Origin of the sequence: Candidatus Blochmannia vicinus, assembly GCA_030020825.1 — a bacterium.
GTDB classification, from domain to species: Bacteria; Pseudomonadota; Gammaproteobacteria; order Enterobacterales; family Enterobacteriaceae; genus Blochmanniella; species Blochmanniella vicinus_A.
Window position 1 is genome coordinate 230,687 of record CP125213.1, and the last position, 230,686, is coordinate 461,372.

Annotated in this window: 172 protein-coding genes, 13 tRNA genes, 1 other RNA gene and 9 pseudogenes (2 of these 195 cut by a window edge); 46 read left to right on the plus strand and 149 right to left on the minus strand. The window is 28.4% G+C overall.

What is annotated here, in order from left to right; genetic code table 11:
- The 17 genes and pseudogenes from rplN to QMA81_01090 form a co-directional block, all read right to left on the minus strand.
- Positions 1 to 269, minus strand: a pseudogene (gene rplN / locus QMA81_01010) (50S ribosomal protein L14); it reaches 103 nt to the left of the window's first position.
- Between the two features lie 119 nt (positions 270 to 388).
- Entirely contained in the window at positions 389 to 646 is a 258-nt protein-coding gene (gene rpsQ, locus QMA81_01015; GenBank protein ID WHL24906.1) for a 30S ribosomal protein S17, read from the minus strand.
- Positions 647 to 661: 15 nt separating this feature from the next.
- Positions 662 to 871, minus strand: coding sequence for a 50S ribosomal protein L29 (gene rpmC, locus QMA81_01020; protein WHL24907.1), 210 nt, complete (start codon positions 869 to 871; stop codon positions 662 to 664).
- Positions 871 to 1,272, minus strand: coding sequence for a 50S ribosomal protein L16 (gene rplP / locus QMA81_01025; protein ID WHL25298.1), 402 nt, complete (start codon positions 1,270 to 1,272; stop codon positions 871 to 873). The genes rpmC and rplP overlap by 1 nt, the downstream gene beginning before the upstream one ends.
- A gap of 10 nt (positions 1,273 to 1,282) precedes the next feature.
- On the minus strand, positions 1,283 to 1,996 hold the full coding sequence (gene rpsC / locus QMA81_01030; protein WHL24908.1) for a 30S ribosomal protein S3: 714 nt from the start codon (positions 1,994 to 1,996) through the stop codon (positions 1,283 to 1,285).
- A gap of 30 nt (positions 1,997 to 2,026) precedes the next feature.
- Positions 2,027 to 2,356 (minus strand): 50S ribosomal protein L22, encoded by a 330-nt coding sequence (gene rplV / locus QMA81_01035; protein WHL24909.1) that lies wholly within the window; start codon positions 2,354 to 2,356, stop codon positions 2,027 to 2,029.
- A 42-nt stretch (positions 2,357 to 2,398) separates the two neighbouring features.
- Positions 2,399 to 2,686: a 30S ribosomal protein S19 gene (rpsS, locus tag QMA81_01040; protein ID WHL24910.1), complete on the minus strand. Its 288-nt coding sequence runs from the start codon at positions 2,684 to 2,686 to the stop codon at positions 2,399 to 2,401.
- Positions 2,687 to 2,711: 25 nt separating this feature from the next.
- Positions 2,712 to 3,536, minus strand: coding sequence for a 50S ribosomal protein L2 (gene rplB, locus QMA81_01045; protein WHL24911.1), 825 nt, complete (start codon positions 3,534 to 3,536; stop codon positions 2,712 to 2,714).
- Positions 3,537 to 3,559: 23 nt separating this feature from the next.
- Positions 3,560 to 3,862 carry a 50S ribosomal protein L23 gene (gene rplW / locus QMA81_01050; protein WHL24912.1) on the minus strand — a complete coding sequence of 101 codons (303 nt, stop codon included), beginning with the start codon at positions 3,860 to 3,862 and terminating at the stop codon, positions 3,560 to 3,562.
- On the minus strand, positions 3,859 to 4,491 hold the full coding sequence (rplD, locus tag QMA81_01055; GenBank protein WHL24913.1) for a 50S ribosomal protein L4: 633 nt from the start codon (positions 4,489 to 4,491) through the stop codon (positions 3,859 to 3,861). The genes rplW and rplD overlap by 4 nt, the downstream gene beginning before the upstream one ends.
- Before the next feature lie 13 nt (positions 4,492 to 4,504).
- On the minus strand, positions 4,505 to 5,140 hold the full coding sequence (gene rplC / locus QMA81_01060) for a 50S ribosomal protein L3 (protein ID WHL24914.1): 636 nt from the start codon (positions 5,138 to 5,140) through the stop codon (positions 4,505 to 4,507).
- 81 nt (positions 5,141 to 5,221) lie between these two features.
- The gene (gene rpsJ / locus QMA81_01065; protein ID WHL24915.1) at positions 5,222 to 5,533 is read right to left on the minus strand and encodes a 30S ribosomal protein S10; all 312 of its coding nucleotides are present in this window, start codon (positions 5,531 to 5,533) and stop codon (positions 5,222 to 5,224) included.
- A 322-nt stretch (positions 5,534 to 5,855) separates the two neighbouring features.
- Positions 5,856 to 6,326 carry a bacterioferritin gene (gene bfr / locus QMA81_01070; GenBank protein ID WHL24916.1) on the minus strand — a complete coding sequence of 157 codons (471 nt, stop codon included), beginning with the start codon at positions 6,324 to 6,326 and terminating at the stop codon, positions 5,856 to 5,858.
- 124 nt (positions 6,327 to 6,450) lie between these two features.
- A tRNA-Thr gene (locus QMA81_01075) sits at positions 6,451 to 6,523 on the minus strand.
- A gap of 22 nt (positions 6,524 to 6,545) precedes the next feature.
- Positions 6,546 to 6,617: transfer RNA gene (locus QMA81_01080), tRNA-Gly, on the minus strand.
- Positions 6,618 to 6,654: 37 nt separating this feature from the next.
- Positions 6,655 to 6,736 (minus strand) — tRNA-Tyr (locus QMA81_01085).
- 13 nt (positions 6,737 to 6,749) lie between these two features.
- A tRNA-Thr gene (locus QMA81_01090) sits at positions 6,750 to 6,822 on the minus strand.
- A gap of 228 nt (positions 6,823 to 7,050) precedes the next feature.
- On the opposite strand from QMA81_01090, the gene coaA reads away from it, so the two are divergent.
- Complete coding sequence (coaA, locus tag QMA81_01095; protein ID WHL24917.1) at positions 7,051 to 7,995, plus strand: type I pantothenate kinase; 945 nt, start codon at positions 7,051 to 7,053, stop codon at positions 7,993 to 7,995.
- Between the two features lie 143 nt (positions 7,996 to 8,138).
- Here coaA and QMA81_01100 read toward each other — a convergent pair whose 3' ends face one another.
- The 4 genes and pseudogenes from QMA81_01100 to rluD all read right to left on the minus strand — a co-directional run bounded on the left by QMA81_01100 (position 8,139) and on the right by rluD (position 14,401).
- On the minus strand, positions 8,139 to 8,966 hold the full coding sequence (locus QMA81_01100; protein ID WHL24918.1) for a biotin--[acetyl-CoA-carboxylase] ligase: 828 nt from the start codon (positions 8,964 to 8,966) through the stop codon (positions 8,139 to 8,141).
- A gap of 144 nt (positions 8,967 to 9,110) precedes the next feature.
- Entirely contained in the window at positions 9,111 to 10,145 is a 1,035-nt protein-coding gene (gene murB, locus QMA81_01105) for a UDP-N-acetylmuramate dehydrogenase (protein WHL24919.1), read from the minus strand.
- A gap of 411 nt (positions 10,146 to 10,556) precedes the next feature.
- A complete protein-coding gene (gene clpB, locus QMA81_01110; protein WHL25299.1) occupies positions 10,557 to 13,133 on the minus strand; it encodes an ATP-dependent chaperone ClpB in 2,577 nt (858 codons plus the stop codon).
- Positions 13,134 to 13,442: 309 nt separating this feature from the next.
- Positions 13,443 to 14,401 (minus strand): annotated as a pseudogene (gene rluD, locus QMA81_01115) (23S rRNA pseudouridine(1911/1915/1917) synthase RluD).
- A gap of 129 nt (positions 14,402 to 14,530) precedes the next feature.
- On the opposite strand from rluD, the gene bamD reads away from it, so the two are divergent.
- Positions 14,531 to 15,274 (plus strand): outer membrane protein assembly factor BamD, encoded by a 744-nt coding sequence (bamD, locus tag QMA81_01120; GenBank protein WHL24920.1) that lies wholly within the window; start codon positions 14,531 to 14,533, stop codon positions 15,272 to 15,274.
- 196 nt (positions 15,275 to 15,470) lie between these two features.
- Entirely contained in the window at positions 15,471 to 16,364 is an 894-nt protein-coding gene (locus QMA81_01125) for a prephenate dehydratase domain-containing protein (GenBank protein ID WHL24921.1), read from the plus strand.
- 291 nt (positions 16,365 to 16,655) lie between these two features.
- Here the strand turns inward: QMA81_01125 and tyrA are convergent, their stop codons facing one another.
- The 26 genes and pseudogenes from tyrA to mrcB all read right to left on the minus strand — a co-directional run bounded on the left by tyrA (position 16,656) and on the right by mrcB (position 46,380).
- Entirely contained in the window at positions 16,656 to 17,777 is a 1,122-nt protein-coding gene (gene tyrA, locus QMA81_01130) for a bifunctional chorismate mutase/prephenate dehydrogenase (protein ID WHL24922.1), read from the minus strand.
- Positions 17,774 to 18,871 (minus strand): 3-deoxy-7-phosphoheptulonate synthase, encoded by a 1,098-nt coding sequence (locus tag QMA81_01135; protein WHL24923.1) that lies wholly within the window; start codon positions 18,869 to 18,871, stop codon positions 17,774 to 17,776. The genes tyrA and QMA81_01135 overlap by 4 nt, the downstream gene beginning before the upstream one ends.
- Before the next feature lie 444 nt (positions 18,872 to 19,315).
- Positions 19,316 to 19,672: a 50S ribosomal protein L19 gene (rplS, locus tag QMA81_01140; GenBank protein ID WHL25300.1), complete on the minus strand. Its 357-nt coding sequence runs from the start codon at positions 19,670 to 19,672 to the stop codon at positions 19,316 to 19,318.
- Positions 19,673 to 19,676: 4 nt separating this feature from the next.
- Complete coding sequence (gene trmD / locus QMA81_01145; protein ID WHL24924.1) at positions 19,677 to 20,447, minus strand: tRNA (guanosine(37)-N1)-methyltransferase TrmD; 771 nt, start codon at positions 20,445 to 20,447, stop codon at positions 19,677 to 19,679.
- Between the two features lie 29 nt (positions 20,448 to 20,476).
- Entirely contained in the window at positions 20,477 to 21,034 is a 558-nt protein-coding gene (gene rimM / locus QMA81_01150; protein ID WHL24925.1) for a ribosome maturation factor RimM, read from the minus strand.
- A 9-nt stretch (positions 21,035 to 21,043) separates the two neighbouring features.
- Positions 21,044 to 21,283 (minus strand): 30S ribosomal protein S16, encoded by a 240-nt coding sequence (gene rpsP / locus QMA81_01155; GenBank protein WHL24926.1) that lies wholly within the window; start codon positions 21,281 to 21,283, stop codon positions 21,044 to 21,046.
- Positions 21,284 to 21,375: 92 nt separating this feature from the next.
- On the minus strand, positions 21,376 to 22,737 hold the full coding sequence (ffh, locus tag QMA81_01160; GenBank protein WHL24927.1) for a signal recognition particle protein: 1,362 nt from the start codon (positions 22,735 to 22,737) through the stop codon (positions 21,376 to 21,378).
- 188 nt (positions 22,738 to 22,925) lie between these two features.
- A tRNA-Arg gene (locus QMA81_01165) sits at positions 22,926 to 22,999 on the minus strand.
- A gap of 11 nt (positions 23,000 to 23,010) precedes the next feature.
- Positions 23,011 to 23,100: transfer RNA gene (locus QMA81_01170), tRNA-Ser, on the minus strand.
- Positions 23,101 to 23,252: 152 nt separating this feature from the next.
- Positions 23,253 to 23,438, minus strand: a complete 186-nt coding sequence (gene csrA / locus QMA81_01175) for a carbon storage regulator CsrA (GenBank protein ID WHL24928.1) — start codon at positions 23,436 to 23,438, stop codon at positions 23,253 to 23,255.
- A gap of 185 nt (positions 23,439 to 23,623) precedes the next feature.
- Positions 23,624 to 26,263, minus strand: coding sequence for an alanine--tRNA ligase (gene alaS, locus QMA81_01180; protein WHL24929.1), 2,640 nt, complete (start codon positions 26,261 to 26,263; stop codon positions 23,624 to 23,626).
- Positions 26,264 to 27,218: 955 nt separating this feature from the next.
- Positions 27,219 to 28,169, minus strand: coding sequence for a peptidoglycan DD-metalloendopeptidase family protein (locus tag QMA81_01185; protein WHL24930.1), 951 nt, complete (start codon positions 28,167 to 28,169; stop codon positions 27,219 to 27,221).
- A 386-nt stretch (positions 28,170 to 28,555) separates the two neighbouring features.
- Complete coding sequence (gene ispF / locus QMA81_01190) at positions 28,556 to 29,029, minus strand: 2-C-methyl-D-erythritol 2,4-cyclodiphosphate synthase (protein ID WHL24931.1); 474 nt, start codon at positions 29,027 to 29,029, stop codon at positions 28,556 to 28,558.
- 15 nt (positions 29,030 to 29,044) lie between these two features.
- On the minus strand, positions 29,045 to 29,770 hold the full coding sequence (gene ispD, locus QMA81_01195; protein ID WHL24932.1) for a 2-C-methyl-D-erythritol 4-phosphate cytidylyltransferase: 726 nt from the start codon (positions 29,768 to 29,770) through the stop codon (positions 29,045 to 29,047).
- A 56-nt stretch (positions 29,771 to 29,826) separates the two neighbouring features.
- On the minus strand, positions 29,827 to 30,102 hold the full coding sequence (locus QMA81_01200) for a septum formation initiator family protein (GenBank protein ID WHL24933.1): 276 nt from the start codon (positions 30,100 to 30,102) through the stop codon (positions 29,827 to 29,829).
- 366 nt (positions 30,103 to 30,468) lie between these two features.
- Entirely contained in the window at positions 30,469 to 31,104 is a 636-nt protein-coding gene (gene cysC, locus QMA81_01205) for an adenylyl-sulfate kinase (GenBank protein ID WHL24934.1), read from the minus strand.
- 13 nt (positions 31,105 to 31,117) lie between these two features.
- Positions 31,118 to 32,545 carry a sulfate adenylyltransferase subunit CysN gene (gene cysN, locus QMA81_01210; protein ID WHL24935.1) on the minus strand — a complete coding sequence of 476 codons (1,428 nt, stop codon included), beginning with the start codon at positions 32,543 to 32,545 and terminating at the stop codon, positions 31,118 to 31,120.
- Between the two features lie 9 nt (positions 32,546 to 32,554).
- The gene (gene cysD, locus QMA81_01215; GenBank protein WHL24936.1) at positions 32,555 to 33,469 is read right to left on the minus strand and encodes a sulfate adenylyltransferase subunit CysD; all 915 of its coding nucleotides are present in this window, start codon (positions 33,467 to 33,469) and stop codon (positions 32,555 to 32,557) included.
- 15 nt (positions 33,470 to 33,484) lie between these two features.
- Positions 33,485 to 34,912, minus strand: a pseudogene (cysG, locus tag QMA81_01220) (siroheme synthase CysG).
- Between the two features lie 314 nt (positions 34,913 to 35,226).
- Entirely contained in the window at positions 35,227 to 35,988 is a 762-nt protein-coding gene (locus tag QMA81_01225; GenBank protein WHL24937.1) for a phosphoadenylyl-sulfate reductase, read from the minus strand.
- On the minus strand, positions 35,981 to 37,699 hold the full coding sequence (gene cysI / locus QMA81_01230; GenBank protein ID WHL24938.1) for an assimilatory sulfite reductase (NADPH) hemoprotein subunit: 1,719 nt from the start codon (positions 37,697 to 37,699) through the stop codon (positions 35,981 to 35,983). Before cysI ends, QMA81_01225 begins: the two co-directional genes overlap by 8 nt.
- Positions 37,699 to 39,519, minus strand: coding sequence for an NADPH-dependent assimilatory sulfite reductase flavoprotein subunit (gene cysJ, locus QMA81_01235; GenBank protein ID WHL24939.1), 1,821 nt, complete (start codon positions 39,517 to 39,519; stop codon positions 37,699 to 37,701). Before cysJ ends, cysI begins: the two co-directional genes overlap by 1 nt.
- 530 nt (positions 39,520 to 40,049) lie before the next feature.
- Entirely contained in the window at positions 40,050 to 41,357 is a 1,308-nt protein-coding gene (gene eno, locus QMA81_01240; protein WHL24940.1) for a phosphopyruvate hydratase, read from the minus strand.
- Positions 41,358 to 41,436: 79 nt separating this feature from the next.
- Positions 41,437 to 43,083 (minus strand): annotated as a pseudogene (locus QMA81_01245) (CTP synthase).
- 430 nt (positions 43,084 to 43,513) lie between these two features.
- Positions 43,514 to 43,864 carry an iron-sulfur cluster insertion protein ErpA gene (gene erpA / locus QMA81_01250; protein WHL24941.1) on the minus strand — a complete coding sequence of 117 codons (351 nt, stop codon included), beginning with the start codon at positions 43,862 to 43,864 and terminating at the stop codon, positions 43,514 to 43,516.
- 236 nt (positions 43,865 to 44,100) lie between these two features.
- A pseudogene (gene mrcB / locus QMA81_01255) lies at positions 44,101 to 46,380 on the minus strand (bifunctional glycosyl transferase/transpeptidase).
- Positions 46,381 to 48,430: 2,050 nt separating this feature from the next.
- On the opposite strand from mrcB, the gene aceE reads away from it, so the two are divergent.
- The 3 genes from aceE to lpdA all read left to right on the plus strand — a co-directional run bounded on the left by aceE (position 48,431) and on the right by lpdA (position 53,992).
- Positions 48,431 to 51,100 (plus strand): pyruvate dehydrogenase (acetyl-transferring), homodimeric type, encoded by a 2,670-nt coding sequence (gene aceE, locus QMA81_01260; protein ID WHL24942.1) that lies wholly within the window; start codon positions 48,431 to 48,433, stop codon positions 51,098 to 51,100.
- Between the two features lie 11 nt (positions 51,101 to 51,111).
- A complete protein-coding gene (gene aceF / locus QMA81_01265) occupies positions 51,112 to 52,410 on the plus strand; it encodes a dihydrolipoyllysine-residue acetyltransferase (protein WHL24943.1) in 1,299 nt (432 codons plus the stop codon).
- A 157-nt stretch (positions 52,411 to 52,567) separates the two neighbouring features.
- On the plus strand, positions 52,568 to 53,992 hold the full coding sequence (lpdA, locus tag QMA81_01270) for a dihydrolipoyl dehydrogenase (protein ID WHL24944.1): 1,425 nt from the start codon (positions 52,568 to 52,570) through the stop codon (positions 53,990 to 53,992).
- A 1,951-nt stretch (positions 53,993 to 55,943) separates the two neighbouring features.
- Here lpdA and folK read toward each other — a convergent pair.
- Together folK and dksA are read right to left on the minus strand one after the other, a co-directional pair.
- Complete coding sequence (gene folK, locus QMA81_01275) at positions 55,944 to 56,435, minus strand: 2-amino-4-hydroxy-6-hydroxymethyldihydropteridine diphosphokinase (protein WHL24945.1); 492 nt, start codon at positions 56,433 to 56,435, stop codon at positions 55,944 to 55,946.
- Between the two features lie 259 nt (positions 56,436 to 56,694).
- Complete coding sequence (dksA, locus tag QMA81_01280; GenBank protein ID WHL24946.1) at positions 56,695 to 57,162, minus strand: RNA polymerase-binding protein DksA; 468 nt, start codon at positions 57,160 to 57,162, stop codon at positions 56,695 to 56,697.
- Between the two features lie 516 nt (positions 57,163 to 57,678).
- Here dksA and coaE point away from each other — a divergent pair.
- Positions 57,679 to 58,296: a dephospho-CoA kinase gene (gene coaE, locus QMA81_01285; protein ID WHL24947.1), complete on the plus strand. Its 618-nt coding sequence runs from the start codon at positions 57,679 to 57,681 to the stop codon at positions 58,294 to 58,296.
- A gap of 421 nt (positions 58,297 to 58,717) precedes the next feature.
- Here the strand turns inward: coaE and secA are convergent, their stop codons facing one another.
- The 15 genes from secA to rsmH all read right to left on the minus strand — a co-directional run bounded on the left by secA (position 58,718) and on the right by rsmH (position 78,897).
- On the minus strand, positions 58,718 to 61,450 hold the full coding sequence (gene secA / locus QMA81_01290) for a preprotein translocase subunit SecA (protein ID WHL24948.1): 2,733 nt from the start codon (positions 61,448 to 61,450) through the stop codon (positions 58,718 to 58,720).
- 848 nt (positions 61,451 to 62,298) lie between these two features.
- A complete protein-coding gene (gene lpxC / locus QMA81_01295; protein ID WHL24949.1) occupies positions 62,299 to 63,192 on the minus strand; it encodes a UDP-3-O-acyl-N-acetylglucosamine deacetylase in 894 nt (297 codons plus the stop codon).
- A 99-nt stretch (positions 63,193 to 63,291) separates the two neighbouring features.
- A complete protein-coding gene (ftsZ, locus tag QMA81_01300; protein WHL25301.1) occupies positions 63,292 to 64,458 on the minus strand; it encodes a cell division protein FtsZ in 1,167 nt (388 codons plus the stop codon).
- A 79-nt stretch (positions 64,459 to 64,537) separates the two neighbouring features.
- Complete coding sequence (gene ftsA, locus QMA81_01305; GenBank protein WHL24950.1) at positions 64,538 to 65,794, minus strand: cell division protein FtsA; 1,257 nt, start codon at positions 65,792 to 65,794, stop codon at positions 64,538 to 64,540.
- Positions 65,795 to 65,823: 29 nt separating this feature from the next.
- On the minus strand, positions 65,824 to 66,636 hold the full coding sequence (locus QMA81_01310) for a cell division protein FtsQ/DivIB (GenBank protein ID WHL24951.1): 813 nt from the start codon (positions 66,634 to 66,636) through the stop codon (positions 65,824 to 65,826).
- A 129-nt stretch (positions 66,637 to 66,765) separates the two neighbouring features.
- Complete coding sequence (gene murC / locus QMA81_01315) at positions 66,766 to 68,211, minus strand: UDP-N-acetylmuramate--L-alanine ligase (protein ID WHL24952.1); 1,446 nt, start codon at positions 68,209 to 68,211, stop codon at positions 66,766 to 66,768.
- Between the two features lie 51 nt (positions 68,212 to 68,262).
- On the minus strand, positions 68,263 to 69,330 hold the full coding sequence (murG, locus tag QMA81_01320; GenBank protein ID WHL24953.1) for an undecaprenyldiphospho-muramoylpentapeptide beta-N-acetylglucosaminyltransferase: 1,068 nt from the start codon (positions 69,328 to 69,330) through the stop codon (positions 68,263 to 68,265).
- Complete coding sequence (ftsW, locus tag QMA81_01325) at positions 69,327 to 70,523, minus strand: cell division protein FtsW (GenBank protein WHL24954.1); 1,197 nt, start codon at positions 70,521 to 70,523, stop codon at positions 69,327 to 69,329. The genes murG and ftsW overlap by 4 nt, the downstream gene beginning before the upstream one ends.
- The gene (murD, locus tag QMA81_01330; protein WHL24955.1) at positions 70,523 to 71,845 is read right to left on the minus strand and encodes a UDP-N-acetylmuramoyl-L-alanine--D-glutamate ligase; all 1,323 of its coding nucleotides are present in this window, start codon (positions 71,843 to 71,845) and stop codon (positions 70,523 to 70,525) included. The genes ftsW and murD overlap by 1 nt, the downstream gene beginning before the upstream one ends.
- A 7-nt stretch (positions 71,846 to 71,852) precedes the next feature.
- Positions 71,853 to 72,938 carry a phospho-N-acetylmuramoyl-pentapeptide-transferase gene (mraY, locus tag QMA81_01335; GenBank protein WHL24956.1) on the minus strand — a complete coding sequence of 362 codons (1,086 nt, stop codon included), beginning with the start codon at positions 72,936 to 72,938 and terminating at the stop codon, positions 71,853 to 71,855.
- Positions 72,923 to 74,296: a UDP-N-acetylmuramoyl-tripeptide--D-alanyl-D-alanine ligase gene (gene murF / locus QMA81_01340; protein WHL24957.1), complete on the minus strand. Its 1,374-nt coding sequence runs from the start codon at positions 74,294 to 74,296 to the stop codon at positions 72,923 to 72,925. Before murF ends, mraY begins: the two co-directional genes overlap by 16 nt.
- Positions 74,293 to 75,804, minus strand: coding sequence for a UDP-N-acetylmuramoyl-L-alanyl-D-glutamate--2,6-diaminopimelate ligase (gene murE / locus QMA81_01345; protein WHL24958.1), 1,512 nt, complete (start codon positions 75,802 to 75,804; stop codon positions 74,293 to 74,295). The genes murF and murE overlap by 4 nt, the downstream gene beginning before the upstream one ends.
- 39 nt (positions 75,805 to 75,843) lie before the next feature.
- Positions 75,844 to 77,538: a peptidoglycan glycosyltransferase FtsI gene (gene ftsI, locus QMA81_01350; protein ID WHL24959.1), complete on the minus strand. Its 1,695-nt coding sequence runs from the start codon at positions 77,536 to 77,538 to the stop codon at positions 75,844 to 75,846.
- Between the two features lie 79 nt (positions 77,539 to 77,617).
- Positions 77,618 to 77,929 (minus strand): cell division protein FtsL, encoded by a 312-nt coding sequence (gene ftsL, locus QMA81_01355; protein ID WHL24960.1) that lies wholly within the window; start codon positions 77,927 to 77,929, stop codon positions 77,618 to 77,620.
- Positions 77,930 to 77,934: 5 nt separating this feature from the next.
- Complete coding sequence (gene rsmH / locus QMA81_01360) at positions 77,935 to 78,897, minus strand: 16S rRNA (cytosine(1402)-N(4))-methyltransferase RsmH (protein WHL25302.1); 963 nt, start codon at positions 78,895 to 78,897, stop codon at positions 77,935 to 77,937.
- Between the two features lie 447 nt (positions 78,898 to 79,344).
- Between rsmH and leuA the strand changes: the two genes are divergently transcribed.
- From leuA to QMA81_01405, 9 genes are all read left to right on the plus strand, one after another.
- On the plus strand, positions 79,345 to 80,898 hold the full coding sequence (leuA, locus tag QMA81_01365; protein WHL24961.1) for a 2-isopropylmalate synthase: 1,554 nt from the start codon (positions 79,345 to 79,347) through the stop codon (positions 80,896 to 80,898).
- Between the two features lie 23 nt (positions 80,899 to 80,921).
- Positions 80,922 to 82,010 (plus strand): 3-isopropylmalate dehydrogenase, encoded by a 1,089-nt coding sequence (gene leuB / locus QMA81_01370; protein WHL24962.1) that lies wholly within the window; start codon positions 80,922 to 80,924, stop codon positions 82,008 to 82,010.
- Between the two features lie 14 nt (positions 82,011 to 82,024).
- Entirely contained in the window at positions 82,025 to 83,419 is a 1,395-nt protein-coding gene (leuC, locus tag QMA81_01375; GenBank protein ID WHL24963.1) for a 3-isopropylmalate dehydratase large subunit, read from the plus strand.
- Between the two features lie 22 nt (positions 83,420 to 83,441).
- Positions 83,442 to 84,053: a 3-isopropylmalate dehydratase small subunit gene (gene leuD, locus QMA81_01380; protein WHL24964.1), complete on the plus strand. Its 612-nt coding sequence runs from the start codon at positions 83,442 to 83,444 to the stop codon at positions 84,051 to 84,053.
- A gap of 661 nt (positions 84,054 to 84,714) precedes the next feature.
- Entirely contained in the window at positions 84,715 to 86,961 is a 2,247-nt protein-coding gene (gene lptD, locus QMA81_01385; GenBank protein WHL24965.1) for an LPS assembly protein LptD, read from the plus strand.
- Between the two features lie 56 nt (positions 86,962 to 87,017).
- Entirely contained in the window at positions 87,018 to 88,301 is a 1,284-nt protein-coding gene (locus tag QMA81_01390; protein WHL24966.1) for a SurA N-terminal domain-containing protein, read from the plus strand.
- Positions 88,302 to 89,324 carry a 4-hydroxythreonine-4-phosphate dehydrogenase PdxA gene (pdxA, locus tag QMA81_01395; protein ID WHL24967.1) on the plus strand — a complete coding sequence of 341 codons (1,023 nt, stop codon included), beginning with the start codon at positions 88,302 to 88,304 and terminating at the stop codon, positions 89,322 to 89,324.
- On the plus strand, positions 89,302 to 90,126 hold the full coding sequence (gene rsmA, locus QMA81_01400) for a 16S rRNA (adenine(1518)-N(6)/adenine(1519)-N(6))-dimethyltransferase RsmA (GenBank protein ID WHL24968.1): 825 nt from the start codon (positions 89,302 to 89,304) through the stop codon (positions 90,124 to 90,126). The genes pdxA and rsmA overlap by 23 nt, the downstream gene beginning before the upstream one ends.
- 325 nt (positions 90,127 to 90,451) lie before the next feature.
- Positions 90,452 to 91,276 carry a symmetrical bis(5'-nucleosyl)-tetraphosphatase gene (locus tag QMA81_01405; protein WHL24969.1) on the plus strand — a complete coding sequence of 275 codons (825 nt, stop codon included), beginning with the start codon at positions 90,452 to 90,454 and terminating at the stop codon, positions 91,274 to 91,276.
- Positions 91,277 to 91,460: 184 nt separating this feature from the next.
- On the opposite strand, the gene QMA81_01410 is transcribed toward QMA81_01405, so the two are convergent.
- From QMA81_01410 to ribF, 8 genes and pseudogenes are all read right to left on the minus strand, one after another.
- The gene (locus tag QMA81_01410; GenBank protein WHL24970.1) at positions 91,461 to 91,958 is read right to left on the minus strand and encodes a dihydrofolate reductase; all 498 of its coding nucleotides are present in this window, start codon (positions 91,956 to 91,958) and stop codon (positions 91,461 to 91,463) included.
- Between the two features lie 137 nt (positions 91,959 to 92,095).
- Positions 92,096 to 95,326, minus strand: coding sequence for a carbamoyl-phosphate synthase large subunit (gene carB, locus QMA81_01415; GenBank protein ID WHL24971.1), 3,231 nt, complete (start codon positions 95,324 to 95,326; stop codon positions 92,096 to 92,098).
- A gap of 20 nt (positions 95,327 to 95,346) precedes the next feature.
- The gene (carA, locus tag QMA81_01420) at positions 95,347 to 96,489 is read right to left on the minus strand and encodes a glutamine-hydrolyzing carbamoyl-phosphate synthase small subunit (GenBank protein WHL24972.1); all 1,143 of its coding nucleotides are present in this window, start codon (positions 96,487 to 96,489) and stop codon (positions 95,347 to 95,349) included.
- Positions 96,490 to 96,681: 192 nt separating this feature from the next.
- Entirely contained in the window at positions 96,682 to 97,533 is an 852-nt protein-coding gene (dapB, locus tag QMA81_01425) for a 4-hydroxy-tetrahydrodipicolinate reductase (GenBank protein WHL24973.1), read from the minus strand.
- A 253-nt stretch (positions 97,534 to 97,786) separates the two neighbouring features.
- Positions 97,787 to 98,722: pseudogene (gene ispH, locus QMA81_01430) on the minus strand (4-hydroxy-3-methylbut-2-enyl diphosphate reductase).
- Between the two features lie 94 nt (positions 98,723 to 98,816).
- A complete protein-coding gene (gene lspA / locus QMA81_01435) occupies positions 98,817 to 99,299 on the minus strand; it encodes a signal peptidase II (protein WHL24974.1) in 483 nt (160 codons plus the stop codon).
- Entirely contained in the window at positions 99,299 to 102,127 is a 2,829-nt protein-coding gene (gene ileS, locus QMA81_01440) for an isoleucine--tRNA ligase (protein ID WHL24975.1), read from the minus strand. The genes lspA and ileS overlap by 1 nt, the downstream gene beginning before the upstream one ends.
- Complete coding sequence (ribF, locus tag QMA81_01445) at positions 102,124 to 103,095, minus strand: bifunctional riboflavin kinase/FAD synthetase (protein WHL24976.1); 972 nt, start codon at positions 103,093 to 103,095, stop codon at positions 102,124 to 102,126. The genes ileS and ribF overlap by 4 nt, the downstream gene beginning before the upstream one ends.
- Before the next feature lie 226 nt (positions 103,096 to 103,321).
- Here ribF and rpsT point away from each other — a divergent pair, with 226 nt between their 5' ends.
- Positions 103,322 to 103,600, plus strand: a complete 279-nt coding sequence (rpsT, locus tag QMA81_01450; protein WHL24977.1) for a 30S ribosomal protein S20 — start codon at positions 103,322 to 103,324, stop codon at positions 103,598 to 103,600.
- A gap of 59 nt (positions 103,601 to 103,659) precedes the next feature.
- On the opposite strand, the gene dnaJ is transcribed toward rpsT, so the two are convergent.
- The 24 genes and pseudogenes from dnaJ to rplU all read right to left on the minus strand — a co-directional run bounded on the left by dnaJ (position 103,660) and on the right by rplU (position 133,679).
- Entirely contained in the window at positions 103,660 to 104,793 is a 1,134-nt protein-coding gene (dnaJ, locus tag QMA81_01455) for a molecular chaperone DnaJ (protein ID WHL24978.1), read from the minus strand.
- 124 nt (positions 104,794 to 104,917) lie between these two features.
- Complete coding sequence (dnaK, locus tag QMA81_01460) at positions 104,918 to 106,831, minus strand: molecular chaperone DnaK (protein WHL24979.1); 1,914 nt, start codon at positions 106,829 to 106,831, stop codon at positions 104,918 to 104,920.
- A gap of 370 nt (positions 106,832 to 107,201) precedes the next feature.
- A complete protein-coding gene (gene thrC, locus QMA81_01465) occupies positions 107,202 to 108,503 on the minus strand; it encodes a threonine synthase (GenBank protein ID WHL24980.1) in 1,302 nt (433 codons plus the stop codon).
- A gap of 3 nt (positions 108,504 to 108,506) precedes the next feature.
- The gene (thrB, locus tag QMA81_01470) at positions 108,507 to 109,442 is read right to left on the minus strand and encodes a homoserine kinase (protein WHL24981.1); all 936 of its coding nucleotides are present in this window, start codon (positions 109,440 to 109,442) and stop codon (positions 108,507 to 108,509) included.
- Between the two features lie 21 nt (positions 109,443 to 109,463).
- Positions 109,464 to 111,911, minus strand: coding sequence for a bifunctional aspartate kinase/homoserine dehydrogenase I (thrA, locus tag QMA81_01475; protein ID WHL24982.1), 2,448 nt, complete (start codon positions 111,909 to 111,911; stop codon positions 109,464 to 109,466).
- An 875-nt stretch (positions 111,912 to 112,786) separates the two neighbouring features.
- Positions 112,787 to 113,209: a DNA polymerase III subunit psi gene (locus QMA81_01480; GenBank protein ID WHL24983.1), complete on the minus strand. Its 423-nt coding sequence runs from the start codon at positions 113,207 to 113,209 to the stop codon at positions 112,787 to 112,789.
- A gap of 92 nt (positions 113,210 to 113,301) precedes the next feature.
- Entirely contained in the window at positions 113,302 to 115,062 is a 1,761-nt protein-coding gene (locus QMA81_01485; GenBank protein WHL24984.1) for a DEAD/DEAH box helicase, read from the minus strand.
- Positions 115,063 to 115,718: 656 nt separating this feature from the next.
- A complete protein-coding gene (gene pnp / locus QMA81_01490) occupies positions 115,719 to 117,818 on the minus strand; it encodes a polyribonucleotide nucleotidyltransferase (protein WHL24985.1) in 2,100 nt (699 codons plus the stop codon).
- A 147-nt stretch (positions 117,819 to 117,965) separates the two neighbouring features.
- Positions 117,966 to 118,235 carry a 30S ribosomal protein S15 gene (gene rpsO / locus QMA81_01495; protein ID WHL24986.1) on the minus strand — a complete coding sequence of 90 codons (270 nt, stop codon included), beginning with the start codon at positions 118,233 to 118,235 and terminating at the stop codon, positions 117,966 to 117,968.
- Positions 118,236 to 118,576: 341 nt separating this feature from the next.
- Positions 118,577 to 119,350, minus strand: a pseudogene (gene truB / locus QMA81_01500) (tRNA pseudouridine(55) synthase TruB).
- Between the two features lie 17 nt (positions 119,351 to 119,367).
- The gene (gene rbfA, locus QMA81_01505) at positions 119,368 to 119,757 is read right to left on the minus strand and encodes a 30S ribosome-binding factor RbfA (GenBank protein ID WHL24987.1); all 390 of its coding nucleotides are present in this window, start codon (positions 119,755 to 119,757) and stop codon (positions 119,368 to 119,370) included.
- 116 nt (positions 119,758 to 119,873) lie between these two features.
- Entirely contained in the window at positions 119,874 to 122,546 is a 2,673-nt protein-coding gene (gene infB, locus QMA81_01510; GenBank protein WHL24988.1) for a translation initiation factor IF-2, read from the minus strand.
- A 31-nt stretch (positions 122,547 to 122,577) separates the two neighbouring features.
- Entirely contained in the window at positions 122,578 to 124,089 is a 1,512-nt protein-coding gene (gene nusA / locus QMA81_01515; protein WHL24989.1) for a transcription termination factor NusA, read from the minus strand.
- Between the two features lie 467 nt (positions 124,090 to 124,556).
- Positions 124,557 to 124,630: transfer RNA gene (locus QMA81_01520), tRNA-Met, on the minus strand.
- 70 nt (positions 124,631 to 124,700) lie between these two features.
- Positions 124,701 to 124,787 (minus strand) — tRNA-Leu (locus tag QMA81_01525).
- A gap of 174 nt (positions 124,788 to 124,961) precedes the next feature.
- Positions 124,962 to 125,237, minus strand: a complete 276-nt coding sequence (gene secG, locus QMA81_01530) for a preprotein translocase subunit SecG (GenBank protein ID WHL24990.1) — start codon at positions 125,235 to 125,237, stop codon at positions 124,962 to 124,964.
- A gap of 167 nt (positions 125,238 to 125,404) precedes the next feature.
- Entirely contained in the window at positions 125,405 to 126,757 is a 1,353-nt protein-coding gene (gene glmM, locus QMA81_01535; GenBank protein ID WHL24991.1) for a phosphoglucosamine mutase, read from the minus strand.
- 1 nt (position 126,758) lies between these two features.
- The gene (gene folP / locus QMA81_01540; protein WHL24992.1) at positions 126,759 to 127,610 is read right to left on the minus strand and encodes a dihydropteroate synthase; all 852 of its coding nucleotides are present in this window, start codon (positions 127,608 to 127,610) and stop codon (positions 126,759 to 126,761) included.
- Positions 127,611 to 127,738: 128 nt separating this feature from the next.
- Positions 127,739 to 129,676 carry an ATP-dependent zinc metalloprotease FtsH gene (gene ftsH, locus QMA81_01545; protein ID WHL24993.1) on the minus strand — a complete coding sequence of 646 codons (1,938 nt, stop codon included), beginning with the start codon at positions 129,674 to 129,676 and terminating at the stop codon, positions 127,739 to 127,741.
- A 63-nt stretch (positions 129,677 to 129,739) separates the two neighbouring features.
- Entirely contained in the window at positions 129,740 to 130,372 is a 633-nt protein-coding gene (rlmE, locus tag QMA81_01550; protein WHL24994.1) for a 23S rRNA (uridine(2552)-2'-O)-methyltransferase RlmE, read from the minus strand.
- A gap of 358 nt (positions 130,373 to 130,730) precedes the next feature.
- Positions 130,731 to 131,207 (minus strand): transcription elongation factor GreA, encoded by a 477-nt coding sequence (greA, locus tag QMA81_01555; GenBank protein WHL24995.1) that lies wholly within the window; start codon positions 131,205 to 131,207, stop codon positions 130,731 to 130,733.
- Positions 131,208 to 131,497: 290 nt separating this feature from the next.
- Positions 131,498 to 132,523, minus strand: coding sequence for a GTPase ObgE (gene obgE, locus QMA81_01560; protein ID WHL24996.1), 1,026 nt, complete (start codon positions 132,521 to 132,523; stop codon positions 131,498 to 131,500).
- Positions 132,524 to 133,075: 552 nt separating this feature from the next.
- Positions 133,076 to 133,336 carry a 50S ribosomal protein L27 gene (rpmA, locus tag QMA81_01565; GenBank protein ID WHL24997.1) on the minus strand — a complete coding sequence of 87 codons (261 nt, stop codon included), beginning with the start codon at positions 133,334 to 133,336 and terminating at the stop codon, positions 133,076 to 133,078.
- The gene (rplU, locus tag QMA81_01570) at positions 133,326 to 133,679 is read right to left on the minus strand and encodes a 50S ribosomal protein L21 (GenBank protein WHL24998.1); all 354 of its coding nucleotides are present in this window, start codon (positions 133,677 to 133,679) and stop codon (positions 133,326 to 133,328) included. Before rplU ends, rpmA begins: the two co-directional genes overlap by 11 nt.
- 223 nt (positions 133,680 to 133,902) lie before the next feature.
- Between rplU and ispB the strand changes: the two genes are divergently transcribed.
- Both ispB and ppa read left to right on the plus strand, forming a co-directional pair.
- A complete protein-coding gene (ispB, locus tag QMA81_01575) occupies positions 133,903 to 134,874 on the plus strand; it encodes an octaprenyl diphosphate synthase (GenBank protein ID WHL24999.1) in 972 nt (323 codons plus the stop codon).
- 243 nt (positions 134,875 to 135,117) lie between these two features.
- Positions 135,118 to 135,651: an inorganic diphosphatase gene (ppa, locus tag QMA81_01580; protein WHL25000.1), complete on the plus strand. Its 534-nt coding sequence runs from the start codon at positions 135,118 to 135,120 to the stop codon at positions 135,649 to 135,651.
- 70 nt (positions 135,652 to 135,721) lie between these two features.
- On the opposite strand, the gene QMA81_01585 is transcribed toward ppa, so the two are convergent.
- From QMA81_01585 to orn, 18 genes are all read right to left on the minus strand, one after another.
- A complete protein-coding gene (locus tag QMA81_01585) occupies positions 135,722 to 139,495 on the minus strand; it encodes a translocation/assembly module TamB domain-containing protein (GenBank protein ID WHL25001.1) in 3,774 nt (1,257 codons plus the stop codon).
- A gap of 62 nt (positions 139,496 to 139,557) precedes the next feature.
- The gene (locus tag QMA81_01590) at positions 139,558 to 141,096 is read right to left on the minus strand and encodes an autotransporter assembly complex family protein (protein WHL25002.1); all 1,539 of its coding nucleotides are present in this window, start codon (positions 141,094 to 141,096) and stop codon (positions 139,558 to 139,560) included.
- A 16-nt stretch (positions 141,097 to 141,112) separates the two neighbouring features.
- Positions 141,113 to 141,313: a hypothetical protein gene (locus tag QMA81_01595; protein WHL25003.1), complete on the minus strand. Its 201-nt coding sequence runs from the start codon at positions 141,311 to 141,313 to the stop codon at positions 141,113 to 141,115.
- 336 nt (positions 141,314 to 141,649) lie between these two features.
- On the minus strand, positions 141,650 to 142,405 hold the full coding sequence (gene cysQ / locus QMA81_01600; GenBank protein WHL25303.1) for a 3'(2'),5'-bisphosphate nucleotidase CysQ: 756 nt from the start codon (positions 142,403 to 142,405) through the stop codon (positions 141,650 to 141,652).
- Between the two features lie 151 nt (positions 142,406 to 142,556).
- Complete coding sequence (gene rplI, locus QMA81_01605; GenBank protein ID WHL25304.1) at positions 142,557 to 143,024, minus strand: 50S ribosomal protein L9; 468 nt, start codon at positions 143,022 to 143,024, stop codon at positions 142,557 to 142,559.
- Between the two features lie 59 nt (positions 143,025 to 143,083).
- Positions 143,084 to 143,308: a 30S ribosomal protein S18 gene (rpsR, locus tag QMA81_01610; GenBank protein ID WHL25004.1), complete on the minus strand. Its 225-nt coding sequence runs from the start codon at positions 143,306 to 143,308 to the stop codon at positions 143,084 to 143,086.
- A gap of 231 nt (positions 143,309 to 143,539) precedes the next feature.
- The gene (gene rpsF, locus QMA81_01615) at positions 143,540 to 143,893 is read right to left on the minus strand and encodes a 30S ribosomal protein S6 (protein WHL25005.1); all 354 of its coding nucleotides are present in this window, start codon (positions 143,891 to 143,893) and stop codon (positions 143,540 to 143,542) included.
- A 211-nt stretch (positions 143,894 to 144,104) separates the two neighbouring features.
- On the minus strand, positions 144,105 to 144,848 hold the full coding sequence (rlmB, locus tag QMA81_01620) for a 23S rRNA (guanosine(2251)-2'-O)-methyltransferase RlmB (protein ID WHL25006.1): 744 nt from the start codon (positions 144,846 to 144,848) through the stop codon (positions 144,105 to 144,107).
- Positions 144,849 to 145,118: 270 nt separating this feature from the next.
- Entirely contained in the window at positions 145,119 to 146,417 is a 1,299-nt protein-coding gene (locus tag QMA81_01625) for an adenylosuccinate synthase (GenBank protein ID WHL25007.1), read from the minus strand.
- A gap of 105 nt (positions 146,418 to 146,522) precedes the next feature.
- A complete protein-coding gene (gene hflC, locus QMA81_01630) occupies positions 146,523 to 147,566 on the minus strand; it encodes a protease modulator HflC (protein WHL25008.1) in 1,044 nt (347 codons plus the stop codon).
- On the minus strand, positions 147,567 to 148,865 hold the full coding sequence (hflK, locus tag QMA81_01635) for an FtsH protease activity modulator HflK (GenBank protein ID WHL25009.1): 1,299 nt from the start codon (positions 148,863 to 148,865) through the stop codon (positions 147,567 to 147,569).
- A 57-nt stretch (positions 148,866 to 148,922) separates the two neighbouring features.
- On the minus strand, positions 148,923 to 150,209 hold the full coding sequence (gene hflX / locus QMA81_01640) for a GTPase HflX (protein WHL25305.1): 1,287 nt from the start codon (positions 150,207 to 150,209) through the stop codon (positions 148,923 to 148,925).
- 182 nt (positions 150,210 to 150,391) lie between these two features.
- On the minus strand, positions 150,392 to 150,625 hold the full coding sequence (hfq, locus tag QMA81_01645; protein ID WHL25010.1) for an RNA chaperone Hfq: 234 nt from the start codon (positions 150,623 to 150,625) through the stop codon (positions 150,392 to 150,394).
- Between the two features lie 94 nt (positions 150,626 to 150,719).
- Positions 150,720 to 151,628 carry a tRNA (adenosine(37)-N6)-dimethylallyltransferase MiaA gene (gene miaA, locus QMA81_01650; protein ID WHL25306.1) on the minus strand — a complete coding sequence of 303 codons (909 nt, stop codon included), beginning with the start codon at positions 151,626 to 151,628 and terminating at the stop codon, positions 150,720 to 150,722.
- 232 nt (positions 151,629 to 151,860) lie between these two features.
- On the minus strand, positions 151,861 to 153,177 hold the full coding sequence (locus tag QMA81_01655) for an N-acetylmuramoyl-L-alanine amidase (protein WHL25011.1): 1,317 nt from the start codon (positions 153,175 to 153,177) through the stop codon (positions 151,861 to 151,863).
- Positions 153,174 to 153,662 carry a tRNA (adenosine(37)-N6)-threonylcarbamoyltransferase complex ATPase subunit type 1 TsaE gene (gene tsaE / locus QMA81_01660; protein WHL25012.1) on the minus strand — a complete coding sequence of 163 codons (489 nt, stop codon included), beginning with the start codon at positions 153,660 to 153,662 and terminating at the stop codon, positions 153,174 to 153,176. Before tsaE ends, QMA81_01655 begins: the two co-directional genes overlap by 4 nt.
- Positions 153,663 to 154,140: 478 nt before the next feature.
- Positions 154,141 to 154,213: transfer RNA gene (locus QMA81_01665), tRNA-Gly, on the minus strand.
- A gap of 144 nt (positions 154,214 to 154,357) precedes the next feature.
- Positions 154,358 to 154,909, minus strand: coding sequence for an oligoribonuclease (gene orn / locus QMA81_01670; GenBank protein WHL25013.1), 552 nt, complete (start codon positions 154,907 to 154,909; stop codon positions 154,358 to 154,360).
- A 428-nt stretch (positions 154,910 to 155,337) separates the two neighbouring features.
- On the opposite strand from orn, the gene asd reads away from it, so the two are divergent.
- Both asd and mscM read left to right on the plus strand, forming a co-directional pair.
- The gene (asd, locus tag QMA81_01675; protein WHL25014.1) at positions 155,338 to 156,222 is read left to right on the plus strand and encodes an archaetidylserine decarboxylase; all 885 of its coding nucleotides are present in this window, start codon (positions 155,338 to 155,340) and stop codon (positions 156,220 to 156,222) included.
- 51 nt (positions 156,223 to 156,273) lie between these two features.
- Positions 156,274 to 159,663 (plus strand): miniconductance mechanosensitive channel MscM, encoded by a 3,390-nt coding sequence (gene mscM / locus QMA81_01680; protein WHL25015.1) that lies wholly within the window; start codon positions 156,274 to 156,276, stop codon positions 159,661 to 159,663.
- A 21-nt stretch (positions 159,664 to 159,684) separates the two neighbouring features.
- On the opposite strand, the gene efp is transcribed toward mscM, so the two are convergent.
- From efp to QMA81_01695, 3 genes are all read right to left on the minus strand, one after another.
- The gene (gene efp / locus QMA81_01685) at positions 159,685 to 160,251 is read right to left on the minus strand and encodes an elongation factor P (protein ID WHL25016.1); all 567 of its coding nucleotides are present in this window, start codon (positions 160,249 to 160,251) and stop codon (positions 159,685 to 159,687) included.
- Between the two features lie 121 nt (positions 160,252 to 160,372).
- Positions 160,373 to 162,010, minus strand: coding sequence for a chaperonin GroEL (gene groL / locus QMA81_01690; GenBank protein ID WHL25017.1), 1,638 nt, complete (start codon positions 162,008 to 162,010; stop codon positions 160,373 to 160,375).
- Positions 162,011 to 162,058: 48 nt separating this feature from the next.
- Positions 162,059 to 162,352 (minus strand): co-chaperone GroES, encoded by a 294-nt coding sequence (locus tag QMA81_01695; protein ID WHL25018.1) that lies wholly within the window; start codon positions 162,350 to 162,352, stop codon positions 162,059 to 162,061.
- A 414-nt stretch (positions 162,353 to 162,766) separates the two neighbouring features.
- Between QMA81_01695 and cutA the strand changes: the two genes are divergently transcribed.
- The 3 genes from cutA to metC all read left to right on the plus strand — a co-directional run bounded on the left by cutA (position 162,767) and on the right by metC (position 166,125).
- The gene (gene cutA, locus QMA81_01700) at positions 162,767 to 163,075 is read left to right on the plus strand and encodes a divalent-cation tolerance protein CutA (GenBank protein ID WHL25019.1); all 309 of its coding nucleotides are present in this window, start codon (positions 162,767 to 162,769) and stop codon (positions 163,073 to 163,075) included.
- A 415-nt stretch (positions 163,076 to 163,490) separates the two neighbouring features.
- A tRNA-Phe gene (locus QMA81_01705) sits at positions 163,491 to 163,563 on the plus strand.
- A 1,371-nt stretch (positions 163,564 to 164,934) separates the two neighbouring features.
- The gene (metC, locus tag QMA81_01710) at positions 164,935 to 166,125 is read left to right on the plus strand and encodes a cystathionine beta-lyase (GenBank protein WHL25020.1); all 1,191 of its coding nucleotides are present in this window, start codon (positions 164,935 to 164,937) and stop codon (positions 166,123 to 166,125) included.
- A 179-nt stretch (positions 166,126 to 166,304) separates the two neighbouring features.
- On the opposite strand, the gene QMA81_01715 is transcribed toward metC, so the two are convergent.
- The 3 genes from QMA81_01715 to hldE form a co-directional block, all read right to left on the minus strand.
- A complete protein-coding gene (locus tag QMA81_01715; protein ID WHL25021.1) occupies positions 166,305 to 167,066 on the minus strand; it encodes a 1-acylglycerol-3-phosphate O-acyltransferase in 762 nt (253 codons plus the stop codon).
- A 244-nt stretch (positions 167,067 to 167,310) separates the two neighbouring features.
- Positions 167,311 to 167,955: a 3,4-dihydroxy-2-butanone-4-phosphate synthase gene (gene ribB, locus QMA81_01720; GenBank protein WHL25022.1), complete on the minus strand. Its 645-nt coding sequence runs from the start codon at positions 167,953 to 167,955 to the stop codon at positions 167,311 to 167,313.
- A gap of 780 nt (positions 167,956 to 168,735) precedes the next feature.
- On the minus strand, positions 168,736 to 170,169 hold the full coding sequence (hldE, locus tag QMA81_01725; GenBank protein ID WHL25023.1) for a bifunctional D-glycero-beta-D-manno-heptose-7-phosphate kinase/D-glycero-beta-D-manno-heptose 1-phosphate adenylyltransferase HldE: 1,434 nt from the start codon (positions 170,167 to 170,169) through the stop codon (positions 168,736 to 168,738).
- A gap of 491 nt (positions 170,170 to 170,660) precedes the next feature.
- On the opposite strand from hldE, the gene QMA81_01730 reads away from it, so the two are divergent.
- On the plus strand, positions 170,661 to 171,887 hold the full coding sequence (locus tag QMA81_01730) for a tRNA CCA-pyrophosphorylase (GenBank protein WHL25024.1): 1,227 nt from the start codon (positions 170,661 to 170,663) through the stop codon (positions 171,885 to 171,887).
- 267 nt (positions 171,888 to 172,154) lie between these two features.
- On the opposite strand, the gene uppP is transcribed toward QMA81_01730, so the two are convergent.
- Together uppP and folB are read right to left on the minus strand one after the other, a co-directional pair.
- Complete coding sequence (gene uppP / locus QMA81_01735) at positions 172,155 to 172,979, minus strand: undecaprenyl-diphosphatase UppP (GenBank protein WHL25025.1); 825 nt, start codon at positions 172,977 to 172,979, stop codon at positions 172,155 to 172,157.
- Between the two features lie 177 nt (positions 172,980 to 173,156).
- The gene (gene folB, locus QMA81_01740; protein ID WHL25026.1) at positions 173,157 to 173,516 is read right to left on the minus strand and encodes a dihydroneopterin aldolase; all 360 of its coding nucleotides are present in this window, start codon (positions 173,514 to 173,516) and stop codon (positions 173,157 to 173,159) included.
- 125 nt (positions 173,517 to 173,641) lie between these two features.
- On the opposite strand from folB, the gene plsY reads away from it, so the two are divergent.
- Positions 173,642 to 174,229 carry a glycerol-3-phosphate 1-O-acyltransferase PlsY gene (gene plsY, locus QMA81_01745; GenBank protein WHL25027.1) on the plus strand — a complete coding sequence of 196 codons (588 nt, stop codon included), beginning with the start codon at positions 173,642 to 173,644 and terminating at the stop codon, positions 174,227 to 174,229.
- A 31-nt stretch (positions 174,230 to 174,260) separates the two neighbouring features.
- Here plsY and tsaD read toward each other — a convergent pair whose 3' ends face one another.
- On the minus strand, positions 174,261 to 175,277 hold the full coding sequence (gene tsaD, locus QMA81_01750; protein WHL25028.1) for a tRNA (adenosine(37)-N6)-threonylcarbamoyltransferase complex transferase subunit TsaD: 1,017 nt from the start codon (positions 175,275 to 175,277) through the stop codon (positions 174,261 to 174,263).
- A gap of 173 nt (positions 175,278 to 175,450) precedes the next feature.
- On the opposite strand from tsaD, the gene rpsU reads away from it, so the two are divergent.
- From rpsU to QMA81_01770, 4 genes and pseudogenes are all read left to right on the plus strand, one after another.
- Positions 175,451 to 175,666 carry a 30S ribosomal protein S21 gene (gene rpsU, locus QMA81_01755; protein WHL25029.1) on the plus strand — a complete coding sequence of 72 codons (216 nt, stop codon included), beginning with the start codon at positions 175,451 to 175,453 and terminating at the stop codon, positions 175,664 to 175,666.
- A 162-nt stretch (positions 175,667 to 175,828) separates the two neighbouring features.
- Positions 175,829 to 177,571 (plus strand): annotated as a pseudogene (dnaG, locus tag QMA81_01760) (DNA primase).
- 164 nt (positions 177,572 to 177,735) lie between these two features.
- Complete coding sequence (gene rpoD, locus QMA81_01765) at positions 177,736 to 179,580, plus strand: RNA polymerase sigma factor RpoD (protein WHL25030.1); 1,845 nt, start codon at positions 177,736 to 177,738, stop codon at positions 179,578 to 179,580.
- Positions 179,581 to 179,904: 324 nt separating this feature from the next.
- A tRNA-Ile gene (locus QMA81_01770) sits at positions 179,905 to 179,979 on the plus strand.
- A 149-nt stretch (positions 179,980 to 180,128) separates the two neighbouring features.
- Here the strand turns inward: QMA81_01770 and QMA81_01775 are convergent.
- From QMA81_01775 to rsmI, 3 genes are all read right to left on the minus strand, one after another.
- Positions 180,129 to 180,683, minus strand: a complete 555-nt coding sequence (locus QMA81_01775; GenBank protein ID WHL25031.1) for a DedA family protein — start codon at positions 180,681 to 180,683, stop codon at positions 180,129 to 180,131.
- Positions 180,684 to 181,262: 579 nt separating this feature from the next.
- Positions 181,263 to 181,674, minus strand: an RNA gene (gene rnpB, locus QMA81_01780) — RNase P RNA component class A.
- A 39-nt stretch (positions 181,675 to 181,713) separates the two neighbouring features.
- Complete coding sequence (rsmI, locus tag QMA81_01785; protein ID WHL25032.1) at positions 181,714 to 182,604, minus strand: 16S rRNA (cytidine(1402)-2'-O)-methyltransferase; 891 nt, start codon at positions 182,602 to 182,604, stop codon at positions 181,714 to 181,716.
- Positions 182,605 to 183,151: 547 nt separating this feature from the next.
- Between rsmI and dolP the strand changes: the two genes are divergently transcribed.
- The gene (gene dolP, locus QMA81_01790) at positions 183,152 to 183,739 is read left to right on the plus strand and encodes a division/outer membrane stress-associated lipid-binding lipoprotein (protein ID WHL25033.1); all 588 of its coding nucleotides are present in this window, start codon (positions 183,152 to 183,154) and stop codon (positions 183,737 to 183,739) included.
- Between the two features lie 1,179 nt (positions 183,740 to 184,918).
- On the opposite strand, the gene rpsI is transcribed toward dolP, so the two are convergent.
- Together rpsI and rplM are read right to left on the minus strand one after the other, a co-directional pair.
- A complete protein-coding gene (rpsI, locus tag QMA81_01795) occupies positions 184,919 to 185,323 on the minus strand; it encodes a 30S ribosomal protein S9 (protein WHL25034.1) in 405 nt (134 codons plus the stop codon).
- A gap of 27 nt (positions 185,324 to 185,350) precedes the next feature.
- Positions 185,351 to 185,779 (minus strand): 50S ribosomal protein L13, encoded by a 429-nt coding sequence (rplM, locus tag QMA81_01800; GenBank protein ID WHL25035.1) that lies wholly within the window; start codon positions 185,777 to 185,779, stop codon positions 185,351 to 185,353.
- A gap of 549 nt (positions 185,780 to 186,328) precedes the next feature.
- Here rplM and QMA81_01805 point away from each other — a divergent pair.
- Positions 186,329 to 186,727 (plus strand): YhcB family protein, encoded by a 399-nt coding sequence (locus QMA81_01805; GenBank protein WHL25036.1) that lies wholly within the window; start codon positions 186,329 to 186,331, stop codon positions 186,725 to 186,727.
- 201 nt (positions 186,728 to 186,928) lie between these two features.
- The gene (locus QMA81_01810) at positions 186,929 to 188,302 is read left to right on the plus strand and encodes a Do family serine endopeptidase (GenBank protein WHL25037.1); all 1,374 of its coding nucleotides are present in this window, start codon (positions 186,929 to 186,931) and stop codon (positions 188,300 to 188,302) included.
- A gap of 264 nt (positions 188,303 to 188,566) precedes the next feature.
- On the opposite strand, the gene murA is transcribed toward QMA81_01810, so the two are convergent.
- Both murA and QMA81_01820 read right to left on the minus strand, forming a co-directional pair.
- Complete coding sequence (murA, locus tag QMA81_01815) at positions 188,567 to 189,826, minus strand: UDP-N-acetylglucosamine 1-carboxyvinyltransferase (protein ID WHL25307.1); 1,260 nt, start codon at positions 189,824 to 189,826, stop codon at positions 188,567 to 188,569.
- Positions 189,827 to 189,880: 54 nt separating this feature from the next.
- Positions 189,881 to 190,135 (minus strand): BolA/IbaG family iron-sulfur metabolism protein, encoded by a 255-nt coding sequence (locus QMA81_01820; GenBank protein ID WHL25038.1) that lies wholly within the window; start codon positions 190,133 to 190,135, stop codon positions 189,881 to 189,883.
- A gap of 1,622 nt (positions 190,136 to 191,757) precedes the next feature.
- Here QMA81_01820 and lptC point away from each other — a divergent pair.
- From lptC to lptB, 3 genes are read left to right on the plus strand one after another with little or no spacing between them, the layout of a single operon-like run.
- Positions 191,758 to 192,360, plus strand: a complete 603-nt coding sequence (gene lptC / locus QMA81_01825; protein WHL25039.1) for an LPS export ABC transporter periplasmic protein LptC — start codon at positions 191,758 to 191,760, stop codon at positions 192,358 to 192,360.
- Complete coding sequence (gene lptA, locus QMA81_01830) at positions 192,338 to 192,862, plus strand: lipopolysaccharide transport periplasmic protein LptA (GenBank protein ID WHL25040.1); 525 nt, start codon at positions 192,338 to 192,340, stop codon at positions 192,860 to 192,862. Before lptC ends, lptA begins: the two co-directional genes overlap by 23 nt.
- Before the next feature lie 33 nt (positions 192,863 to 192,895).
- Positions 192,896 to 193,621 (plus strand): LPS export ABC transporter ATP-binding protein, encoded by a 726-nt coding sequence (lptB, locus tag QMA81_01835; protein WHL25041.1) that lies wholly within the window; start codon positions 192,896 to 192,898, stop codon positions 193,619 to 193,621.
- Between the two features lie 928 nt (positions 193,622 to 194,549).
- On the opposite strand, the gene QMA81_01840 is transcribed toward lptB, so the two are convergent.
- The 4 genes from QMA81_01840 to QMA81_01855 all read right to left on the minus strand — a co-directional run bounded on the left by QMA81_01840 (position 194,550) and on the right by QMA81_01855 (position 196,745).
- Positions 194,550 to 195,410, minus strand: a complete 861-nt coding sequence (locus tag QMA81_01840; protein WHL25042.1) for a metal ABC transporter permease — start codon at positions 195,408 to 195,410, stop codon at positions 194,550 to 194,552.
- 78 nt (positions 195,411 to 195,488) lie between these two features.
- On the minus strand, positions 195,489 to 196,139 hold the full coding sequence (locus tag QMA81_01845) for an ABC transporter ATP-binding protein (GenBank protein ID WHL25043.1): 651 nt from the start codon (positions 196,137 to 196,139) through the stop codon (positions 195,489 to 195,491).
- A gap of 17 nt (positions 196,140 to 196,156) precedes the next feature.
- Positions 196,157 to 196,297 (minus strand): hypothetical protein, encoded by a 141-nt coding sequence (locus QMA81_01850; protein ID WHL25044.1) that lies wholly within the window; start codon positions 196,295 to 196,297, stop codon positions 196,157 to 196,159.
- A 365-nt stretch (positions 196,298 to 196,662) separates the two neighbouring features.
- Positions 196,663 to 196,745, minus strand: a tRNA-Leu gene (locus QMA81_01855).
- Between the two features lie 394 nt (positions 196,746 to 197,139).
- Here QMA81_01855 and QMA81_01860 point away from each other — a divergent pair.
- A complete protein-coding gene (locus QMA81_01860; protein ID WHL25045.1) occupies positions 197,140 to 198,039 on the plus strand; it encodes a LysR family transcriptional regulator in 900 nt (299 codons plus the stop codon).
- A 36-nt stretch (positions 198,040 to 198,075) separates the two neighbouring features.
- Here QMA81_01860 and QMA81_01865 read toward each other — a convergent pair.
- The 3 genes and pseudogenes from QMA81_01865 to lptF form a co-directional block, all read right to left on the minus strand.
- Positions 198,076 to 198,540: pseudogene (locus QMA81_01865) on the minus strand (LptF/LptG family permease).
- Between the two features lie 53 nt (positions 198,541 to 198,593).
- Entirely contained in the window at positions 198,594 to 199,148 is a 555-nt protein-coding gene (locus QMA81_01870; GenBank protein WHL25046.1) for an LptF/LptG family permease, read from the minus strand.
- A gap of 17 nt (positions 199,149 to 199,165) precedes the next feature.
- Positions 199,166 to 200,275: an LPS export ABC transporter permease LptF gene (gene lptF, locus QMA81_01875; protein WHL25047.1), complete on the minus strand. Its 1,110-nt coding sequence runs from the start codon at positions 200,273 to 200,275 to the stop codon at positions 199,166 to 199,168.
- 238 nt (positions 200,276 to 200,513) lie between these two features.
- On the opposite strand from lptF, the gene QMA81_01880 reads away from it, so the two are divergent.
- From QMA81_01880 to QMA81_01900, 5 genes are all read left to right on the plus strand, one after another.
- On the plus strand, positions 200,514 to 202,028 hold the full coding sequence (locus QMA81_01880) for a leucyl aminopeptidase (protein WHL25048.1): 1,515 nt from the start codon (positions 200,514 to 200,516) through the stop codon (positions 202,026 to 202,028).
- A 42-nt stretch (positions 202,029 to 202,070) separates the two neighbouring features.
- Complete coding sequence (locus QMA81_01885) at positions 202,071 to 202,523, plus strand: DNA polymerase III subunit chi (GenBank protein WHL25049.1); 453 nt, start codon at positions 202,071 to 202,073, stop codon at positions 202,521 to 202,523.
- Positions 202,520 to 205,408, plus strand: a complete 2,889-nt coding sequence (locus QMA81_01890) for a valine--tRNA ligase (GenBank protein ID WHL25050.1) — start codon at positions 202,520 to 202,522, stop codon at positions 205,406 to 205,408. The genes QMA81_01885 and QMA81_01890 overlap by 4 nt, the downstream gene beginning before the upstream one ends.
- A gap of 275 nt (positions 205,409 to 205,683) precedes the next feature.
- A complete protein-coding gene (argF, locus tag QMA81_01895) occupies positions 205,684 to 206,706 on the plus strand; it encodes an ornithine carbamoyltransferase (protein ID WHL25051.1) in 1,023 nt (340 codons plus the stop codon).
- A gap of 142 nt (positions 206,707 to 206,848) precedes the next feature.
- Entirely contained in the window at positions 206,849 to 207,253 is a 405-nt protein-coding gene (locus QMA81_01900) for a Rid family detoxifying hydrolase (GenBank protein WHL25308.1), read from the plus strand.
- Between the two features lie 275 nt (positions 207,254 to 207,528).
- Here the strand turns inward: QMA81_01900 and gltP are convergent, their stop codons facing one another.
- From gltP to dnaB, 4 genes are all read right to left on the minus strand, one after another.
- Positions 207,529 to 208,812 carry a glutamate/aspartate:proton symporter GltP gene (gene gltP / locus QMA81_01905; GenBank protein ID WHL25052.1) on the minus strand — a complete coding sequence of 428 codons (1,284 nt, stop codon included), beginning with the start codon at positions 208,810 to 208,812 and terminating at the stop codon, positions 207,529 to 207,531.
- A 575-nt stretch (positions 208,813 to 209,387) separates the two neighbouring features.
- Positions 209,388 to 211,031 (minus strand): Na+/H+ antiporter, encoded by a 1,644-nt coding sequence (locus QMA81_01910; GenBank protein ID WHL25053.1) that lies wholly within the window; start codon positions 211,029 to 211,031, stop codon positions 209,388 to 209,390.
- Positions 211,032 to 211,539: 508 nt separating this feature from the next.
- The gene (gene ssb / locus QMA81_01915) at positions 211,540 to 212,025 is read right to left on the minus strand and encodes a single-stranded DNA-binding protein (protein ID WHL25054.1); all 486 of its coding nucleotides are present in this window, start codon (positions 212,023 to 212,025) and stop codon (positions 211,540 to 211,542) included.
- 436 nt (positions 212,026 to 212,461) lie between these two features.
- Positions 212,462 to 213,835 carry a replicative DNA helicase gene (gene dnaB, locus QMA81_01920; GenBank protein ID WHL25055.1) on the minus strand — a complete coding sequence of 458 codons (1,374 nt, stop codon included), beginning with the start codon at positions 213,833 to 213,835 and terminating at the stop codon, positions 212,462 to 212,464.
- 557 nt (positions 213,836 to 214,392) lie between these two features.
- Here dnaB and zur point away from each other — a divergent pair.
- Entirely contained in the window at positions 214,393 to 214,866 is a 474-nt protein-coding gene (gene zur, locus QMA81_01925; protein WHL25056.1) for a zinc uptake transcriptional repressor Zur, read from the plus strand.
- A 199-nt stretch (positions 214,867 to 215,065) separates the two neighbouring features.
- Here the strand turns inward: zur and ubiA are convergent, their stop codons facing one another.
- Positions 215,066 to 215,938: a 4-hydroxybenzoate octaprenyltransferase gene (gene ubiA / locus QMA81_01930; GenBank protein ID WHL25057.1), complete on the minus strand. Its 873-nt coding sequence runs from the start codon at positions 215,936 to 215,938 to the stop codon at positions 215,066 to 215,068.
- A gap of 341 nt (positions 215,939 to 216,279) precedes the next feature.
- On the opposite strand from ubiA, the gene QMA81_01935 reads away from it, so the two are divergent.
- Positions 216,280 to 217,902, plus strand: a complete 1,623-nt coding sequence (locus QMA81_01935; GenBank protein ID WHL25058.1) for an inorganic phosphate transporter — start codon at positions 216,280 to 216,282, stop codon at positions 217,900 to 217,902.
- A 351-nt stretch (positions 217,903 to 218,253) separates the two neighbouring features.
- Here the strand turns inward: QMA81_01935 and QMA81_01940 are convergent, their stop codons facing one another.
- Positions 218,254 to 220,326, minus strand: a complete 2,073-nt coding sequence (locus tag QMA81_01940; protein WHL25059.1) for a M3 family metallopeptidase — start codon at positions 220,324 to 220,326, stop codon at positions 218,254 to 218,256.
- A 160-nt stretch (positions 220,327 to 220,486) separates the two neighbouring features.
- Positions 220,487 to 220,559, minus strand: a tRNA-Pro gene (locus QMA81_01945).
- A gap of 357 nt (positions 220,560 to 220,916) precedes the next feature.
- Here QMA81_01945 and QMA81_01950 point away from each other — a divergent pair.
- The gene (locus QMA81_01950; GenBank protein WHL25060.1) at positions 220,917 to 221,534 is read left to right on the plus strand and encodes a Fe-Mn family superoxide dismutase; all 618 of its coding nucleotides are present in this window, start codon (positions 220,917 to 220,919) and stop codon (positions 221,532 to 221,534) included.
- Between the two features lie 164 nt (positions 221,535 to 221,698).
- Here QMA81_01950 and glyS read toward each other — a convergent pair whose 3' ends face one another.
- Positions 221,699 to 223,783 carry a glycine--tRNA ligase subunit beta gene (gene glyS, locus QMA81_01955; GenBank protein WHL25061.1) on the minus strand — a complete coding sequence of 695 codons (2,085 nt, stop codon included), beginning with the start codon at positions 223,781 to 223,783 and terminating at the stop codon, positions 221,699 to 221,701.
- A 24-nt stretch (positions 223,784 to 223,807) separates the two neighbouring features.
- Positions 223,808 to 224,722 (minus strand): glycine--tRNA ligase subunit alpha, encoded by a 915-nt coding sequence (gene glyQ, locus QMA81_01960; GenBank protein WHL25062.1) that lies wholly within the window; start codon positions 224,720 to 224,722, stop codon positions 223,808 to 223,810.
- A gap of 434 nt (positions 224,723 to 225,156) precedes the next feature.
- On the opposite strand from glyQ, the gene QMA81_01965 reads away from it, so the two are divergent.
- Positions 225,157 to 226,164 (plus strand): AI-2E family transporter, encoded by a 1,008-nt coding sequence (locus QMA81_01965; protein WHL25063.1) that lies wholly within the window; start codon positions 225,157 to 225,159, stop codon positions 226,162 to 226,164.
- 151 nt (positions 226,165 to 226,315) lie between these two features.
- Here the strand turns inward: QMA81_01965 and QMA81_01970 are convergent, their stop codons facing one another.
- The 3 genes from QMA81_01970 to dnaN form a co-directional block, all read right to left on the minus strand.
- Positions 226,316 to 226,726, minus strand: coding sequence for an Hsp20 family protein (locus tag QMA81_01970; GenBank protein ID WHL25064.1), 411 nt, complete (start codon positions 226,724 to 226,726; stop codon positions 226,316 to 226,318).
- A gap of 229 nt (positions 226,727 to 226,955) precedes the next feature.
- A complete protein-coding gene (gene gyrB / locus QMA81_01975; GenBank protein ID WHL25065.1) occupies positions 226,956 to 229,373 on the minus strand; it encodes a DNA topoisomerase (ATP-hydrolyzing) subunit B in 2,418 nt (805 codons plus the stop codon).
- A gap of 316 nt (positions 229,374 to 229,689) precedes the next feature.
- A protein-coding gene (gene dnaN, locus QMA81_01980; GenBank protein ID WHL25066.1) for a DNA polymerase III subunit beta crosses the window boundary here: on the minus strand, positions 229,690 to 230,686 show its 3' portion. The gene runs 131 nt beyond the window's last position; 997 of the gene's 1,128 nt are visible here — the last part of the coding sequence; its start codon lies off the right edge, out of view; it ends in the stop codon at positions 229,690 to 229,692.

A 230,686-nucleotide genomic window follows, 5' to 3' on the forward strand; every position in this document is an offset into this window, starting at 1 on the left:
GTATCATGTAGCAATACGCAGGCATTATTATCGAATCTGATAATAGATCCATCTGAACGACGCACGCCTTTTTTTGTACGAACCACAACAGCTTTTAGTACATCACCTTTCTTTACTTTAGCACGCGGTACGGCTTCCTTGATAGCAACTTTAATAACGTCACCGATATTAGCATAACGACGACCAGATCCTCCTAACACTTTAATACACATTACATATCGCGCTCCAGAGTTATCAGCAACATTTAAAATAGTACGTTCTTGAATCACACAAAACTCCATAATAATTATAATAATAATTAATTGACATTTTTAAAAGATATATATCTTAAAATCTATTACATTAGTTATATTAAACAATTTATCATGAATTATATATTATATTTTGTTTAAAAAAAATCTGATTTTTTGATAATAGAAGTTAGTATCCAAGATTTTGTTTTAGAAATGGGACGACATTCTTTCATTGAAATGATGTCTCCAATATTAGTTTCATTATTAGGGTCGTGTACATGTAATTTAGTGGTGCGTTTAATAAACTTTTCATATGTTGAATGTTTAATTAAACGTTCAACAGAAACAACAGCAGATTTGTTCATTTTATTACTAATTACGCGACCTATTAGGACACGAATCCTATCAACCATGAAATATCCTCCTTTTTATATGTTTTTATTATTAGATAAGTAATATTTAATAGATGCTATATTACGACGCACTTTTTTTAATAAATGCAATTGTTTTAATTGCCCTGCTTTTGCCTGTATACGTAAGTTAAAATATTCACGTAATACTTTTATTAGTTCTGCTTTAAACGAAGTAATAACATTCTCCTGCTTTTTTTGATTTAATGGTTTTATTATTTTATTCATTATATTCCTATTAAAGTGGTTTTAATCGGTAATTTTGAAGCACCTAACTTAAAAGCACTATATGCTAATTCTTTTGGTACTCCGTTTATTTCATATAAAATTTTCCCTGGTTGTATTAACGTTACCCAATATTCTACATTACCTTTTCCTTTTCCCATTCGTACTTCGAGAGGTTTTTTAGTGATAGGCTTGTCTGGGAAAACACGAATCCATATTTGTCCTTGACGCTTTATAGCACGACTTATAGCACGTCGTGCAGCTTCAATTTGACAAGATTTTAATCGTCCACGACTAGTAGCTTTTAAAGCAAATTTTCCAAAACTGATACTGTCATTTGTTATTATTCCTCGATTACGTCCTTTATGCATTTTACGAAACTTTGTGTTTTTTGGTTGCAGCAACATCCTATTACTATCCTTTATGTGTGATTTTTATGTTTTTTTTAGTTGATTGATTAATTGATTGATTTGAGTAGTCTGTTTTAGTGGATAATATATCTCCTAAAATTTCGCCCTTAAACACCCATACTTTAATTCCAATCACCCCATATGTAGTCTGTGCCTCTGCAAGACTATAATCAATGTCAGCACGAAAAGTATGTAACGGAACACGTCCTTCTCTATACCATTCGGTACGAGCAATTTCAGCACCGCTTAATCTACCACTTATTTCTACTTTAATTCCTTTTGCTCCTAAACGCATAGCGCTTTGTACAACCCGTTTCATTGCCCGTCTAAATATTATTCTACGTTCTAATTGAGACGCTATATTATCTGCTAATAGTTTAGCATCTAATTCTGGTTTACGAACTTCAGCAATATTTAGTTGTGTTGGAACGCCAGAAATTTTTGCTATGTTCTTACGTAATTTTTCAATATCCTCTCCTTTCTTTCCAATTATGAGTCCAGGTCTAGCTGTATAAACAGTCACTCTTATGCTTTTAGCAGGACGCTCAATAATTATACGAGATACTGAAGCTTTTGAGAGTTTTTTTGATAAAAACTGACGCACTGAAAAATCGCTTCCTAAGTTATCAGAAAAATCTTTATTATTTGCATACCAAGTGGAATGCCATGTTTTGGTGATACCCAACCGTATTCCATTTGGATGTACCTTTTGACCCATTTGTAATACTCCATCCGTTTAAATATATTTTTAATTAGATACCATTATGGTGAGATGACTTGTGCGTTTCATAATTTTATCTGATCGTCCTTTAGCACGCGGCATGATTCTTTTAATAGTCGGTCCATTGTCAACAAAAATTTTAATAATTTTTAAATTATTAAAATTTAAACCATCATTATGTTCTGCATTAGCAATAGCAGATTCTAAGGTCTTTTTGACTAATTTTGCAGATTTCTTGTTGGTATATTCTAAAATATCAAGTGCCTGAGATACTTTTTTCCCTCGGATCATATTAATTATTAAACGAATCTTTTGAGCAGAAGAACGCATATAACGGCATCTAGCAATTGTTTGCATACCATATTATCTCCTATAGTAAATCTTATTTAAAGATCATTATTATTTTTTAATGATGGTTTTTGTTTTCTTATCAACTGAATGTCCACGATACGTACGAGTTGGAGCAAATTCACCTAATTTATGCCCAACCATTTCATCTAAAATAAATATAGGTATATGTTTACGTCCATTGTGTATCGATATAGTTAAACCAATCATTCTTGGAAATATTGTTGATCGCCGTGACCAAGTCCTAATAGGTTTTTTATCACCTATTTCTATTGCTTTTTCTACTTTTTTCAGAAGATGCAGATCTACAAATGGACCCTTTTTAATGGAACGAGGCATAAATTTTTCCTAAATCTTTAAATTATTATTTTTTTCTATGAGATAATATAAATCTATTGGTACGTTTATTACTACGTGTTTTTTTTCCTTTGGTTTGTATTCCCCAAGGAGATACAGGATGTTTTCCAAAATTTTTACCTTCTCCACCTCCATGAGGGTGATCAATTGGATTCATTGCTGTGCCACGTACAGTAGGACGAGTGCCACGCCATCTGTTGGCCCCAGCTTTACCTAACATACGTAACATATGTTCAGAATTACCAACTTCCCCTATAGTTGCTCGGCATTTGCAATGAATTTTACGTATTTCTCCAGATCGTAGTCTAAGAATCATGTATTCTCCATCTCGGGCTACAATTTGTATATAGGACCCTGCAGAACGTGCTAATTGACCGCCTTTTCCTATTTTCATTTCTACATTATGAATAGAAGATCCAATAGGAATATTACTAAGAGGTAAAGAATTTCCTGGTGTTATCGGAACATTTAATCCAGAACTAATAACATCTCCTATTTTTATATTTTTTGGTGCTAAAATATAACGACGTTCTCCGTCTTTATATAAAATTAATGCTATGTTTGCTGAACGATTTGGATCATATTCTAAATGTTTTATTATGGCTGTAATCCCATCTTTATTACGTTTAAAATCAATTATTCGGTAACGTTTTTTATGCCCTCCTCCAATATGGCGTACAGTAATACGACCATAGTTATTACGCCCACCTGATTTATTAATTTTATTAGATAACAACGCAGAGCAAGGATTTCCTTTATATAAATCAAAATTAACTAATTTACTAACATGTCTTCTACCTGGGGAGGTTGGGTTGCATTTTACAATAGGCATTTTTTTTAAATTTCCATGTTTATCTATTCTATTGTATTTATAAAATCTATCTTTTGATTTTTTTCTAAAGCAATATACGCTTTTTTCCAGTTACTACGACGACCAATATTATTAGCTGTACCTTTAGATTTTCCTGTGACAATCACAGTGTTAATATTATTTGTTTTTATAGAAAACAGCATATTTATAGCATTTTTAATGTCTGTTTTAGTTGCAAACCTTGCTACTTTAAAAACAAAAGTATTATATTTTTCTGATTGAATGGATGTTTTCTCAGAAACGTGGGTAGATTTTAATATTTTTAATAAACGTTCTTGATAAATCATATCAACTGTTTCTCAATTTTTTTTATAGTAGTATCAGTAATTAAAGTGGTATTAAAATTTATTAAACTCACTGGGTCTATATGCGTCGCAGTACGTATTTCAATTTTGTAAATATTACGTGATGCCAAAAGTAAGTTTTTATCTAAAAAATCAGTAAAAATTAATATACTTTTCTTTGGTGCTATTATTTGTAATTTTTCTAACAGTAATTTAGTTTTTGGTTTTTCTATAAACAGATTTTTTATTAAGAATAAACGATCATCACGAACTAATTTAGATAAAATACTTCTTATTGCTCCTCGATACATTTTTTTATTTATTTTTTGGTTATATAATTTAGGTTTAGCTGCAAAGGTTACTCCTCCAGATCGCCAAATAGGGCTTTTTATTGATCCAGCTCGTGCTTTTCCGGTTCCTTTTTGGCGCCAAGGTTTTTTATTAGAACCTGAAACTTCTGAGCGTCCTTTTTGAGATCTTGTTCCTTGACGAGAATTAGTTAAGTAAGCAGAAATAACTTGATGTATTAATGCTGGATTAAAAGGACATCCAAAAATTTCATCAGATACAGAAAATTTAGTTGAATCTGATATATTTATATCAGTTGTAAAGTCCTTAATTTTTAATTCCATTTACATTTTCTCTTTAATATTGTACTTTAGTGGATTTTTTAATAGCTAAATTACCACCAATTATTCCCGGAACAGCACCTTTAACTAGTAATAAATTTTGTTTCACATCAACGCTTATAATATCTAAATTTTGTACTGTAACTCTGTAGTTTCCTAATTGTCCCGCCATTTTTTTACCTTTAAATACCTTACCAGGAGTTTGATTTTGTCCAATAGACCCAGGAGCTCTATGTGATAAAGAGTTTCCATGACTTGCATCTTGCATATGAAAATTCCAACGTTTTATTGTACCTGCAAATCCTTTTCCTTTGGATATGCCTGTGATATCAACTTTTCTAACATCTATAAAAATCTGTATAGTGATGATATCTCCTACTGATATTTTTGTTCTGTCCTCGCAGTTAAATTCCCATAAACCACGACCAGGATTAATTCCTGATTTTAACATATGCCCTATTTCTGGCTTATTAACATGTTTAATATTTTTAATACCAGTGGTGACTTGCACTGCGCAATATCCATCGTTTTGTACATTTTTTATTTGTGTTACACGATTAGGTGCAATTTCAATCATGGTCACAGGAATAGACAAGCCATCTTCATTGAATAGTCTAGTCATACCCAATTTTTTACCAATTAAACCTTTCATTATTATGGATATAACCTCTTTTTATTTTAAAACTAAATATTTTTATATATTTTATGTATATAAAAACTATATATAATTATTTTAACCGAGACTAATTTGTACATCTACTCCCGCCGCTAAATCTAAACGCATCAAAGCATCTACCGTTTTATCAGTAGGCTCAACAATATCTATTAAACGTTTATGAGTTCGTATTTCATATTGGTCTCTTGCATCTTTATTAACATGCGGAGAAATTAAAACAGTGAACCTTTCTTTTTTAGTGGGTAATGGGATAGGCCCATGTACTTGAGCGCCGGTACGTTTGGCAGTTTCTACTATTTCTACAGTTGATCTATCTATTAATCGATGATCGAATGCTTTCAAACGAATGCGTATTCTTTGATTCTGCATATCTAAATATATAGCTCCAAAAATTAATTATTCATGAACAAATTTTTATATAATCTTTAATACTGTTTAGTCTTCTAGTTTAGAATTGATAGCTAAAATATTTTTGTGTCACTACACTTAATATGCAAAATTGTATTTTATATTTAGTGTAATACAGTAATTAATTATATTCTATTTTTTATGAGAGAAATACTATGTAATCTTAGTGTACCAGTAAGCACATAAAAAACAAGATCAATTTAGAACAAAAGTTTTTTAAAGCATTTTTAATAATTTTTAAAGGTTATATAAATATTTATAAAATATTTTAAAAAATAAAAAATCATTTGTGTAATTGGGATTGTATGTAATTATGCATACCGATTTTTTCCATGAGATTTAATTCTGTTTCTAAAAAATCAATATGTTTTTCTTCATCGTTAAGAATTTGTATCATTATATCTTTAGATATGTAATCCTGTACTGAATCAGCATATTTGATACTCTTACGCAAATTGTCAACACTATGATATTCCAAACTAAGATCAGCATGTAAAATATCTTCAATATTTTTATTAATATTTAAGGAGTCGAATTTTCTTAAAGTAGGCATATTTTCTAAGAATAAGATACGTTTTGTATAAAGGTCTGCATGATCTAATTCATCCATACATTCTTGATATTCTATATCATTAAGGCGTTTTAACCCCCAATTCTTAAAAATTTTAGCATGTAAGAAATATTGGTTTACAGCCATTAGTTCATCGCTCAGTAAGTTATTAAGATGCATGATAAGATGATTATCTCCTTTCATAGAATCTCCTAAATGGTGTTTTTAGTTTTTGTATGTATATATTCTAGAATTAAAATTATTTATTATGTTTAGATCATCTTTTATTATAAAATCGTTAATTTTTTTACAGGAAAATTTATATAAATGCTGATAAGCAGATTCGAACTGCTGACCTCACCCTTACCAAGGGTGTGCTCTACCTTCTGAGCTATATCAGCATAATTCAGTTACATTATATAAAGTGGACAGTGGGAATCGAACCCACATCATCAACTTGGAAGGTTGAGGTAATAACCATTATACAATGCCCACTATATAACAATAATAAAATTAATGCATAATGATTAAATGATGGGGGAAGGATTTGAACCTTCGAAGTCTACGACGACAGATTTACAGTCTGCTCCCTTTAGCCACTCGGGAACCCCATCATAATTCCATAGATGCCGGCAAAAGGATTCGAACCTTTGATCTACTGATTACAAATCAGTTGCTCTTCCTATTGAGCTACACCGGCATCATATTAATTATTGTTTAAAAACGAGTATTATTCTAATTTGATGAACATGTACTTAAAAGCTCAATTATACTATCTTATTTAAGATAATTAAAGTGTTTAAAACATTTTTTTAAAAATAGGTTTTTATTTTAAAGACATAAATTATAATTATGTATTATAACATTTCAACTACAATATTTAATTATATAAAATATATATAAATATATTTTATATAATAGAAACAATATGTTACATGTTTCGTCTATACCATTTTTAACTTTTAATCGTAAAGAATGGGCATCTTTTCGAGATAATATGCCATTGATATTATCTCGAAAAGAAATTCTAAATTTAAGAGGTATAAATGATAATCTTTCTATAAATGAAGTAGTAGAAATTTATTTACCGTTATCTAGATTGCTTAATTTATATATTCATTCAAATATAAGACGACAAAATGTTTTAGAGCAATTTTTGAACACTCAAAAGCAACGTATACCATATGTTATTAGTATTGCTGGTAGCGTTTCTGCAGGGAAAAGTACTACAGCCAGAGTATTACAAGCACTGTTGAGTAAATGGCCTGAACACCGTATTGTAGAATTAGTAACAACTGATGGATTTTTGTATTCTAATAAAATATTAAAAAAACGGCACTTAATGAAAAAAAAAGGTTTTCCACAATCTTATGATATGGCTAATTTGGTAAATTTTATTTCAAAAATTAAGTCCGGAAAGGTACGATCAATGACAATTCCTGTATACTCTCATGTAAAATATGACATTATTCCCAATGTTCAACAAATAATTTATAAACCAGATATTCTTATTTTGGAAGGATTAAATGTTTTACAAACTAACTACGATTATAATTACAGTTTACCTTGTGTTTTTGTGTCCGATTTTGTTGATTTTTCTATTTATGTTGATGCTCCAGAACATTTACTACAAGAATGGTATGTTGATAGGTTTGTAAAATTTTGTTGCACTACTTTTTATTATCCTGATTCTTATTTTTATCGTTATACTCACTTATCTAAAAAAAAAGTAATTTCTATAGCTTCGAAATTATGGACTAAAATAAATGGGCTTAATTTACAAAAAAATATTCTACCTACTCGCGAACGAGCAAATTTGATTTTGCATAAAGGTATTAACCATACAGTAGATAATGTTCGGTTGAGAAAATAACAACAATTAAAAAAATAATAATTTTATTTTTCTGTAATTATTATTAATAAAAATAGTGTTTATTATGGAAATAATTCAGATGTATCATCTTTATGATATGATTACTATTTATTTAGTGGGAAACCTTTAATAAAATTTGAATTTTAAGATAGACAAACAGAGGTATTATCTCCTGAATAATGTCCTGTTAAATCAGATTGATCCACTATTAATGCTCCATGCATGTTTATTCCAAGAGCTGTACCGTGTATTATATGCTCACCAATCAACAATGTTACTGGTTTATTATATAAATAATCAAAAATTTTCCAGTAAGAAAAAAATGGATCAAATCCAAAACGTATAAAATCTTTTAATTTCTTATGTAATGTATTAATAAGCGTTGCTACTAAAATATTTCGATCAGGCATAATTCCAATATCTTTTAAAGTAATCCAATTTTTGCCAATTTGATTATTCAATGTTATGCTGGTGCGCATAGATAAGTTAATACCAATGCCTATTATTATATGAGCGATGTTATCAGTTCGTTTTATAATTTCAATTAAAATCCCTGCTAATTTTTTACCATAGATATATAAATCATTAGGCCATTTAATTTTAATTTGAGATGCACCTAAATTCTTTAATATGCTTGCTACAACAATACTTATCATTATACTAAGCTCAGTAATTGTCGGTGGGATCTTATCTAATGCCCAATAAATAGATAAGCAAATACTTTCTCCAAAAGGTGCTGCAATCCAGATTTTTCCTCGCCTTCCTCTTCCTTGCGTTTGATGTTCTGCAACACAAGCATCACCGGATCTTATATATGGAATATTATCTATTATATATTGGTTTGTTGAATGCACTTCTTTTAACACAATTACTTTTCCTTCGCGTAATTGTGTTAAAATCCTAAATTCATTTAAGAAAGGAGAATATGTGACAAAACTATTATTGTCGTTAGACCTTAACAAAATTTTCAAATTTCCAAAAAAATTGATATTTATATTGTGATATTTTTAAATTTTTATAACCTTAGATTAATTGATAAATTTTATATATAATAAAAATTATAAAAACATATGTAATCTTAAGTTTTTAACTAACATAAATACGTGCATTATTTATTATATAAACAGTTTTTTTGGATTTATCTCTCCATAATTACCAATTAATCTAACTTCAGGTTGCAGATAAATATTAAATTTATCTGCAACCTGCTTATATATAAAAAGAGCTAATGCTGCAATTTCAGTTCCAGTAGCTATTTTTCTGGGATTAATCAATACTAATGATTGTTTAGAATGTATCGCTGCTTCTCCAAACACACAACCTTTTAACTGACAACGTTCTATTAACCACCCTGCTGATAATTTTATTTTTCCGTCTCTTTGAGAATAATAAGGCATATTTGGATAAATTTGAAATAAACAACGTGCTATGCTAATATCTACTATTGGATTTTTAAAAAAACTACCAGCATTTCCTACTAAAATAGGATCTGGTAATTTTTTTTGTCTAATTATATTAATAAAATTAAAAACTTGACGAGGCGTAACGCGATTTCTATTTAAATGGATTAATTCATGATAATCTAGTACAGGTTTCCATTTTTTATTTAATTTTAACCCTACGGATACAATAGCATATTTTTTTAAACAATTTCTAAAAATACTGTCTCTATATTGAAAATTACATTCAGCATGAAAGAAACGAATTTTTTTTTCATTATATAAATCTATAACATCTACATACTCACATATTTGAGATAGCTCAACGCCATAAGCTCCAATGTTTTGAATTGGAGCAGCTCCTACATATCCTGGAATGTATGCTAAATTTTCTAAACCTGGTATATTTTTATTCATGGTATAAGTTACTAATTCATGCCATTTTTCTCCAGCTCCAACGTGAAGTCTCCATACCATTTTATTTTCAGTAACAAAAATTCCTTTTATCCTATTTAATAATATTGTTCCAATATAGTTTTCTAAAAATAAGATATTACTTCCGCCTCCTAAAATTAAAACAGGGTTTCCTTTATTATAGGCTTTCTTCCAAAACCTTAATAAAGCACATTCATTATGCGCAGTTACCACATGTTTAGCAAATACGTTAATTGAAAAAGTATTTAATAATTTTAATTGAATATAATGCTTCATATATTTATTTTTTAATAAAAATATCAGATACGTATTATTTTATGAATATAAAAAATTTATTTTGAGTAAATAATTTTAAATAAAGTTTATTACACTTAATCATCATATATTCTGATATATATATATTTATTTTTTATCGAACTTTATAGAATATTAATTCTAATGTTTTTACCATTATAAAGATAATTTAGTATATTTTGATATGAATACACAACATATCTCACTATTTGATATGACATTTATATAAATTAATATGATAATTTTCACATGTATAATTAATTAGCTACATACAAATAATAACTAAATACTAATAATTAAAAATAAACTTAAATTTACACTAAGATAATTATATTTTTTAATAATTTTATTCAATAATACTTGGGTAGTTGTATATTTTAAATTAATTATAAATTATTGAATAAAAACAATTGCATTATTTACAACATCTAAGGTAATATTTTTACCTGGTAATAATTCTCCGGATAAAATTTTTTGAGATAATTTATTTTCAATATGTTGTTGTATAGCGCGTTTTAATGGGCGAGCACCGTATTTTGGATCAAATCCAACTTTTGATAAAAACACTAAGACTTTATTAGCAATATTAGTATTAGGATATCCTTTTTCTTCTAAACGATCACATAAATGTTGTAACTGAATTTTAGCAATTTTGATCAGATGTTCAGAACTTAATGGATGAAACACTACAATTTCATCTATCCTGTTCACAAATTCTGGTCGAAAATTTAGATTAACTATATCTAATACTGTGGTTTTTATTTCTTGATAATTTATAGTTCTGAATCTTTTTTGAATTAAATCTGATCCTAAATTAGATGTCATGATGACCACAGTATTACTAAAATTTACTGTCCGTCCATGTCCATCTGTTAATCGCCCGTCATCTAATACTTGTAGTAATACATTGAAAATTTCTACATGTGCTTTTTCTATTTCGTCTAATAAAATAATAGAATATGGACGACGGCGTATTGCTTCAGTCAAATATCCTCCTGATTCATACCCAACATAACCAGGAGGAGCTCCTAACAATTTTGATACAGAATGTTTTTCCATAAATTCAGACATATCAATACGAACTATTGCGTTATTAGTATCAAAAAGAAATATAGATAATGCTTTACATAATTCAGTTTTTCCTACTCCAGTAGGTCCTAAAAACATAAATGAACCGATTGGACGTTTAAGATCAGATAATCCAGAACGACTCCGACGAATAGCGTTAGATACTGCTTGTACTGCTTCATGTTGTCCAATAACTAACTGATGTAAAGCATGTTCCATATTTAATAATTTATCTTTTTCACTGGCTAACATCCTAGAAACAGGAATGCCAGTCCATCTAGACAATACTTCAGCAATTTCTATATCAGTAACACAGTTTCGTAGAAGACGTATTTTTTTATTATTATATTGTAATGTTTTTGATAGTTTGTTTTCTAATTCAGGAATTTTACCATACTGCAGTTCAGACATACGATCTAAATCACCAATACGGCGTGCTTGATCAATGGCAATTTTTGCTTGTTCTAAATCAGATTTAATGTTTTGAGCGCTAGATAAGTAAATCTTTTCATTTTTCCACTCTTTTTCAAGAGCAATACAATCTTGTTCTTTTTTCATTAATTCAGTGGTTAATACTTCTAATCGTTTCATACTAGAGTTATCTGATTCTTTTTTTAATGCTTGTTGCTCTAATTTTAACTGTATAATACGTCGTTCTAATCTATCTAATTCTTCTGGTTTAGAATCTATTTGTATGCGAATACTAGAAGCAGCTTCATCAATCAGATCAATAGCTTTATCTGGCAACTGACGATCAGAAATATATCGATATGATAAGGTTGCAGCAGCTACTATTGCTGGATCAGTAATATGAACATTGTGGTGTAATTCGTAACGTTCTTTCAATCCACGAAGAATAGCTATAGTATCTTCAACACTAGGCTCAGTAACAAATATTTTTTGGAAACGTCTTTCTAAAGCTGCATCTTGTTCAATATATTTATTATATTCATCAAGTGTGGTTGCTCCTACACAATGTAATTCACCTCTAGCCAATCTTGGTTTAAGCATATTACTTGCATCCATTGCTCCATCAGTTTTACCGGCTCCAACCATAATATGGAGTTCATCAATAAATAAAATAATATTATCCTTTTCTTTAGATATATCATTTAGTACGTTTCTTAAACGTTCTTCAAATTCTCCTCTATATTTTGATCCTGCTAATAATGCCCCCATATCTAAAGCTAATATACGACTATTTTTTAATCCTTCTGGGACTTCACCATTAATAATGCGTTGTGCTAATCCTTCTATAATAGCAGTTTTTCCTACTCCAGGTTTTCCAATCAGAACAGGATTATTTTTAGTACGTCTCTGTAACACTTGAATAGTACGACGAATTTCTTCGTCTCGACCAATAACAGGATCAAGATTACTTTTTTCTGCAAATTTAGTTATATCTACAGTAAATTTTTGTAATGCTTGACGTTGAGATTCTGCTTGTTGATCGTTAACTAAGCGATTATTACGTATGTAATTTATTGTTTTTTTTATGTTTTCTATAATCACTCCAGATGTTTTTAACAAATCATTTAATATTCCATCAGATTCAATAGCTGCTAAAATAAACATTTCTGATGCAATGAAAGTATCGTTATATTTCTGTGCTAATTTATCACATATATTTAATATTTTAATTAGATCACGTGAACATCGAATATCTCCTCCAATACCTTTCACTTTTGGTAGGCAATTACATGCCTGTTCAACTGATTTAGTTAACTGAGACAGATTAGATCCAGAATGTACTAATAGTTGATATACTGATCCACTTTCTTCTTTTAAAAAAGCAAGCATCACATGAATAGGCTCAACAAATTGATTATCTTTTTTCAGCGCTATAGATTGAGCATCAGAAAGCGCTAATTGAAAATGATGAGTGAAATAATCTAACCGCATAATATCCATCGCCCTTTTATAATAAAATACAATACCAAATAATATTTATTTAGTTAACTTAGACTAAGAACACATGGAGATTAAATACTCAAAATTCAAGTATATAAATTACTAAGAATATGAAACGCGTGTAGATATACTTAAGTATATGTGTACAATTTATTATATGTATGATATGTAGTCATAATTAATTTAATATAATTGTTTTTATGTGATATTGTTATTAGATAGTCAGATTATAGTTTGTAATAAAACAAAGTATTTAAACAAAGTCTATTTTGTAGATAAATGGTATTGTTTAACATATTATTAGTTTTTTCGTAATATATTTATTAATTTTGTTATATCTTTGGGTAAAGGTATAACCCACTTCATTTGCATTTTAGTAACAGGATGATACAGTTTCAGAGTAGTTGCATGTAATGCTTGTCGATTAAAAGTACGCAGATAATCATTAAGTTCATTAGATGCACCTTTAATAGAATAAGTTAATTTTCCATACTTCTGATCTCCTAATAATGGATGATTAATATGAGCCATATGTACACGAATTTGGTGAGTCCTTCCAGTTTCCAGGCGTACTCGAATCCTGGTATGCATACTAAATTCTTCTATGGTAGAATAATGTGTAATAGCAGACTTTCCCATAGGGTTTACCGCCATACGAGTACGATGAACAGCATGTCTTTTAATTGGTTCATCTATGATTCCTTCATTATGGATAAACCTTCCAAAAACTATAGCTTCATATTCTCTAATAATTTTTTTTTTTTAAATAGTTGTAATAAGTGATGATATGCGATAACATTTTTAGCCACAACCATTAAACCAGTAGTATCTTTATCCAAACGTTGAACAATACCTGTTCTAAATACTTTGATAATAGATGGGTATTTATATAATAAAGCATTTGATATAGTACCTGAATAATTACCAGCTCCTGGGTGAACTACCATATTTTTTGCTTTATTTATTACTACAATATCATTGTCTTCGTATACAATCTCAAGAGGGATATTTTGAGGAACTATACTACTATCCTTAATGTTAATAATATTTTTTATTTCAATAAATTCACCGCCCATCATTTTTTTTTTAGGTGTGGTCATTGTTTGATTATTAACATTCACTTTTTTAGAAAGAATCCAACATTTTATTTGAGAACGTGAATGATTTGGCAGTAACTCAGATAGAACACAATCTAATCGTTTCCCAGATTGAGATATTTGTACAACTATAGGTTTTATAGTATAGTACTCAGGTTTCATTATATTAATATGTGGTTGAATTATTAAATTCAATTAAATTTTTGTATGATTTTCCGTTGAAAATAAATTCATTATATGTATATGATCTATTAATATTTACATGCATTATGGAGTATTAATAAATTTTTTATGAAACGTATTCAACTCCATATAATAATTATAATAATTATTAGTACTATTATAACTCCCTATACCATTGCTTCTGATCGAATTGTGAATTATTCTGCTTGTAATCTTTATAAACTTGCTCAAAATAAATTATATAATGCTGATTATAAAGGAGCGATTCAAGATTTATTAAATTTACAAAATTTACGATTATTTGATCCTTGTCCACAACAAATTTATTTAGATTTAATTTATGCTTATTATAAATTAAATGATTTCAAATTAGCAAATAATTATATTAAATGTTTTTTTAAACTATATCCTAATCATAATCATTTTGATTACGTATTATATATGCATGGTGTAGTCAATATGTGCTTAGATGAAGATAATAAGATATTAATAAAATATTTAAATATGAATTGGTTTGATCGTAATCCAACGTATGCGTGTACGGCATTTCATAGTTTTTTAAAACTTATTCACAAATATCCGGATAGTCGATATTTTGCAGATACCTACAGACGCTTAATTTTTCTAAAAAATAGAATAGCTGAGTATGAACTTTCTATTGTTAAATTTTATGCTAAAAGAAATGCTTATATATCAGTGATAGCTCGTGTAGAAAAAATGTTATATCATTTCCCAGATACTCAAGCAACTCGTAAAGCATTGTGTTATATGCAACAAGCTTATCAAAATATATACTTACCAGATCAAGCTGACAAAGTAGCAAAAATTATTGCTGCTAATCCAACATATTGATTCAATATGATGTACGAATAGTATTCATTATATTCTGTATATAGAATGAAATAAATATTTAAAATATATATTAATACAAAGTATTATATAATATTTATGAATTGGATGTTAATTTTGAAAGTATCGTTATAGTGACTGCAATTATTTACAGATACTATCTGTAGATATTAAAATATTACGGTAAATGAGTGTTATTATGATTTACAAATCTATAGTGCATATCGCATTTTTAGGTCCTAAAGGTTCTTATTCGCATATTGCTGCTATGCAATATGCGAATAATCATTTTGATCAAGTAATAGAATATAGTTGTCAAAAATTTAATGATATTTTTACTTTAGTAGAATGTTGTCATGCAGAATATGGTGTAGTTCCTATCGAAAATTCTAATTCTGGATTAATTAATGAAGTATGTGATTTATTACTTAATACCAGATTATTATTAGTAGATGAAATTACTATTCCTATAAATCATTGTATATTAGTTAATAATAATACTGACATAAATAAAATTCAGATAATATATAGTCATCCACAACCTGTTCAACAATGCAGTAGATTTTTAAAACATTTTTCAGCATGGAAAATCGTATTCTGTGAAAGCAGCGCAGCTGCTATGGAAACAGTAGCTAGGTTAAATCAATCTAATTTAGCAGCTTTGGGAAGTATGCAGGGAGGCGCGTTTTATGGGTTACATTCATTGTTGACGTATAACTTATCTAATTATCAGAAAAATACAACTAAATTTATTATTTTAAAAAATACAAATATTGAAGTTATTAATAATTCTATAGCCATAAAAACTACAATCATTATCTCTATTAATCGACAATCAGAAAGGTTGTATGAAATTTTAAAAATATTACAATTTTATAGTATTAAAACAACTTATTTAAAACCACGTTTTTTATCATATAGTAAATCAGACAATATAATTATTATTGAAATGATGGCACATATAAATGATATATATATACAACAGGTTTTAACTGAATTACTAAAAATTTCATCTTCATTAAAAATATTAGGTTGTTATGAATGTACATCAACTGCTAATATAATTAGAAATAGCAATAAAAATAAATTTTAATACTATATTAAATAGTACATTTATATATAAATATTTTTAAATAACGACAATATACGTATTTTTTTATTTGGGACTGTATGCAGTTGTAAAATTATAGACAATTATATATCTGCATTTGACAAACATGGAGATCGCATATTATAATGCATATATATTTTATAAAACAATATCTTAAATTTTAAATAATTAATTTTATATTAGTAAATTGTTAATCTAGAGATAAATATAATTTAAATGAAAATAGTTATAAAATTAGTTAATTTTATTTAGATTATTATTAATTTTTATATATTATTTTTGAATGTGATTAATCTGACGTAATATTTTACGACTTTCTGTAAAAAAAAGATCAGTATATATACCAAGCCAATTTTGAATTTTTTTAAATTGATCAATGAATTCTTGTTTTTTATTTTGTTCTAATAATGTTAGAATTCTGCCTAGTCTCCTATAATAACGTTTGATTAATATTAAATTATTTTCTGAAGTCATTATGATATCTGCATATAATTGTGGATCTTGAGCAAATAACCGTCCTATTGTTATTAACTTTAGTCGAAATATTGGCGAAGAAAAAGATAGTATTTTTTTTAAATCAATGTTTTCTTTTAATAAATAATATCCTGCTATAAAAGTAATAAAATGACATAATCCTTGTGTTAGACTCATATATCGATCATGTTCTGTTATATTGCAAAAATATAATTTTGCGCCCCATAATCGTATTTGTTTTAATAACCATTGATATGCTTCTGGATAACGTCCTTCGCAGCAAATTACTACTTGTTTCACCATGCTGCCATGATCTGGATTAAACATAGGATGTAATCCCAAAACTGGTCCGCTATGCGCAGACAATATAGCATTTAGAGAGATTTTTTTTATAGATGATAAATCTACTATAATACAGTTATGAGGTAAATATGGTAATTTACAAACAACATTAGTAACTAAATGAATAGGAACACTGATTACTACCATTCCAGCATTTGTTAGCATTGATTCTGCATTAGTCCAATCATTTTTATCTAAAATTCGTACTTTATACCCTGATAAAGTTAGCATTTTATAAAAGAACTGTCCCATTTTGCCGTTTCCTCCAATTATAACAATTGGACCTAAATTTGGACATAATGTTTTAAATCCTTTTTCGTTTTCATTGCAATAAGATTCACTTATGATGCGACGTAATATATCTTCTATTAAGTCTGGGGAAATACCTAATTTTATTGCCTCTTTCCTTCGACAGGCTACTATTATTTCTTCTCTATCTTGTGCATAAATAAATAATCCATAACGACTTTTTATCTCTCCTACTTTGGAGACTAAAGAAAGTCGTTCGGATAATAACTTTAATAAATCTTGATCTATTTTATCAATTTTTTTTCGTAAAATATTCAGTTCTTCTATCATGCCATTTCGGCTCCTGATATACGCTTTATAAGAAATGGTTTTAATTCTTTATATAAATCATATAGTAAGTGTTGAGTTGTGTCCCAGTCTATACAAGCATCAGTGACTGATACCCCATACTGTAGTGTAGAAGATGAAGATGATAAATTTATAGATTGATTCCCAGAGTGAATATAACTTTCAATCATTAAACCGATAATAGAACGATTTCCATGTTTAATTTGATCTGAAATAGATTGTGCTACATTAATCTGACGGTGATAATTTTTATTAGAATTTCCATGGCTGCAATCTATCATTAATGCCAATGGTAACAATCCTCCTGATTCTATTATTTTTTTTTCACAGCAGATAACATCTGCTGGATGGTAATTAGGATTTTTTCCTCCGCGTAAAATTATATGAGTATTAGGATTTCCTTTTGTATGTAGTAAACATACTTGACCTAATTGATTAATACTAATATAGCAATGAGGCATCATCGCAGCACGTATTGCGTTAATTGCATTAGAAAAATCACCGTTAGTGCTATTTTTAAATCCTATAGGAGTATTTAATCCAGAAGCTATTTCTCGATGTATTTGAGATTCCACAGTACGTGCTCCGATAGATGACCAACTGAAGAGTTCTCCAATATATTGAGGAATATTTGGATGCAATACTTCAGTAGCAAGTGGTAATCCAATTTTTATTAATTGTACCAGAAGATTTCGAGCAGTTTTTAATCCTAACTCAATATCGTTAGAACCATTTATATACGGATCATTAATTAGGCCTTTCCATCCGATATTAGTACGAGGTTTTTCTAAATATACTCGCATAACAATATATAATTGATCCTGTAAATCTATTGATAGAGTTTTTAATTTATTGGCATAATCGAAAGTAGCGTTAACATCGTGGATAGAGCAAGGACCGCATATTACTAAAAAACGTGGATCACGTCTATGAATAATATTTATAATTACATCTTGAGAATCAAGAATTGTCTGTTGCTCTATATGTGTTATAGGAAACTGTTTTTTTAATTGTTCAGGAGTAATTATTGGGTACATATTGCAAGTATAGATGTTATTATGTTCATTGTTCTGCATATTATTAACCTTAATATAATAAGATGTCATAGTTACGAATCTATAATACTAAATAATCAATTAAAAGTGATGATATGTAACTATATTATGATACACATATAAAACTAATGTAAATATAGTTTTATATTATAATCGTTAATAAATTATTATAAATTGATTAATTGAATTTATTTAATTTTTAATTTATGCGAGGTTCTATTAATAATAAGTTATTATTCTATATGATAAATTATTGCTTTAGTTTAATTAAAATTAAGATTTATGCATGTATGTGCACAGTACATATTATATTACTTTATTTTCAGTATTGTATTATATAGTTGAGTGATTATTAAAATTTCGATCCTAATAATTAAAGTAAATAATAATCATAAGATATTCAATTTAGTAATAAACACTGATATATATGAAATATCTTAATTATTTCATAAGATGAACAATATTTTATGGATTTGTACGTACTTTTACTTTGATACGTGCAGATTTTCCGCTAAGATTACGTAAATAATATAATTTAGCACGACGAACAAAACCAAATCGGTTAATTTTAATCTCTTTAATAATAGGAGAGTGCGTTTGAAAAACGCGTTCTACGCCTTCTCCGCTAGAAATTTTTCTTACAGTAAATGAAGAATGTAATCCACGATTTTTAATAGCGATAATGACACCTTCAAAAGTTTGTAAACGTTTCTTATTGTTTTCTATGACCCATGTATTAACTTCTATCGTATCACCTGCATGTAAATGAGGTACATTTTTTTTTATTTGTTTTTTTTCAAAATTATTTATTAATTCATACATCATGTTATTTCCCTAATTCTTTTTCTTTTAATGATAAAAAGTGCTCATTTTTGAATTCAGCAAGCAACTCTTTTTCTTTATCAGTTAATTGTATATCATTAAGCAAATCTGGTCTTTTGATCCAAGTACGACCTAACGCTTGTTTTTGTCTCCAACGAGCAATATTGTTGTGATTTCCGGATAATAATACTGATGGCACTTTCATTCCTTCAAAAATTTTTGGTCGCGTATAATGTGGACAATCTAATTTTCCTTTATAAAAAGAATCCGATTCCGTTGAATTTTGATTGCCTAGTACACCAGGAATAAGTCTAGCCATAGTATCTATTAATACCATTGCTGCTAATTCTCCTCCACTGAGGATATAATCTCCTATAGACCATTCTTCATCAATTTCTGTTTGAATTAATCTTTCATCAATACCCTGATATCTACCACAAACCAAAATTAGTTTTTGAGACTCGGATGCTAATTTACGCACATGCTGCTGATTTAGTCTCTTTCCTTGAGGAGAAAGATAAATTACTTTAATATTATTCCCTAATTCATTTTTAGCTTTGTTAATTGCATTTCTTAGAGGTTCAAGCATCATTAACATACCCGGCCCTCCTCCATAAGGACGGTCATCTACATTATAGTGTAGATTATGTGCAAATTCTCGTGGGTTCCATAGTGTTATCGAAATAATACCATTTCTAATTGACCGCCCTGTTATTCCATGATTAATAATAGGGTTAAACATTTCTGGAAATAAAGTAATTATACCTAACCACATATTTTATAAGATTTTAATCTCATGAGTAATTAAAAATTAGGATCCCAATCTACAGTTACAGTGCGTATAACAAGATCAACATTTTTTATAACTCTCTTTATAAGAAAAGGAATAAGACAACTTTTAATTCCAGTAAATTTATTTTGATACATTTTTACTACTAAGACATCATTTGCTGTTGTTTCTATTATACTGATAATATTTCCTAAAAAAATTCCTTTTACTGTAATTACTGTGCATCCTATTAAATCTTTCCAATAATATTCATCAGTATTTAGATGAGGGAACTGTGTTTCATCTATAATCATTTCACAATGATTTAATAATTGAGCAGATTCCCTATTTGATATTTCTCGTATTTTGGCGATATAATGTTTTCCAAGTAATCTCCATTCATCTAAATAAATTGATTTCCATGTAGATTGGATTATAATGTAATACGGATTATAAAAAAATATATTGTCACTTTTTTCAGTAAAAGAGATGATTCGTATCCACCCTAATACACCATATGCACCTACAATCTTTCCTATTACTATAGGATTAGTAATAGGTAATGTTACTGTAATTTTTTTTTCATATGTCATATCGAATAATTATTCATAAATTTTTATTAATTTTAAAACACGTTTAGATGGACTTGCTCCTTTATGTAACCAATATTTTACTCGTTCTATACTTATATGTAGGTTTTTATTGTTTCCAAATTTAATTGGATTAAAGAATCCAATACGCTCAATAAAGCGACCATCACGTGCATTTCTACTATCAGTAACAACTATGTGATAAAAAGGAGCTTTTTTATACCCTCCTCGTGCTAATCTAATTCTTACCATAGATACATACCTGAATTGAAAATTAAAAGTAATCAGACTTGTGATATATGCATGAAACATAACTTATATATAACTTAGTATATAAGTTATGTTTAACCAATTGTAAATTTAGATGATATTTTGTTTTTTAATGTACGTATTACTCTAAATACTTCATTTTTATTTACTTTTTGTATTGTAATACGTATATGATTAAATTTATTTAGTAACTTATTAACGTCTTGTATATGTACTCCAGATCCATTAGCAATACGTTTTTTTCTAGATCCTTTAATTATACCTGGATTTAAACGTTCCTCAATGGTCATAGAGTTAATTATAGCTTCTATATGTGTAAATGCATTATCATGAGTATATGATTGAATATCATTTAATTTAGTTCCTAAATTAGAAGGTAGTTTACTTATTATCTTATTGATTCCTCCCATATTACGTATTTGTTTTATATAACCTAAAAAGTCACATAAATTAAAATCTGTATTATTTTTATCGATATATTTTTTTTCTTTAACCCATTCTACTTGATTTTCAATATCTTCGATTAATGAAAGTATATCACCCATTCCAAGTATACGCCCAGCTATTCTATAGGAATTAAAAGGCTCTAATTCGTCAATTTTTTCTCCTGTTCCTATAAATTTTATAGGTTTACCAGTAAGATATTTAATAGATAAAGCCACACCTCCACGTGCATCTCCATCTAATTTAGTTAGAATAATTCCGGTTAATGGTAAAGTTTTATTAAATACATTTATGCTATTAATAGCTACTTGTCCAATCATAGAATCTATAACGAATAAAGTTTCAACTGGATTAATAGTATTATGAATTTCAGATAGCTCCGAAAGTAAAGCAGAATTTGTATCTAAACAACCGGCAGTATCTATTAACAAGACATCATAAGATAATGATTTCGACGCGATAATAGCAGTTTTGGCGATATCAATTGGTTTATTGCTAGCATTATAATTTGAAAAAAAATTAATGTCTTCAGACCTTACTAATGCTTTTAGTTGTTGTATGCCAGCCGGTCTATATATATCAGTTGATACCACTAATATTTTTTTATTTTTTTTATTTTTTAAATATTTGGCAAGTTTTCCAACAGTGGTAGTTTTACCAGAACCTTGTAGACCCACTATTAATATTAGTGAAGGTACTTGAGTGTGTAAATTTAAGTCATGTGATCCTTCTCCCATAATTTTTACTAAAGAAGCGTGCATGATTTTAATTAATTCTTGACCTGGAGTTAAGTGTTTATTTATATTCTTTCCAATTATTCCTTCTTTAACTTTATTAATGAAACTGTGTACGACAGATAATGCAACGTCACCTTCTAGTAAAGAAACTTTAATCGTATTCAAAGTATCTTTAATATTTTTTTCTGTTAATCGTCCAGAACCAATAATATTACGTACTGATTGTGATATTTTTTTGGATAAGTTTTCAAACATTTCTTTTACTCAAATTAAAAGTAGATATTATAATAAATTCAACTATAAAATCATAATAAGTCATTATTAAACACAATTATTAATATTTCCATATTACTTAATAACAATTAAAATCAATAGTAATATCTATATAATTAATATTAAACTGTTATTTTTTGATGTGTGTAATATCAAAAATACTAAATAAATACACCCGAGAGGATTTGAACCTCCGATCTCTCGGTTCGTAGCCGAGTGCTCTGTCCAATTGAGCTACGGGTGCACTATTCCTAACAGTGAGGGAGGGATTCGAACCCTCGATACAGTGCAAAACTATATACTCCCTTAGCAGGGGAGTGCCTTCAGCCTCTCGGCCACCTCACCGAATATTTTTATTTGTTTTCTTCATTAATTTATTTTTATTTTTATGATCAAAAATTTTTTTGATACATTACGTTGTTTTTATATAATTTACAACTAAATTTTTGATCATAACATTACTATTTGTACAGAAAATTTATTTGAAAATAATAAACTTAGCACAAAGTTTGTTGTGATTTTTCAGCTTTAATACGTTGATAAATTTCTTCTCGGTGTATAGATATTTCTTTAGGAGCATTTACACCAATACGAACCTGGTTTCCTTTAATACCTAATACAGTTACCGTAATATCATCTCCAATGATAAGAGTTTCACCAACTCGTCGAGTTAGAATAAGCATCCTTTACTCCTTGAAAAATTAGAATAGCTGTAATTCTGAATGTTTTTACTGTTTTATAATATTTAACAACATGAAATAAGTATCTTTATATAATACTGTGATTGTGTTATAGATTCTTAGTATCCTGCTTTAATAATATATAAATAGTTTTGTTTTAAAACAATCTAAATATATTAGATAATTATTTATAGTATATTATGCAATAAGTAGTCTATTTTAGTAGAAATTTTGGACGTATTTATAATATTATTAATACCGACTTGAGCAAAATGAGGTTTTCCTCCACCTTTCCCACCAAGGGTATTTATAATTAAACGTACTAAATTTAAAGCATTTATGCGATTATTTTCTATTAAATCTTTAGTTACAGCTATTACTACGTTAATTTTATTGTTTTTACTAATATTAATAATAACAATCACTCCTGATTTTAGTTGACGTTTAAGATAATCTATTAAATTAGTCAACGGTTTTAGCATCATATTTTCAACTTGTTTTATTAAGACTTGCACATCTTTAATATAATAAATTTCCTTTATAAAAGATATACTTTCGTGTATAGCTTGTTTATTTCTTAAATGTTCTATTTCTTTTTCTAATTTTTGACAACGGGACCTGAATTCATGTATTTTACTTAAAATATGTTTATTATCACTTTGTGTCGATGAAAAAATATTTTGAAGTAATTTTTTGTATTGATGTATTACAGATAATGCCGCATTGTTAGTTACCGCTTCAATTCGTCTAATACCAGAAGCAATGCTAGATTCTTTAGTAATAACAAATACACCAATTTCTCCAGTACTTTTAGCATGAGTCCCCCCACATAATTCAGAGGAAAAATTTCCCATTCTTATAACACGCACTATTTTTTCATATTGCTTATTTATAAGCATCACAACTCCGCTATCTTTAGCTGTTTCTATTGGTAGCATGTCAGCCGTAATAGGAAAATTACTCCAAATTTGTTTATTTACGAGATTTTCTACTGTATTAATTTGTGCTGTTGTCATTGTTTCATGATGATAAAAATCAAAACGTAAATATTGATCATTTACTAATGATCCTTTTTGTATTATGTCTGATCCGAGAACTTGACATAATGCAGCGCGTAGTAAATGAGTAGCGGAATGATTGAAAGAAATATATTTCCTTTTATATTGATCTACCTGTGCAATTACTTCTTCTCCTATACTAATAACGCCACTGTTTACTGCCCCAAAATGACCTATTGTTTGTCCATATTTTTTAGTATTAGTAACTTGAAATAAACTAGATATAGTTTTCAATTGACCAGAATCTCCAACTTGTCCTCCAGATTCTCCATAAAAAGGAGTATTTTTTAAAATTACTATTCCTTCTTCTTCTGCATAAATTTTATTTACTGGCTTATTTATGCGAAATAATGCTATTATTTGAGTTCTGCAAGTAAATTCATGATATCCAACAAACGTATTTGATATATTGCAAAGTGATATATTTTTGCTAGTTATATAAAATTTATTTGATTCTTTCGCATGTTTTTTTTGTGTCAACATAGACTGATCAAATTTCATTTGATCTACGTGTACACCGCGTCTTAAACAAATATCTTTCGTTAATTCTAAAGGAAATCCATAAGTATCATATAAATGGAATGCTATTTCACCATTCAAAATATTTCCTTTTAATAGTGATAATTTTTTTTCTAATAGTTTTGAACCTTTTTTTAAGGTATCTTCAAACAATTTTTCCTCATTAAGTAATATTTTTTCTATAAAGTCTTTTTTTTCACATAATTTATCAGATAAATGTTGCATATGTTTAATAAGAGGAGGCACTAATTTATAAAAAAAAATATTCTTTGTACCTAATTTTTTCCCATGAAGAATAGCTCTACGAACAATACGGCGTAACACATAACCACGTCCTTCATTTGAAGGAAGAACTCCGTCTTGAATTAAAAACGAACATGTACGAATATGATCAGCTATTACATATAAAGATCTGTTAGTATTATCATCACTAACTTTAATAATTTGAGATATAGAAGATATCAATTTTTTAAATATATCAATGGAATAATTACTATGTACTCCCTGTAATACCGCGGCAATGCGTTCCAAACCCATTCCGGTATCTACTGATAACATAGGAAGTGATAATAGATTATTATTCGATTGACGATTAAATTGTATAAATACTAAATTCCAAATTTCAACATATCTTTCTCCAAATGCTTTTAAACTACCAGGGGGGCATCCTTGGAATTGATCTCCATGATCATAAAATATTTCGGAACAAGGCCCACACGGACCAATATTGCCCATCTGCCAAAAATTATCAGAATCGTAAAAATTATCTGTATTATTACCAATTCTAATGACATGTTCGTTGGGTATATCTATTTGTTTAATCCAAATATCATAAGATTCAGAATCACTAATATGTACTGTTACCCACAGTTTATTTTTAGATAAATTAAACCAGTTACTATCAGTTAATAACTCCCAAGCAAATTGGATAGCTTCATGTTTAAAATAATCTCCAAAACTAAAATTACCTAACATCTCAAAAAATGTTAGGTGTCGTTCAGTATATCCAACATTATCTAAATCGTTATGTTTTCCTCCGGCACGTACGCAACGTTGTGCAGTCGTAACACGCTTAAATAAGGGCTTATCAATGCCTAAAAATATATTTTTAAACTGATTCATCCCAGAATTAGTAAATAATAATGTTGGGTCATTATTAGGAATTAAAGTACTGCTAGCAACAATTTCATGTCCTTTTTTTTTAAAAAAATTAAGAAATTCCTGACGAATATTATCAATATTTTTATGCATATAGATTCCATCACGAAATGAAAATTCCATATATTTGATTATATATCAAATATTATAAACAATTTTAAAAAAGATAAAAATCAAAATTGCAGAATATTATTTATTTTGAATATATATAATACAGTTAAATGTTACTTGTAGAAAAACTTATTAAGTATCATCAAGGAGCAATAATGTATTATTTACAGATATGTCTTAAAAATAAAAAGTATAAAATACTGATGTATATCATATACATTTACAATGTAGCAGCTATTTAAGTAGGTCATAAAATTTTGTTTAAAAGTAATTTATAAGATGTATCTAAAATTAGTTAATTGATAGCATCTCTTGTTTATGTCCATAATATAAATATATTATTATTGAACATGTATATTACTAATAAATATAAATAATTTAACAAATTTGGAATTATGTATTTATTAGACACAATCTGGGCTTCTAATATCAATCATTAAGTAATTGTATTTTAAATTATTTTTATAACTTAGTATAATTATAAATTAAATTTTTACAACAAAATTATATCATATATTGAAATATGTATGTGCATTATTCATACTATATAATAAATAAAAGTATATTAAAACCAATTATTCATTTTTATTATAGTAAAAGTTAATACAATTGTAATTTTAAACCTATTAAAATGTATTTGCTATTTAAAATTATAAGAAATTTAACATTCAGATTAGAATACGTGATTAATATTTTATTTTAATAAAATATATGCATATATATACTATATTTATATTTAATTAATATAATTTAAAGTTTAATTTAAACATATAGGTACATATATTTGCGCAATTAACAATTTTAATCAATTATTAAAATTTCAACATTAAAATATAATTAAATTAATTTAGAAGATGAAATAATTATTATTTTTTATAAATGTACGTTTTTATATGTTCGTTGTTAAAATTTTTATGTCTAATTAGAATTATATTATCTACTGTTTCAGATAATATAAAGGATCTACTGATTTTCCTTTATATCTGATTTCAAAATGCAATTTTATTTCGTTAGTACCACTGTAGCCCATAGTAGCTATCTTATCTCCCATTTTAACCTGTTGCTGCTCTCTTACTAATATTGTATCATTATGCGCATAAGCAGTAAGATAATTATTATCGTGTTTAATAATAATTAAATTACCATATCCTTTCAATGTATCACCAGCGTATACTACTTTTCCATTAGCAGTAGCTAATATAGGTTGACCTAACATTCCAGATATATCAATTCCTTTATTGCCTCTTTCAGAATTAGAAAATGCATTGATTACGATTCCATTTGTCGGCCAATACCAATTCTTAACTGCTACTAATTCTGATTTTTTTAAGCGAGAGGGCGCATGATGAGGTATATTCTCTATGTTAGAAGGATTATATTTGTTTGTCTGTAAAAATAATAATTGCTTTTTAATAAAAAATAATATTTTTTTTAAAATACTACTACTGTGATGAAAATTTACAAAAAAATTTTTTGATGATTTTTCAAAAGATGAAAATGTTGTATTATGGGGTACTTTTATTATTTGACCTACTTTCAATTGATTTATATCTTTAATATTATTTATTGTTGACAGATTTGAGCAGTTGCTTCCTGTAATCCAAGCGATGTAAAATAAAGTATCGCCAGCTTTTACCGTATATGTAGACTCATGATAAGAACTATAATTTATATTATTATATTTATGAGCCCTAGTAGTAGACATTTTCTGTTGATACCATGAACTTTTCTCTTTACCTTGGAATGAAGAAATGTTAGTATCAGAACCTATAGAATGGGACATAGGTTCACGATGATATCTGTTGTGGATGTTATTGTTGTTTGAGCATCCTTCTAGAAACAAAAAAATTATTATCATATAAATTATTAATATATTTTTGTCTAGCATAGTAACTATACTGAACTCCTTTGATTTCCACTTATTTTCTGTTGATAATTTACTAATTTAAATAGATTATAAGTAGAATATATATATTTGATACTAATATTAAATTTCAAATAATACATATTTTAATATCAAAAATAATTTACAGATGTGTAGCATAGATGTATGTATTTATTATATATCAAATATAAGGTTATTGATTCTTTTAATAAATTGGTGAATTGATGGACGCTATTATTGTTATCTTGTAGACTTATATTATTAATTTAATTGAAATTAATAATAACTGTGTTATTATACTAATATGTTTATCTATATAAAATAAATAGCTCATATAAATATATGTCTTAGCTATACATATAAAGATATATCAATTATCATAATAAATATTAACGTGTCAATAACGTTACTGCTACACACGCGATGCCTTCAGAGCGCCCAATATAACCCAGTCTATCAGTAGTAGTAGCTTTTATGTTGATGTTAGTTACTGGACAATTTAGATCTTTAGAAATATGATAACGCATCTGATAAATATACGTATTTATCTTTGGAATTTGCAAGATTACAGTGATATCTATATTTCCCAATAAATACCCGTGTGTGATAATTTTATTCCAAGAAGTTCTTAATAATTTTCGGCTATCTATATTATTATATTTAGAATCAGTATCTGGAAACATTGATCCAATATCTCCATAACAAGCAGCTCCTAATAAAGAATCGATTAATGCATGTATTAATACATCACCATCAGAATGTGCTGCTATTTTTTGTGTATAAGGAATATTTACCCCTCCAATAATGAGCGGCCGAAATCCTCCAAATTGATGCACATCAAACCCATAACCAATACGTAACATATTTTATAAATCCTGTTAAGTTTTATTATTTAATTCAGATAAATAAAATTTAGCCAATTTTAAATCATTTTGATAAGTAACTTTGATATTGTCTGAACGACCTTGTATCAAAATAGATGTATACCCACAATATTCTAGAGCTGATGCTTCATCAGTAATAATAACTCTATTTTTTAAAGCTTTTTTAAGACAACTTTTTAAAAGATTATAATTAAATAACTGTGGAGTTAAAGCATGCCATAGATTATTACGATCTAGAGTATATCTTACAAAATTAGTGCCGCAATAAGTTTGTTTAATAGTATTACAGATTGGTATTGCTAAAATTCCACCTACTTGAGAAAATTTTGTAATTTCAAATAACCGGAATAGATCTTCAGGATGCAGGCAAGGCCGTACTGCATCATGTACGATTACCCAAATTGATTTTTTTACATGTTGCAGGCCAGCCATCACTGAATCAGCTCGAGTTTTTCCTCCAATAACTACACTGATTCTAGGATCGCAAGCAATAGATAATTTTTTAAACCAACGATCTTGAGCGTTAATTACTACTATGCAACGACGAATACACGATTGATATAATAAAGTGCTAATTGAATGCTCAAGTAAAGTTTTATCACCTATTGTACAATATTGTTTCGGTAATATACTGTTCATACGTTTCCCAGTACCTGCTGCTGGAAGAATAGCTGTAATATCTGGAAAATTATTTTTAACACGTTTAATAAAGCATGCCATATACACCAATTTCGTTAAACTATTATCAATGTTTATTGAAATTAATATTGTTGTGATTACAATTTTATTTGATAAAAGGTTTCGTCAATCTTAATCATACCAAGATTATATCTTGATCGTTCTTCAACAGCTTCATATCCATGGAGTAAATCATAAATTTCATATAATAATTGATTATTGCGAAGTCTCATTTGGGCAATGTCATTAATGTTTTCATATAGTTTAATTTTATTATGCATGTTGATTAAATCATAAATGCCATTTTTACCTAACCAAAGTGAATATTGTAGCCAAGCAAGTAACGTCAATAATAGACAACTTAATTTATTCATGTTTATGCTACCTACCAATTTATTATATTTCAGTATCAATTGGATTTATCATATAAGCAACTTATTTTATTTGATAATAAATAAAAAATTTATGAAAGTAAGTAGGTAATTATAATTTTTATTAAATGTATAATACACAGTCGTTCAAACTGAAGATGATACACATGAAAATAAACTAATTCAAAAATTATTGTAAATTATTTTCATTTATTATAATAAATATTTTTATAAAAATTAATTTTTATTTATTATCAAAGAAAATAATTCCTATTAAAACAAATAATATTTTTGAAACATATCATTTTATTTATTATAGAGATTTGATTATTATAAAACTGTTAAGTATATGAATTTGTTTTATATCATCTAAGATGATGAATTTATTTTAAATAAAGATTCAAGGAACGATGATTGTAATATTTGGTTAATTAATTCTGTTATCGATTTTTGTCCATTTAAATATATATGTGGTTTTTTTGGTTTTTCATATGGAGAACTTACGCCAGTAAAATTTTCTATTTTTCCAGATCTAGCTTTTTTATATAAACCTTTTGGATCACGATTTTCGCAAATATGTAAAGGAGTATCAACAAATATCTCAATAAAATGATTAATAGGAAACATATTACGTATCATTTGACGATCATAATGATAGGGAGAAATAAAAGTAGCTAATACTACTATTCCAGCATCAACCATTAATCGCGCTGTTTCTCCTACTCGACGTATATTCTCATGTCGGTCATGATCACTAAATCCTAAATCGCGACATAGTCCATGTCGCGTATTATCCCCATCTAATATGTATGTGCTGATATTTTTATTATGTAATTTTTTTTCTAAAACATTAGCTAAAATTGATTTTCCAGATCCTGACAATCCTGTAAACCATAATAATATAGCACGATGTTTATGTAAAAATTCACGATCTTGTTGTTTTATATAAAACGTATTCCAAAAAACATTTCTATTGGAAAAATAATCGATATTTTTATTAGTCATAATATAAGTATGGTTATGATAAATCTTTAATATTCCAATGAGGAAAATGAAGACGAATGAATGCATGTAATGCTAATTCAAATTCGCTATAATCATTTTTATCTTTAGACTTATAATATTTTATAGGGACTCGGACCATTCCGGCTCCTACGGTTTCGTTAGTCAATAAATCAATAAATATCATGCTTCCGGTTGTTGGATAGTAAGAATACTGGTCTAATAATAATGGTTCATCAAATGATAATTTGACCAATCCAATACCATTAATCGGTATTGATTTCGTTTTTTGGAATTGTAACGTATCTACATCTACTTGATATTCTATATTACTTATTTGTGCTTTTATAATTTTAGTAGTAGTCTTAATATTAAAATATTGGTTTTCTTGTAATTCTTCCTTTTTCATCCATACTACATCTACTAATGCATACCATACAGGAGTAATAGTTGTATGAGCATCTATTATCATATCACCCCTGCTAATATCAAGGTCATCTTCTAAAGTTATAGTAATTGCTTCTCCAGTTTGAGCATATTTTTGATCTTTATTAAAAGTAATAATACGTTTAATACTAGAAGTAGTGTTTGATGGAAAAATATTAACATGTTGTCCAGTATACATACTGCCAGAAGCAATAGTACCAGAGTAACCCCTAAAATCTGAATTATGACGATTTACATATTGTATTGGGAAGCGTAATTCTTTTTTTTCAAAACAATAAGAACGATTAATATTAATATCTTCTAGTATCTCCAATAAAGTAGAGCCTTTATACCACTTCATGTTTGTTGATAATGTTGTAATATTATCTCCATCTAAAGCAGATATTGGAATAAATTTAGTAGTTATATCAGTAAATAATGGTTTAGAAAATTCTAAATATTCTTTACTAATCTTTTGAAATATCTCTTGATTGTAATCTATTAAATCCATTTTATTAATTGCTACTATTATATATCGGATACCTAAAAGTACGCTTATAAACCAATGCCTTTTAGTTTGCCTCTGTATTCCTTTACGTGCGTCAACTAATAAAATAGCCAATTCACTGGTAGAGGCACCAGTAACCATATTTTTTGTATATTCTGCATGTCCTGGAGTATCAGCGATGATAAATTTACGTTTTTTAGTAAAGAAATAACGATATGCAACATCTATGGTAATACCTTGCGCACGTTCTGATTGTAATCCATCTACTAACAACGCTAAATCCAATTTATTTTTCTGAGTACCAATTTTTTTACTATCCATATGAAGAATAGATAATTGATCATCATAAATTTGATATGAATCATATAACAATCGTCCTATCAAAGTACTTTTCCCATCATCTACGTTCCCGCATGTGAGAAAACGTAACAACGTTTTATATTGTTGCGCATATAAGTAATTTTCAATTCCTCCATAATTAACAATTTCTTGTTCTATGGTGCTAATCATAATGGTTCCTTAGAAATAACCTTGACGTTTTTTAATTTCCATAGATCCGGATTGATCAAAATCAATAATTCGTCCTTGCCGCTCACTATTTTTAGATATTAACATTTCTTCAATTATCTTAGGTAATGTTTCTGCTTTAGATTCTATTGCACCAGTTAATGGCCAGCATCCCAATGTACGAAATCGTACCATGCGTTCTTCTATAATTTCTCCAGGCTTAAGGTTAATACGTTCGTCATTTACCATAATTAAATTCCTATCTCTGTATATCACAGGACGATTTTTAGCTAAATATAATGGTACTATTTCAATCTTTTCTAAGAAAATATATTGCCAAATATCTAATTCTGTCCAATTAGACAATGGAAATGCTCTAATACTTTCTCCTTTATTAATTTTCCCATTATAATTATACCATAGTTCTGGACGTTGATTCCTAGGATTCCAGCAATGAAATTTATCTCGAAATGAATAAATTCGTTCTTTAGATCTAATCTTCTCTTCATCACGACGGGCGCCACCAAAAGCTGCATCAAATCCATATTTATTTAATGCTTGTTTAAGTCCTTCTGTTTTCATAATATCTGTATATTTAGCACTGCCATGAATAAATGGATTTATCCCCATAGATATACCTTTTAAATTTTTATGAACTAATAATTCAAATCCATAAGATTTAACAGTATTATCGCGAAATATATACATTTCATGAAATTTCCAACCAGTATCTATGTGCAATAAGGGAAAAGGTAATATACTAGGATAGAACGCTTTTCTTGCTAAATGTAACATTACTGAAGAATCCTTTCCGATGGAATACAACATGACTGGTTTATGGAATTCAGCTACTACCTCACGAATAATATAGATACTTTCTGACTCTAATTTATTCAAATAAGTAATATATTTTCTGTTTTGTATCATAATTACCCTTTTAATTTACATCAAATTAATAATTGAATTAATCGGATAGAAATGCAGTGTTTTTTTTCCAAACCAATCTATTTTATTATGTAATGATACAACATTTCCAATAACCAACAAAGCGGGCTGATCAGCCATTTTTGCTAATTTTTCTAATTCAATTAAAGTACCAATTAAAATTTTTTGATCCCTATATGTTCCTCGGCTAATTATGGCTACTGGAGTATGTGTATTTCGTCCATGAATGATTAAATTATTGCTAATATTTATGGCATTCAGTTTACCCATATAAATAACTAACGTCTGTTTATTATTTGATAAAGTATTCCAATTAAATTGACTATTGTCATTTATATTATGACCTGTAATAAAGATGACACTATGAGCATATTTTCTATGAGTTAACGGAATGCCAGCATAAGCTGGAACACCAATACCTGCTGTGATGCCAGGGACTACTTGAAAAGAAATACCTGCTTCTGATACTGTTTGTAATTCTTCTCCTCCACGACCAAAAATAAACGGATCACCTCCTTTAAGCCTAACAACTTTTTTTCCTTGTTGTGCTAATTGCACCATAAATCGATTAAGTTTGTTTTGAGAAATTGAATGATTTCCCGCACATTTCCCAACATAAATTTTATCGGCATCTCGTCGAACTAAATCTAATACATCTGAACTTACCAAATGATCATATAGTACTACATCTGCTTGCTGCATTACTTGCAACCCTCTAATAGTTAACAATCCTACATCTCCAGGGCCTGCACCTACCAAAATTACACTACCTTTTTTATGATTATTATTACTAATATTTTTAAGAGTAAATTTAAAAGCTTTATTAGCTTCTTCGAAGTGATTTTGTTCAACTAAGTTAGCAATGTGACCATTATAAAATATTTTTTCCCAGAATCGGCGCCTACATACTGTATCAACAATATGCTGTCTTACTTGATTACGCCATGATCCAGCTAATTTTGCTATAAAGCCAAGAGACTTTGGTAATAATGCTTCAAGTTTTTCACGTAAAATACGTACTAATATAGGTGCTTTTCCACAGGAAGAAATTCCTATTAAAATAGGATCCCGATCGATAATAGCAGGGAAAATACATGAACATTTATTCTTATCGTCCACAGTATTTATTAAAATATGTCGTTCCTCAGCATTTTGGTATATTAAAGCATTTAACTTAGCGTCATTGGTTGCTACAATTACTAAGATTACTTTATTTAACATTGTAGGATGAAATTTTTTTTTGATCCAATTGATATTTTGTGTAAATAAAAATTTTCTTAACTCTGGACAAAGAGTTGGCGCTATTATTGTAATAATAGCGCCAACTCTTTGTAGTATTTGTATTTTTCGCGCAGCGACACTACCCCCTCCAACAACCAAAACTGGCCTATTTTTGAGATTAATAAATAATGGTAAGTACTCCACGGAATTATATTTATATTCAGATATAATAAATTATTAATTAATTTTTAATATTATGTATTTTATTATATTAAAAATTAATAGAAATTATAAATATTAAAATATTTTATATATATAAATAACATTTTTGCATATACAGTATATTCAATTTTGAGGTTAATCCTTAATATTTATAAATAATACACAACTAACATATTTTAATAATTACTCATTTTTTGTAAATAACTATTGTTAGTAACAATATATTTTTATTCAAATACTTACTATTCAATTACAATTGAAGTATATCATATAAATGATTTATGTGAAAATTAATTTTAATCAATAATATGTAAACCACATTCACGCTGTAATCCAAAAAAACGTGTTTCTTCTTCTTTCATACCAGGCTGCCATTTTATACTAGTGTGCACATCTCCTATTGATACATATCCTTGTTGCCATAATGGATGATATTCTAAAGAGTGGGTTTTCATATATCTATAAATCTGAGAAGTATCCCAGTCAATAATGGGTAAAAATTTAAAAATTCCATTTTGAATAGTGATTATTGGCAATTTTTTACGGCTATTTGATTGATTACGTCGTAAACCTGCAAACCATGTTTTTACTTTAAGCGTGTTTAGAGCACGTTGCATCGGTTCAACTTTATTAATATTATTATATTGTTTAATACCATTTATACCTTGTTCCCATAATTTACCATATCGTGCTTCTTGCCATGCTGCAGATTGCTTTGGAGAAAATACATGTAAATTTAATTGCATTTTTTCTGTTAGTTGATCTATAAATCGATATGTTTCTGGAAATAAATAGCCGGTATCAATCAAAATAATCGGGATATTAGGATAATAATAAGTAGTCAAATGCAAACTGACTGATGATTGAATACCAAAACTTGAAGATAATATTGCCTGATTAGGTAAATGTTCTAGAGCCCATTTAAACCTGTCTTCTGTCGTTAAAGATTCTAAATGTTGATTTATTTTACTTAATATCAATTTTTGTTCATTTATATTGAATGAGCTAAATTTTGTAAAAGTCCAGCAATGATTAATAATATTTAATAATTTATTCATAAAAATCTTTTTCAGAATTTACGACAGCATTGACTATCCCGGATCTTACAACATAATCACCATAAGATTCTTGATTAATTCTTTCTCTCGCCCAATGTTTAATAGTCATATCAAGTATATTTAAGATATTTGTTTCTGTAATATTTTCTTTATACAATCGAGGAATACGCGTGCCGATATTATTACCCCCTAAGTAAAGATTATAACGTCCGATCGATCTTCCTGTTAATCCAATTTCTGATAACATTGCACGAGCGCAACCGTTTGGACAACCCGTCACTCTTAAAACAATAGCATCTTTTTCTAATTTATACTTTGACATAATATTTTCTATTTTAGTAATGAAATCGGGTAAAAATCGTTCTGCTTCTGCCATCGCTAAAGGACAAGTAGGAAGTGCTACACATGCCATAGATGCTTGTCGTTGGGGGGTAATATCATCATTTGTCATGTTATATTTTTTCAATATATTTTCAATCAGTAATTTACTATCTTTAGATATTCCAGAAATAATTAAATTTTGATTTGCAGTTAATCTAAAAGACCCGGAATGTACTCGTGCAACTTCTGATATTCCGTGTTTTAATAACTTTTTAGGACCATTATCTAATATTCTTCCATTTTCTATAAATAAAGTAAAATGCCAATTTCCATCAATACCTTGTACCCATCCCAATCGGTCTCCTCTATTTGTAAAGATATAAGGATGAATTGGGTGAAATTTTATTCCAGAACGACGTTCGACTTCTGATTTAAATACAGCTACTCCAACTCGAGCTAAAGTATATTTAGTTTTCGCATGTTTTCGATTAGATCTATTTCCCCAATCTCTTTGTGTTGTAACCACTGCTTCCGTAATCTTTAAAATATCTTTCGTAACAATGTACCCAAATTCACTAGCTTTACGAGGATATGTAGTCATATCTCCGTAAGTCATCGCTAATCCTCCGCCAACTAATACATTAAAACCGATTATTTTCTCAGTGTTATTACTTTTAATAGCAATAAAACTAAGATCATTGGCATGAACATCCACATCATTCATTGGTGGTATCGCAATCGCTATTTTAAATTTACGAGGTAAATAAGTAGCACTTAAAATTGGTTCAGAATCTGTAGATTCTGTTTTTTTTTCATCTAACCAAATTTCTGCATATGCTCGAGATTTTGGTAATAAATGCTCAGAAATGCTTTTAGCTAATTCCCATACTTGATAGTGTAATGTTGATTCCATTGGATTAGCTGTACATATTACATTACGATTCACATCCCCTGCAGTAGCTATAGAATCTAATCCTAATTTATGTAACAAATGATGTAAACTTTTTAAGTTTGGTTTCAACAAACCGTGCAATTGAAAAGTTTGTCTAGTAGTAAGACGGATTGTTCCATATAAAGTATATTTTTTTGAAAAATCATCAACAGATAACCATTGTTTTGGAGTGATTACACCACCCGGTAAACGACAACGTAACATCATATTAATTAGTGGTTCTAATTTTTGATTTGCTCTCTCTGTACGCACGTCTCGATCATCTTGTTGATACATTCCATGAAATTTGATTAATTGCGTATTTTCTGCACTAAAACCTCCAGTCAAGCTGTTATCTAAATTTTGAGCAATAGTGCCCCTTAAGAAGTTACTTGCTTGTTTTATTCGCTCATTATCGGATAATGACATTGTATTATTATTACTACGTTTTGTATTCATTAGTAAATATCTCTTTTATAACGCTGTTGTATTCGCATTTCATCCCAAAATTCATTTGCTTTGTCCAAATTCATACCTCCATGTTGGGAGGTTAACATAACTAAAGTTTTATCTACATCTTTAGCCATATATTTGGCATTACCGCACACATATATATGAGCTCCTTCTTGGATCCACGACCAAACTTCAGCGCCATTTTTTAATAATTTATTTTGTACATAAATTTTATAATCTTGATCTCTAGACCAAGCTGTATCAATTTTAGTCAATACCCCACTTTTGAAATAACTTTGCCACTCAATTTGGTAAATAAAATCATCAATAAATCTCGAATTTCCAAAAAATAACCAGTTTTTTCCTAATGCTCCATCTGCAGCACGTTGTTGCATAAAAGCACGAAACGGAGCAATACCTGTTCCTGCTCCAATCATAATTATTGGAACATTAGAATCTTTTGGTAATCTAAAATTATCATTAGGTTCAATAAAAATACGTATTTTATCATTTTCTTGTATACGATCTATTAAATAACTGCTGGCACCACCTGTTCTAAATCGTTCATTTATTTTATAACGTATTGCGCTTACTGTGATGTGCACTTCTTCTCCTACTTCTATTTGAGCAGAAGCAATAGAATAGAATCGAGGTTGCATAGGTCGTAACATTTGTAATAATTCTTGAGCGTTTATTTTCACTGATACATGATGCATCATTTCAATAATAGGCGTAGTTAAAATGAATGTATTTAATTTTCCTTGATCGCTAAATAAATCCAGTAATATTTTATTTTGAGTAATAGTAGCTATATTTTTTACAACAATTGTAGAATTATGTGTTAATTCATAGTGATTTTTTAATGCTTCATTAAGAGATATTAGTTTTCCTCTAATTTGTATTTCTTCAGTCCCTTTTAAATCTAATAATTCTAATAGCTCATCAATAAGATTAGGATCATTTTCATACCATACTCCCAATGAATCTCCTGGTTGATAACATACATTAGAGTCAGTAATATCTATTTCTAAATGGTGAATATCTTTAAGTGAATTACGACTAGTAACTTTTTGTCGTGTTGATAAATAAGCAATTAACGGATGTTTTTTATTATAAATAGTATGATTTACTTGTGTAATGTTATGAACTTTATTAATTTGATTGAATATAGAAGTATCCGTTATCTTTTTTTTTAATAAAAAGACTATTTTTTTTCTCCATATATTGGCTTCTTCTTTGAAATCGATGTCGACGTCGACCCGATCACATAATCGATGTGCTCCAAGCTCTTCTAAGCGACAATCAAAATCTTTTCCAGCTTTGGCAAAATATTCATAAGATCGATCTCCAAAACTAAACACAGCAAAATGAGTATTTTCCATTCTAGTTGCTTTATTAGAAAACAAATATTTGTGTAATGCAATTGCTTCTTCTGGGGGCTCTCCCTCTCCATATGTAGAAGTGATAATAATTAATAATGTTTCTTTAGCAATTTTTTTGAATTTATAGTCTCTAGCATTAAATAATACGACATCTAAATTAATTGCATCAATATCATCACGTAATTGTTCAGCTAATTGACGTGCATTACCAGTTTGAGAGGCAGATATAAGAGTAATTTTTTTGTTAGGAACAGAATTTTCAATTTTAGTTTTTTCAGAAACGTCAATGATCTTATCAGATTGTATAGCATTTATTAATCCCCACAAATATCCAGATATCCAAATTAATTGAGAATTAGACAAAGTGACAAAAATTGACTGAATGTCATTTAATTGTTCTGAAGTTAATGGTGTTATCTTGTTATGTGCAATTTTTTTCATCATTAAATCAAAAAATTAATTTTTAATGCTTATAAAAAAGCAAAGATTTGTTTATTATTATCAATATATATATCTAAATAATTTAGTGTTATTAAAGTTAGATGAGACAGATATACTAAATCTAAATGGATAAGTTAAATTTATCCAAATTTTTAATCTAATCAATAAATACCAATTTAAAATTATTTGTTGTGATTTTTGAAAACACTATAAGCCCGAGATAATACAAATTATATATTATATTCTTATCATTGCTATGATAGTACAATAAGTAGTACTTTAAAATAGTTTATATATTTATTTGCTATAAATATATATTAAAAAGTAATAGTACTACCATGACTACATATACACATATCTGTACGTTGTATACACCATTTACTTAATTTAATCAGTATCATTAAAATTAGCTATTTTTATATTTAACATTCTATTATTAATTAATATGAAATTATATTCTCGTTATTTAATTTTTATATAATAAATATAACTTGATTAAGTATTACGTATTTTCAGATGTACTTAATTACATATCAGAATATGTGTATGTATTTTATGTTATTAAACCCACGTAGTACTCCTTTTTTACTTAAACTTTCTTCTATGCGAATAAGCTGATTATATTTAGCTACACGCTCAGAGCAGCGAACAGGTCCAGTTTTTATCTGACCTGCATCAGTACCCACTGCTATATCAGCAATACTAGTATCTTCAGTTTCTCCAGAACGATGTGAAATAATTGTAGCGTACCCTGCTTTTTTAGCCGTTCTAATGGTATATAGTGTTTCTGTTAATGATCCTATTTGATTACATTTAATTAAAATAGAATTTGCAATGTTTTGATTAATACCTACTTGTAATAGATTTACATTAGTTGCAAATAAGTCATCTCCTACTAATTGAATTTTATCTCCAAGAAATTTAGTTTGATAAGCAAATCCATCCCAATCATGTTCACTTTGTCCATCTTCAATAGAAACTATTGAATATTTTTGTACTAATGATGATAAATAATGAGTCAATTCTTTAGAGGTAAATAATTTTTTTTCACTTTTTATATTATATTTGGCAGTTACTCTATCAAATAATTCAGATGCAGCACAATCTATTGCTAATACAATGTCTTTTCCTAAGATATAATTGGATTGTTCAATAGACTCTTTTATCAATTCTAGAGTGGTAATATGAGAATTGATATCAGGAGCATATCCGCCTTCATCGCCTAATTGCGTAGATAGTCCTTCATTCTTTAGTATTGTCCCTAAAATATGTGATATTTTAGATCCCATTTGAATTGCTTCTTTAATTGTTTTCGCGCCAACTGGAATTATCATAAATTCTTGAATATCTAAGTTATTAGCAGCGTGCTTACCGCCATTAATAATATTCATCATGGGGAGTGGTATAGAAAATTTATTTGTTGGCATGTCATATAAATCAGCAATGTGTTGATATAATGGGATATTTTTAAATACTGAAGCTGTTTTTGCAATTGCTAAAGAAACACTTAAGATAGCATTAGCTCCAAATTTTGATTTATTATTAGTGCCATCTAGATCAATCATGATGTTATCAATAACATGTTGTTGTGTTACATCTATGCCTTTTAATACTTTATTAATGGGTCCATTTATAGCATTAACTGCTTTTGTTACTCCTTTTCCGAAGAATCGATTTTTATCATTATCTCGCAGCTCTACAGCCTCTTTGGAACCAACAGATGCTCCAGATGGTACTGATGCTAATCTAGAACCACTTTTAATATATACTTCAGCTTCCACTGTTGGATTACCACGAGAATCGATAACTTCACGTCCAACAATATTTAAAATTTTAGGCATATATATTTCCTTTATAAAGTAATCTTAATTTTTAATTACTAACTATAAATATAGTACCATAAACATTGATTCATATACACTAAATTAATTTATTATGACGATGTTTATATTCCATTGCAGCTCTTATAAAATCTATAAATAAAGGATGGCCCTCGCGAGGTGTAGAATTAAATTCAGGATGAAATTGACTACCTATAAACCATGGATGTTTTGAGTATTCAATTACTTCTACCAAATGATTATTTCCAGAAAATCCAACACAAGTTAATCCAGCATGTTTGATATTTTTTAATAACATATTATTCACTTCGTAACGATGTCGATGACGTTCTAATATAGTGCTTTTCCCATATATTTGATATGTTAAACTTCCTTTAATTAAATAACATACTTGATTTCCTAAACGCATAGTACCACCTAAATTAGTATTATTATACGTCATCATAGTACCGTTTTCATCTTTGCATTCATTTATTAAAGCTATTACTGGGCATTTACAATTAGTTATAAATTCTGTAGAATTGGCGTCCGGCATTCCAGCAACATGCCTAGCAAATTCGATTAATGCTACTTGCATACCTAAACAAATCCCAAAATATGGTATATTGTTTTCTCTAGCATATTGTACGGATAAAATTTTCCCTTCTACTCCACGATAACCGAATCCCCCAGGCACTAGAATTGCATCTAATCCCTTCAAAGTTTTTTCTATACCTAACTTTTCTACTTCCTGGGAGTTAATAAGATGAATATTAACAATAAACCGGTTTTTTATTCCAGCATGTTTTAACGCTTCTGTTATTGACTTGTAAGCATCTGCTAATTCAATATATTTACCTACTATACCGACAGTAACTTCTCCTATTGGATGTTCTTGATAATAAATTACTTCTTCCCAATCTGATAAATTTGCTTCAGGACAATTTAAATTAAAACGTTTACAAATATAATCATCTAATCCTTGTGATTTTAGCAAAGCAGGTATTTTATAAATTGAATCTACATCCTGAAGAGAAATGATTGCTTGTTTAGGTACATTACAAAACAAAGAAATTTTTTTTCGTTCACTATTACTGATTACTCTATCAGATCTACAAATTAAAATATCAGGTTGAATACCTATAGAAAGTAATTCTTTTACTGAATGTTGTGTAGGCTTTGTTTTTAGTTCTCCAGATGCTGTAATAAAAGGTACTAATGTTAGATGTATACACAGAGTTTTCTCTTTGTTTACTTCTATTACCATTTGCCTAATAGCTTCTAAAAAGGGTAATGATTCGATATCACCTACTGTTCCTCCTATTTCCACTAATAAAACATCATACTCAACAGAAGCACCTGCTATAATCCATTTTTTTATGGTATCAGTAACATGAGGAATAATCTGTATAGTAGCACCTAAGTAATCACCACGACGTTCTTTTCGCAAAATATCGGCATAAATTTTACCAGCAGTAAAATTATTATGATGTCTCATCTTAGTACGGATAAAGCGCTCATAATGTCCTAAATCTAAATCGGTCTCTGCTCCATCTTCAGTAATAAATACTTCACCATGTTGCACAGGACTAATCGTACCAGGGTCTACATTAATGTAAGGATCTAGTTTCATTATAGTTACACGAAGACCACGTGCTTCTAAAACCGCAGCTAACGAAGCTGTAGCAATACCTTTACCTAAAGATGATACCACCCCTCCAGTGACAAAAATATAATTAATTTTCACATATTAATCCAATTATATATACATATAATTTTTATGATTTAAATTTTATTATAAATTATAGCGGATTATTTAGTGAAATATGAAATTTTTTGATATACTTATTTTTACTTCTGGAACATAAATTCCAATTATTTTCGAATATTATTTAAATTTTAATAGTGAATGATTTAAGGTTAATCAACATTTGATTTTTAAATCACCTACTAATATTATTAGTGCAATAATCGCGTGTATTTATTTTCATAGCACAACAATAGTATATAGTTATACTATATACTAGTATTAACTTTTTATTTTTATTATGGCTTGTATTATACAGAAAATGATATATATATTATTTTATTAATATAATTAGTATTGCATTCTATAATTATAGAAAATAAAACATATTTCTTATTTATAGAGTGAGTTATTACTTATGTTATGTATTTCATGTACTAAACGATGCGCCACAACTGCAAGTAGTTTTAGCGTTTGGATTAATTACAACAAATCTAGACCCTTCTAGCCCTTCATAATAATCTATAATACCTCCAAATAAATACTGCAAACTTACAGGATCGATCACTACAGTAATACCATTGTTTTCTATAACATAATCATCACTAGATCTTTTTTCATCTAAAGTAAATCCATATTGAAATCCACTACAACCTCCTCCTATAATATACACGCGTAATTTTAAATTTGAATTATTTGTTGTTTTATTTTTAATTAAAAACCTTATCTTGTTAGCTGCAAAATCAGTTAATTGTACAGGAAATGTTGCATTACTGTTCATAATTATCAGCCTTTTACATTATATAGTGTTATAATTAATCTTTTAATAATAAGTTGGTCAACTATATAAAATTCTTTATTTTTGTTAAAAATATTTAAATCAACAATATTGATTTGCAATATAGTATAAAAAATTACATAAACTAAAATTTATATAATTAAGTTGTTATTATTACAATAATATTGTAATACAACAAACAATAAATAATGTTTTATTCATAAATAAAGTTATTTAATTTATTCGGTTAAATCATGAGTATTTTGATTTGCTATAATATTATTTGTTGATTTTTGATGGTATGAAATTATGTTTGTTTGATTGGATGATTGATATAACAATTGCTGATCAGTTGTCCATATTGGTAATACCTGATAACAGGTATTTTTGCTATCATGTAAGATAAAGTTACCACGATTATCTACAGGTACGTGTTTAATACCACTAGGTGGTATTAAAGATAAGGGTGTTGGTTTTTTATGTTCCAAATAAAGACTATATAGAGTTAATGCCCCATTCGTACCTGTTAATTTAGTCTCTCCATTGTTGTCGCGTCCTATCCAAATTACAGTTACTTCCTTGCCATCAATTCCAACAAACCAACTATCACGAAGATCATTAGTAGTACCAGTTTTAGCAGCCAACTGTGAATAAGGAAATTTTACAGATAAAACATAAGAAGTTCCTTGTGCTACTACTTGTTGCATTGCATATAATATCAAATAAGCTGCTTGAGGAAAAATAACACGCTCTGTTTTAGGAAAATATTGATATAACATCGTATTTTCTTCATTCATAACATAACGAACAGACGATAAGGAAGAAAATTGACCACCATTAGCAATAGTTTGAAATTCTTGTGCAACTTCTATAGGTGTCAAACTGATAGATCCTAAAAGGATTGATGGAAAAGAAGAAATTAAATCAGGTGAAATACCCAGTTTTATTAAAATGTTAGAAACAGCGTCTAACCCTATTGTCATTCCTAAATTAACAGTAGGTATATTGAGAGATTTAATAAATGCATCAATGAGTGTAACTTTGCCCCTAAATTTTCGATCATAATTTTTAGGGGACCAAATCACTCCATTAGGTTGTTTTAAAGTAATGGGTTCATCAGCAATCCATGTGTTAAGGTGATATTTATTAGGATTACTCAAAGCTGCTAAATAAGTTGCTGGTTTTGCTAATGAACCAATGGAACGACGAGCATACATAGCGCGATTAAATCCATAAAAATGTGGTTCAGATCCTCCTACCATAGCACGTACCTTCCCGCTAAATCGATCTACTACAACTATGGCTCCTTCTAAATCTTTTATCTTATAAAAATGTCTTAGATTATGAATACCTAATTCCATTGCTTTTTCTGCTGATTTTTGGGAAATAGGATCTAATGTCGTAAATATCTTTATTCCAGAAAAATCATTAATTTGATCAATATTTTGTATCTCTTCGTTTACCATTTGTGCAAAAGCAGGGCTTAATATTAATACTTCTTCTTTTGATTGTATTCCTAAAGGACGTGCGCTAAGAATAGTATATAACTTTTTGTCAATAATATTTCTATGTGCTAATAGTTTTAGTATTAAATTTCGACGTTCTAACGTTATCTGTGGATTTTTCCAAGGATTATATAAAGATGCTCCTTTTATCATTCCAACTAACATTGCTTGTTGATCCAAACTTAATTCATTTACTGGTCTACCAAAATAATAAAAACTAGCTAAAGGAAATCCACGAATCTGATCATTTCTATTTTGACCAAAATATATTTCATTTAAATATAATTCAAGAATGTGATCTTTACTATATCGATGATCAACAATTAAAGCCATATAGGCCTCATTAAATTTACGCCATAATGATCGGGTATTGTTCAAAAATAAATTTTTTACTAGTTGCTGCGTTAGAGTACTTCCACCTTGTACAGTGCGCCCAGAAATAATATTAGCTATAAAAGCACGACCAATAGAAGATATTTTAATGCCATCATGTCGATAAAAATAACGATCCTCAATGGCCAATAGCATATCTATTAGCATGTCTGGAAATTCAGATCTTGGTAAGAGTAACCTTTGTTGTCCATTAGGAGCATATATAATAGAGATGATTTTGGGATCAAATCGAAATAATCCAAAATTATTTTTTGTATCTTGGTTATAAATGCGTAATAATTTCTCTTGATTAAAAAAAAAGGATGCATGTATTTCTCCTTCTTCTCCGCTTGGAAAATTAAAAGGTCTACGAAATAATTCAATTTCATTATTATGTACGACAAACTCCCCTGAATGAGTAATTTTAGACACTTGACGGTACTGTAATGATTCCAATAAATGAATTATATCACTTTTATTGTATGATATATTAGGTTCTACATTAATCATACGACTATAAACAACAGTAGGTAATTGCCAGACTTTTCCGTTAATCCGATTTTGAATTGTCTTATCTAAAAACATTCCATATCCTGCAATCAGGACAATAATAAACGCAAAAATGCATATTATAATATATAAAAAATGTAGAGTTCGTTGCACAATAATTAAATAACACTTATATGGTAATCGATCTATAAAAATTATAGTTTTTAATGCACATTATGAGAAGAAAGTAAGTTAATTATCAATTGATTATTTTATACTGCTTTTGTTATTATATGTATAAACGTTACGTAATGTTTATACATATTTATTTATGTTTGATTAATAGTATTTAAGATACTATGATCAATTTACAGTAATTTATACATTTTTTAAATAAGAATTTGTGTATTTGATTATTAATTTTTAGTAATTAATAAACAGAAATAGACATATTAAATAAAACATGATAACTACAAAAAAATTATCTTAAATAATAATTCATGCCTAAATTTTTTAATCTAAATATAATTATTGATATTATAACTTTAATTTATATTTATATAATAATTTTTAAACTTATATTTTTGTAAATAAATATATTCTCGATAAATTATAAATAATTTTTATTAAATTAGTTTCAATAAGATTTTAAACATGAAACACAATATTGTGATGATTAAATTTATACAGCAATCAATTGAAATTATGTAGTATTTATGAATATAATTCATAAATACTATTTATATTTAATGTAAAAAAAAATCAATTAAATTTTTTAAATATAAATGTATTCTATACATATTATTATATAGTTAACAACTTTTTTATGAAAAAATATTAAATAATTTTTGCGGAATATATTATTTTATATCTTTATAGAATAAAGTGCATAAATAAATATTTTAAATAATGATAAAATAGCTCTAATACATGTGTTAAGAGTACATAAAATTATATATTGATCCAAATATTTCAATCAAATTTAACATTATTTTAAATTTTTTGTATTTAAATAATTAAATAAAATTTTTATAAAAATTTTTATAAAGTAAATTACTGTGAAAATAGTAAAAGTTATGTTTATACATATTTTTTCAGAAAAGTATTTAAATATTTTGATTATAGTTATATTTCAAGTTACTATTTTGATTTACGATTTATTTAAATAATTGAATTTTATGTAGGTTTATACAATTAATTAATACTAATTATTAAGTAGATTTAGTATCTGAAATTATAAATTTTTTATAATTATAAACCTGATAAAATTTTATATATGTATATATAAAATTTATACACAATGTAATTTAATAATATATAATATATTTTATATCGTTTCTTATACACATAAGAAACTTATTATTTTATATATCTATATTTCGATTTATGTTGAAAAATAATTTCAATTTATATTGTTTCTGTATATAAATACTCAGTTTTATATGTAATATTTAAATATTTTTACTTATATTTTAATTTATTTTTATATTATTGAGTATATACTGTGCTTATAATAATATTTAAATACGGTCAAATATTGAATAATTATATATTATATGTAATAATCATATAGTTTTAATCAATACAAATGCATGATATGGAAGTACATTTATTCTCTTATTATTATTTTAATACTGTGTAAAAATTAAATAATAATATAAATATAATAATTCTGTAAGGATCTAACTTAATATTATAAAATATTCAATCATTGAATCAATTTTTTATATATAAATTTATAAACAACAAATTGCTTCAATATAAAACTATTTAACAAAACACATTATTGTTTTATATATAAAATAAATACATAATACTGAAAACATTAGTATAAAAATAAATCTATATTATATATCTTATTACGATTATTAATTACATGATATATTCTAAGAATTAGTATGAAAAATTAATAAATAATATTTGTATATATTATATTTATTTATCTAATTTATTATTTATTTCTTTTAAAGAGGTGATTACAGAAAATCTTAACAAAATTCCGTAATCACCTTAGTTACTGCATTATCGTTTTGTACCAAAAATTTTATTTTTAAAGTAATGAAATTAATATATTTTAAAAATAATTTTGTTCGTTATGAATATAATCGTATATATAATAAATTTATATTTATATCGTATTAAATATTTATAATATTAATATAAGCAATATACACATATTCAAGCACATTAAGGAAACGCTACAATGTTAGAATGTTTATCTAATGATGTGGATCCAATAGAAACACAAGATTGGTTACAATCTATTTCTTCAGTTATTCAAAAAGAAGGTGTTAAACGAGCTCAATTTTTAATAAATCAAATTGTACATGAAGCTCGTAGTAACGGTGTTGTTACTTCTAATAATGAAATAATAACAAATGATTATATAAATACTATTCCGGTACAAGATGAACCAGAATATCCTGGAAATTTAGAAATAGAGCAACATATATGTGCTGTTATTCGTTGGAACGCTATTATGATGGTATTGCATGCATCAAAAAAAAATTTAGATTTAGGAGGACATATCGCCTCTTTTCAATCTTCAGCTACGTTATACGAAGTGTGTTTTAATCATTTTTTCCGCGGACGTAATAAGCATGATGGAGGTGATTTAGTATATTTTCAAGGTCATATTTCACCTGGAATATATGCTCGGGCTTTTCTTGAAGGACGATTACATGAGGATCAAATAAACAATTTTCGCCAAGAAATAAAAAATCTGGGGCTTCCTTCGTATCCCCATCCAAAATTAATGCCGGAATTTTGGCAATTTCCTACAGTTTCTATGGGACTTACTCCAATTAGCGCAATTTATCAAGCAAAATTTTTAAAATATTTAAATAATAGAAATTTAAAAGATACTACTTCACAAACAGTATATGCTTTTTTAGGAGATGGAGAAATGGATGAACCTGAATCTAAAGGAGTTCTAAATATTGCTGCTAGAGAAAAATTGGATAATTTAATTTTTATTATTAATTGTAATTTACAGCGATTAGATGGTCCAGTAATAGGCAATGGAAAAATTATCAATGATTTAGAAAATATATTTAAAGGATCAGGTTGGGAAGTAATTAAAGTTATTTGGGGAAGTAAATGGGATTCTTTGTTACATAAGGATACTAGCGGTAAGCTCATTAAACTCATGAATGAAACCGTTGATGGAGACTATCAAACATTTAAATCTAAAGATGGCGCATATGTACGTAAACATTTTTTTGGCAAATATCCAGAAACTAACGCATTAGTGGATGATATGAGCGATTCTGAAATTTGGGCATTAGATCGTGGTGGACACGATCCTAAAAAAGTATTTGCTGCCTTAGAAAAAGCTAAAAATAGCTCTGGAAAACCTGTCGTAATATTAGCACATACTATTAAAGGTTATGGAATGGGTTCTAGCGCTGAAGGAATGAATATTGCACATCAAATTAAAAAAATTAATATAAACGGAATCCGTCATTTTAGAGATAGATTTAACCTTAATCTTATCAAAGATGACCAAATTGAATCTTTGCCTTATTTAACGTTTAAAAAGGGTTCTAAGGAATATATATATTTACATGAACAACGCAAAAAATTATTCGGATACATTCCAAACAGATTGCAATACTCTACTTATTCATTAGAACTTCCAACATTAAAACATTTTTATCCTTTGTTAATCCAGCAAAATAAAGATATTTCTACTACTCTTGCATTTGTACGTGTCTTCAATATACTATTGAAGTATGAACCAATAAAGCATAGGCTAGTGCCTATTATTGCTGATGAGGCTAGAACCTTTGGGATGGAGGGGTTATTTCGTCAAATAGGTATTTATAGTTCTATGGGGCAACAATATACCCCTCAAGATCATGATATACTTGCATACTATCGTGAAGATAAACAAGGACAAATTTTACAAGAGGGCATTAATGAATTGGGTGCAGCAGCTTCTTGGTTGGCTGCTGCTACTTCATATAGTACTAATGATTTTCCTATGGTTCCATTTTATATTTATTATTCAATGTTTGGTTTTCAAAGAATTGGAGATTTTTTCTGGGCTGCTGCTGATCAACAAGCCCGCGGATTTTTAATTGGGGGCACATCTGGTCGAACTACCTTAAACGGAGAAGGATTACAACATGCTGATGGCCATAGTCATATTCAGTCATTAACAATTCCTAATTGTATTTCTTATGATCCAGCATATGCATACGAAATTGCTGTAATTATACAAGATGGGTTAGTACGTATGTATGGAAATAACCCAGAAAATATATATTATTATATTACTACATTAAATGAAAAATATCATATGCCAGCAATGCCAACAGGAGTTGAAGAAGGAATTCGGAAAGGAATTTATAAATTAGAATCTTTATCTGGAAAAAATGGAAAAATTCAGTTAATGGGATCTGGTGCTATCTTACGTCTTGTGCGTGAAGCAGCTAAAATTTTGTCTCAAGAATATAATGTAAGCTCTGATGTATACAGTGTTACTTCTTTTACTGAATTAGCAAGAGATGGGCAAGACTGTGAACGTTGGAATATGTTACATCCTATGGATATACCCAAAATACCATATATTACTACCGTATTAAATAATGTTCCTACTATAGCAGCTACTGATTATATGAAGTTATTTGCAGAACAAATTAGGTGTTTTGTTCCAAGTAATCATTTTTTTGTTTTAGGTACAGATGGATTCGGTCGTTCTGATAGTCGAGAAAATTTAAGACATCATTTTGAAGTAGATACAGGTTATGTAGTTACAGCAGCATTAGCTCAATTAGTAAAAAATGGCCATATTCATGCCAGCATTGTTCTAAATGCTATCAAAATATATGATATTGATCCTGATAAAATTAATCCACGTCTAATATAGGAAGTAGCAGCATGACTGCAATCGAAGTTAATGTGCCAAATATTGGTGATGATGCATTAGAAGTTACAGAAATCATGGTCAAAATTGGAGACAAAATTAATATTAACCAACCACTTATTATAATAGAAGGTGACAAGTCTTCTATGGAAATACCAGCCCTCTATTCTGGTATTGTTACTACAATTCATGTTCATGTTGGAGATAAAGTACATACAGGATCTTTAATTTTATTATTAGATACACAAAATAATACTGATGAATCGTCTTGTAATGATCAGAAAAATATTGATTTCTCTTCTTCTTTTTCAGAAACCAATAATATAAAAAAAAGAGACATATATAGTAATACAATAAACCGCAATATCTATTCTAAACTAAATATCACAATACATGCTACTCCATTAATACGTCACATAGCTCGTATATGCGGAATAGATTTATCAAAAGTAAAGGGTAGTGGTCGTAAAGGACGTATCTTAAAAGAAGATATTCAAGATTACATGAATAATATATCAATGCATCATACAAACTATATGTCATCTACTCAATCTAATCAATTATTACCTATATTATCTCCTTGGCCAAAAATAGATTTCAGTAAATTTGGGAATACTACAACTGTAACGTTAAGTAAAATACAGAAAATTTCCGGTGCAAATTTACAAAGAAATTGGATAATGCTTCCTCATGTAACACAATTTGATGAAGTTGATATTACTGATTTAGAGCATTTTAGAGAGCAACAAAATCTTGAAATTGAAAAGAAAAAAATAAATTGTAAAATTACACTGCTAGTTTTTGTTATGAAAGCAGTTGCAAAAGCATTAGAAGAATTACCACTATTTAATAGTTCTTTATCTCAAGACAATCAGACATTAATTTTAAAAAAATATATTAATATAGGTATAGCAGTAGATACTACTAAAGGATTATTAGTACCTGTTTTGCGTGATGTAAATAAAAAAGGTATCATTTCATTATCACAAGAATTAACAGCGCTTTCTTTGAAAGCGCGTTCTGGAAATCAATTGATTCCTTCTGATATGCAGGGAGGGAGTTTTACTATATCTAATTTAGGAAGTATAGGAGGTACAACTTTTACTCCTATTATTAATGTTCCAGAAGTAGCTATTTTAGGCATGTCTAAATCTTTTACAAAACCAATTTGGACTGAAAAAAAATTTGTTCCACGTTTAATATTGCCTTTATCATTATCATATGATCATCGTGTTATTAATGGTGCAGATGGTGCTCGATTTATAACACTTATTAATAGAATACTTTCTGATATGCGATTGTTGTCTATGTAAAATTGATTATTATATAAATTACGATAATCTTATCACATAAGATATAAGAGTATATGTCATTATCAGATATAAATTAATATGATAAAGAAATACATATCTAATCAAATTAGATATACTAGTTTATAGTTTTAATTAAAATCTGAGGGGTAAGAGAACTATGCATATGCAATTAAAAACTCAAATTCTTGTTTTGGGAGCAGGACCAGGAGGTTATTCTGCAGCTTTTCGTTGTGCTGATTTAGGAATGGATACCACCATAGTAGAACGTTACCCTATTTTAGGTGGAGTATGTCTTAATGTTGGTTGTATCCCTTCTAAAACATTATTACATATTGCTAAATTAATTGAAACAAAAAAAAATATAGATAAATATGGTATTCTTGCGTCAGCAGAAACAGCTATTGATATTGACAAAACACGTTCTTGGAAAGACAAAATTATTACTCAGTTATCAAATAGTTTAAGTACTATGGCAAAAGCACGTAACGTCCAAGTAATTAATGGAATTGGTAAATTTCTTGATAAGAATACTATTCAAGTTGAAAATAATCAAATGACTTTAGAAATAACATTTAATTATGCTATTATAGCGGCAGGATCTCATTCTGTGTCTTTACCATTTGTTCCTAATGATGATCGTATTTGGAATTCAACTGATGCTCTGTCTTTACAATCAATACCTAAGCGTTTGCTAATCGTAGGTTCTGGGGCTGTAGGATTAGAAATGGCAACAATATATCATGCGTTTGGATCAGAAATTGATATAGTGGAAGTATACAATCAAATTATACCAATTTTAGATGAAGATATTGTTAATCTTTTTTCTAAAATAATAAGTAGGAATATTAATTTAATTTTAAATACTACAGTAAACGTAATAGAAGCCAAAAAAGATGGCATTTATGTTACTATGGAGAATAAACAAACTTCATTAAAAAATATTGAACGTTATGACGTATTATTAGTGGCAATTGGGCGTGTTCCGAATGGAAAAACATTGAATGTTGAAAACGCAGGAGTCAATGTAGATAAATATGGCTTTATTCCTGTAGATCAACAAATGCGCACTAATATACAACACATTTTTGCTATTGGCGACATTATCGGACATCCAATGTTAGCACATAAAAGTATTCATGAAGGACATGTAGCAGCAGAAGTTATTGCTGGTAAAAAACGTTATTTTGATCCAATAATAATTCCGTCTATTGTATATACCAATCCAGAAATAGCATGGGTTGGTTATACCGAAAAAGATGCACAAGCAAAAAATATAGATTATAAAGCTGCTATTTTCCCTTGGATGGCTTCAGGTCGAGCAATTACTGAGGATTGTAAAGAAGGTATGACTAAATTGATTTTTGATAAAAAAACAAACAGAATTATTGGAGGATCCATTTTAGGTACGCACGCTAGTGAAATATTAGGAGAGGTTGCATTAGCTATTGAAATGGGGTGTGATGCAGAAGATATTGCTCTGACTATTCATGCTCATCCAACTTTATATGAATCAATAGCATCAGCAGCATCTGTTTATAATGGGTCGATTACTGATCTTCCTAATATAAAAATACGCACATAACAAATTTTATATGATTGTAAATAAAGTTTATAAATTAATTAATTTAAAATAATACTACATTAATATATGTTTTATTTAAATTTATAAAGCATATAAGTGTTAATATTTAAAATACTACATAATGTTTATAAATTATAATATAATAATTACATTCATTTATATTCTTTGTTTTATAAAGAATATAAATAATTTTTAAATATGTAGCAATATATATATTGCTACATATTTATGTTATTGATATGATATAACTCGTTCGATGACAATAAAAAATTTAAAATAATATTAGTCAATGAAATAGCGTTCATGTATTAAACGTAATAAATTATCTATGTAATTGCATACGTTATAGTTATAAAGTATATTCACATTATATTTATTGTTAATTATTTAGGGTATAATGAATTTATGACTATTAATTAATGATCATTAAAAAGTTAATATTTTATTATTTAAAATATTAACTTTTTTATAAAAAATTTTTTTTAACATAAAAACTAGTGATGTAATAATAAGTATTTAACTAAAAATTAATCTAAAAATATTATGTTGTATGTAAATAAAAATTTAAATAGTAAAACATACTAAATATACTGCCAATATCTTACAATATTAAAATAAATTAAAAAATCTGACATGTCTACATTTCATATATGTTTTAATCATTAAATCTAATTGATAATAATTAGATATATTTTCAATTCAATATAAATATTAACTATATTTAAAATCTATTAAGAACAATAACATGCATCATTCATAATTTTAACAATAATATCTATTTTATAGTTTTAAATAAAATATTTAGGAAAAATATTTACTGTATAAATTAATAATAATCTTTATTTTATTTATATTAATAATTATTATTATATCTGTGTATTTCTTATCTATGGAAATTTAAAAATAACTATTAAATCAACAGTATTTTTTATAATTAGTATTATATTTTCTAATAAAATAAAACGATTTATATCTAATAATAGTATAAATACACAGTAATAATTGTTTACTATTTACTGTTTAATCTGAAATATATTCCACAAAACAATTAGAATATTAACTATATTCTATATAAATATCTAAAAAAAATTAAATTTTTTGATAAATACTTTAAAGTATAAAAGTTATCAAACTTAACAATAAAAAAAATAATTTAAATTATTAAATATATAGACATAATTTTTGAATATTATTGTAGTATTATTTAATTAAAACTATTAAAAAATTTAATTTTTTAATTAATGATATGAAGGTTTATTATGATAATATTTTTCAAATCATTACTAATATTAACATGTTTTATAGCAACTATTTTTGTTATTAATATAATTAATTATTTGTGTAGTATTTATCATCAAAAACTAATATATCTGCATATATTTAAAAAGATAAATATTAATTTATTCTAAATTATATTGTGACTATTCACATATCAAATACTTCTATAGGTACAGAACATATAATACTTATTTTATAATAAGTAATTCATTTATTACTAAAAAGTATATTTTTACAATGAGAATGTATTGTCATATTCATATAAAAATATATAAATGATGATATATAGTAATCCGCGCTATTAACAATATACAATCATTATTTGCATCTCAATTACAAATTCTTTATTGTTTTATGAGAATATCAGTACCTGAAATTTATTTCATTTGTAGAAATTGCTAAAAATTCTAATAACTATTATATAGTTATTAAATATAGTAAAATAATTCTGGTATATAATTTTAATTGAGACAATAAAAATAAAATAATAGAGAATTTGTTATGAATCAAATTTTGATGATTAAATCAATATATTCACAATACCAAATAAATAGATTAATAACTTAAATTACACTGTAAAAAATCAATTGGTTATAGATGTACAATTTATTTTTTTAAAACAAATAATAATTCCCATATCATAGTTATAATAAATAATAATATTTTAACGATTTTATTTTTTCCAGAAATCTAAACCATTTTCAGGAACAGTTCTGGCAATATCTGTTATAATTTTTCCATTAGGAAAAATTAAACGATTATCTAATTCAATTAATGGATAAATTATAAATTCTCGATTACATATATCGTAATGCGGTATTGTTAATTCAGAAGTATATATATTATACTTTCCAAATAATAAAATATCTAAATCTAGTGTGCGTGGCTGCCATAAAGAAGCATTATGTAATCGAATACGTCCTTGTTTTTTTTCAATATATTGAATATGACTTAACAATGATTCTGGAGAAAGATTGGTATCTAATATTATTATCGCATTTAGAAAATCAGGCTGATTTTTCTGCCCCAGTGGCCGGCTACAATAATAAGATGAAAAAGCAATAAGTTTGGTCATTGGGAGTGTAGAAAGAGACCATACGGCTTTATCAGCTTGTTTTTTAGGATTTAACATATTACTGCCTAGTCCTATCCAAACACGTTCCATTTGGTTATATATCCTAACTAATTAACTGTCTAATCACCAATCTTTTGATTTTTATAAAAATTAAAAAATATCATTAAAATCAAAATATTTCAAAAATTTTTACATAAATACATTTCTATATATAAAATAATCACAAGATCTTAGTCAAACCAATTATCATAATAAAATTATGTATGAATCATTAAAAGATTAATTTTTTAATTATGTCTTCATATCATATGATATGATACTAATAAAGATCGATTGTCACTATAATAATTTATCCGGTCATTTGTTTTTCTTTAATTTCCTCTAAAGTTTTGCAATCAATACATAAATCTGCTGTTGGTCGAGCTTCTAATCTTCGGATTCCAATTTCTACATCACATGAAGCACAAAATCCAAATTCATTTGTATCTATTTTTTTTAAAGTTTTTTCAATTTTTTCAATAAGTTTACGTTCTCTATCTCGATTACGTAATTTAATATTAAATTCTTCTTCTTGTGCAGCTCTATCTACTGGATCTGGAAAATTAACAGACTCTTGATTTTGTATGCATAATGTAGAAGACCCTAAATCATGTTTAAGTTGATTTTTCCATGCTTCAAGGATACGTTTAAAATGTAATAGTTGATCACAACTCATATATTCTTCATTAGGTTTACGTTGATATGGCGTAACTCCAGCAATTATTAAAACATTTAAAGAAGAACACTTGTTACTATGATTTGATGACTTTGTCGGCATATAGTTGCTCCTGATTCTATATATATTAAAACTCATATCAATATGCTATAAAATTTAATTATTTGAATAAAACCTACTAATATTACAAACATATAACAAATAAAAAATTAAATAAATTAAAAATTATTATTTTATAAAATGTAACAAGCTTTATTAAGTAACTTTCTCGTCTTATTATGATACTTGATTATTTTTGAAACGTACACATGATTATAGAATCATATTAAAATATATACAAACCAATTATACTATTTACTAAAATAGTATAATTGGTTTGTATATATTTTAATATGATTCTATTGATAACAATAAGTATTGATAATTATTTAAAAAAATGCGCATTGTGTTATAGTATCATTTAAATGTTAATAACGATATTATGATTTTAATCATAAATAATAATTACATTGTATGTAATGTATTGAATACTTATACTAAAATTGTAATATTAATTTTATGATTTTTAAAAACCATATTTTTATAGAAACAAACATTTCTATTAAATAAAAATACATTATGTCTTATATTGTTGCGCTAACCGGGGGTATTTGTTCTGGTAAAAGTGTTGTTGCTAAAAAATTTTCTGATTTATCAGAAAGAGTATCTGTAGTAGATTCTGATTTAATTTCTAGAAAAGTCACACAACCTGGAAGCATTGCTTTACATATGATAAGAAAATATTTTGGATCAGGTGTATTATTTTCTAACGGTTCATTAAATCGATCCATGTTAAAAAAAATTATTTTTTTTAATCTTAAAGATAAAGAATGGCTTGAAAAATTGTTGCATCCAATTATTAGAAAAGAAACTCAAAAAACTATAAATCTATTATTCAATAGATCATATTATGTGTTATGGGTTATTCCATTGTTAATAGAAAATAATTTACAAAAATTTGCAGATCGAATATTAGTAGTAGATGTCCGTGCCGATATTCAATTGAATCGGATTATTGACAGAGACAAAATTAGCAAAAAATACGCTAAAAAAATTTTATTATCACAAACATCTCGTCAACGCAGGCTCGACTATGCTGACGATATTATTTACAACAACAAAAATCTGGATGAAATAAACATGGACATCTCTATTCTACATAAATATTATATGAATATAAAAAAAAATAATTACTAAAACTACTGTTTTTATTAAGAAAAATTTCAAAATTATGTTTTATTCATCATATGATGATACCCATTTCACCGTTATAATAACAAATTTACATTAATTATTTTTGTGATCATTTATAATTATTTTCATATCTGTGCTTTATACACATACACAATACAACCCATTATTAAAATTACACATAACTAATCTCAGATATAATTAATATTATGGTTCGACAATAAAAATCATGAATATCTAAAAATATTAATTGATCTAACTTAATAAAAACAAATTCAAGATAAAATAATTATTTTATATTATTTACATTTATAAATATTTATTTTGTATAATATACAAATTTTATTTTTATTTGAATGAAAATAAAATTTCATTGTCTGTTATAGTAATTAACTTAAAACAATTTCAAATAGTTTATGTATGTATATTAATAATACTTATATGTAATTTTACCATGACATTCCTTAAATTTCTTATTGGATCCACAAGGACAAGAATCATTACGACCTACCACTTTATTCTTAATTAGTGTATTTGTGTTCCGAAAATAATCTATAGACAATAATTTTCTATTAATTGTTTGTAGATTGGTAGATTGCATATGATTATATTTGTTATTTTCTGATGAAATAGATTCTTTTTTATTAAACAATTCCGTCACTAGTTTACTAATTTCACTTATCACTTCATATTTCAAATGATCTAACATTTTAGTAAACATGGCAAATGATTCTCTTTTATATTCTTGTTTAGGATCTTTTTGTGCATACCCTCTTAAATGAATTCCTTGACGTAAGTAGTCCATTGATGATAAGTGTTCTTTCCATAGGATATCAAATGTTCTTAACATAATTCCTTTTTCAAAAGAACGCACAATATTTATTCCTATTATTGTTTTGGCATGTTCATATTTTTGGATCATACTGTCCAATATACGCTGACGCAATCTTTCTTTTTCTTCATATAATTTAGGATCTAGATCTATCCATTCTACAAGAGGTAATGTTAAATAAAAATCAGCGTTTAAACATTCTTCTAATTTTATTAAATCATTTTTATCCTCTATGATTTGTAAAGGAATATAAATATTAAATAATTTGTCAATAACATCGCGACGAATATTACTTATAATATTATCAATGTCTGACATGTTTAATAATTTATCTCGTTGCTCATAAATAACTCGACGTTGATCGTTGGCTACATCATCATATTCTAATAATTGTTTTCTAATATCAAAATTGCGATTTTCTACTTTTTTTTGAGCATGAGCAATAGCTTTGGTGATCCATGGATGTTCAATTGCTTCTCCAGATTTCATACCTAATTTTTTCATCATATTTACTAATCTATCAGAAGCAAAAATTCGTATTAGAGAATCTTCCATTGATAAGTAAAATCTAGAGGAACCAATATCTCCTTGCCGTCCGGATCGACCGCGTAGTTGATTATCAATGCGACGAGATTCATGCCGTTCAGTACCAATAACATGTAACCCTCCAGATTTTAATACTGTATCATGACGTTTTTTCCAATCAGATTTAATTTTTGAAATTTTACATATGCTAGCTGTATTCAGTGCAGCAATTTCTGAGCGACAATTTCCTCCTAACATAATATCAGTTCCACGGCCAGCCATATTTGTGGCAATAGTTACCGCACCAGGATGTCCTGCTTGAGCTATAATATCTGCTTCTATAGAATGAAACTTAGCATTTAAAACTTTATGAACAATTCCAGCGTGCTTTAAAGCACGAGAAATAATTTCAGACTTATCAATCGATATAGTTCCTACTAAAACTGGCTGATTACGTTTAATACAATCTTTAACATCATTAACAATAGCATCAATTTTTTCGCGTTCCGTCATATAAATTACATCTGGTAAATCATTACGAATCATAGGGCGATTAGTCGGTATAACAATAGTATCTAATTTGTAAATAGATTGAAACTCAAATGCTTCGGTATGAGCAGTCCCCGTCATACCAGATAACTTTTCATATAAACGAAAATAATTTTGAAATGTAATTGAAGCTAACGTTTGATTCTCATTCTGAACTGTTACTCGTTCTTTAGCTTCTATCGCTTGATGTAATCCATCTGACCATCGACGGCCAGGCATAACGCGTCCTGTATGTTCATCAATAATCAGTATTTCACCATTTTTAACAAGATAATCCACTTCGCATGAAAATAAAATATGTGCACGAAATGCTGCATTTACATGATGCATTAAGATAATATTATCTGATGAATATAATGATTCACCTTGATTCATAATACCAGACTTAATTAATAATTGTTCTATCAATACTAATCCTTGCTCAGTTAATATAACCTGTCTATATTTTTCATCAACTGTGAAATATTCTTCTTTTTGTAAATCATTTATATTTTTTGTATTTTGTTGAATTATATTAAAGACTAATTCGTTTATTTTTAAATATAATAAAGAAGTATCATCTGATGGGCCAGAAATGACCAATGGAGTACGAGCTTCATCGATCAAAATAGAATCTACTTCATCTACTAATGCATAATATAACCCTCGTTGTACCCGTTCTTCTGGAACAAAAACCATATTGTCACGCAAATAATCAAAGCCATATTCATTATTTGTTCCATAAGTAATATCTGCTGCATACGCGGCGCGTTTCATAGATGTTGACTGTTCCGGTAAATTGACCCCAACGGTTAATCCTAAAAATTCAAATAATGGTCTATTATTTACTGCATCTCTATGTGCTAAGTAATTATTAACTGTAACGATATGTACTCCTTTACCGATTAGTGCATTCAAATAAGCGGGCAATGTAGCGGTTAAAGTTTTTCCTTCTCCAGTTTTCATTTCTGCGATACAACGATTGTTTAAAACTATTCCACCCAATAATTGAACATCAAAAAGACGTATATTAAATATTCTCTTGATAGCTTCGCGTACTACAGCAAACGTTTGTGGTAATAATTCTTCAAATTTTACACCTAACTTAATAGATGCACGAAACTCATTAGTTTTTGATGCAAGTTGATCATCATTTAACTTTTCCATGTCTTTTTCCATACAATTTATAATATCCACCACTTTTTTCATACGATGTAGTGCACGCTCATTTCTATTTTTAAAAATTTTAGTAAATAATTTAAATGGTGTTATCATAATAATTTATATCTCATTATAATGACGGCGGATTATACAAATAATAATGTGACAATATATATTTTTATTAATGATATATGCTGTATGCACATATATATTTGGCTATCTTAATAACAGTAATTAATTTATATTATTTTACAATCTATTAAAATAGATGTGAATAAATTGAACAAAATGTATGCGCAAATACTATAAATCATGTTGATTAACATAAATATGTTTACAAAAAATACTTAAACAATAAAAGCCCATAGATAAGTATAAATTTTTATTTACATAAATTTATGTGTTGTATATATGTTCTAAACATATTATATAATGCGACATATAATCAATGATTGATTAATATTTTTGATATTCTGAATATAAACTATTTAAATAAAGTTTAAAAATATTTTAAATAGTTACTAACAACTATCAAATTTATCATATACGAATGTATAATATATTTTTTATATGGAAACCTATACATTAATTTGATAGCATGAATAATTTTGGTACATACAAATAATAAGAAATAAAATATCAAAAAATATTCGTTTATCTCTGATTTTCATAATGATATGAATTTATAAATTAGACATACCATACTCAGATGTTTATATATATTGTCTATCTTATAAGATAAAAATGTTTATTACAGACAAATTTAAATAAATTTTTAGTACTTTTCATTTAACAAATTAGAAATATATGGCATGTAGTATAACTACATATGTACTAATACATAAAATTTTTTAAATAATTAATCAATAACAATGGAATTATTTTAAATAAATTAGATAAATTTATATGTTAAAATTTATGATGACATTATCATTTTTACATTTAAAAATATAAATAGATATCTAAAATACTAAAGGTAGATCAGATGCCTTAGAAAAAGTCGCAATTTCCCATGACTCTTGGCATGATAAAACAGTTTTTAATAATTTATTATTTAGAGTATGTCCAGATTTAAAAGCAATAAAAGAACCGATAAGATTGTGACCACACATAAATAGATCGCCAATAGCATCAAGCATTTTATGTCGAACAAATTCATCATCAAAACGTAATCCATCTTCATTGAGCACACGATCATCATCAATTATTATAGCTGAACTGAAACTTCCTCCTAAAGCAAACCCACGAGATTGTAAATCTTTTATATCACGCATAAAACCAAAAGTACGTGCTCGACTAATATTATGAACAAAAGATTCTGAAGAAAAATTAAAAAAACAATGCTGCGTATTAACATTAATCGCTGGATGATCAAAATCAATAGTAAAATCAAGCGTAAATCCATCAAATGGTCTTAGTTCAGCCCATTTATCACCATCTTCAACACGTACGGTTTGTTTTAATCGAATAAATTTTTTAGCGCTATTAAGTTCTTCTATACCAGCATCTAATAATAAACATACAAAAGGATTAGCGCTGCCATCCATTATTGGAACTTCAGGGGCATTCAGTTCTATAATAATATTATCAATACCCAATCCTGCTTGAGCAGCACTTAAATGTTCAACAGTAAAAATTTGAGCACCATATTCATTAATCAAACATGTACATAATGCGGTGCTTCCTACTGATTTAATATTCACTTGAAAATCTACAGGAGGATGTAAATCAGTACGACGATAAATAATACCAGTATTTGCTGCAGTAGGACGTAAAGTTAATGTAACTTTTTTACCAGTATGTAATCCTACACCAGTAATTTGTACAACGCGCTTTAATGTTCGTTGTTTTATCATGATATTATCTCATGCAATTATCATACTGTTACTATATATAAATTATATAGACATATATTTGCATTTTTGTGATGATTACTCATCAATATTATCTTTAATTTAGTCTTCTTGTTTTCTTAAAAAAGCGGGAATATCTAAATAATCTGAATCTTTATCAAGAGTTGTACTCTGCTGGTTAACTGTATCAGATGATGTATGTCTAGATTCTTTAAAAAATGTAGATACTCTTTGAGAAGAATGATTATGATAGTGATTATTTCGTACTATTTTTTTTTCTTCTTTGATATTTGATCGGATGACATCCGAACGCTTATCAATACCAATTCCTGTTGCAACCACAGTAACGCGTAATTCGTTATTTATATCCGGATCTAAAGCAGTACCTATTACTACTGTTGCATTATCAGAAGCGAAAGAACGTATAGTATTACCTACAGTTTCAAATTCATCTAATCGTAAATCTAAACCAGAAGTAATATTTACTAAAACACCACGAGCACCAGATAAATCAATATCTTCTAATAAAGGACTAGCAATAGCTAATTCAGATGCTTCTTCTGCTCTATCGTCTCCACATCCCACTCCAGCTCCCATCATAGCGTATCCCATTTCTGACATTACTGTACGTACATCTGCAAAATCTACATTCATTAAACCTGGTCGAGTAATTAATTCCGCAATACCTTGCACTGCCCCTTTTAATACATCATTGGCAGCACTAAATGCATCTAACAATGATATTCCGCGTCCTAAAACTTTCAATAATTTATCGTTTGGAATCGTTATTAGTGAGTCTACATATTTAGATAACTCAGAAATTCCTTGTTCAGCGAACATCATACGTTTCTTTCCTTCAAAATTAAAAGGTTTAGTAACTACGGCTACAGTTAAAATTCCTAAATCTTTAGCTACTTCGGCTACTATCGGAGCGGCACCTGTTCCAGTTCCTCCACCCATCCCTGCAGCAATAAAAACCATATCTGCACCTTCTATAGTGGCTTTCAATACATCGCGATCTTCTTCTGCAGAGTTACGACCAATTTCTGGATTGGCACCTGCTCCTAACCCTTTAGTAATGGAACTGCCAATTTGGATGGTTTGTCCTATTGTCATTTTTCTTAAGGCTTGAGCATCAGTATTAACAGCAAAAAAATCTACGCCTTCAATACGTTCACGTAACATATGTTCAACCGCATTACTGCCGCCTCCGCCAATACCAACAACTTTAATTACTGCATCACTAGTTAATTCCATTGGTTCAAACATAATTTTCTCCATATCACTTCAGTTATTTTAAAAATAAATTTTTTAACGGATTTAGCATATTTTAAATGCATTAAATTTTTTAAAATTCTTTTTTTAACCAATTATTCATTTTTTTTATCCAACTTTTAATTGTTATTCCTTTTTCTATATCTATCTCATTATTCAAATGAGATTCTTTTCCATAATGTAATAATCCAATAACAGTAGAGTACTGTGGATTTTTTACATCATCTATTATTCCGCTCGTATTTATAGAAGACGCAATGCGAACTTGTGTATGAAATACTTTTTGAGCACAAGCTGATAATCCATCTATAAGAGATGCTCCACCAGTTAACACAATACCTGCTGCAAGATGATGTTTAATATTAATTTGGCGCAGTTGTGATTGTAATTGTAGTATTTCTTGATTAACCAACATCATTAACTCAATATATCGAGGCTCAATTATTTCTGCTAACATATGACGTTGTAAAACACGAGGCGGTCTACCTCCAACACTTGGAACTTCTATATTTTCTTCTTTACTAATTAAAGATTCTAAAGCACAACCATAACGTATCTTAATTATTTCTGCATCAGACAATGGTGTTCCAAAAGCATAGGCAATATCACTAGTAACTACATTTCCGGCATATGGAATAACTTTAGTATGGCGTAAGGCTCCAGCAGTATATATTGCTACATCCATTGTGCCACCACCAAGATCTACGACACAGACGCCTAATTCACGCTCATCTTCTGTTAGCACAGCATAACTCGATGCTAATCCAGAAAATATCAGTTGATCTACCTGTAATCCACATCGTTCTACTGCTTTGACAATATTCTTAGCCATATCATTATGGCAAGTAATCAAATGGACCTTAGCTTGCATTCTAACTCCAGATAATCCAACCGGATTTTTTATCCCTTCTTGATAATCAATAGCATAATTCTGTGGAATAACATGCAATATTCGATGTTCATCACGTATTTTAACTGATTTAGCTATATGTACTACATTATCCACATCTGATTGCGTTACCTCTTCTTCTGAAATAGGCACCATACCTATTTCATTTTTACAACTAATGTGTTTTCCAGATAAAGAAAGATAAACAGATGAAATTTGACAGCCTGCCATTAATTCTGCTTGATTAATAGAATATTGTACACATTTTATTACTGACTCTAAATTATTTACTCCTCCTTTATCCATACCACGTGATGAACAATACCCTAATCCAATAATATTTATTATTCCATCAGGCAAAACTTCACCTACCATCGTAGCAACTTTAGCTGTACCAATTTCTAATCCTACTAGTAATTTTTTATCTGAAGTTTTGATCATATTTGTATTTGCCTTTATTTATTTTTTCTTTATTTATTATAAAGCACAGGACTAATCGAGCTAGAAATCCATCTTACAGCAAATCCTGATCGATAACGTAAATCTATATAATCAATATATTTATTATTGTCATTAATTTCTTGCAGAAGAATAGGATAAACTTTAATGAAATAATATAATCGTTCGATTATATTATTTCTACCTAATTTTAGATGAATATTATCTTGTAAAATCAATTGCCATGAATAACGTAGATCCATTGTTATTGATTTTATTTGAAATTTATTAGACTTTAATATTTCATTAAATATGTGGTAATTAGTTAATACAGTTTTTTCGCTGCCTTTTGGTCCATATAAATACGGAATTTTTGTATCATTATTTTGGTATTCTTTAGGTACACTAAAAATAGCACCTGTTATGCTAATGTTTTGTAAATTATTCCAATAAGCTAATGGAACATGCTCTACTATGTGAACCTTTAATGTATCTGGCCATTGTTTCCTTATACTCACTTGTTGAATCCATGGTAAACATTCAATTTTTTTTTGAATAATATTAATATCCTGTGTTATAAATGTCCCCAATACACCTAATTTTATTATTATCTGATTAAGCTCTGTGTTAGTAGTATAATAACGATTTCCAGTCACTATTATATAAGACACAGGATAACAACAAGAATTATAAATCCATGTTTTTATATAATAAAAAATCCAAACAACACTAACTACAGCGATAGATAATAATATCCAATTTAATAATGGATGACTAAATTTATAATATCTACTTGAACTTGGTTTTAAACTATATTTAATTTTTGTGTTTTTACCTGTGTTCAACACTGTTCGAAGTGTTTTAGCAATCTATTTCCTTTCATGATTTATTGCCATAAAATTCATTATTATTCTGCGTATACTTATATTTGTACTTTACATTATTTTTAATAATGTTTTATATACTACATATCTTTATTTTTTAATAATTAATTTACGCATAATCTCACTTATTGTACCTGCTCCTTGAATTAAGAGCAAATCGTTATTTTTCAAGAATTGAGCTAGTATATCTGATAACATCTGCGTATTTGATATAAATATTGGATTAATTTTACCATATTTATGAATTGTACGACATAGAGATTGACTGTCTGCTCCTAAAATAGGAGTTTCGCCAGCAGAATAAACATCTAATATTAAAAGAATATCTACATTAGAAAGTACGTTAACAAAATCATCATATAATTCTTTTATACGTGTGTACCTATGAGGTTGAAATACCATAATTAATCGTCTATTAGGCCATCCGATTCGAGCTGTTACGATAGTAGCATATAGTTCAGCGGGATGATGTCCGTAGTCATCTATTAATATAAATTCTCCTGTTTGACTATTTATTTTATTTAAAGGATAATGACCTAAATTTTCAAAACGTCGTTGCGTTCCTTGGAAATATAACAGAGTTTTAAGAATATGTTCATCACTAATTCCTGCTTCAGTTGCTACAGCAATAGCAGCCGTAGCGTTAAGTGCGTTGTGGCAACCGGGAGCGTTTAAAATTACTTTTAGTTTTGATTTATTTGGACGTAATACAGTAAAACTACTTTTTTCTATATTTTGATGATAATCAAAAACATGTAAATCAGCATTTTTATTAAAACCATAAGTAATAATTTTTCTATCAATCTTAGGTAAGATCTCACAAATTATGGGATCATCAATGCATACTACAGCATATCCATAAAACGGTAGGTTATGTAAAAAACTAATAAACGCTTTTTTAAGGCATTCAAGATTACCTTGGTATGCATTTATATGATCAGTGTCAATATTAGTAATTACCTCTACTATGGGATGTAAATGTAAAAATGAACCATCACTTTCGTCTGCTTCTACGATTAAATAACGACTATATCCAAGGCGAGCATACACACCTTCTGATTTTACTAATCCGCCATTTATAAAAGTTGGATTTAACCCAGATTCAGTATAAATATTAGCTATCATTGTTGTAGTAGTAGTTTTTCCGTGCGTTCCAGAAACAGCTATTCCATATTTAAACCTCATGAGTTCAGATAACATTTCTGTACGTTTAATAACAGGAATCCGAGCTTGTTTAGCAGCTAAAATTTCCGGATTATTTGGGGTAATAGCGCTAGATATGACGACAACATTAGCATTATTTATATTGCTATATTTATGACCGAAGTAAATTTTTACCCCTATTTCAAGTAAGTGACGTGTTATATTGTTATGTACAATATCAGAACCAGTAATATCATAACCTTTATACATTAATACTTCCGCAATGCCGCACATACCAGTTCCACCTATGCCAACAAAATGTATTTTTTTGACATGACTCATCATTAGAATAATATCTCTTGATTTAAATAATGGTATATTAAGCAGATCCATTCAATATATTTCAAAATTCTACATATATAAAAATTTAAATTATTAGTATATTTATTTTTTTAAATATTCAATGATTAGTTGAGAAACTTGTTGAGTTGCATTAGGCATAGCTATATTTCTAGCACGTTGAGCCATAATACATAATGTTTTTCTGTCCCACGATCCTAGTACTGTGCTAACATAATCGCTTGTAAAGTTTTGTTGTTCAATAATTTTTGCTGCTCCTACTTGTACTAAAGACATAGCATTCCAGTATTGTTGACGATCTTTATGATGTATAAAAGGTACAAATATTGCTGGCAATCCTACAATCGACACTTCGCTTACTGTTAATGCGCCAGCACGAGAAATTAATATATCTGCCCAAGAATATGCTTGAGCTATATCATCAATAAACTTTACAATTTTATGATAATTTTGCTTTATTTTTTGATAAGCCCATTTTACTTTTTTGAAATCTTGTTCTCCAACTTGATGCCATATGATCAGTTTATTAGATAATTTTTCTGCCATATTTGGAATAATTTTATTTAATATATGGGCTCCTTGACTACCTCCAATAACTAAAACACGAATAGGACCAACACGGCCTTCCCATCGTTTAATTGGATTTGGAATAGCTAATATTGTTCGTCGTATAGGATTTCCTACTGTTTTCGCATTAGGAAAGGTATTAGGAAATCCTTGTAATACTTTTTCAGCAAACATCGATAAATACCGATTAGTTAAACCAATAATTCTATTTTGTTCGTGTATGATTAACGGAATACCACATGTCCATGCTGCTAATCCGCTAGGTCCAGAAACATATCCACCCATACCTAACACTATATCAGGTTTCCAATATTTTATAATTTTTCGTGCTTGATATACTGCTAAACAAATATATAACGGCATTATACACTTGATGTACAATTTTTCGCCATGCCACCTTTTAATATGAATAAATTTAATATCAATACCATATTTAGGAACTAGTTTAGCTTCAATACGATCTGAAGTACCTAACCAAACAACTTGATATCCATTATCAATTAAGTAATGAGCTACTGACAATCCTGGAAATACATGTCCTCCGCTACCACCTGCTACTATCAAAATTCTTTTTTTTTGATTCATTTTTTCGTGCTCTTCAAAAAAGCTTGATCTTTAGATAAACGTGTTTCAAAATCTATTCTTAACAACAGCATGCTTGCTATTACTGTAGCTAAAAAACTAGATCCTCCATAACTAATAAATGGTAATGTTAACCCTTTAGTAGGCAATATCCCACTAACAGTTCCTACATTAATAAATATTTGTGACCCAAACCAGATACTAATAGAACAAGCCAAAATACCAGAAAATCTATGATTAATATTCAAAGCACTATAACCAATGGTCATGGCACGAAACACAATTACAAATAACATAAATAATACTAAAATTGCTCCAAAATATCCTAATTCTTCTGCAAGGATAGAAAAAATAAAGTCAGTATGAGCTTCGGGTAAATATTCTAATTTAAGTACAGAATTTCCCAATCCTTCTCCAAAACATTTTCCGCGACCAAATGCCATCAAAGATTGAGTTAATTGATAACCATTTCCAAATGGATCTTTCCATGGATCCCAAAAAGTGAGCAAACGTCGTATACGATAAGGTTTAATTACAATTGATAATGCAATTAAAAATATGTTGGATACAAAAATCAATGTTAACTGCCATAATTTGGCTCCAAAAAGAAATAATATAGATAAAGTAGTAATAAATAGAATAATAATACTACCAAAATCAGGTTGCACTAATAATAATATAGCTAATAGCATCATAATTACTATGGGTTTAGATATATCCCAAAAATTAGCACGTATTTCTTGTGATTTACGTGTCAAATAATTAGCAAGATAACAAATAAAAAATAGCTTTGAAAATTCTGAAGGTTGAATACATAATGAACCTAACATTATCCAACGTGATGCTCCATTAGTGGAATTATTTAGTATTAATGCTGCTATCAACGTTATATAACTATATAATAGCATTATAAAACTATAATTCTGCCAAGTTATTATTGGTATTCTTAAAATAACTACAGATAATAAGAACGTTATAGTATAATAAATAACCGCACGCTTTATGAAATAGCATGGATCATTCACTAATCGTATTCCAATAGGAATCGATCCTGAACTAATGATAATAAAACCAATACAAATTAATCCTAATACAAACCAAAAGAATAGACGATCATATAATACATCAATATGCGATGATTTTTTTTTATGTGATTTTAATAACGGATTAATAATTATTTCTTTTAATACTTTCATTATCCAAATTCTCGTGCAAAATAGGTAAACATAAACCCACGCGTTGCAAATGATTTAAATTGATCTAAACTAGAGCAAGCTGGAGATAATAAAACTATGTCTTTTTTTTTTGTACGACGACTGATAATTCGCATTGCTTGTATCATTGTATTTGTAAGAATAACATTATCAAAACCTAATTTTGTTAATAAAAATCCATCTTTTCCGAAACAATAAAGATGTATTTCATATTGTTTAATTAAATGTTTCAACTCAGAAAAATCAGCTAACTTACTATCGCCTCCTAGCATCAAATGTAGTTTTCCAGATAATCTTAAGCTATTAATCGCTTCTGTAGTTGCATTAACATTAGTAGCTTTAGAATCATTAATCCAACTAACTCCATGATTCTTATAAATCAATTGACAACGATGCGTTAATCCAGAGAATTGGCACAATACCTTTAAGGAAATAGAACGAGGAATATTGACAATATCTGATAATGCTAAAGCAGATAATGCGTTTGTATAATTAATACAACTATTAATTTTCATTGAAGAACAATTAAGCACATATTCGTTATATGCGATTATCCAATTATATCCTTTATAGTATTTAAGATGATAATCTGCAGAATCTGCATTTATACCAAAACTTACACAATAATCATAACTATCATATATGGGAGCTGTTAAAGGATCTAAAGAATTCATTACACAAACTGTAGCATTTTTATAAATCCTTTGCTTAGAGAGATAATATTGTCTTAATCCACCAGGATAACGATCCATATGGTCTTCACTAATATTTAAAATTATCGCTGCTTTTGCGCGTAAACTATAAGTTGTATCTAATTGAAAACTTGAAATCTCCAATATATATAATTGATATGATTTATCTAATAAAGACAGAACAGGTACACCTATGTTTCCTGCAACACCAACACGCCAACCAACACTTTTAGCTATCCTAGAAACTAATTGGGTTACTGTACTTTTTCCGTTTGATCCAGTAATAGCTATTATCGGAGCAGTTACTTCTCGAGCAAATAATTCAATATCACCAATCACCTCTACTCCCGATTTTAGCGCTTCAATTAAAATAGGATGATCTAATCGTACTCCAGGACTAACTACGATTAAAGTAGCACTCAATAACCACATATCGTTAAACGCACCCAAATAATACTTTACAATATGTGGTAATTGATTTATTCCTGGAGGATGCATGCGAGTATCTATTACTTTTGGTATTACACCTCGAGCTAAAAAAAAATTAACGCAAGATAAACCTGTCATTCCTAAACCGATAATCACAACTTGTGATCCTCGATAATTACTCATATTTTTATTACCATATCTTCAAAGTAATTAACCCAAATAAAACCAATACCAATGATATGATCCAAAATCGCACTATAAGTCGAGGTTCTGGACAACCTTTTAATTCAAAATGATGATGAATCGGTGTCATTTTAAATATTCGTTTTCCAGATAATTTGAAATAACTTATTTGTAAGATCACAGATATGGTTTCTATTACAAATACACCACCCATAATTAATAATAAACATTCTTGATGTAATAATACTGAAATTATTCCCAACGTACCTCCAAGTGATAAAGAACCTACATCACCCATAAATATTTGGGCTGGATAAGTATTAAACCACAAAAATCCAATACCAGATCCAATAATGGCAGCGCATATAATTATTAATTCTCCAGAAAGATCGAGGTAGGGAATATGTAAATAATGAGAAAAGTATATATCACTAGTTATAGATGCGACTACAGCTAACCCGACTGTAATTAATATTATAGGCATGATAGCTAATCCATCTAATCCATCAGATAAATTAACTGAATTACTTGTTCCAACAACGACAAAATACGCTAATACAATATACCAAACACCTAATTGTGGCATAAAATTTTTAAAAAATGGCACTACTAATTGTGTAGACATAATGTTGTGGTCTAACGAAAACATAATAATAATCAATGTTAATGCGATTAATGATTGCCAAAAATATTTGTGTAATGCGCTTAAACCGGCAGTACTTTTTCTTTTTATTTTTAAAAGATCATCAATTAATCCTAATGCCCCATATGTTATTAATATAAATAATACGTACCATATATACAAATTAGATAAATCGGCCCATATTATTATCGCTATAAAAATAGACAGAAGTATTATGATTCCACCCATAGTAGGTGTACCTTGCTTTTGAATATGTGCTTCTGGTCCATTCTCACGTACTATTTGAAAAAAACGTAAATTATGAAATCGCTTGATTATATAAGAACCTATCCCTAAAGAAATAAATAATGCTGATAACAAACTAGCAATAACCCTAAAGTTTAAATGACAAATAATATTAAAATTAGAGGAATATAATCCTAATATATCCTTTATCAACCAAAATAACATTTTTTTTCATCCTTGATAGCATGTATTATTTTCTCCATTTTAAAAACACGAGATCCTTTTACTAACACACTAACTGATGTATAGCTGGACAACATTTGTTTAATGTACATAATTAACTTATGTTTACTTCTAAAATGTTCTCCTTTCCTACACATTTTAGAAATAAAATAACTGGCACTACCTATAGTAAGAATTTTATTTATATTTGTTGTTGCAATTAATTTCCCAATATAAGAATGATATTTGATTTCTTTATATTTTCCTAATTCTGACATATCACTAACTACCAATATGCGATAACCTGGCATTGTGGTTAATACGTGAATCGCAGATATCATAGAACCAACATTAGAATTATAAGTATCATCTAATAATAACTTATCTTTACCTAAAATAATTGGAAATAACCTACCAGGTAACGGTTTTATATTTTCCAATCCAGCAACTACTTCTGATAATCCTGCGCCTACAGAAAATGCAAGAGCACTAGCAGCTAAAGCATTAGATACATTATGTCTGCCTAACATTGATAGAAATACTGGAGAGGTCCCATATGGACTATGCAAAAAAAACCGCATTCCATTTTTTTCAGAAATAATATTACTTGCAAAAAAATCCACACCAACATTAGTATACGAAGAAAAATTCCATATAGATTTTCCTTGTAATACTTTACGCCATAAATACAAAGCATGGCTATCGGCATTTATAATACCTTTTCCATGTGAATCTAATTCAGAAAAAATCTTCCCTTTTTCTTTTTTTATTTTAGTTAACGATCCAAATCCTAGTAAATGTGATGGGTAAATATTATTTACTAAAGCTGAATTAGCAGCAACAATCTTGCTTAGTTGCATCAGTTCTCCTGAATGATTTGAACCTAATTCAATAATTGCAAAATTGTTTTGTTTAGTTAAACGTAATAAAGTAATTGGAACTCCAACTGTATTATTAAAGTTACCTTGTGTTGCTACTGTATGTCCACAATTTTTTAGTATAGATGCAGTCATTTCTTTTACTGATGTTTTACCACTAGACCCAGTTATGGCAACAACCTTCGCTGATACTTGTTGACGTACCCAATGTGCTAATATTAGTAAAGCATAACGAGTATTAGGTACGATTAATTGAGGAACATCTAAAAACATATAACTATTTACTAATAATGCTTTAGCGCCAGAAGCAATTGCTTGAGCGGCAAAATCATGACCATCAAAACATTTACCTATCAATGCTACAAACATACATTGTTTGTAAATAATATTTGAATTAATGGTAACTGAATGAACAATCAAATCTATTCCAACATGTTTTGCATTTAAAATTGGCGCTATTTCATGAAGACTAAACGGAATCATAATAAATTATTTTTTAAAAAATTTTTTACTATATCTTGATCAGAATGATATATGTGATTATTTCCTATAATTTGAAATTTTTCATGGCCTTTTCCAGAAATCAATATTATATCTTCTGAACACGCTTGAGAAATAACAGTTTGTATAGCATTACAACGATTTTTAATAATTTTAAAAAATTTTTTTGAATCTGATACACCTATACCACACATAATATCATTTATGATTGATTGTGGCTCTTCAGTACGTGGGTTATCATTAGTAATAATGATGCAATCAGAAAATTTTTTTGCAACATAACCCATTAAAGCACGTTTGCTTGGATCTCGATCGCCTCCACAACCAAAAACACACCACAATTGTCCATAACAATGCCGTCTAATTGAAATCAGCGCTTTTTTTAATGCATCAGGAGTATGTGCATAATCTACAATAATTGTAGGATATCCATAGGAACGAAATACCTCCATCCTACCAACTATAGGTCGTAATTGAGATGATGTATGTACTAACAACGACAAAGGATATCCCAATACCAATAATGTACCTAAAGCCAATAATAAATTATTAACATTAAATTCTCCTAATAATTTACTATGAATTACCCCTCTTCCCCAACTTGAATCAAAAATAATGTCTGTACAATACAAATAATAATTTACTTTAATCACAGATATCCATTTACCTTTCCAAAAAAACGGTAAATTTCCTGTTATGGTTACTGCAACCGCTTTTGGCAAATAATACAACCATTGATAACCAACCAAATCATCAGCATTGATGACATATTTCTCTGCATTTAATTCGTTAAATAATCTCCATTTAGACATTGAATATTGTTCCATGTTGCCATGATAATCTAAATGGTCATGACTTAAATTAGTAAATATAGCAACTTTAAAATATAAAGCATCTACACGATATTGAGATAATCCATGTGATGATATTTCCATAGCAACAAATACGATCTTATCTTGAATAAATTGAGCCAATATTTTTTGAGTATCAATAGCGGAACAAGTTGTATTGTCGGATAAAGAGATACTATCTAATGTCCCGTTACCTAACGTACCCATCACAGCACTTTTTTCTCCTAACAATTGAACCCAATTAGCTAATAAATGTGTAACAGTAGTTTTCCCATTCGTGCCAGTTACACCAATTAAGTTCAAAAAACGCGATGGATGATTATAAAAGATTCCTGCTATATCAGATAAATTCTGTGATAAATGATTTACATAAATTACAGGTATTTCATTTTTATTACAACTATATTTTTTATATATTGTTGTATTATTCCAAGATTCCAATAAAACTGCTATAGCTCCTTTTTTGATTGCATAATCAATATATAATCTTCCGTCAGTCCTACAACCTTTAACTGCTACAAACAAGTTTCCTAAAACAACATCACGACTATCCAATTGTATTCCTGTTAATATGGGACTATCAGAATTATTAGAAACACATGGTAGAAGAAATTTATATAAATTATGTAATTCATGCATATAATTTTTTATTAAAAAGATTATAGTATTTCTTTTAAATTATTGTAAAAAATCTGGTGCAATGTTCATTATTTTTAATGTATTATTCATAACTGTACGAAACACTGGTGCAGATACCATACTTCCATAATAATGACCATTTTTAGGATCATTTATGACTACTGCTAAAGCAAATCTAGGATTACTCGCTGGAGCTACTCCAGCAGCACATGCAATATATTTATTAATATATTTTCCACATGACCCTACTGTCTTAATAGTACCAGTTTTTACTGCAACCCGATATCCTTTAATCGTTTCATTATAACTACTACCTGGTAGTAACGATATACTTTCCATCATATCTAAAACAGCACGTACTAACGGTTTTGGAAAAACTCGATGCCCTAATGTCGAAGGAGAGTCAACTCTTATAATAGAAAGTGGTTTAGACACTCCCATTCCACCAATAGTAGCATAAACTTTAGCCAATTGTAACGGAGTAATCATTAAGCCATATCCATAAGAAAACGCAGCTCGTTCTATGTCTGACCAACATTTATCGTATGGATATACTCCGCTACTTTCTCCTATTAATCCTATATTGGTCGCTTTACCCATTCCAAAATTTAAATATGTATTTACTAAAGCTGCTGTAGGCATGGATAGCGCTAATTTAGAAACACCAACATTACTTGATTTTTGCAATATTTCCTTAATAGTTAATTTATCACGATATATTACATCCTTGACTTGATGCCCATTAATCATATAAGGAGATGTATTAACAATAGTGCTTGTTGTTATTATGTTGTGTTTTAATGCAGCCATAATCACAATAGGTTTTACTGTAGAACCTGGCTCAAATGCATCAGTAATAGCGCGATTACGCATAACGGATTTATTAGTAATAGATAAATTATTTGGATTATATGATGGACTATTCGTCATAGCCAAAATTTCTCCGGTATTAATATCTATTAAAACTATGCTGCCGGACTCTGCTTTGTTTATATGTACAGCATTTTTTAATTCATGATATGCTAAATATTGTAGACGTTCATCGATACTTAAAACAATATTTTGAGAAGCTTGACCATCTTCTACAGTAGTTTCCTCAATTGTTCTACCAAATCTATCTTTTCGTATTACTTTTGTTCCAGATTGACCGGATAACCAAGTATTAAAGCTTTTTTCTATACCTTCAATACCTTGACTATCTATATCTGTTACTCCTATTAAATGAGCAGTTGTACAGCCGGCAGGATAATATCGTTTTGATTCTTGTTGTAGATATACTCCTGGTAATTTTAGCTGACTAATACACTGAGCAACATAAGGATCTATTTGTCGCGCTAAATAAATAAAGCGCCCCGTAGCATGATTATTAATAAGAGATGATAATTTACTCAATGAAATATTTAATATTTTAGATAACGCTGTCCAACGACAAAGATTAGAAGAGATACCACCATTCATATTGATTTCATGAGGGTCTACCCAAACAGAATCAGCCGGTATACTAATTGCTAGCAATTGACCCATTCTATCAGTAATAATACCCCGAGTGAATGAGATATGTTGCACACGCAATGAACGCATGTTGCCCTCATTAATTAACTTATTAGAATAAATAATTTGTAAATAAGTTAATCTTAATAGTAAAATAATTAATATAAAAAAAATACAACTGTATAATAAATTAAAACGTTTACCGATTAAAATTATTTGTAAATTATAAGGTTTAAACTTCATATAGAATATACTAGATCATCATATGATGATCTATAATATTAAATAAGTAATTTTTATATATCAGCATACATTTATTAAGTCAGTGGAACATATTATTTTGTGTTGGATCTACATAATGCATTTTTAGTTTATTTATAGCAATACGTTCAATACGGCTATGGTCAGATAATATTTTTTCTTCAAGGATTAAATTTCTCCATTCAATGTCTAAAACATCTTTTTCCAAAATAATTTTTTCGCGATCCATAATCATTAATCTAGTATTATAAGTTACTAAAATCACCAACATTGCTGACACTAACACTAAAAACAATAAAAGTAATTGCTGTTTACCATAAAAATATAAATCATTATAAATAATATTAATAAGGCTATATTGTTTTTTTTTCATTATATTTAAATAATTAATTTTTCAGCACAACGTAATATCGCGCTGCGAGCACATATATTTCTTTTAATTTCATTTTTTGAAGGCATTAATTTTCCCATATCTTTTAGTTTATATTTACTTTTATATTTACTGAATATTTGATAATCTGTTAATGGAATTTTAGGAGGTATTGGTAGAAGACAACTATGATTACGAATAAAATGTTTTACTAAGCGATCTTCTAAAGAATTAAAACTAATTACTACTAATCTTCCTCGTGTGGAAAGCATCCCTAATGAATCTTCTAATACTTGCATTATTTCTTCTAATTCATTATTAATATACATCCTAATTGCTAAAAAGCTTTTAGTTGCAGGATGCTTATGTATGTTGCGATATGGAACGATACTGCATATCAATTTAGATAAAATAATGGAACGTACAATAGGTTTATATCGTCTTGTAGATACAATAACTTTAGCAATAATTTTAGCAAATCTCTCTTCTCCGAAAGTTTTTAGTACCCAAACAATGTTTTCCAATGAAGCTTTCGATAACCACTCAGCGGCAGATTGTCCACTACTAATATCCATACGCATGTCTAAAGGACCATCTCTCATGAACGAGAACCCTCTGTTGTCATCATTCAATTGAAACGCACTCATCCCTAAGTCTAATAGAATTCCATCCACCGATCCAGTAAGGCCCATATTTTGAATATGTCTGTGTATTTTGGAAAATGTACTATGTATGATTGTAAATCTACTGTCTTGTTCAGCAATTTTTTTTCCAATTTTGATAGCTGACCAATCTCTATCAATAGCTAACAAACGGCCTTTTTTAGTTAATTTAGATAAAATTAACCTAGAATGACCTCCTGAACCAAATGTTCCATCAACGTATATTCCTGTTGAACTAATATTTAATGCTTGTATCGCTTCTTCTAACAATACACTTTTATGATCGTAGTTAATATGAAATATGCACATAACAGTCAAAATACAAACACGTCACATATGTATACTTAAATTTTAATAAATATCAAGAATCTGGCATAATAAAAACTATTAAACATGCAATATTCTATGCTTCATTGTACTTAGTGTCTATAAAAATATTTAATAATTGTAATATATTCTTATGCCCTATGTTTACGGTATGAAAATATACCTATTATTATTTTAAAAATGTGCAGAACACATTATCATTATAAATGGAAATAATACAAAAAATTATCTCTGAAACATTATAATATTACTATTATAATATTCTGTTTCTGCAGTATTAGTAGTTGACAAGTAATATTCAATAGACTTAAAATGAGTTTAATGTAATAAATTATTATTTGAATCTGATATTGTTAGTTATAGTGTATATATGATTATAAAATATCATGTATATATTTGTTTTTAACATTCATGAGACATGGATAATCTATGAGTCAACAAGTCATTATTTTTGATACAACTTTACGAGACGGGGAACAATCTTTACAGGCAAGTTTGAATGTAAAGGAAAAATTACAAATTGCTTTTGCTTTAGAACGTTTGGGAGTAGATATTATGGAAGTTGGATTCCCAATATCTTCTCCGGGAGACTTTGAATCAGTACGTACAATAGCTAAACAAATAAAAAATAGTTTAGTATGTGCCTTAGCTAGATGTGTTGAAAAAGATATTGATATTGCGGCAGAAGCATTAAGAGTTGCTAAAAATTTTCGTATTCATATATTTTTGCCTACCTCAGCTGTACATATTCAATCTAAATTAAATAAAAATTTTAATCAAATTATAGAAATGACTATTCATGCAATACATTATGCAAGAAAATACACGGATGATATAGAATTTTCTTGCGAAGATGCTGGACGTACTACTATAGACAATTTGTGTCGTATTGTTGAAATTGCTATTCAATCTGGAGCAAGTACTATTAATATTCCTGATACAGTAGGGTATACAACTCCATATCACTTTGGCCAAATTATTGATTCTCTATATAATCGTGTTCCTGGCATTGACAAAGCTATTATTTCAGTGCATTGTCATGATGATTTAGGTATGGCAGTGGGTAATGCCATTTCAGCTATACAAGCAGGAGCCCGGCAAATTGAAGGTACTATAAATGGTATTGGTGAACGAGCAGGAAATGCTGCGCTAGAAGAAGTAATTATGGCTATTAAAGTACGAGAGGATTTATTAAATGTACATACTAATATTCGTTTTCAAGAAATTTATAGGACTAGTCAAGTAATTAGTCAATTATGTAATATGCCTATTCCAGCCAATAAAGCAATAGTTGGCTCGAATGCTTTTTCTCATTCTTCAGGCATTCATCAGGATGGTATATTAAAAAATAGAAGAAATTATGAAATTATGACTCCAGAAAGTATTGGTTTAAAAGATATTAAATTAAATCTTACATCTCGGTCTGGAAGGGCGGCGGTAAAATATCATATGCAGTCTATGGGTTATCAAGAAAGTGATTATGACATGGATAAGTTATATGATGTTTTTTTAGAATTAGCAGATAAAAAAGGACAAGTGTTTGATTATGATCTAGAAGCTTTAGCATTTATTAATAATCAACAAGAACAATCAGAATTCTTCAGATTAAAGTGCTTCGATGTACATTCTAGTTCTTCTGGTATTGCTACCGCTTTAGTAAAATTATATTGTGGAAAAAATATATGTGCTTATTCAGCAACTGGAAATGGACCAATAGATGCGATTTATGAAGCATTAACGCGTATTACAAAGTTGTCTATGAATTTAGAGAAATATCAACTTAATGCAAAAGGGCATGGTCGCAATGCATTAGGGCAAGTAGATATTGTTGTATCGTATGAAGGCCGTAATTTTCATGGAGTTGGATTAGATACAGATGTAATAGAATCTTCAGTTAAAGCTATGATCCATGTTTTAAACAACATTTGGCGTGCAAAACAAGTAATAATTCAACGAAAATACTTACAAAAAGATAGTCACTAATAATTTTATAAACCTAAATGTCTATGAATATTAATTATCGAATCGCAATATTACCAGGGGATGGTATTGGACCAGAAATTACAAAACAAGTGTATAAGGTTTTAAATGTAATCAGGAAAAAGTTTCAAGTCAATATTGTTACTACAGAACATAAGGTAGGAGGAGATGCAATTAATAGTGAAGGCACTCCTTTGCCTGATAGTACTTTAAAACATTGTGAACAATCAGATGCAATACTGCTCGGAGCAGTGGGAGGGCCACAGTGGGCGCATTTAAAAGGATCAGATGGACCGGAACAAGGTGCTTTATTAGCTTTACGAAAACATTTTAATTTATTTGCTAATTTAAGACCTATATATCTTTCTGCTACGTTGAAGGAGTTATCTCCTTTAAATATAAAAATCATTTCAGATGGAATAGATATGATATGTGTACGTGAATTAATTGGAGGTATTTATTTTAGCAAACCACAAGGGCGTTCAGGCGTAGGTTCGCATGAATATGCTTTTGATACTACCATTTATCATCGATTTGAAATAGAACGCATTGCTAATATTGCTTTTAAATTAGCTCAAATGAGACGTAAGCATGTATCTTCTATCGATAAAGCTAATGTATTGCATACTTCTATGTTATGGAGAGAAGTAGTATCACAGGTTGCAAAAAATTATCCAGATGTTGAATTGGAACATTTATACGTTGATAACGCTAGTATGCAATTAATTAAAAATCCGTCTAGATTTGATATTATTTTATGTTCAAATTTATTTGGTGATATTTTATCTGATGAATGCGCCATGATAAGTGGATCAATTGGTACACTGCCTTCTGCTAGTATTAATGAGTGTGACTTTGGTTTGTATGAACCCGCTGGAGGATCTGCTCCAGATATTGCAGGTAAAAATATTGCTAATCCTATTGCGCATATTCTTTCTACTGCATTGTTATTTAGATATAGTTTAAAATTAAATCATATTGCAATTGCAATCGAAAAAGCGGTTTCTCAAGCACTAACGTTAGGATATCGAACGTTTGATATTGCATCAGAATACAACAAAAGTATAAGCACTAATGCAATGGGCGATATCATAGCTTCTTTAATTAAAAAATAAAAGAGAAAAATAATATGGGAAAATCCTTATACCAAAAATTATATGATATGCATATCGTATATGAAAATAAAGATGACGTTCCAATATTATATATTGATCGACATTTGTTACATGAAGTTACATCTCCACAAGCTTTTGAAGCACTGCGTTTAAAAAAACGTCTGGTTAGACAACCAGATAAAACATTTGCTACTATGGATCATAATGTTCCTACTACAACAAAAAATATTAATACTTCTGGAAATATGGCTAAAGCACAACTAGACAGATTGGCTAAAAATTGCAAAGATTTTGGAATTAAATTATTTGATTTGGATCATCCTTATCAAGGAATAGTTCATGTACTAGCTCCAGAGCAAGGAATTACATTACCTGGTATGACTATTGTATGTGGAGATTCTCATACTGCTACTCATGGAGCTTTTGGTGCGTTAGCATTTGGAATAGGAACCTCAGAGATAGAACATGTGTTAGCGACACAAACTTTAAAACAAATTCGATACAAATCTATGCAAGTGAATTTATTGGGTGTTATTGCTCCTCAGATTACAGCTAAAGATATAATTCTAGCAATTATTGGAAAAATTGGACATGGAGGAGGATCCGGTCATGTGGTAGAATTTTGTGGGTCTGTTATTAGTTGTTTAACTATGGAAGAACGTATGACTCTTTGCAATATGGCCATTGAAATGGGCGCAACTTCTGCTTTAATAGCACCAGATAAAACTACTTACAATTATTTAAAAAATCGTAAATTTTCTCCAACCGGAAAAGAATGGGAACAAGCATTGTTATATTGGAAAACATTATATTCTGACCATGATGCCTATTTTGATAAAACATTTAATTTTGATGTATCTAATGTTAAACCACAAATAACTTGGGGAACTAATCCTAGTCAAGTAATCTCTATTGATCAACCGATCCCATCTTTAGAGTCTTTTATAGATCCTATAGAGCGTAATTCTGCTGAACGAGCTTTAACTTATATGAAACTCCAGCCTAATACTTATTTAACAGATATTTCTATCGATAAAGTATTTATAGGATCGTGCACTAACTCACGTATTGAAGATTTGCGTTCAGCAGCACAAATCATTAAGGGACGTCGGATTTCCGATAGCACACAAGCAATAGTAGTACCTGGATCTAAATCAGTGAAAAAACAAGCAGAAAAAGAAGGATTGGATAAGATCTTTATACAAGCAGGATTTGAGTGGCGGTTACCTGGTTGTTCTATGTGTTTAGCTATGAATAATGATAGACTTAATATAGGCGAGCGTTGTGCTTCTACTAGTAATCGTAATTTCGAAGGGCGACAAGGGCGCGGGAGTCGTACTCATTTAGTAAGCCCAGCAATGGCAGCAGCGGCTGCCATTGCTGGGCATTTTGTAGATATCCGAAAATAAAACAATGTAAGGATGTGTATATATGTCTCAGTTTATTCAGCATACTGGTGTAGTTTTACCGCTCGACATTGCTGACGTCGACACTGATAACATAATTCCGAAACAATTTTTACAAACTATTACTCGTGTCAATTTTGGACTATACTTATTCTTCAATTGGCGCTTTCTTGAAAATACACCTAAAGTTTTAAATCCAAATTTTGTACTAAATAAACCATGTTATAAAAATGCTAGCATTTTACTAAGCCAAAGAAACTTTGGATGTGGGTCATCTCGTGAACATGCAGTATGGGCGCTTATAGATTATGGATTCAGAGTCATTATAGCACCAAGTTTTGCAGATATCTTTCATAAAAATAGTTTTAACAACCGATTATTACTTATAACCTTATCAGAACTACAAGTAAATGATTTATTTAAGGAAATTTCAATACAAAAACAAGGTATGTCTTTGATTATAAATTTATATGAACAAACCATTTATACACATGATAACAGAAAAAAATATTTATTTAAAATAAATGATTTTTATAGAAATTGCATGCTGAATGATATAGATGATATTAATTTGACTTTACAATATGATGTTGCTATTAAGAAATATGAAGACAATCAGCCATCATATTTAAAATAAAAACTTGAACAAAATACAACATATTATAGTATTTATTTATATAAATTAAAATAGAAATAAATATTAAAAATTACCTAAAATACATAATCCTTAATTATTATAATTGTTTATTTTGTATATTGTCGAATTAACAATCAATTTAACTGAATATATAGATATAATGGGTCAATTATTGAAAATAAATACAATTAAAGAAACATGATTTAATATACATAATCAAAAAATATACAAAAAATAACTGCTATAATTTAGTGTTATTCTAATAGACACATGTTAACATTTTTCTATATGGGAAAAGATAACACATCTTTATTACATACGAAACATAAAAGCAATATTGGAATATATAAATAAAAATTATATTTTCTAATTTAGAAATTCTTATGCACAGCACATATTATTTATAAAATCTATAATAAAATATTTCAATAACATTATTTAATTAATGCGAAGTACGTATCTAATAATAGTTAGATACTATATATATAAATTATTTTTGACTTAATCAAAAATTCCGTCTGTTTGATAAAATATGCATCACAATAGTTTGGTTAATAGAATTAGGTTTTTTTTTAAAAAAATTTTCGTTAATTTGATTTTTTTTATATTCTATACTCAATCTTGTTTTTTAGTCTGTGCATCTGATTGCACACAATTTCCTATGATCAGAAATTTCATTTCTGTTAATCAACCTATCTATATTCAATCTGACGAATTATACATCTACTATTATCCTAAAAAAATTCAGTTTTCTGGACATGTTAGTATTAAACAAAATAATCATATCTTAATGTCTGATAAATTAGTAATATCACATAATGAAAAAAATAAAGGATTATATAATACTTTATATGCCTATGGTCATGTAAAGTATAATAGCGATTATGTTATGTTAACAGGCACTCATGCTTGGATGAATTTTTATAATAAAAATATAGACATTCATAAAGGCACATATTGTTTATTAGAACCACATATTTATGGTGTAGCAAATTCTATTATGCAACGAGGCAAAAATCGTTATACCATCGTTAAACAAGGAAAGTGCACTTCTTGTATTCTGAATGATAATTATTGGAATATAACAGGATCAGAAATGATATATGATCATCATAAACGCAAAATAGATATTTGGAATGCATGTCTTAAAATAAAAAAAATACCAATATTTTATACCCCTTATTTATCATTATCTTTAAGACAAAATAACATTTTAGGGCACTATATACCTAGTATTAGATATAGTAATAAACAAGGGTTAGGATTTAAAATACCTTGTCCTATTAATTTTTCAAAATATTATTCAGGAAGTATTACTCCATGTTATACATCTAACTTAGGAGTAAAATTAGAAACAGAAATACGTTATTTAGTTAAACCAGGAACTGGATTATTAATTTTAGATATCATAGGAAATGAGAAAATACATAATGAAAAATTGGATAATAATCATTGTAATAGTAATTGGCAACTATATTGGAAACACAACGGCATCATGAACAAAAAATGGCATTTTTATTCTGATTATATCTTAACTACTAAAGATTTTAATAATTATATTGATGATATTAATGTACCAGCAAATATATGTTCTAATAACGACTATATGAATCAAAAAATTTTATGTAATTACAGCGATAAAAATTGGAATACTAGTTTTACTTACTTTGGTGTTACAAATATAAAAAAAACGACGAGCCAAAGTCATTATAACTATAGTGCAACCCCTCAATTGGAATTAAATACTTATTACAATAATATTAAAGATAAACCATTTAATTTAAAATTATTCAGTCAATTAACTCAATTTATACCTGTAAATTACAATTTTCCAAAAACAATCAGAATACATACAGAACCAACTTTAAGTTGGCCAATAAATAATTGCTGGGGAAGCTTTAATACTGAAGCAAAATTAAGAATGACACATTATCAGCAAAAAAATATTAATTACTATAATAAAACACGGTACATGGATTATTCTTTGCAAAAAACCGTCAATCGCCTTATTCCACAATTTAAAATCAATGGGAAAATGATTCTTAAAAAAAAAACATATGCTTCTAAAAAATATAGAAGTTTCTTAGAACCACAATTTCAATATTTATATATACCGTATCGTTTTCAAGAAAACATCGGTATATATGATACTAATATGATTCATATAGATCATAAAAATTTATTTCATGATTCTATCTACAGTGGATTAGATCGTATTTTACCTACTAATCAAATTACAGGAGATATAGCAATACGATGTTTTAAGAAAAAAAATGAATTTTTTTACGCGTCTATAGGTCAAATACTGAATTTGGCACAATTTAATACCAAGTGTCCAAGAATAACTAAATATAAATATTATGTGCCCAATATTAAGTTATTTTCTGGAACAAGTCGTTGGAATATTAATAATTATTGGAATACAAGCACTGAAATACAATATGATATGCAGTACCATACCTTATCTTTTGGAACCATAATTTTGGAGTATATAGGAAAAGACAATCAAATACTACAAACACATTATCGCTATGTCAACGAGAAATATCTTGAAAAAATATTACCAAAAATTAATGAATCAACTTATTGTAAAACGATTGCTCAATTAGGTATCCTCACTTGCTTTCCATTATTTAATAATTGGAAAATAAGTTGTTCACATTACCATAATATAAAAACTAATCAATTTATTGATCAAACAATAGGGATACAATATCATACCTCATGTTGGGGGATTAATATATCTTATGAACGAAAGATTATTGATTGGATCAATCAATCGAATCATCATATATACGATAATAAAATACGATTAGATGTTAAAATATATAATTCTGCATCAGATTTTAAACAACATCTGAATAAGATGTTAAATATCGGCATATTACCATATCAATATATCTCTTAATCTTATGTATCCGTAAGAGACTTGGAATTTATACTCACAATATTATTAAATTATCTATGAAATTTTTGAAAACATTAATTTTAGTATTTATAATAAACACAAGCACTGTTTTTGGAGAAATAAAAACAACAGACAAAATTGTAGCATTAGTAAATCATCATATTATATTAGATAGTGATGTTCGAAACAGTATGTATATGATTCGAGAGCACATTTCTAATATTGATAAAAATGAAGCGCAATATGTTGTATATTATCAGCAAATACTAAACCAATTAATTACAGATAAACTCATTTTTCAGGTTGCTACTCAACAAGAAATCAAAAATAACTATACTCAACTTAATCAGTCAATTTATCGCATTGCAAATCTATATGATATGACATTAGACCAGTTTCGTACATACCTGTATAATATTGGTTTAAATTATGAAAAATATTGTACACAACAATATCAAGATATGCTTAAAATCAGTATATGTGATCGTATCATTTATAATCGTGCTAATATACTTACTAATGAAATAAATCAAATTGTTAATAAATCAAAAATAATTGATGTTAATAAACAATTTAAGCTAAAACATATCACATTTTCATTACCGATACAACCAACTCAAAACCAAATAAACACAATAGAATGTTTTGCAAAATTTTTAATTAAAAAAAAAGAACTTAATAAGAATTATAATATTAAAAAATTAATACGTCTTTATTCTACTAAAGATATTATTCAAATAATTAAAATACAAGAAACAGAATGGGTTTCATGGAAGGATATACCAATTATTTTTGATCAACACTTACAAACAATAGAAAAGGGTGATCTTATTGGTCCTATTTTATCTCATGATGGAATACATATTGCAGAAGTACAAGATATACGTTATAAACAACTGATATTTCCTATTACTAAAATTAAAGCAAAAATATTTGGTGTAAAAGATTCATGTAAAAATGTAGACATAATAAAACAACTATTACAAATTAAAGAACTTGTTGAAAAAAACAATACTACATTTGACATAATTACTAAAGAAAAATTAAAAAATATATGTTTTGATAATTATGAAGAAAATATAATATATAAGGATTTGGATGATTTTGAACCATCCATACGAAAAACTTTAATTACTCTAAAAAATAATGAAATTAGTATGCCAATGCATATTTATGATGGATGGTATTTAATTCAATTAATAGATTTCTCCATATTAGATTACATTACAATAATACATGAACGTGCTTATTTATATTTATTAAGTAAAAAATTTAATGAAATTATGAGATCTTGGATTCAAGAATTACGATCTATATCATATATTAAAATCCTTAATTAAATGATTAAAACAAATAAAAAATTTCAACGAGTTATTATTACTACAGGAGAACCATCTGGTATCGGTCCTGATATAATAATCATGAGCGCACAAAAAAAATGGCCTGTAGAATTAGTTGTATGCGCAGATCCTAATTTATTATTAGATAGAGCAAATCAAATAAATTTGCCTTTAAAACTACGTTCTTATCATGCTAAAAAAACAGCGTTTCCTTGTATACCCGGAGAATTATCTATATTAGAAATGTCACTTCCAAAAAAATCCGTGCCTGGTCGATTAGATGTTGATAATAACGATTATGTTATTAATACTTTAAAAAGAGCATCACAAGGATGTTTAAATAAAGAATTTTCAGCATTAATTACTGGACCTGTACATAAAGCTATCCTGAATAAAGGAAATATAGCATTTTGTGGACATACTGAATTTTTATCTCACATAAACAAATGCAAGAAAACTGTCATGATGTTAAGTAATAATAACCTACGTATTGCATTAGCCACTACGCATATACCTATATCATCTGTTCCAAAAGTAATTACTCAAAAATCTCTTTGTGATACTATTTCTATTCTCGCTAAAGGGTTAAACCAATACTTCGGTATTCTATGTCCTAAGATTTATGTATGTGGTTTAAATCCTCATGCTGGAGAATCTGGGTATATAGGACAAGAAGAAATTGAAACTATTATACCTGCTCTAAATATTTTAAAAAAAAATACCGATTATGAAATAATAGGACCTTTATCAGCTGACACAATATTTCAATCAAAATATATACAACATGCAGACGTAATATTAGCTATGTATCATGATCAAGGATTACCTATATTGAAGTATTCTGGATTTGGTCAATCAGTAAATACTACTTTTGGATTACCTTTCATTAGAACTTCTGTAGATCACGGAACTGCTCTTGAATTATCTGGCACAGGATTAGCGCTACCTAATAGTATGATTATGGCTATCACAATTGCAATTAGTATGGCAAATAAAGTTCATGAAAAAAATATACTATTATAAAAATCATTTTATACAAAAAAAATGGGGCCAAATCTTCCTTATCGATCAAAATATTATTAATGCTATTGTTAAATCTATTAATCCTAAAAAATATCAAAAATTAGTAGAAATTGGACCTGGATTAGGTGCATTAACCAAACAAATTTTAAATACTATAGATAATATTGATTTCTTAATATTAATAGAACGCGATTCTAATTTAGTTAATCGATTAATTCAGATATTTAATAAAAAAATTAAAATTTTTAATCAGGATGCAATGACAACAAATTTTTTTGATTTATCCAACCAAGTCGGACAAAAACTACGATTAATAGGAAATTTACCTTATAATATAGCTACAAAATTAATCATATATCTATTCAGGTATGTTAATGTAATCGATGACATGCATTTTATGTTTCAAAAAGAAGTAGGCAGACGAATTTGCGCTGGTCCTAATAACAAGGAATACGGGAGACTAAGCATAGTAACACAGTATCACTACAAAATTATCCCATTATTTAAAATACCTGCAACTTCCTTTATTCCTATTCCAAAAGTAGAATCTTTAATGATACGCTTCATTCCACACACGAATAATCCTTATCCTATAGTCGACATAAAAAAATTATCTTTACTTACAAAACTAGCATTTAGACACAAACGTAAAACTCTGCGTAACAGCTTATCTACATTTTTTAATCAAACAGAAATAATACAACAAGGAATTAATCCAACATTACGAGCAGAAAATATTACCATTAATCAATATTGTGCACTGGCAGCTATACTAAATGACAAAAAATTTAATTTAAAATAATATTTTTAAATATATATATGGATAAAATACAATCATTTATGATTGTATTTTATCCAATCAAATGGTACTATATTGCCTATGTTGATTATATTTTAGTTATTTAGATCTTTTGTTAAAAGATCTAAATAACTGAATGGTTTATGTGAAAATAGTGATTTTAAAATTGATATCTTCTTGAATAAAAAATATATTTATTATTTTTATAAATAAATTTATCTTGTAAACTAATCTTTTACTTAAAGAAAAGATTAGTTTATTCGTATAAAATATAAAACTTATGATATATATATTACCGATTCTTTAATAAGAAAATTTATAATCAAAAATGTCTACTTATTTTATTGGAGACGTACATGGATGTTATAAAAACTTAAAAACTATGTTGGATCTTATACACTTTGATCCTAATATTGATACTTTAAATTTAACTGGGGATGTAATAGCAAGGGGACCTAGTTCATTAGAGGTATTACGTTTAATTCACAATTTTCATTCAAGCGCTCGTCTAGTATTAGGTAATCATGAGTTGCATTTGTTAAAAACATATTTTGGAATGGATCAAAAAAATAATAAAGATTACTTCAATGCAATATTAAATGCTCCAGATTTAGAAGAATTAATATATTGGCTACGACATCAACCTATACTATACATAGATGAAAATAAAAAAATAATAATGACACATGCAGGAATTAGTCCGAATTGGGATATTCGAACTGCTAAAAAATATGCCCAAGAAATAGAAGCAATTCTAGTTAGCGATTATCCTTATTTTATTTTCAAAAATATATATAAAGATGTATCTGATTTACATAAGATTCAGATAAACAAAAAAAAATTGGAACAAATACAAGAACATATTAATGTATTTACCCGAATGCGTTATGTTTATTTAAACGGAAAATTAGATTTTAAATATAAAGGAGCACCCAACAATGCTCCAAAAAATATTTATCCATGGTTTTCTTTGGAAAAATTAATCGATCCTACATATAACATAATTTTCGGACATTGGGCAACATTAAAAAGAATACAAGTTCCTGCTGGTGTCTATGGTTTAGATTCCGGATGTTGTTGGGGTGGTACACTTACTTTATTGCGATGGGAAAATAAAGAAAAAATCTGTATACCTTGTACTCCACCTGCTTAACATTTACAAATAAGAATTAAAATATCTTGGTAATTTTTTATAAATATTTCGTATAAACTAAAATAAATTAATAATTATATTCAATTCATCGATATTTTTAAGAAAAATATAGCTTATTAATCTAAATATAATTATTAGTTCTGTCGAAATAGAACACTTTTACAATTAACTTACAATGGTTTTATTACAGACGTTCTAGAATTTTAAAATTTAAATAATAAAAAAATCCATCATTTATTTTATAAAAACTATTAAAAACAGATTTCCACTCTTTTATATCATAATCAGGAAACCAAGAATCACCATCGATATCAATAATATTATTAACATATGTTAAGTACAAACGTCGCGCATAAGGTAAAAAAATGTTGTATATTGTGCTTCCTCCAATTACCATAACTTCGCATGTATCTTTTATCAAAGATAAAGCACAATCTGGATTGTCTACCATAAAAACATCATTATAGTTATTGTATATTGCATTACGACTTAAAACAATATTCAACCTATTTATCAGTGGTTTTTTACCTATTGACTCAAATGTTTTACGTCCCATAATAACTGGTTTATGAAAAGTGTGATACTTAAACCACTTAATATCTATAGGAAAATACCAAGGAATAACATTATTTTTCCCAATTACATGATTGGTGGTTAATGCAACAATTAAGCTAATAATCATATATAAGAGATTTTAATGTATATTAAATTAAACAAAATATTTTTAAAAAATACCTAATCATACCAACAGCAATTCCGTTAAGAATATACACGTACATATCATTATAATTACATCTATCTAGATATTATTAATTATAATTAATGTTCTATTTTAGAATGCATATCTTGAATTGATATAATGTGTTCTGTAGTATCAACAGTTAATGATATTGCTGCAGCAAAACTTCCATTTATTGTAGTACCATAATGAATATTATGTTGCAGTGCGATACGACATAGAAATGTAGCATTATTACCGCTGATTCTATCTGTTGAAGTAGTATCAACAACATAACTATATTCACCATTCTTAATTTTTTTATGAATATATGTATTAGCTATATGTACTGGCCTAATCATTTGAGAAACAATGCCAACACTTTTTAACATTTTTGCCGTTTCATATGAAACATCTAACATAAAACCATTTTGAATAAATTTAGTAACTAAATCTATCGCTTTACTTTTATCTCTTTTAGATAACGATAATAATATATCACCATGTTTCTTAATATAAGATTGACTACTTACCGTTGCTTTAGCAAATGCTTCTTCAAAAGTACGTCCGATGCCCATCACTTCTCCTGTAGATCTCATTTCTGGTCCTAATTTTGGATTTATATCAATAAATTTGTTAAACGGCAACACTACCTCTTTCACCGAGAAATAAGGAGGAGTCACCTCTTTTATAATACCTTGATCAAATAAAGATTGTCCCATCATTACTCGAGTTCCAATTTTTGCTAACGCTATACCAGTAGCTTTAGATACAAAAGGAACTGTACGTGATGCTCTTGGATTAATCTCAATTATATAAATTTCATTTTTTTGTATTGCAAATTGTATATTAACTAAACCTTTTACATTAAATTTAAATGCCAATTTTTTTACTTGACACCGTATCTTATCTTGGACATTTTTACTTAATGTATAAGCTGGTAAAGAACATGCTGAATCTCCAGAATGTACTCCTGCGTATTCAATATGTTCCATAATTCCTCCAATAAATACCTGCTGTCCATCACAAATTGCATCTACATCTACCTCAATTGCATTTTCTAAAAAATGATCTAATAAAACTGGAGCATTATTAGATACTTTAACAGCATTTTTAAAATAGCATAATAATTCTTTTTTATTATATACTATTTCCATAGCTCTACCTCCTAATACATAAGAAGGCCTAACTACCATAGGATACCCTATAATTTCAGCGTTTTTTAAAGCTGATTCTAATGATGTAACAGTAACATTATTAGGTTGTTGTAATCCTAAACACTTTATTGAACGTTGAAATCGTTCTCTATTTTCTGCTTGGTCAATTGCATCTGGACTAGTACCTATAATAGATATTCCAGCTGCTTCCATTGCTTTAGCTAATTTTAATGGAGTTTGTCCTCCATATTGAACGATTACACCCATTGGTTTAGTAATACGTATGATTTCTAAAATATCTTCTAAAGTAATTGGCTCAAAATAAAGCATATCTGATATATCATAATCAGTAGAAACAGTCTCAGGATTACAATTTACCATGATTACGTTATATCCGCTCTCACGTAATGTTAATGCTGCATGCACACAGCAATAATCAAATTCAATACCTTGTCCAATACGATTAGGCCCTCCTCCTAATATCATGATGGTTTTATTACTTTGATTGAATTGGAACTCACACTCACCATCATAAGTAGAATACATATAAGAAGTATCAGTAGAAAATTCTGCTGCACAAGCATCTACATGCTTATACGCAGGATGTATATCATACATAAATCTTAATGCCCGAATCTTATTTTCTGATACACCTGTTAATTTACCTAATCTTGCGTCAGAAAATCCTTTCTTTTTAAGAAAATATAATCGATTTCTATTAAGGTATGATATACCTGCAGATATTACATCATTTTCTAATTGTATTAATTCTTCAATTTGAGCTAAAAACCAACGATCAATATTAGTTAAATGAAAAATTTGTTCTAAAGATATTCCGTATCTAAAAGCATCAGCAATGTACCATATTCTGTTACTACTAGCATTTTTTAATTCATGTTTAATAGTATTAAATACTTCAGGATTATCTAAATTAATTTTGGAATCTAATCCTGTTACTCCTATTTCTAGTCCACGTATTGCTTTTTGTAAAGATTCTTGTTGACTACAGCCAATTGCCATCACTTCGCCTACTGATTTCATTTGAGTTGTCAATCTATTATTGTGTCGTCCTGGAAATTTTTCAAAATCAAAACGAGGAATTTTAGTTACTACATAATCAATAGATGGCTCAAAAGATGCAGGAATTCTACCATTTGTAATATCATTTGACAATTCATCTAGGGTATATCCTACTGCTAGTTTAGTAGCTATTTTAGCTATAGGAAACCCAGTTGCTTTTGAAGCCAATGCTGATGACCGTGATACTCTCGGATTCATTTCAACGACAACAAGTCTTCCATTATTTGGATTTACTGCAAATTGTACGTTAGCGCCACCAGTTTCTACTCCAATTTCACGTAATACCATTATTGAAGCGTTCCTCATAACCTGATATTCCTTATCAGTTAAAGTTTGAGCTGGAGCCACAGTAATAGAATCACCAGTATGGATACCCATAGGATCAACGTTTTCTATAGAACATACAATTATACAATTGTCTTTAATATCACGAATTACTTCCATTTCATATTCTTTCCAACCAATTAAAGATTCATCAATTAAAAGTTCATGATTAGGAGATAAATTTAATCCATATCTGCAAATCTTTTTAAATTCTTCTTCAGTATAAGCAACACCACCCCCACTGCCTCCTAAAGTAAAAGAAGGACGAATAATACAAGGTAGTCCGATTTTTTCTAAAGTTATCATAGCTTCATTTATGTCGTGTGCGGTTTCAGATTGGGCTATATCTAAACCAATTTTTTTCATAGATTCTCGAAATTTTCGGCGATCTTCTGCTTTATAAATCGAATCTATCGTTGCTCCAATAGTTATAATATTAAATTTTCTTAAAATTCCGTGACGTTCTAAATCTAAAGTACAATTTAAAGCAGTTTGTCCGCCCATGGTGGGAAGTAGTGCATCTGGACGTTCTTTTTCAATAATTTTAGATATTACTTCCCATTGAATTGCTTCAATATAAGTTGCGTCAGCCATATCAGGATCTGTCATAATTGTAGCAGGATTAGAGTTTACTAAAACAAGACGATATCCCTCTTCACGTAATGCTTTGCAAGCCTGAGCTCCGGAATAATCAAATTCACAAGCTTGCCCGATAATAATTGGACCGGCTCCCAATAACAAGATGCTTTGTATATCGGTTCTTTTTGGCATGTTTGTATTCTCCAAACATATTATTGATTACGATAATTTTTAATTAATTTGATAAAATGACTGAATAAAGATGATGTAGCATCGTGAGGACCAGGGCTAGCTTCTGGATGACCTTGAAAACTAAAAGCAGGTTTATTAATATGGTGAATACCTTGTAATGTTCCGTCAAATAATGAAATATGTGTTATTTTTAAAGTATCAGGCAAAGTTTTTTTATCTACTACAAAATTATGGTTTTGAGTAGTGATTATAACCTTATTTGTTTTTATATCTTTGACCGGATGATTAGATCCATGATGACCAAATTTCATTTTTATTATTTTTGCTCCATTGGCTAGTGCTAGTAATTGATGACCTAAACAAATTCCAAATAACGGTATTTTAGTAGTATTTAAAAAAATTTGAATAGAATTAATTGCATATCCGTATGCATTTGGATCTCCGGGACCATTAGCTAAAAAAATTCCATCTGGTTTCATATCAATTATTTCACGCGCTGTAGTATGTGCTGGGACCACAGTTAATAAGCAACCATAATCTACTAATATACGCATAATGTTTCTTTTAATACCAAAATCATATACTACAACACGATAAGGTAAACTTAACGGAGTAACGAATACTCCAGATTTGATATTCCAAGTACCTTGATTCCAGATATATTGTTGAGAAGTACTTACTTTATGAGCAAGATTAAGCCCGTGTAATCCAGGAAATTCACGAGCTTTACGCAATGCTAATGTAGGATTAGGAACATCACGAGCAATAATGCAACCATGTTGTATTCCTTTTTCTCGTATTAGTCGAGTTAATTTACGGGTATCTACCCCAGCAATACCAACAATATTTTGTTGTATTAAATAATCTGAAAGAGTTAACGTATGGCGAAAATTACTAACAGTAATTGCTAAATTATGAATAATTAGCCCTCTTACCTGAATACAAGAAGATTCATTATCAAGTTCATTGGTTCCAACATTCCCAATATGAGGATAAGTTAAAATTACTATTTGATATGCATAAGAAGGATCAGTAATTATTTCTTGATATCCAGTCATTGATGTGTTGAATACTACTTCTCCTACTGTTTCACCTTCAGCTCCTATTGCATATCCATAAAATCTATTGCCATCTTCTAACACTAATAATGCCGGTTTCATCAAAATACCTCTATATTCGTCGAGTAAATTAATTATTAAATATATAATTTATATTTAATTTATTAAAGGAAATTGATGAGTCAAATATTAAATTATAATTAATATTATAGTATAATAAAATAAAACATGTGTAAATAAGATTTACACATGTTTTATTTTATTATACTATAATATTAATTATTTTCATCTAAATGATCATAATAACGCATTTATTCCCAAAGTGTCTCCTATATCAAATAATCCTATTTTATCACGTCCTAACCAAATAGCAGAATATAATGCCCCTCTAGCAAAGACTGTACGATCTAACGCTTTATGCGTTATTTCTAAACGTTCTTCTGCTCCTATAAATAAAACAGTATGTTCTCCAATAATATTCCCAGCACGTATCGAATGAATTGAAACATCACGATCAGAAGGTACTGATGAAGATGTTGTATCATCAACATTGCAATCCATAACTTTATTAGATCGGATAGATCTCAATGCATTTATAATAGTATTTTGCATCATTAAAGCGGTTCCAGACGGAATATCACGTTTTTTATTATGATGCGCTTCAATAAGACTAATGTCTGAATTATCGCCCATAATACGCGTGATTTTGTGTAATAATCTTAATATTAATGCTATACCTATACTAAAATTAGAAGAAAAAACAATTCCTATTTTTTGAGATGCATTCATAATAAAATGCTCATGAGCTTGATTAAATCCAGTTGTGCCAATAACTATATTTTTATTATTATTAACACAAAATTTTAAATATTCCATAGATATACTAGGAGCAGTAAAATCTACCAAAACATCAAAGTCATCTTTGACTAATTCAAGATTATCAGTAATTGTTATACCTAAAGTATCAGTTTTCATTAGCTTTCCAACATCCATGCCACAAATGCTAGAATTTGAATGTGTTATAGCAGCTCCTAAAATAATTTTTCGACTAAATTTTTTCTCTCCCTCAATAATAATACATTGTATTATTTTTTTGCCCATACGTCCGGTTATTCCCGTAACGGCAATACGAAGAAGTGCATTATTCATAATTTTATATACCCTATAATAGTATTGATTATATACAGAAGAATGTACGACCATGATTTATTTTCATATAAAAAATATAAATATAATAATATGTAAATTTTTAATAAATTTTAGTAATTAATTATGTTTTTTTAATAAAATACAATAAATAACATACACTATTATTATATAATTTTTATGTGGTCTGATTTTGTTTAAAACCTATAGTGTCATTATTACACTAAATCAATAGATATATTTTTATATAAATATACTAAATTTTAGGTATATTAAAAAAAATACTCTCTTCTTGTCCAATCATTTCTTCAACAACAAGATGATCTTTACTTAATATACGTAACTTATTCAAGACCTGATGTACTAAAATTTCCGGGACTGATGCTCCGGCAGTAATGCCAACATTATTCATCCCATGTAACCAATTTCTTTGAATATCATTAGCATGATTAATTAAATATGCAATTTTTCCAATACGATGTGCTAATTCAATTAATCTCATAGAGTTAGATGACATCCTGGATCCTACAACAAATATTATCTCTACTATTAAAGCTAAATTTTTAAGAGCATTTTGTCTGTTAAATGTAGCATAACAAATATCATTTTTTCTAGGACTTAGGATATTAGGAAATCTTTTATGTAAAATCGTAACAATTTCTGCAGTATCATCTATTGATAAAGTTGTTTGTGTTACAAGAAATAAATTATTTGGATGATTCACCTGAAGTAACAAAGCATCTGATCGAGATTGAACTAAGTATATTCTTCTTCCAGAATTTTTAGAAATATATTGCCCCATCGTTCCTTCTACTTCTGGATGGCCAGCGTGACCTATCAAAATAACTTCCATATCATTACGATTAGCGCGTGAAACCTCCATATGTACTTTAGTAACCAATGGACAAGTAGCGTCAATTATTACTAAGTTTTTAATTTTAGCTTCTTCCCGTATCTTTTTTGATACTCCATGAGCAGAAAAAATTAGAACTGATCCATTAGGCACTTCATTTATTTGTTCAATAAAAACAATCCCTTTCTTAGATAATTGATTCACTACATAACTATTATGTACTAACTCATGTTTCACATAAATTGGGATGCCATACGCTTTAATAGCTTGCTCCACAATACTAATTGCTCGATTTACTCCTGCACAGAATCCCCGAGGATTAGCTAATACAACTTTAATATCTATCTCCTTATTTGTAGATATACAGATATCAATAACATGATATCATAATATAGTTTTATAACCATATGCGAATATCTTCAATTAAAATTTCTTAAAAATCATAATAGTGTTTTATTATTAAAATAATAGTTCCCATACAAATTGCCATATCTGCAATATTAAAAGTTGGCCAATGCCAACTTTTAATATACACATCAATAAAATCAACTACTGTTCCATATAACACTCGATCTAATAGATTTCCTAAAGCTCCTCCAATAATCATAGAACAAGATATACTATAACACTTAGAATACTCCATCATTCTACATAAAGCTATAACAAATGCTATAATAATTAATATTGTCATCCATATAAACACCCAATGATAATATAAATTAACATTAGAACATATCCCAAAAGCTAATCCTGAATTATGAATATAATAAAAATTAATACCAGGTAGTATCGATGATACCTCTCCAATCAAAAAATGAGTTTTTATCCAATATTTAGTTTCTATATCTAATAACATTAGTAGTATAGATAACCATAACCATTTAAAATTTTTATAATTATACTTTTTCTGCTGCATTAAAAGAACCTACGATTTTCTCCTGGACCAACTATATTAGAAACACAACGTGCGCAAATATTTGAATAATTTTTATATTGATCAATGTCTAATCTATAATGCCAACAACGTAAACATTTCTTTCCTTTAGCTTTTTCTAAAAAAATCCGCAATCCTGGTATTCCTTCTTTTTTGTGTCTAGTTGTATTAAATTTATCGTAATAATCTAAAACTATAGCAGAGGATGTTATTAATCCAAAAGACAATTCATTATCTAATATACGCAATTTACTTGCTAATTCTGGAGTAGCATATAAAACTACACTAGCATCTAAGGATCCTCCAATAATTCCGTTAATACGTGCTTGTTCAACTATTTTATTTACTTCATTTCGAACATTTAAAAAAGTACTCCAATGGTTATTGCTCATGACTTGTTTCGAATTTATGCTGAATAACCCATCATACCATTCTTCAGTAAACACATATTCTGAACGATGTCCTGGAATATACTTCCAAATTTCATCAGCAGTAAAAGATAAAATTGGAGCTATCCAACGTACCATAGATTCAATAATATGATATAATGCAGTTTGACAACTACGACGTGCTGTACTGTTTTTTTTTGTAGTATACTGTCGATCTTTAATAACATCTAAATAAAATGAACCCATCTCTACTGAACAAAACTGCATAATCCGCCGTATTACATTATTAAAATTATATTTTTTATAATCTGATATTACTCCTAATTGTACAGACAAGGCACAATTTATTGCCCAACAATCTATTGCAATCATATTTTCTGGATGAACACAATCTTGTTCTGGGTTAAAATCACTAATATTAGCCAAACAAAATCGAGCGGTATTACGAATACGTCTATATACATCAGTTGTCTGTTTTAAAATAGCACTGGAAATCGTCATATCCTTAGAGTAATCAGAAGAAGCTATCCATAACCGCAAAATATCTGCTCCAAAATTCTTTATTATTTCCTGTGGACTAATAACATTGCCAAGAGATTTAGACATTTTACGTCCTTGAGCATCTACAGTGAATCCATGACTTAATACTTCTCTATAAGGCGCTTTTCCTTTAATTACAGTTGATATAATTAAAGACGACATAAACCAACCCCGATATTGATCTGAACCTTCTAAATATAAATCTGGTAAATGTTTATGATATTTTAATCTTTCTGGTATTACTGAATCACAAGTAGAACCAGAGTCAAACCAAACATCGAGTGTATCTAATACTTTTTCATATTGATCTGCTTCTTTTTCTATAAGATCTTCAGTTTTTAGATCCCACCATGCTTGTATTCCACATTGTTCTACACGTTGTGCAACTATTTCCATTAATTCAAATGTACGTGGATGTAAAATACCTGTATATTTATGAATAAATAAAGGTATTGGTACGCCCCAAACACGCTGCCTTGAAAGACACCAATCAGGTCTATTAATAATCATTGTTTCGATACTAGATTTACTTTTTTCTGGAATCCATCGTACTTCACGTATTGCTTTCAATAATTTATCTCTTAAGTTATATTTATCTATACTCAAAAACCACTGTGAAGTAGTTTTAAATATAACAGGAATTTCATGACGCCAACAATATGGATAACTGTGTTTATAATTGTAATTTACATGTAATAAAACACCCAATTGATTCAGTAAATTTATTATTATATTATTTGATTGAAAAATGTGTACTCCATCTAACATAGGATGTGTATTAGATATATAATATCCTTTATCGTTTATTATATTATTAATGTTTTTTAAATTATATTTTTGAGCTATAATATAGTCATCAACACCATGGTTTGGAGCTATATGTACCGCTCCTGTTCCAGTATCCAATGCTACATGACAACTTAATACAATAGGGACATCAAAAGGCATAAATGGATGCTGAAATTTTAACGATTCTAAAGAATTACCTAAAGTTTCTCCTAAAACCTTCCAAGATAAGCATTGGATACGTTTCATTACAAGATTTACCAAATTGGCTGCAATAATGATATGTCTATTATTATTTATCAAAATTAATTGATAACTATAATCAGGATGCACAGAAATAGCTTGATTAGCAGGTAATGTCCAAGGAGTAGTAGTCCAAATAACTAATTCAATAGTACGTTGATATAAATCAATATTAAATATTTCAGAAACGCGAATACTGTCTACTGCAGAAAAAGCAACATCAATAGCAGAAGATAAATGATCATTATATTCTACTTCTGATTCAGCTAATACAGAATGACATTGAAAACACCAATGTATTGGTTTAATACCTTTATAAAAATAACCACAAGATATTACCTTACTTAAAGTACGAATAATGTTTGCTTCAGTCTTAAAATTCATCGTTAAATAAGGTTTAGCCCAATCTCCTAAAACGCCTAACCTCATAAAATCTTTTTTTTGTATTTCTATTTGATCTAAAACGTAATTACGACAAATATTACGAAATTCATTTGGACTAATGTTAATTCCCGGTTGTCCTATTAATCGTTCTACTTGCAGTTCAATAGGCAATCCATGGCAGTCCCAACCTGGGATATAGGGAGCATTATACCCCATGAAACCTTTATATTTAAGAATAATATCTTTCAGCACTTTGTTGACTGCATGTCCTAAGTGAATACTACCGTTTACATAAGGTGGACCATCATGTAATAAAAACAGTTTTTTTTTATTTTTTTTAAGACGAATAGCTTCATATAAATTATTTTTATACCAACGTTCTAATATTGCAGGTTCACACATAGATAAATTAGCACGCATCGGAAATAATGTATGTGGTAAATTTAAAGTATTTCTATAGTTCATCATTTATAAATTATTCCATTTTTATAAATTTTGTTGATATTATTTTTGTTGAAATAACTACGTACATTTATTATATCGTTTTTAATTTGATGTTGTAATGTTTTCATAGAAGTGAAATATTGTTCATCACGTATTTTAGCTAAAAAAACTACTTTAATGTGATAAGTATATAAATTTGTAGATATATTTAACAAATGCACTTCTAGTTGTTGTTGGTTTTTACCCGTGATTGTAGGACGTATTCCTATATTAGCTATACCTGGTAATGGCAGATTATAAATACCATATACTTCTACTGCATATACCCCACGTATAGGTAATCTTTTACCCTGTAATGATATATTAGCTGTAGGAAACCCAAGTTTCCGTCCTAAGCTATCTCCATGTACTACTCTACCAGAAATACAATAAGAATGTCCTAGTAGTAATTCAGCATCCAAAATTCTATTTTCCGTTAGAGCCTCACGTATCGCAGTACTACTTATTCTTTTTCCATTCGAATCAAGATAAGCAGCAGTACGTATTACTTTAAAACCTTCATGTTTACTTATTTTTTTCAATAAAAAAAAATCTCCTTTCCTACATGCTCCAAACCTAAAATCATCTCCAATATAAACAAACTGCACTCCTAGTTTATAGATTAATATATTTTTAACAAAATTATATGCTTCTATTGAAGCAAATTTTTTATTAAAAGTAATACATAGAATAACATCTACACCTGCAGTGTATAAATAATTAATTTTATCTCGTAACCTAGTTAATCGTATTGCTATTATATTAGATAAATATTCTCTAGGTTGCGGTTCAAAAATCATAACCATAACAGGTAATTTTAAATTATTCCTTTCTTCTTGTAATTTTGAAATTAATGCTTGATGTCCACGATGAAATCCATCAAAATTGCCAATAGTAAGTATACAGCCTTTATGACGAGATTTTATATTGTGTAATCCTCTAATAAATTCCATGTCAAAATTTAAATAAATTATTAGAAAATATTTATATTATTCTATAATTTAATTAATTAAAAATAATAAAAATAATTTAATTTTAAGATAGAATCAAGAAGTAAAAAGTATAATATAATCGTAAAATGATTATATTTAAATTATAAATAACAATTGTAATATAAAATATAACAATATAATATAGCACATATTATATTGTTATATTTTAACGCCTGGGAGTGATATTTTGGCTAATACTAAATCAGCTAAAAAAAATATTATAAAATCAAAAAATCAACGTAAGCATAATATAAGTCGTAGGTCTATGTTACGCACTTTTATTAAAAAAGTGCGTATAGCAATTGAAACTAAAGATAAAAATGCCGCAATGGCATCATTTGTTTCTATGCAAAAAATAGTAGATCATCAGGCTTGTAAGGGTTTAATTCATAAAAATAAAGCTGCTAGACATAAATCTAGAGCATATGCGCGTATTGAGTCAATGACTCAGTCTTCATTAGAATAAAATAAAAAATTAAAAGAAGTTATTTCTCAAAAAATAACGATAACTCCACTTTTATTGAATCAACGAGTAAGATCATCGAAAAACTTTTTTACGCCATCAAAAAAACTTTTAGATTTAGGACTATTTCTGTTGCCATTAGGTCCTTCAAAACTATCTGACAAATCTTGTAGCAGTTGTTTTTGGGTATTGCTTAATCTAACTGGAGTTTCTACCACCACTCTACATAATAAATCACCATTACTACCACTACTACGTACTGATTTCACACCCTTTCCTCTCATCCGAAACAATTTTCCAGTTTGCGTTTCAGGAGGAATTTTTAATTTAACTCTACCATCTAAAGTAGGTACTTCAATTTCACCTCCTAAAGCTGCCATAGCAAAATTAATTGGCACTTCACAATAAAGATTTTTTTCTTCTCTATCAAAAATTGGATGTTTTCTAACTTGTACTTGAACATATAAATCCCCTGAAGGTGCACCATTCATTCCAGATTCACCCTCACCTGACAATCGTATGCGATCTCCTGTATTTACGCCCGCAGGAATCTTAACAGAAAGAGTTTTAGGTCGTTCTACACGTCCATTTCCATGACATCTATTACAAACTTCTTTAATAATTTTACCGTGTCCATGACATGCAGGACACGATTGTTGCACAGAAAAAAAACCTTGACGTATTTGAATTTGTCCTTGACCATGACACGTCATGCAGGTCACTATTGCTGTATTAGACCTTGCTCCACTTCCATGACATTTATCACAAGTTGATAAAGTTGGGATGCAAATTTCTTTAATAACCCCACGTACTGCATCTTCTAAATTTAATTCTATATTATACCGTAAATCTGAACCTCTACCTGAACGACTGCGCCTATTTCCTCCAAATATATCTCCAAACACATCACCAAAAATATCACTAAAATCTGATGCCCTTCCTGAATTACCTGCTGACCCCATATTTCCTTGTTCAAACGCTGTATGACCATATTGATCATAAGCGGCGCGTTTTTCTACATTACTTAAAATTTCGTACGCTTCTTTAATTTCTTTGAACTTTGTTTCAGCTGCAGTATTTCCTGGATTACGGTCTGGATGAAATTTCATTGCCAGGCGTTTATAGGACTTTTTGATTTCACGCTCATCCGCATTTTTGGAAACGCCTAAAATCTCATAGTAGTCTGATTTAGCCATGGTTTTATTTATGTCCCTCAATATACCTATTCATTAGGTATGTAACATATTTGTTTTCCCAATATTTTTTGAGTTATAACTTTAATATTATTTTCTCCTATTCTAAATTTAATTTTTCAAAAAATTACTTTTTATTTTTTATTTCTTCAAATTCTGCGTCCACCACTTCTCCAGTTGGATCAGCAGTACTATTAGAAGTTTGAGATTTAGATTGTTCTTGATGTTTTTGACTTGCTTCTAACAATTTTCCAGAAACTTTTATTACAGATTGAATTTTAGATTCAATTTCACTTTTATCTTCATTTTTTATTACTGATTCCAACTCTCTTAATGCGCTTTCTATAGAAGATTTATCATCTAATGAAATACTGTCACTTACTTCTTTTAATTGTTTTTTTGTACTATGTAATAAATGATCAGCCTGATTACGAATTTGTACTAATTCTTCAAATTTACGATCTGATTCAGCATTAACTTCTGCTTCTTTAACCATTTTCTTAATTTCTTCTTCATTTAAACCAGAAGAAGCTTTAATAGTTATCTTCTGTTCACGTCCACTATTTTTATCCTTAGCAGATACATGCAAAATACCATCAGCATCAATATCAAAAGTTACTTCAATCTGGGGTGTGCCACGCATTGCTGGCGCTATTCCATCTAAGTTAAATTGTCCTAACGATTTATTATCACTTGCTCTTTTTCTTTCACCTTGTAATACATGAATAGTAACAGCAGATTGATTGTCTTCAGCTGTAGAAAAAATTTGACTATGTTTAGTAGGGATAGTAGTATTTTTGGAGATCAATGAGGTCATGACTCCACCCATAGTTTCAATCCCTAAAGATAATGGAGTTACATCCAACAACAACACATCTTTCACATCTCCTGACAATACTCCCCCTTGTACCGCTGCTCCGATAGCCACTGCTTCATCAGGATTAACGTCTCTACGCGGTTCTTTTTGAAAAAATTCGGAAACCTTTTTTTGTACAAGAGGCATTCTAGTCTGACCACCTACCAAAATAACATCATTTATTTTAGTAACAGATAAATTAGCATCTTTTAATGCCACTTTGAGTGGCTCCATAGTACGATTTACTAAATCTTCTACAAGAGATTCTAATTTAGCACGCGTTACTCTAAAATTCATATGCTTCGGACCAGTATTATCTGCTGTAATATATGGTAAATTTACATCAGTTTGATGCGAAGTAGATAATTCTATCTTTGCTTTTTCTGCTGCTTCTTTTAATCGCTGCATTGCTAAAGGATCATTATATAAATTAATGCGCTGATCTTTTTTAAATTCATCTACTAAATGATTTATTAAAAGACTGTCAAAATCTTCACCACCTAAATGAGTATCCCCATTAGTAGACAACACTTCAAAAGTTTTTTCTCCATCAACATCATCAATTTCAATAATCGAAATATCAAAAGTTCCTCCACCTAAATCATATACAGCAATAGTACGATTGCCCCTAGTTTCTTTATCTAAACCATAAGCTAATGCTGCAGCAGTTGGTTCATTTATGATACGTTTAACCTCTAAACCAGCAATACGCCCAGCATCTTTAGTAGCTTGTCGTTGAGCATCATTAAAATAAGCTGGGACCGTAATAACCGCTTCTGATATTTGCTCTCCAAGATAATCCTCTGCTGTTTTTTTCATTTTTTTCAAAATTTCAGCGGAAACTTGAGGAGGAGCCATTTTTTGACCTTTAATATCTAACCAAGCGTCTCCGTTATTGGCAGAAATTATTTTATACGGCATAATATTAACATCACGCTGAACTTCTTTATCTTGAAATCTACGACCAATCAGTCGTTTAATAGCAAACAAAGTATTTTTAGGATTAGTAACAGACTGACGTTTGGCCGGCTGACCAACTAAAATCTCATTATCTTGTGTATAAGCAATAATAGAAGGAGTTGTACGATCACCTTCGCTATTTTCTAATACACGAGGCTTATTTCCTTCAATAATTGCAACACAAGAATTGGTCGTGCCCAAGTCTATACCAATAATTTTTCCCATCTAAACGCCTCCACTGAAAATCAATTCAACCACACTATGCACCTGATATGCGGTCAAAACTGTACTTTTCAACCTTAAAATAAGTTTGTTTTCAAAACTTTTCAAAAACATCATACAAATTCTAATTTAATTATTATTTTTCAAATATATTACTAACAAAATTATAAAAATACCTATCTTAATAATAGAGCATGACTATTATTATATAACATTTAGTCTTCATCATTATTTCTATAAAAATTTAGTCTTGTTGCACTAATTGCACCATAAACTGATTAAATATTTATTATTGTATACATCAATTGAATGTATACAATAATAAATATATTAAAAATTTTTAATAATGATACATATCGTTTATACACAAAATTTAAGATACTATTTTTAAAATTAAATTACGTAATGAAGAAAAACATTTAGATATTTCATATGATAAAATAGGTAATCTCATACGTTCTTTCAATGCACCCGGTAATATCACTTGTATCTTTTTTTGTAAAAAACATTCTACTAGCTCTTTAAATTTAACAGGATGAGCAGTACCAAGACATATGCCAAATTCATCAGAATCTAATTGATCAGATAATAATCGATACGCTACAGCAGTATGAGGTTCAGAGAGATATCCTAAATCTGAAATTTCTTGAACTGTTTTTTCGGTAAGCATATCATTGACACAACCATATTTTAATTCTTTAATAGATCTATTTTCTCGACGAAATAATTCTTCTATTCTAGGCCAATTATTTGGACGACTTACATCCATTGCATTAGAAAAAGTTGAGACAGTAGGATGAGGCTCCCAATAACCATTTCGTAAAAATCTAGGAACAGTATCATTAATATTAGTAGCAGCAATAAACTTTTTCACTGGCAACCCACAAGATTGTGCTAATAACCCCGCGGTCAAATTTCCAAAGTTTCCACTGGGAACTGCAATAACTAATTTATTACGCATTTGATGTGGTAATTGCGATACTCCTTCAAAATAATAACAAACTTGCGCTAATAAACGACTAATATTAATAGAATTAGCAGAATTTAAATCTAAAATTTGTCGTAATGTACTATCTTCAAAAGCTTTTTTTACTAAAAATTGACATGAATCAAAATCTCCATCTACTGATATAGTAGAAATATTACCTCCTAAAGTGCAGAATAATCTTTCTTGCAATCCACTAATTTTCCCTTTAGGATATAGAATAATAACGTGTATGTTACTCAAATTAACAAAAGCATGAGCTACAGCTGCCCCTGTATCTCCAGACGTAGCTGCAAGAATAACCATAGGCTTATTGAACCGATGATTAACTTTATTTAACATTCGCGCCATCAATCGGCTTCCAAAATCTTTAAAAGCCAAAGTTGGTCCATGGAAAAGTTCTAAAATGGCAATATTTTTTTTTATAAATACTAACGGTACTGGAAAATTAAAAGCGTTCTGAACACAACTTAATATACTATTTTTTGATAACTCAGGGCCAATATATGTAGATAAAATATGTGCACTACGTTCTATGAAATTCATTTCTAACATAGAATTAATTTCAAGTACTGAGAACTTTGGAAGATCTACCGGAAAAAATAACCCTTGGTCTTTTCCTAGTCCTTGTATAAGAGCTTGACAAAATGTAACTTGTTCAGCATGTTGTTTAATGTTATATAATTTCATTAACTATTCTACCATAATACGTGCTCCGCGCTTATCGAGGGAACAGATTCGAACAAAACCTGAATCATTTTGCAAATAAAAACGTGATAACCAATTAGAAATATCTTCTATTACATCATAAGTATTACATAATACAAAAATTGTTGGACCAGATCCTGAAATACCACAAGATACAGCGCCTTTTTTAATAATATTATGACGTATATAAGATAACTTTACTGGAAATAATCGCGAGCGATAAGGTTCTGCGATAATATCTTTCATGCATTCAATTGCTAAAGATTCTTGTTGAGTATGGCAAGCATGAATGAATCCAGACAAATACTGACTGTGATTAATGCAATCTTCTCGATTATATTGATTCGGTAATATTGATCGAGACATCGCGGTAGATATTTTCACGCCTGGATATGCTAAAATCCATAACCAATTATTAAAACTAGGAATCATTTGGTTAACAATATTACAATTTCTTAAAATCAAACGCATACCTCCTAAAAAACAAGGTGATACATTATCAAAATGGATTGACCCTGAAATTTTTCCTTCCATTTCTCCCATCAACGAAAGCAATTGATCTTTATTAAGTGGAGATCCATAATGATAATTCATTGCTACTAATACAGCTACTATAGAACAAGCGCTAGAACCCAAACCGGAAGAAACAGGAATGTTTTTTTCTAACTTAATATTTACAGGATACATTTGTCCTAAAGTTTCACAAAATTTTTTCCAACATTGAAATACAATGTTTTCTTCCAATTGTGTTGGTAATTGATTATGAAAACATCCTGTATTTTTTAAACTAAATATATTAGAATCTTCAATGCTTACACAATCTCCCAGTAAACTACCATTTATTGGAGTAATTGCCATACCTAATGTATCAAATCCTACTCCAATATTACCAATAGATGCTGGAGCATAAATTCTGACCATATCTATATATCCTTACTATTTTTATGATAAAGTACGTAATAAATCTGCAAATACTCCTGCTGCTGTAACATCATTTCCTGCACCATAACCGCGTAATATCAATGGTAACGGCTGATAATATCGTGTAAAGAATGCAAGAGCGTTCTCTCCATCTTTTACTTTAAATAATGGATGATTATTATCTATAGATTCAACTTGCACACGACATTGTCCTTTTTGTATATTTCCAACATAACGCAATACATGTCCTGATTCATATGCTTTTTTAGCTTTACTCAAAATAATATCATCTAACAAATATAACTTTTCCAAAAAACTTTCCGTATTATGCTCACTCATGAAATTATGTGGTATTACTGGATCGATTTGAATATCCTCTAATTCTAATTCATATCCAACTTCTCGTGCCAAAATTAGTAATTTCCTAGCGACATCTATACCAGAAAGATCGTCTCTAGGATCTGGTTCAGTATAACCTTTATTCTTAGCTAACAAAGTTGCAGCAGATAATGATAATCCCTCATCTAATTTTCCAAAAATAAAAGATAAAGATCCGGATAGAATACCTGAAAAACTTATTAATTCATCTCCAGCATTCAACAATTTTTGCAAATTTTCTATAACTGGTAATCCAGCCCCTACATTAGTATCATACAAAAATTTTCTTCGTGATATTATCACAGCTTCTCTCAGCGTCCGATAACGTTTCATAGATCCTGTATTAGCTTTTTTATTTGGAGCAATTACGTGACAACCATTTAACAAAAAATTTACATAATGATCAGCAACATCAACACTACTAGTGCAATCAACAATAACTGGATTTAAAAAATGATTTTCTTTTATAACATCTATTAATTTCTTCAAATCACAAGATTCATGTGATTTTTTAAGTGATGATTTCCAATGATTTAAATCAATTCCATTTATATTGATATACATTACTCGTGAATTAGTAATTCCACATACTCGTAAATCAATGTGTTTATTTTTTAACCAATATTTCTGACGTCTAATTTGCTCGATTAGAGCAGTACCAACACCTCCAGATCCAATAATAAATACCTCTATTAGTTGATCAACACTAAATAACATTTGATGAGCTACTCTAATTCCAATAGCAGTAACATTATTTTTTACAACTACCGAAATAGAACGCTCTGAAGATCCCTGAGCAATAGCAATAATATTAATATTAGCACGAGCTAATGCACCAAATAATTTGTTAGATAAACCGAGTTGAGTGCGCATACCATCTCCAACAACCGAAATAATTGCAAGATCTTGTATCACATCTATTGGCTCTAAAAGACCATTTTTTAACTCTAAATTAAACTCGTCGTTCAATGAAGTACAAGCTTTTGATAATTCTTGATAAGGCACACAAAAACTTATGCTGTATTCAGAAGATGATTGAGTAATTAACACTACTGAGCATATGGCCTTAGACATTGCTGAAAATACACGAGCAGCCATACCAATCATACCTTTCATTCCTGGCCCAGAAATATTTAACATTACCATATCATTTAGATATGTAATTCCTTTAACTATATTAGTTGAATCATCATTAATTGGTCCAATTAATGTTCCAGGGGCATTAGGCTTAAAAACATTTTTTATTAAACAAGGTATGTGGAATTGAGCAATTGGAACAATAGTGCGTGGATGTAAAATTTTAGCTCCGAAATAAGAAAGCTCCATGGCTTCTTGATAAGATAATGAATGTAATAATTTTGCATTAGGTACTTGATGCGGATCACATGTATAAATACCATCTACATCTGTCCAAATTTCACAACGATTAGCTCTTAAGCAGGCCGCTAAAATTGCGGCTGAATAATCGGAACCATTTCTCCCTAAAGCAACTAATTCTCCTTGCTCATTACCTGCAGTAAATCCAGCCATCAATATAATATTTGAATGAGAAATAGATATATTTTGAATACGTCGTGCAGATTCTTCAATATTTACCATAGAAGCAAGATATCCTCCTCCTTGAGCTACAAGATTATCTACTGGATTAATAACAGTTATTTGGAGATTTCTTGCGATTAATAAACCTTCCATTAAGATAATAGATAATTTTTCTCCTAAGCAAATAATATTAGCGTTTACACTGTCTGGACAAAATTTTAATAATGAAATTCCATGGAGTAAATTTTTTAAATGAACGAATTCTTTTTCTAATATAGCTAGCAAAGCTATATGACTAAATCCTGGTTGAATCTGACCTATATCTTTTAATAAAGTATTAAAAATAATTTCTATATTATGAATATGTTCTAAAATTGAATCACCATTCAATGTGTGGTCGATGATGGATACTAGATGATTAGTAATCATTGCAGGTGCTGATAATACTGCTGCTATTTGTTCTTCTTGAGCATTTTTTTCAATAATATTGGCGACATGAATAAATTGATTTGCATTATAAAGCGAAGTTCCACCAAATTTCAATACTCGCATATTTTATCTCCTAAATATGATTTCTAATATCTTGAACCTTTATTAATAAAATAGATACGCAAAAGTCCCTTAATATTTATCCATATTATTTAGCGTATTTTTATGAATAATCATTATAATAAATAGTTAAAAATTAGAACAAGCACACATTATAATCAATTATATCATTATATCACTTAATATAAATACTATCTATAATAAAACTCCGTGATGAGATAACTGATTATTATTTAGGTATAGTAAAACTTCGCTAAAATTATAGTATTTATTTTAATTAAAAATTAAAATAAATACTATAATTTTATATATACAAGTCGTCTCACTATGAGAAATATACAACATGTATTTATCAAAGATGTTTTATATATAAAATAGAATGAAATTAAGCAATGTTTATATATTCATATACTTGAATATTTATTATATTAAATATGGAACAAAATAATATCTTCTAATAGAACAATAACAAAACAATATTGTTCATTAACATAAAATATATTGTTAATATAAGAAATAATTTTACGAGGTTTTCATATAAAAATATGAATATCAATAAAGTAAAAAATAGAATTAGTAAAAATTGAAGATTTATTAAACATTAATATACTTTTAAATAATTTTATATGTACTCCACACATGTGGAGTACATATAAAATTATACAATTAGCATTAATATGGTGTTAAAATAACTTATCATTTCTGCAACATTGACTTCAATTATGCGACAAACTTTTATCTATCTATATAGATAGCTTTAAATAAATGTATAGAGTGTTCATAAATATATTTTTAAAACTCAAAATATAAAATAATATTTATTATTATAATAATATAATTAATTACTTTTCATTTTTGATAGAATATTTTTAAACAACTTAAATATTAAATTTAATACAACTAATTTGTCGCCACAAATCACGCTTAGCTTTAACATTACATTTTAATATTGGTAATGATGGAGTATTTAAACATATGCCATGAAAATTTTTTGATACTTCAGTACCAATCCACCAACAGTGACAAGAAAATCCTGATGGAATAATCAATTGGTTAATTTGACTACTAGTTAATGCGTATACTTTTTTTGGATTCAACTGCATAGCGCGTATAACATCCTTAACAAATGGGTCATTTAATGATATTGGAAAATCTGATGATATTAACAACAAACGAAGACATATCCATAATTTAATCTGATTATTATCATTTAAAACTACAGGATATCGCAATTTCCACAGTACAATTCCTAATTTCTGTAGAACAGAATTATTTTGTTTATCTTCGTTATTAATCCACATACTTTCTCACATTTAATGTATATAGTATTATATATAACTAATATAAATAATTAATGCTGCAATAGTAATTGCATGTTTAACTAATTTAATTTTTATATAATCTTATCAGATACACATATATTTTCAGGAAATTTTTTTTTATTGTGATACACACTACTACGCAAAGACGTGCTACCTAATAATTTCATATTTATTGGTTTATTTAAAATTCGTGCATGAGATAACTGAGTTAATATTTTATTGTTAGATAGTCCTTTATTTAGTTCAATAATAGAATGACAAGAAAATAATCTAATATTACCTATTCCATAGCAACGAATATTATCAATTTTATTTGAAAGCATCCCAATAATATGGCGGATTTTCACTCCATCGTTGCGTCCTACTGATATATGATAAATATCCATATTTTCAGAAGATATTTTCTTAGATTTCAATTTAGCTTTCGAAACTCTATTATCAATACGACAGTTATTTTTATAGTTATTTTTCGTATTTATTTTATAATGTGATTTGTTTTTAATAATTGGATCTGGAGGCAACACTAATGGACGATTTCCCTGTGCTATTTTTAATAAAATGGCTGCTAAATTTTCTATTGTCAAACCTTGTTTAGGTTTTATTTGTGGTAATAATGATCGATATATATCTAAATCATTATTAGTATTTAATTGACATTCTATTTTGTTAGCAAATTTAGCTAAACGACACGCAAGTAAAGTTTTAACAGTAGGATACCGAACCTCTGTAATATTTAAATTTATTTTACGTTCAATATTACGTAATAGACGATAGTCTTTATATTCTACAAACAATAAAGATTTGCCGGAATGTCCTGCTCTACCAGTTCTTCCTATACGATGTATATAGGCATCAGAATTTATTGGTATATCATAATTTATTACTAAACTAATACGATGAACATCTAATCCACGAGCAGCAACATCAGTAGCTATAAGAATTTCTAAACTTCCGTGTCTTAATCGATCTAACGTTTGGTGTCGTATTGCTTGATTCATATCTCCGTTTAAAGCCGCACTATTATAACCAAATTTTTCTAATATGTTAGAAATTTCCAATGTTGCGCATTTAGTACGAACAAAAACAATGGCTGCTTCAAAATCTTCTGTTTCTAAAAACCGCATTAACGCTTCATGTTTAGTTATCCCGCGCACTAACCAGTAACTTTGTTTAATATCAGCACACATATTTGTATCAGTATGAATATATACTTCTTTTGGGTTATTCATAAATCTATAACTTATGCGACGAATACCCATAGGCAAAGTAGCAGAAAATAATGCTGTTTGATGTTTAATTGGAATATTTTTAATGATACGCTCAATGTCTTCAATAAACCCCATACGTAACATCTCATCAGCTTCATCTATCACTAAAGTTTTTAATTTAGATAAATCAGCAGTACCACGATTTAAATGATCTATTAACCTACCTGGAGTACTGACAATAATATGAGGTCTCTTATTCAAAGCACTCAATTGAATATCATAGCTTTGTCCTCCATATAAAGTCACAATATTTATTTTATCCATATATCTTGTAAAATTAGAACATACTCTTCCAATTTGGATCGCTAATTCTCGAGTAGGTGTCACAATTAAGCCTTGAGAAAATGAATCATTAATATCGACATTATGCAATAATGGCAACACGAATGCTGCAGTTTTCCCACTACCTGTATGCGCCATTCCTAATACATCATATCCAGCCAATAAATATGGAATACACTGGGTTTGAATAGGTAAAGGTTTTGCATATCCGATATCCTGTAGGACATTAATTATATGATGATTTAACCCTAAATCCATAAAAGAATCTGCGGTTTTTGACATCTGTAATTACTCCATGTTTAATAAACCAATTAACTATATAAGTTAAATATAAAAATTTTTTAAAAATAATATTCCCTAACGTAGAAATACGTGCATATATGGATTAAGATCATTCAAAGAATAATACTACTATTTCATATATATATTAAATTCAGGAGATTATGATTAAAAAAGCGTATAATATTTGTGAAAACTACATTAAAAAATATAAACACTACCTTTTCTAAAAACAAAATATTGATTTCTAAAATATTACTAAATCATCACCTATATACAGTAATAATTTATATATCGCTGCATAATAACATGTACAAATAAGATTCCAATTTTTATTAACTTCTTGAATATCTATATTTATTTTGTAATGCACCAATGTTCCATTGTATACCTACTCATTTTAATCTCTATTTATGAATAATAATTTAAAATTTACTCTTAAATTTATTCCTACAAATATATTATTAAACTATTTATTTTTTATTTATATTAAACAATTTCAAATATAATTAAATCACTATAAATCGCAATGCAACACGCTTCAAATAGATCAATAAATAATTATCAATTTATGTAAACAAATACACATTTGTATATTAGTATATACACATACAATAACTAAATAACTATTATTATCATTACAGTATATAAATGTGTATTTATACGGCTGTTATGCCCTTCATACTCAAACGAATTCGTCCTTGACGATCTATTTCTAATACCTTAACTAGTACTTCTTGTCCTAATTTTAAATAATCAGTGACTTTATTTATTCTTCTTTCAGAAATTTGAGAAATATGTACCAATCCTTCTTTTCCAGATAAAATAGTTACGAATGCTCCAAATTCAACAATATGCGTAACTTTTCCAGTGTAAATAGCTCCTATCTCAACATTTGCAGTAATATCGTTAATTCTGCGAATAGCTTGTTTCGCTTTATCATAATCTAAAGAAACTATTCTTATAGTACCATCATCTTCAATGTCGATAATAGTATTAGTTTCTTCAGTCAATGAACGAATGACAGATCCTCCTTTTCCTATAACATCTTTAATTTTACCTGGATTAACTTTAATACTGTATATTCTTGGGGCAAATATTGAAATTTCCTTCTTGGGGGTCTTGATAATTTCATCCATAAGATCTAATATTTGAAACCTAGCATGTTTTGCTTTTTCTAATGCAATATTTATAATATCATAAGTAATTCCATCTGTTTTAATATCCATTTGTAGCGCCGTTACGCCTTGACGACTACCAGATATTTTAAAATCCATATCTCCAATATGATCTTCATCACTTATAATATCAGATAATACCACAAAGTCGCTTCCTTCTTTAATTAATCCCATAGCAACACCAGCAACTGATGCTTTAATCGGTACTCCAGCATCCATTAACGCCAAAGATGTTCCACAGATAGATGCCATGGAAGATGATCCATTAGACTCAGTAATTTCTGACACTACACGTATTGTATAAGGAAATTCATTAGAATCAGGCATAACCGCCAACATTCCACGCTTTGCTAATCGCCCGTGCCCGATCTCTCTTCTTTTTGGAGCGCCCATAATACCTATTTCCCCAACACAATATGGTGGAAAATTATAATGCAATAAAAATCTATCAATACGTGCCCCAATTAGTCCATCAACATTCTGTGCATCACGTTCTGTACCAAGTGTAACAGTTACCAATGCCTGAGTGTCACCTCGAGTAAATAATGCTGATCCATGAGTACGAGGTAATATACCTGTTTTTATATCTATTTCGCGAATTACATCTTTTAAACGTCCATCAACACGTAATTTATTTGTTAGAATGCGATAACGAATTGATTGTGTTTCTAAACAATTTAAAAGATACATTATTTCCTTTTCTTCTAAAACGCCATTACTATTATAACTACTATTAAGAACAGTCTTTATTATGTCTTTCTTAATATTATCAACTTGAGCATGACGCTCCTGTTTATCAAAAAAACAATATATATCCTTAGAACGAGACTCATATAATTCAGATAAATATGTTTTTAAAGACATATTAATTTCTCTTTCTTTCCAAAAACATTTAGATTTTCCAGATGTTTTGACTAATTTATTAATATTGCAAATTACTGTTTGTTGTTGTTCGTGTCCAAATATAATAGCATCTAATATTTCTTTTTCACTTAGTAAACATGATTCTGATTCTACCATTAAAATATTAGATTCAGTACCTGAAATAACCAAATCTAATTTACTATTAGATAACTCCGTTGTTGTTGGGTTTAGTACGTATTTATTTTTAATATAACCAACTCTAGCGGCTCCTATTGGTCCCAGAAATGGAATATCGGATAAACTTAATGCAGCAGAAACTCCTATTATTGCTACAATATCTGGATCGACCTGCGGATTTACTGACATCACTGTAGCAACCACTTGCACATCACTAGTAAATCCTTTAGGAAACAATGGTCGAATAGGACGATCAATCAGACGCGATGTTAACGTTTCGTTTTCACTTGGACGACCCTCTCTACGAAAGAAACCTCCTGGAAATTTCCCGGCAGCATACGTGCGTTCTTGATAATTCACAACAAGAGGTAAAAAATCTTGTTCTAATTTTACTTGATTAGAACTAACTACAGTAACAAGTACTGTAGTATCATTCATACTCACCATGACTGCAGCATTTGCTTGACGAGCTACAGTTCCAATGTCTAAAGTTACAGTATGTTTTCCATATTTAAATTTATGAATGATCGGATTTAACAAAACAATATCCTTTTATATTTAAAATATAATTTTTATGTATCGAATTAATTATCTATGATTTATTAACAAATACTTCTCATTTTACTTTTAACTTTAAAATAATAAGCTACAAATACATCATGGCTTTAATTTAATTACAAATTTATCTTAATGACGTAATCCTAAATTTTTTATTAAATTAGTATAACGTAAAACATGATTTTCCTTTAAATATTTCAATAATCTTCGTCGATGAGCAACCATTTTAAGTAATCCACGGCGACTATGATGATCCTTTTTATGTTTTAAAAAATGATGCTTCAAATAATCAATACGTTCAGTTAATAAAGCAACTTGTACCTCAGTAGAACCAGTATCTTTAAGATTATGACCAAATGTAGAAATTATTTCTATTTTCCTTTTAGTATCCCAAGACATGCAAAACACCTTTTATTTTAGAAACCTATGTTTAAAAATAAATTATATTTTAAACTGAAATTAAATAAAACTTTAATTAATATTTAATGTTCTATTTTGACCACTATCTTATCTAAAAAAATAAATAAATTAGATAACAGCAAAACGTTGTTCTTGTTCCTCGTACATGATTATCACAAGTTTGAATTATTGTTTCAATCCGCTTTTCTTTTATAGACAATAAGTAACACAGTAATATTTATACTCGGATCATTTAATAGAATAAAATAATTAAAATACATTCTGCTATTATATTCTTAATTTGATTAGTAAGAATATATACGCTGTGATTTCATTTATATTTATTGACTATATTTAATGTGTTCAATCATAATCGAGTTCATTGGTATCAATAATTCGTCTAATTTACAAAAGGCTTCTAAATCATCAAAAGAATCGTTATAAAAAATAGTTTCCAAGGTTTTTATATTTACCATAGAAGAAGATATATATTTCCCAACTGATAAACGACGCAATTCTATGACATGAGCTCCACAACCTAAGTTTTCCCCAATGTCATTTACCATACTCCGAATATAAGTACCTTTAGAACAATGAACATCTAACTCAATAATATTTTCTGTCTTTTTAAGAAGATGTAAATTATATATATGAACTATCCTAGGTTTTCTAGGAATAGTCATTCCCTTTCTAGCATATTTATATAAAGGCAACCCACGATATTTTAATGATGAAAACATAGGAGGAATCTGATTTTTTACTCCTCTAAAAGATTCTAAGCATTGTTCTAATTTACTATTATTTAGTTGTACAGATGAAACACGAACAACTACTCCATCTGAATCAAAAGTATCAGTACTTGTTCCCAATTGAGCGATTACTTTATATCTTTTGTCATAATTCAACAAATATCTAGCAAATTTAGTCGCCTTGCCAAAACAAACAAGAAGCATTCCTGTAGCCAAAGGATCTAAAGTACCAGCATGCCCTATTTTATTTGCACAAAATAATTTATTGATTTTATTTAATAATGCACTAGAAGATATTCCTTTAGGTTTATCTAATAATAGAATACCATTAATATCTCTAATTAATCTGATTTTATATCTCTTCACTAATAACTCTAATATATTTAACTTAATTTCTCTATCGAGATCTTCGTTGTAACAGCAGTGATTAAATCACACACTTTTGTTCCTTCACTTAATGAAGAATCATACTTAAATAACAAAATAGGAATGATACGTAAACACATCGTATTAGCCAACAGAAAACGAATGAAACGTGAGGCACGTTGTAATGTTACAATAGCAGAATTTATTTCTTCTGGACTATCTTTATCAATAAAAGTAACGAAAATATTAGCGTTTTTTAAATCTTTAGATACTTGAACTCCTGAAACGGTAGGTTTACCTATACGGATATCATCAATTTTATGCTGCAAAATAATAGAAATATTTTTGTGTATTTCTTGAGAAACACGTTGAGTGCGATAATAGCTACTTTGATGCTGAATGTACATGTCTTCTCTTTACCTTTTATAAATAATTACACCTCACGTTCATAAACAAACACGAACCTTCCCCTTTTATTTATAATTAAGGGGATCCAACGTAATCAAGCATGTCTTATGTAAAGTTATACACGAGGCATTTTTATGATGTCAAACACTTCAATCATATCTCCAGAATGAATATCATTATAATTTTTTATACTGATACCACATTCTACCCCACTTCTTACTTCATGAACATCATCTTTAAAACGACGTAATGACTCTAATTCGCCTTCATAAGTAACTATATTATCTCGTATAATCCTAATCTTTTTATGGCATTTTATCATCCCCTCAATAACTACACAACCGGCAATATTTCCATATTTTGGAGAACGAAACACACTCCGTACTTCTGCTAGACCAATACTCTCATGTTTATATCGTGGAACTAACATACCGTGCATCATTTGTTTTACTTCATTTATTAAATCGTAAATTACTGAATAATAACGCACATCTATTTGATCTAACTCAATTATACGTCGTGCAGAAAGATCTGCTCTAACATTAAACCCTAAAATAACTGCGTTATAAGTTACTGCTAATGCGATATCAGTTTCAGTAATACCACCAATAGACGAAGATAAAATTTTTACTATTATATTACTAGTTGATAAATTTTCTACAGATTCACGAATAGCCTCAGATGAACCTTGTGTATCAGATTTAATAATTAAATTCAATTCAGTAATAGTACCGCTAGTAGTATTCTTAATGTTAGCAAAGATATTTGCTATATTAGGTTCTTTTTGACGAGCCAATTTCATTTCTCGAAATTTTCCTTGACGATATAAAGCCACCTCTCGTGCTTTTTTTTCATCACGAACTACAATAACCATTTCTCCAGAATCAGGTATCCCTGATAAACCTAATAATTCAACCGGAATTGATGGGCCTGCCGAAGTAATATCATGACCAAATTCATTCCGCATAGCACGCACCCGTCCATATTCTGTTCCACATAGAATGATATCACCACATTTTAGTGTACCTTCACGAATTAAAACAGAAACTACAGGACCACGTCCTTTATCTAAAAAAGACTCAATAACTGTAGCACTTGCCATACCATGGCGCATTGCTTTTAATTCTAATATTTCTGACTGTAATAAAATAGCATCTAATAAATTATCTATTCCATCGCCTGAAATAGCAGAAACATTTATAAACTGCGTATCACCACCCCAATCTTCTGGAATAAGACCATGATTATTTAAATCATTTTTTATTCGTTCAGGATTTGCTTCTGGTTTATCAATTTTGTTTATTGCTACTACCACAGGAACATTAGCGGCTTTGATATGCTGTATTGCTTCAATAGTTTGAGGCATAACCCCATCATCAGCAGCTACTACTAAAACTACAATATCCGTTAACTGAATTCCACGAGTACGCATAGATGTAAATGCTGCATGTCCAGGGGTATCTAGAAAAGTAATCATTCCATTATCAGTACTTACATTATATGCGCCTATACTCTGAGTAATACCTCCTATTTCAGAGGGTGCTATTTTAGTCGAACGAATATGATCAAGAAGAGAAGTTTTTCCATGATCTACATGACCCATAACAGTAACTATCGGTGCTCGATTTTCGATCACAGCACAACTATTAATACGATCATTCATGATCGATTCTTCTAGTTCGTTATCATGACGTAAAATAACTTTATGCCCCATTTCTTCCGCCACTAATTGAGCCGTTTCTTGATCAAGAATTTTGTTAATAGTTACCATGATACCCAATTGCATCATCACTTTAATAACATACGAGCTTTTTATTGACATTTTATTAGCTAAGTCAGCGACACTTATAGTTTTTCCAATAATAATATCACGAGTAATTATTTGAACTGGCTTATTGAAACTCTGCAGTAATGCACTTTGTTTGCGCTTATTTTTACCTATTCGATTTGAAACATATAACTCTTCTTCTTTACCAAGTTCATCAGGCATAATTGTGTATAGACGATGATTATTATTGCTTCTTTTATGTTGCTGTTGTTTAGTTAATTTTCCTCCGCTTCGATTCCGTGTACGCGTACGAGAGCGATTACGTCTCTCATTCTCTAATTTTTGATTGTTATTTTTTTCTATTAGTGAATGCATACAATATAATTTGCTACTGTTATGACTATTTTCTAAATTAGGACGAATTATTTTTGAATCTTCAATATTCCAATTATCTTCAGATCTATTTTTAATTGATTGTGTTTCATTTTTTTCTTGTAAATATTTACCTTCAACTTTACGATGATGCGGCTTTCCTGTCACTTTTTCTTTATATTTTGCTGATTCAGAATAACGATGATTTTTTTTAGAATGTTGTGTTAAAAAAAACGGATTTATAGTGTCATCCACTTTTTTATTTATTAAATTATTTTTTTCAGTTAAATCAGTTACATCATGATGAACATTAGATACCATTTTATTTTTTAAGTCAATACACTCTGGCTCTTGTAAAGTAGTATATTGTATATATGTAAGTTTCTTTCGTATCTCTATGTGTACTTGTTTACTTCTACCACCAATACCGGATACACTCAAAGTACTACGTGTTTTTCGTTGTAATGTTAATTTATTAGATAATTCTTTTTTATTATCATTCATATGTTTAAACAAGATTTCTTTTTCTATTTGAGTTATAACATCCTTTTCTGTTTTAAAAATGCCAAGATATGAAAACCATTGTATTAATTGATCTACCGATGTCTTCATTTCCATAGCAAATGATTGTATGGTGCTACCTATCATGGCGTTCCTTAATTATTATTATAATATAATATTAATGTTTATTATCATTATTAAACCAACAAATATTGCGAGCTTCCATAATTAATTCTCCAATTTTTTCCTTAGTTACTCCTTCGATATCGGATAGAATCGATACATCTTGTTCAGCTAAATCTTCTAATGTAGAAATACCACGGTCAATTAATTTTAATGCTAATTCATATTCAATATTAGATAATCTCAACAACTCTATAATAGGATTAACAATATCAACATGATTATTATCTTTAACATCTTGGTTATGTGTAATAGAAAAATTTTTTAAAGCATCTTTTGCACGATTCCTAATTGCTTCCACTGTTTTAGTATCAATTTTCTTTATCGATAACAGTTCTGTTATAGGCACATACGCTAATTCTTCAAGTGAAGAAAATCCTGAATCAATTAAAATTTGAGCAGAGTGTTCACTAATATTTAAGGTATTCACAAAAATATTGGTGACAGCACATATTTCAATCTGACGTTTTTTTTCTAACTCGTCCACAGTCATAATATTTAATTCCCAACCACTTAATTGAGATACTAGACGAATATTTTGTCCGTTTCGTCCGATAGCTTGAGCTAAATTAGACTCTTCTACTGAAATATCCATTGTATGCTTATCTTCATCTATAACAATGGATGCGACATCAGCAGGAGACATAGCATTAATCACAAACTGTACAGGATTGTCATCCCATAACACAACATCAACACGTTCTCCTCCTAATTCACTGGAAATTGCCTGAACACGTGCTCCTCTCATACCCACACAAGCACCTATTGGATCAATACGCTTGTCATTTGTTTTGACAGCAATTTTTGCTCGTGAACCAGGATCTCGAGCAGCAGTCTTAATCGTAATTAATTCTTCTCCAATTTCAGGTACTTCAATACGAAATAATTCAACCAACATTTCAGTTCTAGTGCGACTTATAAACAATTGAGGACCTTTAAAATCTGGTCGTACTAAGTATAGAATACCACGAATTCTATCTCCTAATCTAAAATTTTCACGTGGCAGCATTTCTTCTTTATTAATAATCCCTTCAGCATTATTTCCTAAATCGATATTAATGCTATCTCTATTAATTTTCTTTACTATACCAGTTACAATGTCGCCTTGGCGACTTAAAAACTGTTCTATAATAATTGCACGTTCAGCTTCACGTACTTTTTGAACAATAACCTGTTTTGCAGTTTGCGTTGTAATACGATCGAAACTAACAGATTCAATAACATCTTCAACATAATCATAAATTTTAATTTTTGGATTCTCAAACCGAGCAGCATCTAATGTAATTTCCCTAGTGGGCTGAGTAACTTGTTCCACTACAATCCACCTCCTAAACGTGTTAATCTGCCCTGATTTACGATCAATTACAACACGTACTTCAATATCCTGTTCATATTTTTTTCTTGTAGCAGCGGCCAATGCAATCTCCAATGCTTCAAAAATTTTTTCCTGAGGTACAGCTTTTTCATTAGAAACTGCTTCTACTACAGCCAAAATCTCTTTATTCATCTTAGTTATCTCAAAAAGCTATTCTTAATAACTACCAAATGTTACTTACTTTAAGTAAACTTTTTTAAATATAATAATCTTTTAGTCATTTTTATTTAAAATACAAAATTACCACAATTATAGATTCAAATTATAAAAATTAATGATTAAATAGACAAGCGCTAATCCAGCATACTTGCGTATATAAGACAACCTCATAGCACGTATAACAGAATTCTATTTGATATCGTGAAACTAATAATGAATATCTTGATAAATTTTCATATAAAATAATTAGCAATATACTTGTTCGATAATATATATTATTAGTATCAGAATTAATCTATCAAGACTCGCTAGATATTAATTGGTTACCGGCAACCCAATTAAATAATTGATAGATTTTAACTAAAAATACTAACATATTTTAATTATTTTTTATTTTATGATACCAAGACTTATCAAGTGTGTACTGCATCAATACAGGGTTGCGGGGGTCGGATTTGAACCAACGACCTTCGGGTTATGAGCCCGACGAGCTACCATACTGCTCCACCCCGCGTCGATACTAAAACAATAAAATTATACACTATACGACTCTAGAAAATCAAATTATTTATATCATAAAGTAATACCGAGGGCGGGATTTGAACCCGCAATCTCAAACAAGAGAAACTACCACCTCAAAGTAGCGTGTCTACCTGTTCCACCACCTCGGTATTGATGCAAACATTATTAAAATAATATATACACATCACTGTTATTTATATTGATTACTAATTACATGTGTCTATGTATATATTGTTCATCATACATGAACGAGTACGCTTGTCTGATATACTATTATATATTGTGTTTTCCAAGAAAAAGTTTAAATAAAATTTAATTTAATATTAAAATTGACTATTTTGTACACTGCTTTGAATATGTTTCTGATTTTGTTTGCTATTCATATTTCCTAATAACAAACTAAGTAAAAAAAACAATATAGCCAAAATTACTATCAAACGAGTTATACCATCATTGAAACCTCCTGAACTCAACATATCACTTAAAGATCGATTACTAAACATTCCTCCAGAATCATTACCTTTATTTTGTTGCAACATAATCAATACAATTAAAGCTACTGCTATTATTACAAATATCACTAAAAAAAATTGATACATAACATTATATTATCCTTACATAAACATAAATTATTACAATTAAATAATAGCTATGTACTTAATTTTATACTTATATGAATAAAATTCATATAAGTATAAGTTAAATAACTTACTAAAATTGGCAGTGCATAATATATAGAAAATACTAAACTCAATTACCATCGTATTTATTTTATTTGCGATCTTATTACAGAAGCAATTTTATTTGCTAAATACAATATTTTATCGTAACTTTTTCCTTCCACCATAATACGGATATATGGTTCAGTGCCGGACTTACGTAATAACACACGTCCTTGTTCAGATAATTCCTCTGCTACTGCTTTGGCTTCTTTTTTAATTAAATCAGATTCTAAAGGATTATCAATACCAGAATAATATACATTAACTAAAATTTGAGGTAATAAATACATATCGTTACATAATTCATATAAACTTACACAATTATTTACCATTGCGGACAATATTTGAAGAGCAACAATAATACCATCTCCTGTAGTAGTTTTGTCTAAAAGTACAATATGTCCTGAATTCTCTCCACCAATATGCCAACCCTTTTTTTTTAACATTGAAAGCACACAACGATCACCTATGCCAGCACGTATAAATGGAATATTTAACTGTTTTAATGCTGATACAAGGCCCATATTACTCATAAGAGTGCCTACTACGCCTCCTGTTAGTTGCTTTTTACGATACAATTTTTCTCGAGCGATAATATATAACATTTGATCGCCATCTACTTTATTTCCAAAATGATCAACCATAATTACCCTATCGCCATCCCCATCATAAGCAATACCTAAATCTGCCTTTTTTGCCAATACTTGTGCACGTAGTTTCTGAATATTTGTAGCACCACATTCCTTATTAATATTTACTCCATTCGGACGACATGCAATAGTAACCACGTTAGCACCTAACTCACGAAATACACTCGGAGCTATGTGGTAAGTAGCTCCATTAGCACAATCCACAACTATTTTTAATTTTCTCAAACTAAGATGAGTGGGAAAAGTTCCTTTACAAAATTCTATATAACGACCAGCTGCATCAACAATACGACTAGCTTTTCCTAGTTCTTTTGGATCAACGCATGTTAGACATTTATTTAATTCTATTTCTATAGAATGCTCTACTTCGCTATCTAATTTAGTACCCTTAACAGAAAAAAATTTAATACCATTGTCATAAAAAGGATTGTGCGAAGCAGAGATTACAATACCAGCCTCAGCTCTAAAAGCGCGAGTTAAATATGCAATAGCTGGAGTAGGCATAGGACCAGTTAATGCCGCAGATAAACCAGCTGCAGCTAACCCTGACTCTAATGCTGATTCTAACATATACCCAGAAATACGAGTATCTTTTCCAATAATAATTTGATTAGATCGACCTGTACTATAACAACTTAATACCTTACCTGCAGCCCAACCAAGTTTCAGAACAAAATCTGGAGTGATTGGAAAGCTCCCAACTCTACCTCTAATACCATCAGTACCGAAGTATTTGAGGCGCTTCATATTAGGTTTCCTTACTTTTTTCATGTTGCAACATAGTTTTAACTACTTGTAATGCTTCTGCCGTTTCCTTAACATCATGTACACGAACAACTCGTACGCCTTGTATGACCGAAATTACTGCACAAGTAATACTACCTATTAACCTGTTTTTAGGATTATGTTGATTGTCACTAAGGTTAAGCATCGATTTACGTGATATACCAACTAATAAAGGCAAACCAAAATGCTGAAAACATTTCAAATTAGCTAAAAGCTGATAATTATGTGCTAAATTCTTTCCAAAACCAAACCCTGGATCAAGTAATATTTTATCTCTGGCAATACCAGCTAATTCAAAACGGGATATTTGTTCAGAGAAATATTCATTTACTTCAGCTACGACATTAGAATAATATACCGGAAAATTTTGCATTGTCTTAGGCTCTCCTTTCATATGCATTAAACACACCGATAACTTACAATCTACTGCAGCTTGCATAGATCCTTTAGTAGTGAGAGAGCGTACATCATTAATTAAATGAGCACCAATAGCCGCGCTTTCACGTATTATTAATGCTGATGATGTATTTATTGAAATGTAAGTATCAAAACGTTGTGCTATAGCACGTACTACAGGTATAACACGTTCTGCTTCTTCTTCATCACTTATAATATCAGATCCAGGTCGTGTCGACTCCCCGCCAATATCAATCAAAGTAGCGCCGTTAGAGATCAGATGAAATGCATGATCAATCGCTTTAGAAAGAGTATGATAATTTCCTCCATCAAAAAAAGAATCAGGAGTAACATTTAAAATACCCATAATTTGAACTTCAGAAAAATTTAAATTACGTTTATTTATAACTAAACTCATAAATTCACATACATCTCCAATATATTTTTTTAAATTAATCTAAATATTATTTTTTATAAAATAGAAAATACTTTTTGATAAAAAACTAATATTAATTTTTATTCTTTCATATAAATTATTACATATTGTTATGACGCAATATCAGGATTATCATTATAAGATTTTCTGTTTACTGATTTTGGTGGTTTTACAGCAGAAATACAAGAAGCAGCATTCTTATCGTTACTTATATCAAGTGAACTATTTTCCCATCCAGACGGAGGTTCAATTGATTTTCGATCCATCAAATCATTTATCTGAGATGCATTAATTGTTTCATATTTTATTAATGCATCTTTCATAGAATGAAGGATATCTACATTTTCTATTAAAAGATTTTGAGCACGAACATAATTTCTTTCAATCAAAAATTTAATTTCCTGATCAATAATACGAGCAGTTTCATCAGACATATGTTTTGCTTTAGCTACTGAACGTCCAAGAAATATTTCTCCCTCTTCCTCTGCATACAATAATGGCCCAAGTTTTTCAGAAAATCCCCATTGAGTCACCATATTCCGAGCAATAGAAGTAGCTACCTTAATATCATTAGATGCACCAGTAGATACTTTATTTGGGCCATAAATTATTTCTTCAGCAAGTCTACCTCCATATAACGTAGAAATTTGGCTCTCTAATTTTTGTCTACTTGTACTAATTGCATCGCCCTCTGGTAAAAAAAATGTTACACCTAAAGCACGTCCCCTAGGAATTATAGTAACTTTATGCACTGGATCATGCTCTGGAACCAACCTACCGATTATAGCATGGCCAGCCTCATGATAGGCAGTAGATTCTTTTTGAGCTTCTGTCATTACCATAGAACGACGCTCAGCACCCATTACAATCTTGTCTTTAGCTTTTTCAAATTCTACCATTGATACCATATTCTTATTATTACGAGCAGCAAATAATGCTGCTTCATTCACAAGATTAGCTAAATCAGCTCCTGAAAATCCAGGTGTTCCCCTAGCAATTACTAATATGTCTACGTCCGATGATAATGGTACATGACTAATATGTACTTTTAATATTTGTTCTCTACCTCTAATGTCTGGTAATCCAACAACTACTTGACGATCAAATCGACCTGGCCTCAATAGAGCTGGGTCTAGTACATCTGGACGATTAGTGGCGGCTATAACAATAATACCTTCATTCCCTTCAAATCCATCCATCTCTACTAACATCTGATTTAAAGTTTGTTCACGTTCATCATGTCCTCCTCCTAATCCTGCACCTCTTTGACGACCAACTGCATCAATTTCATCGATAAAAATAATGCATGGTGCAGCTTTCTTGGCTTGTTCAAACATATCCCGTACACGAGATGCTCCAACACCAACAAACATTTCTACAAAATCAGAACCTGAAATAGTAAAAAATGGAACTTTTGCTTCTCCAGCAATTGCTTTTGCTAAAAGCGTTTTTCCAGTACCAGGAGGTCCTACCATTAATATTCCTTTTGGAATTTTTCCTCCTAATTTTTGAAATCTACTAGGTTCACGCAAATAATCTACTAATTCCTTTACCTCTTCTTTTGCCTCATCACATCCTGCTACATCTGCAAAAGTAGTTTTAATTTGATCTTCAGTTAACATACGTGCTTTACTTTTCCCAAAAGACATAGCGCCCTTTCCGCCTCCTTGCATTTGACGCATAAAGAAAACCCATACCCCAATTAATAATAGCATTGGAAACCAAGAAATAAAAATAGATGTAATTAAACTAGGTTCTTCTGGAGGCTCTCCAACAACTTTTACTTTTTTGGTTAAAAGAATGTCAAGTAATTTTGGATCATTTACTGGAATATAAGTGGTATAACGATTACTATCCTTTTTTATAACAACAATTTCACGACCGTTAATACGAGCTTCTTTAACTTGATCTTGGTTCAAATCATACATAAAAGTAGAATAATCCAATTTGCGACTACCCGAGTCGCTAGGCCCGAAACTCTGGAACAAAGATATAAAAACTACTGCAATAACCAACCAGAGACCTAAGTTTTTAGCCATATCACTCAAAAGATTAACCTCGCAATTGCATTACAACAAAATTTGAATAATTTTAACACGTTATACGACAAATCAATTATATTTACGTTTTTTCGCTACAATATAGACTTCACGAGAATGAGATCTAGAAGCATCTGGTTTACGGATTTTTACTACATTAAATAAAGAACGCACATCATACATATATTTATCTAACCCGTTGCCCTGAAAAACTTTTACTAAAAAAGCTCCCCCACACATCAAGACATCACGACATATATTTAATGCTATATGTCCAAGACATATAGATTGATTAACATCAATTATTGATATACCAGTTATATTAGGAGACATATCAGATAAAACAACATGAGCCTTTTGTTGTCCTATCCATGTACGCAACATTTTAAAAACATTAGGATCAGAGCAATCTCCTTGCAAAAAATCTACTCCAGAAATTCTACGCATAGGTAATATATCACACGCCATAATTCGTCCTGTACTGCCTATTCTATTTTTTACATAAATTGCCCACCCTCCGGGCGCTGATCCTAAATCTATTACTGTCATTCCGGATGTAATTAACATATCCATATGATTTATTGCATCTAATTTAAACCAAGACCGTGATCGTAGTTTCTGTTTTCGTGCTTCTATCACATATTGATCTCTGCAATATTTTTGTAACCACTTCGAAGAATATATAGAACGTTTTTTATTTACCATATCAGATTATTTCTTAAATATTTTCCATAAACAATATTGATAAAATAACAATAACTAGTATTTTTAATCTTACTTAAATAAAAATTATAATTTTTTCGTGTGTATATAGCCTAAACATCACTCTAAGTATTACAAAAATATACAGATCAAAATATCTCTTTTAATATAAATTAGTAAATATCCAAAAATATATAACAACTAAAAATAAACCTTATTAATAACATTACTGCATCATATACTTTCACTATAATATATATTAATATAAATTACATAATAAACAAAATTTAAAATTTTTAATTATAAAATCACTATTTTTCAAAATTTTTAAGAAAAAATGTAACTTTTACAACATATTATTTCAATAATATTTAATCTGAATAATTTTATATCTTATCTTCCCTTTTGGGGTATCAATCTCAATAACATCTCCTGCTTTATGACCAATCAAACCTCTAGCAATAGGAGAATTAATAGAAACCGTATTTTCTTTAAGGTTTGCTTCATCATCCCCTACAATACTATATGTTCGTCTATGTGCTGTATCTAAATTTTCAATATTAACTGTAGCTCCAAAAACTATTCTATTATTAGCGATTAATTTAGTGACATCTATAATATGCGCATGAGAAAGCTTAGATTCTATTTCTTGAATACGTCCTTCACAGAAACCTTGTTGCTCACGGGCAGCATGATATTCAGCATTTTCTTTTAAATCACCATGCTCACGTGCTTCGGAAATATTTTTTATAATTTCCGGACGGCGAATATTTTTTAAATAATCTAATTCTTTTCTCAACTTTTCAGCTCCACGTAAAGTCATTGGCACGTACTTCATGATTTACCTTCATAAAATTACATATATTTAAAAAAATAAATTCTTATCTGTTTACAATGTTTACATTATTAATCAAAAATGTAATTAAAACGTATTCTCTAGTACAGAGATATAATCTTATAAAAACACTGCTCTCTATAGATAAACATCATACAGATGAAATACCATAATATAAAAAATTTTAAATCTAATAATATGCTCAGTTTATTATTTTAATAACATAAATTAAATCACATTAATTTGACTACTTTATTTCGTTGTCTCACATACATGTATGTAAAAATTTATTCTTAATTTTGATCATGATAGGTAATAAACTTCATAATGCTGTTACACAGCAATGATATATTTGTATTATGTGTTGAAGATATAGAATAATAACGGTCTTTCCACTGTAAAGAACTAATGATATAGTTAATCTTTTTTTCTACTATATATTTCTCCAATAAATCTATTTTATTAAATATTAACCAACAAGGTTTACAAATCAATTTTTTATTGTAGTTATTTAACTCATGTCTAATAGTAATAATATTTTCTAGCGGATCAGAATTATCCAAAGGCGCAATATCAATAAAATGCAACAATATTTGGCAATGTTCCAGATGCTTTAAAAACCTCATTCCTAATCCTGAACCATTAGAAGCACCTTTAATAATACCAGGAATATCTGCAATAATAAATCTATCATAACTATTAATCTGTACTACGCCTAAATACGGTATTAATGTGGTAAATGGATAATCTGCTACTTTTGGTTTCGCTGATGATACTACACGAATAAAACTAGATTTTCCAGAATTAGGTAATCCAAATATTCCGACATCTGCCATCAGAAGTAATTCCAAATTCAAGTGTTGAAATTCCCCTGTCTCCCCATGTGTATTACAAATTTTTTTATTCCGTAAAGTACCTTCTTTAACATGTCCATTCCCAAAACCATGGTGTCCTCCCTTAGCTACCATCAACCATTTTTTATGACTGTCTATTTCTCCTAATAATTTATTTGTTTTTATATCACTCACTCTAGTTCCATAAGGAACTTTTATAAAAATATCCTTTCCTTTTTTACCAGTACAACCCCGGCTACGACCACATTGTCCATTCCCAGCCTTAAAAACATGATGAAAATGAAAATAATTTAAAGTATTTACATTAGGATCTGCTAATAACCAAACATTACCTCCGTCTCCTCCATTACTACCATTAGGTCTTTTTAAAAAAGAGCCTCTTCTTCTTATTTTTTGAAAACTAATACAACCATTCCCTCCATTCCCAGCAATAACCGTAATACTAGTCATATCAACAAATCTCATAATATACCTCTATACATATCACCTAAATTTTACAGCATACGGATATAACCCCTCATTTTAATAAATTTAATATAAATTAATATAATAATTAATTCTATTTCATATTGCTAAATCACATTTCAATATTTTCCATTGTATATGCTGTAAATACATCATTTTTACAATTTGATTTAACAAAACCATAACTACAAACAATCTAAAAATAGCAAAAATTACTATAATCCTAATAAAATATACGCGCAACCAAATCAAATATTAATACAGATATATACTTAATTAATCTTATAAATTATAAACAATCCAAACGTCATAGATTTTATATTCACCATACCATAAGATATGTATGACATGGTGAATCATTATTTTCTATAAAAACTTATACCCACACTTGTAATTATTTTTAATCCATCTAAAAATATGTATTAAAGATCCATCAATGTTAATACAACTATTATTTTAACTATAAAATATAATCAGAATCTAGCTTTAACCAATTTATTTATATTAAGTTAAAATTTAATCATTAAATAATATTACTAAAATAATATCCTTTTATCCATTAGCAATAATACTAATAAACTTACGACGAGATACTCCTTTTTTTTCAAATAAAACTTTCCCAGCTTTTAAAGCAAAAAGAGTATAATCTCTTCCACAGCCTACGTATTTTCCTGGATGAAACGTGTTACCACGTTGACGCACAATAATAGTACCTGAAGATACAAATTCTCCCCCAAAACATTTAATTCCTAAACTCTTACTATGTGAATCTCGCCCATTACGAGTAGAACCTCCGGCTTTTTTATGTGCCATTTTTATTCCTTATGTCTTTATTTTTTAGATTATAACTGTTTATGCTTGTTATTTTTATTTTTGTGAAACACTGACGATGGCCTTGAAATTTACGAAAATGCTTACGCCGGCGAAATTTAATAATTTCTATCTTTCGATCGATATTTTGCTCTACAATTTCCGCTATAATTTTTCCCTCTTTTACAAAAGGATACCCTATTTGAACACGATCATTACGTTTAATAAGCAATATTTGATTAAATTCAACTTGATTACCAACATTAATACCAATCTTTTCTACATTAATTATTTGACCTTCAGTAACACAATACTGTTTACTACCAATTTGAAAAACTGCATACATAAATAATGATCCATCTCTTGTTTATAATCTGATATTATTTCTATGTATGTTCTTATACATTAAAAAAGAATGTTTCTCAACCATAATAGTAAATTATTATTATTAGCAATTATAATAATAATAGAATTACTACATGTATTCCTTATGGAATAGCTATATATAATATAAATTATTACATATATGCATATGTATTACTTAACATTTAATAGTTATAATAATATCAATGAATATTACTCAAATTGCCAAATTAACTGAACAAGATATGATAGATGTAAATGCAGAAATTCGCGTACGATTAGCATCTGAAATTACTTTAATCAACGAACTTGTTCAATATATTATTAATAGTGGAGGAAAACGAATTCGACCAATGATTACCTTGTTAACTGCAAGGGCATTACACTATAAAAAAAAACAACACGTCATTATTGCTACATTAATAGAGTTTATTCATACTGCTACTTTATTACATGATGATGTAGTAGATAAATCACATATGAGACGCGGTAAAACAACTACTAATGTGATGTTTGGAAATGCTGCTAGCGTGTTAGTAGGTGATTTTATATATACACGAGCCTTTCAAATGATGACAGAATTAGAATCCTTACGGATATTATCATTGATGGCAGACGCTGTTAATATAATTGCAAAAGGAGAAATATTACAATTAACAAATTGTAATGATCCAACTATTACTATAGATAGTTATATGAAAATTATTTATAGCAAAACTGCTCGTTTATTTGAAGTAGCATCTCAAGCATCTGCCATTTTAGCTAATGCTGATACTTATCAAGAAAAAGCATTGCGTAATTACGGACGATATGTAGGCACTGCTTTTCAATTAATTGATGATCTATTAGATTATTCTGCTTCAGAAACAATATCTGGAAAAAATATTGGAAATGATTTAAATGAAGGAAAGCCTACTCTTCCTCTCCTACATGCTATCCATCATAGTACCCCAAAGCAAGCATCATTTATATGTCAGGCTATCAAACAAGGTAATCATCGTCATTTATTAGGTATAATTCTAGATACAATGCGTCAATATGGATCATTAGAATACACTCGAAAACGTGCTGAAACAGAAATTAATAAAGCTATTTCTTGTCTTAATATTTTACCTATTTCTCCTTACCGAAAAGCACTAGCAAGCTTAGCTACTTATATAATTCAAAGAATTCATTAGTTATTATTTTTAGAATAATACATGTAATTAATACTTGAGAGTGAGATATATAAAATATTAAATTGTAATTATTCTCTAAAAGAGATATAGAATACTGTTTGTCAACGACATATAAATATAATATCATAATTATGAAAAGTAAAATAATATAATGTTTATGAACATGTTAAAAAATAAAATATAAATAACATATATATTGTTATTTACTAAAAATTAATCTTATGAAGATATAAGGTAACATACATGCATTTAAACCAAGTTCCGGCTGGAAAAAATATTCCAGAAGATATATACGTTATTATTGAAATTCCAATGAACTCCGATCCAATTAAATATGAGATTGATAAAAAAACAGGAACAATATTTGTCGATCGTTTTTTGTTAACACCTATGTTTTACCCTTGTAACTATGGTTATATCAATCAAACTTTGTCATTGGATGGTGATCCAATAGATGTGTTGGTTCCTACTCCATATCCCTTGCAATCGGGTTGCGTAATATTTTGTCGCCCTATAGGTATGCTCAATATGATAGACGAATCTGGTAAAGACACTAAAATAATTGCGGTGCCTCATAATAAAATATCAGAACAATATTCATTAATACAAGATATAAATGATTTTCCAAATTTACTACGTAATCAAATAAATCATTTTTTCAAAAATTACAAAGATTTAGACTCTGGAAAATGGGTTAAAATAAAAAGCTGGGAAGACAGAAACGCTGCTAAAACAGAAATTTTAAAGGCTTTTGAACGTTTTAAAAAGATCACATAATTTTTAAATTTTTATATTTTACATACAATCTTTAATTAAATGTTGACGATACATAGGTTAATAGTATTAATTAAAAGTCAAATTTATATAATAAATCGAGCGCTTGATTACTTCCAGATGTAGCTTCTAAATACAATTGTGAACATAAACAATAACGTACAGTTATTGTCGTTAATAAATCAAAAATACTTATTCCGTATTTAATTTGTAAACCAGGAGCTATATATCCACTTATTGCAACTAATGGCTTGGTGGTTCCGATGATATCTTGAGTACTTAATGCCAAATCTTGCACACCGAATATTTTTCCTATTTTGCTAATAAACTGTTCACTATTTTTAACGCTTGCTCCAATTAAAAAAGATGTTATTATACTTGCATCCGTATTAAAAAATATAAAATTTCTATTATCACTTAATAAATAAGATACTATTTCTTGTGGGGAACACAATGAAGCAGTAGAAAAAACTTCTAGTTTTGGTTGATCAAAAACACCAGTAATTCGTATACCAACTATGTTTCTATTTCTAATATTGGATGGATTACAAATTGCTTCAATATCAAGATATGGTTGATTTATTGATCCAGAAAATAGTAAATGTCCCTTTTTTATTATCAAATTTTGCCCATATACTTGAAAAGTACCAGAAAGCATATCAATATGCCCTGTTAAAAGCAAATTACTTCTATTATATCCAATTTCTAAATTACCCCTCAATTTCGTGCGTAAACCTAATCCATTGAAATTGACATCATTACCGAGAGACACAGTAACGTTAGAATAAATAGAAATATATAAATTTTTAGAATTATCTAAAATAGGTTCAAGATTATCATCTAATAAAATTTCTTCTGAAGATGCTCTAACTATATTTTTCGAACGTTCTTTAACTTCAATATGAGCCCAAGGGATTTCTATATTGCCTCTAAAATGAATTTTTTCTGCAGTCATCATACAAGTAATATTAGGAGACATTTTCATTTTTATTTTTGGAGATATACAAAAACTAATTTGGTTTCCCCATATTTTGAAAAATGCACGCATATTACGAATAGAATCAAAATTAACAATATTGCCACTTAAATTTAACTTGCTGTCGTTATCCGTCTGCATTGTTCCATCTAATATGGCATAATCTCCAAAAAATCTTATAAACAGTTGAGCATTTCTTACAAAAAAAGGTGTATCAGACTTATTAATATTAAAATTTTGTAGTTGAGCAGAACCATAAATTTTTAGGTGATGCGCATATCCATAAAAATGAATGTTTAAATTTAATAATCCATTTATAGGTTCTCTCAATGCGATCAATGAACGACAAAAAGGCAATAACGAGGTATTTTTAATCTGTATATTTCCTGTTATTTTAGATGTATGATGTAATTCAGTTATTTTAAATGATCCATAATTTTGATCACAATTACCAATATTTATAGACCATTCACAATATAAAGTGGTTTGCATTAATACAAATTTTACAGTAACTTTATTTATTTTAATTGCATCTATTTCTCTATCTTTGATAGAAGATTTGACATTACATTGTTTTCCTGAAAATAAAATTGTACCCTTAGGTAATAGTTTTCCTGCTATCCAATAACAATTTGAGCAATATATACGAACAGTATGTATATTTATTAATTCCGGCAATAATATTTTTAAAGAAATTATGTTAAAACTTTTAAGTAAACCATCTACTTTATTTAAAATATTTGCCTTTAAAACATTAGAAATAGGAATTGTATAATTAATAATTTCCCAATAATGGGCATCGCAAATCATTTTTCGTGTCAAATAGTGATAAGTAAGAACAATATCTTGCATTAATTTCCATGTTCCTGTTGGAGTCATAATGCAAGTTTTACTAACTCTGCTATGCCAAGTTTTATTAAAAAGATCCAGATTACCACACAGTTTTATTTCTCCAGACAATATGTCGTCACAAACTATTAAATTTAAATAATGTTGTTTAATATTGCCTTGTCCCTTCGTTATTATTTGACGTAACGACAAAAATCCACACTGTATTTTATCTGCTTGTAAAAAAATTTTACTTTGCGTAATACCATCACGGTAAATATCACTATTTATTACTATTTTATTAATATTAATATTTTTATCTTCCCAATTCAAAGAAGATATATCAATATTTGACAATAATCTAAGATATCTAATAGGTCCATATAATTTAAATTTTCCATATACACTACCACTTAATCCAGGCGCTATTACTTTGCAATCTGGTGCTACAAGCGTAGCATTTAAAACAGAATCTTTTTTTAAGTCTCCTTGTATTTCTAATGCATTAGTTCCCCATTTTATTAATAATTCCGGGATTTTCCATTCACCGAATGAGTTACTGTATAATGCGCCTGTACATGAGATATTATTATTCTCTACACTTCCATTAAGATTTAAATCAAACACTCTAATATCCCAAGAATTAGAATATAAATGTCCTTGAGTAGCGATATTACCCGATAATTTAATCGGATTTTTAAACCACTTTTGAAAAAAACTAACTTTATTCAACAAAAATACACTGTTCCAACTAATCATATTAGTCCAATTAATAACTCCTTGCATATTAAGATATCCATCTGACATGGTTGCTCTTAATTTAGAAACGGTACAGCTATTAGTATCCCCTTGAGCATTCATGATTACATGAGCTGGTGAAAATTTGATACTACTTAATTGTAATGTTACTCTAATATAATAATTTCGTATTTCACCGTTTAAACATAAATTAATATCTTCTATTAAATAATCATCCCTTCCTAAAAAAGAAAGCGGTATTTTTTTTCCAACTATAGATATGCCTATAGGTATACCAAATTGCATCATATTAATTTTTAATAATACATTTACTGTAGAAACAGTACTTAAAAAATCACAACGAAGACATATGTCATTGTATAATTCTCCAGTGAGAATTAATTTTATTTTACTTATACTCTGATTTTTTGTTTTCTCAGGATAGTTATTGATGCTGGCAACATCATACACAGTATAATCGGCTGTAATATTTATTGGATAATATTCCCTAAATATTACATTTCCTATCGCATTAAAATAACCACATGGTAACTTAATATGTAATTTTAAACTTGCAGTCTGATCATTTAAATATGTCCGAAAATAAAAATGATTAATAGTATAATAATTACGATAATTATCGAAAATATAAACATCCTCTCCTTCTAAATCTTTTAAAATTAAATTCACAGGGATCTTAAAAGAAGATAATGCCACTAATACTTTACTAGACAATGATTTAAGTAAACACTTTATATTCCATTGGTTATTATATTTATACATGTCTATAATATTAGTTTTTACATTTGACATATTTACATTAGAAACATTTAAAACTGCTCCTTTAATACATACCGGTAATACTGTTAATAAATTATCTTGAAATGTTAATCCAGTATCTAATTTTTTTAATTTAAATATAATATTATTTGAAATAATATGAGTATTGTGCAATACCATTTTTTTTAGTATTACAGGAAACGGAAAAGAAAAAATATTTTTTATATTTATTTTTTTATATCTCTTACTTTCTTGATTTTTCGTATCTTCTATTTTTATTTTTATAAACACATTTTTCAAAAAAAGATGATCAATATATATCTGTTTATTCCATATGTATTTTAGATTTAATAAAATATTACATTGATCAACATCAATTATACCTATCGGCGTTTTATAGACTATATTAGTTATATTAAAATTACCCCAAGTACCGGAAACAGAATCAAATGTTAACCCGGGGATACAATAGGCAATTCCTGTAAGAGTTATATATGTTCCAGTATTAGTACCTAACAAAAACATAAAAACTCCACATAGTATTGATATCCATAATAAGAAAATCAAATAGATTTTCTTTATAAAAATCATAAATCTGGTCCTAAATTAACATATAAGTATAAAAACTGATGATTTATTTTCCCTCTATGTATTAACGGAGTTGCTAAATCTAATTTTATAAGACCTACCGGAAATTGCCAGCGCACTCCAATACCCATACCAGATCTGAAATTATTCCATTTAATATTATTACTAATCTCTCCTATGTCCATAAAAATAACTCCCCACCATTTACTAATCATATTATATTGATATTCAAATGCAGTAGTGATTAATTTAGTAGCAACTCTTGTATAACATTCAGAGTTCTCATAAGTATCTAAATATTTATATCCACGAATGCCACTATCTGTACTAGAAAAGAAACGTAACATTGAATTAATAAATGAGAAATTATTAGTATTTATCCAGCTTAAATTCCCACGAACTAAAACCCGATGTTTTTTTAATAATGTTCGAATCCAAATATTTTGAGCCTGCACAGCAACAAAATTAATATCTGATTTCCAACAATTATTAGATATATTAATCGCATAACGCTGGCTATCCCCCCAATGCGGCATTACATCACCACGCTTGCGAACACGATATATACTTATTCCTGGATAAATTAATATTATATTTTTAACAATATAATTGTTAATATAATGATTAAGATACCAATGTAGATTAATTGCGCGTTTCCACTTGTGGGAACAATCCCAATAACGAGCCATATTTATAGTTATAATGCTAGACCGAATATTATATATATCTTCATGTATTAACCCTCCCTGTAATAAATAATATTGTTCTAATGGATCACGAAGAATTGGAATCTTATAACTTAAATCAATAACTTGCTCTGATGTAGACAAACTAAAATTATTTTCTAAACTGTGTCCATATGCATTAATCCATGGTTTTTTCCAAATTATTTTAGTGCGTGGACCTGTTTCCATACTATAACCAGATCCAGTTTCAAAACTATTTTTAGCACAAGGATAAAAAAAAATATCTAATATTAATTTTTTTTTTTGCTGATAACGCGTATAATCTGAAGAGATCGATACTGATTCAAACCAATTAGTAGAAGAAAGTCGACGATTTAATTCCATAACAGACGCTGCATTGTAATATTCTCCTGAATGTATATTAGATATGTTCTTTAAATAGTCTTCTTTAATTTGACTTCCATGAAATTTAATTTTCTCAAAAAAATAACGTTGTCCGCTATAAAAATTTATATTCCAAATACTCTGACAAAGTGAAGGTATAACAATAAGTTGACTGTTTTGAAACGCGGCATCAAAATATCCTTTAAATAAAGCTAAATTATAAAGTTTACTTTTTAATTGTTCATAATCACTATGTTTTAATCTTGTTCCGATAAAAGATTTCCCATCTTTTATCATTTTCTGATAATCATGATCTTTGCTCCCATCTCCATGTATAACAATATTTACCTCAGTCACCATAATTGGAGATCCAGGTTCAATTTTAATAACTAGTAGATCAGATTGTTTATTACAAGATTTAAATGAAGAAAAAATTAACGTTGGATCATAATAACCTAATGGACGCAAACCAGCTCTAACTGCACTATCTATTTTTTTTTAAATCTAAATCTACATATTTACAGTCAGTATTAACATCAGATAATTTCTTACGTACATTATAATTTAATTCACCATCTAACCCTTCTATTACTATGTTAATATCACTATTACATATCAACGGTATGAAAAAATAAACTATTAAATATGATCTTTCCATCATATATTTTTTAAGCTCCTTTAACATACATTAAATCCTTGATTATATTTAATTTTTAAATGAAACAATAAAGCATTATACTAACAAATACAGTATGTTTGTGAAACACCTTTATGAAATACTTTGTTTTATTCCATATCTATTAAGTATAAATAGATATATTTATTCATTTTTATATAACATATGATTATATCTGATAATTAATAAATGAAACCCAGTATTCCATGCTTCTTAGCAAATCATTAATATTTTAGTAGCCACTCTCCCAAACAATATTAAAAATATAAAATTTAAATATTGACAGAAATCATATATATCTATACCAATTTATATAGATAATAAAATACAGACATACAATAAAAATTAATATGATGAAACTTGAAAACCTGAGTTTAAAAAAGATTGATTTATATTTCTATAGTGCAAAGCATTTCCATCCCAATCATTAATTATAGCACCAGCTGATCTAGCTATAACATGTCCAGCAGCTGTATCCCAAATCTTAGTACAAGAAAACCTTGGATAAAAATGTACACTACCTTCCGCTACTAAACAAAATTTAAACGATGAGCCAATATTAATAATTTTATAATTTTTAAATCTTTTCAAATAATTGCATAAATGATGTTGATCATAATCAACATCATTACGACTCATCACTATCATCGGATAACAAGATGTACGAACTGAAATACTTATACGCTCTCCTCTATAATTAATCTTCCATACTTGCCCATTATCTGCCGCATACAGTATATTATATGCAGGAACATACACTACTCCCATAATAGGTTGACCATATTCTATGAATGCTATATTCACAGTAAATGCGCCATTTCTCAATAAAAATTCTTTTGTTCCATCTAAAGGATCTATCAACCAAAAACAATTTCCGTCTCTGCATTCTTGCCATTTAGTAATATCCTCTTCAGATAGCACTGGAATTTCAGGTGTTAAATTTCGTAACGAATACATGATAATCTTATGAGAGAGTAAATCAGCATTAGTTACAGGAGATTGATCTAGCTTCTGGTATGAATCTAACTTTAAACTCCCATTGTAAATCTTCATGATTTCTGTTCCAGCAGCACGAGCAATATAACTTATTTTTTCAATCATTCCATTATGGAATATCATAATACATATCCTAATAACCTTTTATATACGTCATAACATAAATTAAAAAATATACCAATAATCTATATATAGAAAGAACTACATTTAGGTGTTAATAACTACACATACTATAATTTGTAATTTACATGAAAGATCATTTGTTCTTTATAATTGGACTAATAATAACGTTTATTCTAGCAAAAATATCATTATAAATATGTATATTTATGTTATACGTACCAGTAGTTCTCAATACATTGTGATTAGGTAATCTAATCTGAGATTTAAATACTTTAAAACCAGAAGCCGTTGTAATTTCATCAGCAATATCGCGAGAACCTATAGAACCAAATAATTTTCCTTTAACCCCTGCTTTAGCTCTAATAGTAATACTCTTTAATTTATTAATTGTTTCTGCACAAAGTTCAGCCTTAGTCTTCATTTCTATCGCTTTATTTTGCAACTCAAGCTGCTTTTCTTTAAATATTGTAATATTATTTTTTGTAGCTGGCATTGCTTTATGTTTTGGTATTAAAAAATTACGAGCATAACCTGATTTCACAGTAATTTCTGATCCCATATTTCCAAGTTTATCAACGTTATTAATCAAAATAATTTTCATTGTTATTCCAATGTTTTCTAATAACAAAATCACACTAATCTATATTCATCCTAAATTTATTAATGATGATCAGTATATGGCAACAAAGATAAATAACGCGCTCTCTTGATGGCACGAGCTAATTGTCTTTGGTATTTTGCTCTCGTTCCAGTAATTCTACTTGGAATAATCTTTCCACTTTCTATAATAGAATGTTGTATTGTAATAAGATCTTTATAATCAATATTAGTACACTTTTCTGCTGTAAACCTACAGAACTTACGATGACGTACAAATCGCCCCATAACTAACTCCATATTTATTATATAAACTTTTATATTTAACTAAATTAATATAATGATAATATTATATTTATCCAATGCAGTGTACAATAACATGTTTGTATAGTTTTAATTGTTATTGGTTACTAAAAATTCATGAACATTTAATTAAATGAGTATAATTATTAAAATATATTTAAATAAAACATTTAAATTATTTTTATATATAAAATATATGTATATTTTAATATTTTACTATGCATTAGTAACATGGTTCTCTTGATTGTCTTCTTTCTTTTTCATCATAGGAGACGGGTCAGATATTGCACATTTAGTTCGCATGATCATACTACGTATGATCAGATTATTAAAACGAAAAGCGTTATTTAGTTCTTGCATAACATTTTGCGATACTTCTATATTTAATAATATATAATAAGCTTTATTAAATTTATTAATTGGATATGCTAATTGACGACGCCCCCAATTTTCAATACGATGAATTTTTCCTTTAGAATTTATAATGATTTCTGTGTAATTATTAATTATACCAGATATTTGTTCACTGCAGTCAGGATTAACCATAAAAACTATTTCATAATAACGCATACTTTATTCCTTTCATTCTAGAATATTTTTGTTTAATTAGTAACATTCTTAAAAAATAATAGGACATTTATATCTTCTTTTACTTAATTTCACATAAATGAAATTTATATATACATGTTAATCTTTTATGATTAACACCATACATCTTAAATAATAATGTATACTTTATGTTATAATTAGATGATTGAATATATATATATTCAATCATTATTTATTTATACTTTCCACGTTGTCTTAACGTTTCAAACAAACATATTCCTGTAGCCACTGAAACATTCAATGATGTAGCAGTTCCTAACATTGGAATAGTAATTAATTCATTACAATATTTTTGAGTTAAACGACGAATACCATTTCCTTCAGAACCCATTACAAAAGCTAATGGTTTAATTAATTCAGTATTAAAAATAAGACGTTTAGATTTCATTATAGTACCAATAATCCAAATATTATTGTTTTGAAGTAATTTCAATGTCCTAGTCAAATTAGTTACTTGCATAAAAGGTATATGCTCTACAGAGCCGCTAGCTACTTTTCTAACTGTCCCATTCAAACGAGCTGATCGATTACGGGGCGCAATAACTATATGAGCTCCAGCTGCATCTGCAGATCGTAAACATGCGCCCAAATTACGTGGATCAGTAATTCCATCTAATATCACCAATAATGGTGTAGTTTTGCATTGTATTAAAAAATTGGGCAAATCATTTTCTTTCATACAATATCTTTGAACTATTTCAGCAATAATTCCTTGATGTAATGCTCCTTGCGCTTTAATATCTAATTGCTGACGATCGCATGTTTTAATGCTAATTTTACATTGCTTTATCTGGTCAATTAACGATTTTAAACGAAAATCTTTATATTTCTGTGTAATATACACAGATAAAATCTGTTTTGCATTATTATCTAAAACAGATTTTACAGCATGTATGCCGTACACTAATTCGATCATCGTATTTTCTAAAACAACTCTATTTTAGTAGATAAATTTGAACTAATATTTTTAAAAATTTAAACACATGAATACAGAATAACATTTTTTAATTCTATTTTATACTCTGTTTCCACATCCAAAAATTACAAAAAATATTAGTTCAAATTTATAATTGAGTATTAAATCCAAATGTTTCACTTATTATCACCGAATATTAATATAAATGAAATATATATATCAAACAAATAATTATTTTATTTAAAATAAAGTATCAGTTCCTTGTGTTAATTAAGAATTAAATGGATTACATAATACTATTATCGCTGAACGTTCTGAACCAGTAGAAATAATATTGATAGGAATCCCAATAATTTCTTCTATACGTTTAATGTAATATTGCGACTCCTTAGGAAGTTTATGGAATGATGTAATACCTACAGTACTTATTTTCCATCCAGGTAATGTTTCATATATCGGTTCTAAATTTTCTAATTCTTCTAAAGAACATGGAAAATTGTATATTACTTTCCCATTTTTCTTACGATACGCAATACAAATTTTTATTTCTTCCAAACCATCTAAAACATCAAGTTTTGTTAAACAACATGAAAAGAAAGAATTAATTTTCACAGAATATCGTACTGCTACTGCATCAAACCAACCAGTGCGACGACGACGTCCAGTGGTAGAACCAATTTCATTTCCATTTATACACAACCGAGTACCTATCTCGTTCGATAGTTCTGTAGGAAAAGGACCGAACCCAACACGAGTAGAATACGCCTTTACAACACCTAAAATATAATCAATACAATCCATGCCAATCCCTACACCAACACTTACGCTTCCGGAAATAGTATGAGTGGATGTAACATAAGGATATGTTCCATGATTAACATCTAATAAACTACCCTGAGCTCCTTCAAATATAACCGTATTTCCTCGTTTTATAGCATCATATAATAACTCGGGAACATCAACAATCATATCAATTAATATATCAGATGTTGATATCACTTCATCTAAAACCACATGATAATTAATAGGTTTCATCTTGTAATAATGAACTAATTGAAAATTATAATAATTTATTGTATCTTGTAGTTTATTTTTAAAATTTTCTATGTTATATAAATCGCCCACCCGTAACGCACGTCGTGCTATATTATCTTCATAAGCTGGTCCAATACCACAACCTGTAGTACCGATAGTTTTAGAAGATTGATAATTTTCTCTAGCTAAATCCATTGCTACATGATAAGACAATACTAAGGGACAAGATGCGGAAATAAATATACGTTTACATGTTGATACACCTGCTTTTTTCAGCATTTCTATTTCTTTTATTAAAGATACTGGTGATATTACAACCCCACCAGCAATAATAGTAGTTACATGATTATGTAAAATACCAGAAGGAACTAAATGCAAAGTAATTTTTTTTTGGCCTACTACAATAGTATGACCAGCATTATGTCCTCCTTGATAACGCACCACATATTGAACTTGTGAAGTTAACAAATCAACTATTTTTCCTTTACCCTCATCGCCCCATTGAGCTCCTAATACAACAACACTTCTAACCATTTCTTAAAGTCACCTATTAATTTAAATAATTATTTCCTATAAAGATTAGGTATATAAAGTATAACAAATAATACTTGCTTATAATGTATATAATATGGGTACTTATTAATCATAAGATTTTAATTTGTTAATACTCGGCAGAACTTGTGGAGATTGCATAAAACGTAAAAAATCAGTTTCTGTGCTTAACACCATTAGATCATTATTATTTTTCTTAAAACTATTTTCATATGCACGTAAAGTACGTATTAAAGCATAAAATGATGGATCCTCATTAAAAGTAGTAGCATACAGTTTTGCAGTTTCTGCATCAGCTTCTCCTCGAATAATTAAAGACTGACGTTTGGCTTCAGCTAAAGTACGTGTGACCTCATAGTCTGCAGTAGCACGTAATTTTTCTGCTTCTTCCCGTCCCTGAGATCTATGACGTCTAGCAACGGCCTCACGTTCTGCTCGCATGCGCTGATAAATTGCATCAGATACTTCTGTTGGCAAATTAATTTGTTTAATCCGCACATCTACTATCTCAATACCCAATGCGGCCATACTGTTTGGATTGACCACATTAGAAACCCGATACTGTTTTTGTTCTGAAATATCGTATTTTTCTGAATTAAGGTTAAAATTTTTAATATTGTTAGGACATGATGCAATCGCTTCTTCTCCTGAAGTACCATTGTTTAACGATGCGCGTACATCAGTCATTAATCTATTTCGTGAATCTGTCACAATACCTTGAACATTTAATCTTCCCAATTCCGAGCGTAATCGATCAGAAAATTTTCGTTTTATTAATACTTCTGCTTGGGAAATATCACCCCCCCCTGTTGCTAAATAATATTGGCTTAAATCACTGATACGCCACTTAATATAAGAATCAATAATTAAATCTTTTTTTTCCATAGTAACAAAGCGATCTGCTTGATTATCCATAGTTTGAATACGTGAATCTAAAATTTTTATTGTCTCAATAAATGGAATTTTTATATGTAATCCAGGATTATAGATTAATGGGTTATTATCTGTATCACGCAATACTTTGCCAAAACGTAATATAATACCTTTATGCCCCTCTTCTATCGTAAATAAAGAAAAAAACAATACTACTACTATTATACATATAAAGAATGAAAAAACATTTCGTATCATTTATGACTCTCTCCCTTTACGCATAATATTAACACGTTGTGTATTAGCTTGTCTTTTATCTAAAGATTTTTCTTCAGCTATAGTATTTGTATGCCGAGACGGTTGACTAATTTTCGATGTTAACTTTGAATGATCAGTATTAGAGTCATCGGTAACACATATTTTGTTTAAATTAAAAGTATCATCAGTGTTATCAATGTTATCAGAATATTCAACTTTTCCGTTATTATTTTTAATTTTCTTTACTTGACCTGAAGGCAATAATAATACATTCTGAGTATTTTTTGAGTTTATGAATATTTTTCTAGTATTGCTCAATACACGTTCCATAGAATTTATATATAGTCGCTCACGAGTAATTTCAGGAGCTGCTTTATATTCCGGCAAAATTTTTGAAAATCTTTGTACTTCTCCTTGCGCTTCTAAAATAGTGCGTGCTTTATATGCACGACCTTCTTCTAAGATACGTTGTGCTTGTCCATTGGCACGTGGTTGTACTTCATTAGCATAAGCTTCAGCTTCTCGAATATATTGTTGTTCATTTTCCCTAGCAGCAATAGCGTCATCGAATGCTGCTTTTACTTCTTCTGGTGGACGAGCTGTTTGAAAGTTTACATCCAATAAAGTAATACCCATATTATAAGGATATATCGTTTTTTCTAAAACTCTTCGGGTATCACTACGCACTACTGTACGCCCTTCAGTTAAAATACGATCCATATTATACTTACCAATAACTCCACGCAATGCGCTGTCAGTAGCTTGACGCAAACTATCATCTGCGTCAATAACGTTAAACAAATAATTTTTCGGTTCAGTTATACGATACTGCACATTCATTTCTACTCGAACTACATTTTCATCTGAAGTCAACATCATGCCAGATGCTGCTAATTCACGTACCGATTCTACATTTACTGGGATTACAACATCAAAAAAAGTAGGTTTCCAATTTAACCCTGGCTGCACTAAATGATGATATTTTCCAAATCTTAAAATTACTCCACGTTCTGCTTCTTTAATAGTATATAAACCACTAAAAATCCATACAAAAATAACGATAATCAATATTAAAATTATAAAAAAATTTTTGTTTTTAGAAAATTTTTTTATATCTTTATTTTTATTACTAAATATATTTAATTTATCATTTATTTTATTTAAGCATTTATCTGGATCTAATATGTTAAATTTAGATTTATTTTTATCTTCGGAAGAAGAACTATTTACATCATTTTTATCATGATCCCCCCATGGATCATGAATATATTTGTAGTTATTAAAAAAATTAAAAATCATATTTTGCCTCACATATTATATGAGTGATATACATCATAATTCCTTATTTTAAAAATATTAAATAATATAATCTATTAATAATTTATTATTTTTTAACAAACGACACCAATCTATAGAAGACAAATATATCTTTAATCTAACATAATTATTATCTTCAACCCAATACTTTTTAACAACTTGCAACCTATATAATTTTTGGCATAAATCATTATTTATAGGCATTCGTAATTCATAAGAAATCATATTATTTAATAACAGCTCATTAAGAGCTTGTATTAATAAAGAAATACCCAAATTGTCTTGAGCAGATATCCATACTCGTATTGGACGGTTATCATGATCCCGGTCAATATGTGGTAATGTTTTTTTTAATTGATCTATTTTATTCATCACTAAAAGTATTGGAGTGTTATGAATATTCATACTATTTAAAATATAATGTACTGTATTAATATTTTGTTCAAATCTTTCGTTAGAAACATCTACGACATGTAATAATAATGTTGCTTGTATTGTTTCTTGTAAAGTTGCCTTAAAAGAAGATAACAAACCTTGTGGTAAATTTTGAATAAAACCTACCGTATCTGATAATATAACATTAGAACCTCCTTTATACACAATACGTCTGCATGTAGGATCGAGAGTAGCAAACAATTTTTCTGCTGTATAAACATTTGACGCGGTCATCGTATTAAATAGAGTAGATTTTCCAGCATTTGTATATCCTACTAAAGAAACAGTAGGTGCTCCAATTCTTAACCGATGTCTTCTATTTTGCTCTCTTTGATTTTCTATTTTCTTTAGACGCAATAAGATTTGAGTAATCTCTTTACGCAACAAACGACGATCACTTTCTAATTGCATTTCCCCTGATCCTCCTCGCAAACCAATCCCGCCCTTTTGACGTTCAAGATGACTCCATTCATGTACTAAACGAGAATTTAAATGACGTAATTGAGCTAATTTTACTTGTAGTTTACCTTCATATGTACGCGCACGTTGCGCGAAAATATTAAGAATTAATTGATTTCTATCAATTATTTTACATTGTAATAAATGCATAAGATCACGTTCTTGATGAGGGGATAAAATGCAATTGAACAATATAATAGATACAGGATTATTTTTAACTATTTGTTCAAGCTCTAATACTTTTCCAGTTCCAATAAAATATTTACTATTGTAAGTTTTACAATGGCTAGTAAGAATACCTTGAATTTGTATTCCTGCTGTAGAAGATAAAGATAAAAATTCTTCTAAATTAAAATTTTTCTCTTCTTTTTTTTTGGAAAAAATAGTATGAACCAATATAGCTTGTTTACCAAAAACATTTAAATCATACAACAATAACTACTCCAAATAAATTTAATATACATAATCACATATAATAGAATTAATTAAACAACTCCACAGTATACTACACTTAATACTACTTGATAGTAATAATCAAGTTTAATATATAATCATATGCAAAAAGGCAAGAAATTTTCTGAAATAAACGATTATACGATTATAGTAAGAAATGTTTAACTATGACGATTACTGATATAGTATGGGACGATACGAGAAGGCACAATGGTAGATATAGCATGTTTATAAATTATTTGATTAACTGTATTTCTTAAAAGTATCACAAATTTATCAAAAGACTCAATTTCTCCTTGTAATTTAATACCATTTATTAAGTAAATAAAAACTGGAATGCGTTCTCGACGTAGTGCATTCAGAAATGGATCTTGTAATGATTGACCTTTGTTCATTTTTCGATTTCCTTAAAATTTATTTTTTATCATTTTAAATAATCCAAAAAATTATATAATTCCAAGTTTATTTTTCAAAATTTTATACAAAAAATTAATTTTTTGTTAATATTTTTGATATACTGTCAATTGCAGCAGATAAATTATCGCTACATAGCCAATGTAAATTTGGCCATTTGCGTAACCAAGTTAGTTGCCGTTTTGCAAGTTGTCGAGTAGCACAAATCCCTTTAATTATCATCTGATTGTAGTTAATATCACCAGATAAATATTCCCACATCTGACGGTAACCAACACAAGAAATAGATGATCTTACTTCTTTTTTATGTAAATAAGAACAATTAAATAATTTACTCACTTCATCTTCAAATCCAATTTCTAACATTCTATAAAACCGTTGCTCAATTCGTTTATTTAAAATTTCACGACTTGATGGAACAATAGCAAATTGGTATGCTTGATATTTCAATTTGAGACCAACAATTAATTTCAACTCTGTCCAGGTTTTACCAGAAACAAAAAAAATTTCTAATGCTCGAATTATTCTTTTATGATCATTTAAATGAATTTTATTAGCAGCAACAGGATCAACATGTTTAAGTAAATTATATATATTTATCCATCCTATTTTTTGAGCTTCACATTCCAGATCATCACGAATTCTTTGATTAGTTGTTGGTAAAAAAAACAAACCTTCCAGTAAATTTTTAAAATATAACATTGTTCCTCCAACTAGAAAAGGCGTATGTCCTAATTTTATAATTTTTTCTATTTCATTATTTGCATCGTGACAAAAATCTGCTGTTGAATAACATTCAAATGGATCACGAATATCTATTAGTTTATGAGGAGCAATCTTTAATTCTTCAGGAACAGGTTTGGCTGTACCGATATTCATACCACGATATACCAAAGCTGAATCAACACTAATAATATCTATTTTTATGTTTCTTTTTTTTAAAGCTATAGCTACACTTGTTTTTCCAGAAGCTGTAGGACCCATTAAAAATATAACTAATGGTTGACGACGTTTAATACTATTTTCCCTCAATTTATACAATATAAAAATATTATCTTCATAAGTCGTATAAGTACATTAATCATGAATAAATTACATTATTTCAACGAACATATTAACTCTTATACATAAAAGTATACAATAAATATTGATAATAATTTTTTAAAAAATTTAATTTTCATAATAACAGTACCGATGTAGTAATACTGATCATTTATTAACTTGCAGCAACATATGTCTTTTTTACTTGCGAGGAATCTAACGGTTTTTTTTGTGATTTTATAAAATAAGAACGTAAACCTTTGTACAAAGCATTAGCTATTTTTTCTTGATAAAGATTACTAACAAGAAGATACTCTTCTTTTATATTACTAATAAATCCAGTTTCTACTAAAATAGATGGAATATCAGGAGATCGTAATACAGCAAAACTAGAATACTCAGGTGTATTCTTATGTAAGGGAGCAATATTTTTTAATTGATGTAACATATGCACCGCAATATCGTACCCTACTCGTTTAGCATAACCAAACTGTAAATCTAAAACTAAATGGCTAAAATATGGATCATTACAATAACTAGTTAGTAAATCTCCTAATCCTCCTAATAACTCTGAATGTTTTTCACTACATTGTAATAAACGTATCATTTCACTTTTAGCACGACGATCAGATAATACCCAAACTGACGCTCCTCGAACATTAGCGTTTAAAGCAGAATCCGCATGAATAGAAATTAAAACATTTGCTCCTCTTTTTCGCGCCAAATTAGAACGTTCCATAACCGATAAAAAATAGTCCCCGTCTCGGATCATTACAGCTTTAAAGCTCGGATCTGAATCCAATAACATTTTTAGTTTTTTAGCTATCTTAATCGTAATATTTTTTTCATATATCCCACCATGACGTCCCATAGCTCCTGGATCTTGCCCTCCGTGTCCAGCATCAATTGCTACAATAATCGGAGACAATACCTGTTTGGGATTTTGATTTTTTTTAAATTGCGTATCTATTATTTTTTTTTGGTGGTGGTGATTTATTACTTTATTTACATATGCGCTAGTTTTACGAACCATGATGGGCGGCATCTCATGAAGTTTTATTTCATCAGCAGCTACAGAAAATGTTTTCTTTTTCAAAATTGTCAATATAATACGATAATTTTCTTTTATTTGTTTTTGTGTTACTGTTCCTATATTTGAAGGACAAGTTAAATCTAATACTATACGTATATTTTGATGATTAATAGATGTGTTTGTTCGAATACATCTAACTAAATTGGAACCGTTAAAATTTATTGGAAATATATCTTTTTCAACTTTAGATGCTGTTAGAAGATCTATTACAATTCTTTCTGGATTATGCAAAGAAAATATCATATAAACTGGAACAACAGCACAATCTAGCATTACTGTAGATTGATTTTTATTATTCGTAACAGAGATTGCGCTAAGAGTTGATGCTATTATCGGTTCAATGCATAAGTATTTTGATAAGATCATCATTACAAAAACTATTTCATATTTCAACTTCATATATGCAATTTCCAATACGATAATAAATCACCTAGCATTCCATGACCTAAATTACTAAAAGATTCTATAACTACTTTCCTAGATTTTTTACAATCATGATAGTACATTGTTACTGAAATATCTTCTGTTGGTAAGATTCCCATTCCTTGTTTCGGCCATTCTATCAAACATACAGTATTTCCATTATCAAAATAATCTCTAATTCCCATATATTCAAGTTCTTCTGAAGAAGTTAACCGATAAAAATCAAAATGATACACATGCCAATTCGTTAAAATATAAGGTTCAATCAAAGTGTAAGTTGGACTATTTATATGTCCAACATGTCCTAATGCGTTTAAAAAACCTTTACAAAAAACAGATTTTCCAGATCCCACATAACCATTTAAATAAATTACACAGCTTCGAACACAAACAGAAGCCAATATAGCACCTAATAGCAAGGTTTTTGATTCATCAGGCAACATTAATACACATTTTTTCATCTTCAATATAATTTAAGATCTTATGCAACAAAATAATCTCCACATAAAACAATATAAAAACTTAATGTAAAAGTTCTTACCATTTGAACATATATATCATATGTAAAAACATGATAATATATCAAACATTGAGTCAATGTATTACATACTGCATCACAACAGTATTAATTTTTTGATAAAGATTCGCATTTATCAAGGAATTAATAAAATAATAAGTGCTAAATATATTGAAAAAAGATATACACTGCTGATTTATCATTAGAATTAACACGTAATAATTCAGTACGTCCACATTCCTAAGTATAAGAAATCCTTACTTCCATAAATACAAACAATCATTCAATTATTTGAAAATTAAATAAAAATTTATAATTTACTATGTTACATATGTAAATATGTACCCAGTCTCAAAATTTATTAATGTTGATATTAATGTATAATATAATCAATACACAAAACATTGTAATAAATTAAATAAAGCGGGAAACGAGACTTGAACTCGCGACCCCAACCTTGGCAAGGTTGTACTCTTCCAACTGAGCTATTCCCGCTTATTTAAAATAAAAATCAAAACCGTAAAATTACCACTCATTAATATACATATAGCTATTTATATCAATAAATTTTTATGCTAATTAATTATTTTATAGTAATATTTCATCTTAAATATGACCAAATGATACTTATATGATAAGTCATGTATTATCTTTCAATTTTATAAAATATCTACGATAATACATCAATTCTATAATAGATTCACGAATATCTTCCAATGCACGATGAGTTTTGTGTAATTTCAATCCAGATATCAAATCTGGTCTCCAACGAATCATTAATTCTTTAATAGTGCTAACATCCAAGTAATGATGACTAAAATATGATTCTAATTCTGGCATGTATCTAAATAAGAACCGACGATCCTGAGCTATACTACTTCCACATATCGGTGATTTTTTAAAAGGAACCCAATCTTTTAAAAAATTTACTGTCAAATTAGACGCATCTATCTCATCTAATTTGCTAGATCTAACTTTTTCTAATAATCCAGTAAAACTATGAACACGTACATTCCAATCATTCATTAACGATAACTGATATTCAGATTGATGTATCGCTATAACAGGACCTTCTGATAAAACATTCAGTTTACTATCAGTAATCACTGTAGCTATTTCCAAAATCCGATCGTTCTCCGGATCCAATCCAGTCATCTCTAAATCAATCCATATTAAATTCTTATCATGCATCAACTTCACCTGTACGTTATATTACTTAATGTTTAATTACGCACATAAATTTTACCCATAAACACTTTTATTTTTTAATATTATGCTGATTTTTATTAAATAAAATATATTTAATATATTTTATGTATGTTCATGCATATTATTATAATATAAATACACATTAAATGTTAAATATGAATTATTATACTATTGAATAAAATTTGTATATTTATCACTATTATTTTATAACTTCTTCTTAAAAAAAACTTAACTTCGTTTTAAAGTCGAAAGTTTAGCATACTTTTGCGCACTTTTATACAATATACAACCATATTATATGTTATATTGATATCTGAGAATAATGTGAATTTATAAACAGTTAACAGCAAGATATATAATCGCTATAATCATTAACTAAAAATTAATAATCTAAAAATTAGGTACACATTATGTTAGAAAAAATACAAGTTCTACTGCAGTACTTATTACCAAAATATTGGATTACTTATTTATTAGGACTGGGAGCTTCATGGAAAGGCGGATGGATAACACATTATATTATTCAATTATTTATTCGTATCTATAAAATAGACATGAAAGAGTTCGATAAACCCGATCCATCCAATTATACAACATTTAATGAGTTTTTCACTCGAAAATTGCGTAATCATTCTCGACCTATAGATACTGATCTATCTACATTAGTTATGCCGGCTGATGGAATTATTACTCAAATAGGAAAAATAAATCAAACAAATACCTTCCAAATAAAAGGAATTCCTTATCATCTAGATGGATTACTAGCAGGACATGATAACATCATTGACTATTTTAATGATGGGAGCTTCGTTATCATTTATATACCTCCACAAAATTGTCATCGCGTCTACATGCCTTGTACGGGCACACTGCGTGAGGTGTTGTATATACCCGGCAATTTATTTTCAGTACATCCAAAAATTACAAAAAATATACCTAATATATTTTCTCGAAATGAAAGAGTCATCTGTTTATTTGAAACGGATTTTGGTTATATGGTTCAAATTTTAGTTGGAACTATAATAGTAGGAAGCATTGAAACTACATGGTTAGGAACAATTACCCCGCCAAGAGAAGGTATTGTTAAACATTGGCGTTACCCAAATACTTCAAATATTGAGGATTCAATTATATTACAAAAGGGACATGAAATGGGGTTATTTAAATTAGGATCTACTGTTATTAACTTATTCGATAACAAAAAGGTTATATTAAACAATCTATTAAAACCATACGATATTGCTCGTATTGGAATGCCTTTAGCACAAGGATGTAATCAAAACAAAGAGAAATAATCCTCACATATTATGCATTATCTAAAATCATGCAATAATATTGTACATAATATGGTTTCTTTTCAAAAGAAATCCGTATTTTTTGAATATTTTTCTTTATTGATATTTATTGTAGGATGTTTGTATTCACTGATAATATTTTCTTACGATTTTTTAGAAGAACACGAAATTAAAAAATATTTACAATATGCACAACAACAAGAACATATTGACATTCATCAAAAATCCATTATAAAAAATCTACAATCTACTTTATATTTTATTTCTGAAAGAAAATCTTCTAATATTAAAATTAAAGAATATCAAAAAATAATAGATGATTTTCCATGTATAGCTCTTCAATTATGTAAAGAATACAACAATATCTCTAATCAAAATATTAATATTAATAATAATCTTTCTGCTCATGAACTAAAACAGAAAATACTCCAAATTAATAATCAATTAACAGATTTGTCAAAAAAATTGAAACAAGAACAAGATTATATATCTTCAATTAACAAATCATTAATATTATTACCAGAACAACAAACTGTAGCTAAAAATATATTAAATAATTTAACACGACAACAAATATTACCTGTTGTAAATATAAGTACTCCGATAGAACAAACCAAATTTACTGTATTACAAGCAGAACAGGCAGCTAGACAATTAAAAGTAGCCGAACTTGAACTCGCTCAATTAAGCGCCAACAATCGTAAAGAATTATCCCAACTTCGATCAGAATTATTAAAAAAAAAATATAAATGTATAAGTAATGAACTGAAAATATTAAAAAACCAATTAAATTATTTATGTCAAAATGAAGCAAAACAACCTATTGAATATAATGAAAAAATATTATCAGAAAAGAATAATACATTACCAAAGTCCATCATCAATCAAATACAAATCAATCGTGATCTTTCAATTATTTTAAAACAACAAGTACATCATATAAACAGTATCATATCTAAAAAACAAGAAGTTACATCATATACATTACAAGTACGTCAAACTTTTGCTAATTTGCTTGAACAAGCACAGTGGTTAGATAAATCTCCAGCTCTTGGAGAAACACTACGTTCTCAAGTTTCAAAGTTACCAAAAATGCCTAAATCGCAACAGATAGATCATGATATGGCTCAATTAAGAGCTAAACGTCTTCAATATGAAAATCAATTAAATAATTTAATATTAATATCATCACAAAGTAAACAAGACGATGGATTGTCATTAACATTACCACAAAAACATATTCTTGAAAAAAAATTAACTATACAACGTAATCTTATTACTTCATTATTAAATAATTATGATACACAAATCCTTGAATTAACAAAATTAAAAATTTCTTATGCAGAACTTAAAGAAGCATTACAAGATGTACAAAAAGCTACACATCGTCATTTATTTTGGGTAGCTGATGTGCATCCAATTACTATATCCTACCCGTTAGAAATTTATCATGATTTATACAGATTATTAACTACAAATAAATTTGATCATCAAATAATATATATTTTGAAAATGATTTTTTCTGATCAAAAAACCTTAATACTAATAATAGTATGTTTTATTGGATCAATTGTATTTCATTTTACTGCACATCGTTATTATCAAGAATTTTTAAAACGATCTAGTAAAAAAATAGGTAAAGTAAATCAAGATAATTTTTTGCTTACTTTATATAATATATGGTACTCAATGTTAATAGCATTACCAATCCCAATTTTATGGGCGGTCATAGGATATAGTTTAAATCAAGCTTGGTTATACCCTATTTCTGTAGAAATTAATGATGAAATTAATGCTACAACTTTTATATTATGGGTATTTATAGTGGGCGTTTATTTTGCCTCTCCAAAAGGACTGTTCATTATCCATTTTGGTTGGCCAAAAAAAAGAGTTCAACAAGTTTTTTCACATCATTATATTTGGGCTGTTATAACAGTTGTTTTTTTAGTCATGATGCTAACTATATTTAATAACTATAACGATAGAGAGTTTTCTAATACTTTAGGACGATTATGCTTTATTTTTCTATGTATTTACTTAACATTCATTACCAATAATCTAAAATGTTCTGGTTTACCTTTATATTTAAATAAATATGATTCTTCTGATAATATCATTAATCGTTCTTTGTGGAATATTCTGATATGCGCGCCAATAATAGCAGCGATTTCTTGTATTTTAGGCTATTTATTCGCTGCTCAGGCATTATTAGCGCGATTAGAAACATCATTATTTATTTGGATTATATTACTAATCGTATACCATATTATTCGTAGATGGACATCCATTCAGAGACGTCGTATTGCTTTTGAACGAGCTAAACAAAGACGGGCCACTCAATTACATCTAAGAAAGTATAATAATGAATCAAATTCTTATCAATTACAAACTAACAAATCAGCATCTAATGATAAAAGCAATAAAAAGATTTTAGATTTAGATACTATTAGTACTCAGTCATTGCAACTAATACGATCTATTATCACTCTTATTGCCTTATTGTTAACTACTTTATTATGGTCTGAATTGTATTCAGCATTCTCTTTTTTAGAAAATATTACATTATGGGATGTTACTTCTACTATAAAAGGTGTAGATAATATTCAACCTATCACGTTAAATTCATTTATTATTTCTGTCTTAGTAATTGTTATTACCACAAAAACAGTAAGAAATTTGCCAGCATTTCTAGAACTCACTTTTTTACAGCATTTAGATCTTACACCAGGCACAGGATATGCTATTACTACGTTAACTAAATACATCTTGATGTTTTTTGGAGGAATAATAGGATGTTCATTGATAGGCATAGAATGGACTAAAATACAATGGTTAGTAGCAGCATTAGGTGTAGGATTAGGTTTTGGATTACAAGAAATTTTTGCCAATTTCATCTCTGGCTTAATAATATTATTTGAAAAACCAATTCGTATTGGCGATACTGTAACTATTAGTAATCTTACTGGTAATATTACTCGAATTAATACTCGCGCAACTATCATTACTGATTGGAATCATAAAGAAATTATTGTTCCAAACAAAGAATTTATTACAAAACAATTTATTAACTGGTCTTTATCGGATACATTAACACGCGTAGTATTACGCGTGCCAGCTCCATTAAAAACAGATGCCAAAAAGATAGTACAAATCTTACTACAAATAGTAAAAAACTCTTCTCTTGCCTTAAATACTCCACCTCCAGAAGTATATTTAGTGGATTTACAACAAGGACTACCTGTATTTGAAATACGAATGCATATATCAGACATAAAGCTTCGTATGCCCTTATGCCATCAAATACATATGTTAATCATAGAATATTACCAAAATAATGGGTTAAAACTACCATATATACCTATATGCGCTTATAATAATCAACTATTTATTAATAATTTTGATTCTAATTATCCTAATGCAAATTATTATGCAACAAAATAGATATGTACATCTAGTAAATATTTACTTTGCTCGAGAGATATATGTTCCTGAGCGAGTATTTATTTTAATTAACTCTCCTGATTGAATAAAAATCGGAACTTTAATCATAGCTCCAGTATTTACAGTAGCTAATTTAGTTTCAGATGATCCAGAGTGATTCTTTTTTATTGAGGTAGTGTTGATCACTTTCAGTTCTATACAATTAGGAGGAGTTATAAGAATTGGCACGTTGTTCCATAAAGTCACTACATAATGTAGTGGAGCGGTAATCCATTTAAAGTTATCTCCTATTATTTTTGAAGTAATAGCGATCTCTTCAAAATTTTTTTCATCCATAAAATACCAAAATTCACTATCATGATATACATAAATCAAGCTGACATCATAAAGATCAGCTGATCTTAACAAATCTCCAGACTTAAAAGTCTTTTCTAAAATTTTTCCAGATATTATTTGTCTAAACCGCACACGACTAAAAGATTGTCCTTTACCAGGCTTTATAGATTCACTACTAATAATAACACATGGTTCATCATTTTGAATAATTTTAAGTCCAGTTTTAAATTCGTTAATGCTATACAGTACCATAAACAAATTAGTTCTAAAATAACCTCACGATGCCCACCGAACTAAACAACCCTAATCTTCTTTCTATATTTAGATTAGGGTTGTTTAGTTCGGTGGTGATTATATTATATTCTAATGAAAATTACATCATGCCGCCCATATTAGCACCAGCTCCTGCACTTCCTAAATCTGGTTTATCTTCTTTAGGTAATTCAGTAACCATACATTCAGTAGTAATCATTAAACCTGCAATAGATGCAGCATATTGCAAAGCAGAACGAGTCACTTTAGTAGGGTCTAAAATTCCTAACTCGATCATATTACCATATTTTTCAGTAGCAGCGTTATATCCAGTATTGCCTTCCCCGGATCGAACATTATTAGCTATTACTGATGGTTCTTCCCCAGCATTAGCCATAATCTGCCGCAACGGAGCTTCCATTGCACGACGAGCTACCTTAATTCCCACATTTTGATCTTCATTATCACCGCATAAATTTCTAATAGCATTTGCCACGCGAATTAAAGCTACACCACCGCCTGCCACTACACCTTCTTCTACAGCAGCACGAGTTGCATGTAATGCATCTTCTACACGTGCCTTCTTTTCCTTCATTTCTACTTCAGTAGCTGCTCCAACTTTAATTACCGCAACCCCACCAGCTAATTTAGCAACACGTTCCTGAAGTTTCTCACGATCGTAATCAGAAGTAGCTTCATCACGTTGTTGATTAATTTGAGCCACACGGCTATTTATAGCAGATTTATTACCAACTCCATCAATAATAGTAGTAGAATCCTTAGTAATGACTATACGTTTAGCTTGTCCCATATCCTCCAGTGTTGCTTTTTCTAAATCTAATCCAATTTCTTCAGAAATCACAGTTCCTGCAGTCAAGATAGCTATATCTTGTAACATAGCTTTACGTCGATCACCAAAACCTGGAGCTTTTACAGCAGTTACTTTGACAATGCCACGCATATTATTTACTACTAAAGTAGCCAGAGCTTCTCCTTCAACATCTTCAGCAATAATAAGTAATGGTTTTCCTGCTTTCGCAACAGATTCTAATATAGGCAACATTTCCCTAATATTAGAAATCTTTTTATCTGCCAGTAGAATGAAAGGATGCTCCAATTCTACTGTACCGCTTTCAGGTTTATTGACAAAATAAGGAGATAGGTAACCACGATCAAACTGCATACCTTCAACCACATCTAATTCATCCTGCAAACCAGATCCTTCTTCTACGGTAATCACTCCTTCTTTTCCTACTTTATCCATTGCTTGCGCAATAAGTTTACCAACAGTTTCATCAGAATTTGCAGAAATAGTACCTACTTGAGCAATAGCTCTAGGATCCGAACAAGGAACAGACAATTTTTTCAGCTCCTCTACTGCAGCAACCACTGCTTTATCAATCCCACGTTTTAAATCCATAGGATTCATCCCAGCAGCTACAGCTTTCAATCCTTCATTCACTATAGACTGAGCCAAAACAGTAGCAGTAGTAGTTCCATCACCTGCAGAATCATTTGCTTTAGAAGCAACCTCCTTCACCATTTGAGCGCCCATATTTTCAAATTTATCTTCTAATTCAATTTCTCGAGCTACAGATACCCCATCCTTAGTTATAACTGGAGCTCCAAAAGACTTATCTAACACCACATTTCTACCCTTAGGGCCAAGAGTAACTTTTACCGCGTCGGCTAACACATTCACACCGCGCAGCATTTTAACACGAGCATCATTACCAAATTTTACATCTTTAGCTGCCATTTCATTTTCCTTAAAAATTTTTAGTTCAATTAATAAGTTAGTCGCGAATTATTTCTCAACGATAGCAAGGATATCGCTTTCTGACATAATTAATACTTCTTCATTATCAATTTTCTCCACTTTTACACCATACCCGTCATTGAAAATCACGGTATCACCAATACGAACGTCTAAAGCTTTTATCCCCCCGTTTTCCAAAACACGGCCATGACCAACAGCCAATACCTCTCCACGTGTAGATTTTCCTGCTGCAGATCCAGTCAATACGATACCTCCTGCAGATTTTGATTCAACCTCTTTACGTTTAACAATTACACGATCATGCAATGGACGAATTTTCATTTAATGCTCCCTAATTATATTATCTAACTATTTGCATACCATATTAACAATTTCTTATATCGAACATTAGATGCAAATTTTGTTAATATTCACCACTTCAGGACAATACTTAAAATGGGGGCATTCAAGATTGCTTCAAGGGGGGGTGAAAAATTTTTTACGTATATAAATATCTTTATCCTCATAAATAAGCAAGTCTATCCGTTATTCATACCGATCAATTTTCGTTACAATTAGCATTACATTTACAAACACTATTTAATTTAATTGACATAAAAAGCAATACAAACACAATACAATAAAAAATCGATATATACTAAAATAATTGACTTTTGTTAAAAACAGAGTACAAATATTTCACTATAAATGTAAAATTTATGGATGGATAGTTTTTGATTGTTTAAAGAGAGAGATATGATAATAATTTTATGTACTGTCCCAGACAATATGTCTGTTGTTGTAAATATCACAAAAACATTACTAAATAATAAACTGGCAGCATGCATAACTTTACATAAAGTGCGCTCATTTTATTATTGGGAAACCACCCTGAAAGATCATACTGAATTACAATTATTAATTAAAACAAAAAATTTTTTAAAAGATTCAGTATTCACAACAATTAAAAAGTTACATCCTTATGAAGTTCCAGAATTATTAGCATTACCCATTATAGATGGAGAACCAAACTACTTGTCGTGGATGCAATCTGCATTACTATAATACTGATAGCTTATATAGTAAGATAAAACTAATTTGTAACCAAACACGCAATGCAACCCAGTATACTTACTCCAACAAATAGGTATTAGAATCGAACTTTATACTCTAGAATTTTATAAAAATTATTTATTTAAAAAATTAATAAAAATAAAAATTACTATTCCAAATAGTAACATTGTACAATTTCTGATAAAAGTAAAGAACAATATCTGTTTATTGCTATTTATATTGTTTAATTTAAATAATATTACTGATGTGAATTAATACAAAATCTAGAATTATTTGGTATTTTGAAATATTATTAGATAATAATTTTTATTAACAAATAAAATATATTGACGAAATGAATAGAATAAAGATAATACAATCAAATTCTTTGTTTGTAGCAACCAAAAATATTAATCAAAACTAACAAGCCCGGATAGCTCAGTCGGTAGAGCAGAGGACTGAAGATCCTCGTGTCCTTGGTTCAATTCCAAGTCCGGGCATATTTTAAAAATCAACTAATATATAAATTGAAATATTAAGAAATTTGTTTACATTTTAGAAATAACTAAAACCTAGTAGTATCCAGTACAAATAAAAACGCCATATTTTACATCGAACCAATATAAATATTGGAATAACTGAGAGATTATGTATAGTTTTAAAAAAACCTATTATTTTTTAAAATAACACTAGAAACAAAATATATCTATTTATTGTATCTTAATGTAAGAATATTATAATAATAGTGATCTATACACACAAATATAATAATTTTTTAAATTATTATATACTTATTTATGTCATACTATATTTGAAAAATCTAAACTAGATTTCCTAATCTAACGATTAACAGCTTCTAAAAATTAGATGAATCAACAATATTTAACTTCAATAGTGTTATATTGACTATGCACGAAACTATTCACAAACATAAATATAGTAAATTTCATACTTACACACATTCATACTTGTATGTAACAAGTTTATCGCAACAATAAATTAATCAAGATCTATTAAAAATATATGTGCTCATACATATATGTTTAAAAAATAAACAACTAATATTTTTATGTTAAAAATCAAACTGTACAACTATATTCAATGATAATTAAATAAACCAATTACAATTAGTCTACTCAATTTTATCAACTATAACTAATACTAGCTGATAATCCAATGATTACTACAATAATATCAAAAATTTTATTTTTCCTCTATGCTATTTATTTTCATAAAGATATACCTCAAAGGTATTTTCATTTTAAAAAATAATTAATTATCTACTACTATGATAATTAACATGTATTTGTTCTAATTACTTAAATAATGTAATATCTATCATGATAGAATATTTACTTGTTTATTTTATTAAATTCTATATATCGTATAAATAATGTAATAATTCAATTAAAATATGAATTCATAAACTTATAATAGACGTTATTTCCTAAAAAAATCAATATAACAATTATATTCAATCATAGTATATTCCAAACGGAAAAATAAAATTTATACAAAAATTATCTAAATAATTAACACATTAAATGTATATTTAACACCACTGAATAACCATCCACTTTATACAAATCATTCAATTAACAAATAGTCTTCTCTTTGACATAAATCGTGCTATATGTTACGCTGAAAAGCGTAACATCAAACATAATATACATATATCCATTTAAATTATAGAAATATATAGTTATTATGTTGTAATTTAGTTACATGACTTACACACACATGCATTTAATAAGTGATTTAAATGAAATTTAGGTTTCCTATATAAAGGAAAAAATAATCACATTAAAAGTATAATATATAATCAAAGCTAATCGCAAAGCTTGAAGGCTCATCAATTTAATACAGTAATTATGATAAAATTTGAAACCGAACTAATTGCCTCTGGAAGAGACAAGCAATATACATACGGCTCAGTTAATCCTATCATTCAACGGACATCTTCAGTAATATTCAATTCTATTAAACAAAAAAAACAAGCTATAAAAAATTGTAATACAACTGATACATTATTCTACGGTAGGTACGGGACTATCACCCATTTTTCTTTACGTCAATCCATGACTGAGTTAGAAAATGGTGTTGGTTGTATGCTATATCCATGTGGTACAGCGGCAATTACTCATGCAATACTTTCTTTTGTTGAGCCAGGAGACCATATATTGATGACAGGATCAGCATATGAACCAACTCAAAAATTCTGTCGACATATTTTAAAAAAATTAAACGTGTGTACCACCTGGTTTGACCCATTAATTGGAAGTGATATTTATAATTTCATTCAACATAACACCCGTTTAATTTTATTAGAATCGCCGGGATCAATAACTATGGAAGTACAGAATATTCCTGATATCGTTAAAACAGTGCGTGAAAAAAAATCAGATATAATCATATTATTAGATAATACTTGGTCGGCAGGAGTTTTTTTTAAAGCACTAAATACAGGCGTTGATATTTCATTGCAATCTGGTACTAAATATATTACAGGTCATTCTGACGCCATGCTAGGAACTGCAGTTTCTAATGCACGTTGTTGGGATCAATTACAAGAACAATCTTATTTGATGGGCCAAATGGTTGACGCTGATACTGCTTATATGGCATCACGTGGACTACGTACTTTATATGTTAGATTAAAGCAACATGAAGAGAATGGACTGCATGTTGCACATTGGTTAGCCAAACATCCAGCAGTAGAACGGGTAAATCACCCTGCTTTAGCTACATGTAAAGGACATGAATATTTCATAAGGGATTTTAGCGGATCTAGTGGATTATTTTCATTTATTCTGAAGAAACGTTTAAATAATTTACAATTATCTAATTTTATTGATAACCTAAAGCATTTTAAACTTGCATATTCTTGGGGTGGATTTGAATCTTTAATTTTAATAAATCAAGTAGAAGAGCTACGCTACATACGTCCAGCCGGAACATTAGATTTCACAGGAACATTGATTCGGGTACATATTGGATTAGAGCACCCTGATGATCTGATTCGTGATTTATCAGATGGTTTTAATCGTATTAATTTAAAATAGCATAAATATAAATTTTTGATCTTACATTACTACAAAAAATGATAATGATTACATAAGATAGAAATTTCCACGTTACTGTATAACTATATTGAATATATTATGTAATGTTGTTAACTAAAATAATAAATCAATACGACTGTCCCTCTATGGAAAAATTATCTGCAATGAAATTTTAAAAGCTATTTTGTACAACGTAGCTTGAATGATTGAGTAACCTGTGTTTCATATACAGTTACTTCTTGATTTAATGCATCAATTTTTGTTTTCATAATTTTATAACAATATTTAGTCATGCTACGTATTTTATTAGGTTCGTATGGTTGAGTTCCTATAGGAGGCATAACTTCAATAATTACTAAACCATTAGACCAACGATTTAATTTTATTTTGTTAAAAGTATTAGAAACACAAACAGGTACAATAGGTACTTTAGCAGAAAGTGCAGCATGAAAAGCTCCTATTTTAAACGGTAACAATCCCTTTCCAAAACTACGTGTACCTTCTGGAAACACCCAAATAGAGATATCACGAGTTCTAATAGATTTAGCTATTTTTATTAAAAAATTATGAGACTGAGAGCTTTTATTCCGATTAATTAATATATTTCCGCACAACCAATATAATTGCCCAAATAATGGAATCCATAGTAAACTTTTTTTCCCGACTATTATTGTACGTGGTTGTACAACACAAGCTACTGTAACCATATCATAATTACTTTGATGGTTAGCAATATATATACAATTTTTCGGTAATGGGGTATTTGAAACATTTCGTATCTTAACTGTAATACCAAAAATAGGAGCCATACTTCCAAACAAACGACCAAAAAAATAAGAGTAGTATGACTGATGAGGTCTTAATAAACAATAAACGATACCAAATATACAAATAATAATTGACAATATTAAAGCTACAATAATGCGTATAACTGCAAGCATATTCTTTCTCTCTGAAAGTATCACAATATAAATTTTTTATAAAAACACTAACTTCATCCATAACATATAGGGTTCTATTTATAAAATAAAAATATTTACTATATAAATAGTACTATTAAATATACAAAGAATTCATTTAACTAAATACGTCACCATTCATTATATTTAACGATAATTATTTATTATTAATATCTTAAAATACTTCCAAGTCCATAAACAACTAACTATTACTTAACATGTATTATTACATTACATTAACACGATAAGTTATTAAATCTGAAATAGTAAGAACTGGCATCGTATATTTATTTGCAAATGTAACAACTTCTAATATACGCGCCATACTTCCATCTTTATTTGTTACTTCACACAATACTCCAAATGGTCTCAGTCCAGCTAATGAAGTTAAATCTATCGCCGCTTCCGTATGTCCAATACGAGCTAAAACTCCACCCTTTTGAGCGCGTAAAGGAAAAACATGGCCAGGACGATTCAAATCAGAAGGTTTTGCATTATCTTCTATAGAAGCCTTAATTGTAGTTAATCTATCTGCAGCTGAAACTCCAGTAGTGATACCTTCTGCTGCTTCTATGGTAACAGTAAAAGCAGTGCCATAACGATTACTATTATTTTCTACCATCATTGGTAAATTCAACTGATTACACCGATCTTCTGTCAAACACAAACAAACTATCCCGCTACCATAACGGATAGCTAATGCCATTTGTTCAACTGTCATATTTTCTGCAGCAAATATCATATCACCTTCATTCTCACGGCTTTCATCATCCATTACTAAAACACCACGACCATTACGCAATGCTTCTAATGCATTTTGGACACGCTCTATAGGTGTACCAAATTCGGATAAAAAACCCCGCTCACGCATGATAATTTAATCCCCCATTTAATACCACTATTTATAGAATAAAAGAAAATTAAACATAAACTAAAACTATGATTCAATAAACCCAGATATTTATAAACTAAAATTTATTCCGTACATCGCCCTTTTTATACTATCGCCATAGTATCAAAATCATGTTAAAACACTATTTAAAAATTAAACTAACAATATATATATAATATATTGTTGAAAAATATAATTTATGTATGTAATAAATTATCCTAATCCCAAAATTATATCTGATTTATAAGATAAACTGACACATTATGTTCATCAGATATGTTACATTACAATATATTCTAAAATTTACAACTAAAACATCGATTATTAAACTTAATATTCGCAGTGGTTAAAACATAACTAAAAACACTAATTATTATAAATATTGAAAAACTGAAAAATGTACTGCTATTCTTGTGAATTCACTCTAAAATTATTTAACATTTTACATATAATGCAAAAAGTAAAATTAAATAATTATTATACCTCTAGATAATTAATGTTCATTACATGAATAAATAAAAAATTAATGCAACTATAAATTTTATTCAAGATGTATAACTAAATAAATTATAAAACATTAAGGCTAATTAAAATACAAACTTTAATAATAAATAAAACTAAAAAATAAATCCTGTCACAACTACATAATTATAAATACATCCATTCGTAATTATTCCCTTTCATTATTCAAATATTTATTATACCATTCTCTAATATTCTGATAAAAATGAATCATTCATAATTAATTTATACTGTTTTCTAGTTTTTACGTTTAATAGCATCAATAATATTACTACTAGAGTAACCAGTTTTAAAATTCAATACATGTACTTTCCCTCCATTTTTAAATACCTCTTGACTTCCTTCAATATCACAAATGTGATAGTCACCTCCTTTCACTAAAAAATCTGGAGACAAATTTGCGATTAATCTTGCAGGTGTATCCTCATAAAAAGGTACTACCCAATCTACTACTGCTAAAGCAGCCAACACAAGCATACGTTTCTCTAAAGTATTTATTGGTCTTGCTTCTCCTTTTAATCGTTTTGTTGAACTATCGCTATTTACAGCTACAATTAATCTATCTCCAAGTTTTTTAGCATTAGTTAAGTAACTTACATGACCAGGATGGAGTATATCAAACACACCATTAGTCATCACTATTTTTTCACCTTTATTACGAACTAAGGATATTATCCGTTTTAACGTCTTTTCGTCTAATATACCATAAGGCAAATTGGTATACGCATAACTATTTATAATACTTTTGATTTCATTTAAATTAGTAGTAGAAGTACCAGATTTTTTAATTACCACACTAGCAGCTAAATTAGCTAAAAAACATGCTTTCTTTAAACTTTTACCAGAAGATAACGCCGCTGATAGTACACCAATTACTGTATCTCCAGCACCAATTACGTCATGCACTTCTTTTGTTTGAGTTGGGAAATGTAACGGATCTGAATTCCGTGTACATAAAGTCATACCTTGTTCAGAACGTGTAATCAATAAGGCTGACAAATTATAATCAATTATAATTTCCCGAGCTCGACTTATTAAAATTTTTTCATTACGACAAAATCCTACTATCGATTCAAATTCTGATATATTAGGAGTTAATAAAGTAGCCCCTTTATAACGAGAAAACTGCATACCTTTAGGATCTATTATAATTGGTACATTGATATAACGTGCTAACTTAATAATTTCTTCTATACCATTTAAAGAACCTTTAGCGTAATCAGATAATACTAATACCTTATATTTAGGTAAATGAAACTCAATTTGTTTAAGCAATTTTGTGGTATCAACATTATTAAAATATTGTTCAAAATCTAATCTAATAATTTGTTGATTACGTGACATTACTCTCAATTTAATGATAGTAGGACATGTGTTAATCGGAATAAAATTCCATTTTACATTAGATTTATCAAGTTGCTTTTCCAAAATGTTAGCCGCTTCATCAACTCCGGTTAATCCTAATAATCTTGGTTGAGCACCCAAAGCAGCAATGTTCATTGCAACATTGGCAGCTCCACCTGGTCTATCTATAACTTTATTAATCTTAACGATCGGAACGGGTGCTTCTGGAGAAATTTTATCGGTAGACCCATACCAATATCGGTCTAACATAACATCTCCTACAATTAATACACTAGATTTAGAAAAGTTTGGAAAAATAACAGTCATAATTTACTTAAATACATCCTACTTAAATAAATAAAAACATAATTAATTTTATATTAAGTTAATAAAACAATAACATATTAAATTATTCAGTAAATAATTAAAATCTACAATATAAATAATTCTTGGTGTTTTATAGCATTATGTTTAAATTAAAATAAAGCGTATATCTCCCAAAAAATTTATAGATAATAATTTTATATTAAATTAACGGGCATATATTAATGATCTTATACTTGAAATTATCTACATCATATGCAATTTTATATATTCCAACTAATTTTTTTATTATTATTATTTCTAAAATAGTTGATTGACTAATTTATTATGTAAGATAATTAACAATAACAAAACCCACTATATTTTATATTAAAAAAATTATATAGCATATGAAATAATTTTATTTTCTAATTAATCAGTATCACATAAAACATATGTATAATTTATATATCTCCTATATTAGGAAATAAATCATTTAATTAAAAATGGCACAAATGGAAAAATATTTAGTAGGTGGCGCTGTACGAGATACATTGTTAAAACTACCAATTAAAGAAAAAGATTGGGTAGTAGTAGGATCTAACCCTCAGGAAATGTTAAACAATGGTTATGAGCAAGTTGGAAAAAATTTTCCAGTATTCTTGCATCCAGAAAATCATGAAGAGTATGCATTGGCACGTACTGAACGAAAATCCGGTCAAGGCTATACTGGTTTTACTTGTCATACGGATCCGTCAGTCACTATCGAAGAAGATCTATATCGAAGAGATTTAACCATTAATGCTATGGCCTATGATACACATGGCAATCTTGTGGATCCATATCATGGACAACGAGATATACAATTAAGATTGTTGCGACATGTTTCTCATACATTTAATGAAGACCCTCTACGAGTATTAAGAGTTGCTCGATTTGCTGCTCGGTTCGCGCATATGAATTTTACTATAGCTCCAGAAACACTAATATTAATGAAACAAATGATTCATGAATTATTATTTCTATCCCCAGAACGTATATGGATTGAAACAAAGAAAGCTTTAATTACAAATAGCCCACAAATATATTTTATGGTTTTGCATCATTGTGGAGCATTAAAAATCTTGTTTCCTGAATTTGATACATTATTTAATATACCTGTTTCAATACAACGGAGTACACCAATAAACACTGGGAATCTTACCATGATGATGCTTACTAAAGCAGCTTGTTTAACAGATGATATCAATGTGCGCTTTTCTATTTTATGTTGTGACTTAGGAAAATCCACTCTTCTTAAGAATAAAAAAAAATGCATCAAATATCATGATTACAGAAAATTAGGAATTCCTTTAATTAACAATTTATGTAACAGATTAAAAATACCACACGAAATTCGTAATTTTGCAAAAATTGTTTCCGAATATCATGACTATTTATATAATATTGAAACATTAACACCCAAAATGTTAATGACATTGTTTAGTGTTTTTGATTGTTGGCGACGTCCTAAGAGACTAGAACAAATCATTTTAGTTAGTCAATCTAATAAGTTAGGATATATAAATTATAACAATTATTTATATAATCAAAAAAAAATCTTACATACAGCTTTTGCTATTACTAAAAAAATTTCCATTGCAGATATTATCGAAGACGGATTTACTGGAATCAATATAAGCAAAGAATTACATTCTAGACAACTGCATGCTTTAAACATCTGGAAAAATAAAAATAAATAAATAATATTTAAATAGAAAAATTTTAAAAACTATAAACAATAAAATCAATTGAAGTACATACTCCAAACTAAAAAGCGATTATTAAATATGCATAATATCTGATTTTAAGCAGTACCCCAAAATTATCTAAAAAATTTTCCATATAGATTTAAAATTGTTATATGTTTAACAAAGGTCTTTCTGTGTAATGTTCAAAATAAAATATACTAATCCGTTCCTAATTTCCATGTAAGCCATTAATAACTATTTGAAAAACATCAACTTTAATTATGTTATTAATCCCCAATAAATGCCTCCAGCTAACAAAAACCGATATATAGCAAAAGGAATTAAAGAAATATTTTGAACTATTTTTAAAAAACATCTTACAGTAAGTAAAGCTACAATAAGTGCCACTATGCTACTGCCAATTAATAAAAAAGCATCCATTCCGCTAATAGAAGATCCACAATGGTATAAAGTTAATACTACAGAACCAAATATAATAGGCACTGCTAAAAAAAATGAAAATTCTGATGATATACGTCTATTTAATCCAACCAATAATCCTCCTCCGATAGTAGCCCCAGCACGAGAAAATCCTGGCCAAAACGCTAAACATTGGAAACATCCAATTAAAAAAGATTGCGCATAAGTTATATTATTAATATCTGATATACGTGGTCCTTTAAGTAAATAAAATTCTCCAATTAATAAAAATATTCCACCAATTATTAATCCATACATAATATATATTAATCCGAAAATCAGTCTAATTTCTTCATAAAAAATCAATCCCAATATTACCCCAGGAAATGTCCCTAATAATATATGTCGAATACATAAATGATTATTATCATAATGTTGTTTAACAAACATTTTTTTTATACACATTACACCCATACTATATAATCTATTCCAAAACATTATTATTATAGATAAAATTGCACCCAGCTGAATCATCACAGTAAAAGTTTTTGCTGAATCATCCATATAATGAAAAATACTCTCCACTAACATCATATGGCCTGTTGAAGAAATAGGAAGAAATTCTGTTAATCCCTCCACTATCCCCAGCATTAATGAAATAATTAATCTACGTACGTCTAGCATTAATAATCCAGAATAAACAACATAATTATAACGTTTAATCTAAAATAAATGATTGAAATATAAACTACTACATTGTTTGTAGGACATAGAATACAATTTTCTCTATTTAAAAAAATTATTTAATTTAAAATATGCACACATATTTTCTTAATAAGAAATTAATCTTATTTTAAACATTCAAGAAATATTCACTTTTCGTTCGATACATATACCAACATTAGAAGCGTCACGAATTGCTCCAGGTTTACTCACTTTTACACGAATCCAATAAATGCAAAACTTTTTTACTAATGTGTTTACTGTTAAATTAGCAATATCTTCTATTAAATAGAAATGTCTTTTACTTACCAAATCAAGTATTGTTTGACTTACATGAGTATAATCTACATAAGATATTATACTTGTTTCACTTAAAAAAACTTCAGTATTATATGATAATTGCACATCAAAAATTAACTTTTGTAAATATTTTTTTTCCCAATCATATATACCTATATATGCCATTACTGTTAGTCGTTCTATAAATAGAATGTTCATTTACATGTTATGATATTTAATTTACATAAACAAATCATTTGTTAAAATGATATTAACGATATAAAAATACACTATATATTAAACCCATATAATAATTGCCTATTGTACATCAATAAGAAGAACTTATGACTCTTATTTCTATTTTAATAATGATATTAGCTTATTTTTTAGGATCAATATCTAGCGCTATTTTAATATGTAAAATATTAAATATTCCAGACCCAAGATTTTCTGGTTCTAAAAATCCCGGTGCTACTAATATTTTTCGTATTGCAGGTTATAAAATTGCAATTTTTGTAATATTATTCGACGTATTAAAAGGAGCCATTCCAATATGGTTAGGCTATTATCTGGAAATTTCATCTAATTCTTTAGGAATTATAGCTATTTTTTCCTGCTTAGGACACATGTACCCCATATTTTTCAAATTTTATGGAGGAAAAGGCGTAGCTACCGCATTTGGAGCACTAACCACAATGAACATTAACCTTTCCATTATCATGATAAGCACCTGGTTATTAACTGTATTATCTTTTGGATATTCCTCATTAGGTGCTATTGTTTCTGCATTAATCGTACCTTGCTACACTTGGTATTTTCAACCACAATATTTACTTCCAACAATAATAATATCTTCTTTAGTTTTAATCAAGCATATTGTCAATATTAAACGACTATGGAATCATCAAGAAAAACGTATTTGGCGTAATTAATATAAAATATTACTAATAATAATTATGGTAATTATTTTATTCTTGGAAGGGATTCTAAAGACCAGCGTGGTCTCACTAAAATTGATAAATCACTAAATAATCCAGCCTTAAGTCTAATAAATCCAGTATAAGCAACCATTGCTCCATTATCTGTACAAAATTCCGAACTAGGATAAAATAATTTTCCTTTTAAGACATACATCATTTTTGAAAAATACGATCTCAACGCATGATTAGCACTAACACCTCCAGATACTACTAAACATTTTAATCCAGTTTGATCTAATGCACGACGACATTTTATTGCTAACGTTTCAATAATCGCATCTTCAAATGCACGCGCAATATCAGCATAAGTTTGACCGTCATGAGTGCTTGACATAATAGTATTTACCGCAAAAGTTTTTAATCCAGAAAAACTAAGATTTAAGCCTGGTCGATCAATCATGGGACGAGGAAATATATAACGATTCGAAATACCCTGTCTAGCCATTTGTGATAACAAAGCGCCACCAGGATATTTTAATCCTAATAATATAGCAATTTTATCAAACACTTCCCCGACAGCATCATCAATAGATTCTCCTAATATTTTATATTCTCCTATCTTATTTGCAAATACAAGTTGAGTATGTCCTCCAGATACCAATAATGCTACAAACGGAAATTTAGGAGCCTTTTTTTCTAACATTGGCGCTAATAAATGAGCTTCCATGTGATGAATATCGATAGCAGGTATTTTACAAGCATAAGCAAGTGTTCTGGCAATAGTCGCTCCAACCAACAAAGCGCCTATCAAACCAGGGCCAGCAGTGTACGCTATTCCATTGATATCTTCAAGTTTTAAATAAACTTGCTTTAATGTAGACAAAATTAAAGGAACTATTTTCCGTACATGATCACGAGCAGCTAATTCAGGTACAACTCCTCCATAGTCAGCATGTAACGCATCTTGACTGTATACTTTATTAACTAATAATCCTTGATGTTGATCATAAATTGCTACGCTGGTTTCATCACATGAAGTTTCAATACCTAAAACTCGCATATACATTTCCATATTTAATGAATAATTATAAAATACTTCACATTAGTTTTATATTTCATGTCATAATATTTAATATTATAGTACAAACTATTAAAAATATAGTTATTTTAATCATATTACAATTATAATCTTCAATAGGAAGATTAAAAAATAAACAATAATAGAGAAAATATATGCCAATAATCAAAGTGCGTGAAAATGAATCATTCGACGTAGCGCTACGCCGTTTTAAAAGATCTTGTGAAAAATCAGGAATTTTATCTGAGGTGCGTCGTAGAGAATTTTATGAAAAACCAACTACAGAACGTAAACGAGCAAAAGCATCAGCAATTAAGCGTCATACAAAAAAATTAGCCCGAGAAAATTTACGACGTGTTCGATTATATTAAATAATTTTTACTCATGTAGTTTTTAATGTGCAAAAAAAAATAAAAAAATATTATTTTATGATTAGTAAAATTAAGTCACCTACACTTATAGACACAAAATGTAATCATAATTTATAATGATGTTAGTGTTATTTATTATTTAATAGCACAAACTAAGGAGATATAATTACCCGTATTCCAAACACAGTAATCCATGAATTGATATCGCGCACTAATATTGTTGATTTAATTAGTCGACGCATATCTTTAAAAAAACAAGGAAAAAACTTTCTAGCTCGTTGTCCATTTCATGTCGAAAAACACCCATCATTCACTGTTAATATCGAGAAACAATTCTATTATTGTTTTAGTTGTGGATCACATGGGAACGTAATAGATTTTTTGATGAATTATGACCAACTTACATTTATTGAATCTATCAAAGAACTATCAGTTATAAATGGGATATCATTAGAGCTAAACGTAGACGTTTTAAAAAAAAATAATTGTCAGAAAACTAACCTATATCAGTTAATGAATAAATTAAGCAAGTACTATCAAAGTATATTGATTCAAAAAAAATATTTATATGCTTACAAATATTTGCAAAATCGTGGATTAAACGCCAAAACTATTACCGACTTCAACATCGGATTCGCTCCACCCGGATGGAATAACATAATAAAAAAATTTAGTTTTACATCATATGATCAAGCACTACTTGACCAATCAGGTATGCTAATTAGTAATAACAAAAAATATAAATATGATCGATTTCGTAATCGTCTTATGTTTCCTATACGAGATATAACAGGAAGAATCGTGGCATTTGGAGGGCGTGTTATTACACATAAAAAAATGCCTAAATATCTAAATTCACCAGATACCGAAATTTTTAAAAAAAATCAACATTTGTATGGTCTATACGAAGCACGCACACAACAAAAAACCCCCTCTTACCTTCTTTTGGTAGAAGGTTATATAGATGTCATTACATTGACCCAATTTGGAATCAATTATGCAGTAGCTTCTTTAGGAACTACGACTGCCAATCATATTCGATTATTATATAATACCACCAATCAAGTTATTTGTTGTTACGATGGTGATCATGCTGGTAAAAAAGCCGCTTGGCGTACATTAAACATCGCTTTACCATATCTTACTGATGATCGACAAATAAATTTTATATTTTTACCTCATGGAGAAGACCCAGATACATTAGTACGTAAAATAGGAAAAAATAACTTTTTAAAAAAATTAACACAAACACAAGATTTATCAAATTTCCTATTTAAAACACTATCACAAAAAATAAATTTACAAACATTAGCAGGTCGAGTTAAATTAAGCAACCTAATATTACCTATGCTTAATAAAATTCCTGGGAAAACACTAAAATTATGTTTACTACAACAATTAGGCAATAAAATAGGAATTTTAGACGAAAATAAACTAAATCAATTACTTATAAAAAAACCTATTTTATCTATTAATAAAACAAAAAAATATTGTATAAATTACAGCATAGAACACATATTAATAGGATTGTTAATACAAAATCCACAACTTGCTAAATTAGTACCAAGCATACAAGAATTAAAACAATTTAAAAAGGACGATATAATAATATTTACTGATTTGGTTCAAATATGCAAAACATATCCAACACCAACTCCTGCACAATTGTTAGAATATTACCGTGAGAATAAATTTTTTTCAAAACTTGAAACACTAGCATATTGGAACCACTTGATTACAAATGATATGATAGAAACCACTTTTATTGATGCATTAACTAAACTATACAATTTGACTCTTGAACAACGTCAAGAAATGCTTATTGCTCGTGATCGAGTATCTGGATTAACAACACAAGAACGTCAAGAATTATGGTTATTAACTCAAACATTATCAAAACGTTAATATAAAATTATCAACTTTTTAGGTTCAATATTACCAATGAAAATAATCATAAAAATACCTCCTGAATAAATTATTATTAATAGTTTTATTTACATATCATCGATAGATAGGCGTATACCATCTATTAAACTTTTAAATATTACTGCAAACGTGGGAGTCTTTTTATGGAACATAACCCACAATCACAATTTAAGTTACTTGTTACACTTGGGAAAGAACAAGGATATTTAACTTTTTCTGAAGTCAACGATCATTTACCAGAAGATATTGTGGATCCAGGTCAAATCGAAAATATAATCCAAATGATGAATGATATGGGTATTCAAGTCATGGAAGAAGCTCCTAATTCCGATGAGTTTTTATTAATTGAGCGCACTAGTTCTACTAATGACGAAGAAGACGCAACAGAAGCAGCTGTGCAGGCATTAGCTAATGTTAACTCAGAGTTGTTAGGTAGAACAACTGATCCAGTACGGATGTATATGCGAGAAATGGGTACTGTAGAATTATTAACACGAGAAGGCGAAATAGATATCGCTAAAAGAATCGAAGACGGGATAAATCAAGTGCAATGCTCGGTTGCTGAATACCCAGAAGCAATTACTTATCTTTTAGATCAATATAAACGCGTAGAAACCGGAGAAACACGTCTTTCAGATTTAATTACAGGTTTCGTGGATCCTAATGCAGATGAAAATATATCAGCACACACAAATATAACTCAGAATATAACTTCTGAAATTAATTCTGAAACAATATCTGACGACGATGAAGAAGAAAATAATGATGAAAATAATATTGATCCAGACATAGCTCGTAAAAAATTTATAGCGCTACGTGATCAATATGAGATAACGCGAAAATCAATAAAATATAATGGAAGAAATCATGCTCAATCATCAAAAGAAATTTTGAAGCTTTCTGAAGTATTTAAACAATTTAGATTAGTTCCAAAACAATTTGATAATTTAGTTAATAATATGCGCTCTATGATGGAACGAGTACGTATACAAGAACGCTTGATTATGAAATTATGTGTTGAAATTAGTAAAATGCCTAAGAAAAATTTCATAGAGTTATTTTCAGGAAATGAAACTAATAAAGCTTGGTTTAATGCGGCTTTATCTATGCACAACACGTCATGGTCAGAAACATTACATAAAGTTGATGAAGATGTACAACATAGTTTATCAAAACTACACCAAATTGAAAAAGAAACAGGACTAACAATAGAACAAGTAAAAGATATTAATCGTCGTATGTCAATTGGAGAAGCTAAAGCTCGACGAGCTAAAAAAGAAATGGTTGAAGCTAATCTTCGCTTAGTCATATCTATTGCCAAAAAATATACAAATAGAGGATTACAATTTTTAGATTTAATACAAGAAGGTAATATTGGTTTGATGAAAGCTGTAGATAAATTTGAGTATCGTCGTGGCTATAAATTTTCTACTTACGCTACTTGGTGGATCCGCCAAGCAATTACTAGATCAATAGCAGATCAAGCACGTACTATTAGAATTCCAGTTCATATGATAGAAACCATTAATAAACTTAACAGAGTTTCTAGGCAAATGCTACAAGAAATAGGACATGAACCAACACCAGAAGAATTAGCAGAACGCATGCTTATGTCAGAAGATAAAATTAGAAAAGTATTAAAAATCGCAAAAGAACCTATTTCCATGGAAACTCCTATAGGAGATGATGAAGATTCTCATCTTGGTGATTTCATTGAAGATACAAATCTTGATTTACCTTTAGATTCAGCAACTTCAGATAATTTACGTGCTGCTACCCATGATGTGCTTGCTGGATTAACTCCACGAGAAGCTAAAGTATTACGTATGCGGTTTGGTATTGATATGAATACTGATCACACTTTAGAAGAAGTAGGAAAACAATTTGATGTAACTCGGGAACGTATCCGCCAGATAGAAGCAAAAGCTTTAAGAAAATTACGTCATCCTAGTCGCTCTGAAATATTACGCAGCTTTTTAGATGATTAAACAAATATAAAAATTATAATTACCAATTTGATATAATTATGACATTATATATTAATTTACAATATGCGCATATTTAGTATATAAAAATCAAACATAATAATTTTTTTTGCAAAATTACACAAAGTATGCTATACACTACAACATTGATAATATCAATAAATAAAAAATTATATGATATATTACAATAAAATTTAATAAAAGTTAAATAACTTCATCATAATGATTTATTTAATATAAAAATTAGATTTTTTCAGATTTTAAGTAATTTAGTTTAAATTGTGCTTATGCTGCTGCTATGCTAAGAGCAACTAAACTTACAATCAAGGCCCCTTAGCTCAGATTGGTTAGAGCAGGCGACTCATAATCGCTTGGTCGCTGGTTCAAATCCAGCAGGGGTCACAACACATTTTTTACTAAAAATATAAACAATAATTTTTTAATTCTGTTACCTCATAAACTTAAAGTGTTTTTACGAAGTGCTTTTTCATATAAATAATACGCTAATAACATTTAGCCATCATTAAGAGTAACTTTTACTACATTATCTATCACAATACATAAAAAAATTCGGATCGTTCCAAAAAAAAACCCAAAACAATAAGTATAAATACCCATACAAATGAACTAATCCAATTAAATAATTGGAAACGAAAAGAGCTCAGTCCAGATACTCCTGCAATAGTTGGCAACACTGTTCGCACGAATACTATGAAACGACCAATAAAAAGAGCAGATAATCCATGTTTATGGATCATACGATTTGCTCTTTGATAGGATTTATTAGGTATAAAAGACAACCAGCGTTTTATAGTTTTATTGTTTTCTAAAAACTTACCTTGCAAATAACTCATCCAACTGCCCAAACCTGCAGCTACTGTTAAAATTCCTAAAGTTGCAGTAAAATTCAACATACCTTTCGCAATCAATATTCCTAATACAATTAATAAACTATCTCCAGGCAAAAAAAATGCTGGAAGAATAGCATTCTCTAAAAAAAGAATAATAAATACTAACGAATAAATAGCTAATGCTATTCTTAAGTTGGGAAATAATGTAAAATTATTTTGCCATATTATATTTAGTAATTCTTTTAAAATATCCATTACTCACTTAATTTCATATGTACAAAAATATATAATTAATTTAAAATAAATATATATTTTCATATATCTCTATTTTAGAGACATCATTTTTCAATGCAAAACAAAAAATACACTTTTCTTCTAAACCTCTACATAATAATAATATTACTAACGAGTAATTAGAAACTAACATTTATTAATTCAATTACTATAGTTAAAAATTCTGAAACTTTTTATAAAATGTTAAATTCTTTGCTTTAAATTTTTACATGAAATATCTATTTATATTAAATAGCAAAATGGTATATTTCAAATAAATACTGATTAAATTTTAATTCATATATTTATCTATTTTATTTATCGATAACATTAAAAATTAATTTAGCGATATAAAAACAAAAGATTTATTCTAATAAATAACAATATGTAATTTAAATATTACAATACCAAATAAAATTTTCACTATCTATTATAAATAATATAATTTTTATATAATTAATGAATTTAAAAAAATATTACCAAATAAAAACTAAACACTTAATAATATTATATGATTTCTTATTTTATTCTTACTCCTCTCTTTTACTATATTTGTCTTTAACAAAGAGCTAGCCGTTAAGCCGGGTTCTGTCTTGAACAATCATTCATCTACGCTAACATTCTCATGATAGCTTAAGCAGCTTACCCAAGTTCAGTACGGACCATACTATAGAACTTCTATTCAGCCTTGCTCCGAGTGGAGTTTACATGATACGAACTGTTACCAGCCCATATGGTGTGCTCTTACCACGCCTTTTCACCCTTACCTATATTATTTATTACTATCTGTGTTATAAAAAATAATTATTGGCGGTTTTCTTTCTGCTGCACTTGTCGTAGATTCACATCCCCCAGGAATTACCTGGCACCCTGCCCTATGGAGCCCGGACTTTCCTCCCCTTCACTTGTAATTATATTAACTTTATCTTCATTACCACAAATACAAAGAAGCAGCGATTGTTTGGCTAACTCCCTAGAATATTATAACCATTATTTTAAATGATGTCATCAATCAATTAATATTTTGATCTTCAATTTTATTTAATTGCTTACTCAAATATTTTTTATAAAGCACGTTTTTTTTTACTCCATATATATATTCTACCAAAATTGCAGCTTTTTTTACAGGTAATTCTGATGCCAATAAATTCATCACATGAAATATTTTTGGAGATAATCCATGATTTTTTAGACAATTTCCTGCTACTACTAAAACCATTTCTCCTCGAATTCGAGAATTATCTTTTTGTATCCAAGATAATAATTGTCCTACAGGAGCTCCATAAATAGATTCCCATATTTTAGTTAATTCCCGAGCTAATACGACATAACGTTCTAATCCAAAAATACTAACCATATCCTTTAAAGTATCTATTATACGATATTTTACATCATAAAAAATTAATGTGCGAGGTTCTTCTAATAAAGCTTGTAAACGACCTATGCGTAAATTATGTTTATGCGGTAGAAATCCTTCAAAACAAAATCGATCCGTTGGCAATCCAGATCCACATAACGCAGTAATAGCAGCACATGGCCCAGGAAGCGGAATAACTTTAATTTTTAGTTTCTGACAACATTGTACTAAACGATATCCTGGATCGTTAATTAATGGAGTACCTGCATCAGAAACTACAGCAACACTTAATCCTGCTTGTAATTTTGAAATTAGTGTTGGTATTTTTTTGTATTCATTATATCGATGTAATACACACAAAGATGTACGAATAGAAAAAAAATTTAATAATATGCGAGTACGACGCGTATCCTCTACAGCAATACAATCTACTTGACGCAAAACTGATAACGCCCGGTATGTAATGTCTTCTAAATTTCCAATAGGAGTTGGAACTATGTACAAAGCAGATGCACAATTGGTTATTGATGACGATATTTTCTTCATATATTCATATCTATTTTAATAAGTATCGTTTTAATGAAATTACTACAAATATAATACATTTTTACTATTAATACTCAATACACTAAATTAATATCTTATATATTAAGACCGCTGATATATAAATAATTAAATAATATATAAATTAACTAATATATTATTCTTTAAAATTTTAAATGAATCTTAAGTATGTATTTAACAAAAATATTTTTTGATCAATACTTCAACATTAAATAATTAAAACTCACTGGTTGGAATATAATGCATTTAAAAACTATTTTCTATCAAAATGGTTACTTTAAAATTAGGTATAAACACAATGAAATTATTAAAAATATTTAACAAAATACAATAATTTTATGTAAATTTTTTAAAAATATACTATACTACATTTGTGGTAAATGAATATTTTTAATTATAATATAATTATTATAGATAGGTTTATACAATTAAAGTAGTTCATTTCAAGTAATTTATTTATATATAATATAATAAACGAACTAAACATTAATATCCAATTTTTAATATCTTAATTTGTAAATACATATAAATGAATATTAAATATCATATAGTTCAATTATTATTAATTTTATTTTCTATATTAATATTGCAAGCTTGTTGTTCAAGCATGTTAGCTGTTGGAACTGCCGCATTTATTACTACAGCATGGCATGATCCTCGTACTATAGGCACTCAACTAGATGATAATATTTTAGAAACTCATATTGCTTATTCTTTCAACAAAAATCAACATATTAAAAAATTCACACGTATAAAAAACACTGTATACCAAGGTAATGTATTATTAACTGGACAGGCTCCTTCTATTTCTTTTGTTGAAGAGGCCATAAAAATAGTAACTAAAATTAATGGAACAAAAAATATTTATAATGCAATTCGCCAAGGTACACCGATATGTTTACAATCTATTTTCATAGATACTTGGATTAGTAATCAAATACGTTTAAGTCTTTTTCTTAAAAAAGATATACATGCTTCTAGCATTAAAATAATTACAGAAAATAAAGAAGTATTTCTTTTAGGTCAAGTTACTCATTTAGAAGGTAAATATGCTGAGAAAATAGCAAATACAACAAATGGAGTAAAAAATGTAACTACCGCTTTTTCTTATATATAGGAACATTCGGTAGTTACAGGTAAAAAATATAAGTTTTTTATTTAATAAATTTATTATACTTTATAGATGTTATTTATAATCTAATTTGTTTACTCACTTTTATTATTACTATAACGGTAGCAGTATAATTAACTGATTAATAAAAATTTTTATATTATATTAGGTATAATTATTAAAAAATTAATTAATCTGTTTATCAAAACAATATATTTATAAATCAACATTACCTTAATATATATATGAGTGTTATAAAACAACAATATCCTTAGCACTAAATTTTCAATTTTTAATTTTGTATACTAATATACGCAAAAAAAATAAACTATTTTATTTAAATTTATAAGCAATATTTAATATAATTTATGAATCTTAAATAAAATTTAGGTATAGTACATTATCATCTTATCTGTAAATTCATTCACTTATAGAATCTATGAAAATAATAAAAATTAAACAACACAAATTATTTATACATAAGTCATAATGTATATACTTATATCTTACTAAGATAAGAAGAAATAATAAAGATACATATAAAAAATGGACACTTATATAAAATATACTTATCTTATATATCTAATTGCCTTAATGATAATCAACAATCCTATGTGTAAACTCTATCTTTATAAAGATTCTATTTTTTTTTTATTTATATTAAAAATATACCGTAACTTTAAATTAAAAATTTCATAAATTCAAATACATAATTAACATCATTAAATTTTCAATATTCTATAGTTAGAAAAATTGATAATGCCATTATAATAACATCCACATTATTGTAAATATTAGTTCTCTTATAACTAAAACACCCCTACAATTATTAGATCAAACATAATTCAGTAAATATTAAAATATATAATTTCTTTACAAAAAAAGAAAAATGTAAATTTTGTTTTATTGTATAAAACATTAACCAACCTAATTATCAGCTCATAATCTATCTATATATCGATCACCAATGCAATTATTTAAATAATGCACCAAACACCTGAAGTTAATATTATTTTAAATTATATTATCGTCTCTCCAAAATTTTATTAACCAAACACACCTACAGTACACTCAACATTTATCTCAATATTCATTATTGAAAATAATTTCACATTTATTTTTAAATCCCATTTAAAAATAAAATCATTATATTCTTATATTTAAGTATAAAATGTATAAAAAATATCAACGTTTGGAAAATTGAGGGCTCCTTCGTGCTTTACGTAATCCTACCTTTTTTCTTTCTACTTCCCTAGAATCTCTAGTAACTAATCCAACTGAACGCAATACATCACGCAATTTCTCATCATACTGCAATAATGCACGTGTTATTCCATGACATATAGCGCCAGCCTGACCAGATGTACCCCCACCTTTTACAGTGATATATACATTAAATGTATTGTTCAACAAATTAGTAATTTTCAAAGGCCTTGTAACAATAAATTGCATACTACCTTTAGGAAAATATTGATTCAATTCACGTTTGTTTATAATAATTTTTCCATTATTCGTTGCATCCAGTTTAATGAATACTCGAGCAGAAGCACTTTTTCTTCGTCCAGTACCATAATATTGATTATAGGTCATACTTTATTTTCCATTTTATTTTATTCATTAACAATCTAAGAATTGAGGGACTTGAGCAGAATGTATATGTGTATTCCCCGAATATACTTTTAATCTGCAATACATAATACGACCTAAAGGTCCTTTAGGTAACATGCCTTTCACTGCAATTTCAACTACCTTTTCAGGATGCCTATCAATCATTCTTTTAAAATTAGATTGTTTAATTCCTCCAACATACCCAGTATGATGATAATAGATCTTATTATCACGTTTACGACCACTTACAGATACTTCTTTTGCATTTAAAACAATAACATAATCTCCGATATCAATATGGGGAGCATATTCCACTTTATGTTTACCAATTAAATATCTAGAAATCACAGTAGATAAACGACCAAGTATTTTATGTTTAGCATCAATAACATGCCATTTTCGTCTAATTACATTCGATTTTATCATAAAAGTTTTCATGAAAATAAAACTCAACTCAATATAAAAATTCACCCATGCTAATTTAAAAAATAAATTTTTAATATAAAGGCATAATTATAACACAACAAATTTCATACTATCATAGCATCATTAAAAAATAAAATTTCTACAGTATTATTTAAAATTAAAAATAGATATGCATTAATACTTAATACATAAATATCTCGCATCTATATCTCTCAGATTAATTAAAATAAATAATAGAGAAGTATAATGATATTAAACTTTATAATAAATAAATTCGTAGTATATTATTAATTATTAGAATTAATAATTCAATGTGCCTAAACAGTTTTTAAAAATTATTTTTATTTTTTAATTACCTAAATATTTAGCCAAAATATTAATTCCACTTAATTTTCTTTATCAATAGTATTTTTGAAATACTATTGATAAAGAAAATTAAGTGGAATAGAATCCTACTTCATAGTATTTATTATAATAAAAACAATTAGTACTTGGATCTAAATCACTCAGTTAACATGCAAAACAGGGTATATCAAACGATATAAATTTAGGAGTGTTATCATGATATGTATGTATATACTTGCAAGTTTAATAATTGGCATTGTTACAGGAGCAATCATAATGTATTACAGAACTCGCTATTTATTACACAATCAAAAAACTTTATATGAAGAATTACAAGAAAACAAAATTAAGCTAAATGAATACCAAAGAGAATTAAGTAAACACTTTTTATGCACCATAGAGTTATTAAACAAGATGATCATTGATTATCGTCATCTGTATCACAATGTCAAAAAAAGCGCTAATTTTTTTTTACCAAACGCACATATTCAAGATATAATGTGTATGTTTAATACTAAAGAAGCAAATATACAAAAAGAACAACTACCAATAGAAGCTCCATTAGATTATTCTAATAACACGGAAAATACTCTAAAAAATCATGATAACAAATAACACTGACATCACTTATATAAACTTAGTTACACACCATATTATATTTTCATATATAAAGTGTTATCTACAACATCACAACTTGCAGGCAATTAAAATCAATTATAGGTCTAAATGTACGTAATTTAGTCACTAAAATTTTATAAACATTTTAGTATAAATATTATTCTTACTTAAGAATATAACTAACTAAATTAATTATTTATGAAAATAACACGATTACTTAATATATTGAGTATATTATTTGCATTAGGCATTTCATATTCTGAATCTTCTATAAATCATACAACATTTTCTACAGAAATATCAGGATTCCTACCAAGTTTAGCTCCCATGTTAGACACAGTACTTCCAGCAGTAGTAAGTGTACATGTAGAAGGTATTCAACCAGCAAGAAAACTAACATTACCTAAAGAATTTAAATATTTTTTTGGACCAGATATACCCGGAGGAAACTTCGGATCTAGACCATTTGAAGGGTTAGGATCGGGAGTTATTATTAACGCTAATAAAGGTTATATTATTACCAATAATCATGTTGTAAATGGAGCGGATAAAATTAAAGTACAACTCAACGACGGTCGTGAGTTTGATGCCAAATTAATAGGACATGATGAACAAACTGATCTAGCATTACTTCAATTATCAAAATTTAAAAATCTTTCTGAAATAAAAATGGCTGATTCCGATATCTTAAAAGTTGGTGATTTTGCTGTTGCGATAGGCAATCCTTTTGGATTAGGTCAAACTGCAACTTCTGGAATTGTATCAGCATTAGGAAGAAGTGGTTTAAACCTAGAAGGACTAGAAAATTTTATACAAACCGATGCCTCTATAAATAGAGGAAATTCTGGAGGAGCTTTAGTAAACTTACATGGAGAACTAATTGGAATTAACACTGCTATTTTAACACCTGGTGGAGGAAATATTGGCATCGGTTTCGCTATTCCTAGCAATATCGTAAAAAATTTAAGTCAACAATTAATCGAGTTTGGAGAAGTAAAGCGAGGACAATTAGGAATTAAAGGAACAGAATTAACTGCTGATATTGCTAAAGCACTTAATATAGACGCACAACGTGGAGCATTTGTTAGCGAAGTTTTACCAGGAACTGCAGCTGCTAAAGCAAATATAAAAGCAGGAGATATCATCGTATCTATAGAAGGGAAACCAATAAAAAATTTTGCAGAATTAAGGGTCAAAATTGGTACTACTACTCCAGGTAAAACTATAAAACTAGGATTGTTACGAGATGGAAAAATACAAACAATATCAGTTTTACTAGATGATAGTACTTCTGTTAGCACCAGTGAAGAAGTTTTAACTCCTGCATTGCAAGGAGCTTCTTTAAGTAATGGATATTTAAAAGATGGGACAAAAGGGGTACAAGTTGAAGAAGTAGCCAAAGATTCTCCAGCTTATTCTATTGGTCTACAAAAAGGTGACATAATCGTCGGATTAAATCGTACTAAAATACATAACTTATCTCAATTACGAAAAATTTTAAACGAAAAACCATCCATTATAGCACTTAACATTGTTCGAGGAGATACAAACATATTTCTATTACTACGTTAATTTTATATTGATTTTCAAATCAATATAACTAATAAAACAATATCTAATCTAAAATTTTTAAACACTTAAACAAGAATGCATTTCTAATAAATTAGAAATAATAAAATAAATATTGTAACTAATTTTAATTAATACTGTAATAAATCATATCTCAAACTTATATTAAATATATGCTTACAATATTATTTATTTAAAATAAAACACCTTTATATAAAAATCACAAAACCATTTAAATAAAAATCATTATACATCTGTTGATATAAGTTATTTATTGGTAACTCGTTCAATACGAGCTCCCATGTTTCTTAATTTTTTTTCAATACGATCATACCCTCGATCAATATGATATACGCAATCAACTATCGTTAACCCTTCAGCAATACAGCCAGCTAACACTAAACTTGCAGATGCTCGCAAATCTGTCGCCATGACTTGTGTCCCAATTAATGAATCAACTCCATGGCAAATAATCATATTATTTAATATTTTAACACGAGCCCCCATACGAATAAGTTCTGGCACATGCATAAACCTATTTTCAAATATAGTTTCTATAATTTTACTCGTACCTTCAGAGACTACATTTAACAAAGTAAATTGCGCTTGCATATCGGTAGGAAATCCTGGATATGGTTTAGTACATATAGTGATAGCTTTTGGTCGTTTCCCATTCATATTTAAACTAATCCAATCTTTACCAGTTTTGATCTCAGCTCCAGATTCACGTAATTTTTTTAAGACAAAACGTAAAGTATCTGGACGTGATCCTAAACAAACTACATTCGCACGTGAAACAGCGGCAGCAACCAAAAAAGTTCCGGTTTCAATACGATCTGGTATAATACAATACTTTCCACCACCTAATTTTCGAACTCCTTCGATAGTAATTCTATTACTCCCAGCTCCATTAATATTCGTTCCTAGCATAATAAGAAAATTGGCGGTATCAACAACTTCTGGTTCACGTGCAGCGTTGTCAATTATAGTAGTTCCTTCTGCTAATGCAGCAGCACTCATAATAGTGACCGTAGCCCCAACACTAACTTTATCCATTATAATATGAGCACCATGTAATCGTCCATTCACCGAAGCTATAACATATTCCTTCTCTAAAATAATTGTTGCTCCCAATTTCTTCAACCCATTAACATGTAAATCTACTAACCTTTTACCAATTGAACATCCACCAGGTAACCAAATTTTTCCTTCTCCAAACCGAGCCACTAATGGTCCTAATGCCCAAATAGAAGCACGCATAGATTTAACTAAATCATAAGGAGCGCAACATGTATTAACACTGCTAGTATCTGCAAAAACTACATCACAATGTTCCACTTTTGCTCCCAGAGTTTTTAGTAGTTTTATAGTAATATCAATATCTTTCAATTTAGGAACATTAAAAATTTCTACTGGTTCTTCAGTTAATAACGTGGCAAATAAAATTGGCAATGCAGAATTTTTAGCTCCTGATATCTTCACTTCACCGTTTAAAGGAGTCGGACCATAAATATAAAATCTATCCATTATCATAATTTAATATCAATTACATACTAATACCATAGTAATTAAAAATCTGCGTCATATATTATATAATATACGCTTTTTATTCCATTCTTCAGGATTGAATGCTTGAATAGATACAGAATGAATTTCATTATTTAATATATGTTGCATAATAGGAGCATATACTATTTTATGCCGTTCTAATTCACTCATATCATAAAATATATGGCCTATAGCGATAATTTGACAATTCTTTTCATAAAAAGAAACATACACTTTATCTAATAACAGATTTTTTACTAAAATATCTTTAACTTCGTTCTCATTCATAAGCTTTAAAACCATTTAAAAAATATGATTAACAGTAGAACAGACAATTATCTCTATTTTATTCTACTAAAAAATTGTTTTAAGCTGTTACTTTTCAATTAATATATCCTGAAATTTATATTTAATTTTAATCTTAAATAACTAATTATTTAGTTTTATTTTCAGTTACTATATGATAGTAATCATTACTACCTTTATCTTTCAATAAGAATATTTTAAGAATAAAATATAAATTTAGATATCACATCATACATCTATAAAAATTTTTGTATCTATAGAATAGATTGTATACATAACAATATCTTTTATTATCTAAAATTCTTATATGCTACATTTATTATCATTAAATTGATCCTAATAAGGTTAAATTATCTAAGTATGAAAGTATATCAAATCTAAGTTGATTTTTAAAAATAAAAAACAAAAAATTATTTTGTAAAAACTTTTATTACATATACTTGTTTACATCATACTTTCCTTAAAAATGTTATTTTTATATCATTAAATTAAGTGTTATGATTTAATACATTAAATCAATAGTAATTGATTATAATAGTCATTAACCTATCCATAAAAATAAAAACTTGATCAGTTATAAAATCTATAAAATATTAAACAATATAAAACTAAAATTGTACTTATAAACTAATCATTTCACTCATCCAGATATTATTAACTTATAATGCTCCAACCATGTTCTAATAAGTTTCATATTTATATATTTATAATCAAGAACTAATATTAACATTATAAAAGTAATATTTTTTATAAATCTTTGTTAGAAGAACACTTTAAATTATATCAATCAATACACCATTGACTATATCTACTACCAAGTGGAGTTAATAATCTTAAATAATCATATAGTAATCAAATCTTATATAGAGATCATATTCCATACTCATACACTTATATATATTAAATATTTTAATAGTTTATATATCTAAAAATATATAAAAAATTATACTTAATTAATAATTCCATAAAAAATACATTCATTATTTCATTAAGTATTATAATTATTTTTAATTTTATAAAAATCATCGATAATATATTTTATACAAATTAAAATTTTATTACTTAATAATAAAAATTATTTATCTTACACGTAGAACGTATACTTCCAATAAAAAATAAACTTAAGAATTACATATATAAATATTTAATTACACATAATGTGTGTCACTTATATTACTTAATACAATACAACTTAATGACAAAATATTATTACAAATTAAAATTTAGAACGCTCAATTTATCAGAAATACATAACACTTAAATTGAACATATACTACTATGTAGTAATAACATAAATTTCAAAATTAATAACTAAACTACAAATTAATATATTGAAGCTAATTCCATTATATGTCACCTTAAGTTAATGAAAAAATTGTCATATCTATTACCACACAAAATGTAGTAATAGATAACTATAACTGTTTTAATTATACCATTTTATAACATAAATCACTTTACACGTAGTCTTCCACACCAAAATAACATTAAAAATTAACAATGATAACAATAATCTTTAATTTAAATCGTCTCCTGATAATATTTTTTATTATTTAAAACACAAATAAACATTAAATCATAGCCATGAAATAAGAGATAGCATAATGTTTTATATATCTAAATTATTAAACAAAAATAAAAAATATATATTTATTTTAATTTCATCAATATTAATAATAATCTTTTTATCTATTATTGCACAAAAATTATTAATCATCTTTAATACACCTCTAAATTCATTAGTTAATGAAGAAACATATACTCATCAAGGTAACGATGTAGTGATTAACATATATCATACAACAGGACAACTTAAATTTAAATTAACAGCACATTGTATTCAACATTTTTCAGATCAAAAAATTACCTGGTTTATACGTCCTGACGTTATTGCTTTTAATGAAAAAAATACTCCAATATGGAAAATTACAGCAAATCAAGCTAGATTAAATCATGAAAAGACATTACATTTATACGGCTACGTTTACATGAATAGTTTAGTAGATAATGCATATTTTCAATCCATTGAAACAAACCAAGCAATAATTAATTTAATAACTCAAGATATTATTGCAGATAAAAAAGTAATTATACATGGTCATTATTTTCATTCTGTCGGAATGAAAATGCATGCCAATCTACATACACAAGCAATCAAATTAATTGATGGTACACAAGCTTATTATGATATTCAATATATGCGGTAAAAACAGGACAATACTTATTTATATTAACATATTTTTTCTGTTTACTTGCTCTCATGCAACAACACATAAACAAACACAAATAATTAAAATTTATTCTAAATGCCAATCAATTAATATACTAACTAATACAATAATTTTTACAGATCAAGTTACTCTTAAATATAAAAATATCAATCTTCATGCAGATAAAATACTCATCTCTCATACACAAGATATACATCATTTATCTGTAATAGAAGCACATGGAAAACCTGCCATTTTAAATCAAATACAAGAAGACACAGAGAACACAATATTTGCTCAATCATTAATGATACATTACAGTACTTATGATGATACTATTACTTTTATTGGTAATGTTTATATAGAACAATCTGGAAATTCTATAAAAAGTGATAAAATCATATACTCAATTAAAAAAAAACAAATGAAAGCTATTTCTAATCAAGGAAATAAAGTTGTAACAACTTTATTAGCAAATCAATTTAAAAAATATATTTAATATACACTATATAATTAATTCTAATTTAGTAGAATGACAACACTTACTATAAGAAATTTATCCAAAATATACAAAGGACGACATGTAGTTAATGATATAAGTTTATATATTTCTTCCGGAGAAATAGTCGGGCTATTAGGCCCAAATGGCTCAGGAAAAACTACAACATTTTATATGATATTAGGAATTGTTCAACATAATGCTGGTAACATTTTAATCGGCAAAAAAGATATTAGCCTACTCCCAATCTATCTCAGAGCTCGATTAGGAATAGGTTATTTGCCTCAAGAAAGCTCAATTTTTCGTCGATTAACTGTATTTGACAATTTAATGGCTATATTACAAACCCAGCGTAATCTTAATACAACAAAACGTAATAAACTTATTATAGAATTAATGAATAACTTCCATATCAGTCATCTACGTAACAATATTGGGCAAACATTATCTGGAGGAGAACGAAAACGCGTAGAAATTGCTCGAGCATTAGCTGCTAATCCTAAATTTATATTACTTGATGAACCTTTTTCTGGAGTTGATCCAATTGCAATAACAGATATACAAAAAACTATTAAACAACTTCAATCCCGCAGACTTGGAGTGTTAATAACTGATCATAATGTAATAGAAACATTACGTATATGTAAACGAGCATATATCATTAATCAAGGAAAATTAATTGCCCATGGATCTCCCAATGAGATATTGAACAATAAAAATGTACAACAAGTATATTTAGGGAACATGATTAAATTGTAATCATACTATAAACCATAATTGATACATAATAATGAAAATTAAAAATTTTAACCATTTCTAACAATTGCGTATATCAATATTTATAGAAACTAATCTATGTTAACGGAATAAATAATTTAAATCAAACTAAATATTAGTTTATGAATATAATTTAATTATGAAACTGCACGTATTTTATATACCATTTATATAAAACACAAAATCTTATTAAGTAACGAGAATTATTTTAAAAAACTTACGGTAATAGGTAATTATAAACGTCAGTTTTAATATGCTTATTTATAGGCATATTGCATCATATAAAAAACACTCACATTTGTGAACATAAGTAAAAATATATATACTTTATTCCTAAAAACACAAAGCATTTATCTTTACTATTTCAAATTACTTTATTTTTATTTAGAAACAACTAATTTTTAACTGCTATTCTATATCCTCTTTTAAAAAAATAAAATTTTTTAATCTCCTCATTTTCATTGTATCAACTTAATTGAAATATACTATTATTGGTATAATTATAAATATTAAAAGTATATTAATTTAGTTGATATATATATCATCAATCCTACACTATCATATTCTTATTTGCTAAAAAACAATAATAATGATTATCAAAATAATTGTATATTAGTTTTACTTATAATCAAAAATATCTAATTTGAATAAAATTATATATATGTAATTTTATCAGTAATATTAAAACCATCACTAAAAATTTATGAAGATTATTAAAAACTTAATATGTCAATAGACAAGTAGATACAGACAAAATTTCTAAATAAAATTCATATAAAAATTAAAATTACTTATATATAAATATCCGATCATTATATATTCATACTTAACAAAAATCATATTTTTAAACAAACACACTTAATTTTTACTAGTACAATAAATGATTAATTAAATAAATAATCTAAAAATTTCATTTTTTATGGTACATATAAAATAAAATGCCTTTATTTCTTCCGAAAAATACCGAAATTAGAAATACCATACTACCACACAGCACTATAGCAGGACCTGCTGGAAAAACCATATAAAATGCTCCAAGTAATCCTATCCATGAACATAGCAAAGCAATTAGTACCGATAACAAAAGCATATTTATTAAACTCTTAACCCAATACCGAGCTGATAACCCAGGTAACATCATCAACCCAACAGACATTAAAGTACCAGTTACTTGAAAACTTGCTATTAAATTTAACATAACTATTGATAAAAAAACTATTTGAATAAATTTAGATGCCTTAATACCATTTTCTCTCAAAAAATCTGGATCGAACGTTTCAATAATTAAAGCTCTATAAAGTAACGCAACAGTAAGCAGAGTTATTGTTCCAATTATTCCAATACATTCTAAATTCAATAAATTTACAGATAAAACAGATCCAAATAATAAGTCTAATAAATCTACATTAGGACCATGCAATGACATTAATATCACTCCAAGCGCTAAAGATCCAAGATAAAATCCAGAAAAACTCGCATCTTTTTGCAACAATGTTTTTTCACTAATCCAATTAGACAATATTGCAACAAATAAACCAGAAAAAAATCCTCCTATACTCATTATAATAAATGACATACCTGAAAAAAAATATCCTATAGCTACTCCCGGTAATATAGCATGAGACAATACATCTCCCACTAAACTCATACGCTTCAACATTAAGAAATTACCAATTGGCGTCATACTAATAGACAATACACCACAAGCAACTATAGCCCTACGCATATAACCACAATTAATAAAAGGATCAAATAACATATAAATAGTCATATTTTTTACCAAAATAAATATAATATATATCAATAATTTCACATATAAAATAATATGAAATCACACAAGATTAAACTATCATATTTGCACAGAAGGATTCCAAATACTACAAGAATGAGTTAATGATAATATATTAGGAAAATATTCAGTTACTAATTCGTCATTATGCAACGCAGCAATCACAGTACAACCTCTCCTACAAAGCAGATTTACAGAACGTATCATTATTTTACAAGTATTTTTATCAACACCTTGAAACGGTTCATCAAGCAAAATTAATGATGCTTGTTGCGTTAATATTCTAGCAAATAACATACGTTGAACCTGTCCGCCTGATAAGTTTTCTATATATTGATTTAATAAATCCAATAATTTTACTTGCTCTAAAGAACGCCAAATTACAATTTTTTGACGTCGATTCAGTCTTTTTAACAAATTTATTCTAGGCCAACAACCCATAGATACTACATCAAAGACAGTTAATGGAAAATGATAGTCTATGGTTTTATCCTGAGGTAAATAACTTATACGAGGTTTACCTCTTTTTCCAAATGCTAATGTACCAGATATTGGAGGTAATAATCCGGCTAATGTTTTTAACAAAGTAGATTTTCCTATTCCGTTGGGTCCCACAATAGCAATCATACTGCCATACTTAATACGACCGCTCACGGATGGACTAACATTACGACCATAGTAACCTGCTATTACATTATATAATGTCATCATGAGGGTACATTATATTATTATGGTAACAAAGAAGACCAAAGAATAGCAGCCCACAAACATATTAATATCACTAATGCTATGAGCATACGAACTAATCCTGAAGCAATAAACAATTTCATGCCAATAGACAAACGTTGTTTAGAACAAAATGATGACATGCAATTCTCTTGATAATTAAGGTTATGTTATAACATAACATTTATTAATAAAAAAATCCCCCTAATTTAATTTTAACCAATTCCAATCATAAACCCACTTATCTACCCTCCTAGTCTTTTAATAAAACTTTACAATACTTTTGTATTATAAGTCTAATATTTATTAGAACATCAACTCAAAATCCTCTAATTATAACTATAACATGCAATCATGCTTTAATTGTAAAAATAAATTACATCCATTAAACATGAAAAAATATATTTTTCGTTCTCTCTAACGTAATACTTCTATATCTCAAAGTAAAAAATTCAAAATATTGTAGATATTTTTACGTTTTTCTGTTGTAATTACCTCATATAAACACTGCCGAAGGCCGGAATCGAACCGGCACACTGTGAAAGTGATTGATTTTGAGTCAATTGCGTCTACCTATTTCGCCACTTCGGCAAATAAACAAATATACTTAAAAATAATTTTTTAAATTACAATTTAATAATAAAAATTTATGTATATTTCATAAAACATAATCTTAACACATAAAAATTTGATTTATTCATATTCTCTAAATTTAATTATCAAAATCAAAAAATCATATTTTTATATTAATTAAATATTAATTTTTAATACCATCGTAGAAATAAATATATCATACATCTTTATTTCTCTCAACTATGACTATCACCTATGGCTATTGTTTTATGTAAAATATAAATATCATATTTATCTCTAATACACTTATTACTGAAAAGAATATTATAATTGATTACATTAATATATTTTACTCTTGTATATTTATACATTATAATACCTAGTAAACAAATATTATATGAAATTTTATTATATGAACAATTTTGATTTTAATTTATTGATAGTTCTCAATGCGTTACTAGAAGATAATAGCGTAAACTTAGCAGCAAAAAAACTAAATGTCACTGCTCCAGCTATTAGTAAATCCCTAAATAAAATACGTGTTCTATTTAATGATCAAATTTTAGTTCGTAGTGGAACTAAATTGATTCCGACACCTAAAGCAATTTCTCTAAAAGAAAATGTTAAAGAATTAGTAAATCGTATTGAATCAGTATTCAATAGTAATATAGCATTTGAACCTAAGAGTACTACTCTATCATTTACTGTTGCATCAAATCATGCTATTTTTTTTGTTCTTAATACTATCTTATTCCAAGAGATTCAAAACAACGCTCCTAACATATTTATTAATTTAATAAATGATTCAGATTATGATGACGATTTTTTGCGCAATCACACCATAGACTTATACATAGGAGAAATGCGTTCTCTTAATCCCGAAATAACTATTAGAACTATTTATGTATCTAAGTGTTGTTTAATCTGCCGGAATCACCATCCCATTCTACCAAAAAATAAAAATATAGATAATCTATTAAAATATCAATTTATTAAAACTAAAAATGAATACTTAACCGACTCTGACGAACATAACAAATATTTTTGGTCAGAACGAAATCTAATTGGCATCACTCCTGAATACATTACCACTGTAAATGCTATCATTCATTCGGACGCATTGGCTATAATCCCAGAATTTGTATTAACAATTACACAAAAATTAAGCATACCAGTAACATATTTCTATGCTGATTTTAATTTAGGAAAAAGAAACATCATTCAAGCATGGCATTCTAAACATAATCATTCTCCTGCTCATAAATGGTTACGAGAAATTACCAAAACTATGTTTTTAACTAAAATAAAATAAATATGAAAATTTTTAAAAATTTTTAATTTAATATATTTACGAATATATCCATATGATAACTGTGCTAATTATCAAAAATATTATACTAGGCAATATCGATCCAACTATTGGATAAATACTGTACATTGTACCTAATATTCCAAATATTTGATTTAAAATATAAAATAAAAATCCCACTATACTTCCTATAAATAATCTAAATCCTATCTTTTTTTTATACAACGGACCAAAAGTACATGCTAATGCCATTATGGTCATAGCTGATCCAGATATAGGAGATAATATTTTATTCCAAAAAATCATCTGATAATACTTAGAACTTTGACCAACTTTATTAAAATATTTAACACTATGATATAATTTAGAAATAGATAAAACATTTGGATGAGTAATCATCATCGATAATTTATATGGAGTTAACGCAGTATTCCATTCGGAATGTGGTATTTTTTTATTAAAAATACGCATTTCACTAGAAACATTCAATTCGTTTACATCAATTAAATGCCACACTTTATTAATAAATACCGCTCGATTAATTAAATATATCTTTTTTAATTTTTTTTTTCATCAAAATTATACAATTTTACCCCTAATAACTCGCTACATGAAACTACACGTTCAACACAAACAAAATCATTATTATCTATAAACCACAAATTTTTAAACTTCATAGATAATAAATAAGTATCATATTGTGATTTATCACGATATGTATGTATTATTTTTTCACTATTAGGAACTACCCATTCGTTAGAAATCATACTACATAGTAGCACAGGAACAGAAGCTTTTATAACTGACAAAGCAATTTGCAATCTACTAAATCCAGACACTTGCATTGCTATAAATTCATTATGAACTTCAAGTACACTTAAACCTAAAAGACCACCCAATAAAGTAGCTATAGGAAAAAATAATTCAAAATCTTTTGGTAAACTTAAAATAATATAAATAACAATTTCAGAAATAGAATAGTTTCCTTCTTCTATTTTACGTAACTCATCAACTAATCTAATTATACTAGATAAAGATATCAACACTAAAAACACCACTATTGTGCTCGATATAATTACTTTTCTAATATAATGATTCAAAATATTGTACATATGAACTATATTGTTATTTAATTACGATGAAGTACTCTCAAAGCTAATTTTTTCATGCAAGAAGTATCCCATGCATTAAGTAATAAAACTATTAATAAATAAATGCTATTTATAACCCACATCCATGCAATAGGATTTGTTTTTTCTAAAATAATATGAGAACGTAATAAAGTATGCAAAACAAAAAAAATAGTATATAAAAAAATTGTTAATAAAAAATTAGATAAATAGTTATATGAAATAGTGATAGTTAATAACGTTGTAATCATTGGCATAATAAAAATAGACATTAACAAAGTTAAACGCCAATGCAACTCCACACGCGCTTCTGGCGCAATAGAAAACCACAATTGATGTATAGGCATATGATCAATAGGCTTATTTTTTTTTAACAATGTTTTAAACGTATTATTGATCGACATTTTGTACTTAGCAAAATCAGTTATAAATATATTTTTATATAATCCACATTTATTATAAATTTCGTAATACGTACCTTTCTCTAAAATGATTAATCTGGAACCATCAGGATTTTGATCAACATTACCTTTTTCTGACGTAACAATTGTAAACATACCGTTATCTTTATCTTGATTCATTTTCACTAAAAAAACATGTTTTAATTTTTTTCCCTGAATACTATCTGCAAATAAAGTTAAATATTTATCAGATAATGGTTGAAATTTCTTTTCTGACAAAACAGATAAATTAATGTTTTCTTTAATTTCATGCAATAATTTATTTTGATAACTCGAACAATAAGGAGATAACCATCCTACATTGATCATAGCAAACGTTGCAACAATTCCACTAAATAGAAATATACTCCTTATGAAAATATATTTATCTACAGCACAAGAATACATAGCTATAATTTCATTATGAATTTGTAAGCGATAAAAAGTTACTAGTACGCTTAAAAATACACTAAAAGGAATAAGTAATTTTCCTGCCTCTGGTACATACAAACCAAGACACAGAAAAACTAAATATATTGAAATATTACCATCTATTACTAATCCTAACATTTTTATCAATTTTTGACAAAAACAAACTAAAAATAATAATATTAAAATAATTAATTGATTTCTAAATATTTCTTTTAATATATATTTCGTAAATATCATTGATTTGCCTAAAAAACTTGTTTTTATATCAAAAATCAGTATCGTAACAATAATGACATTACAATATCAAAACAATTCATACTTAATTTATTCATAACGCAAACGAAATTTATTAATGAAAAATATAAATTCAGATCATATAAACAATATACCTCATTGTTACATATAATATATAATTACGCATATTGTGATTAATTTATTTCAACATGTTATTTAGCATACTTATATAGGAAAATTTATGATAAAATTTAGGGTCACTGATAATCATCTAGAATTATATCCTGATAGTTGCATAATTACTGGTATATTTGAAGAATCACATTTATTTCCTGCAACAAAAAAAATTGATACCATAAGTAGGGGATATATCAGATCATTATTGCATCGTGGAGCATTTCAAGGAAAAATGGAACAAACACTCTTATTATATGATATTCCTCAATTATATAATAGACAAATTTTATTAATTGGTTGCGGTAAGAAAGATAATTTTGATGAATATTGTTATAGAAAATTAATTCGTAAAATAATACTCTTATGTAAAGAAATACCCATAATTAAAATACTATTTTTTTTAAGCGAATTAAACATCAAAGGATATGACAACTACTGGAAAATAAGACAAACAATAGAAATTGTTGAAGAAGAATTGTATGTATTTAACAGATTTAAAAACAATAAGAGTAAATTGCATCAATCACTGAAAGAAATAATTTTACATATACCCGATTCAAATGAACTTACATGTTGTAAACAATCTATTAAAGATGGATTAACAATCGTTCATGGAATAAAAATAGCTAAAGATTTAGGAAATATGCCTCCTAATTTTTGTACTCCTGATTATCTCATCGATCAAGTTAATAAATTAACCAATTATAATAATATCACAATAAATATAATTGATGCTTCAGAAATGAAAAAATTAGGTATGAATGCTTATTTAGCAGTAGGGCTAGGATCTAATTATACCCCTAAAATGCCTATAATTAAATATACAGGACATCCTGAAGGATCTGATGTTCCTCCTATTGTGTTTATAGGAAAAGGATTAACTTTTGATTCTGGTGGTATTTCTATTAAAGAATCAAATAAAATGGATGAAATGAAATATGATATGTGCGGAGCTGCTGCAATATATGCAGTTATGTGTATAGCTGCAAAACTTAATTTACCACTAAATATTATCGGAATACTTGCAATTAGTGAAAATATGGTAAGTCATACTGCTTTTCGACCAGGAGATATTTTAACTACTTTATCAGGACAAACAGTAGAAGTACTCAATACCGATGCTGAAGGTCGTTTAGTGTTATGTGATGCATTGACATACGCAGAGCGATATAAACCTGATGTTGTAATCGATATAGCCACATTAACTGGAGCTTGTGTTGTTGCATTAGGGAATCATTTTAGCGGTTTAATGTCTAATAATGAAGATTTAACCAATGATTTAATTTTAGCCGCAACACAATCTAAAGATTATATCTGGAGATTACCACTACACGATGCATTCCAAAAACAATTAAAATCTACATGTGCAGATATGACAAATGTTGGAGGTAAATCTGGTGGAGCTATCACAGCTGCTTGTTTTCTTCAAAAATTTGCACATAAATATCGTTGGGCACATTTAGATATTGCTGGAACAGCATGGATATCTAATTATCATGACAAAAGCGCTACGGGACGCCCCGTAGCGCTTTTGTCGCAATATTTGATTAATAAATCATTCCCATATAAAAATAAATAAAAAACATCCTAATTATAAAACTTAATAAGAAATTAATGATATATGAAGCATGGCACTTTTTATTTGATACCTCAAAAATTTAAGCAAAAAACTGAACATAGTTATATAGAAAAACTTGTTTGTAATTTAATAAGTACACAATGGAGATCTGGAAAAAATATCTTAATAACTTGTGAAAATGAACATCAAGCTACAAAAATAGATGAAATATTGTGGACATTTGATCCAAATACATTCTTACCACATAATTTATTTGGAAAAACTGTTCATAATACTCCAATAATTATATACTGGAATCAATGTTGTTATGACAATAATCCAAGAGATTTATTAATTAATCTTATGAAACAAAATATGAATTTCTTTTTTAATTTTAATGAAATAATAGATTTTGTACCCGTAACTGACGTTTTAAAAAAATGGGCAAGACATAGATACCAATCTTACAAAAAAAATGGATTTGAATTAAATGTTATTAACACCCCAATTTCATGAGTAAACATATCGTGGAAAAAACATATAATCCTAAAAATATAGAAGAACCAATTTATAAATTTTGGGAACAAGGAGATTGCTTTGATCCCCATGGAGACACATCTCATAAAAGTTATTGTATTATGATGCCTCCTCCTAATATTACAGGGCAATTACATCTTGGTCACGCATTTCAACAAACTATTATGGACGTTTTAGTACGTTACCACAGAATGAATGGGAAAAATACTTTATGGCAAACGGGTACAGATCATGCTGGTATTGCTACACAAATTCTGGTAGAAAATAAAATTTATAATGATACAGGTAAAACTAGAAACAACTATACACGCGATGATTTAATAAAAAAAATTTGGACATGGAAGAAACAATCTGAAAAATCTATTACTTACCAAATGAAACGATTAGGAAACTCTGTACATTGGAAACGAGATTGTTTCACTATGGATACAGAAATGTCTTATGCGGTAAAAGAAGCTTTTATTCGTTTATATCAAGATAATTTAATTTATAGAGGAAAAAGACTAGTAAATTGGGATTGCACATTACAAAGCGCAATTTCTGATCTGGAAGTTATAAATAAACCAATAAAAGGATCCATGTGGTACTTATACTATAAATTAGATAATTCCACTATTGTTACAGATCATTCTACTATCGATCCACATCATTTAATTGTTGCAACAACACGTCCAGAAACCATATTAGGTGATGCTGCTGTCGCAATACATCCAGAAGATTCTCGTTATAAAAATTTAGTTGGAAAATACGTAATCACACCAATAACTAACACACGTATTCCTATCATTTTTGATGAACGTGTGGATATGTTTAAAGGAACCGGTTGTGTTAAAATAACCCCTGCTCATGATTTTAATGATTATATAATAGGAAAACGACATAAATTGCCCATGATAAACATTTTTTCACTTAATGGGACAATTCTTAAACACCCAGAAATATTTGATAGTTATGGGCAACCTAACGATCAATTATACTATAGTATCCCTCAAATATTTCATAACCTTAACAGTTATCATGCACGAAAAAAAATAATTTCTGAATGCACCAAACTCAACTTATTACATGACATAAAACCCTATAATTCAACAATTCCATATAGCGACCGTACTGGAACTATAATTGAACCTATGTTAACTAATCAATGGTACATACGAGCCAAAATTTTAGCTCAACAAGCGGTAAATGCGGTAAAATTGGATATCATTAATTTTGTTCCAAAACAATATAAAAATATGTATTTTAGTTGGATGAATAATATACAAGATTGGTGTATTTCTCGGCAAATATGGTGGGGGCATAGAATCCCTGCTTGGTATGATGATGCTAATAATAAAATATATGTAGGACATTGTGAAAAAGATATCAGAATAAAAAATAAATTAGATCATGATATAATATTACGTAAGGATAACGATGTATTAGATACATGGTTTTCTTCAAGTCTGTGGACATTTTCTAGTTTAGGTTGGCCTAGAGATACTAATTTATTAAGTGTTTTTCATCCTACTAATATCGTAATAAGTGGATTTGACATCATATTTTTTTGGATTGCACGAATGATTATGTTAACTATGCACCTCATAAAAGATAATAATGGAGTATCTCAAATTCCATTTAAAACCGCATACATTACTGGTCTTATACGTGACGAGATTGGTCAAAAAATGTCTAAATCTAAAGGTAATATCATTGATCCAATAGATATAATAGATGGAATTTCTATAGAGAATTTATTAAAAAAACGTACAAAAGATATGATGCAACCACAATTGGCCGATCAAATTATAAAATGTACTAAAAAACAATTTCCTAATGGGATTCAATCCCATGGAACTGATGCTTTAAGATTTACTTTAGTAGCGCTAGCGTCGTCTGGACGAGATATACACTGGGATATGAAACGGCTAACAGGTTATCGTAATTTTTGTAATAAGTTATGGCATGCTAGTCGCTTTGTTCTAAAAAACACTAAAAATAAAGATTGCAGTATATCCTCCACTACAGAAAAATTATTTTCCTTAGCAGATCGTTGGATCATTACAAAATTTAATCAAACAGTACAGAATTTCCATAAAAATTTAAAAATTTATCGTTTCGATAAAATAGCAAATATTTTACACGAATTTATTTGGCATCAATTTTGTGATTGGTATATAGAATTAACTAAATCAACACTTTATCACGGAAACGCACTGGAACTACGAGGCACGCGTTATACATTAATTACATTACTGGAATCAGTATTACGCTTAGCGCATCCAATTATTCCTTTTATTACAGAAAAAATTTGGCAAGAAGTTAAAGTAATTACTGGAAATAACGGCAAAACTATTATGTTACAACCATTTCCAAAATATAATGCATCCATAATTGATAATAAATCAATAATAGATTTTGAATGGATAAAACACACTATCACAGAAATACGTAATACGCGCACAAATATGAATATTACTTATAATACACCCCTACAAGTAGTATTTAAACATACCTCACCAGAAGCTAAAACACGAATTTTAAATAATTACAATATTTTATGCAATATTGCTCACTTAAAAAGTATCAATTTCATCTCAAAACATGAAATATATCCACAATCTATTACTATATCTTTAGATTCAACAGAATTATTGATACGCACACCAAAAGAATTCAATAAAGAAATTAAAATAAATCGAATAAATAAAGAATTAGAATCAATAAATCACAAAATTGAAATAATACAAAAACTGATAAGTAATAATGATTTTATAAATCATGCACCAACATCTATCATAAAAAATAAACAAGAATTATTAAATTATTATATACAAACTAAACATAAATTACTCAATCAACATGCTACAATAACGAAACTATAGTTACTTTATACAACAAAATTTATACCAAAAAAATAACTTAAAAATAAAGTTTCTTTATCCGTATGTTAAATCTAAAAACTAAACCGTAAATTTATTTTCATTATTTTGATTAGTTATAAATAACCTTCATACTTTATTTTAATTAAAACTAATTTACAAATATTTCAAAGATTTTTTATTAAAACAAAAAGTTTATTTTTTTAGATTGTATATTATTTTTTACTTACGTATAAACAATCACTTTATATAGAATCAATATTCTAGGTAAATATCACATGAATCAATTATATCAACGGTCTTTTTTACGGCTAATGGACTTTACCGCAGATGAAATTAAAGTCTTACTGCGATTATCAAGTCATTTAAAACATCAAAAAAATACACAAACTGAAATCCAAAAATTAAACAGAAAGAATATTGTACTCATCTTTGAAAATCACTCAACTAGAACAAGATGTGCCTTTGAAGTAGCAGCATTTGATCAAGGCGCACGCGTAACTTGTCTAACTCCAAATATTAGCCAAATTGGACACAAAGAATCCATTAAAGATACTGCTAAGATTTTAGGACGAATGTACCATGGAATTCAATACCGTGGTTATAGCCAAGATATAGTTACCACTCTTGCACAATATTCTGGGGTCCCAGTATGGAATGGCCTAACCATGAAATTTCACCCGACACAATTACTTGCTGATCTTATGACCATGCAAGAACAATTACCACATAAAACATTTCGTCAAATGAAGTTAGCTTATGTAGGAGATGCAAAAAACAATATCGGAAATTCTTTATTAGAAGCTGCAGCAATAATGGGTTTTAATTTAAGATTAGTATCACCCAAGATATTTTGGCCCACACAAGAATTATTTCAAAATTGCCAAAATCTTGCACAACGTAATAATGGAAACATTATGCTTACTGAAGATATTTCTAATGGGATAAAAGATGTAGATTTTTTATATACCGATGTGTGGGTATCTATGGGAGAAAATGAAAAAATGTGGGAAAAACGTATTTCTTTACTATCTCCATATCAAGTAAACCATCGTATGATTCAAAATACCAACAATCCAAATATAAAATTTTTACACTGCTTACCGGCATTACATGATGCAGAAACCACTATTGGTAAAAAAATAGCAAAAAAATATAACTTAAGAAATGGACTAGAAGTAACAAATGATATATTTGAATCTTCATATAGTATAGTATTTGATCAAGCTGAAAATCGTTTACATGCAGTCAAGGCTCTAATTTTGGCAACGTTACTTCCTGATGATTCTTGTTTTTTTTGATCTAATCCATTACAATAATTTATGATATAAATGATAAAAATTATACTACTTTAGTATAGATAAGTTTTAAATTTAATATTTTACTTTTTATTTCACTACAAGCTACGATATTAGGATAAATTCATGCACGATGAAAACACATATGATGACGATTAATACCAAAAAAAATGCTCCTGCCCCCCTCGGTCCCTATACACAAGCTATAGGGATTGGCAGCATAGTATTTGTGTCCGGCCAAATTCCCATATGTCCGGACACAAATACTATGCCTAATAACATTTACGATCAAACCTATCAATCCTTACTAAATATTAAAAATGTTATAGAAACCACTGAACTAAAAATAAATAATATTGTTAAAACCACATTATTTATCATTGATATAAACGATTTACATATAATAAATACTAGTTATAAAAAGTTTTTTAACACATACTCTTTTTCTGAAAACATAATTTTGCCGACACGCTCCTGTGTAGAAGTTTCTAAGTTACCAAAAGATGCCAAAATAGAAATTGAAGCCATCGCGATGCGTGATTTTTTATAAATTAATTACATCCGTATAAAAAATCACGCATAAAATAAACAAATAAATGAAATACCATCATTCATTCATTTATTACATAAATTTTTGCTTTTAATCACATATATCTCTATATCTTTCATGTATTTACTTTACTTATCAAGTTAAATATACAAAAGATTACGACAACCCCACACACTCTATGGCTGGCATCTTTTAAAAACACTACACAAAACAAAAACACATCATTTTTATAGAAAATATCTATCTATAAGTTACCATATAATAAATAGTATATATTATTTATGTAACATCTCTGATTCATATAAACGTGCCTGTTCTGTATCATACTGATTTTCCCATTTTGCAATTACCAAAACTGCTAAAGCGTTACCTATCACATTAAGTGCTGTACGACCCATATCTAACACTCGATCCACTCCTGCTATAAACGCTAATCCTTCTAACGGAATACCTACGCTACCTAGCGTAGCTAATAATACTACAAAAGACACCCCAGGAACACCAGCAATACCTTTAGAAGTGATCATTAAAGTTAATACTAAAATAATTTCCTGACTTAAAGATAATTCAATACCATAAAGTTGTGCAATAAAAATAGCAGCAATACTTTGATATAAAGTTGATCCATCTAAATTAAAGGAATAACCGGTAGGTATTACAAATCCAGTAATAGTTGATGGTGCTCCATAAGCTTCCATTTTTTCTATAATACGTGGTAACACAGTTTCTGAGCTAGCAGTAGAAAAAGATAGGATAAGCTCTTCTTTTAAAATACAAATTAATTTCCAAATTCTGAGATTACATATACGCGCTACTATACCTAATACTACTAATGCAAAAAAAACAATAGCAGCATAAACTAACAATACAAGTTTAGTAAGCGGTAACAAAGAACTAAAGCCAAAAGTTGCAACCGTAACTGAAATCAAAGCAAAAACCCCAATAGGAGCATAACGCATAACTATATGAGTTACTTCAAACATAGTATCCGCTATAGAATTAAAAATATCCAACAATGGATTCTTAGTTTTATCTGGCAATGTAGCTAATCCAAGTCCGAAAATTACCGAGAAAAAAATAACTGGCAACATATCTCCTTTAGCCATAGAATAAATAATATTCGAAGGAATTAACGATAACATAGTATTTACTAAATTCGACTGTATCTCAGATGTGGTTTGCTCATACATAGAAATATCTGTTTTGGACAATACAGACATATCAATTCCATAACCAGGATGAAGTAAATTAGCCAAAGCTACACCAAGTACTATAGCAACTGTTGTAATAACCTCAAAATAAATGATGGTTTTCAATCCAATACTTCCAAGTTTTCTAGCATCTCCAATACCAGCTATTCCAACTACTAATGTTGCCATTACAATAGGAACTACAATCATTTTTATCATTCGGATAAAAATTTCTCCAGCTGGAGATAAGAATGTAGTGATCATCCAATCTTTCAATTCTATTTGATTATGTAATGCGATTCCTAAAATAATACCCAAGTTTAAAGCAAAAAAAATTTTCCAAGCAAGGGTAATTTTAAATTTTTTCATCATCATAGTTACCCCTTAATTAAAATGAGTTATTTCGTTGTTATTCATCCAATCAATTCGTAAACAATCACACTAAATTAATTTATATAACAATTATTTAAAAATACTTATTAAAACATAAATATAACCAAAACTTTTTTTAATAAAACTTATAAATTATTTTATATAGTAAAACTGCTAAATCATCTTCACTCAAAACAACACACATACATAAATTATTTATTTAAACACATTGCTATTAAAAAATAAAACTCAACGCAACATCTCTTTATGTGCATTGAGTAATTATATAAATTTAACACCTAAAATTAAATATTAACTATTTTTTGATATAAATAACCACATACTACAATACAATTACAAACACTAACACTTTATAGTTTCATAAAAAAACAAAAAATAATTAACAATTATGAACCAACCTATAAGGAATGATATTATCTATTGCTTATTAAGTCAACAACTACATAATTAAATATCATTGAGATTAGATTTATTTGCATTTAAATTTATACCGTACATTCGCCCATAATGTATTGTGTATGTATAATGTAAAAATTTATAACAACCCAATATTATTCATGTTCCGCTAATAAAGCTTCTAAAAAATCTAAATCGCGTAATAATTTCGTTAATGTTTCGTTGCTAATTTTTTGTTGTGCGCGTAAATGATAATATTCTCCTCGTTCAGCACGTAATGCATTTAATCTCATTCTCCTCTCTAAGTCTTCAGTTAACATAGCATGCGCATCATTGTTGCCATCTATACGACGACGTAAATTACCTATAACACGCGCACTTACTTCATTAATCATTTGGCTGTCAATATTTTCTTCTTGACTGTGTATTAACCGCTCTTCCAATTTATATAAACTTTCAATAGCCACTTCTGCTGCTACCACCCGTGCCATACGTTCTTCTTTTCGTTGTAATAATTTATCAGATACTATAATTCCCCGTAATAACCACGGCAAAACAATTACACCACATAACAAAGAAAGCAAAATAACGCCAGTAGCAATAAAAACCAATTGATAACGAAGCGGAAATACTGAACCATCCCTTAAGAATAGTGGTATCGAAAGTACCCCTGCCAATGTAATAGCACCCCGCACTCCAGCAAAAGAAGCAATTAAAATTTCTCGTATATTATATTCACTAAATACCATTGGACGTTTAGTCATGTAACATAAACTTATATGTTTCATTAACCATAACCACCCAAATCTAAGCATCATTAATGCAGCATAAATAAAAATTACGTATAAAAATAACATCCATGTTCTAATAGTTGGATCCATTGCTGCTTGTGAAATAGAAGTTGATAAAATATCTGGTAATTGTAATCCAAGCATAATAAACACCATGCCATTAAACACAAACTCTAACATTGTCCAAACACTATTTCCTCGTAAACGCATAGCTAACGGTGCATTTCGAATAATTCCAGATTGACCAATAGTCATTCCAGAAGCAACTGACGATAATATTCCAGATACTCCAATATGCTCAGCAACCAAATATACAGCAAAAGGTAATAATAAAAGCAAGATCGTTTGAGTAGCAGGATCACCACCACTCCAACGAGTAATAAATCTTAATGATTTGCTATATCCCCAAGTAATAGTCATGCCTGCTAATAAACCACCCATAGATACTTTGATGAATTCTATAGAAGCCCCGCTCACACTAAAAACCATAGTGCCCATAGCTACTGAAATAGCAAATTTTAGGGAAACTAAACCTGATGCATCATTCATCAAAGCTTCTCCTTGAAGAATATCCATAAGTTTTTTGGGAATACGTCCCTCTCCTACAATACCTGACAGTGCTACTGCATCAGTTGGAGATAACACTGCCGCCAACGCCAATGCTGCTACCAAGGGCATTTCTGGTATCATCCAATGAATTAAATATCCAATACCAACTACAGTAATGATAACCAATATTAATGCTAATAGAACAATTTCTCCCCCATGCCGTAAAAATTCACGCATGGGAGTTTTCCAACCGTCTGAAAATAATAATGGAGGAATAAAAAGCAATAAAAATAACTCGGGATTAAAATCTACGTGTAATCCAAATTTAGGCCAAGCTAATAAAGCACCTAACACAATTTGCATTAAAGGCAATGGCATTTGAAATGGCAAAACCCGTGTTATTACCCCTGAAATGGAGACAACTAAAGTAAGAATAAGAATTGTAAAAAAAATCTCCATGCTTTAAATCTCAACTGTATCCACAAAAATAAATATTATACCTATAGACATTAGATTATCTTTTACATTTATTTCATATTCTATATGGACATGACAAACTTACAATTTATAAAATAGGTAATAATATATAATCAACTTTAATTATATGCCATTTATTAACAATGACATATTCTATATCTGTCCTACCAACAAAGATAAACTTTAATGCTTTGTTATTTAAATATACATTGCTTCAATAGCTTTTATAATACTGAAAAATGCTTAACATACGCCAAGTTAATTAACTTGAATTAAGAATATATATAATACTAATTTTTACAATTTAAATGATATAACAAAGATGTGAAATTATGATGAATACATCAAAATAAACACAACCTAATCCATATATATTGTGTCTACAAATTTATAGATTTAATTCAATGATAATTAAAAAATTAAATACATACACATCATCTATTATAGAAATGATGATGAAAATAAATCTTAATTTATATTTAAATTTTTTCTAAAAAGGAATATCTGCTTCATCGAAGTTAATATTAGATCCCTCATCCTTAGATGAAGTTTCACTATCATTATTTATTTGATCCTGATCATCCAACGATACACTCTCTTCTACATGACGATGACCTAGCATTTGCATTGTGCCTCCAATATTAACGACAATTTCGGTAATATATCGATCTTGTCCATTTTGGTTTTGCCATTTTCTAGTTTTTAATGACCCTTCGACATATACTTGAGAACCTTTATGAAGATATTCTGACGCAATCTCTGCTAATTTTCCAAATAATACCACACGATGCCACTCAGTTCTTTCTTTAAATTCATTAGTTTGTTTATCTTTCCAAGATTCAGTAGTAGCTACAGAAATATTAGTCACTATATTACCATTAGACATATAACGAGTTTCTGGATCTTGACCTAGGTAACCAATCAAAATAACTTTATTAATCCCTCTATTAGCCACAGTTCCTCCAATAATTACCATATTATTTTATCATATGGTAATTTTAATATGATTTAAAAAATTAAATATCTTATCGGATAATTAATTATATAATATATGATTTAATCAATTAATATAGTTACTCAACCATAAAATTGATATTATTAACTAATATGTGCATAAAATATTTATTTACCTATATATGATTTTAATATTGTATTAGTTTTCTTTATCTAAAAATAAATAATATATTTAATAAAGAATTTAAACTACATATAAACTTACATACGGAATAATAAACTCTTAAGCAATAATTTATTACAATTTTATTATTTTTACGGTAATAAAAATACTTTTAAAAATAACATACGTAAATTATACTTAATCTTTATAGCAACAAACACTAAGATAATATTCTACACATATAAATTATTGTCAAAATAATATCTGTAATATAACTGACATAACTAATAGCGTATCAATAACGAATAGGATCAATATAATTATCAAATCGAGACCATTGTCCATTAAAAATCAACCGTATGGTTCCAACAGGACCGTTACGTTGTTTCCCCAGAATAATTTCAGCAATACCTTTCATATCACTATTTTCATGATACACTTCATCACGATAAATAAATAAAATAAGATCAGCATCCTGTTCAATCGCTCCAGATTCACGAAGGTCCGAATTAACAGGGTGTTTGTCAATACGTTGTTCTAAACCTCTATTTAATTGAGATATTGCTATCACTGGTACTTTTAATTCTTTAGCTAACGCTTTTAATGATCTAGAAATTTCTGAAATTTCTAATGTACGATTATTAGATAAAGATGGCACTCTCATTAATTGTAAATAATCAATCATAATCAAACTTAAACCATCATGTTCACGACATAACCTACGAGCACGCCCACGCACCTCCGCAGGTGTTAAATATGAAGAGTCATCAATATATATATTACGTTTCTCTAAAAGTAGCTTCATAGCACTAGTAATTCTTTCTCGATCTTCATGACTAAGCCGTCCTGTTCGAATACGTACTTGATCAACTCTAGATAATGAAGCTAACATACGTATCATAATTTGATCACCAGGCATTTCTAAACTAAATATCAATACTGGCTTTGTTTCAGTCATTGCTGCATGTTCGCATAAATTCATAGCAAAAGCAGTTTTTCCCATAGAAGGACGAGCGGCTATAATAATGAGGTCAGATTTTTGTAAACCATCGGTTTTTTTATCAAGATCCTTATACCCGCTGGATATTCCTGTAACACCACATTTTGGCCTATTGCATACTTGCTCAATATGAGCCACTGTATTTTCTAAAATATGATCTATTCCTTTTGGATTAAGATTATGATTGCTTTTACTGCGTGAAATTTGAAAAACAAGAGACTCAGCTAAATCCAATAATTCATCGCTGCTTCGTCCTTGAGGATTATATCCAGCATCAGCAATTTTATTTGCTATAGCAATCATTGCTCGTATTACCGAACGCTCACGTACTATATCGGCATATGCAACTACATTAGAAGTACTAGGAACATTTTTTGATAATTCTGCTAAATATGCAAATCCTCCTACTGACTCTAATTTTCCCTGAATTTCCAAAGATTCTGCTAGCGTTATTAAATCAATAGGTTTATTTGTTTCTAACAAACGCTTCATTTCATTAAAAATAATTCGATGAGCATAATTAAAAAAATCATCAGAATCTACTTGTATTGATATATATTCCCATTGAGTATTGTCTAACATTAATCCACCTAATACTGATTGTTCAGCTTCTAACGAATATGGTGGTATTTTTATATTATTTACTTGTTGATCATGAGCAATATGCATCGTATTAATATTGTTTCCCGTATAAACTTGTCATCTTCCTCAAGAATAAATATACTAAATACTTAAATATCAAGAACCATACTTGTATTTATAATATTATTTAAAATGACTACAGTAATTATATTAATTGAAATCCTAACCATACCATAAATGAAGATATCATAATATATATACATCAGTTTCTTAAACTATTGTAAATAAAATTATAAAAACATGTTTTCATGCCAATCCATTTTAGTATTTTTCGCTAACATAACTATCGAATACTGTACAATATTAGTAATTAATTATTAATATTGAAAATATATAGAGTATTCCACTATACATAATAAAATAAAGTTGTTTATATATGATTATTCTTCAATTATTTTCAATATTCATTTGTTAAATATTGTATACATAATTACTATACAAAAATCCAATTAATTATATAAACCTTAATTTAATAACGCTATGTAATGACTGTAAAACACCATTTTATTTTTTAAGATATATCTTATTTGTACCTCCTATGCTAATAGAAACACGCTTCATATAATTAATAACTAAGGAACAGTATGAATACTAATGTCCAAAAAACCTTAACTCAAATTAAAAAATTATGCGAACAACGATGTGTACGTTTAACACCGCAACGATTAGCAGTATTACGATTAATATCCCAATACAACGGAGCTATCAGCGCTTATAATTTACTGCATTTACTGCGACAATCTTCGCTACCTCATGCAAAACCTTCTACTATTTATCGAGCTTTAAACTTTTTATTAGAACAAGGATTTATTCATCGTATTGAATCTACTAACAGTTTTATGTTATGTCATTATTTTTTTGAGCTATCGCATAATTTTGCTTTTTTTATTTGCAATAGCTGTAAACAAGTTACTGAGCAAACAACAAAGGGTATTGAAGAAATATTGCAAAACATGGCTAAAATTACAGGATTTACTATGTTTAACAACGTTATTGAAGCACATGGACTATGTACAAAATGTATTAACATTCAATTACATTCATATCTTAGATCTTAATTGTTGATATACAATTAATATAATAAAATATTTTTATAAAATATACGTAAATATATACTAATATAAGTAATAATAAACATTGATCTGATTTAAAATTTATAATCTCATCACAAAATGTGATGAGATTATAAATTTTAACTAAAAGCTGCAAATAAATTTCATTGTATTATTAAGAGTGATAATGAATACTCCCTCTACATTAGTACAAATTTAAAGCAATTCCCACAAATATTAATGCACCTATATAATTATTACTTAAAAAAGCTTTAAAATATTTCATTTGTTTTCTCTTATTAATTAAAATTTGTTGCCATACAAATATTATGGTGACTCCAAATAATGAAAAAAAATAAAATAATATAGTAAATCGTTCCTTCCAGCCAATCATGCCCAATATAAATATAATAATGAACTGAAATATTCCTATGATAAATTTATCCATGTTTCCAAATAATACAGCAGACGACTTTACACCAATATATTTATCATCTTCCCTATCCATCATAGCATATTGTGTATCATATACTATTGTCCATATGGTATTCATTGCAAATAATAACCACGCAGTACTGCTTATAGGACGATTAATTGCAGTAAAAGCCATTAAAATAGGCCAACTAAATAATAATCCTAACATTAGTTGGGGCAAATAAGTATATCTTTTAAGATAAGGATATACTCCAGATAATACGAGTGCTACTACAGATAAAAATATAGTAATTAAATTAAGAATTAAAACCAATGCTAATGCAACAATGAGCAATATTGCTAATACCGTTAATGCTTCTTTTTTTGTAATTGTGCCAGATGACAAAGGACGCGTTTTAGTACGTTTAACACGCCTGTCGATATCATAATCAACATAATCGTTGATTATGCAACCTGCAGAACGCATACATAATACGCCAGTAACAAATATTATCAAAATAACATTTTCGGGTATGCCTCTATTTGATAACCATAACCCCCATAAAGTAGGCCAAAGCAATAGAAAAAATCCAATAGGTTGATTAATACGCATCAACTGTGCTAAATTGTAGAACTTTTTAATAAAAAATAGCCTATTTGACATAAAATTAGTAAATAATATAATTATTATCTGTATCTATAATGCTATCAAAAACTGATATCTTTATAACAACGCGCGGAAATGATATAAAAGACACTCATTTAGCTTATATTTAATGAATAATTACATACTACTATATGTATCCATTGCAATTTATTATACCAATAAATATCATGTTACATACAATAGGAAACTGATATGAAACTTTTTTATAAAAGAATGATCATACGACAACACAATATATCATTGTATATATGATCACTATAAAAAATATAATTTTTTTTTCTACATAGATTCTCATAGATAATACGAATTTTATCATTTTAATAATGGCGTATTTTCTTATGTCACATTTTCTCTTCAACTTAGAAATACATATCAGAATTATGTTAATTCTTGCATTAATTCTTGTATTTATTTATGAAGCTATTAATGGTTTTCATGATACTGCTAATTCTGTAGTCACCGTAATTTATACCTGCGCATTACGTTCTCATAGCGCAGTATTAATGTCAGGAATATTTAATTTTTTAGGAGTAATATTAAGTGGTTTAAGTGTTGCATATACAATTATTCATTTACTTCCTACATATTTTTTTACAAATACTAATCCTAATCATATTCTAGCTATGATTTTTTCCATGCTATTTGCAGCAATACTATGGAATCTTGGAACATGGTACTTCAGACTACCTACCTCTAGTTCTCACACTCTGATCGGTACATTAATAGGAATAGGATTAGTGCATGCAATAATTACACATTGTCCAATGATGCAAGGATTAAATATCCCGCAACTAATTAATATTTTTTTATCATTAATCATATCACCGATAATAGGTTTAACACTAGCTAGAATAATAATGTTGATACTATGTCGATATTGGAATAATGGCAAAACACATAAAGATATTCATATCACTCCAACTCAACAAACACAAGAATACGGAAGATCTCAACCGTCATTATGGACTCGTGTTGTACTAATTTTATCTGCAGCTGGAGTCAGTTTTTCTCATGGAGCGAATGATGGACAAAAAGGGATTGGTCTCATTATGTTACTGCTAATAGGAGTAGCCCCAGCAAGTTTTATGCTTGATATGAATGCCAGTAGTCATGATATATCTCGTACTCGAAATGCAGTCAACAATTTTTATGAATATTATACTCAACACTACAACAGTTTTAAAACTATTATCCCATCAGAAATAACATCTATACCCATGTCGATAGCATTAAATCAATTAAAAGTTATTATTCCTTCCATCACAGATTCTACACAAATTTTTGTAAAAAACAATAACATAACATATTTCAATCAATACTTATCTTCTACAGACACAGAGATGCAAATAAAAAAATTTTTATATGATTTATCATTAACCCTTACTATTATTCATAACGCCTCATTATTGCTTGAAAATTTAGATAATTATGCACAACTAAATATAGAACAACGTTCTCAAATGAGGCAATTGCTGATCTATATAGTAGATATTTTAGATCAAATAGTAGCACTTCCAGAAACTTCTCATAATAATAAAAATTTTCTTAATCATTTAAAAGAACATTTACTGAATACAATTGAATATGCCCCGACTTGGATTATTTTAGCTGTTGCGCTATCATTATCTTTAGGTACAATAATTGGTTGGAAACGAGTTGCCATTACTATTGGTGAAAAAATAGGAAAAAAGGAAATGACTTATGCACAAGGGCTATCAGCACAACTAACTACAGCCATATCTATAGGTACAGCTAGCTATGCTGGAATGCCAGTTTCTACCACTCATGTATTATCTTCATCTATCACGGGAAGCATGCTAATTCGTGGATGGGGAGTACAAAGAAAAACAATAAAAAATATATTAATAACTTGGTCGTTAACCTTACCTGTTTCTATCATATTAAGTGGAAGTTTCTATTGGGTTACATTAAAATTATTACATAAATATATTCAAATATAAACTAAATAAATATGATAAAATTTTTATAATTATTGTAAATAATGCTATTATTTTTAATTTAATTGATATGTTTATTTATATACGATACCCTATTTTAATAACTTAAACTAATCATTAAAAATTTTTATAGACCAAGGCAAATACAACATATTTATAATTTATACTTCGCTAACTCTTATAACAAACAATGTAAAACAAATATATACACTGCCTTTAAAACAAAACAGTCCCACATATTATTAATAATAACAATAATAAAAAATGGTTTACAAAACAATTTATTATTCTTAATTTAAAACATATACAGTACATTAAAATCATGTTATATTAGTAATAGGTTATGGGTTATGATTACGTCAAAAAATGATTATCTGTAGATACTGAAATTTCATAGTGCCGTAACATAGATTCTAGTGTCACTGCACGTTCACAGAATTCTATAAGACATTGTCTCAAATCAATAACTCCTCCTAATGAAATAATATTATTAAAAAATAATTCTCCTATTTTTGGATTAAGAATACCTAATTTTTCAAAACGACACCAAACATTAGATGCTAACATGTCTGCCCATAAGTAACTATAATATCCTGCCCCATAGCCATCAGAAAAAATATGAACAAAAGAATGAGGGAACCGCTCCCAATTTTTTGGAAAATGATGAGTCAATGTTTGTTTTACTACTTCATTAAATATTTTCAATGCATTTCCCTGTTGTCCTGGACTATACTCATAGTGTATCCGTAAATCAAACAATCCGTATATCACCTGACGTAAAAGATAAGATGATGAATGATATGCTTTTGTTTTTAGTAAATTATTTATTATACAATCAGATAATGGTTCCTTTGTTTGATGATGCTCAGAAATTAGTCGTAATACATCAGGTTCCCAACAAAATTTTTCCATAAGTTGACTAAGTAATTCTACTGCATCCCAAGGTACTCCATTAATTCCAGATATTTCTGGAACATCAATGCGAGTCATAACATGATGTAATACATGCCCAAATTCATGAAATAAAGTAATTACATCATTATGTGTCAACAAACATGACGATTTTTTATTTTCTGAATGACTGAAATTACAAGTTAAGTATGCAATAGGTTTTTGGCTAATAGCACCTTTTCGATACATCATACCTACTAATTCATCCATCCAAGCACCTTCTCGTTTATCTTCTCTAATATAAAGATCTAAATAAAACCCTCCCATCCATTTATTTTCATCATCAAAAATATCAAAAAATCGTACATCAGGATGCCATGTTTCTACATTATAACGTTCTTTAATAAGAATGCCACAAATACGATTCACTACTAAAAACATACCATGAAGTACTGTTTTTTCAGGAAAATAGTAACGTAACTCTTCATGTGTAATAGAAAAAAGATATTTTTTTTGTTTCTCTCTATAATATGCAAGATCCCACGGATTTAAAGATCTACAGGAATATTGTGTTTTAGCAAAATTTTGCGTTTCTAAAAATTCTTTATATTCATTATGAGATATTTGAGTAGATAAACTTGTAAGAAAATTAAATACTTCTTCTGGGCTTTGTATCATTCTTTTCACTAAAGATTTTTCAAGATAATTATTAAATCCTAACATTTTCGCTGATTCGTGACGTAACGCCAAAATTTCATCCATTATTACAGTATTATCCCACTTCCCGTTATTAGGTCCTTGATCAGAAGCACGGGTATTAAAAGCCCAATATAATTCTTCTCTAAGTTCTTGGGTATCACAATATAAAAGTACCGAAGAATAACTAGGATATTGCAATGTAAATAACCATCCTTTTTTCCCATGAGCTTGTGCTTCTAAACGAGCACTTTCCAATCTATCCTCTGGTATTCCAGATAGTAACTTCTTTTCAGTGACTAATTTATTCCAACCTGACGTTGCATCAAATACATTATTAGCATAACTTAAACTCAACTGTGACAACCTAGAAGTTATGTAGATATATTTTTTTTTTTGTTTCAGAGATAAATTAACTCCCGACAATCTAAAATTAAACAAAATATTATTTACAACTTTTTTTTGTACTATACTCAATTGCTGATAAGAATCTCCATTCTGTAATAACTGATAAGATTTATACAAGCCATTATGCTGATTTATCCAATCTTTATATTCAGATATCAATAATAAACTCTCTTCATAAACCTTACGTAATTCTAAATTATGTTTTACAGAATTTAAATGTGCTATCGGAGACCAAATACGTTTCAATTCATTTTCTGCAATCATTAATGGATAGTATAATGTATCCCAAGTTATATTTTCTTTTGATACAACTTGATCTACCGTATTATAGCAATTAGTCAAAACCCGTTGTATAGATTCTTTTATATATTTTGAATCAATAGAAGAAAATAAAGGAAATACAAAAGAATAAAGTAATGAATTATTGTTCATATAGCAAACCTTAATTTATAACTATTTTTTCTAATTTTACAAATTTTACGCTATATTAGATATATAAGGTAAATATATTTACCTATTAAATGATTTCAATAAAAAATTTCATTCATCATTACTCTATCATTAAATACAAAAATATTAAATATACCTTTTATCGGTAAAGAAGGATTTAAACCTTCGACCTATACGATCCAAACATATTACACTACCAAACTACACCCTTACCATTCTATAATATAAACATTTCTTGCTTTTACTAAAAACATAACAGATAAAAACTCAAGTATTATTAGTATAATCTGAGTTGATAACAACATCATTAATCAAAAATTTGAACTATAAATAAAAAAGAAATAACATCATTTAAATAATAAGATTATATTAATGCATTCTTATAACAAGAAGATATTTAAAATAAAAATATATTATATATTTCTATTGCTGAGTAATATGAAAATGTTGTATAAGTTATATTTATCAATAAATTATCTAAAAACAATATCGTTATTTATTATATATTTTTAATATTACTGATTTTTAAATTATCATTATAATATTCACGTAATCATGGAGAACTGTATATCATGAGTTTTACATTACCTTCTTTAACTTATCCATATGATGCTTTAGAACCATTTTTTGATGAACAAACTATGAAGATTCATCATACAAAACATCACCAAGCATATATTGATAACGCTAATGCAGCACTAATTGATCTACCTGAATTTTCCAATTTACCCATTATAGAATTAATACAAAAATTAAATGATTTGCCTAACCAAAAGAAAACTATATTACGTAATAATGCTGGAGGTCATATCAATCATAGCCTCTTTTGGAAATTTCTTAAAAAGAATACTATGCTTAAAGGATCATTAAAAGATGCAATAGAATACAATTTTTCAAGCATCTCTTCTTTTAAAGATCGTTTTGAAAAAACTGCTATCAGTCATTTTGGATCAGGTTGGGTATGGTTAACAAAACAATATGACACTTTATCTATAGTATCTACCGCTAATCAAGATAACCCATTAATGGGGACAGATATTTCCGGTACAAATGGATACCCAATTCTTGGATTAGATATCTGGGAACATGCTTACTATTTAAAATATCAAAATCGCAAATTGGATTATATTAAATCTTTTTGGAATATAGTTAACTGGGATGAGGTATTTATACAATTTAATCAAGTATAAAATGTTATTAATTCACTAATATATCAAATATTATAACATATTCAAGCACTTTCTCTTATACTAAATATTTAATTTATAAGTTTACGTGCTTGAATATGAGATTTTTTAATCCGAATAGGGGCTTTCATCAAATAAAAAACAACAAACATATCCTTAATATGGAGTTAAAGATGTAATAACGAAATATCTGCTACCTTTAAAAATAATTTTTTTACTTTATTCAACAGAGTTAATCGATTAATTTGTACATATTTGTTTTCGTCCATAATCATAACATTATCAAAAAACACATTTACTGCGTTAAATATTGTTACCATAGCAACTAATGCATCGTAATAACGATGCTGAGCACATAATTCCTGCAATTTCTTTTCTATTGAAATTACCTGAATGGATAAATTCACTTCTTCTGGCATTTTAAACAAATGAAACTTCACATCATCATTGTGAGATATTTGTTTTTTTGATACAATGTTCGATATTCTTTTATAAATTAAATTTAATTTAACATTTTCCTCTTTTTTAGATGTACAAAAATCAGCTACCGCTTCTATTCGAGAAGCAACATCTACTATACTAGAAGTCTCAACGTTTAACACTGCCTTGATAATATCTGATCTATAACCTCTTGCGGAATACCATGAAAACAAACGATTATACATAAAATTATGGATATCGTGAACAACTGTCGTATTAATCAGTTGTTCACGATATAATTCCACTGATTTTTGTATTAAAGATAATAAATTTATCGGTAACTTTTTATATATCAGAATACGTAATATTCCAATAGCAGATCTTTTTAAAGCAAATGGATCTCTATTACCTTTTGGAAATTCTTTAATTCCAAATATACCTGAAATAGTATCTATTTTATCTGCAATAGATACAGCACAAGAAACATAAGTTGTAGGTAATTTATCTTCAGAAAATCGTGGTTGATAATGTTCTTTTTGCGCTACTGCTATTCTTTCTGATTCCCCATCTCGGCGAGCATAATACATACCAATAATGCCTTGAGTTGAAGGAAACTCAAATACCATGTTACTCATAAGATCACACTTACATAGATATCCAGCACGTTTTGTTTGTTGGATATCTGCATCTATTTGATTAGCTATCCAACCAGACAATTCTTCTATACGCCAACTCTTATCACGTAAAGTACCAAGTTTTCTATGAAACAAAACAGAATTTAATTTAGGAACATAATCCTCTAAACGACATTTATTATCATTTCTTAAGAAAAATTCTGCATCCATTAAACGTGGAGTTATTACGTTCTCATGACCAATAATAATTGGTTCATAATTATTTGAAATAATATTTGCTACAAAAATAAAATATGGTAACAACATACCATTAATAAAATTGTATACTGGAAAATATCTTTGATCGTATCTCATAATATGAAGTATTACTTCATGTGGCAAGTCTAAAAATTTTTCATCAAATCGACCAGAAAGAATGATGGGCCATTCTACTAGAGAAGTAACCTCTTCCAACAAACTATTATCCTGAATATCTATAACACCTCCAAGTTTTTCAGCTTCTTTTTCTACCGAAGATCGTACAACATTTTCGCGAACAACATAATCTGCTATTACCCAACCATTTTTAGTCAAAATATCTGGGTAATAATCTGCATGCTCGATAATAATTTTATTATCTTGCATGCATCTATTACCATTCAGTACTCGATCTGTTTTTATGCCAAAAAAACAACCCTGAATAAGATATGTATCTAATAATACGGTCATAGTTCGCACAGGTCTAACAAATGGAATGTCTATATCTCCCCAACGCATCATTGTGTAGTTATTTAATTTTTCTAAAGCAACGCTAATTATTTCACAGAATAAATTTTCATAATTTTTATGTACTATTACATTGTCATCACATTTCAATATTTTTTGATAGTTATTGGTTTGTGTACTATTCTGAATCTTTATCTTACTCGTTGTAAAAATTTTTTGATTACATACATTTTTAATATATCTATTATGTACATCATTATCGTTTATTTGATGAATAGGCATAGTGTTATGATGAAAATCTCCTTTTATTCCTATGCTAGCCTTAACTGCTAAACGACATGCAGATGCAAACCAATTAACCTTATCGCAAACAAAATTATTTTTTTTCAAGCCACTAATAATCTGATGAAAAAAGTCTTTTCCTAATTTTTTTAAAATTTTTGATGGCAACGATTCAGTACCAACCTCTACTAAAAAGGTATACTTTTTCATAATAAATATTATCCTTGTATTACATTATGATTTCTTTATACACGTAGGGAATCCTAATTCTTTACGAAATGTATAATAAGTTTCTGCAATAATTTTTGCTAACTTACGAATACGTAAAATATAATTTTTTCTTTCTGTAATAGAAATTAATTTTCTAGCATCTAATAAATTAAAAATATGTATCGCTTTTAAAATTCGTTCATATGCTGGAATAAGTAATGGTTTCGTCATAGTAATTAAATTTTCTACTTCGTTTTCATACCGACCAAAAATTCTAAACAAAAATTCAATATCTGTATACTCATAATTATAAGCTGATTGTTCTAATTCATTTTGTCGGAATAAATCTCCATACGTAACTAATCCTTGTGCACTAGGTCCCCAAACTAAATCATAAACATTATTTACACCTTGTAGGAATAAAGCTAACCGCTCTAGTCCATAAGTTATTTCTCCTGTAATAGGTTTACATTCTAGTCCACCTATTTTCTGAAAATAAGTAAATTGTGTTATTTCCATGCCATTTAACCAAATTTCCCAACCTAAGCCCCATGCTCCAAGTGTTGGGTTTTCCCAGTTATCTTCAATAAAGCAAATATCGTTTTTAATATGATCTAATCCAATCGATTTTAAAGAATCTAAATATAATTGCAGCATATTTTTGGGAGAAGGTTTCATAATCACTTGAAACTGATAATATTGCTGCAATCTATTTGGATGCTGACCATATCGGCTATCCATAGGACGACGAGATACTTGCACATAAGCAACTGAAGCAGGTTCTGGACCGATAGCACTAAAAAAAGTAATAGGATGTGAAGTTGCTGCTCCAACTTCTATGTCTAATGGTTGAACTATAATACAACCACAATCTCTCCAATAACTTTCTAGTGCTTGTATTAATCCTTGAAAAGTCTTTGAATTGCTACTATAGTACATTTTATCTTATTTATTTAAAAGTTTTTAAATTTCATATAAATAATAATATCAATTATTTCAATATTATTTATGATACAATCATACAATAAAAACATGATATATATTTACTGACAGTAATTATCATTGTGTCACTAAAATCTTTTAAATTAAAAATCAGCATATACTTATGCACATAATAAATTAAAACATATCAACATCTATATTTTTATGTTTATTAAAAACTATGTGCTTTTTGTTGCATATATACCCAATATTTATTAAAAAAGTATAAATAAATTATTTAAAACATACTAATTTTACAATTAACTTTAAAAATATGCTATATGACGACACAAAAAATTCACATACATAAAATTATAAAATCTTTAAGTTACTCTACACCTTGATAAAAAACTATATGTTTCCAATATCTATATATTATTAGGAAATAAACAATGATTTCTCAAGAAACATCAATCATGATCATTTCTTATATAATAATATTTACAGGAATAATGATTATTATACCGTTAGGTTTATTTCCTTGCTTTTTTTCTGGATTTTTAACTTATGAAATTATAGTATCTTCTGCATCTTATTTTGAACGTTTTATTGGAATCAATCGTGCTCGTTGGACTGCTGTAATACTAATAACAATAAGTATCGTTATTGTGATCACTATAGGAATTATTAATTGTACTAATTTTTTTACAGAAGATATTAATAAGATTAGTATTTCTATTGAAATTAACCGAATTTTTTCTGATTTAAAAAAACGACTCCCCGATTTTTTACCCTCTTTCTTACCGAATACTACTGAAGAACTAAAAGATCAAATATTTAATTGGATTGAATCAAACTTAATTCTTATCCGCAATATGGGGCATACTTTTCTACACGGATTTATCACTTTACTAATAGGACTAGTCATTGGTACCCTGGTATCTTGTACTAAATCTACAAAAAACTATACCAATGATACATATTTTACTATCCAACTATCAGAACGTATATATAACCTTTCTCAAGCCTTTCGTAATATTGTTTTTGCTCAAATTAAAATTTCTTTAGTAAATACATTATTAACATCTGTTATGATTTTTATTTTATTGCCATTAATTGAAAAATCTTTGCCATTAGGAAAAACTTTAATTATTATCACTTTTATTTTAGGTATGTTACCAATTATAGGAAATCTTATTTCCAACATTATGATCACTATTTCTGCTTTATCTATTTCATTAAGCATTGGGATGATAATGTTTATTTATTTAATACTAATTCATAAATTAGAATATTTTCTGAATGCTGAAATTATTGGAAACAGAATTAATGCTAACCCTTGGGAGTTGATACTTTCCATGATTTTTCTAGAAGCAATATTCGGGCTAGAAGGTTTAATAGCAGCTCCAATTTTTTATGCTTATTTGAAAACCGAACTACGTTTAAAAAAACTAATTTAATATTTTAATCCAAAAACATATATAAGTAATTGACGAAAATCATCAAAAATAAAGAAATAAAAATTAAAATCGGGCCCCTAAAAATTTAATTTTTACATAAAAGCCCAATCTTAATTATATACATACAATAATACAACAAAAAATCTAATTACTACTTAATTTCTATGCGTCTTGGTTTTAGTGTATCTGGTAATATTCTTTCCAAATGTATATAAAGAATCCCATATTCCAAATTTGCTCCTGTTATTTGAATATGCTCAGATAATTGAAATTTTCTTTCAAAATTATGTTCAGTAATACCTTGGTACAAATAATTTTTGGAATTCTGATGAGAATCGACATGCATTCCTTTTACTACTAACATATTATCATGCATTGTAATATCCAATTCACTATTTGTAAAACCAGCTACTACAATAGAAATACAATATTTGTGCTCACTAACCAATTCAACGTTATAAGGTGGATAATTTCCATTACTTTGTCCAACTTCCAAAAAATTAACCAGTCTGTCAAATCCAATAACAGAACCATATAACGGAGAAAAATCAAAATTGCGCATTTATAATACTCCTAATAAAGTGCTTGCTAAATTTTATAAATATAAATATATTAAAATTTAATTATTGACATCTGTCATTCTAAAATCACCATCCATCTATATTATAGTACTATAGATACTTATCATATCAACTATATGATTACATTATAGTGAAATTATTTAAACAAGTAATGTAAAAACACATGATTTACTACATTGTAGTATACACAATATTTTTATCTCATATACGTTAATAATCTATATTTGTTGCTTTTAATGCATTTTCTTCAATAAACGCACGTCTTGGTTCAACCAAATCACCCATAAGTGTAGTAAACAAATGATCAGCTTTTATCGCGTCTTTTATTGTAACACGCAACATACATCTATTTTTAGGATTCATCGTTGTTTCCCATAACTGACCTGGATTCATTTCACCTAACCCCTTATAACGTTGCACTATTAATCCTTTTCGAGATTCTTGCATAAGCCACTCTACTGCTTGATCAAAAGAACGTACTTTTTTACGATATAGCCCATATTCTATATATGCATTATCTGAAATAAACAATTCATTCATTCTTATGCCAAAAGATACTAGTTTTCTATATTCACGACTTTTAATAAAATCCATACTTAATACGTAATCTATATTTACCCCATATGTTCGTATACGTAATATTGGCTCAAAATATTTATGCTCATGATTTTTTAAAATAACAAAATCATAACTGTTACCATATTCTTCAAAATGACGCAACGATTTAACTAAAGATGCCATCCATGTTTCAACAATTTCATAATAGTACCATTGCTCTTCGGATAAAACTGAATGATAAATCAATCTATTAAGTAATATCTTCGGAAATTGACGTTCCATACGAATAATGATTTTTCGTATCAAATAATATTCAAAAATTAATTGTTCCAAGATTTTTCCTATTAAAGGAGGTGTATCAGAATTGATATAAAAACGAGCATTAACTACTGCCATTGATATTTGATATCTATTCATCGCTTCTTCATCCTTAAAATATTGTTCTGTATGTCCTTTTTGTACTTTATATAAAGGGGGTTGTGCAATAAATATATGTCCTCTTTCAATAATTTCTGGCATCTGACGATAAAAAAAAGTCAATAACAAAGTACGAATATGAGCTCCATCGACATCTGCATCCGTCATAACTATAATATTATGATATCTTAATTTATCTGGGTTATATTCATTTGGGCCAATTCCACATCCAAGTGCAGTAATTAATGTTACTACTTCTTGAGAAGTCAACATTTTATCAAAACGTGCTTTTTCTACGTTCAATATTTTACCCTTAAGTGGTAAAATTGCTTGGTTTTTACGATTTCTACCTTGCTTTGCAGAACCACCAGCAGAATCTCCTTCTACCAAATATAATTCAGAATAAGTTGGATTTTTTTCTTGACAATCGGCTAATTTACCTGGAAGAGTTGAAAAATCCAATAGTCCTTTACGACGTGTTAAATCCCTAATTTTTCGTGCTGCTTCCCGAGCTCGAGCTGCTCCTATAACTTTATTTATTATATTCTTAGAATCTGCTGGATTTTCTAAAAAAAATTCAATCAATTTTTCATAAATTAACGACTCAACGGCAGTTTTCACTTCTGATGAAACTAATTTATCTTTAGTTTGAGAAGAAAATTTTGGGTCTGGTATTTTAATAGATAATATGGCAACTAATCCTTCTCTAGCGTCATCTCCTATGGTAACAACCTTAGCTTTTCTATTATATCCTTCTTTATCCATATAAAAATGCATTGTCCTTGTAATAGCAGCTTTTAATCCTGCTAAATGAGTTCCACCATCCCTTTGTGGAATATTATTAGTAAAAGAATATATTTTTTCTTGAAAGTTATCATTCCATTGTAACGCAACTTCTATACTAATTTCTCCTTTATTTCCTAAACAATGAAATACATTAGGATGAATTGGTATTTTATTAATACTTAAATATTTTACAAAAGCTTTTATTCCACCTGCACAACAAAAATTTTCTTTTTTATTATTACGGTAATCATTTAAAATAATTGAAATTCCAGAATTCAAAAATGATAATTCTTGAAAACGTCTCGCTAAAATATCATATTGAAATTCTGTTTTGTTTGTAAATATCTTAAGACTTGGCCAAAAACGTACTGTAGTACCACTTTTTTCACTATTTCCTATAATTTCTAAAGGTGATTGTGGCTTTCCTTCATAATACATTTGCTTGTATATTTTAAAATCTCTTTTTATTACTAACTCCAACCGTTCTGATAATGCATTTACTACCGATACCCCAACACCATGCAATCCTCCTGACACTTTATAATTACTATTATCAAATTTCCCTCCGGCATGTAATACAGTCATAATCACTTCAGCTGCGGATATTCCTTCTTCTTCGTGTATACCTGTCGGAATACCACGCCCATCGTCCTGAACTGACACTGAATTATCTTGGTGAATTGTAACAACTATTTTTTGACAATATCCCGAAATAGCTTCATCAATGGCATTATCCACTACTTCAAACACCATGTGATGCAATCCTGTTCCATCATCAGTATCTCCGATATACATTCCGGGACGTTTTCGTACCGCATCTAATCCCTTTAATATCTTAATACTTGAAGAATCATAAGCGCTCAACATGACCTTATTCCTGTATAATGCACATATAATATAAATTAGTAATTATAAATATATATCAAAGATAGTCATCATCGAATTATTGCTGTTTTTGCAAATTATGCTGTATCTAATGTATAAATAACTATTTCCCATATCAACAGCACCCTATTTACATAAGAATAAACATAGATTTACATCTATGCAATTTTTTTAATTTTTAAATATATAATTATATATGCAGATTATTTGTTATGATTGTATTATCAACTATACACTCAGAATTTAACATACATTTAAATATTAAAATACATGTTAGCTTATAATCTGTAAATTGTTTTTATACTCGAATTGGCATAACAATATAAGTTGCATCATAACATTTCTCTATGCTTTCAATTTGAACGCTAGATACCTCATTTGTAAAAAAAAACCTTAAAATCTGTACACCTACCATTACACGAAGCACATCAATCAAATAATCTACATTAAAAGATATTTTTATATCTTCACCTGAATATGAAACATCCAAAATTTCTTCTGAAGCCTCATATTCAAAATTATGTGTAGTTATTTTTAATTGATTAGTGATTAACGTAAATTGAACGATACGAAGTTTTTCATTAGAAAGAATCGCTGCGCGTTTTAAAGCATGTTTTATGATATCACATGATACCTCTAAAATATTTTTTGGTTGTTTTAAAAAAATATCATGACAATTTGGAAATACAGCGTCAATCAATTTAGAAGTAAAAGTATAATTATCCATCTTCATACGAATGCTATTATTATTTGTTTGAATATTTACTAATTTTTTTCCAATATTCAATAAACGTAAAATCTCAACAATTCCTTTACGAGGTATGATAACTGACTGATAAGGTAAAAATGAATCTACAATAGTTTTGCAACTTGCTAAACGATGTCCATCCGTTGCTACAATACGTAAAGTATGTTCCTTGGTTTCAAAAAACATACCATTTAGGTAATAACGTGCATCTTGCTGCCCCATAGAAAATTGAGTTAATTCAATCATTTCTTTTAAAGTAGATTGCGATATAACTAACTTTATTCTATTATTCCATTCTTCTAATTTAGGAAAATCTGATGCAGGAAAAGTGGATAAAGAAAATGTACTATATCCGGAACAAATTATTAGTTTATTATCTTGTAACATAATGGAAATTTTTGATAATCCAGGTAAACTACGACAGATCTCAAAAAACTTACGCCCTGGTGCCGTAATTGATCCAACAGGATATTTATTTCCTAATACCACTTTAGCCGTTATCTCTATTTCCAAATCTGTAGCAGTAATATATAAACAATCATCATTA

Bases quoted from the DNA above. Each gene is read 5' to 3' on its own strand.
- rpsQ (WHL24906.1), bottom strand. From the start codon at position 646: ATGGTTGATAGGATTCGTGTCCTAATAGGTCGCGTAATTAGTAATAAA.
- rpmC (WHL24907.1), bottom strand. From the start codon at position 871: ATGAATAAAATAATAAAACCATTAAATCAAAAAAAGCAGGAGAATGTT.
- rpsC (WHL24908.1), bottom strand. From the start codon at position 1,996: ATGGGTCAAAAGGTACATCCAAATGGAATACGGTTGGGTATCACCAAA.
- rplV (WHL24909.1), bottom strand. From the start codon at position 2,356: ATGCAAACAATTGCTAGATGCCGTTATATGCGTTCTTCTGCTCAAAAG.
- rpsS (WHL24910.1), bottom strand. From the start codon at position 2,686: ATGCCTCGTTCCATTAAAAAGGGTCCATTTGTAGATCTGCATCTTCTG.
- rplB (WHL24911.1), bottom strand. From the start codon at position 3,536: ATGCCTATTGTAAAATGCAACCCAACCTCCCCAGGTAGAAGACATGTT.
- rplW (WHL24912.1), bottom strand. From the start codon at position 3,862: ATGATTTATCAAGAACGTTTATTAAAAATATTAAAATCTACCCACGTT.
- rplD (WHL24913.1), bottom strand. From the start codon at position 4,491: ATGGAATTAAAAATTAAGGACTTTACAACTGATATAAATATATCAGAT.
- rplC (WHL24914.1), bottom strand. From the start codon at position 5,140: ATGAAAGGTTTAATTGGTAAAAAATTGGGTATGACTAGACTATTCAAT.
- rpsJ (WHL24915.1), bottom strand. From the start codon at position 5,533: ATGCAGAATCAAAGAATACGCATTCGTTTGAAAGCATTCGATCATCGA.
- bfr (WHL24916.1), bottom strand. From the start codon at position 6,326: ATGAAAGGAGATAATCATCTTATCATGCATCTTAATAACTTACTGAGC.
- coaA (WHL24917.1), top strand. From the start codon at position 7,051: ATGTTACATGTTTCGTCTATACCATTTTTAACTTTTAATCGTAAAGAA.
- murB (WHL24919.1), bottom strand. From the start codon at position 10,145: ATGAAGCATTATATTCAATTAAAATTATTAAATACTTTTTCAATTAAC.
- clpB (WHL25299.1), bottom strand. From the start codon at position 13,133: ATGCGGTTAGATTATTTCACTCATCATTTTCAATTAGCGCTTTCTGAT.
- bamD (WHL24920.1), top strand. From the start codon at position 14,531: ATGAAACGTATTCAACTCCATATAATAATTATAATAATTATTAGTACT.
- QMA81_01125 (WHL24921.1), top strand. From the start codon at position 15,471: ATGATTTACAAATCTATAGTGCATATCGCATTTTTAGGTCCTAAAGGT.
- tyrA (WHL24922.1), bottom strand. From the start codon at position 17,777: ATGATAGAAGAACTGAATATTTTACGAAAAAAAATTGATAAAATAGAT.
- QMA81_01135 (WHL24923.1), bottom strand. From the start codon at position 18,871: ATGCAGAACAATGAACATAATAACATCTATACTTGCAATATGTACCCA.
- rplS (WHL25300.1), bottom strand. From the start codon at position 19,672: ATGTATGAATTAATAAATAATTTTGAAAAAAAACAAATAAAAAAAAAT.
- trmD (WHL24924.1), bottom strand. From the start codon at position 20,447: ATGTGGTTAGGTATAATTACTTTATTTCCAGAAATGTTTAACCCTATT.
- rimM (WHL24925.1), bottom strand. From the start codon at position 21,034: ATGACATATGAAAAAAAAATTACAGTAACATTACCTATTACTAATCCT.
- rpsP (WHL24926.1), bottom strand. From the start codon at position 21,283: ATGGTAAGAATTAGATTAGCACGAGGAGGGTATAAAAAAGCTCCTTTT.
- ffh (WHL24927.1), bottom strand. From the start codon at position 22,737: ATGTTTGAAAACTTATCCAAAAAAATATCACAATCAGTACGTAATATT.
- csrA (WHL24928.1), bottom strand. From the start codon at position 23,438: ATGCTTATTCTAACTCGACGAGTTGGTGAAACTCTTATCATTGGAGAT.
- alaS (WHL24929.1), bottom strand. From the start codon at position 26,263: ATGCATAAAAATATTGATAATATTCGTCAGGAATTTCTTAATTTTTTT.
- QMA81_01185 (WHL24930.1), bottom strand. From the start codon at position 28,169: ATGCTAGACAAAAATATATTAATAATTTATATGATAATAATTTTTTTG.
- ispF (WHL24931.1), bottom strand. From the start codon at position 29,029: ATGTTACGTATTGGTTATGGGTTTGATGTGCATCAATTTGGAGGATTT.
- ispD (WHL24932.1), bottom strand. From the start codon at position 29,770: ATGGCATGCTTTATTAAACGTGTTAAAAATAATTTTCCAGATATTACA.
- QMA81_01200 (WHL24933.1), bottom strand. From the start codon at position 30,102: ATGAATAAATTAAGTTGTCTATTATTGACGTTACTTGCTTGGCTACAA.
- cysC (WHL24934.1), bottom strand. From the start codon at position 31,104: ATGACTAATAAAAATATCGATTATTTTTCCAATAGAAATGTTTTTTGG.
- cysN (WHL24935.1), bottom strand. From the start codon at position 32,545: ATGATTAGCACCATAGAACAAGAAATTGTTAATTATGGAGGAATTGAA.
- cysD (WHL24936.1), bottom strand. From the start codon at position 33,469: ATGATACAAAACAGAAAATATATTACTTATTTGAATAAATTAGAGTCA.
- QMA81_01225 (WHL24937.1), bottom strand. From the start codon at position 35,988: ATGAATAAATTATTAAATATTATTAATCATTGCTGGACTTTTACAAAA.
- cysI (WHL24938.1), bottom strand. From the start codon at position 37,699: ATGAATACAAAACGTAGTAATAATAATACAATGTCATTATCCGATAAT.
- cysJ (WHL24939.1), bottom strand. From the start codon at position 39,519: ATGATGAAAAAAATTGCACATAACAAGATAACACCATTAACTTCAGAA.
- eno (WHL24940.1), bottom strand. From the start codon at position 41,357: ATGCCTAAAATTTTAAATATTGTTGGACGTGAAGTTATCGATTCTCGT.
- erpA (WHL24941.1), bottom strand. From the start codon at position 43,864: ATGAACAGTAATGCAACATTTCCTGTACAATTAACTGATTTTGCAGCT.
- aceE (WHL24942.1), top strand. From the start codon at position 48,431: ATGTTAGAATGTTTATCTAATGATGTGGATCCAATAGAAACACAAGAT.
- aceF (WHL24943.1), top strand. From the start codon at position 51,112: ATGACTGCAATCGAAGTTAATGTGCCAAATATTGGTGATGATGCATTA.
- lpdA (WHL24944.1), top strand. From the start codon at position 52,568: ATGCATATGCAATTAAAAACTCAAATTCTTGTTTTGGGAGCAGGACCA.
- folK (WHL24945.1), bottom strand. From the start codon at position 56,435: ATGGAACGTGTTTGGATAGGACTAGGCAGTAATATGTTAAATCCTAAA.
- dksA (WHL24946.1), bottom strand. From the start codon at position 57,162: ATGCCGACAAAGTCATCAAATCATAGTAACAAGTGTTCTTCTTTAAAT.
- coaE (WHL24947.1), top strand. From the start codon at position 57,679: ATGTCTTATATTGTTGCGCTAACCGGGGGTATTTGTTCTGGTAAAAGT.
- secA (WHL24948.1), bottom strand. From the start codon at position 61,450: ATGATAACACCATTTAAATTATTTACTAAAATTTTTAAAAATAGAAAT.
- lpxC (WHL24949.1), bottom strand. From the start codon at position 63,192: ATGATAAAACAACGAACATTAAAGCGCGTTGTACAAATTACTGGTGTA.
- ftsZ (WHL25301.1), bottom strand. From the start codon at position 64,458: ATGTTTGAACCAATGGAATTAACTAGTGATGCAGTAATTAAAGTTGTT.
- ftsA (WHL24950.1), bottom strand. From the start codon at position 65,794: ATGATCAAAACTTCAGATAAAAAATTACTAGTAGGATTAGAAATTGGT.
- murC (WHL24952.1), bottom strand. From the start codon at position 68,211: ATGGATCTGCTTAATATACCATTATTTAAATCAAGAGATATTATTCTA.
- murG (WHL24953.1), bottom strand. From the start codon at position 69,330: ATGAATCAAAAAAAAAGAATTTTGATAGTAGCAGGTGGTAGCGGAGGA.
- ftsW (WHL24954.1), bottom strand. From the start codon at position 70,523: ATGAAAGTATTAAAAGAAATAATTATTAATCCGTTATTAAAATCACAT.
- murD (WHL24955.1), bottom strand. From the start codon at position 71,845: ATGAGTAATTATCGAGGATCACAAGTTGTGATTATCGGTTTAGGAATG.
- mraY (WHL24956.1), bottom strand. From the start codon at position 72,938: ATGTTATTTTGGTTGATAAAGGATATATTAGGATTATATTCCTCTAAT.
- murF (WHL24957.1), bottom strand. From the start codon at position 74,296: ATGATTCCGTTTAGTCTTCATGAAATAGCGCCAATTTTAAATGCAAAA.
- murE (WHL24958.1), bottom strand. From the start codon at position 75,804: ATGCATGAATTACATAATTTATATAAATTTCTTCTACCATGTGTTTCT.
- ftsI (WHL24959.1), bottom strand. From the start codon at position 77,538: ATGAAGTTTAAACCTTATAATTTACAAATAATTTTAATCGGTAAACGT.
- ftsL (WHL24960.1), bottom strand. From the start codon at position 77,929: ATGAAAAAAAAACAATATAGCCTTATTAATATTATTTATAATGATTTA.
- rsmH (WHL25302.1), bottom strand. From the start codon at position 78,897: ATGTGCATATTTCATATTAACTACGATCATAAAAGTGTATTGTTAGAA.
- leuA (WHL24961.1), top strand. From the start codon at position 79,345: ATGAGTCAACAAGTCATTATTTTTGATACAACTTTACGAGACGGGGAA.
- leuB (WHL24962.1), top strand. From the start codon at position 80,922: ATGAATATTAATTATCGAATCGCAATATTACCAGGGGATGGTATTGGA.
- leuC (WHL24963.1), top strand. From the start codon at position 82,025: ATGGGAAAATCCTTATACCAAAAATTATATGATATGCATATCGTATAT.
- leuD (WHL24964.1), top strand. From the start codon at position 83,442: ATGTCTCAGTTTATTCAGCATACTGGTGTAGTTTTACCGCTCGACATT.
- lptD (WHL24965.1), top strand. From the start codon at position 84,715: ATGATCAGAAATTTCATTTCTGTTAATCAACCTATCTATATTCAATCT.
- QMA81_01390 (WHL24966.1), top strand. From the start codon at position 87,018: ATGAAATTTTTGAAAACATTAATTTTAGTATTTATAATAAACACAAGC.
- pdxA (WHL24967.1), top strand. From the start codon at position 88,302: ATGATTAAAACAAATAAAAAATTTCAACGAGTTATTATTACTACAGGA.
- rsmA (WHL24968.1), top strand. From the start codon at position 89,302: ATGAAAAAAATATACTATTATAAAAATCATTTTATACAAAAAAAATGG.
- QMA81_01405 (WHL24969.1), top strand. From the start codon at position 90,452: ATGTCTACTTATTTTATTGGAGACGTACATGGATGTTATAAAAACTTA.
- QMA81_01410 (WHL24970.1), bottom strand. From the start codon at position 91,958: ATGATTATTAGCTTAATTGTTGCATTAACCACCAATCATGTAATTGGG.
- carB (WHL24971.1), bottom strand. From the start codon at position 95,326: ATGCCAAAAAGAACCGATATACAAAGCATCTTGTTATTGGGAGCCGGT.
- dapB (WHL24973.1), bottom strand. From the start codon at position 97,533: ATGAATAATGCACTTCTTCGTATTGCCGTTACGGGAATAACCGGACGT.
- lspA (WHL24974.1), bottom strand. From the start codon at position 99,299: ATGCAGCAGAAAAAGTATAATTATAAAAATTTTAAATGGTTATGGTTA.
- ileS (WHL24975.1), bottom strand. From the start codon at position 102,127: ATGATGAACTATAGAAATACTTTAAATTTACCACATACATTATTTCCG.
- ribF (WHL24976.1), bottom strand. From the start codon at position 103,095: ATGGAATTTATTAGAGGATTACACAATATAAAATCTCGTCATAAAGGC.
- dnaJ (WHL24978.1), bottom strand. From the start codon at position 104,793: ATGGCTAAATCAGACTACTATGAGATTTTAGGCGTTTCCAAAAATGCG.
- dnaK (WHL24979.1), bottom strand. From the start codon at position 106,831: ATGGGAAAAATTATTGGTATAGACTTGGGCACGACCAATTCTTGTGTT.
- thrC (WHL24980.1), bottom strand. From the start codon at position 108,503: ATGAAATTATATAACATTAAACAACATGCTGAACAAGTTACATTTTGT.
- thrB (WHL24981.1), bottom strand. From the start codon at position 109,442: ATGGTCAGAATTTATGCTCCAGCATCTATTGGTAATATTGGAGTAGGA.
- thrA (WHL24982.1), bottom strand. From the start codon at position 111,911: ATGCGAGTATTGAAATTTGGTGGAACTTCGCTTTATAATGCAAATCAA.
- QMA81_01480 (WHL24983.1), bottom strand. From the start codon at position 113,209: ATGTGGATTAATAACGAAGATAAACAAAATAATTCTGTTCTACAGAAA.
- QMA81_01485 (WHL24984.1), bottom strand. From the start codon at position 115,062: ATGTCAAAAACCGCAGATTCTTTTATGGATTTAGGGTTAAATCATCAT.
- rpsO (WHL24986.1), bottom strand. From the start codon at position 118,235: ATGTCTTGGGATACTAAAAGGAAAATAGAAATAATTTCTACATTTGGT.
- rbfA (WHL24987.1), bottom strand. From the start codon at position 119,757: ATGTACATTCAGCATCAAAGTAGCTATTATCGCACTCAACGTGTTTCT.
- infB (WHL24988.1), bottom strand. From the start codon at position 122,546: ATGATAGGTAGCACCATACAATCATTTGCTATGGAAATGAAGACATCG.
- nusA (WHL24989.1), bottom strand. From the start codon at position 124,089: ATGAATAAAGAGATTTTGGCTGTAGTAGAAGCAGTTTCTAATGAAAAA.
- secG (WHL24990.1), bottom strand. From the start codon at position 125,237: ATGTATCAATTTTTTTTAGTGATATTTGTAATAATAGCAGTAGCTTTA.
- glmM (WHL24991.1), bottom strand. From the start codon at position 126,757: ATGAAGCGCCTCAAATACTTCGGTACTGATGGTATTAGAGGTAGAGTT.
- folP (WHL24992.1), bottom strand. From the start codon at position 127,610: ATGAGTTTAGTTATAAATAAACGTAATTTAAATTTTTCTGAAGTTCAA.
- rlmE (WHL24994.1), bottom strand. From the start codon at position 130,372: ATGGTAAATAAAAAACGTTCTATATATTCTTCGAAGTGGTTACAAAAA.
- greA (WHL24995.1), bottom strand. From the start codon at position 131,207: ATGAAGTACGTGCCAATGACTTTACGTGGAGCTGAAAAGTTGAGAAAA.
- obgE (WHL24996.1), bottom strand. From the start codon at position 132,523: ATGAGATTTGTTGATATGACTAGTATTACGGTTATTGCTGGGAATGGA.
- rpmA (WHL24997.1), bottom strand. From the start codon at position 133,336: ATGGCACATAAAAAAGCCGGAGGTTCTACTCGTAATGGGCGAGATTCA.
- rplU (WHL24998.1), bottom strand. From the start codon at position 133,679: ATGTATGCAGTTTTTCAAATTGGTAGTAAACAGTATTGTGTTACTGAA.
- ispB (WHL24999.1), top strand. From the start codon at position 133,903: ATGAATATTACTCAAATTGCCAAATTAACTGAACAAGATATGATAGAT.
- ppa (WHL25000.1), top strand. From the start codon at position 135,118: ATGCATTTAAACCAAGTTCCGGCTGGAAAAAATATTCCAGAAGATATA.
- QMA81_01585 (WHL25001.1), bottom strand. From the start codon at position 139,495: ATGTTTTTGTTAGGTACTAATACTGGAACATATATAACTCTTACAGGA.
- QMA81_01595 (WHL25003.1), bottom strand. From the start codon at position 141,313: ATGTTAAAGGAGCTTAAAAAATATATGATGGAAAGATCATATTTAATA.
- cysQ (WHL25303.1), bottom strand. From the start codon at position 142,405: ATGATTGAAAAAATAAGTTATATTGCTCGTGCTGCTGGAACAGAAATC.
- rplI (WHL25304.1), bottom strand. From the start codon at position 143,024: ATGAAAATTATTTTGATTAATAACGTTGATAAACTTGGAAATATGGGA.
- rpsR (WHL25004.1), bottom strand. From the start codon at position 143,308: ATGGGGCGATTTGTACGTCATCGTAAGTTCTGTAGGTTTACAGCAGAA.
- rpsF (WHL25005.1), bottom strand. From the start codon at position 143,893: ATGCGTTATTATGAAATAGTTTTTATGGTTAATCCTGACTGCAGTGAA.
- rlmB (WHL25006.1), bottom strand. From the start codon at position 144,848: ATGATCGAATTAGTGTACGGCATACATGCTGTAAAATCTGTTTTAGAT.
- QMA81_01625 (WHL25007.1), bottom strand. From the start codon at position 146,417: ATGGTTAGAAGTGTTGTTGTATTAGGAGCTCAATGGGGCGATGAGGGT.
- hflC (WHL25008.1), bottom strand. From the start codon at position 147,566: ATGATACGAAATGTTTTTTCATTCTTTATATGTATAATAGTAGTAGTA.
- hflK (WHL25009.1), bottom strand. From the start codon at position 148,865: ATGATTTTTAATTTTTTTAATAACTACAAATATATTCATGATCCATGG.
- hfq (WHL25010.1), bottom strand. From the start codon at position 150,625: ATGAACAAAGGTCAATCATTACAAGATCCATTTCTGAATGCACTACGT.
- miaA (WHL25306.1), bottom strand. From the start codon at position 151,628: ATGGGTCCTACAGCTTCTGGAAAAACAAGTGTAGCTATAGCTTTAAAA.
- QMA81_01655 (WHL25011.1), bottom strand. From the start codon at position 153,177: ATGAAGTTGAAATATGAAATAGTTTTTGTAATGATGATCTTATCAAAA.
- tsaE (WHL25012.1), bottom strand. From the start codon at position 153,662: ATGAAAAAATGTGTATTAATGTTGCCTGATGAATCAAAAACCTTGCTA.
- orn (WHL25013.1), bottom strand. From the start codon at position 154,909: ATGCATGATAAGAATTTAATATGGATTGATTTAGAGATGACTGGATTG.
- asd (WHL25014.1), top strand. From the start codon at position 155,338: ATGTTAGAAAAAATACAAGTTCTACTGCAGTACTTATTACCAAAATAT.
- mscM (WHL25015.1), top strand. From the start codon at position 156,274: ATGGTTTCTTTTCAAAAGAAATCCGTATTTTTTGAATATTTTTCTTTA.
- efp (WHL25016.1), bottom strand. From the start codon at position 160,251: ATGGTACTGTATAGCATTAACGAATTTAAAACTGGACTTAAAATTATT.
- groL (WHL25017.1), bottom strand. From the start codon at position 162,010: ATGGCAGCTAAAGATGTAAAATTTGGTAATGATGCTCGTGTTAAAATG.
- QMA81_01695 (WHL25018.1), bottom strand. From the start codon at position 162,352: ATGAAAATTCGTCCATTGCATGATCGTGTAATTGTTAAACGTAAAGAG.
- cutA (WHL25019.1), top strand. From the start codon at position 162,767: ATGATAATAATTTTATGTACTGTCCCAGACAATATGTCTGTTGTTGTA.
- metC (WHL25020.1), top strand. From the start codon at position 164,935: ATGATAAAATTTGAAACCGAACTAATTGCCTCTGGAAGAGACAAGCAA.
- QMA81_01715 (WHL25021.1), bottom strand. From the start codon at position 167,066: ATGCTTGCAGTTATACGCATTATTGTAGCTTTAATATTGTCAATTATT.
- ribB (WHL25022.1), bottom strand. From the start codon at position 167,955: ATGCGTGAGCGGGGTTTTTTATCCGAATTTGGTACACCTATAGAGCGT.
- hldE (WHL25023.1), bottom strand. From the start codon at position 170,169: ATGACTGTTATTTTTCCAAACTTTTCTAAATCTAGTGTATTAATTGTA.
- QMA81_01730 (WHL25024.1), top strand. From the start codon at position 170,661: ATGGAAAAATATTTAGTAGGTGGCGCTGTACGAGATACATTGTTAAAA.
- uppP (WHL25025.1), bottom strand. From the start codon at position 172,979: ATGCTAGACGTACGTAGATTAATTATTTCATTAATGCTGGGGATAGTG.
- folB (WHL25026.1), bottom strand. From the start codon at position 173,516: ATGAACATTCTATTTATAGAACGACTAACAGTAATGGCATATATAGGT.
- plsY (WHL25027.1), top strand. From the start codon at position 173,642: ATGACTCTTATTTCTATTTTAATAATGATATTAGCTTATTTTTTAGGA.
- tsaD (WHL25028.1), bottom strand. From the start codon at position 175,277: ATGCGAGTTTTAGGTATTGAAACTTCATGTGATGAAACCAGCGTAGCA.
- rpsU (WHL25029.1), top strand. From the start codon at position 175,451: ATGCCAATAATCAAAGTGCGTGAAAATGAATCATTCGACGTAGCGCTA.
- rpoD (WHL25030.1), top strand. From the start codon at position 177,736: ATGGAACATAACCCACAATCACAATTTAAGTTACTTGTTACACTTGGG.
- QMA81_01775 (WHL25031.1), bottom strand. From the start codon at position 180,683: ATGGATATTTTAAAAGAATTACTAAATATAATATGGCAAAATAATTTT.
- rsmI (WHL25032.1), bottom strand. From the start codon at position 182,604: ATGAAGAAAATATCGTCATCAATAACCAATTGTGCATCTGCTTTGTAC.
- dolP (WHL25033.1), top strand. From the start codon at position 183,152: ATGAATATTAAATATCATATAGTTCAATTATTATTAATTTTATTTTCT.
- rpsI (WHL25034.1), bottom strand. From the start codon at position 185,323: ATGACCTATAATCAATATTATGGTACTGGACGAAGAAAAAGTGCTTCT.
- rplM (WHL25035.1), bottom strand. From the start codon at position 185,779: ATGAAAACTTTTATGATAAAATCGAATGTAATTAGACGAAAATGGCAT.
- QMA81_01805 (WHL25036.1), top strand. From the start codon at position 186,329: ATGATATGTATGTATATACTTGCAAGTTTAATAATTGGCATTGTTACA.
- QMA81_01810 (WHL25037.1), top strand. From the start codon at position 186,929: ATGAAAATAACACGATTACTTAATATATTGAGTATATTATTTGCATTA.
- murA (WHL25307.1), bottom strand. From the start codon at position 189,826: ATGGATAGATTTTATATTTATGGTCCGACTCCTTTAAACGGTGAAGTG.
- QMA81_01820 (WHL25038.1), bottom strand. From the start codon at position 190,135: ATGAATGAGAACGAAGTTAAAGATATTTTAGTAAAAAATCTGTTATTA.
- lptC (WHL25039.1), top strand. From the start codon at position 191,758: ATGTTTTATATATCTAAATTATTAAACAAAAATAAAAAATATATATTT.
- lptA (WHL25040.1), top strand. From the start codon at position 192,338: ATGATATTCAATATATGCGGTAAAAACAGGACAATACTTATTTATATT.
- lptB (WHL25041.1), top strand. From the start codon at position 192,896: ATGACAACACTTACTATAAGAAATTTATCCAAAATATACAAAGGACGA.
- QMA81_01840 (WHL25042.1), bottom strand. From the start codon at position 195,410: ATGACTATTTATATGTTATTTGATCCTTTTATTAATTGTGGTTATATG.
- QMA81_01845 (WHL25043.1), bottom strand. From the start codon at position 196,139: ATGATGACATTATATAATGTAATAGCAGGTTACTATGGTCGTAATGTT.
- QMA81_01850 (WHL25044.1), bottom strand. From the start codon at position 196,297: ATGTCATCATTTTGTTCTAAACAACGTTTGTCTATTGGCATGAAATTG.
- QMA81_01860 (WHL25045.1), top strand. From the start codon at position 197,140: ATGAACAATTTTGATTTTAATTTATTGATAGTTCTCAATGCGTTACTA.
- QMA81_01870 (WHL25046.1), bottom strand. From the start codon at position 199,148: ATGTACAATATTTTGAATCATTATATTAGAAAAGTAATTATATCGAGC.
- lptF (WHL25047.1), bottom strand. From the start codon at position 200,275: ATGATATTTACGAAATATATATTAAAAGAAATATTTAGAAATCAATTA.
- QMA81_01880 (WHL25048.1), top strand. From the start codon at position 200,514: ATGATAAAATTTAGGGTCACTGATAATCATCTAGAATTATATCCTGAT.
- QMA81_01885 (WHL25049.1), top strand. From the start codon at position 202,071: ATGAAGCATGGCACTTTTTATTTGATACCTCAAAAATTTAAGCAAAAA.
- QMA81_01890 (WHL25050.1), top strand. From the start codon at position 202,520: ATGAGTAAACATATCGTGGAAAAAACATATAATCCTAAAAATATAGAA.
- argF (WHL25051.1), top strand. From the start codon at position 205,684: ATGAATCAATTATATCAACGGTCTTTTTTACGGCTAATGGACTTTACC.
- QMA81_01900 (WHL25308.1), top strand. From the start codon at position 206,849: ATGATGACGATTAATACCAAAAAAAATGCTCCTGCCCCCCTCGGTCCC.
- gltP (WHL25052.1), bottom strand. From the start codon at position 208,812: ATGAAAAAATTTAAAATTACCCTTGCTTGGAAAATTTTTTTTGCTTTA.
- QMA81_01910 (WHL25053.1), bottom strand. From the start codon at position 211,031: ATGGAGATTTTTTTTACAATTCTTATTCTTACTTTAGTTGTCTCCATT.
- ssb (WHL25054.1), bottom strand. From the start codon at position 212,025: ATGGTAATTATTGGAGGAACTGTGGCTAATAGAGGGATTAATAAAGTT.
- dnaB (WHL25055.1), bottom strand. From the start codon at position 213,835: ATGCATATTGCTCATGATCAACAAGTAAATAATATAAAAATACCACCA.
- zur (WHL25056.1), top strand. From the start codon at position 214,393: ATGAATACTAATGTCCAAAAAACCTTAACTCAAATTAAAAAATTATGC.
- ubiA (WHL25057.1), bottom strand. From the start codon at position 215,938: ATGTCAAATAGGCTATTTTTTATTAAAAAGTTCTACAATTTAGCACAG.
- QMA81_01935 (WHL25058.1), top strand. From the start codon at position 216,280: ATGTCACATTTTCTCTTCAACTTAGAAATACATATCAGAATTATGTTA.
- QMA81_01940 (WHL25059.1), bottom strand. From the start codon at position 220,326: ATGAACAATAATTCATTACTTTATTCTTTTGTATTTCCTTTATTTTCT.
- QMA81_01950 (WHL25060.1), top strand. From the start codon at position 220,917: ATGAGTTTTACATTACCTTCTTTAACTTATCCATATGATGCTTTAGAA.
- glyS (WHL25061.1), bottom strand. From the start codon at position 223,783: ATGAAAAAGTATACCTTTTTAGTAGAGGTTGGTACTGAATCGTTGCCA.
- glyQ (WHL25062.1), bottom strand. From the start codon at position 224,722: ATGTACTATAGTAGCAATTCAAAGACTTTTCAAGGATTAATACAAGCA.
- QMA81_01965 (WHL25063.1), top strand. From the start codon at position 225,157: ATGATTTCTCAAGAAACATCAATCATGATCATTTCTTATATAATAATA.
- QMA81_01970 (WHL25064.1), bottom strand. From the start codon at position 226,726: ATGCGCAATTTTGATTTTTCTCCGTTATATGGTTCTGTTATTGGATTT.
- gyrB (WHL25065.1), bottom strand. From the start codon at position 229,373: ATGTTGAGCGCTTATGATTCTTCAAGTATTAAGATATTAAAGGGATTA.